Origin of the sequence: Marinobacter sp. LV10R510-11A, from assembly GCF_900215155.1 — a bacterium.
Taxonomy (GTDB): domain Bacteria; phylum Pseudomonadota; class Gammaproteobacteria; order Pseudomonadales; family Oleiphilaceae; genus Marinobacter.
This window is the reverse complement of the sequence record NZ_LT907980.1, coordinates 2,580,813-2,809,587: the sequence shown is the minus strand read 5'-3', so window position 1 is coordinate 2,809,587 and position 228,775 is coordinate 2,580,813. Positions and strand designations below refer to the sequence as shown.

At 54.2% G+C, this 228,775-nt stretch carries 221 protein-coding genes, 2 tRNA genes and 7 pseudogenes (2 of these 230 only partly in view); 119 read left to right on the top strand and 111 right to left on the bottom strand.

Annotated features, from left to right (window positions below; translation table 11 throughout):
* From paaE to paaG, 10 genes are all read right to left on the bottom strand, one after another.
* Nucleotides 1-83, bottom strand: partial view of a 1,2-phenylacetyl-CoA epoxidase subunit PaaE gene (gene paaE / locus CPH80_RS13475; RefSeq protein WP_096278546.1) — the start only. It extends 994 nt beyond the left edge of the window; the window shows 83 of its 1,077 coding nt (coding positions 1-83); it begins with the start codon at nt 81-83; the stop codon falls past the left edge of the window.
* Nucleotides 84-96: 13 nt separating this feature from the next.
* Entirely contained in the window at nt 97-654 is a 558-nt protein-coding gene (gene paaD, locus CPH80_RS13470; protein ID WP_096278544.1) for a 1,2-phenylacetyl-CoA epoxidase subunit PaaD, read from the bottom strand.
* 27 nt (nt 655-681) lie between these two features.
* A complete protein-coding gene (paaC, locus tag CPH80_RS13465) occupies nt 682-1,446 on the bottom strand; it encodes a 1,2-phenylacetyl-CoA epoxidase subunit PaaC (protein WP_096278542.1) in 765 nt (254 codons plus the stop codon).
* A 10-nt stretch (nt 1,447-1,456) separates the two neighbouring features.
* Entirely contained in the window at nt 1,457-1,738 is a 282-nt protein-coding gene (gene paaB, locus CPH80_RS13460; RefSeq protein ID WP_096278540.1) for a 1,2-phenylacetyl-CoA epoxidase subunit PaaB, read from the bottom strand.
* 15 nt (nt 1,739-1,753) lie between these two features.
* Nucleotides 1,754-2,743: a 1,2-phenylacetyl-CoA epoxidase subunit PaaA gene (paaA, locus tag CPH80_RS13455; RefSeq protein WP_096278538.1), complete on the bottom strand. Its 990-nt coding sequence runs from the start codon at nt 2,741-2,743 to the stop codon at nt 1,754-1,756.
* Nucleotides 2,744-2,885: 142 nt separating this feature from the next.
* Entirely contained in the window at nt 2,886-4,193 is a 1,308-nt protein-coding gene (gene paaK, locus CPH80_RS13450; RefSeq protein WP_096278536.1) for a phenylacetate--CoA ligase PaaK, read from the bottom strand.
* Between the two features lie 48 nt (nt 4,194-4,241).
* Nucleotides 4,242-5,492: a 3-oxoadipyl-CoA thiolase gene (gene pcaF / locus CPH80_RS13445; protein ID WP_096278534.1), complete on the bottom strand. Its 1,251-nt coding sequence runs from the start codon at nt 5,490-5,492 to the stop codon at nt 4,242-4,244.
* Entirely contained in the window at nt 5,489-5,947 is a 459-nt protein-coding gene (gene paaI / locus CPH80_RS13440) for a hydroxyphenylacetyl-CoA thioesterase PaaI (protein WP_096278532.1), read from the bottom strand. The genes pcaF and paaI overlap by 4 nt, the downstream gene beginning before the upstream one ends.
* Nucleotides 5,944-7,464: a 3-hydroxyacyl-CoA dehydrogenase PaaH gene (gene paaH / locus CPH80_RS13435; RefSeq protein WP_096278530.1), complete on the bottom strand. Its 1,521-nt coding sequence runs from the start codon at nt 7,462-7,464 to the stop codon at nt 5,944-5,946. Before paaH ends, paaI begins: the two co-directional genes overlap by 4 nt.
* 2 nt (nt 7,465-7,466) lie before the next feature.
* Complete coding sequence (gene paaG / locus CPH80_RS13430; RefSeq protein WP_096278528.1) at nt 7,467-8,258, bottom strand: 2-(1,2-epoxy-1,2-dihydrophenyl)acetyl-CoA isomerase PaaG; 792 nt, start codon at nt 8,256-8,258, stop codon at nt 7,467-7,469.
* 412 nt (nt 8,259-8,670) lie between these two features.
* On the opposite strand from paaG, the gene CPH80_RS13420 reads away from it, so the two are divergent.
* Nucleotides 8,671-9,261, top strand: coding sequence for a phenylacetic acid degradation protein PaaY (locus CPH80_RS13420; RefSeq protein ID WP_096278524.1), 591 nt, complete (start codon nt 8,671-8,673; stop codon nt 9,259-9,261).
* An 18-nt stretch (nt 9,262-9,279) separates the two neighbouring features.
* Nucleotides 9,280-9,516, top strand: coding sequence for a hypothetical protein (locus CPH80_RS13415; protein ID WP_096278522.1), 237 nt, complete (start codon nt 9,280-9,282; stop codon nt 9,514-9,516).
* 21 nt (nt 9,517-9,537) lie between these two features.
* On the opposite strand, the gene CPH80_RS22525 is transcribed toward CPH80_RS13415, so the two are convergent.
* The 3 genes from CPH80_RS22525 to CPH80_RS13405 are packed head-to-tail and all read right to left on the bottom strand — an operon-like array spanning nt 9,538 to nt 11,398.
* Entirely contained in the window at nt 9,538-9,945 is a 408-nt protein-coding gene (locus CPH80_RS22525; RefSeq protein ID WP_413772236.1) for a hypothetical protein, read from the bottom strand.
* A gap of 32 nt (nt 9,946-9,977) precedes the next feature.
* Complete coding sequence (locus tag CPH80_RS22520; RefSeq protein ID WP_227520156.1) at nt 9,978-10,343, bottom strand: hypothetical protein; 366 nt, start codon at nt 10,341-10,343, stop codon at nt 9,978-9,980.
* Nucleotides 10,340-11,398 (bottom strand): AraC family transcriptional regulator, encoded by a 1,059-nt coding sequence (locus CPH80_RS13405; RefSeq protein ID WP_096278520.1) that lies wholly within the window; start codon nt 11,396-11,398, stop codon nt 10,340-10,342. Before CPH80_RS13405 ends, CPH80_RS22520 begins: the two co-directional genes overlap by 4 nt.
* A 189-nt stretch (nt 11,399-11,587) precedes the next feature.
* On the opposite strand from CPH80_RS13405, the gene CPH80_RS13400 reads away from it, so the two are divergent.
* The 3 genes from CPH80_RS13400 to CPH80_RS13390 are packed head-to-tail and all read left to right on the top strand — an operon-like array spanning nt 11,588 to nt 14,649.
* Nucleotides 11,588-11,908 (top strand): 2Fe-2S iron-sulfur cluster-binding protein, encoded by a 321-nt coding sequence (locus CPH80_RS13400; RefSeq protein ID WP_096278518.1) that lies wholly within the window; start codon nt 11,588-11,590, stop codon nt 11,906-11,908.
* A gap of 52 nt (nt 11,909-11,960) precedes the next feature.
* Entirely contained in the window at nt 11,961-13,352 is a 1,392-nt protein-coding gene (locus CPH80_RS13395; protein WP_096278517.1) for a cytochrome P450, read from the top strand.
* Between the two features lie 4 nt (nt 13,353-13,356).
* Nucleotides 13,357-14,649: an NAD(P)/FAD-dependent oxidoreductase gene (locus CPH80_RS13390; RefSeq protein WP_096278515.1), complete on the top strand. Its 1,293-nt coding sequence runs from the start codon at nt 13,357-13,359 to the stop codon at nt 14,647-14,649.
* Nucleotides 14,650-14,664: 15 nt separating this feature from the next.
* Here the strand turns inward: CPH80_RS13390 and CPH80_RS13385 are convergent, their stop codons facing one another.
* From CPH80_RS13385 to CPH80_RS13365, 5 genes are all read right to left on the bottom strand, one after another.
* Nucleotides 14,665-16,254, bottom strand: a complete 1,590-nt coding sequence (locus tag CPH80_RS13385; RefSeq protein WP_096278513.1) for a class I adenylate-forming enzyme family protein — start codon at nt 16,252-16,254, stop codon at nt 14,665-14,667.
* 198 nt (nt 16,255-16,452) lie between these two features.
* Nucleotides 16,453-17,763, bottom strand: a complete 1,311-nt coding sequence (locus CPH80_RS13380) for a TRAP transporter large permease (protein WP_096278511.1) — start codon at nt 17,761-17,763, stop codon at nt 16,453-16,455.
* Entirely contained in the window at nt 17,760-18,305 is a 546-nt protein-coding gene (locus CPH80_RS13375; RefSeq protein WP_096278509.1) for a TRAP transporter small permease subunit, read from the bottom strand. The genes CPH80_RS13380 and CPH80_RS13375 overlap by 4 nt, the downstream gene beginning before the upstream one ends.
* Nucleotides 18,306-18,396: 91 nt before the next feature.
* Nucleotides 18,397-19,443, bottom strand: a complete 1,047-nt coding sequence (gene dctP, locus CPH80_RS13370) for a TRAP transporter substrate-binding protein DctP (protein WP_096278507.1) — start codon at nt 19,441-19,443, stop codon at nt 18,397-18,399.
* Between the two features lie 230 nt (nt 19,444-19,673).
* Nucleotides 19,674-20,816, bottom strand: a complete 1,143-nt coding sequence (locus CPH80_RS13365; protein ID WP_096278505.1) for a class I adenylate-forming enzyme family protein — start codon at nt 20,814-20,816, stop codon at nt 19,674-19,676.
* A 182-nt stretch (nt 20,817-20,998) separates the two neighbouring features.
* Between CPH80_RS13365 and CPH80_RS13360 the strand changes: the two genes are divergently transcribed.
* The 8 genes from CPH80_RS13360 to CPH80_RS13325 all read left to right on the top strand — a co-directional run bounded on the left by CPH80_RS13360 (nt 20,999) and on the right by CPH80_RS13325 (nt 28,367).
* A complete protein-coding gene (locus CPH80_RS13360) occupies nt 20,999-21,136 on the top strand; it encodes a hypothetical protein (RefSeq protein ID WP_227520155.1) in 138 nt (45 codons plus the stop codon).
* Entirely contained in the window at nt 21,136-21,606 is a 471-nt protein-coding gene (locus tag CPH80_RS13355) for a PaaI family thioesterase (protein ID WP_096278503.1), read from the top strand. Before CPH80_RS13360 ends, CPH80_RS13355 begins: the two co-directional genes overlap by 1 nt.
* A 75-nt stretch (nt 21,607-21,681) precedes the next feature.
* Nucleotides 21,682-22,884: an acyl-CoA dehydrogenase family protein gene (locus CPH80_RS13350; RefSeq protein ID WP_096278501.1), complete on the top strand. Its 1,203-nt coding sequence runs from the start codon at nt 21,682-21,684 to the stop codon at nt 22,882-22,884.
* A 69-nt stretch (nt 22,885-22,953) separates the two neighbouring features.
* Nucleotides 22,954-23,721: an SDR family NAD(P)-dependent oxidoreductase gene (locus CPH80_RS13345; RefSeq protein WP_096278499.1), complete on the top strand. Its 768-nt coding sequence runs from the start codon at nt 22,954-22,956 to the stop codon at nt 23,719-23,721.
* A gap of 172 nt (nt 23,722-23,893) precedes the next feature.
* Nucleotides 23,894-24,958 carry a phosphotransferase gene (locus CPH80_RS13340; RefSeq protein WP_096278498.1) on the top strand — a complete coding sequence of 355 codons (1,065 nt, stop codon included), beginning with the start codon at nt 23,894-23,896 and terminating at the stop codon, nt 24,956-24,958.
* Nucleotides 24,955-25,734 carry a 5'/3'-nucleotidase SurE gene (gene surE, locus CPH80_RS13335; RefSeq protein ID WP_096278496.1) on the top strand — a complete coding sequence of 260 codons (780 nt, stop codon included), beginning with the start codon at nt 24,955-24,957 and terminating at the stop codon, nt 25,732-25,734. The genes CPH80_RS13340 and surE overlap by 4 nt, the downstream gene beginning before the upstream one ends.
* 25 nt (nt 25,735-25,759) lie before the next feature.
* Entirely contained in the window at nt 25,760-27,439 is a 1,680-nt protein-coding gene (locus CPH80_RS13330; RefSeq protein ID WP_096278494.1) for a long-chain fatty acid--CoA ligase, read from the top strand.
* Nucleotides 27,432-28,367, top strand: a complete 936-nt coding sequence (locus CPH80_RS13325) for a ketopantoate reductase family protein (RefSeq protein WP_096278492.1) — start codon at nt 27,432-27,434, stop codon at nt 28,365-28,367. Before CPH80_RS13330 ends, CPH80_RS13325 begins: the two co-directional genes overlap by 8 nt.
* A gap of 159 nt (nt 28,368-28,526) precedes the next feature.
* On the opposite strand, the gene CPH80_RS13315 is transcribed toward CPH80_RS13325, so the two are convergent.
* Genes CPH80_RS13315 through CPH80_RS13300 form a run of 4 tightly spaced genes read right to left on the bottom strand, consistent with a single transcriptional unit; the run spans nt 28,527 to nt 32,863 of the window.
* A complete protein-coding gene (locus tag CPH80_RS13315; RefSeq protein ID WP_096278490.1) occupies nt 28,527-29,288 on the bottom strand; it encodes a class II aldolase/adducin family protein in 762 nt (253 codons plus the stop codon).
* A gap of 5 nt (nt 29,289-29,293) precedes the next feature.
* The gene (locus CPH80_RS13310) at nt 29,294-30,454 is read right to left on the bottom strand and encodes an acyl-CoA dehydrogenase family protein (protein ID WP_096278488.1); all 1,161 of its coding nucleotides are present in this window, start codon (nt 30,452-30,454) and stop codon (nt 29,294-29,296) included.
* Between the two features lie 10 nt (nt 30,455-30,464).
* Nucleotides 30,465-31,661, bottom strand: coding sequence for an acyl-CoA dehydrogenase family protein (locus tag CPH80_RS13305; RefSeq protein ID WP_096278486.1), 1,197 nt, complete (start codon nt 31,659-31,661; stop codon nt 30,465-30,467).
* Nucleotides 31,662-31,693: 32 nt separating this feature from the next.
* On the bottom strand, nt 31,694-32,863 hold the full coding sequence (locus tag CPH80_RS13300) for an acyl-CoA dehydrogenase (RefSeq protein ID WP_096278484.1): 1,170 nt from the start codon (nt 32,861-32,863) through the stop codon (nt 31,694-31,696).
* A 272-nt stretch (nt 32,864-33,135) separates the two neighbouring features.
* On the opposite strand from CPH80_RS13300, the gene CPH80_RS13295 reads away from it, so the two are divergent.
* The 11 genes and pseudogenes from CPH80_RS13295 to CPH80_RS13240 all read left to right on the top strand — a co-directional run bounded on the left by CPH80_RS13295 (nt 33,136) and on the right by CPH80_RS13240 (nt 47,307).
* Nucleotides 33,136-34,497 carry a hypothetical protein gene (locus CPH80_RS13295; protein ID WP_096278482.1) on the top strand — a complete coding sequence of 454 codons (1,362 nt, stop codon included), beginning with the start codon at nt 33,136-33,138 and terminating at the stop codon, nt 34,495-34,497.
* A 258-nt stretch (nt 34,498-34,755) separates the two neighbouring features.
* Nucleotides 34,756-35,583 carry an IclR family transcriptional regulator gene (locus CPH80_RS13290; RefSeq protein ID WP_096281616.1) on the top strand — a complete coding sequence of 276 codons (828 nt, stop codon included), beginning with the start codon at nt 34,756-34,758 and terminating at the stop codon, nt 35,581-35,583.
* Nucleotides 35,584-35,763: 180 nt separating this feature from the next.
* Nucleotides 35,764-37,857 (top strand): 3-hydroxyacyl-CoA dehydrogenase NAD-binding domain-containing protein, encoded by a 2,094-nt coding sequence (locus CPH80_RS13285; protein WP_096278480.1) that lies wholly within the window; start codon nt 35,764-35,766, stop codon nt 37,855-37,857.
* Nucleotides 37,858-37,939: 82 nt separating this feature from the next.
* Nucleotides 37,940-39,124: an acetyl-CoA C-acyltransferase gene (locus CPH80_RS13280; protein ID WP_096278478.1), complete on the top strand. Its 1,185-nt coding sequence runs from the start codon at nt 37,940-37,942 to the stop codon at nt 39,122-39,124.
* A gap of 45 nt (nt 39,125-39,169) precedes the next feature.
* Nucleotides 39,170-39,982 carry a zinc-binding dehydrogenase gene (locus CPH80_RS13275; RefSeq protein ID WP_096278476.1) on the top strand — a complete coding sequence of 271 codons (813 nt, stop codon included), beginning with the start codon at nt 39,170-39,172 and terminating at the stop codon, nt 39,980-39,982.
* 1 nt (nt 39,983) lies between these two features.
* Nucleotides 39,984-40,478: pseudogene (locus CPH80_RS13270) on the top strand (NAD(P)H-dependent flavin oxidoreductase); the annotation flags it as partial.
* 177 nt (nt 40,479-40,655) lie between these two features.
* Nucleotides 40,656-41,446 (top strand): annotated as a pseudogene (locus CPH80_RS22515) (IS3 family transposase); the annotation flags it as partial.
* Entirely contained in the window at nt 41,425-42,393 is a 969-nt protein-coding gene (locus tag CPH80_RS22970) for a helix-turn-helix domain-containing protein (RefSeq protein WP_264754787.1), read from the top strand. The pseudogene CPH80_RS22515 and the gene CPH80_RS22970, both read left to right, overlap by 22 nt.
* Before the next feature lie 290 nt (nt 42,394-42,683).
* The gene (locus CPH80_RS13250) at nt 42,684-44,048 is read left to right on the top strand and encodes a parallel beta-helix domain-containing protein (protein ID WP_096281612.1); all 1,365 of its coding nucleotides are present in this window, start codon (nt 42,684-42,686) and stop codon (nt 44,046-44,048) included.
* A gap of 66 nt (nt 44,049-44,114) precedes the next feature.
* Nucleotides 44,115-45,320 (top strand): SO2930 family diheme c-type cytochrome, encoded by a 1,206-nt coding sequence (locus tag CPH80_RS13245; RefSeq protein WP_096278470.1) that lies wholly within the window; start codon nt 44,115-44,117, stop codon nt 45,318-45,320.
* 361 nt (nt 45,321-45,681) lie between these two features.
* A complete protein-coding gene (locus CPH80_RS13240) occupies nt 45,682-47,307 on the top strand; it encodes a class I adenylate-forming enzyme family protein (protein WP_096278468.1) in 1,626 nt (541 codons plus the stop codon).
* Nucleotides 47,308-47,315: 8 nt separating this feature from the next.
* Here the strand turns inward: CPH80_RS13240 and CPH80_RS22505 are convergent, their stop codons facing one another.
* Complete coding sequence (locus CPH80_RS22505) at nt 47,316-48,488, bottom strand: fibronectin type III domain-containing protein (protein ID WP_227520154.1); 1,173 nt, start codon at nt 48,486-48,488, stop codon at nt 47,316-47,318.
* A gap of 161 nt (nt 48,489-48,649) precedes the next feature.
* On the opposite strand from CPH80_RS22505, the gene phnD reads away from it, so the two are divergent.
* The 9 genes from phnD (at nt 48,650) to CPH80_RS13190 (ending at nt 55,902) form a co-directional block, all read left to right on the top strand.
* Nucleotides 48,650-49,642, top strand: coding sequence for a phosphate/phosphite/phosphonate ABC transporter substrate-binding protein (gene phnD / locus CPH80_RS13230; RefSeq protein WP_096278466.1), 993 nt, complete (start codon nt 48,650-48,652; stop codon nt 49,640-49,642).
* A 53-nt stretch (nt 49,643-49,695) separates the two neighbouring features.
* A complete protein-coding gene (gene phnC, locus CPH80_RS13225) occupies nt 49,696-50,499 on the top strand; it encodes a phosphonate ABC transporter ATP-binding protein (protein WP_096278464.1) in 804 nt (267 codons plus the stop codon).
* Entirely contained in the window at nt 50,496-51,314 is an 819-nt protein-coding gene (gene phnE, locus CPH80_RS13220) for a phosphonate ABC transporter, permease protein PhnE (RefSeq protein ID WP_096278462.1), read from the top strand. The genes phnC and phnE (CPH80_RS13220) overlap by 4 nt, the downstream gene beginning before the upstream one ends.
* Nucleotides 51,308-52,117: a phosphonate ABC transporter, permease protein PhnE gene (gene phnE / locus CPH80_RS13215; RefSeq protein WP_096281608.1), complete on the top strand. Its 810-nt coding sequence runs from the start codon at nt 51,308-51,310 to the stop codon at nt 52,115-52,117. Before phnE (CPH80_RS13220) ends, phnE (CPH80_RS13215) begins: the two co-directional genes overlap by 7 nt.
* A gap of 78 nt (nt 52,118-52,195) precedes the next feature.
* Nucleotides 52,196-52,984 (top strand): HAD-IIB family hydrolase, encoded by a 789-nt coding sequence (locus tag CPH80_RS13210; RefSeq protein ID WP_096278460.1) that lies wholly within the window; start codon nt 52,196-52,198, stop codon nt 52,982-52,984.
* A 45-nt stretch (nt 52,985-53,029) separates the two neighbouring features.
* Entirely contained in the window at nt 53,030-53,857 is an 828-nt protein-coding gene (locus CPH80_RS13205) for a DeoR/GlpR family DNA-binding transcription regulator (RefSeq protein ID WP_227520153.1), read from the top strand.
* Nucleotides 53,858-53,928: 71 nt separating this feature from the next.
* Nucleotides 53,929-55,185 (top strand): glycerophosphodiester phosphodiesterase family protein, encoded by a 1,257-nt coding sequence (locus CPH80_RS13200; RefSeq protein WP_096278459.1) that lies wholly within the window; start codon nt 53,929-53,931, stop codon nt 55,183-55,185.
* 188 nt (nt 55,186-55,373) lie between these two features.
* The gene (locus tag CPH80_RS13195) at nt 55,374-55,622 is read left to right on the top strand and encodes a type II toxin-antitoxin system Phd/YefM family antitoxin (protein WP_053112999.1); all 249 of its coding nucleotides are present in this window, start codon (nt 55,374-55,376) and stop codon (nt 55,620-55,622) included.
* Nucleotides 55,612-55,902 carry a type II toxin-antitoxin system RelE family toxin gene (locus CPH80_RS13190; protein WP_096278457.1) on the top strand — a complete coding sequence of 97 codons (291 nt, stop codon included), beginning with the start codon at nt 55,612-55,614 and terminating at the stop codon, nt 55,900-55,902. The genes CPH80_RS13195 and CPH80_RS13190 overlap by 11 nt, the downstream gene beginning before the upstream one ends.
* A gap of 167 nt (nt 55,903-56,069) precedes the next feature.
* On the opposite strand, the gene CPH80_RS13185 is transcribed toward CPH80_RS13190, so the two are convergent.
* Nucleotides 56,070-58,259, bottom strand: a complete 2,190-nt coding sequence (locus CPH80_RS13185; RefSeq protein WP_096278455.1) for a TonB-dependent receptor family protein — start codon at nt 58,257-58,259, stop codon at nt 56,070-56,072.
* 172 nt (nt 58,260-58,431) lie between these two features.
* Nucleotides 58,432-58,548: pseudogene (locus tag CPH80_RS21670) on the bottom strand (transposase domain-containing protein); the annotation flags it as partial.
* 8 nt (nt 58,549-58,556) lie between these two features.
* On the opposite strand from CPH80_RS21670, the gene CPH80_RS21875 reads away from it, so the two are divergent.
* The 8 genes from CPH80_RS21875 to CPH80_RS13150 all read left to right on the top strand — a co-directional run bounded on the left by CPH80_RS21875 (nt 58,557) and on the right by CPH80_RS13150 (nt 65,152).
* The gene (locus CPH80_RS21875; protein WP_172898571.1) at nt 58,557-58,739 is read left to right on the top strand and encodes a hypothetical protein; all 183 of its coding nucleotides are present in this window, start codon (nt 58,557-58,559) and stop codon (nt 58,737-58,739) included.
* A gap of 257 nt (nt 58,740-58,996) precedes the next feature.
* Complete coding sequence (locus CPH80_RS23345; RefSeq protein WP_197703549.1) at nt 58,997-59,284, top strand: LysE family transporter; 288 nt, start codon at nt 58,997-58,999, stop codon at nt 59,282-59,284.
* 227 nt (nt 59,285-59,511) lie between these two features.
* Entirely contained in the window at nt 59,512-61,332 is a 1,821-nt protein-coding gene (locus CPH80_RS13175; RefSeq protein ID WP_157746897.1) for an AMP-dependent synthetase/ligase, read from the top strand.
* A 92-nt stretch (nt 61,333-61,424) separates the two neighbouring features.
* Entirely contained in the window at nt 61,425-61,988 is a 564-nt protein-coding gene (locus CPH80_RS13170) for a MaoC family dehydratase (RefSeq protein ID WP_096278452.1), read from the top strand.
* An 18-nt stretch (nt 61,989-62,006) separates the two neighbouring features.
* Complete coding sequence (locus CPH80_RS13165; protein WP_096278450.1) at nt 62,007-62,489, top strand: MaoC family dehydratase; 483 nt, start codon at nt 62,007-62,009, stop codon at nt 62,487-62,489.
* Nucleotides 62,490-62,587: 98 nt separating this feature from the next.
* The gene (locus CPH80_RS13160) at nt 62,588-63,241 is read left to right on the top strand and encodes a TetR/AcrR family transcriptional regulator (protein WP_096278448.1); all 654 of its coding nucleotides are present in this window, start codon (nt 62,588-62,590) and stop codon (nt 63,239-63,241) included.
* A 628-nt stretch (nt 63,242-63,869) separates the two neighbouring features.
* Nucleotides 63,870-64,268 carry a reverse transcriptase domain-containing protein gene (locus CPH80_RS22500; protein WP_264754786.1) on the top strand — a complete coding sequence of 133 codons (399 nt, stop codon included), beginning with the start codon at nt 63,870-63,872 and terminating at the stop codon, nt 64,266-64,268.
* 326 nt (nt 64,269-64,594) lie between these two features.
* Nucleotides 64,595-65,152: an IS30 family transposase gene (locus tag CPH80_RS13150; RefSeq protein ID WP_096278446.1), complete on the top strand. Its 558-nt coding sequence runs from the start codon at nt 64,595-64,597 to the stop codon at nt 65,150-65,152.
* A 60-nt stretch (nt 65,153-65,212) separates the two neighbouring features.
* On the opposite strand, the gene CPH80_RS22015 is transcribed toward CPH80_RS13150, so the two are convergent.
* From CPH80_RS22015 to CPH80_RS23340, 5 genes are all read right to left on the bottom strand, one after another.
* Nucleotides 65,213-65,521 carry a hypothetical protein gene (locus CPH80_RS22015; protein WP_197703548.1) on the bottom strand — a complete coding sequence of 103 codons (309 nt, stop codon included), beginning with the start codon at nt 65,519-65,521 and terminating at the stop codon, nt 65,213-65,215.
* A 240-nt stretch (nt 65,522-65,761) separates the two neighbouring features.
* A complete protein-coding gene (locus CPH80_RS22010) occupies nt 65,762-66,523 on the bottom strand; it encodes a hypothetical protein (protein ID WP_197703547.1) in 762 nt (253 codons plus the stop codon).
* Nucleotides 66,524-67,060: 537 nt separating this feature from the next.
* The gene (locus CPH80_RS13140) at nt 67,061-67,354 is read right to left on the bottom strand and encodes a helix-turn-helix domain-containing protein (RefSeq protein WP_096278444.1); all 294 of its coding nucleotides are present in this window, start codon (nt 67,352-67,354) and stop codon (nt 67,061-67,063) included.
* Nucleotides 67,347-68,732: a type II toxin-antitoxin system HipA family toxin gene (locus tag CPH80_RS13135; RefSeq protein WP_096278442.1), complete on the bottom strand. Its 1,386-nt coding sequence runs from the start codon at nt 68,730-68,732 to the stop codon at nt 67,347-67,349. Before CPH80_RS13135 ends, CPH80_RS13140 begins: the two co-directional genes overlap by 8 nt.
* 623 nt (nt 68,733-69,355) lie before the next feature.
* Nucleotides 69,356-69,820, bottom strand: coding sequence for a TOTE conflict system archaeo-eukaryotic primase domain-containing protein (locus tag CPH80_RS23340; RefSeq protein WP_413772235.1), 465 nt, complete (start codon nt 69,818-69,820; stop codon nt 69,356-69,358).
* On the opposite strand from CPH80_RS23340, the gene CPH80_RS13125 reads away from it, so the two are divergent.
* Entirely contained in the window at nt 69,807-70,001 is a 195-nt protein-coding gene (locus tag CPH80_RS13125; protein ID WP_227520150.1) for a DUF1524 domain-containing protein, read from the top strand. The genes CPH80_RS23340 and CPH80_RS13125 overlap by 14 nt on opposite strands.
* A gap of 208 nt (nt 70,002-70,209) precedes the next feature.
* On the opposite strand, the gene CPH80_RS23335 is transcribed toward CPH80_RS13125, so the two are convergent.
* The 4 genes from CPH80_RS23335 to CPH80_RS13105 form a co-directional block, all read right to left on the bottom strand.
* Entirely contained in the window at nt 70,210-70,356 is a 147-nt protein-coding gene (locus tag CPH80_RS23335) for a KTSC domain-containing protein (protein WP_096278440.1), read from the bottom strand.
* A gap of 279 nt (nt 70,357-70,635) precedes the next feature.
* A complete protein-coding gene (locus CPH80_RS13115; RefSeq protein WP_096278438.1) occupies nt 70,636-71,058 on the bottom strand; it encodes a type II toxin-antitoxin system VapC family toxin in 423 nt (140 codons plus the stop codon).
* Nucleotides 71,058-71,312, bottom strand: a complete 255-nt coding sequence (locus CPH80_RS13110; RefSeq protein ID WP_096278436.1) for a type II toxin-antitoxin system Phd/YefM family antitoxin — start codon at nt 71,310-71,312, stop codon at nt 71,058-71,060. Before CPH80_RS13110 ends, CPH80_RS13115 begins: the two co-directional genes overlap by 1 nt.
* A gap of 724 nt (nt 71,313-72,036) precedes the next feature.
* Entirely contained in the window at nt 72,037-73,173 is a 1,137-nt protein-coding gene (locus CPH80_RS13105) for a Fic family protein (RefSeq protein WP_096278434.1), read from the bottom strand.
* Nucleotides 73,174-73,802: 629 nt separating this feature from the next.
* On the opposite strand from CPH80_RS13105, the gene CPH80_RS13100 reads away from it, so the two are divergent.
* From CPH80_RS13100 to CPH80_RS13085, 5 genes are all read left to right on the top strand, one after another.
* The gene (locus CPH80_RS13100; protein WP_096278432.1) at nt 73,803-74,423 is read left to right on the top strand and encodes a DUF6088 family protein; all 621 of its coding nucleotides are present in this window, start codon (nt 73,803-73,805) and stop codon (nt 74,421-74,423) included.
* Nucleotides 74,424-74,657: 234 nt separating this feature from the next.
* Nucleotides 74,658-74,822, top strand: coding sequence for a hypothetical protein (locus tag CPH80_RS21665; protein WP_157746896.1), 165 nt, complete (start codon nt 74,658-74,660; stop codon nt 74,820-74,822).
* A gap of 73 nt (nt 74,823-74,895) precedes the next feature.
* Nucleotides 74,896-76,368 carry an ATP-binding protein gene (locus CPH80_RS13095; protein ID WP_096278430.1) on the top strand — a complete coding sequence of 491 codons (1,473 nt, stop codon included), beginning with the start codon at nt 74,896-74,898 and terminating at the stop codon, nt 76,366-76,368.
* A gap of 144 nt (nt 76,369-76,512) precedes the next feature.
* Nucleotides 76,513-76,662 carry a hypothetical protein gene (locus tag CPH80_RS13090; protein WP_180326111.1) on the top strand — a complete coding sequence of 50 codons (150 nt, stop codon included), beginning with the start codon at nt 76,513-76,515 and terminating at the stop codon, nt 76,660-76,662.
* A 34-nt stretch (nt 76,663-76,696) separates the two neighbouring features.
* Nucleotides 76,697-76,849 (top strand): hypothetical protein, encoded by a 153-nt coding sequence (locus tag CPH80_RS13085; RefSeq protein ID WP_180326110.1) that lies wholly within the window; start codon nt 76,697-76,699, stop codon nt 76,847-76,849.
* Between the two features lie 122 nt (nt 76,850-76,971).
* Here CPH80_RS13085 and CPH80_RS13080 read toward each other — a convergent pair.
* A tRNA-Arg gene (locus tag CPH80_RS13080) sits at nt 76,972-77,048 on the bottom strand.
* 99 nt (nt 77,049-77,147) lie between these two features.
* Nucleotides 77,148-77,687, bottom strand: a complete 540-nt coding sequence (locus CPH80_RS13075; protein WP_096278428.1) for a YaeQ family protein — start codon at nt 77,685-77,687, stop codon at nt 77,148-77,150.
* 75 nt (nt 77,688-77,762) lie between these two features.
* Between CPH80_RS13075 and CPH80_RS13070 the strand changes: the two genes are divergently transcribed.
* From CPH80_RS13070 to CPH80_RS13015, 13 genes are all read left to right on the top strand, one after another.
* The gene (locus CPH80_RS13070; protein ID WP_096278427.1) at nt 77,763-78,128 is read left to right on the top strand and encodes a CidA/LrgA family protein; all 366 of its coding nucleotides are present in this window, start codon (nt 77,763-77,765) and stop codon (nt 78,126-78,128) included.
* Nucleotides 78,121-78,843, top strand: coding sequence for an LrgB family protein (locus tag CPH80_RS13065; RefSeq protein WP_096278425.1), 723 nt, complete (start codon nt 78,121-78,123; stop codon nt 78,841-78,843). Before CPH80_RS13070 ends, CPH80_RS13065 begins: the two co-directional genes overlap by 8 nt.
* A gap of 180 nt (nt 78,844-79,023) precedes the next feature.
* Entirely contained in the window at nt 79,024-80,586 is a 1,563-nt protein-coding gene (locus tag CPH80_RS13060; RefSeq protein WP_096278423.1) for an ABC transporter substrate-binding protein, read from the top strand.
* A gap of 81 nt (nt 80,587-80,667) precedes the next feature.
* A complete protein-coding gene (locus CPH80_RS22490) occupies nt 80,668-80,835 on the top strand; it encodes a hypothetical protein (protein ID WP_227520149.1) in 168 nt (55 codons plus the stop codon).
* Nucleotides 80,832-81,716 (top strand): ABC transporter permease, encoded by an 885-nt coding sequence (locus CPH80_RS13055; RefSeq protein WP_227520148.1) that lies wholly within the window; start codon nt 80,832-80,834, stop codon nt 81,714-81,716. Before CPH80_RS22490 ends, CPH80_RS13055 begins: the two co-directional genes overlap by 4 nt.
* Nucleotides 81,713-82,645, top strand: coding sequence for an ABC transporter permease (locus tag CPH80_RS13050; protein ID WP_096278421.1), 933 nt, complete (start codon nt 81,713-81,715; stop codon nt 82,643-82,645). The genes CPH80_RS13055 and CPH80_RS13050 overlap by 4 nt, the downstream gene beginning before the upstream one ends.
* Nucleotides 82,646-82,651: 6 nt before the next feature.
* Nucleotides 82,652-83,662: an ABC transporter ATP-binding protein gene (locus CPH80_RS13045; protein WP_096278419.1), complete on the top strand. Its 1,011-nt coding sequence runs from the start codon at nt 82,652-82,654 to the stop codon at nt 83,660-83,662.
* On the top strand, nt 83,659-84,669 hold the full coding sequence (locus CPH80_RS13040) for an ABC transporter ATP-binding protein (RefSeq protein WP_096278417.1): 1,011 nt from the start codon (nt 83,659-83,661) through the stop codon (nt 84,667-84,669). The genes CPH80_RS13045 and CPH80_RS13040 overlap by 4 nt, the downstream gene beginning before the upstream one ends.
* Nucleotides 84,670-84,764: 95 nt before the next feature.
* Nucleotides 84,765-85,679, top strand: coding sequence for a LysR family transcriptional regulator (locus CPH80_RS13035; protein WP_096278415.1), 915 nt, complete (start codon nt 84,765-84,767; stop codon nt 85,677-85,679).
* Complete coding sequence (pepQ, locus tag CPH80_RS13030; protein WP_096278413.1) at nt 85,672-86,964, top strand: Xaa-Pro dipeptidase; 1,293 nt, start codon at nt 85,672-85,674, stop codon at nt 86,962-86,964. The genes CPH80_RS13035 and pepQ overlap by 8 nt, the downstream gene beginning before the upstream one ends.
* Before the next feature lie 98 nt (nt 86,965-87,062).
* Entirely contained in the window at nt 87,063-87,269 is a 207-nt protein-coding gene (locus CPH80_RS13025; protein ID WP_096278411.1) for a bacterioferritin-associated ferredoxin, read from the top strand.
* 161 nt (nt 87,270-87,430) lie between these two features.
* A complete protein-coding gene (bfr, locus tag CPH80_RS13020; RefSeq protein ID WP_096278409.1) occupies nt 87,431-87,904 on the top strand; it encodes a bacterioferritin in 474 nt (157 codons plus the stop codon).
* Between the two features lie 9 nt (nt 87,905-87,913).
* Entirely contained in the window at nt 87,914-89,266 is a 1,353-nt protein-coding gene (locus CPH80_RS13015) for a phosphomannomutase (protein WP_096278407.1), read from the top strand.
* A 137-nt stretch (nt 89,267-89,403) separates the two neighbouring features.
* Here the strand turns inward: CPH80_RS13015 and CPH80_RS13010 are convergent, their stop codons facing one another.
* Both CPH80_RS13010 and CPH80_RS13005 read right to left on the bottom strand, forming a co-directional pair.
* On the bottom strand, nt 89,404-90,486 hold the full coding sequence (locus CPH80_RS13010; protein WP_227520147.1) for a phospholipase A: 1,083 nt from the start codon (nt 90,484-90,486) through the stop codon (nt 89,404-89,406).
* A 13-nt stretch (nt 90,487-90,499) separates the two neighbouring features.
* On the bottom strand, nt 90,500-90,838 hold the full coding sequence (locus CPH80_RS13005; RefSeq protein ID WP_096278405.1) for a hypothetical protein: 339 nt from the start codon (nt 90,836-90,838) through the stop codon (nt 90,500-90,502).
* 198 nt (nt 90,839-91,036) lie between these two features.
* Between CPH80_RS13005 and CPH80_RS13000 the strand changes: the two genes are divergently transcribed.
* Nucleotides 91,037-91,450 carry a c-type cytochrome gene (locus tag CPH80_RS13000; RefSeq protein ID WP_096278403.1) on the top strand — a complete coding sequence of 138 codons (414 nt, stop codon included), beginning with the start codon at nt 91,037-91,039 and terminating at the stop codon, nt 91,448-91,450.
* A gap of 48 nt (nt 91,451-91,498) precedes the next feature.
* On the opposite strand, the gene rep is transcribed toward CPH80_RS13000, so the two are convergent.
* Nucleotides 91,499-93,517, bottom strand: a complete 2,019-nt coding sequence (gene rep, locus CPH80_RS12995) for a DNA helicase Rep (RefSeq protein ID WP_096278401.1) — start codon at nt 93,515-93,517, stop codon at nt 91,499-91,501.
* Between the two features lie 316 nt (nt 93,518-93,833).
* On the opposite strand from rep, the pseudogene CPH80_RS23180 reads away from it, so the two are divergent.
* The 4 genes and pseudogenes from CPH80_RS23180 to rmf form a co-directional block, all read left to right on the top strand.
* A pseudogene (locus CPH80_RS23180) lies at nt 93,834-94,187 on the top strand (EAL domain-containing protein); the annotation flags it as partial.
* 71 nt (nt 94,188-94,258) lie between these two features.
* Nucleotides 94,259-96,562, top strand: a complete 2,304-nt coding sequence (locus tag CPH80_RS12985; RefSeq protein ID WP_096278399.1) for a Tex family protein — start codon at nt 94,259-94,261, stop codon at nt 96,560-96,562.
* A 78-nt stretch (nt 96,563-96,640) separates the two neighbouring features.
* Nucleotides 96,641-98,194: a glutamate--cysteine ligase gene (gene gshA / locus CPH80_RS12980; RefSeq protein ID WP_096278397.1), complete on the top strand. Its 1,554-nt coding sequence runs from the start codon at nt 96,641-96,643 to the stop codon at nt 98,192-98,194.
* A 144-nt stretch (nt 98,195-98,338) separates the two neighbouring features.
* Nucleotides 98,339-98,566 (top strand): ribosome modulation factor, encoded by a 228-nt coding sequence (gene rmf, locus CPH80_RS12975; RefSeq protein WP_096278395.1) that lies wholly within the window; start codon nt 98,339-98,341, stop codon nt 98,564-98,566.
* Nucleotides 98,567-98,594: 28 nt separating this feature from the next.
* Here rmf and fliL read toward each other — a convergent pair whose 3' ends face one another.
* Nucleotides 98,595-99,038, bottom strand: a complete 444-nt coding sequence (gene fliL / locus CPH80_RS12970; protein ID WP_096281602.1) for a flagellar basal body-associated protein FliL — start codon at nt 99,036-99,038, stop codon at nt 98,595-98,597.
* A 114-nt stretch (nt 99,039-99,152) separates the two neighbouring features.
* Here fliL and CPH80_RS12965 point away from each other — a divergent pair, with 114 nt between their 5' ends.
* Together CPH80_RS12965 and rsd are read left to right on the top strand one after the other, a co-directional pair.
* Nucleotides 99,153-99,659: a disulfide bond formation protein B gene (locus CPH80_RS12965; protein ID WP_096278393.1), complete on the top strand. Its 507-nt coding sequence runs from the start codon at nt 99,153-99,155 to the stop codon at nt 99,657-99,659.
* A 102-nt stretch (nt 99,660-99,761) separates the two neighbouring features.
* Nucleotides 99,762-100,241 carry a sigma D regulator gene (gene rsd, locus CPH80_RS12960; protein WP_096278391.1) on the top strand — a complete coding sequence of 160 codons (480 nt, stop codon included), beginning with the start codon at nt 99,762-99,764 and terminating at the stop codon, nt 100,239-100,241.
* Nucleotides 100,242-100,349: 108 nt separating this feature from the next.
* Here the strand turns inward: rsd and CPH80_RS12955 are convergent, their stop codons facing one another.
* The 3 genes from CPH80_RS12955 to CPH80_RS12945 all read right to left on the bottom strand — a co-directional run bounded on the left by CPH80_RS12955 (nt 100,350) and on the right by CPH80_RS12945 (nt 102,125).
* Nucleotides 100,350-101,084, bottom strand: coding sequence for an FKBP-type peptidyl-prolyl cis-trans isomerase (locus CPH80_RS12955; protein ID WP_096278389.1), 735 nt, complete (start codon nt 101,082-101,084; stop codon nt 100,350-100,352).
* A 148-nt stretch (nt 101,085-101,232) separates the two neighbouring features.
* Entirely contained in the window at nt 101,233-101,616 is a 384-nt protein-coding gene (locus CPH80_RS12950) for a DUF4124 domain-containing protein (RefSeq protein WP_096278387.1), read from the bottom strand.
* The gene (locus tag CPH80_RS12945) at nt 101,613-102,125 is read right to left on the bottom strand and encodes a TIGR02444 family protein (RefSeq protein WP_157746895.1); all 513 of its coding nucleotides are present in this window, start codon (nt 102,123-102,125) and stop codon (nt 101,613-101,615) included. Before CPH80_RS12945 ends, CPH80_RS12950 begins: the two co-directional genes overlap by 4 nt.
* 91 nt (nt 102,126-102,216) lie before the next feature.
* Here CPH80_RS12945 and CPH80_RS12940 point away from each other — a divergent pair, with 91 nt between their 5' ends.
* Nucleotides 102,217-104,196, top strand: coding sequence for an ATP-binding cassette domain-containing protein (locus tag CPH80_RS12940; protein WP_172898604.1), 1,980 nt, complete (start codon nt 102,217-102,219; stop codon nt 104,194-104,196).
* 8 nt (nt 104,197-104,204) lie between these two features.
* On the opposite strand, the gene ppx is transcribed toward CPH80_RS12940, so the two are convergent.
* Nucleotides 104,205-105,731 (bottom strand): exopolyphosphatase, encoded by a 1,527-nt coding sequence (gene ppx, locus CPH80_RS12935; protein ID WP_096278381.1) that lies wholly within the window; start codon nt 105,729-105,731, stop codon nt 104,205-104,207.
* A 210-nt stretch (nt 105,732-105,941) separates the two neighbouring features.
* Between ppx and trxA the strand changes: the two genes are divergently transcribed.
* Together trxA and mobA are read left to right on the top strand one after the other, a co-directional pair.
* Complete coding sequence (trxA, locus tag CPH80_RS12930) at nt 105,942-106,268, top strand: thioredoxin TrxA (protein ID WP_096278379.1); 327 nt, start codon at nt 105,942-105,944, stop codon at nt 106,266-106,268.
* Nucleotides 106,269-106,370: 102 nt separating this feature from the next.
* Complete coding sequence (mobA, locus tag CPH80_RS12925) at nt 106,371-106,961, top strand: molybdenum cofactor guanylyltransferase MobA (RefSeq protein ID WP_096278377.1); 591 nt, start codon at nt 106,371-106,373, stop codon at nt 106,959-106,961.
* A 3-nt stretch (nt 106,962-106,964) separates the two neighbouring features.
* Here mobA and CPH80_RS12920 read toward each other — a convergent pair whose 3' ends face one another.
* Genes CPH80_RS12920 through moaB form a run of 4 tightly spaced genes read right to left on the bottom strand, consistent with a single transcriptional unit; the run spans nt 106,965 to nt 109,485 of the window.
* Complete coding sequence (locus CPH80_RS12920) at nt 106,965-107,414, bottom strand: molybdenum cofactor biosynthesis protein MoaE (RefSeq protein WP_096278375.1); 450 nt, start codon at nt 107,412-107,414, stop codon at nt 106,965-106,967.
* A 1-nt stretch (nt 107,415) separates the two neighbouring features.
* On the bottom strand, nt 107,416-107,676 hold the full coding sequence (moaD, locus tag CPH80_RS12915; RefSeq protein WP_096278373.1) for a molybdopterin converting factor subunit 1: 261 nt from the start codon (nt 107,674-107,676) through the stop codon (nt 107,416-107,418).
* 1 nt (nt 107,677) lies between these two features.
* The gene (gene glp, locus CPH80_RS12910) at nt 107,678-108,892 is read right to left on the bottom strand and encodes a gephyrin-like molybdotransferase Glp (protein ID WP_096278372.1); all 1,215 of its coding nucleotides are present in this window, start codon (nt 108,890-108,892) and stop codon (nt 107,678-107,680) included.
* 20 nt (nt 108,893-108,912) lie between these two features.
* Entirely contained in the window at nt 108,913-109,485 is a 573-nt protein-coding gene (gene moaB, locus CPH80_RS12905; protein WP_096278370.1) for a molybdenum cofactor biosynthesis protein B, read from the bottom strand.
* A 362-nt stretch (nt 109,486-109,847) separates the two neighbouring features.
* On the opposite strand from moaB, the gene rho reads away from it, so the two are divergent.
* The 3 genes from rho (at nt 109,848) to CPH80_RS12890 (ending at nt 113,752) form a co-directional block, all read left to right on the top strand.
* Nucleotides 109,848-111,110, top strand: coding sequence for a transcription termination factor Rho (gene rho, locus CPH80_RS12900; RefSeq protein ID WP_096278368.1), 1,263 nt, complete (start codon nt 109,848-109,850; stop codon nt 111,108-111,110).
* A 148-nt stretch (nt 111,111-111,258) separates the two neighbouring features.
* Entirely contained in the window at nt 111,259-112,746 is a 1,488-nt protein-coding gene (gene ubiD / locus CPH80_RS12895) for a 4-hydroxy-3-polyprenylbenzoate decarboxylase (RefSeq protein WP_096278366.1), read from the top strand.
* 1 nt (nt 112,747) lies between these two features.
* A complete protein-coding gene (locus tag CPH80_RS12890) occupies nt 112,748-113,752 on the top strand; it encodes a 2Fe-2S iron-sulfur cluster-binding protein (RefSeq protein ID WP_096278364.1) in 1,005 nt (334 codons plus the stop codon).
* 47 nt (nt 113,753-113,799) lie between these two features.
* Here the strand turns inward: CPH80_RS12890 and CPH80_RS12885 are convergent, their stop codons facing one another.
* The 6 genes from CPH80_RS12885 to CPH80_RS12860 all read right to left on the bottom strand — a co-directional run bounded on the left by CPH80_RS12885 (nt 113,800) and on the right by CPH80_RS12860 (nt 119,750).
* Nucleotides 113,800-115,041 (bottom strand): heme biosynthesis HemY N-terminal domain-containing protein, encoded by a 1,242-nt coding sequence (locus CPH80_RS12885; RefSeq protein ID WP_096278362.1) that lies wholly within the window; start codon nt 115,039-115,041, stop codon nt 113,800-113,802.
* Nucleotides 115,038-116,162 (bottom strand): uroporphyrinogen-III C-methyltransferase, encoded by a 1,125-nt coding sequence (locus CPH80_RS12880; protein WP_096278360.1) that lies wholly within the window; start codon nt 116,160-116,162, stop codon nt 115,038-115,040. Before CPH80_RS12880 ends, CPH80_RS12885 begins: the two co-directional genes overlap by 4 nt.
* Nucleotides 116,163-116,170: 8 nt before the next feature.
* Nucleotides 116,171-116,983, bottom strand: coding sequence for a uroporphyrinogen-III synthase (locus CPH80_RS12875; protein WP_096278358.1), 813 nt, complete (start codon nt 116,981-116,983; stop codon nt 116,171-116,173).
* On the bottom strand, nt 116,964-117,908 hold the full coding sequence (gene hemC, locus CPH80_RS12870) for a hydroxymethylbilane synthase (RefSeq protein WP_096278356.1): 945 nt from the start codon (nt 117,906-117,908) through the stop codon (nt 116,964-116,966). Before hemC ends, CPH80_RS12875 begins: the two co-directional genes overlap by 20 nt.
* Nucleotides 117,909-118,026: 118 nt before the next feature.
* Nucleotides 118,027-118,785: a LytR/AlgR family response regulator transcription factor gene (locus CPH80_RS12865; RefSeq protein ID WP_096278354.1), complete on the bottom strand. Its 759-nt coding sequence runs from the start codon at nt 118,783-118,785 to the stop codon at nt 118,027-118,029.
* Nucleotides 118,782-119,750, bottom strand: a complete 969-nt coding sequence (locus CPH80_RS12860; RefSeq protein WP_096278352.1) for a sensor histidine kinase — start codon at nt 119,748-119,750, stop codon at nt 118,782-118,784. Before CPH80_RS12860 ends, CPH80_RS12865 begins: the two co-directional genes overlap by 4 nt.
* A gap of 173 nt (nt 119,751-119,923) precedes the next feature.
* Here CPH80_RS12860 and argH point away from each other — a divergent pair, with 173 nt between their 5' ends.
* Nucleotides 119,924-121,333 carry an argininosuccinate lyase gene (gene argH, locus CPH80_RS12855; RefSeq protein ID WP_096278350.1) on the top strand — a complete coding sequence of 470 codons (1,410 nt, stop codon included), beginning with the start codon at nt 119,924-119,926 and terminating at the stop codon, nt 121,331-121,333.
* A 32-nt stretch (nt 121,334-121,365) separates the two neighbouring features.
* Here argH and CPH80_RS12850 read toward each other — a convergent pair whose 3' ends face one another.
* On the bottom strand, nt 121,366-123,831 hold the full coding sequence (locus CPH80_RS12850; RefSeq protein WP_096278349.1) for an EAL domain-containing protein: 2,466 nt from the start codon (nt 123,829-123,831) through the stop codon (nt 121,366-121,368).
* A 118-nt stretch (nt 123,832-123,949) separates the two neighbouring features.
* Here CPH80_RS12850 and CPH80_RS12845 point away from each other — a divergent pair, with 118 nt between their 5' ends.
* The 8 genes from CPH80_RS12845 to CPH80_RS12810 all read left to right on the top strand — a co-directional run bounded on the left by CPH80_RS12845 (nt 123,950) and on the right by CPH80_RS12810 (nt 135,329).
* On the top strand, nt 123,950-126,820 hold the full coding sequence (locus tag CPH80_RS12845; protein ID WP_096278347.1) for a class I adenylate cyclase: 2,871 nt from the start codon (nt 123,950-123,952) through the stop codon (nt 126,818-126,820).
* Between the two features lie 70 nt (nt 126,821-126,890).
* Nucleotides 126,891-127,070, top strand: coding sequence for an LPS translocon maturation chaperone LptM (lptM, locus tag CPH80_RS12840; RefSeq protein WP_101469555.1), 180 nt, complete (start codon nt 126,891-126,893; stop codon nt 127,068-127,070).
* Nucleotides 127,071-127,111: 41 nt separating this feature from the next.
* Nucleotides 127,112-128,362: a diaminopimelate decarboxylase gene (gene lysA, locus CPH80_RS12835; RefSeq protein WP_096278343.1), complete on the top strand. Its 1,251-nt coding sequence runs from the start codon at nt 127,112-127,114 to the stop codon at nt 128,360-128,362.
* A gap of 14 nt (nt 128,363-128,376) precedes the next feature.
* Complete coding sequence (gene dapF / locus CPH80_RS12830) at nt 128,377-129,294, top strand: diaminopimelate epimerase (RefSeq protein WP_096278341.1); 918 nt, start codon at nt 128,377-128,379, stop codon at nt 129,292-129,294.
* A gap of 16 nt (nt 129,295-129,310) precedes the next feature.
* Entirely contained in the window at nt 129,311-130,057 is a 747-nt protein-coding gene (locus tag CPH80_RS12825) for a DUF484 family protein (RefSeq protein ID WP_096278340.1), read from the top strand.
* Nucleotides 130,058-130,109: 52 nt separating this feature from the next.
* Nucleotides 130,110-131,033 carry a tyrosine recombinase XerC gene (xerC, locus tag CPH80_RS12820; RefSeq protein WP_172898602.1) on the top strand — a complete coding sequence of 308 codons (924 nt, stop codon included), beginning with the start codon at nt 130,110-130,112 and terminating at the stop codon, nt 131,031-131,033.
* Nucleotides 131,033-132,481 carry a GGDEF domain-containing protein gene (locus tag CPH80_RS12815; RefSeq protein WP_096278338.1) on the top strand — a complete coding sequence of 483 codons (1,449 nt, stop codon included), beginning with the start codon at nt 131,033-131,035 and terminating at the stop codon, nt 132,479-132,481. The genes xerC and CPH80_RS12815 overlap by 1 nt, the downstream gene beginning before the upstream one ends.
* Before the next feature lie 64 nt (nt 132,482-132,545).
* Nucleotides 132,546-135,329: an ATP-binding protein gene (locus tag CPH80_RS12810; protein WP_096278336.1), complete on the top strand. Its 2,784-nt coding sequence runs from the start codon at nt 132,546-132,548 to the stop codon at nt 135,327-135,329.
* 29 nt (nt 135,330-135,358) lie between these two features.
* Here the strand turns inward: CPH80_RS12810 and CPH80_RS12805 are convergent, their stop codons facing one another.
* A complete protein-coding gene (locus CPH80_RS12805; RefSeq protein WP_096278334.1) occupies nt 135,359-135,724 on the bottom strand; it encodes a hypothetical protein in 366 nt (121 codons plus the stop codon).
* A 227-nt stretch (nt 135,725-135,951) separates the two neighbouring features.
* On the opposite strand from CPH80_RS12805, the gene CPH80_RS12800 reads away from it, so the two are divergent.
* Nucleotides 135,952-136,545 carry a hypothetical protein gene (locus CPH80_RS12800; RefSeq protein ID WP_096278332.1) on the top strand — a complete coding sequence of 198 codons (594 nt, stop codon included), beginning with the start codon at nt 135,952-135,954 and terminating at the stop codon, nt 136,543-136,545.
* A 54-nt stretch (nt 136,546-136,599) separates the two neighbouring features.
* Here CPH80_RS12800 and CPH80_RS12795 read toward each other — a convergent pair whose 3' ends face one another.
* From CPH80_RS12795 to CPH80_RS12785, 3 genes are all read right to left on the bottom strand, one after another.
* On the bottom strand, nt 136,600-137,265 hold the full coding sequence (locus tag CPH80_RS12795) for a GntR family transcriptional regulator (protein ID WP_096278331.1): 666 nt from the start codon (nt 137,263-137,265) through the stop codon (nt 136,600-136,602).
* Between the two features lie 109 nt (nt 137,266-137,374).
* Nucleotides 137,375-138,805, bottom strand: coding sequence for a cardiolipin synthase (gene cls / locus CPH80_RS12790; RefSeq protein WP_096281599.1), 1,431 nt, complete (start codon nt 138,803-138,805; stop codon nt 137,375-137,377).
* On the bottom strand, nt 138,805-139,854 hold the full coding sequence (locus tag CPH80_RS12785) for an AraC family transcriptional regulator (protein WP_096278329.1): 1,050 nt from the start codon (nt 139,852-139,854) through the stop codon (nt 138,805-138,807). Before CPH80_RS12785 ends, cls begins: the two co-directional genes overlap by 1 nt.
* Nucleotides 139,855-140,265: 411 nt before the next feature.
* Between CPH80_RS12785 and CPH80_RS12780 the strand changes: the two genes are divergently transcribed.
* The 4 genes from CPH80_RS12780 to CPH80_RS12765 all read left to right on the top strand — a co-directional run bounded on the left by CPH80_RS12780 (nt 140,266) and on the right by CPH80_RS12765 (nt 143,746).
* Complete coding sequence (locus CPH80_RS12780; RefSeq protein ID WP_096278327.1) at nt 140,266-141,069, top strand: alpha/beta fold hydrolase; 804 nt, start codon at nt 140,266-140,268, stop codon at nt 141,067-141,069.
* A 33-nt stretch (nt 141,070-141,102) separates the two neighbouring features.
* Complete coding sequence (locus tag CPH80_RS12775; RefSeq protein ID WP_096278325.1) at nt 141,103-142,185, top strand: SMP-30/gluconolactonase/LRE family protein; 1,083 nt, start codon at nt 141,103-141,105, stop codon at nt 142,183-142,185.
* Nucleotides 142,185-142,649, top strand: a complete 465-nt coding sequence (locus CPH80_RS12770) for an acyl-CoA thioesterase (RefSeq protein ID WP_096278323.1) — start codon at nt 142,185-142,187, stop codon at nt 142,647-142,649. The genes CPH80_RS12775 and CPH80_RS12770 overlap by 1 nt, the downstream gene beginning before the upstream one ends.
* A 113-nt stretch (nt 142,650-142,762) precedes the next feature.
* Complete coding sequence (locus CPH80_RS12765) at nt 142,763-143,746, top strand: NADP-dependent oxidoreductase (RefSeq protein WP_096278321.1); 984 nt, start codon at nt 142,763-142,765, stop codon at nt 143,744-143,746.
* Nucleotides 143,747-143,750: 4 nt separating this feature from the next.
* On the opposite strand, the gene CPH80_RS12760 is transcribed toward CPH80_RS12765, so the two are convergent.
* The 3 genes from CPH80_RS12760 to CPH80_RS12750 form a co-directional block, all read right to left on the bottom strand.
* Nucleotides 143,751-145,637, bottom strand: coding sequence for a cation:proton antiporter (locus CPH80_RS12760; RefSeq protein ID WP_096278319.1), 1,887 nt, complete (start codon nt 145,635-145,637; stop codon nt 143,751-143,753).
* Nucleotides 145,638-145,658: 21 nt separating this feature from the next.
* Complete coding sequence (gene tcdA / locus CPH80_RS12755) at nt 145,659-146,450, bottom strand: tRNA cyclic N6-threonylcarbamoyladenosine(37) synthase TcdA (RefSeq protein ID WP_172898601.1); 792 nt, start codon at nt 146,448-146,450, stop codon at nt 145,659-145,661.
* Between the two features lie 150 nt (nt 146,451-146,600).
* Nucleotides 146,601-148,376, bottom strand: coding sequence for an acyl-CoA dehydrogenase C-terminal domain-containing protein (locus tag CPH80_RS12750; protein ID WP_096278318.1), 1,776 nt, complete (start codon nt 148,374-148,376; stop codon nt 146,601-146,603).
* Nucleotides 148,377-148,553: 177 nt separating this feature from the next.
* Here CPH80_RS12750 and CPH80_RS12745 point away from each other — a divergent pair, with 177 nt between their 5' ends.
* On the top strand, nt 148,554-149,297 hold the full coding sequence (locus CPH80_RS12745) for an SDR family NAD(P)-dependent oxidoreductase (protein WP_096278316.1): 744 nt from the start codon (nt 148,554-148,556) through the stop codon (nt 149,295-149,297).
* 26 nt (nt 149,298-149,323) lie between these two features.
* Here the strand turns inward: CPH80_RS12745 and CPH80_RS12740 are convergent, their stop codons facing one another.
* The 3 genes from CPH80_RS12740 to speA all read right to left on the bottom strand — a co-directional run bounded on the left by CPH80_RS12740 (nt 149,324) and on the right by speA (nt 152,641).
* Entirely contained in the window at nt 149,324-149,962 is a 639-nt protein-coding gene (locus CPH80_RS12740) for a ChrR family anti-sigma-E factor (RefSeq protein WP_096278314.1), read from the bottom strand.
* On the bottom strand, nt 149,959-150,558 hold the full coding sequence (locus CPH80_RS12735; protein ID WP_096278312.1) for a sigma-70 family RNA polymerase sigma factor: 600 nt from the start codon (nt 150,556-150,558) through the stop codon (nt 149,959-149,961). Before CPH80_RS12735 ends, CPH80_RS12740 begins: the two co-directional genes overlap by 4 nt.
* 172 nt (nt 150,559-150,730) lie before the next feature.
* Complete coding sequence (gene speA / locus CPH80_RS12730; protein ID WP_096278310.1) at nt 150,731-152,641, bottom strand: biosynthetic arginine decarboxylase; 1,911 nt, start codon at nt 152,639-152,641, stop codon at nt 150,731-150,733.
* Between the two features lie 142 nt (nt 152,642-152,783).
* On the opposite strand from speA, the gene speE reads away from it, so the two are divergent.
* Nucleotides 152,784-153,665, top strand: a complete 882-nt coding sequence (gene speE, locus CPH80_RS12725; RefSeq protein WP_096278308.1) for a polyamine aminopropyltransferase — start codon at nt 152,784-152,786, stop codon at nt 153,663-153,665.
* Nucleotides 153,666-153,789: 124 nt separating this feature from the next.
* The gene (locus CPH80_RS12720; RefSeq protein ID WP_096278307.1) at nt 153,790-154,203 is read left to right on the top strand and encodes a DUF6231 family protein; all 414 of its coding nucleotides are present in this window, start codon (nt 153,790-153,792) and stop codon (nt 154,201-154,203) included.
* Nucleotides 154,204-154,310: 107 nt separating this feature from the next.
* On the opposite strand, the gene CPH80_RS12715 is transcribed toward CPH80_RS12720, so the two are convergent.
* From CPH80_RS12715 to glnK, 6 genes are all read right to left on the bottom strand, one after another.
* Nucleotides 154,311-155,510 (bottom strand): WD40 repeat domain-containing protein, encoded by a 1,200-nt coding sequence (locus tag CPH80_RS12715; protein WP_096278305.1) that lies wholly within the window; start codon nt 155,508-155,510, stop codon nt 154,311-154,313.
* A 33-nt stretch (nt 155,511-155,543) separates the two neighbouring features.
* Nucleotides 155,544-156,728, bottom strand: coding sequence for a WD40 repeat domain-containing protein (locus tag CPH80_RS12710; protein ID WP_096278303.1), 1,185 nt, complete (start codon nt 156,726-156,728; stop codon nt 155,544-155,546).
* Nucleotides 156,715-158,631 carry an alpha/beta hydrolase gene (locus CPH80_RS12705; protein ID WP_096278301.1) on the bottom strand — a complete coding sequence of 639 codons (1,917 nt, stop codon included), beginning with the start codon at nt 158,629-158,631 and terminating at the stop codon, nt 156,715-156,717. Before CPH80_RS12705 ends, CPH80_RS12710 begins: the two co-directional genes overlap by 14 nt.
* Complete coding sequence (locus tag CPH80_RS12700; RefSeq protein ID WP_157746894.1) at nt 158,632-159,510, bottom strand: DUF4123 domain-containing protein; 879 nt, start codon at nt 159,508-159,510, stop codon at nt 158,632-158,634. It lies immediately after the preceding gene.
* A 185-nt stretch (nt 159,511-159,695) separates the two neighbouring features.
* Entirely contained in the window at nt 159,696-160,964 is a 1,269-nt protein-coding gene (locus CPH80_RS12695) for an ammonium transporter (RefSeq protein WP_096278297.1), read from the bottom strand.
* Between the two features lie 69 nt (nt 160,965-161,033).
* Nucleotides 161,034-161,372, bottom strand: a complete 339-nt coding sequence (gene glnK, locus CPH80_RS12690) for a P-II family nitrogen regulator (RefSeq protein ID WP_071264623.1) — start codon at nt 161,370-161,372, stop codon at nt 161,034-161,036.
* Between the two features lie 401 nt (nt 161,373-161,773).
* Here glnK and CPH80_RS12685 point away from each other — a divergent pair, with 401 nt between their 5' ends.
* The 3 genes from CPH80_RS12685 to trmB all read left to right on the top strand — a co-directional run bounded on the left by CPH80_RS12685 (nt 161,774) and on the right by trmB (nt 164,468).
* Nucleotides 161,774-162,028 (top strand): accessory factor UbiK family protein, encoded by a 255-nt coding sequence (locus tag CPH80_RS12685; RefSeq protein WP_096278295.1) that lies wholly within the window; start codon nt 161,774-161,776, stop codon nt 162,026-162,028.
* 89 nt (nt 162,029-162,117) lie between these two features.
* Nucleotides 162,118-163,644 (top strand): YifB family Mg chelatase-like AAA ATPase, encoded by a 1,527-nt coding sequence (locus CPH80_RS12680; protein WP_096278293.1) that lies wholly within the window; start codon nt 162,118-162,120, stop codon nt 163,642-163,644.
* 71 nt (nt 163,645-163,715) lie between these two features.
* Entirely contained in the window at nt 163,716-164,468 is a 753-nt protein-coding gene (trmB, locus tag CPH80_RS12675; protein ID WP_096278291.1) for a tRNA (guanosine(46)-N7)-methyltransferase TrmB, read from the top strand.
* Between the two features lie 35 nt (nt 164,469-164,503).
* Here the strand turns inward: trmB and CPH80_RS12670 are convergent, their stop codons facing one another.
* From CPH80_RS12670 to CPH80_RS12625, 10 genes are all read right to left on the bottom strand, one after another.
* A complete protein-coding gene (locus tag CPH80_RS12670; RefSeq protein ID WP_096278289.1) occupies nt 164,504-165,037 on the bottom strand; it encodes a hypothetical protein in 534 nt (177 codons plus the stop codon).
* Nucleotides 165,037-166,185, bottom strand: a complete 1,149-nt coding sequence (hemW, locus tag CPH80_RS12665) for a radical SAM family heme chaperone HemW (RefSeq protein ID WP_096278287.1) — start codon at nt 166,183-166,185, stop codon at nt 165,037-165,039. Before hemW ends, CPH80_RS12670 begins: the two co-directional genes overlap by 1 nt.
* A gap of 5 nt (nt 166,186-166,190) precedes the next feature.
* Nucleotides 166,191-166,790: an RdgB/HAM1 family non-canonical purine NTP pyrophosphatase gene (rdgB, locus tag CPH80_RS12660; RefSeq protein ID WP_096278285.1), complete on the bottom strand. Its 600-nt coding sequence runs from the start codon at nt 166,788-166,790 to the stop codon at nt 166,191-166,193.
* A gap of 7 nt (nt 166,791-166,797) precedes the next feature.
* The gene (locus tag CPH80_RS12655) at nt 166,798-167,253 is read right to left on the bottom strand and encodes a DUF4426 domain-containing protein (protein WP_096278283.1); all 456 of its coding nucleotides are present in this window, start codon (nt 167,251-167,253) and stop codon (nt 166,798-166,800) included.
* A complete protein-coding gene (metW, locus tag CPH80_RS12650; protein ID WP_096278281.1) occupies nt 167,246-167,857 on the bottom strand; it encodes a methionine biosynthesis protein MetW in 612 nt (203 codons plus the stop codon). Before metW ends, CPH80_RS12655 begins: the two co-directional genes overlap by 8 nt.
* On the bottom strand, nt 167,854-169,002 hold the full coding sequence (gene metX / locus CPH80_RS12645) for a homoserine O-succinyltransferase MetX (protein WP_096278278.1): 1,149 nt from the start codon (nt 169,000-169,002) through the stop codon (nt 167,854-167,856). The genes metW and metX overlap by 4 nt, the downstream gene beginning before the upstream one ends.
* A 135-nt stretch (nt 169,003-169,137) precedes the next feature.
* Nucleotides 169,138-171,102, bottom strand: a complete 1,965-nt coding sequence (locus CPH80_RS12640) for a dynamin family protein (RefSeq protein WP_096278276.1) — start codon at nt 171,100-171,102, stop codon at nt 169,138-169,140.
* A gap of 125 nt (nt 171,103-171,227) precedes the next feature.
* On the bottom strand, nt 171,228-171,812 hold the full coding sequence (locus tag CPH80_RS12635; RefSeq protein WP_096278274.1) for a YggT family protein: 585 nt from the start codon (nt 171,810-171,812) through the stop codon (nt 171,228-171,230).
* Nucleotides 171,813-171,842: 30 nt separating this feature from the next.
* The gene (gene proC, locus CPH80_RS12630) at nt 171,843-172,676 is read right to left on the bottom strand and encodes a pyrroline-5-carboxylate reductase (protein ID WP_096278272.1); all 834 of its coding nucleotides are present in this window, start codon (nt 172,674-172,676) and stop codon (nt 171,843-171,845) included.
* 61 nt (nt 172,677-172,737) lie between these two features.
* Nucleotides 172,738-173,442 carry a YggS family pyridoxal phosphate-dependent enzyme gene (locus CPH80_RS12625; protein ID WP_096278270.1) on the bottom strand — a complete coding sequence of 235 codons (705 nt, stop codon included), beginning with the start codon at nt 173,440-173,442 and terminating at the stop codon, nt 172,738-172,740.
* A 139-nt stretch (nt 173,443-173,581) separates the two neighbouring features.
* Here CPH80_RS12625 and CPH80_RS12620 point away from each other — a divergent pair, with 139 nt between their 5' ends.
* The 3 genes from CPH80_RS12620 (at nt 173,582) to CPH80_RS12610 (ending at nt 177,387) form a co-directional block, all read left to right on the top strand.
* Nucleotides 173,582-174,616 carry a type IV pilus twitching motility protein PilT gene (locus CPH80_RS12620; RefSeq protein ID WP_096278268.1) on the top strand — a complete coding sequence of 345 codons (1,035 nt, stop codon included), beginning with the start codon at nt 173,582-173,584 and terminating at the stop codon, nt 174,614-174,616.
* 48 nt (nt 174,617-174,664) lie between these two features.
* The gene (locus CPH80_RS12615) at nt 174,665-175,786 is read left to right on the top strand and encodes a PilT/PilU family type 4a pilus ATPase (protein ID WP_096278266.1); all 1,122 of its coding nucleotides are present in this window, start codon (nt 174,665-174,667) and stop codon (nt 175,784-175,786) included.
* A 122-nt stretch (nt 175,787-175,908) separates the two neighbouring features.
* On the top strand, nt 175,909-177,387 hold the full coding sequence (locus CPH80_RS12610; protein ID WP_096278264.1) for an OmpP1/FadL family transporter: 1,479 nt from the start codon (nt 175,909-175,911) through the stop codon (nt 177,385-177,387).
* Nucleotides 177,388-177,450: 63 nt separating this feature from the next.
* On the opposite strand, the gene polA is transcribed toward CPH80_RS12610, so the two are convergent.
* Nucleotides 177,451-180,195: a DNA polymerase I gene (polA, locus tag CPH80_RS12605; protein ID WP_096278262.1), complete on the bottom strand. Its 2,745-nt coding sequence runs from the start codon at nt 180,193-180,195 to the stop codon at nt 177,451-177,453.
* Between the two features lie 109 nt (nt 180,196-180,304).
* On the opposite strand from polA, the gene CPH80_RS12600 reads away from it, so the two are divergent.
* Complete coding sequence (locus CPH80_RS12600; RefSeq protein WP_096278261.1) at nt 180,305-180,643, top strand: DUF2782 domain-containing protein; 339 nt, start codon at nt 180,305-180,307, stop codon at nt 180,641-180,643.
* A gap of 9 nt (nt 180,644-180,652) precedes the next feature.
* Here the strand turns inward: CPH80_RS12600 and CPH80_RS12595 are convergent, their stop codons facing one another.
* Nucleotides 180,653-181,177: a fibronectin type III domain-containing protein gene (locus CPH80_RS12595; RefSeq protein WP_096278259.1), complete on the bottom strand. Its 525-nt coding sequence runs from the start codon at nt 181,175-181,177 to the stop codon at nt 180,653-180,655.
* A 341-nt stretch (nt 181,178-181,518) separates the two neighbouring features.
* On the opposite strand from CPH80_RS12595, the gene CPH80_RS12590 reads away from it, so the two are divergent.
* Complete coding sequence (locus CPH80_RS12590) at nt 181,519-181,938, top strand: hypothetical protein (RefSeq protein ID WP_096278257.1); 420 nt, start codon at nt 181,519-181,521, stop codon at nt 181,936-181,938.
* 126 nt (nt 181,939-182,064) lie between these two features.
* Here CPH80_RS12590 and CPH80_RS12585 read toward each other — a convergent pair whose 3' ends face one another.
* Both CPH80_RS12585 and pyrE read right to left on the bottom strand, forming a co-directional pair.
* Nucleotides 182,065-182,715, bottom strand: a complete 651-nt coding sequence (locus CPH80_RS12585) for a DUF4124 domain-containing protein (protein WP_096278255.1) — start codon at nt 182,713-182,715, stop codon at nt 182,065-182,067.
* 3 nt (nt 182,716-182,718) lie between these two features.
* Nucleotides 182,719-183,357 (bottom strand): orotate phosphoribosyltransferase, encoded by a 639-nt coding sequence (pyrE, locus tag CPH80_RS12580; RefSeq protein ID WP_096278253.1) that lies wholly within the window; start codon nt 183,355-183,357, stop codon nt 182,719-182,721.
* 81 nt (nt 183,358-183,438) lie between these two features.
* Here pyrE and CPH80_RS12575 point away from each other — a divergent pair, with 81 nt between their 5' ends.
* Nucleotides 183,439-184,245, top strand: coding sequence for an exodeoxyribonuclease III (locus CPH80_RS12575; protein WP_096278251.1), 807 nt, complete (start codon nt 183,439-183,441; stop codon nt 184,243-184,245).
* A gap of 46 nt (nt 184,246-184,291) precedes the next feature.
* On the opposite strand, the gene rph is transcribed toward CPH80_RS12575, so the two are convergent.
* Entirely contained in the window at nt 184,292-185,008 is a 717-nt protein-coding gene (gene rph, locus CPH80_RS12570; protein ID WP_096278249.1) for a ribonuclease PH, read from the bottom strand.
* Nucleotides 185,009-185,223: 215 nt separating this feature from the next.
* On the opposite strand from rph, the gene CPH80_RS12565 reads away from it, so the two are divergent.
* The gene (locus CPH80_RS12565) at nt 185,224-186,090 is read left to right on the top strand and encodes a YicC/YloC family endoribonuclease (RefSeq protein ID WP_096281595.1); all 867 of its coding nucleotides are present in this window, start codon (nt 185,224-185,226) and stop codon (nt 186,088-186,090) included.
* A gap of 247 nt (nt 186,091-186,337) precedes the next feature.
* On the opposite strand, the gene CPH80_RS12560 is transcribed toward CPH80_RS12565, so the two are convergent.
* Nucleotides 186,338-187,612 (bottom strand): MFS transporter, encoded by a 1,275-nt coding sequence (locus CPH80_RS12560; protein ID WP_096278248.1) that lies wholly within the window; start codon nt 187,610-187,612, stop codon nt 186,338-186,340.
* Nucleotides 187,613-187,933: 321 nt separating this feature from the next.
* On the opposite strand from CPH80_RS12560, the gene CPH80_RS22005 reads away from it, so the two are divergent.
* The 9 genes from CPH80_RS22005 to CPH80_RS12520 all read left to right on the top strand — a co-directional run bounded on the left by CPH80_RS22005 (nt 187,934) and on the right by CPH80_RS12520 (nt 196,615).
* Nucleotides 187,934-188,239 carry an EamA family transporter gene (locus CPH80_RS22005; protein WP_197703546.1) on the top strand — a complete coding sequence of 102 codons (306 nt, stop codon included), beginning with the start codon at nt 187,934-187,936 and terminating at the stop codon, nt 188,237-188,239.
* The gene (locus CPH80_RS12555) at nt 188,158-188,775 is read left to right on the top strand and encodes a DMT family transporter (RefSeq protein ID WP_197703545.1); all 618 of its coding nucleotides are present in this window, start codon (nt 188,158-188,160) and stop codon (nt 188,773-188,775) included. Before CPH80_RS22005 ends, CPH80_RS12555 begins: the two co-directional genes overlap by 82 nt.
* Nucleotides 188,776-189,140: 365 nt before the next feature.
* The gene (locus CPH80_RS12550; RefSeq protein WP_096278246.1) at nt 189,141-190,259 is read left to right on the top strand and encodes a hypothetical protein; all 1,119 of its coding nucleotides are present in this window, start codon (nt 189,141-189,143) and stop codon (nt 190,257-190,259) included.
* A gap of 2 nt (nt 190,260-190,261) precedes the next feature.
* A complete protein-coding gene (locus CPH80_RS12545) occupies nt 190,262-190,642 on the top strand; it encodes a hypothetical protein (RefSeq protein WP_096278244.1) in 381 nt (126 codons plus the stop codon).
* 308 nt (nt 190,643-190,950) lie between these two features.
* Nucleotides 190,951-191,838: a YqaJ viral recombinase family protein gene (locus tag CPH80_RS12540; protein ID WP_227520141.1), complete on the top strand. Its 888-nt coding sequence runs from the start codon at nt 190,951-190,953 to the stop codon at nt 191,836-191,838.
* Between the two features lie 62 nt (nt 191,839-191,900).
* Nucleotides 191,901-192,731, top strand: a complete 831-nt coding sequence (locus CPH80_RS12535; RefSeq protein WP_096278242.1) for a hydrolase or metal-binding protein — start codon at nt 191,901-191,903, stop codon at nt 192,729-192,731.
* A gap of 303 nt (nt 192,732-193,034) precedes the next feature.
* The gene (locus CPH80_RS12530; RefSeq protein WP_096278240.1) at nt 193,035-194,177 is read left to right on the top strand and encodes an ABC-three component system protein; all 1,143 of its coding nucleotides are present in this window, start codon (nt 193,035-193,037) and stop codon (nt 194,175-194,177) included.
* Nucleotides 194,178-194,660, top strand: coding sequence for a hypothetical protein (locus CPH80_RS12525; RefSeq protein WP_096278238.1), 483 nt, complete (start codon nt 194,178-194,180; stop codon nt 194,658-194,660). It abuts the gene before it with no gap.
* Nucleotides 194,657-196,615 (top strand): DUF3732 domain-containing protein, encoded by a 1,959-nt coding sequence (locus CPH80_RS12520; protein WP_096278236.1) that lies wholly within the window; start codon nt 194,657-194,659, stop codon nt 196,613-196,615. Before CPH80_RS12525 ends, CPH80_RS12520 begins: the two co-directional genes overlap by 4 nt.
* A gap of 132 nt (nt 196,616-196,747) precedes the next feature.
* Here the strand turns inward: CPH80_RS12520 and CPH80_RS12515 are convergent.
* The 3 genes from CPH80_RS12515 to CPH80_RS22960 all read right to left on the bottom strand — a co-directional run bounded on the left by CPH80_RS12515 (nt 196,748) and on the right by CPH80_RS22960 (nt 197,720).
* Nucleotides 196,748-196,828: transfer RNA gene (locus CPH80_RS12515), tRNA-Gly, on the bottom strand.
* A 258-nt stretch (nt 196,829-197,086) separates the two neighbouring features.
* Nucleotides 197,087-197,488 carry an ATP-binding protein gene (locus CPH80_RS22965; RefSeq protein ID WP_264754839.1) on the bottom strand — a complete coding sequence of 134 codons (402 nt, stop codon included), beginning with the start codon at nt 197,486-197,488 and terminating at the stop codon, nt 197,087-197,089.
* A gap of 19 nt (nt 197,489-197,507) precedes the next feature.
* A complete protein-coding gene (locus CPH80_RS22960) occupies nt 197,508-197,720 on the bottom strand; it encodes an ATP-binding protein (RefSeq protein ID WP_264754785.1) in 213 nt (70 codons plus the stop codon).
* Between the two features lie 247 nt (nt 197,721-197,967).
* On the opposite strand from CPH80_RS22960, the gene CPH80_RS22475 reads away from it, so the two are divergent.
* A complete protein-coding gene (locus tag CPH80_RS22475; RefSeq protein WP_227520140.1) occupies nt 197,968-198,207 on the top strand; it encodes a hypothetical protein in 240 nt (79 codons plus the stop codon).
* A 312-nt stretch (nt 198,208-198,519) separates the two neighbouring features.
* Nucleotides 198,520-200,019: an antiviral reverse transcriptase Drt5 gene (gene drt5 / locus CPH80_RS12500; RefSeq protein WP_096278234.1), complete on the top strand. Its 1,500-nt coding sequence runs from the start codon at nt 198,520-198,522 to the stop codon at nt 200,017-200,019.
* A gap of 59 nt (nt 200,020-200,078) precedes the next feature.
* On the opposite strand, the gene CPH80_RS12495 is transcribed toward drt5, so the two are convergent.
* Together CPH80_RS12495 and CPH80_RS12490 are read right to left on the bottom strand one after the other, a co-directional pair.
* Complete coding sequence (locus tag CPH80_RS12495) at nt 200,079-200,774, bottom strand: M48 family metallopeptidase (protein WP_197703544.1); 696 nt, start codon at nt 200,772-200,774, stop codon at nt 200,079-200,081.
* Nucleotides 200,774-204,106, bottom strand: a complete 3,333-nt coding sequence (locus CPH80_RS12490) for a type I restriction endonuclease subunit R (protein WP_096278231.1) — start codon at nt 204,104-204,106, stop codon at nt 200,774-200,776. Before CPH80_RS12490 ends, CPH80_RS12495 begins: the two co-directional genes overlap by 1 nt.
* A gap of 80 nt (nt 204,107-204,186) precedes the next feature.
* On the opposite strand from CPH80_RS12490, the gene CPH80_RS12485 reads away from it, so the two are divergent.
* Nucleotides 204,187-205,440 carry an ImmA/IrrE family metallo-endopeptidase gene (locus CPH80_RS12485; RefSeq protein WP_197703543.1) on the top strand — a complete coding sequence of 418 codons (1,254 nt, stop codon included), beginning with the start codon at nt 204,187-204,189 and terminating at the stop codon, nt 205,438-205,440.
* Here the strand turns inward: CPH80_RS12485 and CPH80_RS21870 are convergent.
* The 7 genes and pseudogenes from CPH80_RS21870 to CPH80_RS12450 all read right to left on the bottom strand — a co-directional run bounded on the left by CPH80_RS21870 (nt 205,433) and on the right by CPH80_RS12450 (nt 211,644).
* Nucleotides 205,433-205,615, bottom strand: a complete 183-nt coding sequence (locus CPH80_RS21870) for a hypothetical protein (RefSeq protein ID WP_172898600.1) — start codon at nt 205,613-205,615, stop codon at nt 205,433-205,435. The genes CPH80_RS12485 and CPH80_RS21870 overlap by 8 nt on opposite strands.
* Nucleotides 205,587-206,054, bottom strand: a complete 468-nt coding sequence (locus tag CPH80_RS12475; protein WP_096278227.1) for a macro domain-containing protein — start codon at nt 206,052-206,054, stop codon at nt 205,587-205,589. The genes CPH80_RS21870 and CPH80_RS12475 overlap by 29 nt, the downstream gene beginning before the upstream one ends.
* Nucleotides 206,055-206,304: 250 nt before the next feature.
* Nucleotides 206,305-207,588 carry a restriction endonuclease subunit S gene (locus CPH80_RS12470; RefSeq protein WP_096278225.1) on the bottom strand — a complete coding sequence of 428 codons (1,284 nt, stop codon included), beginning with the start codon at nt 207,586-207,588 and terminating at the stop codon, nt 206,305-206,307.
* The gene (locus CPH80_RS12465; RefSeq protein ID WP_096278224.1) at nt 207,581-209,986 is read right to left on the bottom strand and encodes a type I restriction-modification system subunit M; all 2,406 of its coding nucleotides are present in this window, start codon (nt 209,984-209,986) and stop codon (nt 207,581-207,583) included. The genes CPH80_RS12470 and CPH80_RS12465 overlap by 8 nt, the downstream gene beginning before the upstream one ends.
* A 100-nt stretch (nt 209,987-210,086) precedes the next feature.
* Nucleotides 210,087-210,452 (bottom strand): annotated as a pseudogene (locus tag CPH80_RS23175) (HipA domain-containing protein); the annotation flags it as partial.
* Between the two features lie 21 nt (nt 210,453-210,473).
* On the bottom strand, nt 210,474-210,767 hold the full coding sequence (locus CPH80_RS12455; RefSeq protein WP_096278222.1) for a helix-turn-helix domain-containing protein: 294 nt from the start codon (nt 210,765-210,767) through the stop codon (nt 210,474-210,476).
* A 46-nt stretch (nt 210,768-210,813) separates the two neighbouring features.
* Entirely contained in the window at nt 210,814-211,644 is an 831-nt protein-coding gene (locus tag CPH80_RS12450) for an RluA family pseudouridine synthase (protein ID WP_096278220.1), read from the bottom strand.
* 225 nt (nt 211,645-211,869) lie between these two features.
* On the opposite strand from CPH80_RS12450, the gene gmk reads away from it, so the two are divergent.
* The 4 genes from gmk to CPH80_RS12430 all read left to right on the top strand — a co-directional run bounded on the left by gmk (nt 211,870) and on the right by CPH80_RS12430 (nt 215,449).
* A complete protein-coding gene (gene gmk, locus CPH80_RS12445; protein WP_096278218.1) occupies nt 211,870-212,514 on the top strand; it encodes a guanylate kinase in 645 nt (214 codons plus the stop codon).
* 87 nt (nt 212,515-212,601) lie between these two features.
* Entirely contained in the window at nt 212,602-212,814 is a 213-nt protein-coding gene (gene rpoZ, locus CPH80_RS12440) for a DNA-directed RNA polymerase subunit omega (RefSeq protein ID WP_096278216.1), read from the top strand.
* A gap of 29 nt (nt 212,815-212,843) precedes the next feature.
* Entirely contained in the window at nt 212,844-214,982 is a 2,139-nt protein-coding gene (locus CPH80_RS12435; protein ID WP_096278214.1) for a RelA/SpoT family protein, read from the top strand.
* Between the two features lie 80 nt (nt 214,983-215,062).
* Nucleotides 215,063-215,449: a RidA family protein gene (locus tag CPH80_RS12430; RefSeq protein WP_096278212.1), complete on the top strand. Its 387-nt coding sequence runs from the start codon at nt 215,063-215,065 to the stop codon at nt 215,447-215,449.
* An 82-nt stretch (nt 215,450-215,531) separates the two neighbouring features.
* Here the strand turns inward: CPH80_RS12430 and CPH80_RS12425 are convergent, their stop codons facing one another.
* The gene (locus CPH80_RS12425; protein WP_096278210.1) at nt 215,532-216,398 is read right to left on the bottom strand and encodes an NAD-dependent epimerase/dehydratase family protein; all 867 of its coding nucleotides are present in this window, start codon (nt 216,396-216,398) and stop codon (nt 215,532-215,534) included.
* A 76-nt stretch (nt 216,399-216,474) separates the two neighbouring features.
* On the opposite strand from CPH80_RS12425, the gene CPH80_RS12420 reads away from it, so the two are divergent.
* Genes CPH80_RS12420 through CPH80_RS12410 form a run of 3 tightly spaced genes read left to right on the top strand, consistent with a single transcriptional unit; the run spans nt 216,475 to nt 220,941 of the window.
* Nucleotides 216,475-217,434, top strand: coding sequence for a hydrogen peroxide-inducible genes activator (locus CPH80_RS12420; RefSeq protein ID WP_096278208.1), 960 nt, complete (start codon nt 216,475-216,477; stop codon nt 217,432-217,434).
* A gap of 8 nt (nt 217,435-217,442) precedes the next feature.
* Nucleotides 217,443-219,518: an ATP-dependent DNA helicase RecG gene (gene recG / locus CPH80_RS12415; protein WP_096278206.1), complete on the top strand. Its 2,076-nt coding sequence runs from the start codon at nt 217,443-217,445 to the stop codon at nt 219,516-219,518.
* A 58-nt stretch (nt 219,519-219,576) separates the two neighbouring features.
* On the top strand, nt 219,577-220,941 hold the full coding sequence (locus CPH80_RS12410; RefSeq protein WP_096278204.1) for an aminoacyl-tRNA deacylase and HDOD domain-containing protein: 1,365 nt from the start codon (nt 219,577-219,579) through the stop codon (nt 220,939-220,941).
* Nucleotides 220,942-220,950: 9 nt separating this feature from the next.
* On the opposite strand, the gene CPH80_RS12405 is transcribed toward CPH80_RS12410, so the two are convergent.
* The 11 genes and pseudogenes from CPH80_RS12405 to CPH80_RS12360 all read right to left on the bottom strand — a co-directional run.
* Entirely contained in the window at nt 220,951-221,406 is a 456-nt protein-coding gene (locus CPH80_RS12405) for a DUF2489 domain-containing protein (RefSeq protein ID WP_096278202.1), read from the bottom strand.
* A gap of 132 nt (nt 221,407-221,538) precedes the next feature.
* Nucleotides 221,539-222,138, bottom strand: a complete 600-nt coding sequence (locus CPH80_RS12400) for a hypothetical protein (RefSeq protein WP_143752925.1) — start codon at nt 222,136-222,138, stop codon at nt 221,539-221,541.
* A gap of 118 nt (nt 222,139-222,256) precedes the next feature.
* Nucleotides 222,257-223,342, bottom strand: a complete 1,086-nt coding sequence (locus tag CPH80_RS12395) for an IS3 family transposase (protein WP_096278197.1) — start codon at nt 223,340-223,342, stop codon at nt 222,257-222,259.
* Nucleotides 223,339-223,746 carry a transposase gene (locus CPH80_RS12390; RefSeq protein ID WP_096278195.1) on the bottom strand — a complete coding sequence of 136 codons (408 nt, stop codon included), beginning with the start codon at nt 223,744-223,746 and terminating at the stop codon, nt 223,339-223,341. The genes CPH80_RS12395 and CPH80_RS12390 overlap by 4 nt, the downstream gene beginning before the upstream one ends.
* A gap of 41 nt (nt 223,747-223,787) precedes the next feature.
* Nucleotides 223,788-224,549, bottom strand: a complete 762-nt coding sequence (locus CPH80_RS22470) for an Ig-like domain-containing protein (protein WP_227520138.1) — start codon at nt 224,547-224,549, stop codon at nt 223,788-223,790.
* Nucleotides 224,550-224,559: 10 nt separating this feature from the next.
* The gene (locus tag CPH80_RS22465) at nt 224,560-225,954 is read right to left on the bottom strand and encodes an Ig-like domain-containing protein (protein WP_227520137.1); all 1,395 of its coding nucleotides are present in this window, start codon (nt 225,952-225,954) and stop codon (nt 224,560-224,562) included.
* 92 nt (nt 225,955-226,046) lie between these two features.
* Nucleotides 226,047-226,259: pseudogene (locus CPH80_RS12380) on the bottom strand (aromatic hydrocarbon degradation protein); the annotation flags it as partial.
* A gap of 38 nt (nt 226,260-226,297) precedes the next feature.
* Nucleotides 226,298-227,383 (bottom strand): IS3 family transposase, encoded by a 1,086-nt coding sequence (locus CPH80_RS12375; RefSeq protein ID WP_096278197.1) that lies wholly within the window; start codon nt 227,381-227,383, stop codon nt 226,298-226,300.
* Nucleotides 227,380-227,787, bottom strand: a complete 408-nt coding sequence (locus CPH80_RS12370) for a transposase (protein ID WP_096278195.1) — start codon at nt 227,785-227,787, stop codon at nt 227,380-227,382. The genes CPH80_RS12375 and CPH80_RS12370 overlap by 4 nt, the downstream gene beginning before the upstream one ends.
* A 79-nt stretch (nt 227,788-227,866) precedes the next feature.
* Nucleotides 227,867-228,733, bottom strand: a pseudogene (locus CPH80_RS12365) (outer membrane protein transport protein); the annotation flags it as partial.
* A gap of 4 nt (nt 228,734-228,737) precedes the next feature.
* Nucleotides 228,738-228,775: the 3' end of a hypothetical protein gene (locus CPH80_RS12360; protein WP_096278193.1), read on the bottom strand. Its footprint extends 277 nt past the window's final position; only the last 38 of its 315 coding nucleotides appear in the window; its start codon lies off the right edge, out of view; the stop codon is at nt 228,738-228,740.

The following is a 228,775-nucleotide window of genomic DNA, read 5'->3' as shown; positions in this document are numbered from 1 at the left end:
GCGGGCAGTTCAAAGTGCAGGGATACGGCGTTTCTTGTTTCTGGTCTGACCTCTTTGAGGGCCAGTGAGTAGAATTTATTCATGATCGTATCTGCTCTATATGCATTTGAAGTAGTCGAAGGGTTCAAGGCAGTCGAGGCAGCGGTAAAGCGCCTTGCAGGCAGTTGAGCCAAATTCGCTGATGCGCTCGGAGTGTTCGCTGCCACACAGCGGGCAGGCAATCACTTCATCGGCGCCCAGCAGGCTCATTTTGCTAGCACCGCCCTGGGGCGGCGCTATGCCAAATACCCGGAGTTTTTCCCGGCCTTCTTCGGTTATCCAGTCTGTGGTCCAGGCTGGTGTCAGCACGCGGTTGATTTGCGGATCGCGGATACCCGCTGCTCGCAGGGCTTCAATGATCAACTCTTCGATCAACTCGGTTGCGGGGCAGCCGGAGTAGGTGGGGGTCACATCCACGCTCAGGTGTTTGCCATCCCAGCTCAGGGTGCGCACGATACCGAGCTCCACGACGCTAATCGCGGGCACTTCCGGATCTTTGACGTCATCCAGCAGTACCCAGATTGCGTCTTCTGTCAGCAGTTCTGGGTGGGCATTAGCCGGTACCCGGTCGCTGGCAATCAGTATGTCTACCGACGATGGTTCACGTTCAATCACCGGAGCTTCTCCCGTTAGCAAATAGACTTACCAAGTGGTTGCATCTGGGTAGGCGCGCTGCAAAAACTGCATCTCGGCCAAAATGAATCCCAGGTGCTCGGTGTGCTCGCCGCGCTTTCCGCCCATATACATCCAGGCATCTTCGGCCCCGGTTGTCAGGGTGGCCTGTGCTGCGACTTCGCGCACCATGCCAAGCCAGTCCTGTTTCAGCTGTTCAGGATCGGGGCCGATACCGGCCTCAAACATGGCGTGGTCGGTGTCATCTGGCGTCACCAACTCACCGGTGAAGCGCCACAACAGATCAAAGGCATGTTGAATGCGACGGTGGCTTTCCTCGGTGCCATCGCCCATTCGCCGCACCCACTCCGAAGAGCGGCGTAGGTGGTATGTGGCTTCCTTCACGGCTTTGGCCGCAATGCCAGCAATACGCTCATCGCGGGCATTCACCAGACTCTTCATGGTGAAGTAATGCCATATATCAAAGAAAAACTGGCGCGCCATGGTGACGGCGTAATCTTCGTTCGGCTGCTCGACCATCAGCAGGTTGCGGTACTCGTGAGCATCGCGGCGGTAGCAGAGTTTGTCAGCGTCGCGGCCGTCGTCAATCAGTTCAGCTGCGTACTCGTACCAGTGTCGAGCCTGGCCCACCAGATCGAGTGCGACGTTGGTCAATGCCAGTTCTTCTTCCAGAGCCGGTGCTTTGCCGGTCAGCTCACAAAGACGCTGGCTCAGAATAATATCGGAATCCGCCAGGCGGAGCAGGTAGTCCTGCAATGCGTGTTGATTGCTCATGACAGGCTCCTCACATCTGGTTGACTTCGTCGGGCAGCTCATAAAACGAAGCGTGCCGGTAAATTTTATCGTCTGACGGATCAAACAAGACTTCCTTCTCATCCGATGCGGAGGCCGTAATCGCCTCAGAGGGAACAACCCAGAGGCTCACCCCTTCGCTACGACGGGTGTACAATTCGCGGGCGTTTTCCATGGCCATTTCATTGTCAGCTGCGTGCACACTGCCTACGTGTTTGTGGTTCAGGCCGTGCTTGCTGCGTACGAATACTTCGTAAAGGTGCCATTCAGACATACCAATTTCTCCTGTTTATGCGGCAGCGCGTTGTTTTTGTTTTTTGGCATAGGCAACGGCGGCTTCCCGTACCCAGGCACCTCCGTCAATTGCGTTGCGTCGGGTAGCGAGTCGCTCATGATTGCAGGGGCCATCGCCTTTGAGTACGTTGTAGAACTCTTTCCAGTTGATATCGCCGAAGTCGTAGTGACCCCGTTCTTCGTTCCACTTCAGATCCGGATCGGGCAGCGTGCAGCCGAGGAACTCGAGCTGTGGAATGGTCTGATCAATAAACATCTGACGCAGTTCGTCGTTACTCTTGCGCTTAATCTTCCAGACCATGGACTGCTGGGAGTTGGGCGAATCATCATCATGTGGCCCGAACATCATCAGCGCCGGCCACCACAGACGGTTAATGGCGTCTTGCACCATGTCCTTCTGCTCTTGCGTACCCTCGCGCATCATGTCGAGCAGAATCTGATAGCCCTGACGTTGGTGAAAACTTTCTTCCTTACAGATGCGCACCATGGCACGGGCATAAGGGCCATAGGACGTACGCTGCAATACCACCTGGGTCACGATGGCAGCGCCATCTACCAGCCAGCCAACCGCACCCATGTCGGCCCAGTTCAGGGTTGGGTAGTTGAAAATAGTTGAGTATTTGGCTTTACCGTCGTGCAGCTTCTGAACTTCCTCATCGCGGTCCGCGCCCAAGGTTTCCATAGCGCTGTAAAGGTAAAGGCCATGGCCCGCTTCGTCCTGAATCTTGGCCATCAGTTGCAGCTTGCGCTTGAGGGTAGGCGCGCGGGTAAGCCAGTTGCCTTCCGGCAGCATGCCGACAATTTCCGAATGGGCGTGCTGGGAGATCTGGCGGATCAACGTTTTGCGATAACCCTCAGGCATCCAGTTCTTGGCTTCAATTTTGGTTTCAGCGTCCACTTTTTCCTGGAAAGCTCGCTCTTCGGGAGACATTTCTTCTAGGGTTTTGAGGCCCTTCGTGCCGGTCTCGACCATCTGTGCGTACATAACTCTCTCTCCAAATCTTGCTTGTTTGGTCTGCTGACGTAGAGCAGCAGTGCCCGTGACGGATCACGAGCGATACCTTCATACTATATGATACTGAATAAATATCAAGGAATCGTATTCTGTATCATGTCTGGCTGTTGGTCTACTCTTTGCGACGATCAAATACCCGCTTGGCCTTGCCCTCAGAGCGGCTGAGGGTGCCAGCATCCTGCACCAGCACTGTGGTGCTGATGCCTATGTAGGATTTGATGTGGTGGCTCAATTCTTTAGCCGCGTGCTCCTTGGCATCTGCACCTTCGGCGCCTACTTTCAGCTCTACTCGTACATCCACGCAGTCCAGGTTGCCTTTCTTGTACACCTCAATTTCGTAATGAGGTGCCAGCGCACGGCACTTCAGCACTTGCTCTTCAATCTGGGTTGGGAATACGTTCACGCCACGGATAATCAGCATGTCGTCGCTGCGACCTGTGATTTTGTCGATGCGGCGCATAGGCCGTGCCGTGCCGGGTAGCAGGCGAGTGAGATCGCGTGTGCGGTAACGCAGAACCGGCATGGCTACTTTGGTAAGCGAGGTGAACACCAGTTCGCCGTATTCGCCGTCGGGCAGCACTTCACCGGTATCAGGATTGACAATTTCCGGATAGAAATGGTCTTCCCAGATGGTCGGGCCGTCTTTGGTTTCAAGACACTCCATACCAACGCCCGGCCCCATCACTTCAGACAGGCCGTAGATGTCTAGCGCCTGAATGCCGAGCCTGTCTTCCAGTTCTATGCGCATCTCGTTCGTCCAAGGCTCAGCACCGAAAATGCCCAGTCGCAATGGCAATTTTCTGGGGTCAACGCCCTGTCGATCCATTTCATCCGCGATGTTCAGCATGTAGGAAGGCGTGACCATGATGATGTCGGGCTCAAAGTCTTTGATCAGCTGAACCTGTTTCTCGGTTTGCCCGCCCGACATAGGAATGACCGTGCAGCCCAGACGCTCGGCGCCGTAGTGGGCACCGAGTCCGCCGGTGAACAGGCCGTAGCCGTATGCAATATGAATCTTGTCTCCGGCGCTGCCGCCACCGGCGCGGATGGAGCGGGCAACAATGTCGGCCCAGGTTTCAATGTCGCTCTGGGTGTAGCCCACGACGGTGGGTTTGCCGGTGGTGCCGCTTGAGGCGTGTACCCGGACGACTTTTTTCATGGGCACTGCGAACATGTTGAACGGGTAGTTCTCCCGAAGGTCGTCTTTTCCGGTGAAGGGAATCCTGTCGATATCTTCCAAGCTGTTGATGTCCATCGGCTTCAGGCCAATGGCGTCAAAAGCATTGCGGTAATGAGGCACGTTCGTATAGGCATGCCAAACGCTCCAACGCAGGCGTTGAAGCTGCTCGTGGCGCAATTCGTCCACGCTGGCAGTTTCCATCCGGTCCAACTTTCCAACTTTTTGCATGGGTAGATTCATGGTTTTTCCTGTGTTGTTCTTGTTGCCCTGGCTTGCTGCCGGGTCAGCTTAGTATTCAGCGCTGTCTACGCGCTCGATAATCAGCGCAATGCCCTGTCCTACACCGATGCACATGGTGCACAACGCATAGCGGGCGCGCTGGCCCTGCTGATGGCGGCGCTCCAGTTCGTTCAGCGCAGTGGTTACCAGGCGTGCACCGCTCATGCCCAGCGGGTGCCCGAGGGCAATAGCTCCGCCATTGGGGTTTACGTGTTCGGCATCATCCGGCAGGCCTAAATCACGCAGCACGGCTAGCGCCTGAGCAGCAAAAGCTTCGTTTAGCTCAATTACGTCCATGTCGGCCAATTCTAGGCCGGCGGTCTTCAGCACCTTGCGGGTGGCGGGCGCTGGGCCCATGCCCATAATGCGCGGCTCAACACCGACGGTGGCCATGGCAACCACTCGGGCGCGCGGCTTGAGGTTGTGCTGCTTCAGGGCATCGCCACTGGCCAGCAATAGGGCGCAGGCACCGTCGTTTACCCCGGAGGCGTTGCCCGCGGTGATGCTGCCGCCATCACGGAAGGGCGTTCCAAGGCTGGCGAGCTTTTCCAAGCTGGTTTCCCGGGGGTGTTCGTCGGTATCAACAATCAGTGGATCCTGCTTGCGACGGGGTACGCTCACTGGCACGATTTCGTTGTCAAAACGGCCCGCTTTCTGAGCGGCAGCGGTGCGTTGCTGGCTGCGCAGGGCGAAGGCGTCCTGGTCTTCCCGGGCGATACTGAAATCGGCGGCGACGTTCTCGGCGGTCTCTGGCATGGAATCAATGCCGTACTGCTTTTTCAGTAGCGGATTCACAAAGCGCCAGCCAATGGTGGTGTCGAACATGTCTGCTTTGCGGCTGAAAGCAGAATCCGCTTTGCCCATCACAAAAGGCGCGCGAGACATAGACTCCACGCCGCCAGCCAGCATTAGGCCGGCTTCGCCCGTGCGCAATGCACGGGCGGCGCTGCCAATGGCGTCCATACCGGAGCCACACAGGCGGTTGAGGGTGCATCCCGGCACATCAACCGGCAAACCAGCCAATAGCAGTGACATGCGGGCTACGTCGCGGTTGTCTTCACCAGCCTGGTTGGCGCACCCGTAAAGTACGTCGTCTATGGCCGCCCAATCCAAGTCGCTGTACCGGTCTTTCAGTGCTTTCATGGGAATAGCGCCCAGGTCGTCGGCGCGTACGGTTGCTAGAGCGCCGCCGTAGCGGCCAATGGGTGTGCGTACTGCGTCTACGATGTAGGCATCTTGCAAGCGTTTATCGTTACTCATTGATCGGTCTCCGACTGAATGACTTCGCCACGTACTTGGTAAGACTTGCCGCGAAATAGGGCTATCACATGGCCATTTTGATTGGTGAGGGTAATGTCGTACACACCGGTGCGGTTGCCGCGAGATTGCTCAACCGCGTTGGCGGTAAGCACATCGCCTTCACGGGCGCCGAACATGTACTCAATGGAACAGCCAGATGCGACGGTGGCCTTGTTGTAGCTATTGCAGGCAAAAGCAAACGCCGAGTCGGCCAGGGTAAACAGGTAACCGCCATGGCAGGAGCCGTGGCCCTGAATCATGGTACCGGTGACTGGCATGATGACCGTGGCTTTGCCTGGGGCTACGTGGGTAATCTTCATGCCGAGGTTACGGCTGGCTTGATCCCGCTCGTACATAGATTCGGCGCAGTCTTGCGCCAATTTTTGCGCATCGGGTGCGTGGTGCTCGTTGCTCATGAATAGAACCCCTTTTCGGCAAACCGGTTTTTCCGCAACAGCAGCGCCGGCCGGTAGCGGTCTTCGCCGTAACTCTGTTGGATGTGTGTCAGTACTGTGTGCAGCAGGCTGAACCCTAAGTTATCGCTCCAGCGCAGCGGGCCTTCCGGGTAGTTCAGGCCGGCTTTCATGGCTAGGTCGATATCACTGATAGACGCCACGCCGTACAAGGCGGCGTCGGCGGCTTCATTAGCCAAGGTGGCAACAGTGCGCATAACCACTAGGCCCGGTCGGTCGGCGATGTGGCTTACGGCAATGCCAGCTTTTTGCAGCAGAGCGCAGGCGTCGTTCACCGCCTGTGCGGGCGCTTGATCTGCCGCGGCAATAGCTAGGCGGCTGGCCTTGCTGTAATCAAACGCCAGGTCCAGCAAAATAAGGTTGTTGCAGGCTTCAGCCGCAGCACGCTCGGTAGCCATGCGGCCATCGGTGAGTGCCAGTACGGCATCGCCAAAGCACAGGCGGCCAGGGCCGTCGCGCTCGATGACGTTGAGGCCGCTTTCGCTCAGGCGAGTAACCAGTGCTGCCAGTGGGCCCGGGTTGCCTTCCACAATGAGAGCGTCTGCATCGCAGCTCGCGGCTTCGGCGGTTGCAGGCTCAGGTTTTTGCGCGCCTTCGGCGTAGCTATAAAAGCCCTGGCCACTCTTGCGGCCTAACCGGCCAGCATCCACCAGCTCTTTCTGAACCAGAGAAGGCAGAAAACGAGTGTCTTGGTAGTAGGAATTAAAAACTGAGGAGGTTACTGCGTAGTTCACGTCGTGGCCGATAAGATCAGTCAGCTCAAACGGCCCCATACGAAAGCTGCCTGCTTCGCGCAGGATGGCGTCGAGTGTTGCGCTGTCCGTTGCTTGTTCCTGCAGTAGGCGCAGGCTTTCGGCATAAAAAGGTCGTGCTACCCGGTTAACAATAAAACCAGGTGTAGACGTGGCAGTAACGGGCTTCTTTCCCCACTGAGCGGCAGTCGCGTAAACGCTTTGGGCAATCTCGTTGCTAGTGGCCAAACCTTTGATGACTTCTACCAGTGCCATGAGGGGCGCCGGGTTAAAAAAGTGCATGCCCACCAGGCGCTCGGGGTGCTTCATGTTTGCACCCAAGGCCGTTACAGATATGGACGAAGTATTGGTGGCCAGAATGGTTTTCTCTCCGCAAACGTCCTCAAGACCGGCCAGCAAGCTACGTTTGATATCGAGATCTTCAACGATGGCCTCGATCACCAGGCCAGCGCCTGCAAGCTCACTAAGTTCGTTAATCGGTTTGATACGGTCCAGAAGTGCGTCCAGCGTGGATTGCTCCATCTTTCCCTTATCAATCCGACGCTGCAGCTGTTTGGCGACGCTTTGACGGCCTGCCTCGGCGGCACCCTCGCGCTGATCGAGTAGGAATACTCGGTGGCCTGCTTGTGCAGCTACCTGCGCAATGCCGGAGCCCATGGCACCGGCGCCGATAACGGCAACGGGGGTGTCGGTGGCGAGTGGTTGCATGCTTATTTCCCCTTGAATTCGGGTGCGCGCTTTTCCATGAAGGCAGCCACGCCTTCACGGTAGTCGTCGGTGCGCCCCGCCAGTCGCTGCAGATCCCGTTCCATTAATGATTGTTCTTCAAAGCTGTTGTTGGCGCTGGCGTGAAGGGCACGCTTGATCATTGCTAGGCCTTTGGTGGGCTGGGTGGAGAAATGACGGGCCAGTTTCATGGCTTCATCCTGCAGGGCGTCGTCTTCTACGCACTGCCAAATCATGCCCCACTGTTCCGCCTTTTCAGCGCTCAGCTTGTCACCCAATAAGGCCAGGCCTTTTGCTCGAGCCATTCCTACTGCGCGCGGTAGGGTCCAAGTACCGCCCGAGTCGGGAATAAGGCCAATCTTGCAAAAGGCCTGAACAAAGTTAGCGGAGCGTGCTGCCAACGTGATGTCACAGGCCAGGGCAATGTTCGCGCCTGCGCCGGCGGCCACGCCATTTACCGCACAAATCACCGGCATGGGCAGATCTCGAATCGCCTGCAGCAGCGGGTTGTAGTAGGTTTCGATGGAGAAACCTAAATCCGGTGCCTCGGCGCCAGGCTTTACGCTCCGATCCGACAAATCCTGGCCGGCACAGAAACCGCGGCCATTACCAGTAAGCAGCATGACCCGCACAGTGTGATCGTTGCGGATGGTTTTTAGCGCAGCGCGCATCTCTTCATGCATTTCAACGTTAAAGCTGTTGAGGCTCTTTGGGCGATTCAGGGTGACTTTGGCAATGCCCTGATCGATATCGAGAAGCACACTCTGCTCAGTCATGGAAAAATCCTTGTGATAGCAATGGAACCCGGGCTTAGCACCCGGAAAACTCTGGCTTACGTTTGCTGCGGCATTTCGTTGTTTTAGTGGTTTGCCGGTAAGGCCTGATGGTTATCAAGGCGGCTTTCGCAGGGGGATGTTCCGCCCCACTGATTTCAGGAAAGAGTATAGGTTTGAATTGATACCGGTCAAGAATCAGAAGCCGGGTTTTTGTATCACGTTGCTGAGAGCCCAACGTGGATTCCTGTAGATTCATGATTTTTATAGTAATTTTATTTGTAAGCCTTTAGTCTTAAAAAAGATGAAAGACGCTCTGTTGGCTCTCATCACCTTGTGAGTTGTGTATTATCTGTTCCGATACAAGGAAGTGCCTTAAAGTACAAAAAAACAAACATGTTAAAAGGAGCATTTTATGCCCTGTTACCGGATTGATGGTGTGACTCCCGTGGTTCATCCTTCGGCATACATACACCCCACCGCCGTGCTTATTGGCGATGTACACGTGGGGCCGGATTGCTACGTTGGACCCTGTGCATCTCTACGCGGTGATTTTGGCCGTGTCGTGATGGAGCAGGGCGCAAACCTGCAAGACACCTGCGTGGTGCATGCGTTTCCTGGGCGCGATGCGATAATTCGTCGCAACGGCCACATAGGTCATGGCGCTGTATTGCACGGCTGTGTGATAGAAGAAGACGCCATGGTGGGGATGAATGCCGTCGTCATGGACGAAGCCGTTATAGCGACCAAATCCATCGTGGGTGCTGCAGCGTTCGTAAAAAGTGGCTTCACGTGTGAGCCAGCCTCTTTGATAGTGGGCTCGCCAGCCAAGGTGCTGCGCCAGCTGAGTGATAAAGAAGTCAGCTGGAAGCAGCGCGGCACCCAGGAGTACCAGACACTGACAAAACGGTGCTTGGAAAATATGAGGGAATGCTCGCCGTTAGAACAGGTGGATGTGGATAGGCCGACATTGCAAATTGGTGAGCATGGTTTGAAAGACCAGTAGCCCCCGAGCGGAACCGATATGAGCCCTGAAGAATGGAAAACCGTTTTGGACGTTATTCCGGATGTGCGTGATGGCCTGACGCGCACCGAGCGGCTTATTCTGTATCTGATACATGAAACCCAGAAAGAGAGGGGCGGGCGGAATGTCCCCACCGTCATGCTCTACGGCCGAGTACTTGAGTACGTGGATATGAGCGAGGCAGAGCTGCATGTTTATCTCGACCGATTGGGCGTTCGAGGTGATGGCACGCAATAGCTGTGGTGCTTGTGGCTCTACTTACTGATCCAGTACGTAGAGCTTGCGACCGGCTCCGAGCCCGGCAACTATAGCGCCAATGGCAATCACGCCAAGGAAAGCGCCGGCAATGTTCCAGCTGGCGAACTTCTCATGCAAAACACCGACAAATAGCGGCCCCAATGCCGCCATGGTATAGCCGACGCTTTGCGCCATGCCTGATAAGCGCGCGGCGGTTTCTGCATCCCGGGCTCTTACGGTAAGAAGCGTGAGCGCTATGCTGAATGAGCCACCTTGGCCTAGCCCCAATATAATCACCCACAGCCAGACTCCTTCTATAGGCGCGTAAATGCTGCCGCACAGGCCGGCGAGCGTTGCCACCATCACCAGCACCACCATAAATCGCTGATCGCGCATGTGGCTGGCTATCCAAGGAGCTGCAATAGCCATTGGCACCTGCGTAAGAATGGATACCGACAGGGCTAGCCCAGCGGTAACCGGATCAAGCCCCCGGCCACTGCAGTACCAAGGAATAGACCGCTGGCCCCAAAGTAGGGCCGTGCGATCAGTGCCACGCCTAAGATTATGAGTGCAACCAGCACCGCTCGCTCCATACCGAGTTTGCGTGCGGCACGTGGGGCAATCGGTGCTGCCAGGCCCAAAAGCAGCACGGGCAGTGTTGTGAGTACACCCTGGCCTATGGATGACAGCGCTAGGCTATCGCCGATGGTTTTCAGAATTGGCCCGACACTTGTCAATGCCGGGCGCAAGTTGAGGGCGACCAGCATCATGCCTACGAACATCAATATGGCATTTCGGGCTTGTTGCGGGCGGGTTTTACTGGTCATGTGTTTTTGAACCTTACCTGTTTTCGATACTGATCAGGCGTTAGCTGAAACCAGCGTTTGAATGCCCGTCGAAAATTAGAGCTGTCATGGTAGCTGAGGACGGCTGCAATCGCATCCACCGACATATTACTGGTGTGCAGATAACTGCTTGCCTGCTGCGACAGTATTTCGTCGCGGATACTGCGAAAATTGCGACCCTCCAGCCCCAGCCTTCGTGCCAGTGTGCGTTTGCTGATAAATAGCATGGCGGCTGCCTCTTCCTCGCTGAGCACACCTGGCGGGTGCGATAGCATCATTTTCTGCAGTCGATGCGTCCAGTTGTTGGTCTTGAGCGGTAACTTTTGCAGCATCGATTGGCATTGCCGTAACGCCAGTGAGTAGTTCTCGTGGTTTGCAGACGCATTGGGAATGTCGCACAGGTTGGCAGGCACTTTCAGTATCAACTGGGAGGAGGAGAACTCGATGTTCCCGGGCAGAAACTCAGCATAGCGCTGGCTATAATCAGGCTTCTCAAAGGAGAAGCAGATGCGAGCGCCCTCTACCGGTTGCCCGATAATGAACTCTGCGCACTGAAAAAGTATCGACGCATAGGCTTCCGATATAAAGCGATGCACATCCGCATTAAGCTCCACATCAAAATAACAATAACACTCCCAATACTCCTTGCTGCGCTTCAACTCCAGGTGGGAGAAGTCTGAACGCGTGGGAAGATACGTCTCGAATGCCCTCAGGGCGATCAGCAGGTTGGGGCTGCTGCTGGCCAAAAAGCCCATGGCACCGTGAGTAGTAGGCGTTAGGCATTGGCCAACTCTTAGCCCGAACATCTCGTCATCGGATAACCGCAAAGCATTTTGTAGAATCTGCATCTGCTGGCTGGATGTCAGCAGCGTGTCGTCCTGTATCAACTGATCGACTGAAACCCCTGTTTGCGCGAGTAAGGTTGGTAGCTCGCGAGCATGCAACCCCAGCACTCGAGCGATCAGGCGAGAATAGTTGGTGGGGATGCAGGCGGTATTGCCGCCAACCTTCGCTGCGGCCTGCTGCTCATCGCTCATCTGATTTTGCTCTCTCGCTGAATGTTTGCAAAAAACAGTGTCTTTAAATGACCCCGTACTGTCAAGAAATGACCTCCTTTTGCGGCGTGAGATTGCTTAACCTGATTTTACCAAACGAAAGGTATGCGCTTGGGCCAGGCGCCCGCCGTGTAGACAGCAAGCAGACTAACCAGTTTTGTGGAGCAAGTTATGGGCAGCATTACGTTCATCGAGCACGACGGCACACAGCACGCCGTTGACATTGAGGCGGGTAAATCCCTGATGCAGACCGCCATGGATAACGGCGTGCCGGGTATCGATGCAGATTGCGGCGGTGAAGCCGCCTGCGGTACCTGCCATGTGATTGTTGATGGTGGTTGGGTCAAAACCACCGGCAGTGCCAGCGATGAGGAATTACTAATGCTGGACTTAACGCCCGACCGTGCGGATACCTCCCGACTGGCCTGCCAGATTATTATCTCTGATGCGATGGACGGCCTGGTCGCGCACTTGCCTGAGTTTCAAATGTAGCCGGCTTTGACCAACCCCCCCTAAAAACAACATTCGCAAGGCTTGAAGCACTATGAGCATCTTCAATTTAGTGGCCGAGAAAGGCGCCGCAATCGTCCCAATGCCCCTGCAAATCAAGGCCGCCCACTTCATTTATAAAGCCAAGCTCAAGCTGGGTAAGTACACAGAGTTTCGGGAATTTATCGAAACGCCGATTCCCGATGTATCAACGCTGGCAATAGAAGATATTGATGTCAGCAACCCGTTTCTCTACAGACAGAATCGTTGGGAGTCGTACTTCAAACGCTTACGTGATGAGTGCCCTGTCCACTTTCAGAAGAACAGCTCGTTCGGCCCGTTTTGGTCTGTCACACGTTATGAGGACATCATGTTCGTGGATAAGCATTACGATCTGTTTTCGGCGGAGCCGTTTATCATAATTGGCACGGCACCTGACGAACTCGCTGTTGAGATGTTCATCGCGATGGATCCACCCAAGCACGATGTGCAGCGTCGAGCCGTTCAAGGTGTCGTAGCGCCGAAGAACCTGAAAGAAATGGAAGGGCTGATTCGTGAACGTACTCAGGATGTTCTGGATACACTCCCATTGGATAAGCCCTTCAACTGGGTGGACGACGTCTCCATAGAGCTAACCGCACGAATGCTGGCGACGTTGCTCGGCTTCCCCTATGAGGATCGCCGAAAACTCGTTTACTGGTCTGATCTGGCGGGTGGCGGAGCGGAGTCGACGGGTGGATCGAACGACACGGATGAGTTGTTCAGGGGCATGGTGGACATGTCCGGGTACTTCGCACGGCTTTGGCGTGATAAGGAAGCGAAAACTGCTGCTGGCGAAGACCTGGGTTTTGACTTGATCAGCATGCTTCAGAACAATGATGACACTAAGGATATGATCAAAAAACCGATGGAGTTTCTGGGCAATCTGGCACTATTGATTGTAGGTGGCAACGACACCACCCGTAACTCGATGTCTGGTGGTGTGCTGGCTCTCAACAGGTTCCCGGACGAGTTTACCAAACTCAAGAACGATCCAGGCCTGATTTCGAATATGGTGTCTGAAATTATTCGCTGGCAAACACCGCTGGCCTATATGCGCCGTGTTGCAAAACAAGATGTCGAGCTAAACGGCCAGATCATAAAGAAAGGCGACAAGGTCGTCATGTGGTACGCCTCTGGTAACCGCGACGAGCGTGCTATCGATCAGCCAGAACGGTTCATTATCGATCGCAAGGGCGCTCGCAATCACCTGTCCTTTGGGTTTGGAGTTCATCGTTGCATGGGCAACCGTTTGGCTGAGCTGCAGCTGCGCATTCTCTGGGAGGAGTTGCTGGCACGCTTTGACAAGATTGAAGTGATCGGTGAGCCAGAATATGTGCAATCCAACTTCGTGCGTGGCTATTCGAAAATGATGGTTCAGCTGACCGCGAAGCCCTCGGGAGCCTGAGCTCATGACCCAAACATGCATTGTTGTCGGCGCCAGCCATGCCGCCGCCCAGTTGGTCACCAGCCTTCGCCAGGAAGGCTGGGATGGTGAAATCCTGGTGATCAGTGATGAGCGCCATTTGCCGTATCACCGACCACCGCTTTCCAAGGCTTTTTTGTCTGGCGCGAGAACGGCGGAGAGCTTGGCCATTCGCCCGGCTGCCTTCTATGAAAAGCAAAATGTGCAGTTTCGACAAGGACGCGTTACCGCCATTAACCGAGACCAACAGACGCTGACGTTTGTTGAAGGTGCGGGTGAGAGAGGGAGTGAAGGAGAGAATGAAAAAGAGAGCAAAGTGCTGAGCTATGACAAGCTCGCGCTGTGCATCGGCGCTCGAGTTCGGAAGGTGGATTTGCCCGGTTGCGATCTGAGCGGAATACATTATCTACGAGATATGGCTGACGCTGAATCCATCAAGGCGAATATCACCGAAGGCCAGCATGCCGTCATCATCGGTGGTGGTTATGTGGGTCTGGAAACCGCAGCATTGCTCAGGCAACTGGGCATGCAGGTGACCGTGTTAGAGATGGGGCCGCGAATACTGGGGCGGGTAACCGCGCCGGAAGTGTCTGATTTCTACCATCGTGTGCACATGGAAAGTGGTGTTCGTATTCACACCGGTGTCTCTATTGGTGGGTTTTCCGGTAACGGCCAAGTGGGAAAAGTGGTTTGCACAGATGGCGCCGAGTTCCCCGCTGATTTGGTTGTTATTGGCGTGGGTGTGCTACCGAATACAGAGTTAGCCGAGATGGCTGGCCTTGCCGTGGAAAACGGTATTGTGGTGGATGAGTTCTGCCGTACCATCGACCCCAACATTGTGGCTGCGGGGGACTGCGCCAACCAGTTTAACAAACTGTACGCGTGTCGCGTGCGCCTGGAATCCGTGCCTAACGCCACTGAGCAGGCCAAGATTGCTGCTGCGTCTATCTGTGGGTGTAATAAAAGCTCTGCGAGCCTGCCTTGGTTCTGGTCAGATCAGTACGATTTGAAACTACAGATTGCTGGGTTGAGCCAAGGTTATGACCAAGTGATTGTTCGCGGAGATAGGCGCACAGGTCGAAGTTTTGCTGCCTTCTACTTGAAGGAAGGGCGGTTGATCGCTGCGGATTGTATAAACCGCCCCCAGGAGTTTGTGCTGAGCAAACGAATCATTGCGCAAAAACTGACCATTCAGCCAGAGCGGTTGGCGGATGATTCCGTGCCGGTAAAAGAATTGCTGATGGAGGATAGCCCGGCACTGGCCAGTGCCGGGCGTTGACCATAGGCTTAAGGCTTACTTGTCTGAGTAATGCCCTTCAAGATCTTTGCGAATCATGTGCTTCTGAATCTTGCCGGTGCCTGTGCGGGGAAAGGCTTCAACAATCATGATGGCCTTGGGTACTTTGAAGCCTGCAATGTTCTTCTTGCAGTAATCGATCAGCTCGCTCTCAGTGGCCGTTGCGTCTGGTAACAAGATGACGTTCGCAGTGATCGCTTCGCCCCAGCGGTCATGAGGCAAACCGACAACGGCCGCTTCTGAGACAGCAGGGTGGCCCATCAGGCAGCGCTCTACCTCAATAGACGCGACGTTCTCGCCACCGGATTTGATGACATCCTTCTTGCGGTCGGTGAACCAGATGGCGCCGTCTTCATCTATAGATGCAATATCACCACTGTGGAACCAGCCATATTTGAAGGCTTCGGTGGTTGCCTCCGGCAGATTGAAGTAACGGGTCATGGACTGTGGGCCACGATAAACAATCTCCCCAGACTGTCCTGGTGGCAGCAGGTTGCCTTCATCGTCCATGATCGCCACCCGGGTTAAAGGTGCTGCGGAGCCCCAGGAGCCGGCTTTGCTCCACTGGTGTTCCGGCCGAATCATGCAGGTCATCGGAGTGAATTCAGTCTGGCCGGAGCCGAGGACAACATCGGCGTTGGGGAGCAGTTCGTGAACTTTTTTGAGCACGGGCTCAGCCATGGGAGCCATGGCATAAAACGCCCGGCGCACCGATGAGAAATCCCGGCTACGGGCTTCTGGGTCTGCCAGAACCGCTTGGTACATCATGGGAAGGAACACGAACATGTACACACTGTGTTCTTCAATCAGGCGTGCACATTCTTTAGCATCGAACCCCTTGGTTAGAACCAGTTTTCCGCCCGTCATAATGGTGGGTATGGCTAGCGCGTTGATGGCTGTGCAATGGAACAGCGGCAGTGTGCACAGAATGCTCGCTTGTGGGGGCGTCTGATTGGCAATCGTGTTGCTCATAGCTGTCATGGTGACGGCCAAGTGGCTGGTGATAACACCCTTCGGGTTCGCCGTGGTTCCACTGGTGTAGAGCAGTTGCACAGGGTCCCGATCACCGGTCAATACTTCTACCGGATTGGTACTGCCACTTTGCACCAAACTCTCAAAAGTTTTCCAGGATTTACCGCCGCCTTCGGTGGTGGTGCTGCCAGTCCAATAAACGTGTTCAAGTGCCGGGAGGTGTGCAGGCAGGCCTTTGCCAGCTTCGGCCAGAGATTCTTCAACAATCAGTACACGGGCGCCGCAATCTTTCAGGCAATAGGCCATTTCATGGGGTTTTAAACCCAGGTTTACCGGAGCGCACACAAGGTTGGCCTTGGCGCAGGCCATATAGCTAATCATCAGTTCCAAACAATTGCGAGCCAGCAGACCCACCGTTTCGCCTGGCGTCAGGCCTAGAGCCCGCAGCGCGTTGGCTGCTTGGTTAGCCTGATCCTCAAAGGCGCGATACGTGATGGTGCGATCGCCGTCTACCATGGCAATGTTGTTCGGGAAAACATCGCTCGTGCGGGTCAGAATGTCGCCAACGGATACCCGATCAATCATGTTTAGAGACACTTCAGGGCTTGTGGGCATAGAAAAAACTCCGGCTTGTGGTACCTGTCGTGAGTCGAATTTAATGTATTTGTCGAATTGTAGCAAGCGCTTGCTCGGTTTAACGGCGGACAGAAAAATGGAACGTCTCGAAGTGTCGGGAGAATACAAGGAAGTAGGTAGCGGAACAGGCAGTGTGCTGTCGTCCTTGACGGCATAATCACAAGCAAATGCTGTGTTCTAGAAAAACACGCCAGGCAACCAAGTGGCGATTTTTGGAAAGACCATAATGATGCTAATGGCCAGTATCTCGATGATCACGAACGGGACTACGGAGGTGTAAATATCCTTCATCGTAATGCCTGGCGGGACCACACCTTTCAGATAGAACAGGTTAAATCCGAACGGCGGTGTCTTGTAGCCGATTTCCATGTTGATCACGAACAGGATGCCGAACCAGATCGGATCGAAACCAAGGGATTTTACGATCGGCATGAACACCGGCAGAGTGATCAGCATGATGCCAACCGGGTCGAGTACCATGGCCAGGAAGAATATGATCATCATCATTGCAATGATGATGCCCCAGGGGCCGCCGGGAATGTGCTGCATCATGCCTTCGATCAGTTCTTGAGCACCCATGCTTTGATATGCCGCGCTAAACGCGTGAGCGGCAAACAGGATCCACATGATCATGCCCGTGAGCTTGAAGGTACGGATAGCGGCTTCCTGCAGGATGCTCCACTTGAGCTGGCGATAGACGGCTGCCGAAATCAGCGAACCAAGAACACCCATGGCGGCGGCTTCCGTTGGCGTGGTAATGCCACCGATAATGGAGCCAAGCACCATGATCACAACGCCAATGGGCAGCAGCACGGCTCTTAATGCACGAAGCTTCTCAGGCCAAGTGCCACGTTCTTCGGGGGGCAGGGCCGGTGCCAGGTGCGGCTGAAGGGTAGAGCGCACGAGAATGTAAGTAACGGTCATTACCATCAGCAGAACGCCGGGCATGATGCCGGCAGCAAACATCTGGCCTACGGATACCCCGGTAATAAGCGCGTAGAGAATCATCAGAATGCTGGGCGGTATCAGAATGCCCCAGCCGCCACCTGTATTGATGACACCCAGCGCCATTTTGCGGTCATAGCCTCGCTCCAGCATGGAGGGCAGTGCGATGGTGCCCATGGCAACCACCGCTGCGCCACTGATGCCAACCATGGCAGCAAATACGGCGCAGATAACCAGGGTTCCTATAGCCAGGCCGCCGCGAAGACCGCCAAACCACAGGTGCATCATCCGATACAGGTCCTTCGCAACGCCGGTTCGCTCCAGCACCATGGCCATGAAAACAAACAGGGGAATCGCAACCAGGGTAAAGCTGCCCATGGTGCCCCAGATCTGCGAGGCCACCATATAGAAGGAATCGAATCCCCAAGTGAAATAGAGGAAGATGACTGAAACGCCACCGAGAACAAAAGCCAACGGTAAACCAAGTAATAGAAAGAACAGCAGTGAACCAAAAAACAGCACAGTCAGGATTTCAATACTCACGACTGGTCTCCTTCACAAACGCTCTGGTCCGGTCCGCAGCAATCCAGGTTGAACGCAATGGCAATGTCTTCCAGGAGCTTGGCCAACCCTTGCAGAACCAGTAGGCCTGTTCCAACGGGAATGGCGAGCTTGGCTGGCCAGATTGGCGGGTTCCAGGCTGAGTAAGAGGTTTCCCAGCTTGATATAGATTCGCTCGCCATATCAATGCCGAACCACAGCAGAGCAAGCGTAAAAGTGAAAAAGATCAGCGAGGTAAAGATGTCCATAAACGCCCGGTTGCGAGGCGATAGCTGCGAGTGCAGAAGGTCGACGTTGACATGGCCCCTGTGAGCCATGATGTAGCCTCCGGACATGACCGCATAAACGCCGAACAGCATCTGGGTAAGCTCGTTGGTCCAGACTGTGGGTGCGTTTAGCAGATAACGGAAACCCACCTCCAGCAACAGGAACGCGAACATGGCGAAAATGAGCAGGGCTGTCCAGCGTCCAACAAAGTCATTAAGACGGGTAACCCCTCTTATGAATGCGTTCAGCACACTCATGGCATTCTCCAGGAGGATGTTGGGTTTCTTCAGGGATAAAAAGGCCGGACGTCAAAGACTCCGGCCTGCATTACTTATTTAAACTTGCGGCTCAGAGGTAGCCGAGTTCGGCCAGATAGCCCTTCAGCATGTCCAATGCCTTCTTGGCGTTGTCGCTTCGCTTGCCTTCCTCGTCCCACATTGCCTGTGCGGCCTGTACCAGCTTGTCCTGAACCTCATCTGGCAGAACGTTCACCTGTACACCCTGTTCGGCGATGACCTTGGCCAAAGTTACGCGCTCCTTATAAAGGTATTCGTTCGTACGAACCCAGAACTGCTCATCGAGCGCATCCTTGACGATTTTCTGCATGTCTTCCGGCAACTTGTTCAGCGCCTTCATGCTGACAATGATGACGTCAGTGCCCGCGATGTTCAGGGCCGGTTGAACGTGGTATTTGGCCACTTCATACAGGGCCATGCTGGCGGCACCTTGAGCTGCACCCCAGTGGGCGCCGTCCACGATGCCAGAGTCCAGTGCCGAGTAAAGTTCGCTGCCCGGTATATAAGATGCTGCAGCACCCGCCTCGGTCAGGAATTTTTGCAGCACACCGGAGGAGCGAATCTTCAGGCTGGTGAAATCGTCCCAGTTATTGATAGGCTTTTTGATCACCATCTCAGTGGGATAAACCTTGTCGGTCGCCCAGTAAACGTCGTGCTCGGCCGCTTCGTCACGGAGCATTTGCTCAAAGCCCATGCCCTGATGGAAATATGCAGCCTCCCAGACGTTCCGGAACGCAAAGGGCAGGCCGGAGGCAATGCCGGCAAGGGAGACTTTGTCCTGGGCATAGGCTGGAGAGATTGTGCCCATTTCCAGAATGCCGCGGCTTACGGCATTGAAGGTTTCCTGGGCATTGAAGAGCGCGCCGGCCTCATAAAGCTTGAGCTTCAGACGCCCGTCGGTTCGCTCGTCCAGAACTCGCTGCAGCCGCACTAGGCTGTCAGTGTAGGAACTACTGGCGCCCGGCCAGTGCGATTGAACTTTCCATGTGAACGTCTCCTGGGCTGTTGCAGGTGCGGCAACCAGGGCGGCGGAAACCCCAAGAGTAAGGGCTGACGCGTAAACTGTGAGGGTTTTTCGTGCTTTGGCGAAGAGATTCATGACTGTGCCTCGTTCGTTGTTGTAATGGTACTTATTGTTGTTTCACTCTGCGGAACTGACGACTGCAGGGTGGATTTATGTTTTCTGAATCTATCACATGATCGGGCGTTTGCAATAGGACGTTTTATGGGTAGACCGTAGAATCTTCCTAAAAGGATAGTCTATTGATTGATACTCAGCAGCATCAAGGCGTGCTCCGGCTTGTTAAGCTGGCCCGACGCTGACCGGGTTTAACGCGAGATCTTTTGCCAGTAAGGTTCGCGCAACTCCCGCTTCAGAACTTTACCTATGGTGGAGCGGGGCAGTTCCTCCCTGAGCTCGATAGCGGAGATGCGCTGGCCTTTGCCCAGCTGTCCGTTAGTCCATTCGAGTATCGCAGGCCCGGAATCCTGGTGCCCGGGTTTGAGAACCACCAGGCCCAGAGGTGTTTCACCCCACTGTTTACTTGGAATGCCGATAACGGCTGCATCGTCCACCGCAGGGTGTGTCAGCAGCGCTTGCTCAAGATCGACAGCGTAGATATTAAATCCACCGGAAATAATCATGTCCTTGCGGCGATCGAGAATATAGATAAAACCGTCCTCGTCGATTTCGCCTTTCGGCAGTTCGCGGCCATCTTCGTCGATCACGCGCACTTCCGCGCCCTCCGTTGGTATGCCTACCGAGCTCCACTTGTCCGGGTGCGCGGCACAGTCGAGGCTGGTGGAAATGCCGCCCTCTGTGAGGCCGTAGACCTCCCGTATGTTGCCGGGCCAGCGTGCCATGGCATCGGCTATCACGTCGGGTCGCAGGGGTGCGCTGGTGCCGGAGCTGTAGATGATGTTAAAGGCGTCATCCAGCGATACGTCCGCCGGGCGGGCCTCAGCAGAGGCATCGCCAAGCCAATCTCTCAGCGCCTGGCCAATCCCTTCACTGTCGTTATCCAGGGCAACAATGCGGTCGTCCGATAGTTCCTGCAGCCCGGCCCGGAAGCGGTGAAGAAGATCCCGGTTTTTCTGCGACACAAACAGAAATTGTGCCGCGCAATCGGACAGCATCAGGCTCAGTGCTTCGGCACTGGTCATTTCTGAAAGCGGCACCATGCAGCCGCCGGCGGTAAGTACGCCAAGATACAGAGCGACATAATCAGCGCTGTTTTCCGACAGAGCTGCAACTGAATCACCGTGCTGCAGCCCAGCATCCCGCAGGCGGTTGGCGATCTGGTTAGTCTGATCCAGCAGGGCTCTCCAGCTCACCGTACCCTGTTCACTGATCAACGCCGGGTGGTCCGCGCGGGTGATCGCAAACCTCTTTATCCGGTGGCCAATGGCCTCCATGGGTTCGTTCGGAGTAATGGGTGCGTACACCGGCATTTCGCTCAGGTTATTTTTCATTTTTGTGCCTTATGCTGCTATGGTGTTTTGACTAGTGAAATCGACTTCCGATTATATTGACTCAAAAGTGGAAGGCATGACAAATTAATGCGAAAGCAAAACCGCCGGCGCAATAATAAAACCAGAGACACAGGGAGCAGCGGTATGGGGCGTTTTGAGAATCGGGCCTGGTTGAGACCGGCATGACACGAGCGGTGTTTGATTACGCACGCGCCCATGAAAAAGCGCACAAGCTGGGCGCTCGCTGTGAACTGCGCCGCTACGGCGACCCGGAAGAGATCGCAGCGGCCTCTCTGAATCTGCCAGGAATGAAAGTGTAATGAGTAAGCAAGAATTGCCTTGTGTTGATGGTACAGATGTCGATGGCACCTATGTAGAGGGTACAGAGCTGCCGGGCTTTCATAGCCTGCTCGGCTACCGCCAGGCCTCCTGGGAGGAAAACGAAGCGGTTATAGCGCTGGAGCTGCAGCCAAGACATCTGAACCTCGGTGGCGTCATTCACGGCGGCGTGCTTACGTCGCTGCTTGATATCGCTATGGCCCAGGCCGGCACACACTGCCCCTACCCGGGGCGGATGCGTAAAGCCATCACCCTGTCTTTGACCACGACGTTCACCGGCCAATGCTCCAGCGGCACCATTCGTGTGACCGGGCGCAAGCGGGCCGGTGGTACGCGGATTTTCAACAGCACCGGCGAAGTTCATGACGACAAAGGCAACCTGCTTGCCATCGCGGAAGGCACGTTCCGGATCCGGTCTGGCAGTGACAAGCCGGAAGGCGTCCCTATCTGATGTTCAGTTTATAAAATAAGAACCTGATCGGTTGCGAAGGCCGGTCACCGAATCAATATCAAAGAGGAAGCCGACATGTTCGAGTTGTCTGACAAAGCTAAAAAACTGCAGGCGCAGTTGAACGAGTTCATGGATGCGCACATTTATCCCAACGAGTCCACGCACCACGAACAGATTGAACAGGCAAAAAACCGCTGGGCACCGGTTCCGATCATCGAAGAACTAAAGGCGAAAGCGAAAGCCGAAGGCCTCTGGAACCTGTTCCTGCCAGAGAGCGATTTGGGAGCCGGCCTGACCAACTTTGAATACGCCCACCTTTGCGAAATCATGGGCCGTTCTGAAATGGCGCCGGAAGTGTTCAACTGCTCCGCACCGGATACCGGCAACATGGAAACCATCGCCCGGTACGGTAATGAAGAGCAGCAGGAGCAGTGGCTGAAGCCTTTGCTGGCAGGTGAAATTCGGTCCTGCTTCTCGATGACAGAGCCAGATGTAGCTTCCTCTGATGCCACCAACATTGCCTGCGAGATCCGTCGTGAGGGCGATGAGTATGTCATCAACGGCAAAAAATGGTGGTCCTCAGGTGCCATGACCACCATCTCCAAAATTGCCATCGTCATGGGCAAAACCGATCCCGCGGCGCCCAAGCACCAGCAGCAGTCCATGATTCTTGTACCTCTGGACGCCCCCGGCGTAAAACTGATTCGCTCGCTGACGGTGTTTGGATACGATCACGCACCCCACGGCCACGCCGAGATTCATTACGAAAATGTGCGGGTTCCTGTTAGCAACATTCTGCTTGGCGAGGGACGCGGTTTTGAAATCGCCCAAGGACGTCTCGGGCCAGGCCGCATTCACCACTGCATGCGCACCATTGGCGTTGCCGAACGAGCGCTGGAGTTGATGTGCAAGCGTGCCAACGAGCGCGAAGCGTTTGGCAAGCCGCTGTCCAGCTTTGACTCTATCCGCAAGGACATCGCCCGCAGCCGAATCGAGATCGAACAGGCGCGGCTGTTGACTCTGAAAGCGGCGCACATGATGGACACCGTGGGTAACAAGGTAGCCCGTCAGGAAATCGCCATGATCAAAGTGATTGCTCCGAGCATGGCTTTGAAGGTGCTCGACCGTGCCATTCAGGTGCACGGTGGGGCCGGCGTAAGCCAGGACACATTCCTTGCGTCAGCCTGGGCCAAGGTTCGGACCCTGCGATTGGCGGATGGCCCGGATGAGGTGCATCTGGATTCTGTTGCCAAGATTGAGATGCGTCAGTATCGCTAATCAGGGCCAGGCCCCGGGGTGGGAGCACTTCCCGCCCGAACCCCCATCTTTGAGCATGAGAACCGAATTATGAGCAATCCACTTTTTGATATGACTGGTAAGGTGGCCCTGATCACGGGGTCCACGAAAGGCATTGGCCTGTCGATTGCCGAAGAAATGGCCCGGTTGGGCGCAAAAGTCGTCATCTCCAGCCGCAAGGCCGACGCCTGCGAGCAGGTAGCGAACGAACTGAAAGCCCAGGGCTATGAGGCCATCGCCATACCCTGCCACGTCGGCAAAAAAGACGATCTTCAAAACCTGGTGAACAAAACCAACGAAGCCTGGGGCAGTATCGACGTGCTCGTATGCAACGCCGCCACCAACCCCGTCTATGGCCCAACCTCCGAAATGACCGACGAGGCCTGGGACAAGATCATGGACACCAACGTCAAAGGCACCTTCTGGCTAACCAACATGGTGCTGCCGCAGATGGCAGAAAAAGGCGAAGGCGCCGTTGTATTGCTCTCCAGCATCGCCGGAATCCGTGGTAACACCACCGTCGGCACCTACGGTGTATCCAAAGCAGCAGAAGCCGCGCTGGCGAGAAACCTGGCCGTGGAATGGGGCCCGAAAGGCATCCGCATCAACAGCATCGCCCCCGGCCTGATCAAAACCGACTTTGCCCGAACACTCTGGGAAGACCCAGTACGCGTGAAGCTCGCAGAAGACAAAACCCCACTAAGAAGAATCGGTGACCCCATAGACATAGCCGGCCTGGCCGTATTTTTATCAACCAAAGCCAGCGCCTACATAACCGGCCAAACCATAGTAGCCGACGGCGGCGAAACCATCTGTTGAGACAGGGCCTCGCGATTGGTGGTTAGGCCGGCGGGAGGAGTACCTTTCTTTCGGGAAAAAGAACTCGCTGCGCTCAGACACCTTTGTTCCCTGCAGAAAGGCACACCACCCACCGTCCGTTGACCTTTTGCGGGCTGCGGCACTTAAAGATTAAAGTAGGCTGAGACGATTCATGAGTATGAAGCCGGAATTAGTGGAAGTTCTGCCAGCACACAAATTCGACCAGTCAAGACTTATGGTTTGGCTGCAAAAGCAGTTGCCAGAGGTTGGTAACCACCTGCTAATCAAACAGTTCCAGGGTGGCCAGTCGAATCCCACATTCCTGCTGGAAACCGACCACGGCCGTTATGTTCTGCGGAAAAAACCCCCGGGTAAAACGCTGCCCTCTGCGCACATGGTGGAGAGGGAGTACACGGTGATGCGTGCATTGTCGGAGCACACCGACGTGCCAGTCCCTAACGTCCGGGTGCTTTGCGAGGACAGCGACATCATCGGTACACCGTTCTACGTGATGGACTATATGGAAGGCCGGATCGTCAGTCATTCAGCCCTGCGGGCGCTGGAGCGTCATGAACGACTGTCGGCCCATCATTCAGCCATCGATACCCTGGCTGCATTGCATTCGGTGGACGTGAACTCCGTCGGGCTGGGTGACTACGGACGGCCCGAAGGTTACGTGAAACGGCAGGTTTCGCGTTGGAGTAAACAGTATCTTGCAGCCAAAACCGAAGACATGCCTGCCATGGACAAGCTTATGGCATGGCTGCCCGAAAACCTGCCTTCGACCGATGAGTGTGCTATTGCCCACGGTGACTACCGCTTCGGCAACCTGATGCTGGCTCCGGACAAGCCCGAGGTGATCGCCATTCTGGATTGGGAGCTTTCTACGCTTGGGCACCCGCTGGCGGACCTGGCCTACTACTGCCTGCCTTATCATCTGCCCTCGGATATGCCGGGTATGCGCGGACTGCAGGGAGAAGACCTTGAAGCATTGGGCATCCCGGATGAGCAAGAAACCATTGCTCGTTACTGCGCCAAAACAGGCCGTGAAGGCATTACCGACTGGCACGTGTATCTCGCGTTTTCGCTTTTCCGTTTAGCCTCTATCGTCCAGGGTGTCTACAAGCGCGCGCTGGACGGCAATGCCGCTAACGCCAATGCTCTGGAAGTGGGTAAGCGCGCCAGCCTGCTGGCCGAAACCGGCTGGAAAATCGCCAGTGCAGGAGAACAGACATGACAGCACCCATTGTTCGGTGCATCCTCATCACCAACGACGACGGCATTAACGCCCCGGGACTGGCGCGGCTGGAAAAGATTGCCCGAAAGCTGGCGGAAGAAGTCTGGGTTGTTGCTCCGGAGCATGACCGCAGTGGAGCTGGCCAGAGCATTTCTATACACGACCCTCTGCGAGTATACGAAACCGGGGATAAGCGCTACGCGGTTTCCGGTACTCCGGCGGATTGTGTGCTCTATTCCCTTGCCCAGTGGTTTGGTGAAACGCCTCCGGATCTCGTGTTGTCTGGTGTCAATTGCGGTGCCAACATCAGTGACTCGGTGCAGTATTCGGGTACGGTTGGCGCGGTGCTCAGCGCTCATCATATGAATATCCCCGCCATTGCCCTGAGTCAGGCCTTTCTGTCCCGAGAGGGAATCGACTGGGCGCCCGTCGAGCATTTTGGCGAAGCGGTAATCCGGAAACTATGGCAGCCGGGCGAAACGCTGGCCTGGAACGTGAACTTTCCCGCCTGCGAGGCCCGAGATATCGTTTCTGCACGCTGGTGTAAACAGTCCAGCGGTTCCATCCAGCAAGCCCGGCTGCAGGCCGGCCAGGATTCGCGCAGCCTGCCTTATTGGTGGCTGGGGTTTGATCGCAGTTCCCGGCATATCGTAGCGGCGGATTCCGATGTGGCCGTGCTGAGAGACAGGGCGGTTGCCATTACACCCCTGCGACACGAAGGCCCCTTGCCCGGGGATACCAAAGAATTTGATCTGTCCGCGATGCTGGCAGACTGATTTACACCTGGAGAGAACAATAATTATGTTCACACGCCACTATGCGGTCTGGCCGAAAGAGTTGCCCAAGACCATGACTCTGCCGAAAACCAGTGTTTTTACCAATCTGGAAATATCGGCCCTGCGCTATCCCGACCACACGGCTATCATTTTCTATGATGCGTTCATCACATACCGTCAGCTGCTGGCGGAAGTGGAAGCTATGGCGGGTTACCTGCAGGCACAGGGTGTGAAAAAAGGTGATCGGGTGCTGCTGTATATGCAGAATTCGCCGCAGTACGTGATCTCCTACTACGCGATTCTGCGGGCAGATGCCTTGGTGATTCCGATAAACCCGATGAACCGGGCCGCAGAGCTGGAACATTATATTGCGGATACGCGCTCGGCCGTATGTCTGGCGGGTCAGGAGCTGGTTGAATACATTACGCCGCTGTTGGAAAAAACCGATCTGGAACAGATCGTGGTGGCTTCCTACAACACATACATCAAGCCTGATACCGACCTGGACCTGCCTGCGGAAGTAGCAAGCCCGGCCTGGTTGGGTGATGTTCCGGGCTTAGTGAGCTGGGAAAATGCCATGGCAGCGGGCCATAGCCCTCTGGAACATACCGCAGGCCCGGAAGACCTGGCAGTGATCCCGTATAGCTCGGGTACAACCGGTGCACCAAAAGGCTGCATGCACACTCATCGCTCGGTGATGGCGACGGCGGTACATCGTGTATTCTGGAATCTGAGCACGTCCGACAGCGTGCAGCTGGCCACGCTGCCATTTTTCCATGTAACCGGCATGACCGGTTCCATGAACGGGCCGATTTTCGCCGGTTCTACCTCGGTGATTATGACCCGCTGGGATCGCACTACCGCATCACGGCTCATTGAACGCTACAAGGTCACCGGCTGGACTAACATCGTCACCATGGCGGTGGACTTTCTTTCCAATCCGGATATCGGCAAATACGACCTCTCCAGCCTCAATATGATTGGTGGCGGAGGTGCCGCCATGCCTGGCGCCGTTGCGGAAAAGCTGAAAAGGCTGACGGGGCTCAACTACATTGAAGGCTATGGCCTGTCAGAAACCATGGCCGCAACCCACATCAACCCCAACGCGAAGCCCAAAGCCCAGTGTCTGGGTATCCCCGTGTTTGATGTGGACAGCCGGATTATTGATGTGGATACCTTGGAAGAGAAAGCGCCGGGTGAAACCGGTGAGATCGTTTCCTGTGGCCCGCAGGTGACCATCGGCTACTGGAATCGGCCGGCGGAAACCGAAGCGGCGTTCGTCGAAATTGACGGCAAGCCTTTTTTCCGCACCGGCGATCTCGCGTATTACGACGAAGAGGGTTACTTCTTCATGGTCGATCGCCTTAAGCGAATGATCAACGCATCCGGATTCAAAGTGTGGCCGTCGGAAGTTGAGGGCATGATGTACCGGCATCCTGCCATTCATGAGGTGTGTATTATCTCGGCCCCGGACCCCAAACGTGGGGAAACGGTGAAGGCCTGTATCGTGCTCACGCCCGAAGCGGAAGGCATTACCAGCGTTGAGGATATTACGGGTTGGTGCAAGCAACAGATGGCGGTCTATAAAGTGCCCACCATTGTTGAATTTGTGAGTGCCTTGCCAAAGTCCCCGACGGGCAAGCTGATGTGGCGAACGCTTCAAGAGGAAGAATGGAAAGGAAGAGAAGGGGCTGATCATGAATAATAAACCCAGTATTCTGATTGTGGGCGCCGGAGCTATTGGTAGCTTCTACGGTGCCATTCTGAAGAAAGCCGGTTGTTCCGTGAGCACCGTGTTGCGCTCAGGCTATAACGCGGTCAGAGCCCAGGGTATCCGCATCACAAGCCCCCTCGGAGACCTGTCCTACGAGCCGGATCATGTATACCGTGATGGTGACTTGCCGGAAGAAACGCCAGACTTTTTGATTCTGTGCGTGAAAGTTCTGCCAGGTGAGGATCGGGTTGCACTGGTTGCGCCCTGGATGGGCGAGAAGACCCGCCTGGTAATGATCGAAAACGGTCTGGATATCGAAAAAGAGCTGGCCGATGCGTATCCGGACAACACGCTTATAAGCTGCCTGGCCTTCATTGCCGCAAGCCGCACAGAGTCCGGTGTGGTTGAGCATAAAGCTTACGGCAAGTTAGTGATGGGGCGCTATCCTGAAGGCATTGATGAGAGCTGCCGGGTTTTGTCTCAACTGTTTATAGAGGGCGGCATTAAGATCGACCTGACTGAGCGCGTGGTGGGCGAGCGCTGGCGCAAGTGTCTCTGGAATACCCCATTCAACCCTTTGTCTGTTATTGCCAACGGTGCGGATACACGAACCATTCTGGATACTGCGGGTGGCGAAGAGCTGATCCGAGCCATGATGCGTGAGGTGATGGCAGTGGCTGCGGCAGAAGGCTATCCAATGGATGAGGCGTTGATCGATCAGAACATCGAGGGCACCCGCAAAATGCCTGCCTACCAAAACAGTATGGCGCTGGATTATCTGAACGACCGCCCGATTGAACGGGAAGCGGTGTTGGGTAATGTGGTGACCTTAGCCAAGCGCCGTGGCATCGCGGTACCTCACCTGAATACCGTGTTGGTTACTTTGAAGATGCGCGCAGCTCTGGAGGGGCGGGAATAGTATTTAGACAGTATTCAGGGCCCGCTTACCGGGCTCTGAACAAACCAGTCTTGCTCCGATCATATCCTGGGTGATGGTCAGCCAGGGGCTGTAGCAACACAGGCTCCCTTTATGGCTGGCCAGCTCATCGAGTTGTATTTCTATCACTCTGCACCTTTGTTATACCGCGTAACCGGGGTTTTTGCTGTCGAGCAGTCTTAGCAGTGCCGGCCAGGTGAGAGCCGCTGCGCTACCCAGGGATTGTGACTGTACTGCGGTCGTCCGGATGGCCTGCTCGGAGGGCATATACACCGGGCCGCAACTCTGCGCTTTAACCTGTATCTCGCAGGCTTTCATCAGGAAGTACAGGTAAGTAAAGGTTTCCGGTACGTCTTTACCGGCGGTCAGAACACCATGATTGCGCAGCATCATCATGGACTTATCTCCGAGATCGCGTATCAGGCGCTCTCGTTCATCCAGGTTCAGAGCCACACCTTCATAATCGTGGTAACTCAGGTGTGCCAGGCAAAGCATGGCCGTCTGGCTCAGCGGTAACAGGCCGTTTCTGTGGGCGGAAACCGCCACGCCGTCTGGCGCATGAAGATGCATAACAGCACCGGCATCGTCGCGCCCCATGTGTACGGCACTGTGAATGGTAAAGCCTGCTGGATTCACCCTCCCAAGGCCTGCGGATTCCACAACCTGTCCGTCCCTGTCCACCTTCACCAGAGAAGAGGCGGTAATCTCGTGGAACAGCAGGCCGTAGGGGTTGATCAGAAAATGGTGCTCGGGGCCGGGCACGCGCGCGGAAAGATGAGTGAAAACCAGATCATCCCACCCGAACAGCGCGACAAGACGATAGGCCGCAGCTAACTCGCTGCGAACCTTCCATTCTGCCTCTCTCAGGGCATTTCTTTCGTCACTTGAGGTGTCTGTTGTCATGTTATTCACCCTGCTTGTAAAAGAGACGCGTAGCGCTCCAGATGGAAATCGTCGTCACCCAGCTGGTGGTTGATCATGATCAAACGCTTGGCGTAGTGGGCAAAGTTGTATTCCCATGTCATGCCAATGCCACCGTGGGACTGTATACCTTGTTCTGAAATGAACTGCCCGCTGCGGCCGATAACGTTTTTAGCGGCAGACAGCACGCGACGGCGCTCATCGTTCTGCTCTTCATCTGCCACGCTGGCGGCCAGAATAGCCATGGAACGAGCCTGCTCCAGTTCAGACATCATGTCTACCATGCGGTGCTGCAGTACCTGGAACTTACCGATAGGTACGCCAAACTGCTTGCGCTGCTTGAGGTAGTCTAGGGTCAGCTCGTTGGCGACTTCCATAACACCCACAGCTTCTGCACACAGCGCCGCAATGGCACGCCCTGACTGATACTCAATCACCTCGGCGGCACCGCCTTCTTCTCCCAACAAGGCCTCGGCACTTACTTGAACGTTGTTCAGCGTAAGATCGCAGCCTTTGGAGCCGTCAATGGTCGGGTAAATCCGGCGCTCGATTCCACCGGTATCCGCTTTAATGGCAAACAGGCTGATGCCGCTGGCATCACGGGTTTCGCCGATATCTCCGATATCAGTACAGATGCGTGCGGATACCAGAATGACGTCCGCACAATGCCCGCCGACTACAACGGCTTTGCGGCCATTGAGCAGGTAGCCACCGTCTTTTTTCTCGGCGCGGGTTTCTACATCGTTCAGATTGTAGAAGCTCTGGGGCTCCTGAAGCGCAACTGCCGCTTGCAGTTCGCCGCTGGCAATGCCGCCCAACCAGGTTGCTTTCTGGCTGTCGTTGCCGGCCTGGCTGATAAGGCCACCACCAAAAATGACAGACTGCAGGTATGGCTCCAGACACAGACCACGGCCCAGTTCGGTCATAACCGACTGCACTTCTACACCGCCACCGCCGAAGCCGCCGAGCTCTTCTGAGAAGGGTACAGCCGTCAGCCCCAGTTCGCTGAGCTGCTTCCAGAAATCCACGCTGAAGCCGGCGTCGGTTTCGCTGAACGCCAAGCGCTTTTCAAAACTGTATTCACCACGCACCAGGCGGGCGACGGTGTCCTGCAGCATCTGCTGCTCTTCATTGAGTCGGAAATCCATGGTCGCCTCCTTAAAGCCCGAGAATCATTTTTGACACGATGTTTTTCTGGATCTCGTTAGATCCGCCGAAAATCGAGAGCTTGCGGTTGTTGAAGTATTGAGCGGACAGGGGTGCTGCGTTCTCGTCTGACAGGAACTCGCCTTCATACTCATAATCCAGTTCTTCTTCCACAAATGGAATGGCGTAGGGCCCAATGGCTCTGCGCGCCAGATCGTTAATAGCCTGGCGAATTTCTGTGCCTTTCACCTTCAGCATGGAGCTTTCCGCGCCGGGCATGCCGCCGCCCTCAACTGCGGCAATGATACGCAGGTTGCTGATGGTTGCTGCCATAAGATCAATCTCGACCTTGGCAATGCGCTGGCTGAACGTTGTATCTTCAATCAGCGGGCGACCATTCTTGATGCGACGGGAGGCAAGCTGCTTCAGGTGAGAAAGCGCGGCTTTGGACAAGCCGATACCGGCCAGGCCGGTGCGCTCATAAGTCAGCAGGAATTTAGCGTAAGTCCAGCCTTTGTCCTCTTCGCCTACCAGGTTCTCAACCGGAACCTTCACGTCTTGAAAGAAGACTTCGTTCACCTCGTGCTCACCATCAAGAGTGATGATCGGGCGCACGGAGATACCTGGCGTGTTCATGTCGATCAGCAGAAAGGAAATCCCTTCCTGTGCCTTCACCTCGGTGTTGGTTCGCACCAGGCAGAAAATCATGTTGGCGTACTGGCCGAGTGTGGTCCAGGCTTTCTGGCCATTCACAATGTAGTGGTCGCCCTGGCGCACAGCGCGGGTTTTCAACGATGCCAAATCGGATCCGGCGCCGGGCTCGGAATAGCCCTGACACCACCAGTCTTCACCGCTAAGGATGCGAGGCAGGTAGGTCTGCTTCTGCTCTTCGTTGCCGAACTTGATGATAACCGGCGCCACCATGTTCACGCCGAACGGGATAGAGCGGGGTACGCCATAATGGCAGGACTCTTCGTCCCAGATGTGCTTCTGAACCGGTGTCCACTTCACACCGCCATACTCTTCCGGCCAGTGCGTGGCGTACCAACCTTGCTTGCAGAGAATCTGCTGCCAGCGCTGGTGGTCTTCTTTGGACAAGTGGCGGAAACCCTTCACTTTGGCGGCAAGGTCTGCCGGCAGTTTCTCATCCAGAAACGCCCGCACTTCATTGCGGAAAGCGAGCTCCTCGGCGGTGTAGTTCATGTTCATTGAGTAGCCTCGTCGAGTTGGGCTTTTTGGTATCAGCTAAACGCTGCGATTCCGGTTTGGCCACGGCCGAGGATCAGGGCGTGGATATCGTGAGTACCCTCATAGGTATTGACCGCTTCCAGGTTCATGACGTGACGGATCACGTGGTATTCGTCGGAGATACCGTTACCGCCGTGCATATCGCGGGCAACCCGTGCGATGTCCAGAGCCTTGCCGCAGTTGTTGCGCTTGAGCAGAGAGATCGCATCCGGGGTGGCGTCACCGGAATCCATCATGCGGCCCAGCTGCAGAACGGCCTGCAGGCCCAGAGTAATTTCGGTCTGCATATCTACCAGCTTCTTCTGGATCAGCTGGTTTGCGGCCAAGGGCTTGCCGAACTGCTTGCGCTCAAGGGTGTAGCTGCGGGCTGCGTGCCAGCAAAATTCAGCGGCGCCCAGTGAGCCCCAGCTGATGCCAAAGCGGGCTTTGTTCAGGCAGCTGAAGGGGCCTTTCAAGCCCTCCACTTCCAGCTTGTTTTCTTCTGGTACAAAAACATCATCCATAAAGATGGAGCCAGTTTCTGACGCGCGAAGCGAGAACTTGCCAGGAATTTTCGGGGTTTCCAGGCCTTTGGCGCCTTCACGCTCGATGACAAACCCGCTTATCTTCCCATCCAGCTTCGCCCAGACCACACACACATCAGCGATAGGGGAATTGGTGATCCAGGTTTTGGATCCGCTCAACAGGTAGCCGCCGTCCACTTTTTTGGCGCGGGTTTCCATGCCTGCGGGATCGGAGCCGTGGTTAGGCTCGGTTAGGCCAAAACAGCCAACCAACTTGCCGGAGGCCAGCTGGGGCAGAATGCGCTTCTTCAGGGCTTCCTGGCCAAAGGCATGAATCGGGTGAATAACCAGTGACGATTGAACGCTCAACGCGGAGCGGTAGGCAGAATCAACGCGCTCTACCTCGCGGGCGATCAGTCCGTAACACACGTGACTGAGGCCCGGGCCGCCATATTCCTCCGGCAGGGTGGCGCCAAGCATGCCCAGGTCGCCCATCTCATTGAAGATGTTGCGATCGAACTTTTCATGGCGATTGGCCTCGATGATGCCCGGCATCAGGCGCTGGTCGCAGAAACTGCGAATGCTGTCCCGAACCTGGCGCTCGGTTTCATCCAGTTGTTTGTCAAACTGCAGCAGGTCATCCCAAGGTGCAGAAGCCATGTTGTTTCTCCTCAGTAAAATCAGTTGTTAACCCGTTCAATCAAAGCGGCAATGCCTCTTCCGTTCGGGTTCAGTCGAGAACCTGGGAAAGGGCGCCCGGGGTTAAAAGATTCCGGACTGCCATATCATTTATGTATGTCATTTGTGCTAGCATAGTTTCATTAAGCGAAACGGCGTTTTGTATTCGATAAGCAAAAGACTAATCCGGGTGTGTGTGAAATGCAAGCAGAGACCATCTCTGTCAGCGTGATCCTGACAAGGGCAGAGCAGGCATGAGTACTGCAGATCGCTGGCTTTTACCTTTTGCGGTTTTGATCGAGCTGATTGCTATAGGCTTTTCCAGCACTCAGCTCAGTGCGATCGCGGGCGTATTGTTTATTTTCTGTTTTCTGTGGGCGGGTAATCGCCTGCAGGCATACTCACGCATTCTCTTGCTGGTTTCTTTGGCAGTCACTGCGTGGTTTTCTGTTAACGGCCAACTGGGCATGGACCGGTTAATCAAAGCGTCTGCTGATGCGGCGTTTTACGCTGCATTTCTTGGCAGCTTGGGCATGATGCAGTGCCTGGTCAGACGCTTTGAAGTGCTGCGCCGGATTCACGATGTCTTGTTGGGTGGTCGCGCCGTCTGGTTGTATCCGAAATACGCTCTGGTTAGCTGTGGTATCGCCTCAGTGCTGAGTTTCGGCATGATGAACCTGCTGTGTGGCAGTCTTTCGGAAACCCTCCGGCAGCGTGGAATTACCGGCGAGTCCCGCCTGCAGTGGCTGCGCAGCGTTCTGATCAGTGCGCTGCGCGGTTTTGCTCTGGTTCCCCTGGTGGCGCCAACGAGTGTTGCCGTGGCCATACTGACCCGGGAGCTGCCTCAGTTAAGCTGGTTTATGCTTTTGCCCTACGGCCTTGCCGCGTCAGTGGTTCTGATTGCGGTTGGCTGGTTGCTGGAGCAGCGCCGTTTTAGGCAGGTCAGTAGTGAACGAGTGGCTCTGGAACAGTGGCCGCCGGGAACTTTGCGGCTGCTTGGGCTGGTCTTTATCGTATTTATCATGATGGCTGTTATCGTCGCTTTGACTGGTTTCAAAGTGTCAGTCGCCGCCATGATGACCGTGCCATCCGTTACTCTTCTATATATGGCATGGCAGGAAAGATCGCTTGGGGTTGTGCTCAAGGAGAGCGTGACTCAGGTTTCAGCCATGAATAATGAAATGGCGATTTTTGCTGCGTCGGCGATTCTGGGGGTGTCTATTTCCAGCGTGATTCCAGCCGATGCCCTGAGTGGTCTTGCAACCTCCGCTGGCGGAATGTGGGTGCTCGCTGTAGCCGGCATGCTGAGCCTACCGCTGCTATCAGCCATTGGGATTATCCCGATAACGGTGCTTAGCGTTCAGGCTGGCCTGCTACCGCAGCTCATTGCGGAAGGCATGGATCCGATTCTGATATCTGTAGCCTTGGTTATCGGCTTTTCTTTAGCGATGATGCTTTCACCCTTCGGGCCGTCTGTAATGCTGCTTTCCCGTTTTGGTCAGGTGCCGCGTTGGGTGGTGGCCTTCCGCTGGAATGGCGTGTTTGTCTTAATAGCAGTGCCACTGCTGCTGGCGCTTCTGGCTTTCGAGATCGTTGTTTTGCCAGCAATTCGGTAAGGGGCGCTTTCAGAGGCACTTTATTTTGTCTGGCAGAACGATATACCAATTATTATTCATCGCTGGCAGTTTTTCGGGCTACAGGGTGCAGCCTGAAAGGCTGATGTTTCATTTTGATGAGAGTTTTGACCGGAGTTTGTGGTACTTGCATTCATCAACGATTAAAATACTGCACTCTTTATATACACAGAATCTATATACACAGCATTTATAGCCCGGAACATGGAGGCAGGCGACGTTGTTGGAGGACGCCACATTATGTCTAAAGCAGAAACCACTTCACCGGAGCTGATGGCCGCTTCCAGTGACGGCGAACCGGTGAAGCCGGAGAAGGATAGGAAGTTCGTCGAGGCACTGTCCCGTGGTCTGGATGTGCTGCGTGCTTTCAGCCAGGGCTCGGTCATTCTTGGTAACCAGGATATTGCCCGGCTTACCGGCCTGCCCAAGCCAACTATATCCCGTATGACGTACACCCTGACCAAGTTGGGATATCTGAGCTACAACACCCAACTGGAAAAATATCAACTCAGCTCCGGTGTGTTGGCATTGGGTTATGCTTACGTGTCCAACTTGAAAGTCCGTCAGTTAGCTAAGCCTTACATGGATGAATTTGCGCGCCAGACCAATATGTCTGTGGGTTTGACCTGCCGTGACCGGCTTCACATGATCTATGTGGAAAACCGCCTGCCTCCGGAAGCTTCGTTGCTACGTATGGATATTGGTATCAAGCTGCCCATGGCGACCACGTCGGCAGGCCGAGCCTACTACTGTGCAGTTGCAGATAAAGGGCGAAAGGTGATTGAAGATGCGATGGAGGTAAAGTACGGCCCGGAATCCTGGCCCGAGAAAAAGGAAGGGCTGGATCGTGCAATGGAGGATTACAAGGAGTACGGCTTCTGCCTTTCAATCGGTGAGTGGGATCGCAATATCAACTCCGCCGGCGTGCCAGTTCATCTGCAGGACGGCACTATCATGACATTGACTTGTGCGGCACCGTCCTACCTGGTTTCGGCTGAAAAGCTTCGCGGCTCTATTGCCCACCAGCTGGCCATGCTGGCAAGTGACATTGAGACGCTGGGCGTTTGATCCCACTCTGATGCGAGAGCCAGCGGGCTCCCTGACTTTTGATGAAAACCGCAAGATTCGTTCTGCCGTTTTTTTGTGGCCGGTTTTAAATGGTGGTTGAAACCCGGAGAGAATTTCTATTAAATCGTATGTATGTTTCGCTTGTTAAAACTAAATTTCATATAGAGCGAGGGAGAGATTATGTCTGAGGTCGTAAATTACAATCGTGAAGGTAGCATTGGCGTGATTACCGTGAATTACCCGCCGGTCAATGCCCTCAGTCATGCGGTGCGTTCTGGCCTGGTTGCCGCGCTGGAGCAGGGGCAGAAGGATTCAGAAGCCAAGGTGCTTTTGTTGGTGTGTGAAGGCCGTACCTTTATTGCGGGTGCCGACATACGCGAGTTTGGCAAACCCATGCAGGAGCCGGGGCTGCCCGCGCTGGTTGAGCAATACGAAAACAGTGACAAACCTCTTATTGCAGCGATCCACGGCACAGCGCTGGGTGGCGGGCTGGAGACGGCTCTGGGTTGTCATTATCGGGTTGCACTAAGCAGTGCCAAAGTCGGCCTGCCGGAAGTAAAGCTTGGCCTGTTGCCGGGTGCCGGCGGCACTCAGCGTTTGCCTCGCCTGATCGGCGCGCAGAAGGCGCTGGAAATGATTACGTCTGGTGAGTTTGTGGGGGCTAAAGACGCTCTTGCACTGGGCATCGTGGATGTTGTTGACGACGGTAATGACGTGAAAGCCGCTGGCCTTGCCTTCGCACAGAAAATTGCCGATGAGGGCAAGCCGGTGCGTCGGGTTCGTGACCTGACGGACAAGCTTGCGGCCGACAAGAGCAGCGACGTATTTGATCAGTTCCGTGCCGTGCTGCAAAAGAAAGCCCGTGGTCAGTTCTCTCCGTTCAAGTGCGTAGATGCTGTTGAAGCGGCGGTTAACCTGCCGTTCGCTGAAGGCATGAAGCGCGAGCGTGAACTGTTTATGGAATGTATGGACTCGCCCCAGCGCGATGGTCTGATTCATTCGTTCTTTGCGGAGCGTGAAGTTTCCAAGGTTAAAGGGTTGTCGAAGGACACGCCGGTACGTGATGTGAACAGTATCGGTATCATTGGCGCCGGCACTATGGGCGGTGGTATCGCCATGAACTTTGCCAACGTGGGTATCCCCGTCACCATCGTGGAGATGAAGCAGGAAGCCCTGGACAAAGGGCTGGGCATTATTCGCAAGAACTATGAAAGTTCCGCGAAGAAGGGGCGTATTACCCAGCAGCAGGTGGAAGACCGAGTGGCGCTGATCACCGGCAGCCTGAACTATGACGATTTCAAAGACGTGGATCTGGTCATTGAGGCCGTGTTTGAAAACATGGCCGTTAAGAAAGAGATCTTTGCGAAGCTTGATGGCGTTTGTAAGCCCGGGGCCATTCTGGCGTCCAACACCTCTACCCTGGATATCGACGAAATTGCTTCTGCTACCAAGCGTCCTGAAGACGTTGTGGGTATGCACTTCTTTAGCCCTGCCAACGTCATGAGGCTGCTGGAGAACGTTCGCGGTAGCAAGACCTCTGATGAGGTGAAGGCGACTGTGATGGCTGTGGCCAAGAAAATCAAAAAGGTGGGTGTGCTGGTGGGAAACTGCCACGGCTTTGTGGGTAACCGTATGCTGCACAAGCGCGGTACCGAAGCCATGGCTCTGGTCAATGAAGGCGCCACGCCACAGCAGGTCGATAAGGTGCTTACGGATTTGGGTTATCCCATGGGGCAGTTTGCGATGTCGGATTTGGCAGGTATTGATGTGGGTTATCGCATCCGCGAAGAGCTTCGCAATGCTGGTGAGCAGGTAGCACCGAGCTGGATGGATAAGCTTGCGGAGCAGAATCGCTTTGGTCAGAAAACCATGGCGGGTGTCTACAAGTATGAGGAAGGCAGCCGCAAGCCTATTCCGGATCCTGAGGTGGAGCAGATTATTGAGGATTTCCGTAAGGACCAGGGCATCAGTTCGCGCGAGATTACGGATCAGGAGATTCTTGAACGCTGCATGTATGTGATGGTGAATGAGGGGGCCAAGATTCTGGAGGAGGGCATTGCTGATCGGCCTCTGGATATCGATGTGGTCTGGATTTATGGCTATGGCTTCCCGGCTTATCGTGGTGGTCCGATGTTCTGGGCTGATGAGATCGGTCTGGATTCGATTTTGTCTGCGGTGGAGAAGTACCACGGTGATGTGGGTGGTGAGCAGTGGAAGCCTGCTCCGCTGTTGAAGCAACTGGTTGCTGATGGGAAGAAATTCGGCGACTTGTAAGACCGACTTGAGCGCCGGGTTTGTATCTTTGCCATTTACCTTTGATGGGTAAGCACTCCATCTTTATTTCGAGGAATTTTTTATGTCAGACGCAGTTATAGTTTCTACGGCTCGCACCGGTCTTGGGAAGTCTTACCGGGGCGCTTTGAATGACACGCACAGTGTGGATCTTGCGGGGCATGTGATTAAACATGCGGTCGCTCGTGCGGGTATTGATCCCGCTATTGTTGAGGATGTGATTCTCGGCGCAAGCTTTCAAGAAGGCGCTCAGGGCAGGAACATGGCTCGTTTAGCCGCTATTCGTGGCGGCTTGCCGGTAACGACGGCCGGGATGTCTATCAACCGTTTTTGCAGTTCCGGTCTGCAGGCTATCGCTATTGCATCGCAGCGTGTGGTTTCTGAAAGAGTACCGGCGATGGTGGCTGGTGGCGTTGAGTCTATTTCTTTGGTGCAGAACGATAAGTTCAACAGTTTTCACGCGACGAATGATTGGCTTATGAAGAATAAGCCTGAGCTTTACATGTCGATGATTGAAACGGCAGATATCGTCGCCCAGCGCTATAACGTGAGCCGTGAGTCCCAGGATGAGTACGCGCTCATTTCTCAGCAGCGCACCGCCGCCGCGCAGGAGGCGGGTAAGTTTGACGATGAAATTGTGCCTTTCGACGCCACTATGCTGGTGAAGGATAAGGAGACCGGCGACGTCAGCCAGAAAGACGTCACGCTCACCCGCGATGAGTGCAATCGCCCGAACACGACGCTGGAAGGTCTTCAGAGTTTGAATGCGGTGCGCGGAGAGGGCAATTTTGTCACAGCGGGTAATGCCAGTCAGTTGTCTGACGGTGCGTCGGTTTGCACGGTGATGAACAGCACTTATGCCGAGAAAAATAACATTGAGCCCATGGGTATTTTCCGTGGTTTTGCGGTGGCAGGGTGTGAGCCGGATGAGATGGGTATTGGCCCGGTGTTTGCCATTCCGCGCTTGCTGGAGCGCAACGGCTTGACCATGGATGACATCGATCTATGGGAGTTGAACGAAGCCTTTGCGTCTCAGGTGGTTTACTGCCGTGATCGTCTTGGCATTCCGATGGAAAAGCTGAACGTTAACGGTGGCTCTATTTCGATCGGCCATCCTTACGGTGTTACCGGGTCTCGTCTTGCCGGACATGCCTTGATTGAAGGCAAGCGCCGTGGTGCTAAATACGTTGTGGTTACCATGTGTATTGGTGGCGGTCAGGGGGCTGCCGGTCTATTTGAAGTGGTTTGAGTATAACCGTCGCATTCGTCAAAAGATCGAAAGGGAGCGCCAAAAATGGATAGAAAAGCCAAAGCCGTGGTCTGCCGTGAATGGGGTCAGCCTGTTCAGGTAGAAACGATCACCGTTGAAGGCCCCAAGCGCGGTGAAATTACCCTCAAAGTTGCCGCCTGCGGTGTGATGGCGGAATACGCCACCATGCACGTGGATAACTGCGTAAAAATCGACAAATCCGTGCCCATGCAGAATGCCGCCCTTGTTGGCTGTGCGGTGATGACCGGCGTTGGCGCCGTCTTCAACACCGCACAACTGGAGCCGGGCTCACGTGCGGCTGTCTTCGGGATTGGTGGGGTTGGCCTCAATGCCATTCAGGGTTGTGCCATGGCCGGTGCGGAGATGATCGTTGCCGTAGACAGCAATGCTAAGAAGTTGGAGATGGCAAAAGAGTTTGGCGCTACCCATACGATAAACATCAACGATGTAGAAGATGCTGCCAAAGCGGTTAAAAAACTGACCGGCGGCGTGGATTATGCCTTTGAATGCGTAGGCGCCGGCGCCGTAGTGGAGCAGGCTTATAAAAGCCTCGGTCGCGGTGGCACCGCCGTAGTAGTAGGCGTAGCCGACCCGAAAGACAAAACCTCGATAACCACGCTGACTCTGCCGGCAGACGAACGCACCCTCAAGGGAAGCTGGCTGGGATCAGCCCGCCCGCAATATGATTTCCCTCGTATTATCGGGCTATACAAAGCCGGCAAGATGAAGCTGGATGAGCTGGTTACGCGCACCTATCCCATTGAAGAAGCCGCTCAAGCCTTTGACGATATGGTGGCCGGCAAGAACGCCCGCGGCGTGATTGTGATGGAGCCCTGATATGAAAACCAGAATCACCGATATGCTTGGCATCCGCCACCCGATCATACAAGGGGGTATGCATCATGTCGGCTATGCCGAGCTGGCGTCAGCTGTCTCTAATGCCGGTGGCTTGGGCATCATAACAGGGCTAACCCAGCCCACGCCTGAAGATCTCGCGCGTGAAATTGCCCGGTGCCACGAAATGACCGACAAGCCTTTTGGCGTGAACCTTACTTTCCTGCCGTCGTTTAATGCGCCCCCTTATCCGGAGTATATCGACGCGATTATTGAAGGTGGTGTAAAGGCGGTTGAAACGGCGGGGCGTAGCCCGGACAAGTATATGCCTCAGCTCAAGGCTGCCGGCATCAAAGTGATTCACAAGTGCACCTCCGTGCGCCACGCGCTGAAAGCGGAAAAGATTGGCTGTGATGCCGTCAGTGTTGATGGCTTCGAGTGCGGTGGCCACCCTGGTGAAGACGACATACCAAACTTTATTTTGCTACCCCGACCTGCGACGAGCTGATTCAGCGCATCATGGCAGATGCCGAGTCTATTGTCCGTCAGCGCCTGACCAACTTTTTGGCCGCCTGACGCCTCAATACCGTTTGAAATGAGGGGGCTGGCTTTGAAGTGGTTGAATGGATGTGACCAGCCCAGTTAAGGAATAATACCCTGAACCTGGAGAACCTACATGATCACAAGAAAACTGTACTCAAAGGAATTTAAGCTGGACGCCATCAGCCTTGTGCTGGAGCAGGGGTATTCAAGAGCCCACGCGGCGCGCAGTCTGGAAATCAATCCAAACATGCTGGGGCGTTGGATCAAAGAGCATGAATCGGTCGATGGGCAGGCTTTCAGAGGGAACGGCAAACTGACCGCTGAACAGTTGGAAATTCGCCAGTTGCGAGAAGAAAATCGCCGCCTGAAAATGGAGAAAGACATCTTAAAAAAAGCGACGGTCTTCTTTGCCAAGGAAACGCATTAAAGTACGCGTTCATCACCCGGCATAAGAAGACCTGGCCAGTCGACGTGATGAGTCGGCTCTTGGGTGTCAGTCGCAATGCCTATTATCAGTACTGCCAGCGTCAACGCGAACGGCTGCCGGATGCGGAGCGCGAGGCGATGATTGAGGCTGTGAAGGAGGTCGCTCAAAGTAGCGACAAGACCTATGGATCCAGGCGGATGAAGCACGCCCTGAACGCTCTGGGCTATCCGGTAGGTCGGCGAAAGGCGCGGTCTCTAATGCGCGAGGCCGGCGTTAAAGCCCGGTACCGGAAAAAGTTTAAGGTAACCACAGACAGCGATCATAAACAGCCGGTGTTCGACAACGTACTGGCACGAGACTTTACCGCCGCTGAGCCTGATCAGGCGTACGTCGGTGACATCACTTACATCTGGACCCGGGAGGGCTGGCTGTATCTGGCGGTGTTCATCGATTTGTTCAGTCGACGGATAGTAGGTTGGAGCATGGGATCCCGTCTGATTGGCGCTGGGTAACCTCTGATGTTCAGACAGCCATGCCTGCGCTGTTCTGGGTGTTGTGTCAGCTCGTGTTTGCAGCAAGGCCGCGGTTGATCAGCGTTTGGGGCGCCATGGCTCTGTACAGCTTTGCGGTTCCCGCATTCTCTCGCCCCTTTATAGAGACCGGACGTTGGCCGGAGTGGGGTGTTTTTTTCGGATGGAAGTTGGGGCAGTGGTTTGAGTATGTGGTTGTGCTGCATGGTGTTATTTACGTGGTTCGCCATTGGCGCAATGATCTGGTTGAAGCCCGCCGAAAGGCCCGGTTGGTGCTACTTCTAGTTCTGGGTAGTGCTGTGGGTGTAGCAACGATCAGCCTGAATTTTGGCATTTACCACGAAGTTATCCGGGGCATAATTGTCAGCCTGGCTGCTTTGGCAATACTGTTCTGTATTATTTCCTCGCGCGAAGGTTTGTTGGATCTCGCACCAGGGGGGGAACCACTTGGAGAAATGCAGCGACCAGAACAGGAAATGCCGATTCCGGATGAATCACCACGCCTGATTGACAGTGACGATGCGGCCAAACTGACTGAGGTGATGGCCGGCGGATTCTACAAGAATGAAAAGCTGACCCTCAAGCGACTTGCAACCGCGGTTGGTATTCCTGAATACAGAGTTCGCCGTTTGATTAACCAAAAACTCGGTTATCGTAATTTCAACGACTACATCAATCACCTTCGAATTGCAGAGGCGTCAAATCGCCTGGTTAATACGCCAGACGAGCCCATTCTGAATATTTCACTGGATGTGGGGTATCGCACCCTGAGCTCGTTCAATCGTGCCTTCCGGGATATTATGAGCACTACGCCTACCGCCTATCGGCAGGCCAGAAGTACTGAAGCCGGTGTGCAAACATTCAAATTGCAGAATTTAGGTGACGCTCTCTCGGTGTCGAAACAGCTTCCGTAATTTATTGTTTACTAAGGTTGTTTTAAGAACTGCACAGGCGTTGATGGCTTCTGCACGGCGGTTGTGCTGGCGTGATAGTCATGCCTCCTCCTATTGTTGACCTGCCTCGCCCAAGGGGGCGGGGACTATAACAACAATGGAGAATCCTCAAATGTTTGCAGGCCATGGCACTCTCATAAAGCCCGCCTTCGCCGGGCTAGTACTGACCGTATCGCTTGTCGGGTGTGGGGGGCTCAAAATCCGACAACGCAGATGCCAACCCCGGGCCAACCTTTCCGGCATCAGCCATCATGCTGCCCGCAGACAACCTGACCCAAGCAGCCAAAGAGGCGTTTATTACGGCTGAGACCGGCGACGTCATCGTATTTCCGGAAGGCACGTTCGAGATTGCGGATACCCTTACCTTTGATGGCAGCATTGCTGGAACATCGGTAAACAACATCACTATCCTTGGGTATGGCAAAGACCGCACCATTCTTGATTTCAGCAACTCCAACGGCGGTGACGGGATCTTTGTCCAGAACGCAAAAGATATCGAAATCCGGGATCTGGGCGTGTATGAGGCTGCAAATAACGCCATAAAACTGGTCAACACAGATGGCATCATTCTCGATTCGGTTGCCACGGTATGGGAGGGGGATCTAGACCAAGGCAATGGAGCTTATGGCCTGTATCCCGTTCAAAGTAAGAACATTCTAATTCAAAATTCTTATGTCCGTGGTTCGGCCGATGCCGGCATTTACGTTGGGCAGGCAGAGAACATAGTCGTGCGCCGCAACATTGCGGTGGAAAACGTCGCAGGTATCGAAATTGAAAACTCAGTAAACGCCGACGTATACGATAACGAGGCCAAAGAAAACACAGGCGGAATTTTAGTGTTTGACTTGCCCATAGGCCAGACCTACTACGGTTCGAACGTGCGGGTATTCAACAATACGGTTGAAAACAACAATACGGATAACTTTGCCAATGCCAGCGATTTTGCTGCCGGCGTACACGTTGTCCCTCCCGGAACCGGGGTAATCCTGCTTGCAGCATCCGATGTGGAAGTCTACAACAACACCATTTCTGGGCATGACACTTTGTCTGTTGCTATTACCAGTTACCTGTTGGCTGAAGAAACGCTGTTAACGCCAGATGGTTTTGCTGAATTCGGCCCCGTTGTCGACGATGGCTGGAAGCCTGTGCCGCGAAATGTCAGCGTACATGACAACACCATCAGCAATTCCGGTGGTAATCCGCGAGGACAACTGATCGAGGATATTATTGCTGGCTACACAGCTATGCACAGTGCAATGCCGGCGATTCTCTACGACGGTGTCGGTGAATTGGTTGCGAATGCTGGCGGTGCAGCTGCCGCCATTGTCGGTTCTCCATTTGCTGCGGGGGATTACATTTGTGCGGCGTCCAACGGAGATGTCAGCGTGGGCCAGGTATTCGGTACCGACCCGACTGATCCTGGTAATTTTGATATGACCCAGGCGCCACCTGCCCCAACGCCAACCTTGAACTACGAAGCCACTCAAACCGCGCTACTTGCCTGTAGCAGCACACCCGCCCGTCTTGCGGCATCCAAGGCAACCATTAACGGTAAATCCTATGGTTGTGCCAGTGATGAAACCGGTGATCCAAGCGCAGCTTCCTGCGCTCTGTAACACCGCCATCCTGTAATCAACAGCCTGCCCCGGATAACAGTGGGGCGGGCCCTTGGAGTACCTTCCATGACGCTAAAAAAACTGACAACAAGCGCTTTACTCTTTGGTAGTTTGCTGGTGCTTACGGCGTGCGGCGGCAGTGATGACGCCGACGATTCCGCGGGAGCTCCGCCACCAGCTGAACCAACAATTTGTGAGAACACAGAAGGCGCTATTAATACCTTGGCGCTGGCCACCGAGAACTGCCAGTCTCTGGCGAGTTACCGTTTGTTCAGCGATCCTACTGATCCCACGGCCAACCCAAACGGCACAGCTGTCGGCTACGACTTGACTACGCCACTATTTAGCGACTACACCAGTAAGTATCGATTCGTGTTTGTGCCAGAGGGTATGCAAGCTCAATATGATCCAGATGAAAGTTTCGAGTTTCCGGTAGGAACGGTCATTACGAAAACGTTCGCATTGCCCGCCGACACAGCGTTTCGTGGCATTGAAAATGAAACCAAAATAGAAACCCGTCTGCTGATTCGCAGAGAAAGCAGCTGGGCGGCATTGCCCTATGTATGGAATGCCGAGGGTACAAAGGCAACCCTCGCGATAGCAGGTGAGATCAGCGACCGGTCGCTGATCCATAACGGTAACGAGAAAGACTTCAAGTACCACGTGCCAGACATGAATCAGTGCAAGCAATGTCACCAGTTCAAAAGTGATTCCACCAGTTCTGTTAGCAAGTTTGTGCCCATCGGCCCGAAAGCACGTCACCTGAATGGTGATTATGATTATGGTGCGGACGGTATTCGGAACCAACTGCTCTACTGGCAAGAAGCCGGCATACTCGCGGGCCTGCCTGCAGACATGAACCAAGTGGATCGCATGGCTGTATATCAAGATGGCGATGAGGCAGGCCTTGACTCAAAATCACCGGAAGAGCTTCAAGCGCTGGCCAAGGGGTATCTGGATATTAACTGTGCGCACTGTCACCGGCCCGAGGGTGGCGGCAGCAATACCGGGTTGAACTTAGAATACTGGAGAGATTTTCCGACCAACAGATTTGCCCACGGTGTCTGCAAAAAGCCGGTGGCATACGGTGGAGGCACGCTCAGTTTCGATATTGTTCCGGGCGATGCTGAGAACTCGATTTTGCACTTCCGGATGAACTCAACAACAGCGGGTGACCGTATGCCAGAGCTTGCCCGCTCGCTGGTTCATACTGAAGGTGTTGCGTTGATAGCTGCGTGGATTGATGGCCTTACGGGTAGCTGTGTACCCTGATTATAGACTTTCCGTTCCAAGTCGCGGCCCGTTAATCGGGTCGCGGCGACCCTCCTGCATTTAAAATGCTATACAACTGCTAAACCGCTTCGGTTTCGATGGCAGTGTCGGTCACTTGCCCGAACTCCTTTCGGTCTATTTTTGCCGCCTAGACTTCCTTTCTCAGCACTCAAGTTTTTCAGTTAGCCCGGCGAGCGCTTCGCGTCAAGGCAGGTATTAATTTTATTAGGATGGAATTGCCAAGACTTTAGCGTTTTTTTGTCATTGCTGTCTTTTCTTAGAAAGCGTGTAATGAGTGCAATTTATTGTTGATCGGAAAATATTTTTTAGGGCGTCTAGCGAATACTAAAGGGAATGTTCAATGATTTTGCATAGTGAAAAACTAATAAAAAAATACACTGATAGCGGCTTTTGGGATCAGTCCACAATCATGGATCTCTTTGTTGCTAACTGCGAAGCACATCCCGAGAGGGAGGCAATTATAGACCCTCCTAACCGCCCAGACCTTGTTGGAACCCCGGCGTGCCGGCTAACGTGGGGTGAGACTAAAGCGGCTGTTGATGCGGTTGCCAGTGGTCTAGCAAGCATGGGTTTCGGAAAAGACGATGTGCTGGTTGCCCAGCTCCCGAATACTTGGGAGCTGGCTGTTTTGTATTTGGCCACGTGCAAGGCAGGAGGCGTTCTCTCCGCGCTGCCTGTGCAATGGCGCAGAAAAGATCTGGGCCATGTTAAAGAGCTTACAAAATCCCGATTTTACGTTTCAGCTGGAAGCTTCCATGGCTTCGACTTCCGCGAGATGGCCCAGGGCTTAGGTTTCGAGCATTGTATGGATCTGCCAGAGCTGACAGATATGGCTAGATCTACCTCAGTTAACGAGGTAGACGTAGAGATTTCGGGGAATGATATTTTCACGCTGTGCTGGACTTCGGGCACTGAGTCGGAACCTAAGGGATGCCCGCTTAGCCATAACAACTGGAAGTTTTTGATTGATCAGGCGTTTAGTCGAAAGTCATCAGGGTTAATGGATGGGGATCGAGTGCTGTGTGTGGCGCCTCTGGTTAATATGACAGCTGTTGGCGTAAGCCTTATTCCATGGCTTAAATGCGGTGGTGCGTTTGTTCTTCATCATCCGATTGATATGAAAGTGCTTATTCAGCAGCTTATTACTGAAGATATAAATTTCACTCTGCTGGTCCCAGCTATGTTGAATATGCTGCTGAAGCTGCCTAACGTCGATGATATGGATCTCTCCAATATCCGCACAATCGCCACGGGTTCAGCGCCTCCTTCTGCTTGGTCTATTAGTGAATTTAAACGCCGTTGGAATATCGAGGTCATTAATATCTGGGGGCAGAACGAAGGTACAGCCATTGTTGCCGGTGCTTTAGATGTCCCAGACGTAGATAAAATGGTTGATCATTTCCCCTGGTGGGGGAAAGGCGATATCAAGTGGCCAAGCGGTGCCCATGGTGTTGATATAAAAATCTTGAACGGGAGCGATGAAGAGGTCTCAGAGCCAGGCCAAGTGGGTGAACTCTGTTACCGCAGCCCGAGTGTTTTCCCAGGCTATTTTGGGCGGCCCGATATTACTGAGAGATCTTTCACTGCGGATGGCTATTTTAGAACCGGCGATCTCTTCATTGTAAGAGATGACAGCCACATTGGGTTCTATGATCGAAAGAAAGACATGGTTATCCGTGGAGGTTTCAACATCTCCAGCGCCGAGGTTGAAAACGCCGTGCTTGGATTCCCTGGCGTGAAGGAAGTTGCGGTGGTGCCGGTGCCTGATGAAGTGATGGGCGAAAAAGTCTGCATATGCGTTGTCCCCTTAGACCCGAATGACCCTCCAACCCTGGAAGAGATAAACCAGTTCCTGAAAGAGGATGGGATGAGCACGTATAAGCTTCCGGAGAAGATGAAACTGGTGGATGCTATCCCCAGAAATCCAGTGGGTAAAATTCTTAAACGTGAGCTTCGGGACGTCTGATCCTCGGTCTACCTGGTGATGGTCTTGATTGCAGATACTGACCAAGCACTCTCAAGGCCGTTGGTATCTATGGTTTTTATGGCGAAGTACCAGGTGCCCTCTCCAAGCCCTGCGATTTCGTATTCCATTAATTGACCATCTTCCACAATCGCTTCATGGGATCTTGCTTCAATGTTTTGCTCGGTACCGTAGCGAACGGTGTACTTGTCAATCTCACCCATCTCTAGCTTCTCACCGTTTACGCGGGTAGAAGGTGCAGTCCAGCTCATTTTGGCGGTGCCCGAAACTGGCTCTGGCTCTGGCTCAGGTGCAGTGGTATGTCCCGTGGAGATCAGAGTTTCTTCAAGGGCTGTAACCGCATCGGCCAGAGTCCCATCTTTAATGTCCGAACCTTCTAAAAATGCCTGTAAATGTTCAGCCTGTAGCAACCCTGCCAGCGTCAACAACTCAACGCTCAGGTCTAGGTTGTGCCCGCCGCTCAGCGGTAAAACTCCATTCTTATCAGAAACCGCACGGGCGGTTTCAAGCACATCACCCAGTGTGTCCCAGCGCTGGCCGTCTACCAGGCTCAGAAAGGCGATATTTAAAAATGCGGTCTTCAGATCCGAAGCTTGAGCACCGCTCAAGTCGGGCGCCGCGAGATCTATAGGCCTTTTGGATAGCGCCCCAGCGTCCAGCCCAAAGCGCCCTTCCTGTATTGCGAGTAGCTCCACGAACCGGGAAAGGCCACCATCTGGGGATTTGAGGAATTTTTCAAATGCCAAGGTTACCAGTGGTGTTAAAACGACGGCCCGGTTTTGGTCTGAAGGGTCCACAAGCGATTTCAATACCAGGTTATTACCCGGCCAAAACCATTCCCCAAAGCCAACACTGGGCCCCGACGGAGTTTTGCATTCAGGCTGAGCATCACAGCGGATGAGCGTTTGGGTATCTGATCGCAGAACCACTTTCAGCGCCTGAGCCGAATAGTTTTCAGGCACTGAGATGCGGAAGCCACCATTTTGGTTGGTTCTAACGGTTTCACCTATCTGTTCCCAGCCGCGATCCATGGCTCCAGGCTCGTGATACCAAATAGATATCAGCCCATCGTCAATGGTGCCTTTGACCGCATAGCCTTCCACCCAAAGTTTTTGCTCAGGAGTTTCGTCCGAGGGAGAGCCGCTGTCGGGCGTGTTTGTCAATCTACAGAGATTTGTGACCTTGCCTCGTGAAGGTTTACTGCTACTATCAATGTTCAATTGAACATCTAACAACAACAACCTAGCGAAACGGGTCCTCTCAGGATGTTCAATTCAAAGCATGGAGTTCTCATGCACGGACCGTTTCCAGATGGAGCATCGCAATGAACCTACGCAAAAAGTTATTTCCCAGCATTTTGCCATCGGCAACCTTAATGGCCTCAGCGTTATTGTTCGGTTTCAGTGGCCAAGCATTGGCCGACTGTGAACGAGGCTCGCTTGACGCCATGTACTGCGACGCAAACGGCGACATGGTCGCTGACTTGCCCACGGATGAATCACAATGGACCAACCCCGATACGTTGATTTTTGCGTACACGCCGGTTGAAGACCCCGCCATTTATTCAGATATCTGGCAGCCCTTCATTGATCACTTGTCTGAGGTCACCGGTAAAGAGGTTCGTTTCTTCGCCGTACAATCCAACTCTGCGCAAGTGGAAGCCATGCGCAGTGGGCGTTTGCATATTGCCGGCTTCTCCACCGGCCCAACGCCTTTCGCGGTCAATCTCGCCGGTGCGGTTCCCTTTGCGCTGATGGGTTCAGACACGGGTCGGTTTGGTTATACATTGCAGGTTTATACCCACAGCGATTCGGATATTTATGAAATAACGGATCTGAAGGGCAAGCGTGTCGCGCACACGTCACCAACGTCCAACTCGGGTAACCAGGCACCCAGAGCGCTGTTTCCGGAAATGGGAATCGTGCCGGGAGAAGACTATGAAATTTCCTTCTCCGGTAGCCATGATCAGTCCATGCTCGGTGTGGTCGCTCGCGACTACGATGCCGCTCCAGTCGCGTCAGAAGTGGTAGAGCGTATGGCCGCTCGTGGGCTGTACGACACAGATGACGTGCGGCTGGTCTGGGAATCGGATCGTTTCCCGACTACGTCTTACAACTATGCGCACAACCTGCATCCTGACCTGGTCGAGAAAGTCCGCGAGGCTTTTTACACCTTTAAATTTGCTGGCACCGAGTTGGGCGAAGAGTTTGAAGGCGTCGAAACGTTTGTCCCAATCAATTACAAAGACAACTGGAAGGTCATTCGCGCCATTCAGGCGTCCAATGGTGTTCAGTACACCCCCGACAATTTTCAATAAGAAAACAGAGAGCCTCTGACGACCCGTCGGAGGCTCTACCGGGAGTAAATTGTATGTTAGAAATTACCAGCCTCGTAAAGCGATACGGCAATAACGACCCTGTGCTCGAAGACCTTAATCTCACTGTCGATGGCAGCAGTGTTGTTGCCATTGTCGGCGCATCAGGTGCTGGGAAAAGTACGCTGTTGCGCTGCATCAACCGGCTGGTTGAGCCGACCTCGGGTTCGATCAAGTTGAACGGCCAGGAACTGATCAATCTTCGCGGCAGCGCATTGCGCCACTCTCGCCGACGCATAGGTATGATTTTTCAGGGCTTTAACCTGATTGATCGTTTGACTGTTATGGAAAATGTCCTTTCCGGGCGCTTGGGTTATGTGTCGTTATTCCAAGCATTGACTCGCCGCTTTCCGCAGACTGACATCGACCGTGCCTTTCATCTGATGGAGCGTGTGGGTATTGCGCACTACGCCGATAAACGGGCCGACCAGCTATCTGGTGGCGAGCGGCAGCGGGTTGCGGTTGTGCGGGCACTGATGCAAGAGCCGCAAATTTTGCTGGCTGATGAACCAACGGCTTCGTTGGACCCGAAAACCTCTCAGCAGATCATGAGCCTGTTACAAAGCCTCGCGAGCGAAATGTCGCTGCCGGTGTTGATCAATATTCACAACGTAACGCAGGCGCGGATGTATACCGATCGCATTGTCGGCATGCGTCATGGACAAATGATTTTTGACGGTGCGCCCAAAGATTTCAATCAGGATGCTCTGGATGCCGTATACGGCGGTATCGAATCGCCGGAAGAAGATGGCGGTGAGCCAGGAAAACAGGCATCCCAGGTTCAGGAGGCTTCGGCATGACAGGTGTCAGAACCGCAGCCGACGTTAAGTCAGGCAGGGTCTGGAAAAAGCCCCCCTTCATTGCCAATCCTTGGGTTCGCTATGGCTTGATCGCAATAGCCCTTACGTATCTGTATTGGGCATTCTCAACCTTGCCTTTCGATTGGCAGCGGGTTTACGAGGGGTTGCCGCGTGCCGCCAAAATTTTCGGTGGCGCCTTTCCTCCAAGTTTTGAGCGTGGAAGTCTGTTATGGACAGGGTTCAAGGAAAGTTTCCAGATTGCCTTTCTGGCGACCCTGATGGGTGTTGGTCTGTCGCTGCCCATCGCGGTGATGGCCGCCAAAAATGTGGCACCCTTGCCTGTTTATCTGTTGGGACGAACCATCATTATTATATCCCGCAGTTTTCACCCCGTTATCGTGGCCATCCTCTTTGTCGCAGCCGTCGGGTTTGGCCCGCTGGCGGGCATTCTAACTCTGACCCTGTATTCCATCGGTTTTGTTGCCAAGTTGTTGGCTGAGGAAATCGAAGAGATCGACTGGGGGCAGGTCGAAGCCATGCGATCGGCAGGAGCCGGCTACTTCAAAGTGCTGATCTACGGAGTTTTCCCGCAGATCATGCCACGCCAAATAGGGCTATCTATGTACCAGCTAGACAGCAACCTGCGCGCTTCCGCGGTGGTCGGTATTGTAGGGGCAGGTGGTATCGGCGGCACGCTGATGAACGCATTTGGGCGTTACGATTACGATTTCGCATTTGCCATTTTGCTGATGATTATTGGCATCATTTTGATCAGTGAAGGCTTCAGCGGATGGGTGAGGAAAAAAGTATGGTAGATCACGCTGAAAAACTGGCAGATCGCGTCTGGTCACGCTACGACCGCAAAGAGCAGTTGATTCGCTACGGGATCTATTTTGTGACCCTGGTGGCGGTTATCTGGGCGGTGAAAGACATAGACATTTTCTGGCCTTGGGTGTGGGACGCACCCAATCAGATTCAAAGCCTGGGTTCACGCATGTGGCCACCGGAGTTCAGCGCGTGGAATGCGATTTTCAATGCCATGTTGGAGACCGTCCATATCGCCACGCTGTCCACCATGCTCACGATATTCATCGCCTTACCGGTTTCCTACATTGCGGCGCAGAACACCACGCCAAACAAGGCAACGTTATGGCTTGGTCGGTTTATCCTGGTCTCCAGCCGTTCGGTGAATACCATCATCTGGGCGCTGCTGTTCGTGGCTATTTTTGGTCCGGGTGTGCTGGCCGGTATTCTGGCGGTGATGTTCCGATCCATTGGGTTCATTGGCAAGCTGATGGGTGAGGCTATTGAAGAAATCGATCGCAACCCGGTAGAAGCCATGCAGGCAACGGGCGCCAGTAAGATGAAGGTTGTGCTTTACGCGATTGTACCCCAGGTAATGCCGGCATTTTTTGCCATCATTATTTTGCGCTGGGATATCAATATCCGTGAATCCACCGTCTTGGGCCTGGTGGGCGCTGGCGGTATCGGGGTGTTGCTGCAGGGGTCAATCGACCTATTTGCCTGGCAAACCGTCGCGACAATCCTGTTAGCCATCATCGTTCTGGTCATTCTGGGCGAAGCGGTTACCAGTGTTTTGCGCAAAAAAGTCATTTGACGCTTGGCGATTTGCCGCCCGAATTCTTGGGCGGCATCTATACCTGCTATACCTGCCGTGAATTGGAATACAGACGACATGTTGAATAATTTCGAGTTTGGTGGCGCGGACATTCTGTTCACCGATGTGGACGATACGCTGACCACGGGCGGGCAGCTGCTGCCAGAGACCTATCTCGCGATTTGTCGCTTGGCGGCCGCGGGCATCAAAGTGATTCCGGTAACCGGAGGCTGCGCCGGCTGGTGTGACCAGATCATTCGAACCTGGCCGGTAACAGCGGTGATTGGTGAAGGCGGCGCTTTTTACGCAGAACGCACAGCCCCCATGACCGTTCGTTGGCACTACTGGGATAATGAAACGACCCATCGTGAAGACCAGGCTCGCATATTGGCGGCTGTTGCTGCACTGAAACTAGACTTCGCACCCAAGCTGGCCAGCGACCAGGCCTTTCGCTATGTGGATGTGGCGGTGGATTATAACCAGCAAGAGTCTTTAAGTCCGCAACAGGTGGCCAAGATTCACGACACTCTTAAAGCGCAAGGATTCAATGTTCGGGAAAGCTCGATTCATATCAACATCTGGCTGGGGGACTTCGATAAATCCACCATGGCAATGCGGGTAGGCCGTGATTTACTAGGCCTGGATCCGCAGGCATTGCAACAGCGCTCTGTGTTTATTGGCGATGCGCCCAATGACGAGTGTATGTTTCGCAACTTCCCGCTGAGTATCGGTGTGGCGAATATTCGTAAGCATCTGCCGGTGATGACCGATCGGCCGGCGGCTATTGCCAGCCAGTATTCAGGGTTGGGTTTTGCTGAAATGGCAGAGGCTTGGCTGTTACAGCGCGCAAAGTTGAGCTCGAGCTAGGCCTATACCCGCTGCGTATAGCAACAACATGGGGTAACTGACAGTGTGCTTAAACTGATGGACGCCACGGATCGGCAGCGAAGTATTATAGAGTGGGTGCATGAGCAAAAGCATGTCGAAGTTGAAGACATTGCGAGGCGCTTTGGCGTCACTACTCAGACCATTCGTCGCGACATCAATAAGCTTTGTGAGCAGGGTTTGTTGCGCCGTCGATACGGTGGCGTGAGCTTACCGACCAGCGCTGCTGTGCATCCTGTTGACGACGACAACCAGGTGCGCAACTTGTGGGCCAAACAGCAGATCGCTAAGCGCATTGCAGCTGGCATTCCGGAAGGGGCCACCGTCAGTCTTGGGGTGGGCTCTACCATTACACTGGTGGCGCAAGCGCTGATTCATCACAAGTCACTTCAGATTTTAACCAATAATTTCAATGTGGCGTCAGCGCTTTCAGGAAACTCCAACATCGAAGTCATCGTGTCTGGTGGACAATACCGGCATAACGACCATGATGTAGTGGGGCCAGAGGTCACCAATTTCTTTAATTCTTTCGTCACCGACTTCGGCGTCATCAGTACCGGCAGCATGGATCTGCAGCACGGCTTGATGGATCATGAAATTCGCGAGGCGGAAGTCAGCCGAGCGATCATTTGTAACACTCGGGCCCGCATACTGGCGGCTGATCGAAGCAAGTGGGACCGGAACTCACACTGCAAAGTAGCTTCGTTCAAGTATGTTGATCGTTTCTACACGGACGTGATGCCCAATCAGCAACGGGTAGGCCTACCGGGCTCGGTAGAAATTATCGAATGTGACGAATACACATTGGATCGCACCCGTCTTATTAACGCCCGCACCAGTACCGTGCGGGATTAATTGACCACTACACTGCCACCGACTAATGTCAGGTCGGGAGCTACCAAACCAACAAACAGAAGGAACCTGTCATGAAACGCTCATTGATCCTGCCTCTGCTCATCGGTTCTCTTGCTATGTTATCCGGCTGCAACGACAGCGATGACAAAGCCAGTGCGCCCGAAGCGACACCTACCGGAAACGACCAATCGTTAGTTCAGCTTGGCCCCAGGCCTTATTTTTTGGTCAATGATATGGATGACGGCGAACTGAAAAATACGCTACAGGCTTGTGAGTCAAAGCCCCTGGCTCGGACGGATTTCTCCATCGCCCACCGAGGCGCGCCGTTGCAATTTCCTGAACATACCCGCGAATCCTATGTGGCCGCTGCCAGAATGGGGGCCGGAATCATCGAGTGTGACGTCGCCTTCACCAAAGACCGTGAATTGGTCTGTCGCCACGCCCAGAATGATCTGCATACCACCACTAACATCGTGGCAGTGCCGGAGTTGAACGCCAAATGCACTACGCCCTTTGAGCCCGCCAGTTCGGACGGCGCCACACCGGCCAAGGCCGAATGCCGCACCAGTGACATTACGCTGGCTGAGTTCAAGTCGCTTAGGGGGAAAATGGATGCCTCTAATCCGGATGCCACCACACCCGAGGCGTATCTTGGCGGCACCGCCGATTGGCGTACGGAGCTGTATGCCACCGAAGGCACGCTGCTGAGTCATCGCGAAAGTATCGAGTTGCTCAAGGAGCTGGGCGTCAAGTTCACCCCGGAACTGAAAACACCGGTGGTAGATATGCCTTTTGAAGGAGACTACACACAACAGGATTACGCCCGGCAGATGATCAGTGAATACGCTGAAGCCGGAGTAAACCCTGAGAATGTATGGCCACAGTCGTTCCTGCTGGATGACGTCATTTTCTGGGTTAATCAGATGCCTGAATTTGGCAACCAGGCCGTATTTCTGGATGAAAAAGCGAACGACCCGGACAACGTATCTATGGCGTACATGGAAGGGCTCGCCCAGCAAGGGGTTCCCATTTTGGCGCCAGCGATTTGGAAAATGCTGACCCTGGACGGCAATCAGAAGATCGTACCGTCTGAGTACGCGATCAATGCCAAGGCTGCAGGCCTTGACCTGATTGGCTGGTCATTGGAGCGTAGCGGGCCGCTCAATACCGGCGGTGGCTGGTATTATCAAAGCATCAACGATGTCATTAACAATGATGGCGACATGTTCACAGTAATTGACGTGCTGGCTCAGGAAGTGGGTGTGATCGGGATTTTCTCAGACTGGCCTGCGACCACAACCTACTACGCCAACTGCATGGGGATTTAGGCGGTTTATTCAGCCGGTCTCGGGCGTCCGGGATTATTTCGAACCTTTCGGCCGGGAACCCCGGTCGGAAGATAATAAAGGTGGTAACCGAGCGACTGTTTTATGGGATCTGTTAAAAGGTCTTTTCCTTGCATATGAGCCCGCTCACCCTCAAAATGTGACCTATTAACAGGTCTTGGGGAAGAGTTATGACTAATCAAATTTATTCTGAAGTAACCGCGAGCATTTCAGAGCTCAAAAAGAATCCGATGGCGGCCGTGGATTCAGGAGAGGGGTTCCCGATCGTCGTTCTGAACCGGAACAAACCGGCATTCTACTGCGTTCCGGCTGAAATCTACGAAGCCATGCTTGACCGACTTGACGACCAAGAGATGGTAGCAATTGTGAAAGAGAGACTTGTAGAGCCAAGTATTCGAGTCGATCTCAATGAGCTTTAAGTATTCGCTTGCGTTCAAACCATCAGCTCTGAAGGAATGGAAGAAGCTTGCCCCGGCAATTCGGGATCAGTTTAAGAAAAAGCTTACGAGGCGCCTTGATGAACCTCACGTTCCAGGTGACGCCCTGTCGGGGCTGCAAGGTTGCTACAAAATCAAATTAAAGAGTGTTGGATATCGCTTGGTTTACCAGGTTGAGGACGGAGAGGTTTTAGTGACTGTTGTGGCCGTAGGGCGCCGGGAACGCGGTGATGTATACAGCAAGGCGAAAGGTCGAACTTGAATTTGGGTAACTTTCCTTAGGCGCGACGTCATCACTATATTTTGTTGCAACACAGGGACCTCATCCTACTCGATATGCGCCCGGCACGGGCACATAAAAAGACCCGGTCACGAACCGGGCCGAACGAGCATTGAATTATCTCATCGAAGGCTAGGATTCCCCCCTTGTCAGAAATCGACGCTGATACCCACATAGGCCGTGCGAGGCAGGTTAGGTCTGGCGCCATGGGGGCTGCGGGAAACGATTTCCTGGTCATCGAGGACGTTATCGACCTTGGCATAGACCCGGGTGGATGGGTTCAGGGCGTAGCTGCTGGAGAGGTCCACCACGGTGTAGTCGTCGGTTTTACGGAAGGTGTTATCAGTGCCTGAGCGGTCACAGCTGTTGTCGATGCAGGTTTCGTCAACATACGAGATATTGACGTAGGCATCCCAGAGGTTGCCATCGCGCAGGCCTGCACGCACAGATACGACATTTTCGGGCAAGTCTGCCAGGTTGTCGCCCTTGCGCACGCTACCATCGTCGCTGTCTTTGGTGACTTCGGCGTTGGTGTAGGTCCAGGTGGCCTGCACCGGCGCAGCCAGACCGTTGGCTAGCGTGAACTCAGAGGCGGCCAGCAACTCGAGGCCCTGAATCTTCGATTCTCCTTCACTGACTGTCCCGGAATCAATGATCTGATTGCCGATGCTGCAGGGATTGGCGATGGAGCAGTTTCTCACGGTATTTTCATAATCGCTGTAGAACACGATGGCTTCGGCACGCAAGCCACCATCGTTATATCGTGCGCCAGCCTCGAAGTTGGTGCTCAACTCCGGCTCCACGTTAGTGCCGCCGGAGCCGGCGGGCGCCATGCCGCGGTGCACGCCACCGATCAGGGTAACCGTCGGGCTCAGGCGGTAGGTTGCGCCAAGGCCGGGTAGCACCTCGCTGGTGTCGTTGCTGGCAGTTTCGGTTTCACTGGCCGACGTGCGCTCCGAGGTGCTCCAGCGGGTCTGCGAGGTTTCAATATCTTCATAGCGCAGCAGGGCAGTTACGGTCAGGTCGGGGTTAATGGCGATCCGGTCCGCGAAGAACAGGTTAAGGGCCTCGGCCTCGTCGATGCGGTTATCACCGCCGGTGGGTGCGATCTGTTCAACAAATTCGAAGGCCGGGCGGCCATTGTTAATGACCTGTTCATAGCGGTCCTTGGGCTGGAAGCGATCGGCTTCGTCCTCGTGCACACGGGCGCCAACGGTAAAGTCGTGGCGCATACCCGCCAGTGTGAGGCCATAGTCGGCTTTCACTTCGATACCCTGGGACAGGTATTCCCGTGCGCCGTTGGTCAGCGTGAATGGGCCAACGGGCTCGGTACCCTGAAGCTGGCTGTAGGCCGTCTGGTCGCCATTGTTGGCGGCTTTAATCAGGTTGTTGAAGTTACCTTTGTACCAGTTGCGCTTGAACTCGTTGCGGTAGAGCGTGGTGGTCAGTGACAGGTCTTCAGTCAGTTCCACCAGATGCCTGGCGGAGTAGCCCTTGTGGCGGTTGTCCATGTTGTCGAGCTGGGACAGGAAGTAACGCTTGTTCGGGTCACGCCTGAAGTCGTCGTCGGTTAGTCCAAGGTAGGTTTCGTTGCTCAGTTCCTCACTGTACTGGACCTTCAGATCGAGCTGGTGATAAACGTCAGCGGAGGCGTCGGAATTAAAGCGCGCCTTGGCAACGTAGTCCTGCTTTTCGAAACCGGTATCACGGCTTGATTGTTGCAGTTCCTTGAAGCCGTTTGTTTCGTCCTGGAAGGTTTCGATCACGAATCCGGCGTTGTCGGTGCTGTTGCCGTACCAGCTGTGAATGCGTTTGCCTGCATTTTCCGAGATTTCGGTCGTTACATGACCAGCTTCCGATGAGGGAATTGGAGTTGAACGCAGGTTAATGGCTCCACCCACCGTATAGGGGCCGTAACGCAGCAGGTCTGGCCCTTTCAGAACCTCGATTCCGTTCATTCTGCCGAACGTTGGTGAGTAGTAGGCCGCTGGCGCCGAATAGGGTGCCGGAGCGATCATCACGTTATCTTCCATCAGTGTGATCTTGGAAGAGCGGCCGGAGCCTGAGCCACGAATGCCGATGTTCGGGCGCAGGCCGTAGCCATCCTCTTCCTTCAGGTAAACCCCTGGCACCTCTCGCACGGCTTTGTGAATGTCCGTGTACTTCATGGTTTCCAAGTCTTCGCTGGTAACCACATGGGCGGAACCGGGCAGGGCGGATGCGGATGCTTCATCGCCGATGATGACCAGTTCGTTGAGGCTATGCTCCTGGGCCATGGTCGGCACAGAGGCGGAAATGACCGCCAGTGCCAAAAGGTTTCGGGAAAAAGGCGTAGACATGTTGCTCTCCTGTTACAACGGGTTAAAATCAGGAGGGCAACTATACAAATGATAATCATTAACAACAAGAAAAAATTCTCATCTTCTGGTTTTTAGCGTACATCCAATCTCTTGCGGTGTGTTTAACGGAGCTGGAACGCGACCGGCAATTGGAAGCGGAAGGCCTCGCTGGTCATGTCATCCGGTACTGGCGGAAACGGCTTAGCACATCCTTCAGGTAGGCATACCGATCACGCCCGTTCAGCTTCGCTGACTTGATCAGAGTCATCACCGCATCCGCGCGTCGGCCATCGCTCGATGTTCGCAAATTTGTCACTCAAAGAACAAAACGATTTGTGGATGTTCTGGATGGAAAACGCCTTAACCTTCTACGACAATCGGGATTCTGAAAAAATCATCATGGTGACCCACAATGCCTTTGATCTTGCCTGCCTAGCTCGAACCCGCAATCCTGATTGCATGCATGTCGCCGACAAATAGGATTTCCAGATGTGTTGGACGCACCAAATTGATGTTTTGGTTGGAACGAGATCGAGACATGCGGTGCTCCTATTATCAACGACGTCAATGTCCAAAAGGTGTAGTGAAAGTTAGGAAAGTATAGCTCAAACCTTGGAAGGAGAAATAAAAAACAAATAAAAACAATCGGTTATAGCATAAGCCAATATGATCTATCTTCTTGTATCAGTTGGCCATTGGACTGAAGGCCCCTTTTTGCTGCGAGAATTTGTGGATAGATGGCTAAAGCGAAGAACGGCCTGCTCAGACCTACACTTACCCACGGGGCACTCCATGGGAGTCGAAAGACCTTATTCACGATATGGGGTGGGGCGGTAAGTTTTATCGTCGCTATTGCGCTCTGCATGTTTGGAATTGGAGCGCTAATAAAGTCTTCTTTAATTTGGCTTTCGATCCTTAAGTGGGTCGGTGGTTTTTACCTCGTCTGGCTTGGGATTCAAGTGTGGCGCTCCCCCCCCCCGATTACGACCACAGTCGACGCTGAGGTTAAAGCCGTCAACAGCTGATGGCTCTTGCGTCAAGGTATGATGGCATCATTAACAAACCCAAAAGGTCTTTTGTTTTTCAGCATTACCTCTTTAGATAACTTTAATCGCGAAACTCCTGCCGTTGCGCAGGCGAATGGTCGAACGAGGTTTCATCTTCTTGGTGATCATCCTTGACACTCATTCGTGCTCAACATATTCTCCGTTTGGAGAATAAAAAATAAAGAGCAGGAGCACCTATGCACAGAGTGGATATCGACAGCAAGCCGGTAGCGAACCGGAGTTTTTTGGACGAGTTGTCCGATTTCGTTCTTCGCGCTCCGAACAGCATTTTTCTTCGGTGCAGCGATAGCGCGATGAGCTGGACCAGGCAGGATTTTGTGACCCTCGCGGGCAAGCTTGCGGCGCAACTTAACGCTTTTGGCGTACAGCGTGGGGATGCGATTGGTCTATTGCTAGGCAATGTTCGGGAATATTATCTGGCCGATGCTGCCACCCTGTTTGTTGGTGGTGTGCCAGTCTCTCTGTACCCAACTTCCTCTGCGGAACAATTGGCATACATGCTCGATGATGCGGGTGTCAGCCTATTGTTTACCGAGTCGAGTCATTTACCCAGCTTGGTCGAGCAGTCAGAGCGATTCGCGGGTCTCAAGCTTATTGTGACTGTTGATGGTCCGCCATCTGGCCAACAAGATAGTTACCCATGGCCGGTTTACAATCTCGATGCGCTACTGCAACAGGTGCATAACGAACTGAAGCTAGCCGACGCTGCGGCTGCTGCCCATCCTGAAGAACTTTTGACTCTGGTCTATACATCTGGCACCACCGGCGCCCCCAAAGGTGTCCGACTTACTCATGCCAACCTGCTCAGTGCGGCCCGCAATATGGGCACGTTAATGCAGATGGTCGAGGGGGGCCGGATCATCTCCTGGTTACCCCACGCCCATGTCGCCGGGCGTAACGGTCAATATTATTGCCCGGTCATTTTCGGTTTAGAGGTGACACTTTGCCCTGATCCCAAGCTGCTACCGCAATATCTGAAGACCGTGCGGCCTACCTGGTTTTTCGCCGTACCTCGTGTGTGGGAAAAGCTTAAGGCTGGAATCGAAGCAGAATTTGAAAAGCTTCCACGCTCCGTTCAAGCTGATATTCAGACTGCGATGGCGACTAATCTCTTACTTTGTAACAGTCCCGACGCCACAGACGATTTGTCCGCTGAAGCGCAGGCACATTTGCTGCAGGTGGAAACGACTTTATTCGCCCCCCTGCGTGCAAAAATTGGGTTGGATCAAGCGAAAGCACTGAACACCGGCACCGCGCCTACCCCTGTACACGTTTTGGAATTTTTCGCAGGTCTCGGATTGCCCGTGGGCGATATCTTTGGAGCGACCGAAACCTGCGCCTGCGGGACCATTGGCTGCCCTGGTAGCTTTCGATTGGGCAGCGCGGGAAAAGTGGTGCCAGGCATGGAAATAAAGATTGCCGAAGATGGTGAAATTTTGCTGCGCGGTCGACCGGTCATGCGGGGTTACCACAAACAGCCAGAGAAGACTGCAGAAGTTCTAACAGACGACGGTTGGTACAAAACTGGCGACGTCGGTCGTCTGGATGAGGATGATTTTCTCTGGGTTACCGATCGCAAGAAAGAGCTGATCATTAGCTCGAGCGGCAAGAATATGTCGCCGGCGAACATAGAAGCCATGCTCAAGTCTGGACATCCGCTGATAGGTCAAGCCTGCGTGGTTGGTGACCGGCGACCTTTCAATGTCGCGTTGCTGATGCTCGATCCCGACTATGCCGCAGCCTGGGCAGGCCTTCGTGGGATCGTTGTACCCATGGAAGAACTTGCTCAGCACCCGGAAGTTCAAGCCGCTGTCGCCGAAGGCATCGCAATCGGCAATTCCCGGCTATCGAGAGTCGAGCAGATCAAGAGGTACACGATATTGAACGTGGAGTGGCATCCAGGCGGCGATGAGTTGACGTCCACGATGAAGCTCAAACGCAAAGCAATCGAACACAAATACAGCGCCCAAATTCAGCACTTGTACGGGATTGAACAGACATTCTGAAAAATTACCCAGCCTTCTCTTGCTGGAAAGTCGGCACAAGAGGGCGCCTAAAACGCTCCATTTGGAGAACTTGAAGCACAGGAGTTTTAAACATGAGCAAGAACACCGAAGTATTCGAACATCTTGTTGAAACGGAGAGACAGCGCGGCTTTACCCGTGATTTCCTTGCAACATGGGAGGACTGCGAATTTTGGGATACGGTCGAAGTCGGTCAAATGAAACGCAATGCGAGAACCTTTATCGTCGAGGAAGAAGACGTCGTCGCCTATAACAGAGCGCTCGGCGAGACTCACCCGCTCTTCGTCGATCCCGATTATGCCCGCGCTCATGCTCCTCACGGAACGGTTATCGTGCATCCGGTATTCATAACCACCATTGCGTTCTGGTTCGCGCAACCGGACTCGTCAGGCTCTTGGATCCGAACTCCCGGCGCGCGCAACCCATTTCAGCACATCGAGTTCTTTGACAAGCTTAATGTGGGTGACCGATTAACCCAGATGCAGGAAACAAGTGACCGCTACTGGCGCCGTGATAAGGCCTACATCACCACGCATTCAGTGTTGACCGACCAGAATGGGCGCAAGAAAGTCGAGTTCTGGGGCACGCTCATCCTGCCGCCCACCGCCGACGACGTTCGTCGTTTTGCCACAGCTTGATTACAGAGGAGACTGATCATGAATACAGTACAACAAGTTGAAACCAAAGCTGTCCCATATCTCGACGACCTCAAGGCCGGCGATGTACTGGAGCCGCTCGTTTACGAGATCACTCAAGATTTGATTCACCGTTACGGCCTCGCGAGTCTCGACCTTAATCCAGTGCATATGAATCCGGACTGGTGTGAGCGCGCCCAAGTATTTGGCACCCCTAAGACGGTTCAGCATGGCATGATGAGCATGTCATTCATGGCTTCTGTGGTGTTGAGGTCATTCGGGCCATTGGCTGACATCATCACGGTGGACAGCAAATTCACCAAGCCGGGACCTGTCGGTAATATCATTACCTGTAAGGGTAAGGTGCGCGATATCCATGTTCTGAACAACGGCAACGACTTTGCGATCATCAATATTGAGGCGACCGATCAGGATGGGGACATAGTAGGTATAAGCGAAGTACATGTGCGCCTTCCAAGGCTCCCAGGCGCTGGCGCAGTCTGATCTATTGCACGGCTAGCCAGTCGGCACCCCGCTCATAGCAGGTGCCGACGTTTACACCACTTATGTTAAAGTCGGCCTTCAGACTACAGTAGCGATTTATGACCGACACTTCCGCACGCAAAAACACGCATAACTTATCTCGAACCGCAACTCGAGCGCCAGCCAATCTGACTCAGCGTGGCACAGAGCGGCGTAGTGCCCTGCTTTCCGCAACGCTGCAGATTATCGTGCGTGATGGCCCGGGCGCTGTAACGTTTCGTACGGTGGTAGCAGAGGCCAACGCAAGTCATGGTTCGGTAACCTATTATTTTGGTACACGTGAAGAGCTTATCAAGGAAGCGATGGTACTGGTCGCCAATCGCAACATAGAAGTACTGTCGACTGTTTTGAGTGATTTCGAGACCATGCAGACCAATCCGGAGGCCTTGGCGACGGTGATCGCACGCCATTCTAATCAGCAAATGATTGAAGACCGCAGCATGGGGATCACAATCATCGAACTGCACTTGGCTGCAGCCCGATCGCCCGAACTTCGGCCTATTCTGCGTGAGTGGGGACGAGCTTACACCCGGATCATTCGCAAGGTTTTGACCAACCTCGGCTCTGACGATCCAGACGAGGATGCAGCACTAATGATCAATACCATCAGCGGACACGTTGTTAGCCAGCTAGCATTGCAGCGCAAAGATTTCGAAGTGTCGATTCTCCGTCCCGCACTAGTTCGACTGCTTGCAGTGATTGCCTCTAAATAACGAAGCTGTGGTTCGTTGCACCGCTTGTATCAATGGATCAAGCGCTATACCAAGCCAACGTATCAACTGTCGCATGATGGCCGAAAGCCAACGGTTGCTGTCTCTACTAAACCCGGGGCGATTCAATACACCGACGCTTAACACCAGTAGTCACAATCGATATTTTGAAGCTGAAAGACATCACACGATACTGCCCATCATCGCTAGTGATGAACGCTTAGAACGCCGAGCTAAATCGGCAGAGTGTCAGGATGAAAGTCCCTACGAGGTAAGGCTGGCGGGCCACCTCGTCCCCGAGTCATGCGCGACTGTCCGCAAGGGGCGCCGTGAAGTGTTGACAGGGGTGTCTGCAGGCGAAGTATCGAACGGCGAAATCATTAGTTGGAGAGGCAGATGCTGTTAAGCGAAGCAAAATGCAACAGGGCCAGTACCGTCAAGCCGCAAGGTATGGGCCACTCTCCCGCAGTCGCAGACCTTCAGCATGCAGATAAGCACTCTGTACGGAACTCGGGAGATCCCGGACATACCTCCACACTCAGCCTGTGGCGGCCGTATGGTGAAGGTCAATACGAACCGGCCAAGTTAATTGTCGCGCTATAGCAGCCTGCGGCCACTGAGCCTTCTGTGCATGGAAGATAAGTTGGTCCAGCAGGCAACCGTTGCGCTTATGCAGCACATTTACGAGGAAGATTTCCTTGACTTCTCCTACGGGTTTAGGCCGGGCAGGGGGCAGCACGATGCGCTGGATGCGCTCTACGTGGGGATCACGAGACGAAAAGTGAACTGGGTGCTGGATCTGGATATCCGGAAGTTCTTCGACCGGGTCGAACATGATTGGCTGATCACGTTTATCCAGCACCGGATCAAGGACAAGCGTCTGATTCGCCTACTGACACAATGGATGAAGGTAGGCCATTACGACGAGGACGGCAGGCACGTGCGCTCAGCTCGCGGAGTGTCTCAGGGCGCAGTGATTTCGCCGTTGCTGGCAAACATCTGTGAGCCGCACGCGACGAACGCTGCATAGCGTAAAGGACTGGTTATACCGAAACAGGCATCGGCCGGTTGGCGAGCAGAAACGCTGGCTGGCTGCAGTGATGCGGGGTCACCTGAACTACTTTGCCGTTCCAGGCAACGTCATCAGGGTGAGCCGCTTTCACACGGAACTTGGAAAGCTCTGGATGAAGGCGTTACGCCGCCGCCAGCGCTACCGTCTCCTGTGGGCGCGCTTCGGTCAGTTCTTGCGAGACGCGCTGCCACAACCCAGAGTTGTGCATCCTTGGCCAAACAAACGATTTGACGGTATACACTCAAGATAGGAGCCGTATGCGTTAGTAGCGCACGTACGGATCTGTGCAGGGGGTGCCGGGTGACCGGCATTCCTACTGCGACCGTCCCAAAGCCGTTGACGAACGGCTGCATATAGGCCATTGGGAGGGCGATACGATCCTTCATGGACATAAAAATTCTGGCGCAGTCACCTTGGTTGAAAGGCGCACGGGCTATCTTCTTGCAGACTGTGTACCGAAGCTTAAAGCCGGCTTAGTCATAGATGTCATCATCCGTGAATTAAGGCCTATCAGAGGCGCGGTACAGACGCTGACTTTGGACAACGGTTCTGAGTTTGCAGACCATCAGACGTTCAGCAACACGCTGTCGCTGACCTCGGATTTCTGTGACCCTTACCGGTCCAGCCAGCGGGGCTCCAACGAGAATACAAACGGCCTATTGAGGCAGTACTTCCCAAAAGGAACCGACTTCGCCAGGGTGTCCAGAAAGGCAATCAGGCAAGCCGTGAACAGACTGAATAACCGGCCAAGAAAGCGGTTGGGCTATCGCACACCGGCAGAGGTTTTCTGGGGCGAATACTCAGGAGCTTTAAATACGAGCGGTGCTGCACTTATTACTTGAATCCAAGAAAAAAGGGGGGATTACCGCCCGGCAGGCCACCCTTTTTTATTGCAGATTTGATTACTGCGCGAGACAAGCGCTCATGTGTTGATCCCGTGCTGGATCAGAAAATGTACAACCATAGCTTTCCTGCGAAACTATGCTCGCATCCAGAACGTTATCACCGATCGGTTTTATACCTGCGTTGACCCAGCCCACCAGGTCGCTAAACGCTGAAGACTGTTCTTCGACGGTGAAATCGCAGTGACCCGGTGCACGAATGGCTCTTTGTACAAGAAGGTTGTCGCTACCATTGGCAATCGCACGCCGGCGATAGATATGTTCATGGACGAACGGCACGTATAAGTCGCCCAAACCATGCAGTGTCATCACCGGAACCGAGAACTGTCCATTTACCTCCGGAATATAACGTAGGCCGTTTGCTCGCGGCGCGTTGGCAGCCGGGTCTGGCTCAACTCTCAGGATGGTGTTGTTAAAGGTGTTCTCTTCTGTAGATCGGAGCGGGTCATTGTCCAGTTGGTAAAAGGTGTTGAGATTGCGGACGATTCCCTCGAGTTCAATGCCGGCCGCTGTTGGAACACCCTGTGCGGTAAATGATGGGTTCGTCGATCAGAGAATACTGTCAATTTCCGACTGGTCAAAGTCCGCCGGGTAGGTGTTTGGGCCAAGTCCTGCAACATGCTGTGCCGCAAAGGTGACATCAAGCAAATAGTCGAACTCGTGTGTGCCGGCGACGACACCACACATAGGCATTGATGCATCATAGAAAACTTTGTTTCTGGCAGAAGATAAGGTTTCTTGTTCTACCGCAGCAGCCGCAACGTGCCCCCCCATTGAGACGCCTATGATGTAGGTTTTATGGGGTGCTACGAGTTGTCGACCGTTAGCTTCTGCGATGTCCGTAAATTTCAGTGCCAGGTCGTTGGTGTCTTCAACGCCGGCCTCAACGTCATAATAGTTTTTACTGTAACTGGAGGCGGCCCAGGCGAAATTATTATCGATAAGCCACTCGCGTAAGGCTGGTGCATCTACCGAGAGTTTATCGCCGGTTCCCTTGTAGCCATGGGCATACATTACGAGAGCACCATTCCAGTTTTCCGGAACCTCAACTAGGTAACCCGCACCGTTATCCATAACTCCGGACCAGATGTCTGTTGCGGTGTTTGCAATGGGGGACAGAGATAGGCTTGCAGGGTTAATAGCGTATGTGCGGGAGTCCTGCAGGCGAGCGGAGTCTTCGGTGTCAGTTGCAGGCGCTGTTTCGTTGTCACTTCCGCAGCCGAACAGTGTAAGCCCTGATGCGAGCACAAGGGTTTGATACAGGCGTTTCTTAAGTGGCATTACATACATACCTTTGGTTGTGACCGTCATTTCTCGGTCTTTTGATTTTTGTAGTTATTTATTTGGCTAAGCAGAATCACATACTGCTGGGCAAATATAGTTATGCACGGATCTCGAAATTCGTCAAGAAATCGCATTTTTAAATTTAGCATTCCAAAAAATTAGTTTTTCTTGAAAAAAATATCAAATAACCTAAGTAGATTGGAGGTCAGTTTCGCCTAGCAAAACATAGATTCAACACTATCAATTGTCTCGTCCGCTGTCCGGAAGGCAGTTGGGCACAGTATTTCCCCTGTTCCCTGCGGGCAGTATGCGTTTGTTTGGTTGTAACGAGTTTGGAAACCGGACGAGCTGATCAATCCTCCAATTCAGTGATGGCAACGTCACGAGCTCTTTAACAATTCCATGATCTCCAGGGCACCCCCGAATACACCTACGCCTACGACAATCTGGACCGGTAAACCGGCCTGATTTAGCGCGAAAACCGGGATAGATTTATTTTTTCTTTGAGCCCAGAATACGAGCCGAGGAAAAGAAGCTGAGGCTCTGGCATGGTTTCAGTGCGGTTTATGCGTTTTTCGAAATGATCATCCCCATGGTCAGGTGCATGCCGAACTTCCGGAGAATTTTATTAATCGTTTTGACGGTCGCGGATTCAGGATCACGTTCGATTGCTGAAATCGTGGTCGCCGAGAAACCGACAATCTTGCCAAACCGCTTTTGGCTCAGCCCGGTAAATTGCAGGCGTAGTTGCCGGATTGCCTCACCCAAGTGAATTTTAGAGTCGTTGAGCTCTGATAAAATCCGCCGTCGAACCTGGATTCGCTCTTCGCCAGTAATGGGCTTTTTCAGTTTAGGCATGGATAACCACCGTGTTGTCCTTCATTAATCCTACCCGCTGAAAGCGCTCCAGTTGCTTCAGAACCAGTTCAGGCTCGTGCATCCGCATCGCTTTATGGTTTACCACCTCGTCCGGCGCCCCGAAATCTTTCAGGCCCTTTGCCATGCCAGTCAGCTTTAGAAGCTCTTCGACCATAAGCGCCGCTGCCCGTCGATTGTCGACCGCCAGCTCTTCCAGGATGGCTGCGTAATCCGGGTTGCGCTTTTCGTTCAGTAGACGGTTAGGCCACCAGGTCGACATTGCGATTGCTTCGGGGTCCAGCACCATTGGAGCTACGTCATAAGCCGGTGCAAGCTCGATATCGCGGTCACGCTTAATCAGCGATGTGTTGCGCCCGTGGTTGTCGCGATTGCCCGTTGCCGTATTCAAGATATCCCGTACCAGGTAGTCCGCCAACAAGGCGTCCTGTTCGTCGGGTTTTGTTACGCACTCCCGGAGCTTGTGAATCACGTTGACGTGCTCCAGTCGAGCGCCATCGCCCAGAATTCCCATCATGGAATAGACAGATTCCATTCCATGACGCAAAACTCCATCCGGCCTCACCTCCCGGTCGAACCGCGGTAGCCAAAGCGCAAAATGGCCATCGATCGTGTCTATAAACGCGCCCGGGGTGGAGTTATATCTCCGTGCTTCAAGGAACTGGTAGATTGCTGCCTCACCTTCAAGCACCCGGATATCATCAGAAGATTTCTTGCCACGAGGGAATTTAACCAGCCAATGTCGGGCAACATCTTCATCTGGAATGGTTCCCTCAAGGGCGTATTGGCCCTCGTGGGTTTCAACCAGCAGGAGTTTGGGTGCATCGCCGCCAGCGCCTGAGGCACCGCCGATCGCCAACCGGAAACTGTGCGCGTACTGAATGAGGTTGTCGGCACGAGTGCAAACGTCTGCGCGATCAAAAAGCAGAACCTCTGATTCAGCGACCTGAGCTTCGAAAAGCTCAGTAGCCTCCTTGATACGCAAGTTACCAATCGGGCCAACACAACCTTCAGATAACAGCTGCGTATCGATTGTGTGTTCCGGGTCGCGAGCGTAACCCAGAGTTTTGACCCAGTGCCGGCGGCCGGCGCCTTGCGGAATAATATCCCGGAGCACTGGAGCAATCTCACCGTCAGTGTAATCACCACCGAAAATACAAGGCAATTTCACACTGATCGCCGTCCTATCAATCAGATCCTCTTTTTCAAAATCACCGGCCCGGTCGAGGGCATTAACCACATATTCTGTGTCGTAAGAGAACGTCGGGTTACCTAGCAGTCCTTGGCCGGGGTCACGGAAAGTCACAATACCGGTATCATGCCACTGGTTATCCCAGTGAATCTGCAGCGTGAGATTCATAGTGAGCACCTTAAGTTGCAATTATACTTGCAATATTATTCGGTAAATCGGGGAAACCTGCAAGTATAGTTGCAAGATGCTTGAATTCGTGATCATGGCGAAAGCAGGACTCGAACCTGCGACCCCTGCCTTCGGAGAGCGCCGCTACAGTGCGGTGAATAGGAGGGCTTAATCGACCAAGATTTGGAATGTCAAATACGTAATCCAATAACGCATAATATAAAAACGCCGATATATCAATATTTTGACCGATTAAAGCCGATTTTGGGCACAAGGCTGATAGGAATTAAGTGTCCGGAAACCGGACAATGGCAGCGGTCTGTTCGTCTTAAAAAGTATCCGATAGTTAACGATAGCGTCGGCTCATCTGAGTTCTTGGCCGGTGTTTTGATGTTAGTGGCTTGCTCTGTGTACGACAAACCGCCCGGTGGGGCCATGTTTGATAATATATGGATGCGTAGAATCGCCGAGGGAATAAGTTGAGCTTGCATAATCAGGACGTCATCAATAAACTGAGTCGTAACATACCCGCTATGCCTATGTCTGCCTCGGCAGTCACGCACAAATCGAGCGGGTTTTTTTATGCCTGGAGGAAACAGGCATGACGCAGTTCAGCAAGCCCGCTATAGATGTCTCGCAACAGATTCATCTGCTGAAAAGAAGATCCATAGATGGGCGCCAGCACCGGATTGAGATACCTCAATGAGATAAGGCATACCTTCACCACGACAGGCTTGGGCCAGCGCACGACCGTCTGCTCTCCAGTCGTCCTTATCAAAATCCACCGCCAGGAGGTAACAGGAGCTGTCCGGTAGCAAAGGGTATAGCCCAGCGACATGCTTGCCAGACAAGTGGTCGTACACCGCATTGAAATCCAGAGGCTTGAATTTTCTGTGTGGACATTCTCCGCACTTGATCCTGGGTTTCTGACAAATACCGGGGGCCCACTCGTTCTCGCAGGCGACGGCATAGCCGGAACGGCCGCTGGCACCCTGCCAGCGAATCGCATATATATCCTGTCTGCCGTGAAAGAGCTTCCTGAACAGTTCGAGTTTTTGATCAGAAGTTAAACGATTGGGAGCATCCAAGTTTTGGGAACGAGGTGCAAATGAATGGTCGCGTGAGAAACGTGAAGAATTCGCCAACGATCTCAGAAATCTTTGGCCTGTTGAGGCCTCTCTGAATCGGAGTAAGGGGGCAAAGGACCCGATGAATGGCTCCCGCCAAACGGCCAGTGCGGCTACGTTGCTCGCTTTTTCCGGATCGTGAAGCAATATCACCTGGAACCGAAAGATAACGAAACAGAATGGATTCGAGCCTTCCTGGTTAGGTGCCAAAGTTGAGCCCCTGCTACACGCACCTGTCAACCTTCTCCGGTTTCAGGCTAAGCCACCCCGCATGAGAAGTCTGCGGGAATCCAAATATCATCATTAAACATAGAACGAATGCCCGCCCAGTGGGTGGGCATTTGCCTCTCCTATTCAAGCTTTTCATAGGAGAAGTCGTTCCTGATATTGGCGTTAAAGTAAGTGCCCTGTGAGCTGGCACCCGCAAGATCGTCAAAGATGGGACTATAGACATTGAAATACCGGTAGATTCCTCCGCTGTCGAACTCAGCGTCCAATACGCACGCATGGCACTCTGTTACCCGGCGGACTGAGGTGTCAGTCTAATTCTGGTTGCTCGACATTCATCTGAATCCAGTCGCGGAAATTTGCGTCTTTAAAATCATAAGAACCGTGGGACAGCAATGACAGGTAATGTCCACGCAACCGGTTAACCGAGTTTTGAATCGTGTGGGTTTGTACCTGCGGTGAATCGATGCCTAGATGGCGAGCTACAGTTACCGAGGATGAGTTAGCGTAGGTCACAGGGTGCAAGGTGCTTTCATGTTATATGTCTATCACTTAGCATCCCACGGGTTGATGATCGTTACGCCTGATAACTGGAAATCAGCCACGTTTCGCGTTACCAGGGTCATGCCGTGAACAAGTGCGGTTGCTGCAATCAGGCTATCCATTGCTGGGCGTGGGTCGGGTACATGGAGCACCGCACAACGCTGCGCAACGGCTGTATCAACTGGCAGGATACGTCCAGCAAAGGCTGGCAAAACATGGCTCTCTAACCAAGACCGGAAAACAGCGCCTTGTGGTGGGTCACGCCGCTCGACCAACAACACGCCCATCTCTAGTTCCTGAACAGTGATGGCTGACAAGTAAAGATCTACGACATCCACACTATCAGCCCACTGCACCACATTGTTATCGGCTCGGCCAAGGCGGATTTTTCTCAGTTCAGAAACCACGTTGGTATCAAGAAGAAACATCAGGAAAAGTCCGCAGGCCGTGCAAGATCATGTGAGCGCGGAATCTCGAAATCAACATCAGCAATGCCTGGCATTGCCAGCAAATCGGCAATCTTCTTGTGACCACCTGTAATACTCTGATAAAGCTCGATGCTCATGAGAACGTGCGCTGGACGGCCCCGGTCAGTGATGAACACCGGCCCATTGTTTGCGGCTCGCTTTGCCTCGCTCGCACCTTGATTGAACTCGCGGCTTGATACAGTGGTGATGGTCATGGGTGCACCTCTAAAACGTGAATTATGTAGGCATGTTACTACACGTCAAAAAAAGGAGCAAAGATTTCCGAGAAACGGATTACATAAGGGATCAGGATGCGCGAAGCAGGTTGGTACCAAGTCGGACGGCATCCATCATCAATATGTCGGCCGCACGTGTGGAACCGCTTTGTAGCGATCCAATTTTCAAGACATGTGTGTGATGCGGTCGAGCACGAACTTCGGCGGCAATATCCCGACTAAAATCGATAAGACGTGTAAGCCCCGATATTTGTAAGCGCTCCACCAACCCCATCTTAACCGCTTGACCAGAATTCAGAGTTTTGGTCTTGGGTGCTGACTCGTGCGTAACCTATGGTCATAAAAGGTGTCTTTACTGTTCATAGATTTTTTACGTGGTTGTTGGACGTTAAACAATGGGAAAAGCGGTATTTTTGAGGGTATGAGCTGAGTATATGGTTATGTTGAATTAACAATAATAGGCTGATAGCCCATTGTTTCTCTGCTGATCTGTCATTTATTCAAGGTGTCGGAGGTTAGCTCTCGATGGATGAGATTCTTCGGTGGTCTGGATGGTGTTTACAGTGGAGTCTGGTCTCAAGTTCCGAGCGAATCATGACCCGACCTCCCCAGCCGGTCATGCCTGTAATCCACGATTCGCAGCATCACGCAGGTAACCTTGGAACGGGCGCATCAAGTGCTTACAAGGAGCCTGTTGGCATGGTTATGCTCGGAAAAGATTCAAATAATCGCTGAAGGTGAACAAACGATTGCGGTGTTGCCCAGTGATCTCCACTAGCACCCCGAAAGAGACCAGATCGGTAATTAATGCTGAGGCCGTGTTGGTTGATGCACCAAGCGTATCCGTTGCCCACTTTACGTCGATCACCGGTTGTGCATAGAGGTGACGCATCAGTTTGTGGGCATTGTCTTGACGGCGCTTACTGAAACGCGGCAATACGTCTCTTTCAATACGTTGTCTCAAATCAATGATGGCACGAAAAACCGATGCTGAGGCACGTGCGGTTTCCACTACGCCAAACAGGAAGAAAATCAGCCACTCGCGCAAGTGATTGCCTTGGCGAACGGCCATCAAGTGGTCCACATACGCTGTTTTGTTACGCTCAAAATAGTCTGAAAGGTATAACGCTGGCTTGTGCAGCAGTCCTTCGGACGCAAGATAAAGTGAAATCATCAGACGTCCAAGGCGGCCGTTGCCATCCAGGAACGGATGAATAGTCTCGAACTGGTAATGGGCAATGGCGATGCGGACTAGTGGATGGACGAAAAATTGCTCAGCATGAAGAAATTTTTCCAGATCACCCATCAACTCGGGTACATGCTCGTGGTGTGGTGGAACAAAGACCGCGTGCTTCAGGCTGACGCCGATCCAGTTCTGGCTGCTGCGAAATTCACCCGGTTGCTTATGTTCACCGCGAACGCCTTGCAACAGCTTGGCATGGGTTTGCCGCAGCAGGCGCGTTGATAACGGCAGCGTATCCAGAGAATCGATGGCAAAGTTGATCGCGTTTATGTAGTTTTGCACCTCAGACCAATCGTCTTTCTCTTCTGGCTTCAGGTCGTCGACGCCTTTGAAGATATCCTCAATATTGGTCTGTGTGCCCTCTATACGGCTGGACTGAGAAGCCTCTTTTGCAACGTACATACGAATGAAAAAATCGATGTCAGGGATCAATTGAGCGAAGGCGTTCAGTTCACCCATGGCGCGATCCGCACGCCCGAGTAAATCCATTAGTTCAGGATCAGCGATGATCCACTCATGGCAGATAGGCTCGGGCAGGAAGGCTTTGTACTCATAGCGCTGTTCGAAGCTGCCAGCTTTATAATCTGTAAGATTCATATGTCAGAAACGCCCTTATTTACGATATAAGAAAAACTCTATGTCAGTTTGCAGCATAGGTATAGTTTTATGTCAAAATATCATGAATTTCTGATATAGAGCTGCGTTTATGTCAGATGCGATCCTGCATTACTGAATGGTCTCGATACGACGTTAGCTAATCACTATTTTCCTACTCAAAGACTTCTTCCAAAATTCCGTTTTTCTTGAGCTGCGGGCTAGTTATCTGGCAGTCCGCGAAGGACGTAAAAATGACTGAAAACACTGTATCGGTGCCATTGGTTGTGTCTCTTAATCTGACAGTGTTGCCGGTTGTCTGACTAAATAGTACAAGTCTGGATGAGATGACTACTATTGACCTGAAAACCGTTCAGTCAGAGGGGAGCAGGTCACAGGTAGTAAAGCGTGCCAAGAACAACCCCTTCAATGCCGAGTCGGCAGCTTCGGAAAAAGTAAGGCCGCTGTTCTGATTTGCTTAATCCCCAGTCCAGTAGCCGAAGCAGAGCTGGTTAATAAATCATCGAGTGGGCTTTGTCAACCACCTGCAAGTTCCTGATAGAGGTTGATCGCACCTTGAAAAATGTCAGAAATAGTGATAGTTTTTCTGACATTAGTTGGAGGCACGTGCTATGTCCGTTAAAGAGTCTGTTCAACAGCAGATTGAAAAAGTTCCATTAGGTGAACCCTTTACCAACAGCCGTTTCCTGCGGTTGGGGTCGCGTGCTGCTGTCGATAAAACACTGTCCAGGCTCGTAGAAGAGGGTGCTATTCAGCGGATTGCACGTGGCGTTTTCGTCAGACCCAAGCAAAGTCGGTTTGTCGGCAATGTCATGCCGGATGTTTCTCGCGTGGTCGCGGTGATTGCGAAAGACCATGGTGAAACCATCCAGGTGCATGGTGCTGAAGCGGCTCGTCGTTTTAAACTCAGTACCCAAATGCCAACGACACCGGTTTACTATACGAGTGGGCCTACCCGTGAGATTCGTATCGGAAACCTCAAGGTGAAGCTCGTGCACACCAGCAGTGGAAGGAAGCTTCAGCATGCAGGCGAGAAGCCTGGTCTGGCACTCTCTGCGCTTTGGTATCTGGGGGAAAACAACATCAATACCGAAGTGATGCGGCGCATTGAAGAAGGCCTGAGTGCGGAAGAGTTCGAAACACTTCGATCCTCAAGAATGCCGGCCTGGATGAGTGAGGCGTTCAGGCAATACGAGGCAGGGCGCGCCCATGGCCGACCAACACACCGTTGAATAGGTGGTGCCACCGCTAAAGCGGCCGTTCAGGGCCGCGAGTTGGTGCGCCATGCTGATTGTGCGTTTGCTTGATGGGAGCGGTGTGAGCCGAGAGGGTCACGCACCTTTCTGCGAGAGGCTGAGGGTGAAACTCCCTTGGTCTACTCACCTTAGCTACTGCCCTTCAGCAGTGCGTGGTCAACATTGGTACCTGTACCTGATCATGAACATTTACAGCCGTAAGATCGTGGCATGGATCATGAGCGATTAGCGCACCGGACGCTGGTTTATGAAAGAGCAAAGCGCCAGAATCCTCGGCGCTGGTCTGGCAACATCCGGAACTGGGAAGTCACCGGATCAGTATTGCTCAATCCTGGCAAACTGCAAGAAATTGAGCACAATAAACTAGCTGCTTAAACGCAGTCATTTGGACAACTGGGTTGAAAACCGCCGAAATGGCCAAGCCAAGTATACAGGAGGTGCCAGCACTATGACCGTGGACCGCAATCTGGCGTACCTGCAGTCACTACTGAAAGAACTATGCTCACTGCCTCAGGAAACCGAGTGGGTGGAGTTCAAACAAGATAACGACGATGCACCGATGATCGGCGAGTACATCTCTGCGCTGGCCAATTCCGCAGCTTTGCTGGGCAAGCAATACGGTTATGTCGTTTGGGGTGTGGAAAACGATACCCACACGGTTAAGGGTACATGCTTCAAGCCTTCAGCGGCTCGCCATAAGCAACAGGAATTGGAAAGCTGGCTGTTACAGAAAACCGTACCGAAGATCCATTTCCGCTTTTTCGAGTTTGCCGCCGCCGCCAATGAGCAGCCGGTGGTGATTCTGGAAATCCAAGCTGCGGCGCATACACCAGTGCAGTTCGATGGTATCGAGTTTATTCGGGTGGGCTCCTACAAGAAAAAGCTGCGGGAGTTCCCAGAGAAAGAGCGGGAACTTTGGCGGGTGTTTGACCGAGTGCCGTTCGAGCAGCAGTTTGCAGCTCAGAATCTTGACGCGGGCGAGGTGTTAAAACTATTGGATTATCCCGCCTATTTTGACCTGACCGACCAACCTTTGCCCGAAGGACGTGAGGCCATCTTGGCAGCCCTTACTGCAGACCAGATGATTGAGCGAAATGACAGCGGTCATTGGAGCGTCACTAACTTGGGCGCAATCCTTTTTGCAAAGCGCCTGCAGGATTTTCAGGCTCTGGGGCGCAAGGCTGTACGGTTGATTCAGTACAGGGGTAATAACAAGCTTGAGACCATTCGGGAAATTACGGGTAACAAGGGTTACGCCGTGGGTTTTGAGGGGTTAATTGACTACCTCAAAACCCTTTTGCCGTCCAATGAAGAGATTGGCAAGGCCTTTCGGGAAGAGGTGCCTATGTATCCTGAACTGGCTTTGCGAGAATTGGTGGCCAATGCTGTTATTCATCAGGATTTCAATCTGAGCGGCACAGGCCCGATGATAGAGCTTTTTGGTAATCGGCTGGAGATAACCAATCCCGGCGTTCCCTTGGTTGATACGCAGCGCTTTCTTGATAGCCCTCCACGCAGTCGAAATGAAGCACTTGCGTCGTTTATGCGCCGTATTGGCGTATGTGAAGAACGGGGCAGTGGAATTGATAAGGTGATTGCCCAGGTTGAGCTCTATCAGTTACCCGCCCCGATTTTCGAGCAAACACAAGAGCACACACGGGTAGTGCTGTTCTCTCATCGAGATTACAAGGATATGGAGCCGGAGGATCGCGTTCGGGCTTGTTACCAGCACTGCTGTTTGAAGTACGTTAACCGAGAGCCTATGAACAATACATCTCTGCGTGAGCGGCTGCGCATCGATGAGGCGAACAGTGCCATGGCCAGCCGGATACTCAAACAGACTATAAAGGCCGGATTGATTCGGTTGTATGACCCGAACTCGAACAGGAAGGCATATCGGTACGTGCCATTTTGGGCGTAAGCCATTTCTCATTTGATGGTCATTTGACTGGGTAAGAGTTTTTAAAACGAGGTCTTGGGTTAAATCTTTTTAAATCAGTCAGTTGCCTCTTGCGCTTCATTTGACTGGTGGCCGGTTAGCCAATTGATTAGTAAGAATGAGTCCATGGCCAGCCAAACCAACGAACAGGCACTGGAAGCGAGCATCGAGAAGTTCCTTACCGGCTGGGACAAGCGAACGACTTCAATGCGCGCTATGCGGTTGATACCCGCTTCTTATGGCAGTTTCTGGAAACCATGCAGACTGAAGAAGTAGCTCCGCGGACTATGACGCTTGTCTGGCTGGCCGATTGAAGCTGTTGCCAGAGACAGACAGCTTGAAAGGTCTGCGAGGAGACTATGAGGAAATGGTGGGTGCGGGCATGATGTATTCAACGCTCCCGAGTTTTGATGAGATTATCGAATCGATTCAGAACCGCGAAAGCAGTATCAATGATTGGTGACGAGCTTCGCATTAGCGCGCTCAAAGATAATGCAGTTTAAAGGTCTTGGGCACATCACGGGCACCGTTTGGGCACAGCCAATAAAAAAGGCCCTACGCTTTCACGTAAGGCCTTTTAGAATATGGTGCGCCCAGCAGGATTCGAACCTGCGACCCCTGCCTTCGGAGGGCAGTACTCTATCCAGCTGAGCTATGGGCGCATTCGAGATCAACGGCTATGCATCAATTTCGAGTGCGCAATCTTACGTGCGCGAGCGTACGCTGTCCAGCCCCGGCTCGTTGGTGGGGCTTGCCTGTCGTTAGGGGAAAAGGTGCGTGGGCGTTATGCTCACCAGTGCACCTTCATTGCTGAAGGATACCTCGCCATCCTGGATGGTTATCTGGTAGTTCATGTTGCGTTCTACCAGGCCAGCGAGTGCCTCCGTGGATTCAGTGGGCAGTTCAATAATTGTGAGGTTGCGGAAGCGGCTCAGCTTGTTTTTGTGCTTCTCCAGCCATATAGGCACGGCGCGAGCACCGTAAGCGTATAGGATAACTTGGCGTGCGCGGTTGCAGGCTTTGCGTAGGCGGCTTTCGTCGGGCAGGCCCAGTTCAATCCATTGTTCAATCTCGCCACTCAGGCTTTTTTGCCAGAGCTCCGGCTCGTCGTCTTTGCTCAGGCCTTTGGTGAATTCGAGTCCCTCACAGGCGTTCAGTGCATAGGCCAGCAGGCGAATCATCATGCGCTCGTCATTTTCTGACGGGTGCTGGGCTATTGTGAGCTGATGATCCGCATAATAGTGCCTGTCCATGTCGGCAATATTGAGCGTGGCTTTATAAATCGTTGCTTTGAGCGCCATGGCTGTCCTGCATTGGTATCAATATGTTGATTTGCGTTAGTGTAATGCAATTCATTGGGTGATGAGCAAAACGACATGTCGATGTTGCGCGGTTTTTTGATACTGGTTTTGTTTTTCCTTTTTGGTGAGGCGTTGCGGTCGGTGTTTTTGATACCGGTCAGCGGCGGTGTGCTGGGTATGATTTTGATGACCTTTACGTTGATGCTGCGGGGCAGTGTGAGCGATGAATTGGCGTCGGCCAGCCAAGCGCTGATTTCGGTGCTGGTGTTATTGATCATGCCAGGCGTCGTGGGGGTGTTTTTTATGGCCTCACAATTCTCTGGTCAATGGCTGGCCGTGTCGGCGGCATTGTTGTTGGGCACCTTTTTGAGTGTTCTGACCACCGTGTTACTCATGAAAAGCATGGTTCGCCTGTCTGCGCGGGAACGTGCTAATGACTGAGCTTGCCGAGCGTTTCCTCTCTCTTCCCGAGGTCCTGTCTGCCAGCCCGATGCTTGCAATTGGCCTTACGTTGAGCGCCTTTTTTGCCGGTAGCTGGCTGTTTGCACGCATTGGCCGACCTTTATGGATGCCACCTGTGGTGCTATCCGCCGTAATGTTGGCAGCGGCGATTGCCATTCTATCGATCGACTATGTTAGCTATCAGAAGGGCGCGCTCTGGATAACTGTATTGCTTGGGCCCGCAACGGTGGCGCTCGGCATTCCGCTGTATCAGCAGATTCATCATATACGCGCTATGTGGCTTCCGATTGTTGTCACACTGCCGTTGGCCGCCACATTGGCGGCGGTTTATGCGGTGGTGATTGCGTGGGCAATGGGTGCGACGCCAGAGGTGCTTGCGTCGCTGGCGCCTAAGTCTGTGACTGCTCCAATTGCTATTGGTGTCACGAAACAGCTAGGCGGGTCGGTGCCCCTGTTGATGGGTGCTCTACTGATAACCGGCGTGGTTGCGACTCTGTTTGTGGACTTGCTGGCGAAATGGGCCTCGGTTAAGGACGAGCGTATTCTCGGTTTTGCTCTTGGTCTTAATGGCCACGCTATCGGAACGGCCAGAGCGTTTGAGATTAGTCATACTGCAGGTGCTTTCGCATCGTTGGGGATGGGGCTAACTGGCGTGTTTACCGCACTTATATTACCTCTGGTTTTCCGACTTTAATGGCTGGCGGCAGCTTCCTGCAAAAGCCGTTATTCAGTTCACGAATAGCCGCAAGTTGTAATTTCGATTGCTGTAAGTAGTTTCCGGGACTAGGTTCTACTGTAGACGACTGGGGCGCATGAGCCTCGGTGTGCCATAAAAAATGCCGTAAAACTCCCTAAAACAACAACGGAAAACGCAATGAAAAAACTACTTGCAGCTATAGTCGGGTCCGTGGCGCTAGCCGCGGCTCCTATGGCTCTGTCTGCCGAGGCGACGAAAGAACTTAAGATGGCGTACGACGCCGATCCGGTTACCCTCGACATTCATGAACAGCTTTCCGGTGGCACTCTGCAGTTGTCACACATGTCTTTTGATCCGCTGGTGCGTTGGACAAAAGATCTTGGTTTTGAGGCTCGCCTGGCAGAAAGTTGGGAGCGTGTTGATGACAAAACCATGCGTTTCAAACTCCGTGAAGGGGTGAAGTTCCATTCCGGCAACGAGCTCACGACTAAAGATGTGAAATTCACTTACGACCGCCTGAAAGAAAGCCAAGACTTCAAGGCCATATTCAAGCCGTTCAGTGGCATTAATGTCATTGATGATTACACCTTTGAACTGGTGACCAGCGAGCCATTCCCGCTGCTGCTTAATACTGCGACCTACATTTTCCCGCTCGACAGCGAGTTTTATTCTGGCGAGACCGAAGATGGCAAGAAGAAAGACGCCATTTCGAAGCATGGCAGCTCGTTTGCTTCTGGCAACCTGTCCGGCACTGGCCCCTACATGGTCACGTCACGCCAGCAGGGCGTGCGAATGGAGTTTGAACGCTTTGCGGATTACTGGGATGAAGACTCCCCGGGTAACGTAAAGAAAATCGTGCTGACCCCTATCAAAGAAAACAACACCCGCGTGTCTGCGTTGCTGTCCGGCGGCGTGGACTTTATCGCGCCGGTGCCGCCTACGGATCTTGAGCGCATCAAACGCGACGAAAACACGGATCTGGTCACCATGAGTGGCACCCGTATTATTCTGTTTCACCTGAATCAGGAGCGAGTCGAGGCCTTCAAAAATCCAAAAGTACGCCAGGCCGTAGCCTATGCTATCAATCAGGAAGGCATTGCCGCCAAGATCATGAAAGGCTTCGCCACGCCCGCATCCCAGTTGTCACCGGCTGGCTATCAGGGCCACAACGAATCCCTGAAATTGCGTTATGACGTGAAAAAAGCTCAACAACTGATGAAAGAAGCCGGTTACGAGGATGGTTTTACCGTCACCATGATGGCGCCGAACAACCGCTACGTGAACGATGACAAAATTGCTCAGGCTGCGGCTGCGATGCTGGCCCGCATCAACATAAAAGTGGATCTCAAAACCCTTCCAAAAGCCCAGTATTGGCCCGAGTTTGATAACCGTTCGGGAGATATAATGCTGATTGGTTGGCATGCAGACACCGAGGATTCCGCCAACTTTTATGAGTTTCTAACCTTCTGCACCGAAGCGGGCAGTGGCGCTGGCCAGTACAACGCCGGCAACTACTGCAACCCGGAAATCGATGCGCTGGTTGAGAAAGCCAACGTTGAAACCGATGTGGAAAAGCGCACCGCCATGCTGCAGGAAGTGGAGCAGCGTCTGTACGACGACGCCGCTTTCGTTCCATTGCATTGGCAGGATCTGGCTTGGGCAAGCAAGAAGAACGTGAAGATTGAACCGATTCTGAACGTGATGAACTTCCCCTTCATGGGCGACCTAGTCGTAGAGTAAGAGGAGCATGCCCCCTCTCTCCAAACCTCTCTCCCGCAAGGGGAGAGAGGCTTTAAAATACTCATTAGCGGTAAATCCTTCATGTTAGCGTTTTTGGTTCAACGGATATCCCAGGCAGTGCTGGTTATGTTCGTGATCAGTGTGATCGCGTTTGCCATTCAGGACGGTCTGGGAGATCCACTTCAGCAAATGGTGGGTATGTCTGTCTCGCTGGAGGCCGGGAAGCCCTGCGCGATGAGCTGGGGTTGAATGATTCCGTGGTTGTTCAATATTTTCGCTTTGCCGGCAATGCGGTTCAGGGCGATCTGGGCACCTCCTATTTTTACGGCAAGCCTACCCTTGAGGTGATTTCTGAGCACCTGCCGGCGACTCTGGAGCTGGTGATCGGGTCCAGCCTAATTATCATGCTGTTGTCGGTGCCCATTGGTGTCTATGCGGCGATTCGGCCACAGGCGTTGATGGCCAAGCTTTTTATGGGCGTGAGTACCGTCGGCATATCCATCCCGGTATTTCTTACGGCCATTGTTCTTATCCAGATATATTCCATAGGCGTGACGGTTGCGTGGTTTCCCGTGGATACCGGTTGGGGGCAATGGCTAAACGGCGCTCTAAGCACCGAAGGAGGCCTGCCGTCCTATGGCCGCGGCGATGAATTAACCCATCTTTTCGGCACTTGGGATTCCGGCTTTTTCTCGAAGAACGGTCTGTTGCACCTGGTGCTGCCCTGTGTATCGCTGGCGTCCATCATGCTGCCGCTGTTCATCCGCTTGATTCGTGCGGAGATGATGGAAGTGCTGCAAAGCGACTACATTCGCTACGCCCGGGCCAAGGGCCTGAGCGCGGTGCGGATTAACTTTCTTCATGCCCTTAAGAACACCATGCTGCCGGTTATCACCGTAGGCGGCGTGCAGATTGGCGTAATGGTGGCCTATACGATTCTTACGGAAACCGTGTTCCAGTGGCCGGGCGTTGGGCTGATGTTTCTGGAAGCCATTACCCGCAGTGATATTCCTCTGATTGTCGCCTATCTGATGGTGGTGGGTCTGATTTTTGTGATTACCAACACGCTGGTGGATCTGGTTTACGGGCTGGTGAACCCCACGGTTAAACTGACAGGTAAGAAAGCATGACAACAGCGACTCTTTCACGCTGGGATCGCTTTCGCGACTCCTTTCTTTGGTACAGCTTCAAGCGCGACAAGGTGGCTATTGTCAGCTTTCTCGTGCTGCTTCTGATGGTGCTGGCAGCCATTTTTGCGCCTTTGCTAGCCCCAACGGACCCATACGATCTGGCGCTAATCAACATCATGAACTCGGAAATGCCGCCGCTGGGCATGGAGGGCGCAGACCCAGCGTTCCCTCTGGGTACAGATTCCCAAGGCCGGGATATGCTCTCCACCATTCTTTATGGTACCCGGGTGTCTCTGCTGATCGGCTTTGGCGCCGTGGTACTGCAGGCTACACTTGGTATTGTGTTAGGGCTGTTGGCGGGCTATTTGGGTGGTCGGGTAGATTCCCTCTTGATGCGTATTGCCGATGTTCAGCTTTCGTTCTCCACCCTGATGGTCGCCATCATTGTAGGCGCGGTATTCAAGGCCAGTTTCGGCAACCTGATGTTTGGTGAGATCGCCATTTACATGCTGATTTTTATCATAGGTATCGCCGAATGGCCGCAAATCGCCCGCACAGTGCGCGCGTCTGTGCTGGCGGAGAAAAAGAAAGAGTACGTTGATGCGGCCAAGGTGATGGGCTTTCGTACCAACCGCATCATGTTCCGCCATATTCTACCCAACACGCTATCTCCGATTTTTGTTATAGCCACCGTCCAGATCGCCAACGCGATTATTTCCGAAGCGGCTCTGTCGTTCCTCGGGCTTGGTATGCCGGAAACCCAACCTTCTCTGGGCTCGCTGATCAAATCCGGCTTTGACTACATCCAGAGCGGCTCTTGGTGGATTACCCTGCTTCCCGGCCTGGTGCTGGTCGTGCTCGTGCTGGTCATCAACCTATTGGGTGACTGGCTGCGAGATGTCATGAACCCACGGCTGTACAAGGGCTAAAAAACCATGAAAAGCGACACACCACTGCTGGAAGTAAAAGATCTGGATGTTCGCTTTGCCGTGCGCGGCGGCGATCTTACAGCCCTGCGCGGTATCAGCTTCAGCCTCGATAAAGGCGAGCGGTTAGGCTTGGTGGGGGAGTCCGGTGCCGGTAAATCCGTAGCGGCCTTCTCGATTCTCAACCTAATTGCCAACCCGGGTTATATCGCCGGGGGGCAGGTTCTGTTCGAAGGCCGGAACTTGGCTGCCATGGGTGAGCGAGAGCTGCGCAAGATTCGCGGTAACCGCATTGCCATGATATTTCAGGATCCGATGATGACGCTTAACCCGGTGCTGAAGATTGGCACCCAGATGGTTGAGGCCCTTAAGGCGCATCGCCGGATCAGCACGAAAGCGGCAAAGGATATCGCGCTGAGCAAGCTGCGCAAGGTGCAGATTCCCTCGCCGGAAAAACGGCTTGATCAGTATCCCCACGAGTTGTCAGGCGGCATGCGACAGCGGGTGATTATTGCCATTGCCCTGTTGCTGGACCCGGAAATTATTGTTGCCGATGAGCCCACCACGGCGCTGGATGTCACCATACAGGCCGAAATCATGGCGTTGCTACTGGATTTGTGTGAGCAGGAAAACGTCGCGCTGATGCTGATCACCCACGACTTGGGTGTTGTCTCCCAGGTAACTCAGCGCATGCTGGTAATGTATTCCGGCCGCATTATCGAGCAGGGGTCAACGCGGGAGATCATCAACGATGCCCAGCACCCGTATACCCAGGGATTGATCAATGCATTGCCGCAGATGGGCGAGCCTGGTGCGCGGCTGTTCCAGATTCCTGGCTCCATGCCGTCCTTGAATAATGTACCTACAGGTTGCCCGTTCCACCCGCGCTGTGATTTCGCCACCGATCAGTGCCGGCAATCTATGCCTGAGTATGTGCGCTCCGGCAATGTGGATGTGGCGTGCTATGAAGTCAGCAACCTGATTGAGCAGGAGAAACGCATGCAGGAGGCCGGATCATGACCTCCCCTTTGGTAGAAATTCGCGGGCTGGAAAAACGGTTTGATCTATCTGGCAGCCTGCTGGAGCAGATCACTTTCAAGGGCGGTCGGTTTCAGCGCAGGCAGGAGGCGGTTCATGCCATCAACGGTGTTGATCTGCAGGTGCATAGAGGCGAGGCACTGTGTGTGGTGGGCGAATCTGGCTGCGGCAAGTCTACGATTGCGCGCACAATTATGGGTTTGTTGTCCCCCAGCGCAGGGGAGGTGCACTACGGCGGTCAGCGTATCGATAATCTTAAAGGTCGGGATGTGCTGCCGTATCGACGTAAAATGCAGATGATCTTCCAGAACCCCTACGCTTCTCTGAATCCGCGTATGACGATTCAGCAGACCTTGGAAGAACCGATTCATTTTCACCGCCCAGACTTGGCCCGCAGCGAAGTGCGGGGCAAGGTTCAGGAGGTTATGGCGTCCGTGGGCATAGATCCGGACTGGGGCAGCCGGTTTGGCCACGAATTCTCCGGCGGCCAGCGCCAGCGCATTGCGATTGCGCGTGCCCTGGCGGTAGACCCTGAGTTCATCGTGGCGGACGAACCCATCTCGGCGCTGGACGTATCCATTCAGGCCCAAGTACTGAACCTGCTGATGGAGGCCCAAGAAACCCGTAACCTGACGTACCTGTTCATCACCCATGATCTTGCGGTGGTAGAGCACTTCGGCACCCGGGTGGCGGTGATGTATCTCGGGCGAGTGTGTGAGCTGGCGGATACCAAAACACTGTTTGCCGAGCCACGGCATCCTTACACCCAGGCGTTGCTCTCGGCGATCCCCAAGCTGGAAGACGACAGGCCCAACTTTATTCGGCTGCAGGGAGAGGTACCAACGCCGGTTAATCTGCCATCCGGGTGCGTATTCCATGGCCGCTGTCCTTATGCCAATGAGCGCTGTCGTCAGGAAATACCCCTGCTGATCACCACGGATGGTGGTGCGCAGGTTGCCTGCCATGCGGTGGAAGAGGGGCGGTTGTAAGAGGATAGCGGCTATAGGCTATGATGCGGGCGTGAATAGTCTGGAAATAGCCGTCACTCTTTAACTGTACTCTTTATTAATTGGCTGGGGAGCCCATGGAAATACGCTGGTTGGAAGACTTCATGGCGCTGGCTCGCACGCGCCATTTTTCCCGTGCGGCCGAACTTCAGCATGTAAGCCAGCCCACATTCAGCCGTCGCATCAAGCTGCTTGAAGAAGCCATGGGCGCCACTCTGATTAACCGCCAGACGCTGCCGCTGTCGCTGACACCTGCCGGGGAACGGTTTTTTGAACTGTGCCAGCGGGTGACCCGAGACGTTCGGGACGTGCGGGGCCAGATTGCCGATATGGAAGCGGAAGTATCGTCGCGTATTAGCGTGGGGTCTACCCAAGGGCTGTTTTCCCACTTTTATCAGGGCTGGGCCACGGAAGTGGGCGTTGCAGACCGACTACAGCTTAACCTTAAGGCGACAAGCTGGGTGGGGGAGCAGTTTTTGGATGCCCTGGACGGCGGCGAATGCGATCTAGTGTTGTGCTACTGGCATCAGGATTTACCCTGGGGTGACCGGCTGGGCCGGGGCGAGTACGAATCCATCACGCTTGCCCGCGAGTGGCTGGTGCCAGTGAGTGTGGCGACAGATAGCGGCGAACCTCGGTTTTCTCTGCCGGGAACGGCAGGCCAAACGGTGCCGCTGATTGCCTATCACTCACGGGGATTTTTGCAGTCTGCTATTGAAGCGCATCTGGCGCGCAGCAAAGAGTCCGTAAAACTCTTGCCACTGAACGAGAACACCCAATCGGCAAGCATCAAGGCGCTGGTGAAACAGGGCTTTGGCATGGGATGGCTCCCCAGCCGGATGACGGAAAAAAGCGAGCATTTTGGCAGCCTAACGCGGGCCGGCGACGAGCGCTGGGATGTACCGCTGGAAATCCGCCTAATCCGCCTGCGTGAAGCACGCTCAGACGACCTTTCAACTCTCTGGAAAACACTGGAAAACCAATATGCCTGACACCGACCTGTTGTCTCTTCAAATTGATCACGTGGGTATTCTTCAGGGCCGCTATGAGAAGGTTCTGAAAGACCACAGTTATGACGGCTTGCTTATCAGTTCCGGCGCGGCGCCCATGCGTTACGGTGATGATCAGTCTTGGCACTTTCAGGGCTATGGCCCGTTCCTGCATTGGACGGGGCTGGCCGGTTTTGAGCACGCATGGCTGCTGATCCGGCCAGGCCAAAAACCATTGCTTTCACTGTATCAGCCGGTTGATTTTTGGCACGCGAGTCTTGAGCTGGCTCAGGAGCCGTGGCTGGCGGAATTCGAGATTCGTTTTAGCAAGAGCCGCTCGGCGCCCGACCTGGGCGATGTGAGCCAGTTAGCTGCTATTGGTGATCCGTCGCTATTGGCCGAGGTGCCTGGTGAGAACAACCCAGGTGCGTTATGCGGTGCGCTCGATGAAACGCGTGTGCATAAAACCGCCTACGAAATAGCCTGCTTGGCGCACGCTAACCAGCTGGCAATAGCAGGCCATCAAGCGGCCCGCGATGCGTTCCTGGCCGGTGCCAGTGAGTTTGAAATCAACCTGGCGTATCAGCGCGCAACGCAGCAGCGTGAGGCCGACGCGCCCTATCACAGCATTATTGGGGTAAACGACCACGCCGGCACACTGCATTACCAGTACTACGACACCGCAGCCCCCACCAAGCCGCGCAGCTTACTGATCGATGCCGGGGTGCGTTATCGGGGTTACTGCTCGGACATTACCCGCACCACCGCTGGTGTTGGGGAAGGGCGCTTTGGCGCATTGGTGCAAGGGCTTGAACAACTGCAGTTCCGACTCTGCAAGATGGTGGCTCCGGGCGTTGATTACGTGGACATCCACCGCAAAACGCACCTAGGTATTGCTGCTCTGCTAAGCGCTGCTGGCTTGGTTAGCGACCTGAGCGATGAGGAAATGGTATCTGAAGGCGTTACCCGTGCCTTCTTCCCTCATGGCATTGGGCATTTCCTTGGGGTTCAGGTACACGATGTTGCCGGCAAGCCGGTAAAGCCTCCTGCCGACGCCCCCTTTCTTCGCCTAATGCGAACGCTAGAGCCTGGCATGGTGGTTACCATCGAGCCTGGGTTGTATTTCATTCCCTCCTTGTTGGAACCGCTTCTGTCTGGCCCGCTTGGGCGCCACATTAATCGCCCGTTGATTGACGAGTTGCGCGGGTGTGGCGGGATACGAATAGAAGATAATGTAGTGGTTACGGACTCGGGTTGCAGAAACCTGACCCGGGAAGCAGAGGTCTGAAACGATCCGTTGCACAAAATTAATACAATGGGCTTGCAATTCTTGATGCTAATGACAATAATTATCATTACATTTATAGTCGTTGGTGAGATTGCATTATGTACGTATGTCTTTGCCACGGAGTCACAGACCGGGACATTCGTGAAGCCGCAGAAAACGGTGTTTCCTCCATGCGCCAGCTCGGTAAAGAGTTGGGCGTAGGCACCCAGTGTGGGCGTTGTGCCTGCACGGCGCGTGATATTCTGCGCGAAAGCCGCTCGCCGGATTACATGGCCCTTGCGAACCTGCTTGCAAGCCCCGCCTGACGCCTTCTGGGCTTTATTTCCTTTCCGCAATTTTGTAATGCGCCCTAACGCGCTATCCTTGTCGGGTGACGAGAGAGAGTTTATTGAACCCGAACCAGCCGGCCGGAATACCTTTCGTTAAAGAAGGTTGAATGAGTCGGCTGAGATTAAGGAGTGCTGCAATGAAAGGCGATAAGAAAGTCATCCAGTTTCTGAATAAAGTCCTTGCCAACGAACTGACGGCTATTAACCAGTATTTCTTGCATTCGCGCATGTACAAAGATTGGGGCATCACCAAGCTTGCGGCTAAAGAATACGAAGAATCCATCGATGAAATGAAACACGCTGATCAACTGATCGAGCGCATCCTGTTTCTGGAAGGCCTGCCCAACCTGCAAGATCTGAACAAGCTGATGATCGGCGAGAACGTTGAAGAAATGATTGCGTGCGATCTTAAAATCGAACACATCGCGCATGTGGATCTGAAAGAAGCGGTTATATATTGCGAGTCTGTTCAAGACTTCACCAGCCGCGAGCTGTTCCGTAGCATCCTGGACAGCGAAGAAGAGCACATTGACTGGTTGGAAACCCAGCTGGAAATGATCAATCAAATGGGCATTCAAAACTATATTCAACTGCAATCAGCTGCGGAGTAAATACCGACAATGGATCTGTCCTGCTTTAAAGCCTACGACCTGCGCGGCAGTGTGCCGGAACAGCTGAATCCAGCTCTGGCCGAGCGCATCGGGCGTGCCTATGTGGAAATTACAGGCGCTAAAAAAGTCATTGTCGGCTACGACATCCGCCTTTCAAGCCCTGAAATCACCGAAGCTTTAAGCTCCGGCCTTATGGCAGCGGGTGCCGACGTGTTCGATATAGGCTTGTGCGGCACAGAATATGTGTACTTTGCCACCAGCCATTATGGAATGGACGGTGGCATCATGGTCACCGCTAGCCACAACCCAAAAAACCATAACGGCATGAAAATGGTCGGGCCAGAATCCCGCCCGATCAGCTCCGACAATGGCCTGAACGATATTCGCGACCGGGTGCGTGAGCCTTTTGCCGATGCCCCGGTACAGGGCAAATATGAAACACTGGAAGTCACCAGCGCTTATATAGACCACTTGTTGGGATACATCGACGCGGCTGCCCTGAGCCCCATGAAGATTGTCGTCAACGCCGGCAACGGCGGCGCTGGTTTGGTGATCGACGAACTCGAAAAGCACCTGCCTTTCGAATTCATCAAAGTGCACCATCAGCCCGACGGCAACTTTCCCAACGGTGTGCCTAATCCCATTATCGAGGAAAATCGCGCGGCTACAGCGGATGCGGTAATTAAGCATGGCGCCGCGATGGGTATTGCGTGGGATGGCGATTTCGACCGCTGCTTCTTTTTTGATGAAAACGGCCGTTTTATTGAAGGCTATTACATTGTCGGCCTGCTGGCTGACCAGTTCCTGCGCAAAACCGGCCCCGGCAAAGTCATCCACGACCCCAGGTTGATCTGGAACACCTTGGATTTGGTAGAAGCTGCCGGCGGCGAAGCCATCGAAAGCAAAACCGGTCACGCCTTCATTAAACAGCGCATGCGTGACGAAGACGCCGTATACGGCGGGGAAATGAGCGCTCACCACTACTTCCGGGACTTCGCCTATTGCGATAGCGGCATGATCCCCTGGTTGTTGATCGCAGAACGCCTGTGCCAATCCGGCAAGCCGTTCTCATCCCTCATCGACGCCCGCATCGAAGCCTACCCGGCCAGCGGCGAAATCAACCGCACCATCGCTAACCCGCCCAAGGTTATCGCGGCCATCGAAGAAAAATACGGTGCCGACGCAAAGAGCCTCAGCTACGTAGACGGCCTCAGTGTGGAGTTCGACAACTGGCGCTTCAACCTTCGCATGTCCAACACAGAACCCGTCGTTCGCCTGAACGTGGAATCCCGTGGTGACATACCTTTGATGAAAGAGAAAACAGAAGAGTTGCTTGCAGAAATGGAGCGTTTGAATAGGTAACAGCTATTGATGGGGCCGGGGTGCTGGTGAAGTGTTCGGAAACTGTGCGAAGCCATGGATGGCGTAGCCAAGCGTACAGGGACGTATTCACAGCGTGTTTCCGAACACTTCACCGGCACCTTGGCTTTGCACCAAACTTAAAGCCAGTCGTTCAGCATAATTCCAAGCCCAAACCGCTCAGTTCGTCGATTGTAATCGATCAGGCTCTCCCCATACCCATTGTAATACTGGAAGAACCCCTTGACCGTATCCCCTAGCGGAAAGCTGTAACCAAACTCCACCGAGGTATGATTGTCCGAGCGCAGATTGTTTTGCAGCTTCAGTGAAAGCGTCCGGTCCTCGGAAAGCTTGTAAACGAAGTTGTAATCGGCATGTCCCAGATAACGCTCAATGTCCGCATTATCATCTTTACTGCTCTCCGGAATCCGGTACCACGGCTGCACAACGAACAGCCAGCGCCCGTAGGTAAAGCCGGCACCCGCCATAATTCGATTCCAGCTACGTGAACGCGGTTCCGACTGACCGTTGGATTGATGGTTAATACCAACCGTTACACCACTCAGTGTTACTGCACCGAGGTTCCAGTTCGTCTGGTGGCGCAGGAAAATCTCGGGCTCGTAGTTGGTTTCCCGGAAAGGCGCGGAATCATCCTGGTTATAAACCTGCCAGAACGAACGCTGGGTATAACCGAACCATAACGTTGTGCGATCATCCAGCCAGCCGGTCAGTAGCGGAACCTTAAAACTGATTTGGTATTTGGCCTCCTCGTTCTCAAGCTCGTAATCGTAACTGGTGGCGCCCAGTCTCGGATTGGACGGAGTCGTATTCGTATCGACCATCCAAGTGATTGGCATGATGTAAGTGGGCTTATAGCTTATGAAACTGCCCGAAAACGAAAATAACGCTTTCTCGGCGCTAACGTATTGATCCACCATGTTCGTCATCACGTCACTGTCCGGATCATCCTTGCTGGAGCCCTCAGCCGCCTGCTCTGCCTCCTCCACGTCCTTCTCGCTCGCCTGATCTCGAGCCTTCTGGGGATTGTTGAAAGAATCGTAGCAGGCCAGGCGCTGCACACCTTCGCGAATCAGGGCGCAGTCGTCAGGGGACGCAATCTGACGGGCGCCTGCCGATGTAGTGTCCTGTGCAACCGACAGCGCCGGCCACAGCAATATAACCATGGCGGCCTTTGAAACCCATGCGTTAGAGCGTTTGTGCATACTGCGGATCTCTCTATGCTGCATTGAGGCTGAGCCATGTGCTGGCGATGCCGTATATCCAGACACCAATCAAGGTGATGGCCAGTAATATAAAAACAACTTTATGACGAAGCTGATTGGCGGCACTGGCCGCTACAACCCAGCGTAGGTACATAAGACCAATGAAACTGATGAAAACACCAAGGCTGGCGACTGCGGGTATCAGCAGCCAAGCGGGGTTGATACTATGATCCGGCTCCGCTTGGCTTGAAAACCAGCCCATGGAGGCCAAAAGCACTGCCAGCGCACTGAATTCGACAATCAAAAGTGTTTTGCGGAGCGGGTGCGGGGAGGGTTTCTCCGGGTTGTTCATGAATCGGTTCCTGGAAGTTCTGGGTAAGCTGCCACATGGTAACCGGATGGCTGAAAAGAGTCTCCACGCTTACGAAATGGCAATCAAATTGGTGGAAATCAATTTATGATTTTGCTAATCGGTTTTGTTGCCGGAGTTCAGTCGCTATAATGCGGCAACCAAAGATTATAACGCTTAAATGCGAGGTGCATTGTGAAGATGAAGAGAGTCCTGGCTGTCGTGTTGCTCGGTTTTGGCATTACTGCCGGTGCCGTTATGGCAAATGTTGATGATGAAATTCGTGCGCGTATTCAGCCGGTGGGTGAAGTATGCCTGCAGGGTGAAGAGTGTGGTGAGGCTGCTGCTGTTTCAGAAACAGCCAGCTCTGGCCCGCGCTCTGGCGCTGATGTGTACGACGCCGTGTGTATGGCTTGCCATACCACAGGCGCGGCTGGTGCACCGGTAATCGGTGATGCTGCTGCCTGGGCACCTCGCGTTGACCAAGGCATGGAGACTCTGATCAGTCACGCCATCAATGGCTACAACGCTATGCCTGCGAAAGGTGGCTGCGCAAGCTGCCCGGATGAAGAGATCGAAGCGGCAGTGGAGCATATCTTGGCTGAGAGCAAGTAACCTGCCGCTCTTCCCGACAAAAACCCCGCATTCGCGGGGTTTTTGCGTTTAAAGCCCTAGATCACCAAGCAGAGCACTTAGTGTGGCCTTGCCCTTTTTCTGATTGGCCTCAATGTCAAGATTTCCCGTGCCCTCCCAACGTATGTCGTCTTCTGGAAGCTCATCCAAGAACCGACTGGGAATAGTTTCAATTTTTTCCCCGTACTGCCGGCGCTGGGCGGCGTAGGTCAGGGTTAGGGTTTCTTTGGCGCGGGTGATTCCCACATACATCAGGCGGCGTTCTTCCTCAATGTTGCCTTCTTCAATACTGGAACGGTGCGGCAGGATTTCCTCCTCCAGCCCAAGAATGAACACATGCGGGAATTCCAACCCCTTGGAGGCGTGTAGTGTTAGCAGCTGTACCTTGTCGCTGTCGTCGTCGTCTTCCCGTTGCTCCATCATGTCGCGCAGTATCAGCTTGGTGATGGCGTCTTCGATGCCCAGCTCATCCGCAGTGCCTTTACCGTCTTCCAACATTCGCTGGATCGAATCCACCAGAAACCAGATGTTTTGCATGCGCCGCTCAGCCTGCTTTGGCGTGCCGGAATGCTGGTGCAGCCACTCTTCGTACTCAATGTCGGTGAACAGCTGTTTAATAACCGGCACAGGGTCCTCGCCATGTAGGCGCTCGCAGGTGGCATCTACCCAATGGGCAAAGCGCCTTAGCCGATCTAGGCCTTTCTCGGTAACGTGGGTTTCCGCACCCATATCACCCAGTGATTTAAACAAGCTGACGTTGCGCGCGCGGGCGTAATGGCTGAGTTGTTCAAGGGTGCGCGGGCCGATTTCGCGCCGTGGAACATTCACCACCCGTAAAAAGGCCGCGTTGTCATCCGGGTTAATCAGCAGGCGCAGATAGGACATGGCGTCCTTGATCTCGTTTTTTGAGAAAAACGACTTGCCACCGGAGATGTGATACGGAATCTGGTACGCCTGCAGCTTCATCTCCAGCAGGCGGGCCTGATGGTTACCCCGGTAAAGCACGGCAAGATCTCGGAACGCCAGCCCCTGCTTCAGCTTCTGATCAAGAATCTCCGTGGCCACCCTCTCGGTTTCCGCGTCTTCGTTGCGGCAGCGGACAATGCGGATCTCGTCGCCCGTGGTGCGATCACTCCACAAGGCTTTTTCGAACACGTGGGGGTTGTTTGCAATAACCGTGTTGGCGCTGCGCAGAATGCGTGACGTGGAGCGGTAGTTCTGCTCCAGCTTCACGATTTTAAGGCTCGGAAAGTCTTCTTTTAGCTGCACCAGGTTTTCTGGCCGCGCGCCCCGCCAAGCATATATCGACTGGTCGTCGTCGCCCACTACCGTGAAGGCAGCGCGCTCGGCGACCAGCATTCTTACCAGCTCGTACTGGCACAGGTTGGTATCCTGATACTCATCCACCAGCATGTAGCGGATTTTTTTCCGCCACTTTGTAAGCACCTCGGGGTTGCTGCGGAACAATTGCACCGGAAGCAAAATCAGATCGTCAAAATCCACCGCGTTGTAGGCCTTCAGGTACTCGCTATAAAGCTTGTAGATGATGGCAATACGTTGCTCACGTTCATCTGCGGCTTTGCTGTATGCTTCGGCGGGCCCGCGCATGGAATTCTTCCACGACGAGACGGTCATCTGTACATCGTTGAGTTCATCGCCGGCGTCGGCGCTGGCCTCCCGAAGCATCAGATCCCGTAACAGGGCTTTGGCATCTTCCGCGTCAAAAATAGAGAAGCCTGGGTGATAACCTAGGTAGGTGTGTTCCTCCCGGATTATGTTCAGCCCAAGGTTGTGGAAGGTAGAAACAATTAGCCCCCGGGTCAGCTTGCGATCCACAATTTTTTTCACCCGCTCTTTCATCTCGCGAGCAGCCTTGTTGGTAAACGTAACGGCCGCAATGTGCCGTCCCGGAATACCAACCTGCTCAATGAGATAGGCTATTTTTCGGGTAATTACGCTGGTCTTACCACTGCCGGCACCCGCGAGCACCAGTAGCGGGCCATCGGTGTAGCGGACTGCTTCATTTTGTCGCGGGTTGAGTTTGGTCACAAATACACTGCCAGAATGGATTGAGGCGGGAGTTTTCCGGTAAGACACCAGTCTACACCAGCCTGACTTTGTGTACCTTGCCGATCTATCAGCTATCCTTTTAACAGAACAGATTTGTTGCTCACGCACCCATGGATTTTGTTCAATGACCTTGCCACTGGAAACTGTCGGACACGACCAGCTTCGCCTTCTGGTTCTGACGCCGGATTACACTGATTTTCTCTGGCTCAACGCACTGTTGGCGCACGACCCGGAAACCCGCCCAGATTCAACTTGGTGCCCGGACCTGGTGGATTGTGACGATCTTATCCGCAACGCTTTTCGACAGTTCCACGACCGCAAGATGACGGAAACCATATTCCGCATTATCTTCAACGCCAATGTCGACACCAGTTTGCTGGAACTAGAGCTTACCGAAAGCGCCATGATGCACGATCCCGAATACGCAAAGCGTTGCCTGCGGGAGCTGAGCCAGCTGGGCATTAGCTTTGCGCTTGACGATTAGATCAGTGTAGTGGCGGAAGGTGTCGAGACCGAAAGCCAGCTGGATTTTCTGCGACAGCAGCACTGTGATGAAATCCAAGGCTACTATTACGCCCGCCCCATGCCCTGGGTCGACCTTGTGCAGTTCTTGAATAAGCGAGGCCAGTCCGCTTGCCTGAAACTGTAAGCCGCTGTACCTTTGCTGCTTTATCAGACACGCATCAGACACGCATCAGACACGCATCAGACAGAGGTTGCATGAACAGTATCTCCAGGCGCATCGCCGACGAACTTGGTGTACGAGAGCAGCAGGTTAATGCCACCGTCGCCCTGCTGGACGAAGGTTCCACCGTTCCGTTTATTGCCCGCTACCGTAAAGAGGTTACCGGCTCTCTGGACGACATACAGCTGCGTGCGCTAGAAGAGCGGCTGCGTTACCTCAGGGAACTGGAAGACCGTCGTGGCACTATCCTCAAAGGCATCGCGGAGCAGGGCAAACTGAGCGACGAATTGCGCGCCAGCATTCAGGATGCGGATACCAAGAATCGTCTAGAAGATCTGTACCTCCCCTACAAGCCCAAACGTCGCACTAAGGCCCAGATTGCCCGGGAAGCGGGCCTCGAACCTCTGGCGGATGCGCTGTATGGCGACCCGGCTTTGGAGCCGGAAACCACGGCTGAAGGTTATATCAACGCGGAATCCGGTGTTGCCGATACCAAAGCTGCCCTTGACGGCGCCCGATATATTTTGATGGAGCGCTTTGCTGAAGATGCGGAGCTGCTGGGTGAGCTGCGAGATTTCATCTGGCAACAGGGGCAATTAAAGGTCGCAGTGATTGAAGGTAAGGAAAACGAAGGCGCCAAGTTCCGGGACTACTTCGATCATGTAGAGCCCCTGAAAAAGGTACCTTCCCATCGCGCTCTGGCCATTCTGCGTGGGCGCAATGAAGGCATTCTCTCTTACACGTTGGTGGTGGGTGATGTAGACGGCGATAAGCGCCAACCGCATCCTGCCGAGCAGCGTATTGCCGCCCGCTGGCGCATTCGCGATAATGCTCGCGCTGCGGACAAATGGTTGTCAGAGGTGGTGCGCTGGACTTGGCGAGTAAAGCTGTCTACGCAGATCGAGACAGATCTTATGGCTCAGGTACGTGAAGCTGCGGAAACCGAAGCTATCAACGTATTTGCTGCCAATCTGAAAGACCTGTTGTTACTGGCGCCTGCCGGGCCCCGCGCGACTCTAGGGCTGGACCCTGGCCTGCGCACGGGTGTAAAGGTGGCGATTATTGATGACACCGGCCAGGTTGCTGGACATGGCACTATTTTCCCCCATGCACCTCAGAAACAATGGGATCGTTCGATTGAACAGCTTGCGGTTTGGTGCCGGGAATATCATATTGAGTTGGTTGCGATCGGCAACGGCACAGCCTCTCGCGAGACAGAAAAACTGGTAGGGGAGCTCAGCAAACGTTATCCGGAGTTGAAGCTGGCACGCATTATTGTGAGCGAGTCTGGTGCTTCAATTTACTCAGCCTCGGAGTTTGCCTCCAAAGAGTTGCCCGATCTGGATGTAACCATTCGCGGCGCGGTATCCATTGCCCGCCGGTTGCAGGATCCCCTAGCTGAGCTGGTGAAGCTTGAGCCAAAATCCATTGGCGTTGGCCAGTATCAACACGACGTGTCCCAGGTTCAGCTCTCTCGCAGCCTGGATGCCGTTGTTGAAGACTGTGTTAACGGTGTTGGCGTAGATCTGAACACCGCCTCAGCGCCCCTGTTATCAAGGGTGTCCGGCCTGAACCAGACCATCGCCCAAAACATCATTGAGTACCGCAACCAGAACGGCATGTTCCAAAGCCGCAAGCAGCTGTTAAAAGTTGCTCGCCTGGGTGCTCGAACGTTTGAACAGGCGGCCGGCTTCCTGCGCATCGCTAGCGCAGAGAGCCCACTGGATCGGTCATCGGTACACCCCGAGGCTTACGGTATTGTTGAGGCCATCGCTGCAAAGAGCAGCCGCAAAGTGGAAGGCATTGTCGGCGATGCCGCGTTTTTACGTGGTCTGAATCCACAGGATTACGTAACAGATAAGTTCGGTGTGCCCACTATCAAAGATATTCTCTCCGAGCTCGAGAAGCCCGGCCGGGATCCGCGCCCGGAGTTCCGCTTCGCGAGCTTTGAGGAAGGCGTAGAAACCCTCGGCGATCTCGAACCCGGCATGGTGCTGGAAGGCTCTGTTACCAACGTAACCAATTTTGGTGCGTTTGTGGACATCGGCGTTCACCAGGACGGGCTGGTGCATATCTCTGCGCTGTCTCATACCTTCATTAAGGATCCTCGCGAAGTGGTCAAGGCCGGGGATATCGTGAAGGTAAAGGTGATGGAAGTGGACATCCCTCGTAAACGGATTGCGTTGACTATGCGTATGGATGACCAGCCGGGTGAAAAAGCGGCTGCAAAACCCTCAAGAAAACCCGCGCCTCGGAGTCAGAACAAAGATTCAGGACAGGGTGTGATGCCAGGGGCGTTGGCTCAGGCGCTTGCGTCAGCCCGTAAAGATAAGCGTTAAGCGGTTTCAACTATTTACACTATTTCCATCAGCCGGCATCCGCCCACAAGGCACAGCCGGCTGCAGCAGGAGTCAATCATGGCCGAATCCCGCCATTCTATTTTCCGACAGTTCGCTGCTAGCGACTGGAACGGATTTCTGAAAGGGGTAGAGAAAGAAGGTTTGCGCGTTGACCGCAACGGGTTCATTGCACAGACGCCACACCCTGAGGCGCTGGGTGCTGCGCTCACGCATCCGTCGATCACAACGGATTACTCTGAGTCCCTGCTGGAGTTGATTACGCCGGTGTGCAGCAGCACGTCGGAGGTGCTGGAGTCCTTGCGCAACACGCACCGCTTCGTGCAGCAGAACCTGGGTGATGAGGTCTTTTGGCCGGCCAGTATGCCCTGTGAACTTAATGGCGACGCCAGCATTCCCATTGCTGAGTATGGCTCGTCTAATACCGGTCGATTAAAGCACGTGTATCGACAGGGCCTTGCAGTGCGGTACGGACGCATGATGCAAAGCATTGCCGGTACTCACTATAATCTCTCGTTGCCCGACAGCTTCATGGAAAAATGGCAGCGAGTGCTCGGCGACCAGCAAAGCATGAAGGATTTTAAATCCGATCAGTACTTCTGGTTGATCAGAAATTTCCGGCGCAGAAGCTGGTTGCTGATGCTTTTGTTTGGCGCTTCCCCGGCTCTGGATGCCAGTTTTGTAGACGGCGTACGTCACGATCTTGGCCATTTTGATGATCGCAGTTGGTTTGGCAAGCACGCCACCTCGTTGCGCATGGGCGACCTTGGCTATCATAACAATGCGCAGTCTTCCCTGAACATTTGCTTTAATAAGCTCAGCACTTACACCCAGGCTCTGGATAGAGCCATTCACACCAATTGGCCAGCCTATGAAGCTTTGGGTACCCAGCGTGATGGCAAGTTTATTCAGATCAATACCAGCGTGCTGCAAATTGAGAACGAGTACTACAGCGCGGTGCGCCCTAAGCGTACGGCTCGAAGTGGTGAGAAGCCGATTCAGGCACTTGAGTCCCGCGGAGTAGAATATATTGAGGTGCGCTGCCTAGATCTGGATCCGTTCTCGCCGGTAGGCGTCAACGAGGCCCAGGTCGACTTCCTTGACCTATTCCTGCTTGATTGCCTGTTGTCAGAGTCGCCGTGGGTTGATGATGCCGAATGCAAAATGCTGGACGACAATTTTAAGGACGTGGTCGCCAAAGGCCGCAATCGCGAACTCACCCTGTGTCGATCCGGTGAGCGTACGGCTATAGGTGAGGCGGCTACCGCATTGCTGGATCGCCTTGAGCCGCTGGCAGACGTGCTGGACGGCTGGAATGGTGGTGAGGTTTATCGCAAGGCGCTGTCAGCCCAGCGAGGCGTTTTATCTGGCGATAGCCAAGTGCCTTCAGCGCGGGTTATCGATGCCATGCACGCTTCCGGACTAGGGCATCGTGACTGGGGTATGGAGATGGCCGCTAAGCACCAGAATACACTCCGCAAGGAAGGCCTGGAGGCTAGTGTACAGGCTGCATTCAAGGCTGCGAGCAAGGATTCGCTGGCAGAGCAGAAGCGGATGGAGGCCTCGGATACCTTGGCGTTCAGTGATTTTCTTGAGCAGTACCTGCGTTCCTGAGGGCGTGCAGATACTGGCTTTGGCTCGCGCTATCACGGATAGGTCGCATCACTGGCGGGCCTGCTTCACAGAAGCCGAACAAAAATTTGTCACTTTCTGACGCTGATGCTAACTTCAAAGGCATCAGTCAAAGGGAGAAGCGGCATGGCAAGGGATATAAAACTCGGCTGGGATGTTGAGGCACTGAACAAGGCCTATCGTCAGGGTTATATGGCTGCTTCCATGGGTATAGATAAAACCCGTTGCCCTTATCGTGGTGAAGTCGTTATAGCGGCCTGGGAGGCCGGCTGGGCTGATGCAGGTGAGGTTATCCGGGAAGAGAGTGCCATGAAGGGTGCTATGGATAATGATCTGTTTTCCCGAATCGCCTGAAGCCCTTTACTCCTGCACTATTCTTTTACTATTTCTGTACGACGAATTCCGTAAACAGCACACTGGTAATGGCCTCGCCGGTTTGCTGCTCTTCCAGCACGCCGTTTATTCTTAATTTCGCTTCTTCGCGCAGTGCCTGCTGACCGTCCATTGTGGTCAGTTTGTCGGTATCCGTTTGCTCGCCAAATAGCATGACAAGTTCGTGCCGTAACCTCGGCATGTGAGCTTCCACCGCCGGGCGTGTGGTTTGCTGCGAAGCCCTTAGGCTGACGGCTGCTTTCAGGTAAGTCAGCTTACCGCCGGGGCTACCAACGTGGGTTACGAACGAGGGTTCCATGGCAATATAATCTGTGATTCCAGGCTCCTCCGAGAGTTCCTCTGCCGCGTTGGCGGATTCTTCTGCCCAAGCCGTAGGGAGCACTGAAAACAGCAGGAAGAGACTAAATAAAAAGAATTTTGGCTGAGGTGTCATAAGCTTGCAGTTAGCCATGGTTTAGGGTTTAGTGACAAAATCAGCAGCGTTTCCGCCGGATAAACCGAGAATAGCAGGCCCGGCAGCGCATTTGTGGAAAACTGAGGAAACTTTGTGAAAGCACGAGCAATCTTTGCCTGTATTTTTGTAGTCTGCGCCGGGTTGTTGGGTGTGGCATTTTACATGGAACACGTGATGGGGCTAGAACCCTGCCCCTTGTGCTGGCTTCAGCGCTTCGGCTTTATGGGAGTGGGGCTGGTAAGCCTTGTGGCCGCTTTGCATGGGCCTAAGCAGCTTGGCGTACGTATATACGGATTGCTGCTAGTGGCAACGGCCGGTGCCGGGCTGGGTACGGCGGGGCGGCAGTTGTGGCTGCAGAATTTACCGGCGGACCAGGTGCCCGCGTGCGGCCCTTCGGTGGAATATATGCTCGACGTTTTGCCTTTGTCTGAGGTGCTAACTACGGCGCTTAGAGGCACAGGAGACTGCGCCGCAGTGGTCTGGCGTTTCCTTGGATTGAGCATTCCAGGCTGGACCGCTGTGGTTTTTACCTTGCTGGTGCTTACGGGCCTCATCATGCTTTTTCACCGAGGCAAAGCAAAACGCTCGATCGCTGGCTGAAACGGTTGCGGCTGGCCGCTGGCATGGGGTAACTTGATCCGAACTTAACACGTATCAGCATCACGGCTAAATGGCCGGATTATTAAGCGGAGAACAGGCGTCATGTTGGAAAATTGCCGAAACGCAAGGGAGCGCTGGGGTGGTGTCAGCGAACTCATTGATCGCTGGCTCAGGGGGCGTCAGGAGCTTCTGGTTCATTACTGCGATTTATCCGGAGAAAATGACTTCTCCCAAACAGAAGCCCTGAAGCAAAAGTTCATACGCTTTTGTGAAGTGCTGGTGGATTACGTGTCTACCGGGCATTTTGAAATCTATGAGCAATTGGTCAGAGAGGCCCGGGAGTTCAACGACGGCGGGCTGGAATTGGCAGCCAAGGTTTACCCGCGCATTGAGAAAACCACAGAAGAGGCTCTCAACTTCAACGATCAATTGAACGACAGGGCGCTTTCTGAGCCGGATGTGAAAGCGCTATTTGAGGAGCTTTCCCATCTCGGGGAAAGTCTAGAAAGTCGCTTCGAGATGGAGGATTTTCTGATTGAGCATCTCCACAACGTGCATGGGGATAAGGTGGCCCCGGCCTGATCTTCATTAAAGTCGGGGCAGCGGGTACAAAAAAGCCTCAGCAGCGGTAACGCTGGCTGAGGCTTTTTTATGACTTCAGGCAGGCTGAAGTGGCTGACATAGCCGGAATTACTCGGTATCAGTGTCCTCTTCGTTTTCGCCTGGATTGATGGCCAGTAGCTCTACATCAAAAACCAACGTCTCATTGGGGCCGATGGAGCGGTTTCCGCCTGGGCCATAACCCAGATCTGACGGAATGTATAGCTTGTAGCGGGCACCTTCATTCATCAGCTGTAGGCCTTCAGTCCAGCCTGGAATAACTTGGTTTAGGCCGAAGGATACCGGCTCGCCACGCTCGCGGGAACTGTCAAAAACCTCACCGGAAAGCAGTTCGCCGGTGTAGTGAACCTGCACGGTATCGGTTGAGCTCGGCTGTTCACCCTCGCCTTCTTCCAATACTTCGTACTGAAGACCGGATTCAGTGGTTTCAACGCCGTCGCGTTCTGCGTTCTCTGCCAGGAAGGCTTTTCCAGCTTCCACGTTCTTCTGGGCCAGTTCTTCTACCTCTTTGCCTTGCTCTTCCTGCAGCGACTGCTGGTATGCCATAAGAGCCTGCTGGATTTCCTCGCGATTCATACGCTTGGTTTCATCATCGCCTGCGTGGCCATGCTGAATACCTTGAAGAAATTGATCCATCTGCAGGTTCGGCAAGTCGTTATTCATCCGCTCACCCAGTACCAGGCCCATGCCATAGCTGACCTTCTGGTCGGTGGAATCCAGTTTCGGATCTGCAGGGGTCTCTGATGAGGTTGAGCAACCGGCAACCATGCTAGTCATCGCCAGTGCAAGCAGCGTTTTTTTCATTACGTCATCCTTTTGGGTCAGTAAAGAGTGGGTAATAACCCACAAATGGTGTTTATCAGAGGGGAAAAGGTAACGGGTTCGGGGCACAGATTCCACTGAACATCTGTTAAGGCGCTACAAATTTCACGTTTTAGTCCTAAACCTGCCGTCAGCTGCCATTACTTCCGGCGCTTGGCCCAAGGTTGAAGGGCGCGCTGTAGGGTGATTGCCAGTCGGGTTCAGAGGCGCCCGCTCTAGCGGGCGATTGGCTGTTATCCGTTCTTTCAATGGCCAGGGTGTTCCATTGGTCCTGATCAGGTGGCTGGTCGGCGTAATGCCAGTTGCCATCAGTATCCTGCCATTTGAAAACGATATCTGGGCCTTCCGTTGGAATCGGAGAGGGGACCAGCCCCTCAAAGGCCGGTATTTCGGGTTGAGCTTCTTCGGCAACTTGCTCAGAGACCTGCTCAGGATCGTTCAGGCCGAAAAACATAAGCAGTAACAGAAAGCCGAGGGCTGGAAATGAGAGCCGGACGAGCCATTTGATCATCATGGCTGTGTGTATCCCTGTTGAAGGGTGATTAGAAGGTCGCCCAGTGTGCTGAGAAACTGCCTGGTGTCCACGGTGGTGCCAGATGCCGGTGCTGCAGCAGTGAGATTGATTCGGATCAGCTTTTCACGTTCATCCATGGTGCTCTGCTCCGAGTTGGGTGCTGTTAAACTGCGCCAGGCCAAAGCCAGTTCAATGCGCTCTGCTTCTAGCTCAAGGTTGGCTAGGTTTGTGCGCAGAGCATTATATGAGGCCTGCGCTCTTGGCACCGACGTGCGAATGGCACGCAAGCTGCCGGTTACACGATCTCGCCACTCTGTTACGGTGGCGTCTTCGATTCCGGTGTATGTCCTGCCGTTCAGTGCGAGCCATCCTGCGCATAAAATTCGTGTTACGCTCCAGCCTTCATTTTGAAGGGCTAGGCAAGCCTTCTGCGCCGGCAAATGCTGCCAGAATGTCAGTGCAAAATGCCAAAGCGGATTGTCCGGTTCCAGATTTTCCGGCAACTCCATAAATTTTAACCATAAATCTGGACTGGTTTCCGAGTTGAGCGACATGAGCGCTGAACCGTCCCTGACAATTTTACGTTGATTATATGACAACATGTTAACGATAACAGATCTCAGTTTACAACGGGGAGGCGTCTGGTTGCTAGATTCCGTCTCTCTGACGGTTCAACCAGGGCAGCGTGTAGCGATAGTAGGCGCTAATGGCGCCGGTAAAACCAGCCTCTTTCAGCTGCTGTTGGGCCAGTTGACGCCGGAGCAGGGTAGTGTGTCGCTTCCCGGCGGCTGCCGCATAGCTCAAATGGCTCAGGAAGTTGCGGCGACGGACCGCAGTGCCAGAGATTTCGTTCTCGATGGCGATCTTGACTTGCGCCGGCTTGAGCGGGAACTGGAGCAGGCCGAAGCCCGGGGTGATGATAACGCCGCTGCGCACATCCACGGCGAGCTGGATCTGCATGAAGCTTGGTCTGCTGCCCGGCGCGCTGAGTCACTGTTGCGTGGGCTGGGGTTTCAAAATGGAGATGCTGACCGGCCTGTATCGGCATTTTCAGGCGGTTGGCGTATCCGGTTGAACCTTGCGCAAGCGTTGATGCGGCCTTCCGATCTATTGTTGCTAGACGAACCAACCAACCACCTGGATCTTGACGCCTGCCTGTGGCTGGAGAACTGGTTGCGCCGTTACGACGGTACTCTGTTGTTTATTTCCCACGACCGGGATTTTATGGATCGGGTGGCCACCCACGTGGTGCATTTCGATCACCGCAAACTGGAATTGTACACAGGCAACTATTCTGCGTTTGAGGATCAGCGTAGTGAGCGGCTCGCACAACAGCAGGCGGGCTTCGAGCGTCAACAGGCGAGAATCGCCGAGATCCAGCGCTTTATTGATCGTTTCAAAGCGCAAGCCACCAAGGCTCGCCAAGCACAAAGCCGGGTGAAATCCCTAGAGCGAATGGAAAAGATCGCGCCCGCCCACATAGACTCACCGTTCAGTTTCGAATTCCCGGTTGCAGAAAAAGTGTCTAGCCCGCTGCTGTCTATTCACCACGGCCGAGCAGGACACGGCGAAACCGTCATTCTCGACGGCATTAACCTCAGCCTTTTGCCCGGCAGTCGTATTGGTCTGTTGGGACCAAACGGTGCGGGTAAGTCCACCTTGATGGATGCACTATTGGGGCAGGGCGAGCAAGGTGCCGCAAGCACACTGATCTCTGGTGAGCGAACGTGTGGCGAAAATCTGGCGATCGGCTATTTTGCTCAGCATCAGTTGGAATCTCTGGATCTTGATGCAAGCCCTTTTCTGCACCTGCAACGGCTATCGCCAAGAGCTTCGGAACAGCGCGTTCGGAATTTTCTGGGTGGCTTTGATTTTCATGGTGATCAGGCATTAAGCCCCATTCGCACCTTCTCCGGTGGTGAAAAAGCCCGTGTTGCGCTGGCGGTGATTGCTTGGCAGAAACCCAACTTACTTCTGTTGGATGAGCCTACTAACCACCTTGATCTGGAAATGCGCCAGGCTCTAACCATGGCGCTGCAGAACTTTGAAGGCGCCATCGTGGTGGTGTCCCACGACAGGCATCTTTTGCGCAACACTGTGGACGAATTCTGGCTGGTTAATGATGGCCGTGTTGCCGAATACGATGGAGATCTTGAAGACTATGAGCGCTGGCTGGCGGATCGTCGTAAGGACGACACCGAGGCGCCAAAGCGGCAGTCGGCTGGCACTGCGAATGCCGATGGCGGCGCTGGGGAACCGGAATCAGAGGCCGGAGTTGGCGAAAGCGCGGAAGATCGAAAAGTACGCAAGCGGGCGGAGGCAGCACTCAGGCAAAAACTGAGCCCTTACCGAAAGCAGCAGGCGACATTGGAAAAGAAAATGGAATCCCTGCATAACGTCTTGAGCAATCTTGAAGCGCAGCTTGCCGATCCAGCTTTGTATAATGATGCGTCAAAAAACCAGCTGAAAGAGCTGATGGGAAAGCAGGCAGAGGCTAAGGCACAGCTTGAGAACACCGAATCGGAGTGGCTTGATGTCAGCGAAACAGTAGAGACGATGGAAGAAGAGCTAGAGGGCTAGCCAGCCCATCAGCCGCCGGCGAGCTCAAGCACAAAGTTCTGCTTTGCTAGGTACTCCTGCTCGTTCTTCAGATCTGCAAATGTCAGCGGACGCTCATCGAACCAACCTTCCGGAAAGGTCAATAAAAGGCCGTTGTCTCGCGGCTCCAGCGTGAAGGCCGGTGGTGGTTCCAAGTTACGAGAATGCTGAATCAGCACGGCAAGGCGCACCAGAATACAAAGATGCCGCAAGCGGCTCAGATCACTTGGGTAGGCTCCCTCAAAAATGGACGTGGAAAATTTCCGACGATGGCCTCGCACCAGAATGGCCAGCTCACGCTGAGCCTGCTGTGTGAAGCCTGCCATGTCGGAATAGCGGAGCAGGTAAGCGCCGTGTTTGTGGTACTGACTGTGGGATATGGCAAGGCCAATCTCGTGCAGTTGGCAGGCCCAGCGCAGCACTTCTTCATCGGCAACGGTATCCAACTCCCAGGCGGCGGCAATTTGCTCCCACGCGGCAACCGCTGTTGCTTCCACGGCGGCTCCGTGGCGCTGCTCTACGTGATACCTCTCCAGCAGAGCCGAAATACTGCGCTCACGTACATCCTCATGCTGAATCCGGCCGGCAATGCCATACAGTAAGCCTTCCCTGAGGGCGCCGTCGGTAAAGGTCATTTCTTGAATGTTTAGAGACTGAAAAGCCCCCATAAGGATAGCGAAACCCGCCGGAAAAATATTCTGACGATCTGGGCGCAATCCTAGTTCGCCCAGCTTCTCCACGCTGCCCATATCCACTAGCCGCCGGCGCAATTCGTCCATGGCACTCCAAGTGATGGTGCCATCGGTAATTTTCAGGGTTGCCAGCACATTGCTGATGGCTTTAATTGAGCCAGACGCGCCCACTGCACTCTGCCAGCCCACAGAGCGAAAACGTCTGCGAATACTCAACAGCTCCTGCTCGGCATGCATAATGGCATTATCCATCTGCTTGCGGGTCATCTTGCCATCGGCAAAATACCGGTTCCGGAAAGACACGCACCCCATGTGCAAGCTTTCCAACTCCTGAGGCTCAAACCGCTCACCGATAATCAGTTCCGTGCTGCCGCCGCCTATATCGATCACCAAGCGCCGCCCAGCATCATCAGACAGCGTGTGCGACACGCCCAGATAGATCAGTCGGGCTTCTTCTATACCCGCAATGATTTCAACCGGATAACCCAGAACTTCCTCGGCGCGAGCTATGAATTGGCCGGCATTGCGCGCCATTCGAAGTGCATTGGTGCCCACTATCTGAACACCTTCCGGCGGCGTGCCGTTGAGACGCTGGGCAAACCGGCGCAAGCAGGCCAGGCCGCGCTCTTGGGCTTCCTCGGTCAGGTAGTTCTCCGAATCCAGACCGTCGCCGAGTTGTACCTTCTCGCCCATTTTCTCCATGGTGCGGATCTCGCCGTGCACGAGCCGCGCCGCAACCATGTGGAAACTGTTTGAGCCCATATCAATAGCTGCCAGCATATCCGGTGGAGGGGCAGCATTTTCGGCGGAAGAGGTGGCCGTCACAATGGTCAGAATCCTATGGTATGAACGTGCGCGTACTATAAGCGAAAATCTAAGCATCTGTCAGCAAGTGCCCGGGTTTCGCCACAGCTCAAAGCCGGTCGAATTGACTGGAGTCAGAAGATTCCGGATTCAAGCTGGTGGATCTACTGCTTCACATACCCGGGATCAATCGCGTAAAGTGGTAATCAAAGCACTAATCAGGAAAATGAAATGAGCGGAAATATCGTAAATGTAACGGATGCATCCTTCGAGCAGGACGTACTTCAATCTGACGTGCCCGTACTGGTAGATTACTGGGCAGAGTGGTGTGGCCCCTGCAAAATGATTGCCCCCGTACTCGAAGAAATTGCCGACGAATACAATGGCAAACTGAAAGTTTGCAAACTCAACATCGACGAAAACGAGCAGACACCGCCCAAGTTCAATATCCGCGGTATCCCGACCTTGATGCTGTTCAAAAACGGCAACGTCGACGCGACCAAAGTGGGCGCACTGTCCAAATCCCAGCTCGCAGCATTCCTGGATAGCAATCTCTGATTGCATCCTGATTGCCTAAAAACCGCCCTTGAGTCATGCTCTTGGGCGGTTTTTTATTATCAGGCATCAAGAAAACACCAGACGCTGGCCACGAGACCTGCCATGAACGAAACGCCCCCCAAGCAAGTCTGCAGCCTATTACTGGCCGGCGGCGCCGGAACCCGCATGAATGGCCAAGACAAAGGCCTAATGTACTGGCGCGAACGCCCAATGGCCCACTGGGTAGCCGAAGCCCTGAATGCCGTCACCACTGCGCTACTAATCAGCGCTAACCGCTCCTTGGAAGAATATCGACTGCTAGGCCAGGTGCTGGAAGACTCCAATGATTTCACAAGCCAAGGCCCTCTGGCCGGCATGCTGGCCGGCCTAATCGAAGCAAAAAAACGCGGTTTTGACGCCGTGCTGGTGTGCCCTTGCGATACCCCCGGCATACAGCCGGAAGTATTCCAGCGACTACTCACCGCCTGGCGTGAACAACCCGATCTGCCCGTTATCGCTCAGTGCGACGGCAGATCTCATCCTTTACACGGCGTGTACCCGGTCTCGCTTGCCGGCCTTTTGGAGGCCCAGTTACGGGATGACAACCGCAGAGTAATGGTGTTCGCAGAAACCGCCGGGGCAAAAATACTGGATTGCCCAGATGCCGCGGAAGCGTTCAAAAACAGAAATCGACCAGAAGACCTGATGAGTTAGACGTTACTCGTCCCAAGCCTCACCACGGGCAACATCAGAAGCCTTCTGCGCCACCCAATGCTCCCCGTTATCAGAAAGCTCCTTCTTCCAAAACGGCGCAGACGCCTTCAAAGCGTCCATAATGAACTCGCAAGCCGCAAACGCGTCGCCCCGGTGGCCACTGCAAACGCCCACAAACACAATCTGCTCCTGCAGCAACAGCCTGCCAACCCGATGAATCACCCGCGCCTTACGTACATCCCAGCGCCGCGAAGCTTCCTCAATAAGCCCCGCAATCACCTGCTCCGTCATCCCCGGATAATGCTCCAGAAACAACCCAGACACGCCTTGGGTATCGCCGCTGTCCCGCACCAGGCCCGTAAACGTAGCAATTGCACCTGTGCCCGCACCGCTGTCCCGCAGGGCTGTATATTCAGCGCCCGCATCAAAATCTTCAGTTTGAATACTAATCATCTTAACCCCCGGTTACCGGCGGGAAAAAAGCCACTTCATCCCCGGCTTTAACAGACGCCCCAGGTTTTGCCATGGCCTGATTAATCGAAATCATCACCGGTTGGCTGCCCTGCAGTTGCGCCCATGGGCCACCGCGGCATGCGAGAGCGGCAAGCAGATCGCCGGCCGTCTGATCTTTATCTACCGGCAGCGTGAGTTGCTCTGTGTCCAGCTCCTCCCGGAGGCGGGCAAAAAAACGGACGGTCACGGTTTGGTCAGTCATATCAGCTCAATAACTCAGTAAATGGGTAATAGGTCAGCAGGCTGCCCTCTGCAACCATGGCGTGCTCCGGCACGACCGCCAGGCCGCCGGCCCAGCAGGCAGAGCTCAGCACACCAGAGCTCTGGTTCGGATAAGCGCTAACCTGAGTCTCGCCATTAAAAGATTTGGTGCGCGCGCGGATAAATTCCCTGCGCACCGAAGGCGAGGTAACGTTAAATGCAGCGGGCACCTGCTGGCCCACAGGGTGAATCTGCAGGCGGCCCTGGCAGGTGCGAATGTAAGGCATGCCCACGATCAGAAAAGTGACCAGCACCGCAGCCGGATTGCCAGGCAAGCCCAGTACCGGCGTGCCCTTGATCGATCCGAACGCCAACGGCTTACCGGGTTTGATTGCCATGCGCCAAAGCGACAGCTCGCCGGATTCTTCCAGCACCGCCCGCACATGGTCTTCCTCACCCACGGAAACGCCGCCGCTGGTGATAATTAAATCCGCCTGTGCTGCGGCACGCTCGAGGGTTTCCCGGGTAATCGACCGGGTGTCGCGCAAGGTTTCACACAGCACCACGTCACAGCCAGCCTCTGCCAACAGGCCGAGCAGAGTAAAACGGTTGGTGTTGTAAATTTGGCCTGGCTTCAGGGGTGTTCCTGGGTCTACCAACTCGTCGCCGGTCGACAGAATCGCAACCCGAAGCTTTTTTATGACTGTAACGTTCGCCACGCCCATAGACGCCAGAAGGCCCATCTCTTGAGACCGGATTTTCGTACCTTTTTCCAATGCCAGGCTGCCCTCAGCAAGGTCCTGACCGCGCCGGCGAATATTCTGGTCGGCTTTCACCTCGGCGTTAATCAGGATGCCGTTATCCGTAACATCAACTCGCTCCTGCATGATCACCGTGTCGGCGCCAGCAGGAACCTCAGAGCCGGTGAAAATGCGAGCGGCGGTACCGGGCTTTAGGGGGCTTGGGGCCGAACCAGCCGGGATGCGGTCAGAGACAATCAGCGGCCGACCCGGCGCGTAATCCTCTGCGCGCAGAGCGTAGCCATCTACCGCACTGTTATCCGCTGGCGGAACATCCGCCGGAACCTGATAATCCTGTGCCAGTACCCGGCCAAGGCATTCAGTGAGTGGCAAAAGCAGCGTGTTCGTTATCACCGGCGCTTTGCTTAGCAGGTGGGCAATGGCGTCTTCTACTGGCGTCAGATTGGCAGCCATGATGTGTGTCTCCGTATTCTGAATTAGCGAGCGGCGTGTGACCCTATCACCTGCTGAAGGCGCTCAACCGCGCGTGCCGGCTTGCGGCCAACAAGCGCTGAGAAGTTGCAGGGGCCGTGGCGGCTGTCGAGCTGTGTATTCAGAATGCCATTCCAACCGGTTCGACATGCACCGGTGGAGCCAGGCAGGCAAAAAATCGCCGTATGATTGGCAAGACCGCCAAAGGCTCTGGACTGAATTGTGGAGGTACCGATTTCTGACGCTGAGATGCGCCGAAACTCTTCGCCAAAGCCTTCAATGGTCTTGTCTAGCAAAGGCCAAACGGCCTCTGGCGTGCTATCACGCTCGTGAAAGCCGGTGCCGCCGGTGATGATCACCACATGAACATCCGGCTCCGCAATCCACGAAGACATAGCCGCGCGCACTAGGTACACATCGTCTGGCAGGATGCGTCGAGAAATCAGCTGATGCCCAGCTTCTATTACGCTGTCCTCAAGAAACTGACCGGAGGAATCTTCCTCTGGCCCACGGCTATCGGAGATCGTTAAAATCGCGATGTTGAGAGGTCTAAGTTCAGCGGTGCGTTCACTACTCATGGAAATAGGCTCCGAAAATCACGTTAAAGTATGCCTGCCAGTATCCCCATGAGCCGCCAAAAATGGAAGGGAGTAACCCATCAGGGGGAGGCCTCTAGCCCTGTGAGACGACCATTTGGTCGCAACATTGATGTTAATTTGGCTTATACACTTGACATTGGCCAGCAAGGTAGCAGATTATCAGTCCTGCCCTACGAACGGTTGTTCCCACTCTGCTGACTTCAGTTTTTATTCCGGATATCATCCGCACCGGTTGCTTCATCGGCCAGCATCTGTTTTGACAACGATTTTAAGAATATGTTCAGAGGCACCCCCGTTATCCCAATATCCGTTTACTTCCATTCCTGACAATCTAATAACTTATGAATCTTACCGAACTTAAGCAGAATTCCATGCCCGAATTGCTCGAAATCGCGCAAGAAATGGGCCTCGATAACCTAGCGCGCTCTCGCAAACAGGATGTCATTTTTACCATCCTGAAAAAGCATGCGAAAAGCGGCGAAGACATTCATAGCGATGGCGTACTGGAGATTCTACAGGATGGCTTCGGCTTCCTCCGCTCTGCCGACGCCTCCTACTTGGCGGGGCCAGACGATATTTATGTCTCTCCCAGCCAGATCCGTCGCTTCAACCTGCGTACCGGCGATACCGTTGCGGGCAAAATTCGCCCGCCTAAAGACGGTGAGCGTTACTTTGCCCTGTTGAAAGTTAACGAGATTAACTTTGATAAGCCGGACAACGCCCGCAACAAGATCCTGTTTGAAAACCTGACACCGCTGTTTCCCGATGAGCGTATGCAGCTGGAAACCGGTAACGGAAGCACCGAGGATCTTTCATCCCGGGTGTTGGATCTGGTGGCCCCGATCGGTAAAGGCCAGCGTGGTCTGATTGTATCGCCACCCAAGGCCGGTAAAACCATACTGATGCAGAGCATTGCCCAGTCCATCGCTCGCAATCATCCGGAATGCCACATCATGGTGCTGTTGATTGATGAGCGGCCGGAGGAAGTGACTGAAATGCAGCGCACGGTGCGCGGCGAAGTGATTGCTTCAACTTTTGATGAGCCGCCTGCACGTCACGTTCAAGTAGCGGAAATGGTTATCGAAAAAGCCAAGCGCTTGGTTGAACACAAAAAAGACGTGGTTATCCTGCTGGATTCCATCACCCGGCTGGCTCGTGCCTATAACACAGTGATTCCTTCCTCTGGCAAGGTGTTGACCGGTGGCGTCGACGCCCACGCTCTGGAAAAGCCCAAGCGTTTCTTCGGTGCAGCCCGTAATGTAGAAGAGGGTGGCAGCCTGACGATCGTTGCGACGGCTCTGGTGAACACGGGTTCCAAAATGGACGAAGTGATCTACGAGGAGTTCAAGGGCACGGGTAACATGGAGATTCACCTGGATCGGAAGATCGCAGAGAAGCGCATCTACCCGGCCATCAATATCCGCAGCTCCGGCACCCGCCGTGAAGACTTGCTGATGAATGAAGCCGACATCCAAAAGGTTTGGATACTGCGCAAGCTGCTGCACTCCATGGACGACGATTCCGCCGCCATTGAGTTCTTGCTGGACAAGCTTAAAGACACTAAGACCAACGACGAATTTTTCCAGGCAATGAAGCGTCGTTAAGACGGGTGTATTAGCGCCCTTTGCCTTCGAGGGCTGACATTACCGGGGAAGCCTTCCCCGGTAATGTCGATCACATCCTGTTCTGGCGTTCAGTCAGAACCAATCTCTCTGAACCCACGTATATCGCCGGGACTAACCGGAGCCTAAGATGAAATACAACGACCTGCGGGATTTCATCGACCAGTTGGAGAAACTGGGCGAGCTGAAGCGTATCTCCGTTGAAGTAGACACTCATCTGGAAATGACCGAAATTTGCGACCGCACGCTGCGGGCAGGTGGGCCTGCGTTGTTGTTCGAAAACCCCAAAGGCTACGACATGCCGGTGCTCGCCAACCTCTTTGGTACAACCAAAAGAGTGGCCTTGGGCATGGGGCAGGAGAATGTGACCGCGCTTCGGGAAGTCGGCAAACTGCTGGCCTATCTTAAAGAACCGGATCCCCCGAAAGGCTTCAAAGACGCTATCGAAAAACTGCCGCTGCTCCGGCAAGTCATGCGCATGAGCCCAAAAGTGCTCCGATCTGCTCCCTGCCAAGAAGTGGTCATCGAAAAAGATAAGGTCGACCTTTATCAAATTCCTGTACAGCACTGCTGGCCCGGCGATGCAGGGCCGCTGGTTACCTGGCCGCTGGTGATTACCCGTGGCCCCCACAAAGAACGGCAAAACCTTGGTATTTATCGGCAGCAGGTGATTGGTCGTAACCGCTTGATTATGCGCTGGCTAAGTCACCGGGGCGGGGCGTTGGATTTTCAGGAGTTTCAGAAAGAGAATCCTGGTAAACCTTACCCGGTAGCGGTTGCCCTGGGTGCAGATCCGGCCACCATTCTGGGTGCTGTGACGCCGGTGCCCGATTCGCTGTCCGAGTACGCATTTGCAGGCTTGCTCCGAGGCAGTCGTACCGAGCTGGTGCAGGCTGGCCTCAGTGATCTGCAGGTGCCTGCCAGCGCTGAGATTGTACTGGAAGGCTTTATCTACCCAGACGATCACGCGCCCGAGGGCCCGTTTGGAGATCACACCGGTTACTACAACGAAGTGGGCGAGTTCCCGGTGTTCACCGTTGAGCGGATTACTCACCGCAAAAATCCGATTTATCACAGCACCTATACTGGCCGCCCGCCCGATGAGCCAGCTATTCTGGGTGTGGCACTGAACGAAGTGTTCATTCCCATATTGCAGAAGCAATTCCCCGAAATTGTAGATTTTTACTTACCGCCGGAAGGCTGCTCTTACCGCCTTGCAGTGGTGACCATGAAGAAGCAGTACCCAGGCCATGCCAAGCGGGTGATGATGGGTGTATGGTCGTTTTTACGGCAGTTTATGTACACCAAGTTCGTGATTGTGACCGATGACGATGTGGATGCCCGTAATTGGGAAGATGTGATCTGGGCCATTACCACCCGGATGGATCCTGCGCGCGACACTGTTCTGATAGAAAACACGCCTATTGATTATCTGGACTTTGCCTCGCCTGTGTCGGGCCTGGGCTCTAAAATGGGAATGGACGCCACCAATAAATGGCCGGGCGAAACAAACCGAGAGTGGGGCGAGCCCATTGCCATGACCGATGCGGTAAAACAGCGGGTAGACGAGCTCTGGGATAGCCTGGGGATTGAAAATCCGCCTGCCCGCCCCGATTAATATGAACATTAAGGCGTGGCACATAGATCTTGAGCCATCCGGGGTTCGTTTCGCAGCAGTCGCCGACAGTAATTTGCTGAGCGCTGCTGCCAGCGCAGGTGTTGCCGTTCCGTTCGCTTGCAAAAACGGCGTATGCGAACTCTGCGAGGCGCGGCTGCTTAGCGGCTCAGCTCTAAATACCCGAAACCAACAGACGATTCCGATTGGCGCGCGGCTGATGATGTGCAGAACCATCGCGCTCGACCATCTTGAACTGGAGATTAGCGCCGTTATGGCAGCAGGAAAGAACCAGCCCCGAAAGTTTCAGGCAAACGTCGTGGATGTGCGCTCTATGAACCACGATGTGTATCGGGTTGAGCTTCAGTTGCCGCGGCGGCGGGAGCTGTCTTTTCATGCGGGCCAATATTTATCGGTCAACTTGCCAGATGCCGAACCCTGTTATTTTTCCATTGCCAGCAGCCCGGCAGAGCCACACATTGAACTGCATGTTCAGGCTTCTCCCGAGTGGGTGTCAGCGCAAAAGGTCATAGATGCGCTGACCTCCGGTGAGACAGTCAGTCTCGAAATGCCCCACGGAAAAGCGTGTCTTGCCTCCACTCCCGAGAAGCCGTTGTTGCTGGTTGCAGCAGGTACCGGCTTCGCGCCGATGAAAAGCTTGGTGGATTATTTACGCAGTACATCCTTTGCTCAGCCAGTGAAGTTGTTCTGGGGCGTGCGCCGCCATGAAGACATGTACTTGAGATCCATGGCTCGCCAGTGGGAGCAAGACTGGTCAGGGTTCACATTTCAGCCGGTGGTCGGCGATGATGAGGATAGCGACTGGGGCGGGCATCACGATCAACTGGTGCGCGCTGTGCTGGCATCTGGCATGGACTGGAATAACGTAGAAGTGCACGCCAGCGGCTCACCGGCGATGGTCTACGCATTGATGGACGCCTTGGTGGAAGCCGGGCTGCCGCCTGAGAGTTTTTTGTCCGATGTGTTGGAGTATGCACCCCGGAACTAAGACAACAAAGGTGTCAGAGCGCCCGTTCTGACTCCTTTGTTGTTCTGTCAGGCTTTTGGCATGGGCAGTTCTGGCAGCCCATTATCTTTTGCCAGCCCCTTCATCATAAGCTTGATGCTCACTTCTTCGTCGCCCATGTGAGCGGTCAAGCGGCTCAGCTCTGACAGAGCCTCCCGGCTACGGCGTAACTTCAAGCTGGTCTCGAAATATTCCCGGGCCTTGCCCCACAATTCATTGCGTAGGCTCAGCCGACCAAGTGCCAGTAGCAATTCCGCATTGTTAGGTCGGTCTTTTAACCACTGTTCGGCGGTAAGCAGCTGCTCGTCTGGTTTGCGGCCTTCTATCCGGCCATATACATTGACCAGATCATCGCTCCAGTGATTGTGCAGAACCTTGCGCAGCAGGGTTTCGGTCTGGACTTCGTCCCCAAGATCTGCCAGCAACCGCGCATAATTCCCGATGGTTTTCTCGTCTTTGCGCAGAAACCCCGGGAGCTCATCCCAAAGGCGAGTGAGTGGTTCCAAAGACGTGTTCGGGTTCTCCTTTTGCTGGCGCCTGCAGTCTTCAGCGGCCCGCTCCAAAAGGTTATGCCATACCTGCCGCTCAAGCTCTCCCAACTCTGATTCTGGCAGCACATTGCGCTTGCGCAGCTCCGGCAGCAACTTCGACAGCTCGCGCCAGTCTTCAAGACGAAGGTAAGTGTTTTTGAGTAGCTTGAGCACAAAGGGGTGGTGCGGAGACTGCTTGCGCAAACGCACCAGAGTGGCGAGGGCTTGTTCCAAGCGGTTGCCCGCAAGCTGAAGCTGGGCCTGGGTAATGCCTACAGCCATATCGGACCCTGGTGTGCTTTCAAACGCCTTCCTTAGCAACTCATCCTCAGCTTCGTGATCACCGCACTCGAAGGCTGCCTGGGCTGCCGCCAGATAGTTGATAAGTGGCGTGTCTGCGTGACTTGCGGCCGAGGTAAGCATCTTGTGGGCCCTTGGCCAGTTGCCTTCTGCCAGCGCCAGCAGGCCTTGAGTGGTGCGACGTCGTGCCCGACGTTCTTTGCTTCTGGACACCCAGCCGGCTATCAGCCCGCTGCCGTGCCGCATGCGGCGGAACAGGTTGATGGTTAAAACAATCAACGCGACAACCGCTATCAGCAGGGCAAGGCCAACCCAGAAATTGGTCTCAAGCAGGTAGTTGCCCAGGCTGATGCGAATGTAACCCAGGTCGTATTGCAGCCCCAGAGAAAGCCCGGTGCCGATTAACAGGGCAAACAGAACGATCAGAAGCAGGCGAATCATGAATCATCGCCTCCGTTGGCTTCTGTGTTTTCGTCACTCTTGGCACCCTTGTCTTTGCTGAGGCGGCCAGCAAGCCGCTGTTTGAGTAGATCCAGTGATTTACTAATGTCTGGCAGGTCTGGGGCGACGTTGTTTGTGGTTAGCTCATCCAGGGTGTTCGACAGTGCGCTTACCCGTGGATTGCTGCTGTCGTACCAGTCCGCAACGGCCGCCTGGGCTTTGGCAAGAGCGCGCTCATATACAGGCTGATTACCTCTGAGCACGGCCATTTCGGTTTCTTCTAGCATCAGTTGCAGGTTCAGTCGTGCGTAGGCGCTCTGGTCTGGCGACAACAGCGGCTTTACCGATTCGTCCAAACGGCGAACCACAACAACCTGCATCAGAGTGGATTTAAACGTTTGCCAAGCTTTGGCCAGCATGCTTGGCTCGCCGCCGGCGGGTGGGGCATCGTCTGATTGCGAATCGCCCACAAATCCGGGTGCCTGCTTGCTGATGAGCGCTTGGTCGGTGAGCTGGTGAACGCTATCGATGGCGGCCTCGAGGGTGAGATAAAGGCCGGTTCTGTCGACGCTGGCAATGCCTTTAAGCGCCAGGACTTCCCGGGCCAGCTGCTGCCGTACGGGGTAAACGCCGATGTCATCAGACTCTGTGAGTACTTCGTCTGCAGCTTCAAGGGCAGACAAGGCGCCGCCAATGTCTTTCTCGATCAACAACCGCTGGTTGGCAATGCGCAGCAAATACTCTGCCTCGGCCAATAACCAGTCGGTGCGGGTACGGTTTCCGGCTTCTAGCAGTTCGCGGGCGTTGTGATCTATCTGCCGCTGTTGGGTGGCAATTAGCTCCCGCTGGGAGGTGAGTTTTTCTTCTAGGGATTGTAAGCGCTGACCTTGCTGGTTGCCTCGGTCGCCGTACAGATTCTCAAGCTGAACGGTGTCTTGCTGTAGGCTTTTTAGTGTCTGCAAGCTGGCCTGCTGGCCGTTCCATTGCTGCAAGTTCCAAAGGGCCAATACGGCAACACAGATCAGGGCAATAATAGAGATAACCCACACTGGCCAGACTATCTGGCGGGCGGGTTGTTGTTTCTCGATCAAGGCAGGTAATTGTTTTGTTGTTTCAGTCACGGGCGTCCTTACTTGGCTGTTCCGGAGCCACCGTTACGGCCCGCCAGTTGTTCTGCGACGGCGGCCACGATGTCGTTATCGGCAAGGCTTCCTGGTACAAACGGAGCATTGAATCCCGCCGTGCGAGCCTGATCGGCGATACGCCGGGCGGGTACAATGATAGGTCTATCGTATAGATTATGGCTGCAATTCGCACATAGTGCGATGAGATTGTTTAGGGTTTCTCCAGAGAGCGCGATAATGGCCTCCGGCGCAAACTGATCTAGGGCCCTATTGATCTGTGCGGGTGTGTAATCCGGGCAGAATCTCCGGTACAGCGGCATCATGGTGACTCGCCCGCCGCGGGCTTCCAAGGTTTTCCGGGTTAGCTCGCGGCCCGCCTCTCCCCGGGCAACCAGTACCCGTTCCCCGTTCAGGTGCGCCAAAGAGGGCAGTTTCAGTAGCGCTTCACTGGTCCAGCCTTCGTCGGGTTTGCGCGGGCTTAGCCCGTATTCGGCCAGTGCTTTGGCTGTGCCAGCGCCCACGCCGTACCATTTCAGGCCAGCGGGAAGTTGGGGCCACCAAGTGTCCAGCTCTTCCAGCAAAAGGCGCGCAGCATAGGGGCTAACGGCTATAACGTGGGAAAATTCATCGAGGCTAAGGATGGTGGTGCGACGTTCTGGGGTCTCTGGTAGTGGCTCTCGATCAACCAGCGGAAACACAAACGTCTCGGCGCCAGCAGACTGAAACTGCCGGGCTAACCGAGACGCCTCTGGTTCCGGCCGGCAAATCAGAACACGCCGGCCGGCCAGATTAGGTAGATCAAACTGGGGTGTGGCCATAAATTTCAGCCAGAATTTTGTCGGCGCCCATTGTTAGAAGTTTTTCTGCCAGTTCGCGGCCCAAGCGTTCACCTTCCGCTCTAGGCGCCCGGCCTTCAACGCGAAGGATTTGTGTGCCATCAACCGCGCCTACCAGTGCGCGCAACCACACAGTCGTATCGTTGTCTTCGAGCAGGGCATAGGCGGCAATAGGCACCTGGCAGCCACCTTCAAGACGGCGGTTGAGCGCTCGCTCGGCTTTCACTCGGTCGGACGTGTCGTGGTGGTTCAGTGGCTCCAGCATGGCACGCAGTTCGTCGTCATCGAGCCGGCATTCTATGCCCAGCGCGCCCTGGCCAACAGCGGGCAAGGAGACGGTGTCTGGTATGGAGTAACGAATTCGATCGTGGAAGCCTAGGCGCTTGAGGCCGGAGCTGGCCAGCACAATGGCGTCGTAATTACTGGCATCGAGTTTTGCCAGGCGGGTGTTCACGTTGCCCCGCAGAACCCGGATCTCCAGATCTGGCCGGTAGGCCCGAAGCTGAGACTCTCTGCGCAGGCTAGCAGTGCCGACCACAGAACCATGTGGGAGGGCATCTACGTTATCGAAGTGGTTACTCACGAAGGCATCTGCGGGGTCTTCTCGCTCACAGATAGCAACCAGCCCAAGGCCTTCGGGAAAAGCCATGGGCACATCTTTCATGGAGTGCACCGCCAGATCTGCCCGGCCATCAATCATGGCTTCTTCCAGCTCTTTTACAAACAGGCCCTTACCGCCGATTTTTGCCAGTGGAACATCGAGGATTTTGTCCCCCTGGGTTTTAATCTTGACCAGCTCTACAACCACGTTGTCGTGGAGCCGTTCCAGTTCAGCCTTAATGAATTCCGCCTGCCATAACGCCAAGGCGCTGCTGCGGGTTGCGACACGAAGAGTTCGTTTAGACATGTTGCTCACTGTCGGTTCTGAAAATGTTTGCCAAGGGTACCCTGTGGCGCCGTAAAAGTCCCGTGGGTGGCCGCTTTACACCGCCCGCTATAGCACGGGTTGTTGCGGTTAGTTGCGCTTAGCCAGATTGCCGCCCCTGCAGCCATTGGCGCACGTTGGTGGTGTGACGACGGCTTACTTGGAGCTCCCCTAGATCATCCCTGAGCAGTACCAGGTTGTGGCCATCTGGCGTGCGTTTCAAAGCCTGAATAAAGCGCACGCCTACCAACGTGTTGCGGTGAATTCGGAGCAATTGATGCGGGTAGGCATTTTCCAGTTCTTTCAATGTGTAGTCAGAAACTGCTTCACCACGGGAATGGTGAATGGTCACGTATTTCTGATCCGCCTGACAATAGCGGATCTCGGCTATATCTATTAGCTCGGTGCCCCGGTGGGTGCGAACCGCGAGTTGCTCACCCTCCGCGGTCTCTTGGCCAGTGTTGCTGCCGGAAAGCGCTCGTAACTGAACACGGTTAACCCGCCCCGCACGGGTCAGTGCCTCTGCCAGCGCATCTTTGCGCACGGGCTTGAGCAGGTAGGCTGCGGCCTGAACATCGAAAGCTTGTATCGCGTAGTTGTCGTAGGCGGTGCAGAAAATAATAGCTGGCGGATTGCTGAGCAGACTCAGGCGCGCGGCTGCCCCCATGCCATCAAGGCCGGGCATGCGTATGTCCAGCAGCAGAATATCTGGCTGCAACTCGGCAACCCGAGCGAGCGTCGCGTCGCCATCACCGGCTTCGCCGCATACCTGGTAATCCGGTAGGCTTTCGACCAGCCGTCGAAGGCGTTGCCGAGCCAGAGGCTCATCGTCGGCTATCAGAATCTTCTGTTTTGTCATGAGTACTGTGTGGTTTTTGGTAGCCTTAAGGTCACGGTGTACACGTCTCCCTGATGGCTGTGTTTCAGCACCGCAGCCTCTGCGAACAGTGCCTGCAACCGTGCTTGTATATTACTCAAAGCCATGCGGTTGCCGCTGTGCTGGCTGCCGTTGCTTTGCGGTTTGGGGTTTTGTACCAGCAGATACACAAAGTTGCCGCGAGCTTCCGCTTCTATACGCACGGTACCACCCTCTGGGCGAGGCTGTATGCCGTGATAAACCGCGTTTTCTACCAGCGGCTGCAGGGTTAGCGGCGGTATGGCTTGGCGCTCCAGCCCTTCGGCGATGCGCCATTCCAGTTTCAAGCGAGGGCCTAGTCGCAGGGCTTCAATAGCGAGATAGCGCTGGCATAAGTCCAGCTCTTTAGCCAATGGGATAAGCTGGTCACCCGTACGCAGGCTGGCGCGAAACAGCTCGGAAAGATCCAGAACCGCTTCTTCGGCCTGCTCTGGGTCAGACGCAATAAGGCTGGCGATGGTGTTCATGCTGTTAAACAGGAAGTGTGGCTGTATGCGTGCTTGCAACGCTGCTAGGTGCGCCTGCATTTCTGCTTCCCGCTGCTGCTGCCATTGGTGTTGCAGATAAAAATAGCGCAGCACCATCAGCACAATTAGCAGTGCTAGCAGTAGCTTTTTGGCAATAGCTTGCCAGTCGATTATGCCCGGTTGTGGGTGCAAAACACTGTCGGCGAACAGGCTGAAGGCGAGTACATCGAGTAGTACGATGGCTGCAATGGCAAGGGTGGCTCGGGTTACAGACATTCTGGCCAACCGGTACCGCAGCAGGCAAATCAGCGCGGCGCTGGTGAGGGTCGTCCATTGCACAAACAGCGATAAGAGCGCGAAATAATTCCAGTCAATCCAGCCGTTGCTGGCCTGAACTATGGCCAGCACAAGCACCAGGAGTTCGCTGGTGACCAGTAACATGAATACAGACCGTACTCGGCAAAGATCTGGTACGAAAAAACCCTGTATCACGGCGACCTTGTCCCCAGCTAGGGGAGTCTCTTTTCTACGGGTCAGAATGCTATACTCCCGCCATATTCAATGTACTCAGTTCCCGCCAGATAATGCCGGGCTGCCAGCAGGAAAGATAGACCATGACGGATCAGAAAAAACCTGACCAGGCCACAACCTCCGAAAAACCCTGGGGCGGACGCTTTAGTGAACCCACCGACGCATTCGTGGAGCGCTTCACCGCATCCGTAGGGTTTGATCAGCGCCTGTATCATCACGATATCATCGGCTCCATCGCTCACGCGACTATGCTCGCCGAAGTTGACGTGCTAACCGTGGAAGAACGCGACAGCATTATTGATGGCCTGAACGGGGTTAAGGAAGACATTGAGGCGGGGCGCTTTGAGTGGTCTGTGAGCCTTGAAGACGTACACATGAACATAGAAGCCCAGTTGACCAAGCGCATTGGCATCACTGGCAAGAAACTGCACACCGGCCGCAGCCGTAACGATCAGGTGGCTACGGATATTCGCCTTTATTTGCGCGACGAAATTGATGTAATTGCCGCGGAGCTTCGACGCCTACAAACCGGCCTGCTGGATCTGGCCGAACGCGAAGCCGATACCATCATGCCTGGTTTTACCCACCTTCAAACGGCACAGCCAGTCACGTTTGGGCACCACATTCTGGCTTGGTATGAAATGCTAGTGCGTGATGGCGAGCGCCTGCAGGACTGCCGCAAGCGCGTGAACATTATGCCTCTAGGTGCTGCGGCCCTGGCCGGCACCACTTACCCGATCGATAGAGCCATGACTGCACGGCTGTTAGGCTTTGACCGGCCCTCAGAAAACTCTCTGGACTCCGTCAGCGACCGGGACTTTGCCATTGAGTTCTGCAGCTTCGCTGCGCTATTGATGACACACATGTCCCGCTTCAGTGAAGAGCTGGTTCTGTGGACTTCCGCGCAGTTTGATTTTATTGATCTGCCGGATCGTTTCTGCACCGGCTCGTCAATCATGCCCCAGAAAAAGAACCCAGATGTGCCTGAGCTTGTTCGTGGCAAAACTGGCCGGGTTACGGGCCACCTGATGTGCTTGCTTACGCTGATGAAAAGCCAGCCTCTGGCCTACAACAAGGACAATCAGGAAGACAAAGAGCCTTTGTTCGATACCGTGGACACCATCAAAGGTTGCTTGAAAGCTTATGCCGACATGATTCCGGCTATTCGTGCGAAGGCAGATAATATGCGCGTAGCGGCTAAGCGCGGATTCTCCACCGCAACGGACTTGGCGGATTATCTGGTTAAGAAAGGCATGCCGTTCCGGGACGCCCACGAAGTTGTAGGCAAAGCGGTGGCTTTTGGTGTCGCTGAAGAGCGGGACCTTTCTGATATGACTCTGGAAGAGTTGGCCCGCTTCTCCGACACCATTGGTGAGGATGTGTTTGATGTGCTAACGCTGGAAGGCTCGGTTCAGGCCCGTGACCACCTTGGTGGCACAGCGCCTGCGCAGGTACGGGCAGCAGTGGCTCGTGCGCGCAAGCTGCTAGGTTAATACCCTTTACGCTTTGCCCTTGAGCAAGGGGCTTAACCGCCGATGCGCCCGGTGGAGAGGTCTACGGCCACCGGCGTGAGTTCTGCTAAGGGTTTGGGCGGGCCTAATCTGAACCCCTGGCCGAAGTGAATGCCTAGGGTTCTGACCTTTCTGAGAATGTCGTCGTTCTCGATAAAGGTTGCGACCGTTATCTTCCCCGATTCCTGTGCAATCCTGTGCAGGGCTTCCACCATAATCTGCTGAACCGGATCGTCTCCCAGCCTTAGCATCAGGCTACGGTCCAGTTTGATAACGTCCACCGGTAGTTTCGCCGCAAGGCTGTAGCTTTCCACGGAAGCGCCAGCGCCATCCAGTGCGACACGACAGCCAATCCGGTGCAGGGCATCACACAGCACGGCAACTTCATCTGGGTACTGGGTTGCGTGGGCTTCGCGGACTTCAAGACAGAAGCATTCTGCGGGATAGTTTGAAACCCTGATCACAGACTCCATGAAATCCGCAAAGGTATCGTCCAGCACGCTAGCCAAAGACAGGTTAAAACCGCAGTATTTCAGTCTCGGCTCCAGCAGCCGATGGTCGGCCAGCCAGGTCAGCGTTTGCAGTATCACCTGCCGGTCCAGCCGTTTGGCCAGATCAAATCGCTCCGCTACTGGGAGAAACTGATCCGGCTGCAGCCACGCCTCATGTTCGCCGCTTCCAGGAATTCGCGAGAAAATTTCTATATGGTCGCCCCAGGTGACACTGGCGACGGGCTTGAGCGATTGGAACTCAAGTATCAGCGCTTGCTGATCCAGTGCTTTTCGGATCTGGTCGACGTATTCATTGCTGCTGTCATCTGCTTTGGGGCGAGAAGCATGGGCGGTATGAACCCGGTTGCGCCCGGATGTTTTTGCATCGTGGCAAAGATCTGCAGCCTGGCCCAGCAGTTGCTCGGGATCCGTAGGCGTGTTTTTACCCATAATCAGCAAACCACCACTGGCGGTGGTTTGCAGTTGATGTCCCTGCCACTCAAAAACAAAGTTGCGGATGAGGCTTAGAATGTCTTCTGCGAGCTTACGGGCCGCAGATTCGGTGCAGTTTTCAATGAGCAGGGCGAAGGTGTCGCCAGAAAGTCGCGATACCGTATCTTGTGGCCTGTTACGAACGTCGAGGCTGCTGGCCAACTCTCTGAGATACCGATCACACGCACCGTTACCGGCAGTGCTGTTGAAGTGCCCGAATGCATCTAGGTTCAGATATAGAAGGCTGCTTTCGGCTGACTCCCCGTTTTTTTGCTCCATGCTGCGCTGAAGGCGAGCAGTGAACTCCCTTCGGTTGGTTAGCCCGGTTATCGGGTCGTGCCGGTATCGGTATTCGCTGTCACCTGTGTTGCTGGCGCGGTTGCTGATATCACTGGCCACAACGACCGCGCCCGTGGTTTCGCTCTTGCTGTCAGTTTGGCCATCATTCTGGCTGTCAGTCAGGCGCTGATAATGGAACTCATACACGGGCCACTCACCGCTTTGCTGGGTGATGGGCATGTCCACAACAAAGCTGTCTTGCTCGAAGGCGCGTCGCCAGAGTTGTTCAGCCAGGTGTCGCTCGTTCGGGTATTTTTCCAGCAACTGGCTCAGGTTGTCACCGGTCTGAGGCGTTACGCCGAAGATGCTGGCGAACAACCTGGCATAGGGCGCGTTGAAATGCAGCAGGTTCAAATTTTTGTCCACGGCAGCTATCAGCCCTGGGCTTGCTGCCGTGGTTGCGCTCAGAATTTTTTCAGCCCTTGTGCGAGCTTGGTCGCGTTGCATTTCGCCGGTGCGGTCAACCAAGGTGCCGCCAAGCTTGCGCACTCTGCCGCCCGCTTTAAGGGCACGACCATTCAAGGTAACGCGAATCTTTTTCTGCTGCGCCGTCAGTAGATTTAGCTCAATCGTGAAAGGTGCGCCAGTATGCGCACACCTGCGGAACAGCGCCCGGATGCGACCCTGGCCGCTTTGGCAGTAGAACAGTGCCTGCTCGGGCGTAATATCTGTGCCCGGCTTTAGCTCAAGCACTCGATATAGCCCCTCGGTCCAGGTAATTTGGTTGCTGGTGATATCCAGCTCCCATATCCCGAAGCTTGCAGCGCTTTCTGCGCAGCGCTGCAAGCGTGGATCTATGGCGGAGTTTTCCTGCTGAGTGATTCGGGCGCTGGCGGCTTCGTCTGAATCGCGCATACTGACACGCAGTGAAAGGCTTGCTGTGTAAAAAAAACCTTCTTTATGGCGGAGGGTGACCAGCACATTTTGGCCACTCTCGATACGGTGTCGGTGTACTGGCGCGAAAGGGTCGTCCTCTGTTGATGCCAGAACCCGGTGTACCATGACGCCTTCCAACTCGCTGGCATCGTATCCGAGTACGGCTTCGGCATTGTTGTCGGCGAACAGCACCTTGCCTTCGTCGTCAATACGCAACAGGGTCTGGCGACCGGTGCCGGCGGGTGCATCGGCACGATAACGCTGTATGACAAACTCTTTCACTGGGCAGGACCTCGGGTTTTCTGAAGCGCATTCCGCTTTTATTTTTTTGACGGTTTTGCCACGATGAGCTCATCATACTGATAATTAAACCGGAAAGAACCTCTCCCCCGGAGCTGCCTTGACCGCTCACGCCCCACCGATTGCCCTGGATTTTGAAGAGGGCATTGATCGCAAAACCCTGCGCCGTCTGCGGGACAGGTTTCTCATGGTTAATCACCAGCGCTGGGAGAGGGCGCACTCGTCGCTCACCTATCGGCAGCAAGCAGTGTTGGACGTTCTGCCTCTGGTGTTTCACACCAACCACCCGGCTCTGGCCGGCTATCTGGATACCGATTGCCCTTATGGCCTGAGGCACTATCAACCGGGTTCCGCAACCATAAGTGCCGCACGGCGCCTGGCGCGAACCTTTAGTATGCGGGACGAGGGCAAGCGCCGAGCCGATCTGGAAGCGCTGTTTTTAATGGGCAGCCCCGGCACATTGGGCGATTCCGTAGCCAGTGATCTGGATGTTTGGCTGTGCCATCGGGACGATCTTCAAGAGCCGGGCATTCTGCGCCTCGAGCGCAAGGCAGAGAAGCTGACGGAGTGGGCGTCTTCTTTTGGCATTGAACTGCACGTGTTTGTATTCGCCGCGGCCGACTGGCGGAATGGGCGACCACGCGCAGAGGTGAGCGGCGAAAACTGCGGCAGCGCCCAGCACTATCTGCTTCTGGATGAGTTTTATCGCACCGGAATTCATCTGGGTGGATGCTATCCAATTTGGTGGCTCATCCCTTCGGAGCAGGAAGATCGTTATCAGGAATGTGTAAACAGGTTAGCGGACTACCGCTTTATTCGTGGCGACGAGTACATAGACTTCGGCGCGGTACCGGCGATACCAGCCAGTGAATTTCTCGGTGCGGGTGTTTGGCAGCTCTATAAGGGTATTGATGCGCCCTGGAAGTCGATTCTGAAGCTTTTGCTTATCGAATGTTACGCCCAGACGCCGGAGCAGCCGGTGTTGTCACGGGTGTTCAAGCGCGCGGTATTCAGCGGCATCATTGATGTGGATGTTCTGGACCCGTATGTAATGCTGTACCAGCGTTTGGAACAGTGGCTGACAGAGGCTGGCGCCGAAGGGCGGCTAGATCTGGTGCGTCGCAGCTTGTATATCAAGACGGGGCTGCCGCTCACTCGCACCGGGGCGTCGGGGGAGCACAGTGCAGAGCCCTGGAGAGCCAAGCTGCTCAGAAGCCTTGTGGCGGGCTGGGGCTGGCAGCACAAGCACATTGAAGCCCTAGACAACCGCCAGCGCTGGCGCGCAGAAGAAGTGTCTTCCCTGCGACGCGTGGTGGTGTCGGAGCTGACGCACAGTTATAGACTACTCTCGAAAATGGCTCGGGATCACGGCGAGCAGTCAGCCATCAACGCGAACGATATTAACCTGCTCGGCCGCAAACTCTACGCAGCCTTTCAGCGCAAGGCGGGTAAGATTGAGCAGATTAATCCGGGGTTGGTGCCGTCGCTGGCAGAGGAAAACCTAGCCTTTCATCACCAATCAGAACAAGGTGGGGCCGGAACCAGCTGGCTATTGTACCGGGATTTGGAAGGCCCATCAGATGCCGCTTGGCAGCCGGTTATTCGGCGCTCTGGAAACCTCGCGGAATTGGTTGTTTGGTGCTATTGCAACGGTTTGCTAACCCGCTCCACTCGTCTTAATGTCCGCTCTGGGCAGGGTATTGCCTCCATCAGTGAATTGCGGGAAATGCTGGATGCGCTTGCGGGGTTTGTGCGGTTTCCTGTGGCACCGGCAGAGCGAGAAGCACTTGCCCGTGCGGTTCGTCCCCTGCGCAACCTTATACTGATCAATGTGGGGGTGGACCCGCAGTCTCATCTTACCGAGCGCGGGCTGCACAAGCTTAGCGCCCGACATGATTCTCTGGGCTTCAGCGGTGGGCGTGAGAATCTGGTTGTGACCATTGACCAGATCACCCTGAACAGTTGGCACGAGGTCAGTCTTCAACACTACGCATCGGGAGACACGTTGATCCAGTGCCTAAAGAATGTGCTCGCCTCGGTTGCACTCGACCCCCGCGTTATTCCCGATATTGAGGTGCACAGCCACAACCGAGGGCACGGAGGGGCTATCGCTCGGCGAGTGCGGGAACTGTTTGCGGATGTGTTGCGCCAGTTTTTTGCCGGTGGCGCCGGCCCACACTCCCTGCGTTACGTTATCGAAATGGATCGTCGGTATTTTCTGCTGGAATTCAGTGGTACCAAACCCGGCTTCATTGCCCTGGAAAGCCGGGCCGCGCTAATGGAATGCCTGGCCCAACCCCGCGACGCTTATCTGCCAATCGTTTTCGATCGCTACGCATTGTTGGACGACCGGGCTGTGCGTGCGGCGTGTCAGGCCAGCGAACCGAACAGTGTTCAGGTGTTTTATCGGGTTCGCGGCGAGCGCGCGCAGATATGGGTGATTGATGAGCGCGGTTCGCTGCTCGAATGGAGCCAGCCGGTCACCAGCCGCCGTTACCTGCTGACACCTCTGCGGCGCTTTCTTGAAAATTTAGTAGAGCGGCGCACCCTGCGCTACAGCGAGGTGCCAGTGGCCCTGGCCGGTGTGCGGTGTTACGAAATGGTTGCGAGTAACGGGCTCTGGCGCCCGGAGTATCGGCCACAAACGGATACCGGAGCCACTTTGCCAGGGCTTGAGGTGCAAGCCGTGGGCATTCAAGAAGGTGATAGCCGGGTTCGCTTTGATCTTTATTGTGGTGAGCGAGAGTTTACCGTTCTGCAATACGGCGACCAGCTCATTTCGGCTGTTGCTCACTACATCCACTCACTGCGCCAGAGCGGTGATCGCTACCCGGTTTACCTTACGGATGTGCACCTGCCCCACGATTTGGATCCACGGGTGTATCAGCAGGATATACAAACCAGCCAGTATCTCTATTACCGCGCCTTTTTGGAGGATGCCCTGAACCGTGAACTGGAGGCGTTTCGATAGCCAGCCGGCCTCGCCGTGCGGGTCGCGGGTCAGGTATACTTTGGCCATTATGAACTCAGGGGTGGCAAGTATGCGCGCGTGGACACTGCCAGTTGTGATTCTGGTTATGGCGGCTGCACTTGGCGGCTGCGGCCAAAAGGGGGCGTTATACCGGGATAACCCGGAAGCATCATCCGAGCCTGCCGGGCAAGCAACCGCCGCCGGGACACAAAATGAGCGTCCAGATGACCGTAATTCAAGCGCTGAATAGTCCTGCTTATACCAGGCACCGCTAAACAAATCAGGAACCAAATGGATCATTTCAATTACCGTAACGGCGAGCTATACGCCGAAGATGTGCCTGTCTCTTCCATTGCCGAACGCTTTGGTACGCCAGCTTACGTATATTCCCGAGCGACTCTGGAGCGCCATTACAGGGCCTTTGATGATGCCCTGAAAGAGCGCCCGCACCTTGTGTGCTACGCCGTCAAAGCCAACAGCAATCTGGCGGTTCTGAACGTGTTGGCGCGCTTGGGTGCCGGTTTCGACATTGTCTCCGCCGGGGAGCTAGAGCGTGTTCTTCGTGCCGGTGGCGACGCAAGCAAGGTGGTGTTTTCCGGTGTAGGTAAACAGGAATGGGAGATGCGCCGGGCTCTGGAGGCAGGCGTTCGTTGCTTCAACGTGGAATCTGACGCCGAGTTAGACCGGCTTAACGCGGTGGCTGGTGAACTGGGAGTCATTGCTCCCGTCTCTTTGCGTGTGAACCCCGATGTTGATGCCGGAACCCACCCTTATATTTCTACTGGCTTGAAAGAGAACAAGTTCGGAATTGATATAACTGAGGCACTGGCTGTTTACGCCCGGGCTGCAACACTGCCGAACCTGAATATCAAAGGTGTGGATTGCCACATTGGTTCGCAGCTTACATCGATTTCTCCGTTCTTGGATGCGCTGGATCGCGTACTGGAACTGATCGACGCTCTGGCCGATAACGGCATTCACATCCGGCACCTGGATATGGGTGGTGGTTTGGGGGTGACCTACGATGATGAACAGCCGCCTCAGCCCTCCGAATACGTCAGGGCTCTGGATGAGCGTATTGGCGACCGTAAGCTGGAGTTGATTCTCGAGCCGGGCCGCTCCATTGCGGCTAACGCCGGCATACTGATTACCCAGGTCGAGCTTCTGAAATGCACCGAGCATCGTAACTTCGCAATCATCGATGCTGCCATGAACGATTTGATTCGCCCGGCGCTGTACAGTGCCTGGCAGGCCATCATTCCCGTTCAACCCCACCAGGATGCCGAAGAGAAAATCTGGGATTTGGTTGGCCCGGTCTGTGAAACCGGAGATTTTCTCGGCAAAGACCGGCCACTCCAACTCAAGACAGGAGATCTCTTGGCAGTGCGCTCTGCAGGGGCCTATGGCTTCGTGATGAGCTCCAACTACAACTCCCGTAATCGCCCGCCGGAGCTTATGGTTGACGGTGAAGACGTACACGTTGTTCGTCGTCGCGAGACGATCGAGGATCAGCTCGCGCCAGAAAACTGCCTGCCGGAATGAATGATGGACAGGAGATGAGCCAGCCGCGGCGTAATCAGGGGCCTCTGCTCCGTTTCAGTAAAATGCATGGGCTGGGCAACGATTTTATGGTGGTTGATGCCATCAGTCAGCCATTGTGGCTACGCCCCGAAATGATTCGGGAGCTGGCGGATCGTAATGTGGGTATTGGCTTTGACCAATTGTTAGTCGTGGAGCCTCCGGGGCAGCCCGATGTGGATTTCCGTTATCGGATATTCAATGCCGACGGTTCTGAAGTTGAACAGTGTGGCAATGGCGCCCGGTGTTTCGCAAAGTTCGTCCGCGATCAGCGCCTCACCAATAAAAAAGTCATACGCGTTCAAACCGCCGGTGGAGTGATTGAGTTACGGGTGGTCAAAGACGGCATAGTGATGGTCAATATGGGAGTGCCAGAGCTGAATCCATCGGCCATTCCCTTTGCTGCAGAACATCGCAAAAATACGTACATGGTGGAGGCGGGAGCGGAAACAGTTGAGCTCAGCGCGGTTTCCATAGGCAACCCTCACGCCGTTATTATGGTTGAAGATGTGGACGCGGCGCCGGTCGCAGAGCTTGGGCCGCGCCTGGAAAGTCATCCGCGATTTCCATCTCGGGCTAACATCGGCTTTCTGCAAATAATTAGCCGGAGCCATGTACGCTTGAGGGTGTACGAGCGCGGCTCGGGCGAAACCCTTGCCTGTGGCAGCGGTGCGTGCGCGGCGGTAGTCGCCGGGCGCCTTCGCGGACTTCTCGATAACCGCGTGGACGTGGACTTGCGAGGGGGCCGGTTGGTCATTGAATGGCAGGGTGAAGGGTCGCCTGTTATGATGGAGGGGCCTGCTACAAACGTATTTGAAGGGCAGTTGAGATTGCCTGGTGACTCAAGTGGTAGCCGGCGCCGAAAGCCTAGCCGCCCACATAAACAACGGATCTGACAGTCAGGAGAGCACGATGACAGACCAAACGGCCCACCAGAAGGCCGGTGAGCTCACCCGGGAAGAGGTGGCTGAGTACCTGAAGAACAACCCTGACTTTTTCGTCGATCAGGATGAGCTTCTGCGCAGCCTGACGTTGCCCCATGACAGTGGTCGGGCTATTTCTCTGGTTGAACGCCAAGTACACCTGTTTCGCGAACAAAGGGACACGCTACGCCACGAATTGGTGGAGCTGGTGTCCATCGCCCGCCACAACGATCGCCTGTTTGAAAAGAGCAAGCGCCTGCTAATGCAGGTAATTGAAGCCCGCAATCTCATTGATATGGCATCCGCCATTGATGACAGCATTCGTGGCGACTTTGGGCTTGATGCCGCATCGGTGATCCTGTTTACCGATGCAGACGTTGCTAGCAGCTGTCAGGGCGCGTTGCATGTGGTGAGCCCAGCAGAGGCCCATAAGCGACTCGGTAATCTTTTGGAAGGCAGCAAAGCAGTCTGCGGTCAGTTCCGCGATAGCGAGCGAGAGTTCCTGTTCCCAGATCGGGATGTGCCCATTGCGTCGGTCGCTCTGGTGCCTTTGCGCCACGATGAACTGGTCGGCGTTTTGGCGATTGGCAGTTGCCAGCCTGGCTACTTTGATCAGAGCATGGGGTCGCTGTTTCTCAGTTATATCAGCGACACACTCAGCAGGCTTCTGCCGCCAATGGTTAGGCGCCACACCTCGGCCGTTCCGGTAGCCGATCTTGCGACTGAGTCCCGCTAGAGTGATCGCTGCGCCCGCGCAGGCTCAGATACCTGATGAGCTGAGCGGGCACATGACAGACTTCATCCAACACCTGGCATCCGAAAAACGCCATTCGCCCCGAACCTGCGACAGTTACCAGCGCGACCTTCAACGGCTTGCGGCTTGGCTTGTGGAGCAGAACCACACCCAGTGGCGGGCGGTTGGCGGCTATGATCTGCGTCGCTACGTTGCAAACCTTAGTCGCCAAGGCTTAAGCGGTCGCAGCATAGCTCGACATCTGTCGGCCATCAGGCGCTTTTATCAGTATTTGTTACGGGAACGGCTGGCCACTGACAACCCGGCACTGGACATCCGGCCCCCGAAGAGCAGTCGGCGCCTGCCCGGCGTGGCCGATGTGGATCAGCTCAATTATCTTCTCGATGCCACCCCAGATGATCCGCTAGAAGTGCGCGATAGGTGTATGTTTGAATTAATGTACTCGTCCGGCTTGCGCCTGGCGGAACTGGCCAGCCTGGATCTCAATGCTGTTGACCGCAAATCGGGCGAGGCCCGGGTAGCTGGCAAAGGCGACAAAACACGCATACTCCCTGTCGGTCGGAAAGCGCTAGAAGCCATAGCTCAGTGGTTGCCTATTCGAGCAGAATTGGCGCCGCAGACCGAAACCGCCTTGTTTGTAAGCCGCCGGGGTGACCGTCTCAGTCACCGTAGCATCCAAGCTCGCCTTAGCCGTTGGGGTGTTGTCAAAGGGGCTGACCAGAAGCTTCACCCACACATGTTGCGGCATTCGTTTGCCAGCCATATGCTCGAGTCCAGCGGCGATTTGCGGGCGGTTCAGGAATTGTTAGGCCATGCGGACATAGCCACCACACAGGTCTATACTCACCTTGATTTTCAGCATTTGGCCCGGGTTTACGACCAGAGCCATCCGAGGGCACGCCGACGTAGCCCGCGAGACAACGGCGATCAGAATTCCGGACAGAAGGGGAGCGAGTGATGTCATCGGATCAAACCTGGAAAAACAAGTACTTCCAGGAGCTTGAGACTGCAGAGCAGCGGGAAGAACAGTGGAAGGCCGAGCGCAATACGCTGGAGCGCATGCTTGTGCGCACCAGCCTCGCCTCCGAAGGCCAGACACCAAAGCTGGACAGCCTGCTTGAGCGTGTTCGATCCGATTTGCGCAAGAAAAAGGTGGATGTGAAAAGCTGGCGAGAGCTGCAAGAGCAGATCGACCGCCAAGTCGCCATTCTGGACGACATGCCCGCCCCTAAACATGAAAGCCAGCCTGAACCTTCTATGAACATCGCACCTGAGCCAAAGTCTGTGATTGAGGCGGCGGATGACAGTGATGTGGCAGACGACGGGGATTTTGAAGGCCTCCATAGCCAGCGACTCCGGATCGCCAGGCGTGTCGGACACCTCTTGGGCCAGTTGCTCAGCCAGGTTTCTCTGGAAGTAGACGCCGAAAAACGAGCGAGAAGCCTGCAGACGGCCCTCCTCGCTAGTGATAATTGGGATGAGTTGCGAGACGGGCTGAACCAAGTGGCCGATCTCATTGTTGCCGCCGTAACCCGCGGCCAGAGGGAGTTTGAAGCCTTTCTCAAACGCCTTGATGAACGCCTTGAGGTTCTGCAAGAGCATTTTTCAGTGCAATCATCGGCACAGACGGGCCGACAGGCCGCAGCAGAAACCCTGGACCGTAACATCCGCGAAGAGATTGAACAGGTTGGCCGACACATTGAAGCCAGTGACGATACCCATGGGCTGAAGCAGTCAGTCAGTAGCCACCTTGAATCCATTGGTCAGGCGGTTGGCCATTTTCGGGTTGAAGAAACGGAGCGGGAGAAATTGCTTTCCGAGCAGCTGAACGCCATGCAGGAAAAAGTCGCGGTTATGGAGGCGCACTCGGAACAAATGCAGGGACAGGTTCGCAAGGAGCGTGAACGAGCCATGACCGACCTGCTGACGCAGCTACCCAATCGTGAAGCTTGGCAGGAACGCCTATCTTTTGAGTTCAACCGCTGGAAGCGATATCAGTACCCACTGGCCGTTGGCGTTCTGGACATCGATCTTTTTAAACGTGTAAACGATTCCTATGGGCACAAGGCCGGTGACCGGGTGCTTCAGCTTGTAGCGAAGGAGGTTATGGATCGGCTGCGCAACACGGACTTTGTCGCCCGTTTTGGCGGTGAGGAATTTGTGCTGTTGTTTCCGGAAACCCTAGCCGCAGATGCTCAAATCGTGATGGATAAGCTTCGGTCACACATCAGTGCCTTGCCGTTTCATTTCGGGGGCGAGCCTGTAACGATTACCTTCTCTGCTGGCCTTGCTGCCTTCGCCCCTGGGGATACCGAAGAATCGGTCTTTGAGCGGGCAGATCGTGCGCTTTACGTTGCCAAAGATGCGGGCCGTAATTGCGTCAAAGTCAGTCAGCCAATCGGCTAGTACAGAACCTGTCTATTTGCAGGTATTGTATCCAGAAATGCAGCGCAACCCCTGAGGCTATCCCGTGAAGGCCATCCTTCTGTTTCTATCATACTGGCTGTTGCTGGCTATTCAATCCCCAGCACAGGCAGATCCCCCCCAGGCGTCACCAGCACCGGTGCTGGGTAGCAAGGATTTGCAATGGGTCAGTGAGCAGGAAGTGCTCAGGATTGGCTTACGCGCAGACCAGATACCGCTGGTGTTTGATACCGGGAACGGAAATCTGGCCGGAACCTACATCGACTACCTTGCCCGGCTTTCTGACAAGCTTGGCCTCCTGATTGAGCCTGTTGTCATCAGCTCAGGAATCAATGCTGGCCCGGTGCCAGACCAGCCTGCAACCGATGCGTTCCTTACCACCAGGGTGCCAGGTACTCCAGCGCCTGAAGGCAAGCGTTATACCGGTCCGTTAATGACACTTACCTATGGCTTGTTTATCAGCGCGGGCGATTCCACAATCCGTTCACTGGCGGATCTGGAAAGTGGCCGCATAGCGGTTGTGGAAGGTGACCCTAACCAGTACACCATGCTTGATTCTGTTGAGAGCTTTACACCGGTGCCGGTTCAGAGCTTGGGGGAAGCTGTCAGCCATGTATTGTCCGGCCAAGCCGATGCCTTTCTGGGCCCGGTGCCGGTCGTCTCAGACTACCTTCAGTCAGCCATGATTAACGGTATTGGTTTGTCGGTGCTGTTGGATCAAAAATCAGTGGATGTGGTATTTCAGGTGGATGAGGGCAACGAGCCCCTGCTTCGGGTTCTTGACCAAACCGTAGGCGCGATCAGTCACAACGAACACCGGGTTATCCGGCAATCATGGCTGGAGGTGGACCTCTCGGCGTTGGAGCAAAACGGTGTAGAGCTGGCCGCATCCGATGTTGACTGGCTTGAACGTCATCCTGCCCTCAAGGTTGCCTATCGCTCTGACTGGCCGCCGTTTGAATATGAACAAGACGGTCGACCCACCGGCCTCGTACCTGATCTTGTTGCGCGCCTGGAAAACCAACTGGGTGCGCGGTTTGAAAACAAGATTCTGGAAAACCGTGTAGTTGCAGAGCAAGCACTTGTTTCCGGTGAGGTGGATATTTTGCCCGGTTTGTCGCGCACACCTCGAACCGAGGAGTCATTCCTGTTCACCCGGGCCTATGTGAACGTGCCGATTGCACTGGCTATCCGGGATGATGGACGTTTTATCGGCGATTTACGGGAGCTGCGCAGTGAGCGAGTGGGGGTGGTCAACCGCCACGCGGCGCATGACTATCTGCTTATAAACCACCCGAACTTGGATCTTTACCCGCTGGCAACGGTAGAAGATGGCCTGCTAGCCCTCTCCAATGGCGATCTCGATGTGATGGTGACCCACATTCCGGCGGTCAGCTATACGGTTGCCAGGCTAGGCCTTTCTAACCTGCGAATTACCAGTATCACGCCCTATCAGTACGATCTCCGGCTCGCGGTTCGCAAAGACAGCCCGGAGCTTCACCGAATACTCAATAAGGCGCTTGGCAGTCTCAAACCTGCCGATACCGAGGCCATATACAACCGGTGGATTCATCTCGATATTGAGCAAGAAGCCGATTACACCGTGGTGCGGCGGGTTGTTTTGATCGCCGTTGTGGTCGTGCTTATCTTCTTATACTGGAACCGAAAGCTTTCCCGTGAGGTGGACGAGCGTATCCGCTCTGAAAATGCCCTGCGCCGAAGTGAGGATGAGCTACGCGCTGCCAAACTGGAAGCGGAGCGGCTGGCTCGGGAGGCGGAGGCGGCCAGTCGAACCAAGAGTGAGTTTCTGGCGAATATGTCCCATGAGATCCGAACGCCCATGAACGCCGTGATCGGTTACAGCGATCTCTTGGGCAACAGCGTTACCGACCCCCAGCAACGCAACTATTTGGATGCCATCCGGGCAGGCAGCCGCAGCTTGCTGATGCTGATCAACGATATTCTGGATCTCTCGCGCATTGAAGCGGGGAAAATGCGGCTGGATTATTCGCCGGTATCCGTACGCAGGCTTCTCGATGATGTTCGTCACATATTTGATCTGCGGGCACGGGAGCAGGGCATCACACTAGAAGTGAGCGTTGGTTCAGATATGCCGGTGGCCATGATGTTGGACGAAACCCGTTTTCGCCAAGTGCTGTTCAATCTTGTAGGTAACGCCATCAAGTTCACCCATGAAGGCGGAGTTGCGGTACGGGCCACCGTTCGGCCGGTTCAGAATAAAACCGAAGTAACTCCGGAACACCAGAGCTACCGGCTCACGGTTGAGGTAAAGGATTCAGGTATCGGAATCCCCTCTGATCAGCGTGACCGTATTTTTGATGCGTTCGAGCAACAGGAGGGGCAGAACACCCGCCGTTACGGGGGTACAGGCCTTGGGCTTGCTATCAGTCGCAAACTGGCGCGAATGATGGGTGGTGAGTTGAAGATGGAAAGTGAGCCAGGGCGTGGGTCTGTTTTTACTCTCACGCTGCCTAACGTTGTGGTAACCGGCGAACAGGCTGAGGACGAAGGCGAGACCAAGGAATCCGAACGGCTACTGGCACAAACGCTGAGTATTCAGGAGCGAGGCTGGCTGCGAGAACAGCTGACGGCAGATTTTGGTGACGAATGGGAGGCCGTGCGAGAAAGCGGTGACCCGGAAGAAATGCGAGAGTTTGCCCACCGTGTGTTGGAATGGGGGCAGCGTTATCGCTCCCGATCGGTGACTCGCTACGGTGAGAAACTGATGGCCGACGTAGAAGCATTCAATCTGGATGCAGTTAACAGTGCACTTGAAGCATTTCCGAAATTGCTGGGGCGAGCGGAGTAAACCGGCTTACCGCTTGGTATAGGGCGGAACTACAGGCAATCGAACTGGGAGCGGCGATCAAAAGCCACTGAGACCATGTCGTAGCCAGAATCAGACAGGCTGCGAACCAGTTCCCGGTCTTTTAGCAGCGCCATGCAGACTTTGTGAACGCTGGTTTGGAGCTGCTCCGATGCCTGCTGATTGGCGGCAAGGCGGAAATCTACGATCAGGTACTTGCGCTCAAGGGCCGAGGCAGTGGGAATGTCTTCGCGTTCAATGCTTTCATAGCCGATGTAAGTTGCGTGATCTTGGGCGAACACCTGACTCATTACGATGTCCAGATTCTCCGCCTGGATGGCTGGCGCGGAGCATAGCGCTACCATGGCTGCAGCACGGGTTAGATTCTGGATGTTCATGGTGTGGGCTTCCCTGAAGGACATTCTGGACTGAGTGTAACAGAGTGTAAGGATTCGTTAAGATCGATTATTGCAAAGACTGTCGTCTATTGCGCGGAGTCTAGCTAACTTTTTTCAATTGTTTGCAGTTTGCACAAATTAGCAGCAGCGCGTGGAGCGCTTAGGGCTCCCCTAGCGATGCTCTATCTACTATCATGAAACGATAATCGATAGCAGGAGAGAGACCCATGTTTCAGCTTGTATTCAAGGGTGAGTGTGCACCCGGCACTGATGTGGCGACAGCGCGGGACAATGCCCGCGTGCTGTTCAAAGCCAGCGTTGAGCAAGTAGATCGCATGTTCAGCGGTGGCTCGGTGGTGATCCGGAACAAGCTGGGTGAAGAGCAGGCCGAAAAGTACCGCGCGGTGCTAAACAAGCACGGCATGGTGGCCTATGTTCAGCCCATGCCGGGTAGCCAGTCCCAAGCAAAACCAGCACCCGTTGCTCCGCCGGCTAGCACGACACCTGAGCCGGCGCCTGCTTCCGCGCCGGCCAGCCCACGGCCCCGCGTTGGCGCTCTGAATGTTGAGCCAGGTGATCGTTTGCACGTAGCAGGCGACAAGGTAGACGACATTCTCGCAGGGTCAACGCTTGGGCTGGATCCCGTGGGTGTCACGTTGGTTGAGTCAGGGGAGGTAGAGCCGCCCATGTTCCAGCATCTTGATGACTGGACACTGGCACCGGCCGGCACTGATATCGGCGTAGAGCGGGATTTACCACCGCCGATGGTGCCGGACGTGTCGCATCTTTCTTTGGCGGATGACGAATCAAACAACCCGTGAGTGCAGATAACAACCAAGACAACTGGGTCGCATATTTGAATATTGGCTTTTTGTTCACACAGCTGTTTTATTAGCTTCACATACTTGCTGACACTGCTGGATGGCATAACGGTGGAGAAGGGAAACCAGCCTGTTTTCATCCCTGTCCCGGATGGCACTGATGGATTCCCGCATGTGTGCCAAGTTGTCTTCTAATACACGTTTACCACCGCGCTTGAAGGCAACGAACGCGCAGCGCCTTGCGGAGGGCCATAGGTCATCGATTGCTGCGAGAATAAAGTAATTTTCGGCGTAGGCCAGAGAAGCCTTGGTGTATTCAATGCCCAGATCGAGAAACGCCATCAGATCGTTTTTGTTGAAGTGATCTTCCATCTGCTGATTCAGCTGTTCCATCCGCTCCAGATCCTCAGGCAGCCATTGTCGGGCAAGCTTTTTGCCTGTGTGGGTTAGGTAGAGCTCCAGTGTTTCGTAAAGACTGCGCACAAAATAATCGTCTAGTTCTGTGACAAACGCGCCTTTGCGGGGCACGTTTTTCACCAAATGGCGCTTTTCGAGGAGCAAAAGACCTTCCCGGATGGAGCCGTGGCTGACTTCCAGTTTTTTCGCCATGGCCGCTTCGTAAATACGTTCGCCGGAATCAAGCTGGCCGAACACAATCAGGTTTTCGATATGGCGGGCGACCTGCTCGGTCAGTGTTACTTTGGGTTTGAAGGCCTTCATGGATGATGTTCGCTGGGCTTGGTTGGCTGAATGAGGGGTGGATAGTCGCACACTCCCCTGTTTCGGTGCCAGCGCCCACGGCCTAACTCATGCCTTAGTTCATTCGTAACTACAGCAGCGGAGCCAACAAGCGAACCGCGCGGCAGGTCAGCCGGAACAAAATGGAGCGGCCCTCGTAGTCCTGTTCGGTCATCTTGCGACAATGGGAAAGGTCTTCTGTGAGCATGGCATCCACTTTGGATATAAAGGATTCAGATGTGATGATGGCAATAATTTCAAAGTTAAGGCGCATGGATCGGTTATCCAGGTTAGCGGTACCTACGGCGGCATAATGATCGTCTACCAGAACAACCTTCTGATGCATAAAGCCGGGTTGGTAGCGGTAAATCCCAATGCCTGCGTGGCTGGCCTGAACCAGATAGGAATATGCGGCTAAGCGGACAAGCTGGCTGTCTGACTTTTCCGGGATAATGATTCGTACATCCACCCCACGCAGGGCGGCGAGCTGTAATGCGTTCACCACCTGGAAATCCGGAACAAAATACGGCGAGGCAATCCAGATGCGGGATTGGGCGTTGTTTATGCAGCTAAGAAAGAACAGCGCGCAGGTTTCCCAGGTGTCTGCCGGGCCGGTAGGAAGCACCAGTACCTGCTCATCGCCAGGTATATTGTCCTGGGGCGCCCAGTCCAACTCGGGGAACTCATTGCTGGCCCAATTCCAGTCTTCCAGCCACGCAAGCTGAAGCCCGGTCACGGCGGGCCCTTCGATTCGGCAGTGAGTATCGCGCCAGGGTTCCTGATCTATCACCGACCCAAGATATTCATCACCCAGGTTGATGCCTCCCACAAAGCCTATCTTGCCGTCACAGACCAGTAATTTCCGGTGGTTGCGGAAATTTATCTGGAACCGCCGGCGTCGGATATTGCCATCACCAAAAGAGGCAACCCGAGCTCCCGCCTTTAAGAGCTCTTTCAGATAGGCGCGGGGCAGCCCGACACTGCCGATTTCATCGTACAGGAACCATACCTGCACGCCTTCTGCGAGTTTGCGCTCAAGAATGGTTTTAATGCGCTGGCCAATTTTGTCTGAGCGCACAATGTAGAACTCAAGAAGAATATAAGAGGTTGCGTTCTCCATGGCTCTGATCAGCGCCTCAAACGTCGCTTCGCCATCTTGTAGCAAAGTGCACCGGTTGCCCTCGGTAAAGGGTTGCCGACCGAGCCTGCAAAGCACCTGAAGCTGTTTATCAAGATGCTGTTGTTCGGGTGTGGAGAGCGAGGTTGTTTGCTGCTCAAAGCGATTAAGTAGGTCGGTTAGGGATTGATCCCCCATGCGCCGAGCCTTTACGTAACCACCGAAGCGGGAGCGCCCCAATACAAGGAATAGCGGCACAGCGACGTAGGGCAAGGCCAGCAGACTGATAATCCAGGCAATGGCGCCCTGAGTGGTGCGGTAGGTGAGCAGAATGCGATAAATACAGGCAACAGAGCCTAAGTAGAACAGGCCAAGAACGATTGCCAATAATGAGGTGTCAGGCATCATTCATGGGTGTCCTGAGTAAGGTGTGATGCGCGGTATTGAGCCGGCGCCATGCCAGTCCAGCGTTTGAAAGCCCGGCTGAACGCGCTGAGTTCCGAAAAACCCAGAAGAAAAGCGATCTCCCCCAGCGCGTAATGATCGGAAGCGACGTAGCGCTGGGCTTTGTCCTTGCGCACTTGCTCCACAAGTTCATGAAAGCCTAGTCCTTCTTTTTTAAGCCTCCGATAGAGCGTTTGGCGACTCATGTGGCATTGCCGGGCCAAAGTATCTGCGTCAATTTTTTCGGTAGACATCTGGCGCGATATCAACCGGTGGATTTTTCGGCCAAATGAGCGCCGGGTTTGCAGCCGCGTTAGCAATCTGTTGACCTGCCGCAACACGGCAGAATACACATAGGGGTTGCGGTGGGGAATCGGATGGCTAAGGTGGCGACTGTTGAATGCCAGCCGTGTTGCTATCGCCCCAAAGGTTACCGGCCCTCCTAGCAAATTTTCATATTTGTCGGCGTAATCCGGGCACGGGTGGGCAATCTCCGCCCATTCTGCCTGTATTCCGGGAGAAATAAAGTGCCGGGTCCGGCAGAGCGCAGCCGCTAAAGTGCGGTCCATATCTTGGCGGCAGTAATGCTTAGGTGAATCCGCCTGCCAGGTCAGAACTGCCTGCTCGCCAACCTGCTCGAAACTCAGATTTACCGATTCGTTGATCAACCTGTGCAAGCGCACGTACTGGGTTACCGCTTCGCCTAAAGTGTCGCAATTAAAGAATACGTGCCCCACCAGCCCCATGCGCTCCGGGTCGATAACCTGGCCTGCGTGCAGTCCGACAGCCGGGTCCCCAGTGACGTGTTCGGCGTGATCCCACAGCTTGTAGTGTGCTTGGGCAGGTACGCGCCTGTCAGGATCCTCAAGTGCCGACATATTCAAGCCGATAAGCTGCTCAACCCGCCGGCTATCCAGCACACCTTGGCGTTTCAGGTAGTGAACCAGTGCCAGCGTGCTGGATGCAGCAACGGAGGGCGTTGTTGTGGTGTCCGTAGGCGCAGGAGTCACATTAGCCGGCTCATTAACGAGTTGTCATGGATGCTGATACAAAATGTCAAGCGAGTGGGACAGTCTGTCAACGGGTTTTATCTTCTACAACGATATCATCTAACGAACATGTTGAAGTAATGGAAGGTTTATCAGGAGGTGTTTATGACGAATGATATTTTTGTGCCCCATACCGAGCTTGAGCGCCAAAACGTAGCCGCACTGGCGGAATACCTGCGCGGTATTTATTACTGCTGAGAGTGCTACTGCTGAGTGCACAGCAACGAAGCTTATGACCTTCAAACCGGGCCCTGCCCGGTTTTTTTTGCTGCAAAAATCGTTCATCTCTGTTTCTCCCCCTTGCTCACCTGACTGGCAATGTTAATGTATTGGCATCTAAACATTGTGATTCCTAACGGAGACAGTCTGCCCATGAGCGCTACACTGAACCACAGAATTACCGGAGAAGGCGCCCCTTTGATTTTGCTACACGGCGTTTTTGGGGCGTTGGAAAATCTGGGGGCTATCGCTCGGCAGTTCCAAAGAGAATTGCAGGTTCACGGCCTGGACCTGCGCAATCACGGTAGCTCATTCCATGCAGACGCCATGGACTACCCATCTATGGCGGGGGATGTGCTTGCGTACATGGATGAACAGGGCCTTGATAAGGCCAGCCTGCTGGGGCATTCAATGGGTGGCAAGGTTGCTATGCAGGTTGCGTTGCAAGCGCCGGAGCGGGTTGAGAAGTTAATTGTTGCCGATATTGCGCCGGTCTCTTACAAGCCTGGGCACGACGCTATTCTAGAGGGCATGAAGCAGGTTGATCTTACTTGTGTACGTTCCCGCCGAGATGCCGACAAGCAGTTGGCAGAGTTTGTTGAGGTACCTGGTGTTCGGCAGTTTTTGCTGATGAATCTTGAGCGCATTCCACAAGAAGAACAGACTAAGGGTAGCCCTGTGTACCGGTGGCGACTGAACCTTGAGGCCATCGATGCCTGTTACGACAACTTAGCGGCTGCACCCGAAGCAGGTACGCCGTACATGGGCCCAGTGTTGTTTTTGAAGGGCGCAGATTCCGCCTACATTCAGGAAAAACACCGCGAAGAAATCAACCGGCTGTTTCCCGCGGCTCAGGTACAGGTTATTGAAGGCACGGGGCACTGGTTACATACTGAGAAAACAGACACCTTTGTAGCGCTGAGCCAGCAGTTTCTGAATGGCCAGGATGGCGACTGAAGCTTTAAAGCAATAAACAGGCAGGTTGATTGTATGAAGTGGTTTATAGCGGGGTTACTGGTCCTGTTTATTTTACTGGGCGGCTTTTTGCTGGTGCCGTCTCCTATCGATGCCAAAGCATGGCAGCCGCCAGCTCCGGAAACCCTGATTGGCTTGCTGGCCCCGAATGAACACCTGCGCCAAGCGGAATTGCTGGCAAAGGGGCAGGTCTATGGCCCCGAAGACACGACGGTTAACTCTGAAGGTGTGGTGTTTGCGGGAACCCAAGACGGATATATCGTGCGTGTGTTTCCGGATGGCCGGGTTGAAAACTGGCTGTCCACCGGGGGGCGACCGCTAGGCATGGTTTTTGATCAGGAAGGGAACCTGATTGTCGCCGATGCATGGAAAGGCCTGCTCTCTATCACGCCGGATGGCGATATTACCGTGCTTGCCAGTGGGGCAGAAGGAACCCCGTTTCGGTTTACCGACGACGTTGATATTGCTGCCGATGGCCGGATTTATTTCACCGACGCCAGCTCCCGTTTTTATCAACCGGATTACCAGCTTGATCTGCTTGAGATGAGGCCCCACGGTCGGTTTTTACGTTACTCCCCGAAAACGGGGGAGACCGAGGTTTTGCTTGGCGACATGCACTTTGCCAACGGCGTTGCGGTGGCGCCAGACGGCGATTTTGTGCTGATTAACGAAACCTGGAAATACCGCATCATGCGCTATTGGGTAAGGGGTGCGAAAGCCGGCCAAGCGGAGGTTTTTGCGGATAACCTGCCTGGGTTTCCGGACAATATTGCAGTGGATGAAAAAGGCCGGTTCTGGGTGGCTTTCCCTACGCTTCGCAATGCCAAGATTGATAAAATACACCCAAACCCCTGGCTTAAAGAACTGGTGGCCAAGCTACCAAAAAGCTTGCAGCCAGCGCCTCAAGAATACGGCCTGGTGGTGGCGTTTGATTCTGACGGCGAGGTGATCACCAGCCTTCACGACACCCAGGGCACCCACCTGCAGGAAATCACGTCGGTTAATCCCCACGGTGGATACCTGTATTTTGGTTCACTTCACAACGACCGCATAGGGCGAATGCCGCTGCAAGCTATTCCGGGCCTTGGAGAGCAGTAATGACAGAGCAGAAGCCAATACAATGGGATCTTCCCGATCCGTTCACCCTTGAGATTCTAGTTGTTAAAGGCGATACAGATGAGCTTGGGCATGCCAACAATGTGGTCTATGTACGTTGGCTGGAGGACATCAGCTGGGCGCATGTTGATGCTCTAGGCATGAATTGGGCGCTGCATGAGGCCACGGGCAAAGCCATGGCGATTACCCGCACCGAAATCGACTATTTGGCGTCTGCCAATCCCGGTGACCGGCTGGTGATGGGAACCTGGCTTACGGATTTTGATGGCCGCTTCCGTGCTGCACGGCAGTTTCAGTTGGTGCGTCTGGGGGATGGCAAAACGTTGGTGCGAGCTGTGTCGACCCACGCGTGTGTTGATCTGAAAACCCAACGCCCCTCACGCGCACCGAAAGAGTTTGCTGATATCTTGAAAGCGGCCACGGTTGCCGGAGGAAAAGGCTTGTAGCTCGGCTGAGTCACTATTTTTGCCAACTTCTGTTAATCTGAACGAAGAGCAGAACACCCCGTCACTGCCAATCACTGTTTAATCACAATCAGCGCCCCTTCTCGGAGATACCCATGGACACAGCCATTGATCAGCCTTCTGAGTCTTCCATGAAAAAAGTGGTTTACCAACAGTTTGGTGAGCGTGACGTTCTGCAGGTTATAAGCTCCGATGTGCCTTCGCCGCAAGACGGACAGGTGCTGATTCGCGTTCACGGCGCAGGGCTTAACCCCATCGACTGGAAAACCCGCAAAGGGTTTGGGTTTGTGGCGCAGCAGATAGAAAGCTCGCTACCTTGGACTCCAGGCTACGACGTGGCCGGAGAAGTGGTTGCCATCGGGGGGGGAGTAACCACCCTGGCACCTGGGGATCGGGTTATGGGGCTGGTTGGCTTTCCGTTGAACGGGGGAAGTTACTCTGAGTATGCTTTGGCGACCGCAGACGAGTTGACCGTTGTACCGGAGGAGCTTGATCTGGTAACTGCAGGGGCGCTGCCTCTTGCTGCGCTTACAGCCTGGCAAGCGTTGTTCGAAGTCGCCGAGCTTGAGCCTGGCCAGAAGATTCTTGTGCACGCAGGTGCTGGCGGTGTAGGGCACCTTGCCGTGCAGTTTGCGCTCGCGCGGGGCGCCCATGTTGTTGCAACGGCTTCAGCAGGTAACCGGGATTTTCTTTCGGAGCTTGGCGTGCATGAAGTGATTGATTACCACACCACAGATTTCGCCGATGAGTGCTATGGGCTGGATGTTGTGCTGGATCTGGTTGGTGGCGACACAGGCAAGCGATCCGTGCGCACCCTGGGTGAGAAAGGCATCCTCGTTACCATACCCACCGTTACGGCGGATGAGGTTGTAAGTGCTGCAGAAGCACTAGGGTTAAAGGCGCACGGCATGACGGTACGCCCGGATGTGTTCCACCTTGATGAAATCGCCGAGCTAATTGAAGGCGGCGAGGTGAAGGTTCATATCGAGAAAACCTTCACGCTCGATGAGGTGATACAGGCTCACGAGCTTCTTGAAGGCGGGCATGTGCGTGGAAAGCTTGTTTTGGACTGCCGTTAAGGTTTCAGTTTTCAGGCATTGAGCCTTCTGCCGAAGGCTCTTCCTCCCGCACGGATGGCTCTGATTCGGTACCGTTTTCCCTACCCCTTTTTTCTTTGTAGTTCTGGGGTGGCACTAGGCTGATTAATATCCAGTCGTCATCCGGCTTCAGGTCGTCCATGCTGCGCACGGGTTTGATGCGGCTCTTGCTGTCGAATACAAACAGCACCAGGGCTTGGCCTTGGTATTTTTCCAGAAAATCGTTGTACTCAAACTCTTCGCTAAGCTCAGTGGTTTTTATTGAGTAACCTTGGCTGGCCAAGCTGGCAAGTTTTGCATAGCTTACGCCGTCGAACAGGCCGCGAGTCATCTGGATCTTTTCAGCCGTTTGGTATCTGGCCTTCTGATCCTGATCGCCCTCCGCAAGGCTGAATACCTTGGTATCGCCGAACCAGTCCAGAAAGTGGTAGGTCGCCAGCGAGTTCATGTGTTTGTAAGGGGAAATCACCAGCAGATTGCCTATTCCGGTGAGATCGAGATGGCTTGAGGCATGCTCGGAAATCGGGTTGCCAAAGTACACCTTCAAGTTATCCATCCGCGCCTGGCGAACGTTCTCCCAGTTGGTGTCCGCTAGGGCTACCGGAACCTCATGCTTCTTGAGAGCCAGCCCGATCATGCGGGCGACCGGGTTGGCACCGAAAATCAAGAAGCCATACTCTGCTGGCTCGGTGACTTTCAGCAATCGGGCGATAGGTCGCGCGGTCAAGCTTTGCAGGGTAACGGTAGCAATAATGAGTACAAACACCATGGGCACAAGGGCTGCTGCGCTTTCGTAGCCTAGTTTCTGGAGCTGGAACGCGAACAGGGCAGAAACCGCTGCAGCCACAATGCCCCTTGGGGCAATCCAGCTGAGAAACAGTTTTTCGCGCCAGTTCAGGTCAGTGCCGATTGCTGACAAAAACACGCTGAGCGGTCGAGCGACCAGCATCAATAGCGCGAGAACCACGGCGAGCCCCCATCCCAGGTCCGCGATCGCGGCGAACTCCACCCGAGCAGCCAGAATAATAAACAGTGCCGATATCAGTAGAACACTCAGGGACTCCTTGAATTCAAGAATGCTGTCTACGGAGACCTGCTTCATGTTGGCCATCCAGATGCCCATAACCGTTACTGTGAGCAGGCCGGATTCGTGGGCCATCTCGTTGGAGAGCGCATAAACACCCAGCATGAAAGTGAGCGTGGCGGCGTTGTGCAGATATTGCGGCATAAGGTGTTTGCGCAGCACCAAGCCATTCAGATAGCCGGCCAGGGCGCCGGTGACAAATCCAATTAGCAGCGTTTTGCCAAAAATATACAGAGAGTGACCGAACACGTTGCCTTGGCCCCAGGAAACAATGCCTTCGAATACAAGAACGGCCAGCAGGGCGCCCATTGGGTCAATAATGATGCCTTCCCAGCGCAGAACATTAGCCAGCTTGGCGCTTGGGCGTACCGAGCGTAGTAGGGGCGCGATAACGGTTGGGCCGGTGACAATGGAGATGGCGCCGAAGAGCAGGGCGACAGCCCAGGATATATCCAGAACCCAACGCGCGGCCAGGGTACCGATAATGCCGGTAACGATGGAACCAACGAGTATGAGGTTACGAGTCATCTTGCTGTGCCCACGAATTTCATCGAAGCGCAGGGTCAGGCTGCCCTCAAACAGAATGATGGCAACAGCTAGGGAGACCAGCGGAAACAGCAGATCGCCGAATACCTCATCCGGATTGAGGTAGCCCAGTACCGGGCCCACAAGTATCCCGCCGGCGAGCAAAAAAAGAATAGCGGGCACGCGCACACGCCAAGCGAGCCACTGAAAAGACAATGAAAGGACGCCAATGCTGGCAAGAATCAAGACTGTGCTGGCTGGCATAACGGTCTGGGATCCGTGTAGTTATTGGTTGGTGCGTCGTGCAATACGATTCAGCAGCCGGGAGGCTGCGAACAAGCCAAAGCTGGCGGTAACCGGGCAGGCAGCGCCAAAGCCAGTGGCGCAGTCAAGCCGTGAGGGGCCGGCATTTGTAGGCTTTTGCAGGCAAACTTCGCCATCCTCAGCAGGGTACGTGAGCTGCTCAGTTGAGTATACGGCCTCAATGCCGAAGCGTCGCTTGGGATTGCGGGAGAAACCGTACTCCCTGCGCAGAAGGTTGCGAACCTTAGCCAATAGAGGGTCTTGGGTGGTTTTGCTGAGATCCGCTACCAGAATTTTGGTGGGATCTGTCTGGCCACCCGCACCGCCGGCGCAGATGATCGGAAGTTTTGCGCGCTGGCAATGGGCAATCAGTGCCGCCTTCGGCTTTACACTGTCGATGGCATCGACCACACCCGTCATCTCGGGTGTAATCAGCTCCGTAAGATTTTTCAGTGTAAGAAAGCCGAAATGAATTCGAATATCTGCATAGGGGTTAATGGCTTTCAGTCGCTCGGCCATGGCATCGGTTTTGGTGCGGCCGTATTGCCCGTCCAAAGCATGAAGCTGGCGGTTGGTGTTGGACACGCAAATATCATCCATATCGATCAGGGTGATGGTGCCAATACCGCTGCGGGCGAGAGCCTCAGCGGCCCATGAGCCAACTCCGCCTAAGCCAATAACGGCAATGTGGGCATCACGAAACGCGTGCAGGGCTCGGCGCCCGTATAGCCGTTCAATGCCGCCAAAGCGGAAAGCGTAATCGTCGGCGTTCATGGGGTCTCCGTTCAGATCCGGGTACAAGCCGGAGACTATCAATGGGTGCATCAAAGGGCGCAATTGTACCCCAGTGTCGGAGCAGACAGAAAATACCTGTAAAAAAAGCCACGCAGTGCGTGGCTTAATTCAGAACACTAGACTGGCGACTTAGGCCGCCCAGTGATCGTCTCCCATATCCATCAGGCTGTCTTTTCCGCTCTCAATGTCGCTCAACAGCCAGTGAATTTCCGGCAGTAGCTTTTCAAAGTAGAAGCGGGCAGACACCAACTTGCCTTCCAGCAATGGCGTGTTGCCTTCGCCAGCTGCAATTTGCTGATTCGCGACGTTAGCCATGCGCGACCACATGTAGCCGATAACCGTTAAAGCCATCAGACGCAGGTAAGGCGTGGCCGCAGCACCGGCTTGTTCCGGATCTTTCGGAGCATTGGTTGCCAGCCACAGGGTGGCCTTTTCCAGAGCGCCCATGGCGCCTTTCAGTTCATCGCGATGAGGTGCCTCCGGGTTGTCCTTCAGGTAGCTCGAGAACACGCCAAACAGAGTGCGTACAAGCTGCCCGCCTTTCAGGCTCAGTTTACGGCCCACGAGATCCATCGCCTGTATGCCGTTCGTGCCTTCATAAATGCGCGCAATGCGGCCGTCGCGAACCAGTTGCTCCAGCGGCCAGTCGGTGGTGAAGCCAGAGCCGCCAAGCACTTGCAGGCCGGCGTTCGCATTGTTGGAACCCTCGTCGGTCAGGAAGGATTTAACCACTGGAGTCAGCAGTTGCACCAGATCGTAGGCCGACTCCCGTGCAGATTCATCCGGATGGGCAACCGAGAGATCAAGCTGGTGGCCGGCAAACAGCGCCATGGCACGCATGCCTTCGTTCAGAACCTTCTGGCGCATCAGCATGCGGCGCACATCAGGGTGCACGATAATAGGGTCGGCCGGGCCGTCTGGGTTCTTGGCGCCGCTCAGGGAGCGACTCTGCAAACGCTCGCGGGCAAACCCTAGGCTTTCCTGGTAAGCCATCTCAGCAAGCCCAAGCCCCTGCATGCCAACCATAAGGCGGGCTTCGTTCATCATGGTGAACATGGAGCGCATGCCATCGTTGGGCTCACCCACAAGCCAGCCCTGGGCGCCCTCAAAGTTCATCACGCAGGTTGCGGAGCCTTTGATGCCCATTTTGTGCTCCAATCCTCCGCAGAACGCCGGGTTGCGCTCGCCGGACTCGGGCAGAAACTTGGGAACAATGAACAGGGAAATGCCTTTTGTGGTATCGGGAGCACCGGGCAGCTTTGCCAGCACCAAGTGCACAATATTGTCAGTGAGGTCGTGCTCACCGCCGGTAATCCAAATTTTGGTGCCTTCAATGGCATAGCTGCCATCGGAATTGGGCGTGGCGCGGGTGCGAATCAGGCCCAAATCAGTACCACACTGAGGTTCAGTGAGGCACATGGTGCCAGTCCACTCGCCGGAGACTAGCTTTTCCAGATAGGTCTGCTTTAGCTCATCGGAGCCGTGGGCGTGCAGTGCGCTGATGGCGCCGTGGGTCAGCCCCGGGTACATGCCCAGAGATAAGTTAGTAGAGCAAACCATTTCATCGACGACAAACTTCAGAGTATGGGGCAAGCCTTGTCCGCCAAATTCCAGGGGCGCGTCCAGTGAGGTCCAGCCACCTGCTACAAACTTTTTGTAGGCCTCTTTGAACCCTGTTGGTGTTTTCACATCGTGGGTTTCGGGGTCGTAGTGACAGCCTTCGCGGTCACCCGCTTGATTAGTGGGCTGAATAACCTCCGCTGCCAGTTTGCCGGCTTCATCAATAACGGCGGTAATCAGATCTGGTGTGGCATCGGCGTATTTTTCCAGCTCATGAAGCCGGTCGACACCCAGTACATCAAATAATAGAAAGCGAAGATCGTTTGCTGGAGCCTGATATTGCATGAGCACTCTCCTTAATAGGGCTGGCCTTAATAGGGTTGGCGTTAATGGGGGGGGGTGGCTTTCTTAGAGCCATTCAGTACCAATTCATACGGCTGTTTCAATTCTGTGGTTCACACGTTTATGCGGTCTGCTGCGCAAGTTATTCGTATATGGTTGAGAACCAGATGGAGGGATAGCATGAAGCACATTCTTTTAGCCGGCGTATCCGGTGCGATTGGCGGTGCGCTGGCGCAAGCGCTGTTGGCGCGTGACGAAGAATCCATAGTGGTGGGCCTGTGCCGAGATGCAGCAAAGGTGCCGGAGCCACTGCGCAGCCACAGCCGGCTGACGTTGCTGGCCTGGGATGCGGAGGATGATCAGTCGCCGAAAACGGTTGCCCGGGCTCTGGAAAAAACAATACCTGCTTCCAAGGGTATCGATACGTTCATATACGCCGCCGGTTTGCTGCACGACGGCCCTATGTTTCCCGAAAAACGCCTGGAAGAACTGGAAGCGAAGAACATGGCTAGGGCGTTTGCGGTGAATGCGACGGGTTTCCCCTTGCTGGTTCAGGCGCTTCTGCCGTGGTTTCGGCATCGCGATTTAAAGCGAGTTGTCGCCATTTCAGCGAAAGTGGGCTCAATCGAGGATAACCGGCTGGGAGGCTGGTATGCGTATCGAAGCTCGAAAGCCGCTCTGAACATGCTGATACGGACGCTTTCAGTGGAATTACCCCGCCGCTGCAAACCCATTGCCTGTGTGTCGCTGCACCCAGGTACCACCGACTCGGCCCTGAGTGATCCGTTCAGTCAGTCTTTGGCGCAGCTTCAGGTACATAGCCCGGCCGAAACCGCCGAGAACCTGATGTCAGTGATAGAGGGGCTAAGCGCGGAGGATAACGGCCGCTTTCTGAGCTGGGATGGCTCAGCGCTTCCTTGGTAGAAAGCGGCCGCTGGAATACAAAAACATCAGCGAATAAACGGGTTCAGCATTCGGGTGAAGGTTCCGGTCAACTTGATTGGGGCGCTCAGTACAGAAAGCGTAATACAGTCTTCACACCCAACGGCTACCGGTTTGTGCTCATCTTGGTCGGTGAGAACAACAAAGTCCCACTGATTGAATACGCCTTTCTGGTCCGCAAACGCGCCCTGCAGTACAATAGTGGTCTCACTACCACGATGGGTATGAACCGGCGCTTTACCGCCTGCGGCCAGCTTCTGTAGAACAACCTGCTCCTGCTGGCCAGGAAACTTCTCAGTAATGTCCAGCATGCTGACATCGCCCAGCTGACGTTTCCACGGCAGATTGTTGATGTCGTCGCCAAGCAGTTTCTGAAGAACGCTGATTCTGGGTGCAGCTTTTGCCGTGCGTTGGGGTTCCGGTGATCTGTCTATTTTTGCCAGAATGCGGTCAAACATAGACTCGGAAACGCTCACCTCCGGCTGCTGCTCCATCATCACAGCGCCAAGGCTGTCGAACGTGTCTGCTCGGTAGCGACAATCGGAGCACTTGTCGAGGTGGAGCCGTATGCAAAGGGCGTGCGGCTCGCTCACGTTGCCTGCGCTATATTCCATTAAGCTCAGGCTATCGGGATGATGCCGTGTCATACGTTTTGATCCTGCAAAAATACTCTCAACTTGTTCAGCGCGAGGCGCACCCTGCTTTTTACCGTACCAAGAGGAATGCCCAGTTCGTCCGCCACCATTTGGTGAGACTTATGCTCCATATATACCTTGGCTATCACAGTAATCTGGTCTTCTGGCAAAAGGCTTAGAGACTCTCTTACGCGCCGCTCGGACATCAGACGGTGCAATGAGGTTACCGGTTGGTTCTCATCCTCACCCGGGATTTGCCATAGATCTTCAGTGTCCACGTGCACTTCTACGTTGGTACGGCGCATTTTGCGCAACATATCTATGCGCTGGTTACGGGCGATGGTGAAAATCCACGTCGAAGCTGCGGCTTTCTGCCAGTCGTAAAGGCAGGCTCGCCTCCAAATGGAGATAAAAACTTCCTGCACCAGATCTTCTGCGTGGCTGGCCATGCCATTTGCCATCGCGTAGTACTTGAGCTTCGGGGCAAAATGCTCAAATAACGCATGATACGCTTGGCGATCCTGGTTTTTCCCCACTTTCACCAACAGCTGGCTCCAAGGATCCTTTCGGCCCTCGGCACGTGCTGGTTTCGTATCCAGTGTGGTCACCGGACGCTCCTCGACAGTCGCATGATTTAAGTTCGTTCTTCTAATCATTCTATGCACTCGTCCCGGATTTGTCATTTCGAGTATTTACGTGCCTGTTCTATGAGCAGATCAGCTTGGGCTAAAGTAATTTAGTAAACGGACATTCCTTCGCATCCAAATGCCCCGAGAGCCCCTAGTCTTCCAGATAGGTGTAACCTTCAAGCCCGGCGGTCAGCTCTTCCAGCAAAGTAGCCTGAACATCCTCAGACAAACCGCTTGCGGCAAACTTTCTTTGATAGGCCCTCAGCAGAGCGTTGGGCTCAAAGTTCACATAGCGGAGCACGTTGGCAACTGTGTCGCCCGTGATAGGGGTGTTTGTGTCGAAACCACCGGAGCTGTTCAGGCGTACATCCACCGAGTGAGTATCGCCAAACAGATTGTGCATATCCCCCAGGATTTCCTGATACGCGCCGGTCATGAAAAAACCCATCAACAAGGGTTCGCCGGGCTTGTCCTCAGGCAAGGGCAGGGTGGTTTCTATGCCCTGGCCATCCACGTAACGGTCTATGCGGCCGTCGGAATCGCAGGTAATATCTTGAATCACCGCGCGTCGGGTGAGCGGGCGATTTAGACCGTTCACCGGCATGACCGGGAATATTTGATCAATACCCCATACATCAGGCAAAGACTGAAACAGCGAGAAATTAACGAACAGTTTCGCGGCCAGTTTTTCGTTCAGCTCGTCAATGATTTCACGGTGGGCTCGGCTGTTCTTGTCCAATTGGCCCTGCAGCAGCCGGCAGCAGCGGATATAGAGTATTTCGGAATCTGCGCGCTCCTGCAGAGAGAGCGTGCCTTGGGCAAACTGACCGTGCACATCCGCCATGGCGTGCAGCACATCGTGGTAGATTTCGACCTGCGAGCGCGGGGACTCTGGGTTTTCCAAGCTCTTTAGATCGCGCCAAAGATCCTGCAGTGGTGCCGGTGCATCCGGCTCCGGCTGCTTGGAGGGCCGGTTTTCCGGCTCTTCATGATCAATCACGTTGGTAACCAGCACCGAGTGGTGTGCGGTTAGCGCCCGGCCGGACTCGCTGATCAATTCCGGGTGAGGAAGGCCGTGGCGGTCACATTCTGCTTGCAGCACATGCACCACGTTATAGGCATATTCGTACATGCTGTAATTCATCGAGCAGGCGCTGCGTGAACGAGTGCCTTCGTAATCAACCCCCAGGCCACCGCCGATATCCACGGTATTCACCGGGGCGCCCATCTGCCTGAGCTCGCTGTAAAAGCGCGCGCACTCCCGCAGGCCCGTCTGGATATCACGAATGTTGGCAATCTGGGAGCCCAAGTGAAAGTGCAAAAGCTGGAGGGTGTCCAGAGCGTCGGCCTTGCGCAGTGTATTCACTACATCCAGAACCTGGCTGGCGGATAACCCAAACTTGGATTTCTCTCCGCCGGTATTCTGCCAGTTACCCTTGCCGATCGTAGCCAGGCGAACACGCACGCCAATAAGCGGCGACACCTCAAGCTTTTTGGCTTCCTCTAGAATCAGTGGCAGTTCTGACTGCTTCTCCACCACAATAAATACCCGGTGGCCCAGCTTCTGGCCGATCAGTGCTAGGCGGATGTACTCGCGGTCTTTATAGCCGTTGCACACGATGACTGAACCAGGCTGTCGTGCTAGTGCAAGCACTGCCATCAGTTCCGGCTTACTGCCTGCCTCCAAGCCGATTTGCCCGTTGCTGGCAGCAGGCTCTGCGGCGATCAGCTCTTCAACCACTCGGCGCTGCTGATTTACCTTGATAGGATAAACAGCGGTGTACTGCCCTTTATAGCTATGCTCTGTGGCGACTTTGTTGAACGCGCCGCACAGCTGATTCACCCGATCGTGCAGAATGTCGGTAAAGCGGATAAGCACGGGCAGCTGGAGCCCAGATTTCACCAACGAACGAGTGAGCTCAGGCAGGTTGATCTCCGCCTCGCTGTTACCTCGGTTTGGCCGGATAACAGCCTCACCCTCTGGATTAACGCCTATATAGCCATCGCTCCATTGGGCAATGTTATAAACCTTATGAGCCGGGGAGGCGCTGGTATTGCTCATGGCTGCTATCCTTTTGGGAAAACCGGGGCCGGTCAGGCTGGCCGAATGGCGGGTATTGTAAGGTTTAGTCTTTGCACCTGAAAGTACCGCGCCCCTACAATACGCGTTTTGGCCACGCCTACAGGTTCCTCAGGAGAGCATCATGACAATGCAGAGCAACGACTGGTTTACCGAAGTATTCCAGGATCAGGGAACCGCATTCTCCCTGCAGGTGAAGAAGAAGCTGCACGAAGAGCAGACCCCGTTTCAGAAACTGGAAATATATGAAACCGAAACCTTCGGCAACTTGATGGTGCTGGATGGCTGCGTAATGCTGACCACCCGCGACAACTTTCTCTACCACGAGATGATGACTCACCCAGCTATCTTTACCCACAAAAAGCCGAAGAAGGTGGTGATTGTAGGTGGTGGTGATTGCGGCACCCTGAAGGAAGTGCTCAAACACCCCGACGTGGAAGAAGCCTGGCAGGTTGAAATCGACGAGCGAGTTACTCGCATGTCAGAGGAATACTTTCCTGAATTGTGCGAGTCCAATGAGGACCCTCGGGCCAATTTCTTCTTTGGCGACGGCGTACAGTGGATGCGCGAAGTTGATCCCGGCAGCATCGACGTTCTCATTATCGACAGCACCGACCCGGTTGGCCCTGCAGAAGGCCTGTTTGCCTTGGATTTTTTCCGCGATGCCATGCTCGCGTTGGGTGACGGGGGTATTATCGTTCAGCAGAGTGAGTCGCCGCTGCTGCACACCGAAACCATCATAAAAGACATTCATAGCGACATGCGCAAAGCTGGCTTCGACCACGTGCGAACCCTGCCTTTCCCACAGCCTGTGTATCCCACCGGCTGGTGGAGTTGCACCATGGCCAGTAAAGACAACCCGGTGAAGTATTTCCGCGAGGACGACGCAAACAACCGCCCGTTCGTAACCCGCTACTACAACTCCGGCATTCACCACGGCGCCCTTGCCATGCCCCAGTTTATGATTGATGCGCTGGAAGACGAAGTGTACCCGCAGGAGGGTTAACTTCGGAATACCATCGCTTCAAAGTACATAGGTCAATGAAATGGTCGAGCAAAATGAACCCCGCCTGACGCCTCAGCAGGCGCTTGCGCAAACTCTGGACGACTGTTAGCCCACCACACTGCTGGTGTGCGGCACGCTGCCGGTTCGTCTGGGCCGGGCCTGGCACGAACAGCATCCGGACAGGCACTACACCGAACTGCTGTTGTCAGCGCCCAACAACGGTCTGCCGCCGGCGGATACCCACGATCTGGCACTGATTGAGGGCGCTCTGGAACAGTTGAGCCATGAAGAAGGCACTCTGATGCTCGGCCAGTTACGCAACTTTGGCACGCATCGGATAGCCGTGATTATGACCAACGAGTCGGGCTGGCAACTGGGTGACTTTCTCGGCCTGGGTTTCCAGCGTCAGGCGTACCTGCAAGGGATTCCAGCGCGCACGCTCTATACCTACAATATCGATAGTTACAACCGGCGACGGGACTGGAATAACCCCCAATACTGGGCTAACCCAGAAATGTGGGACAAGGAACGCTGGTAAACGTTAGGCAGATACGACGCCGGTCTCGTTAATCCAGTCTGGCGTGCAGCCCACGGCTGCAAATTTCGATCATGAATCTCAGGATGCAACCGGGTTAATTTAAGAACCTACTTCACCACCCAGATCCGCTCCAACGTCAGCTCGTCTGGGTCGAACTGATACACGCTGATACCACCGGCAGACTGGTGCCCCATCGCCAGAATGCCCGATTCGGGTGAGGTGGCGATGGCGGTGTTGCGGTCGTATTGACTGCCGTAGGTGACCAGTTTGGGCGATTCGCCAAGATCAAAATACTTCACGGGCCAGGGACAGCCGGTTTTGAATAGGGCGGCGAAATGGCTGTTGTTGCCGAAGCGGAGGTAGTATTCGCTGTTGTGGATGAAGGCTATGGCGATGGTGAAGTTATTGAGGCCGCCGGGGGCGTCAATGAGTTCACTGTCATCCCAGTTTCGGGAGTCGCCCGCTTCAAAAGGCGAATCGTCAAGGTAAATGCCGCCGTAGTATGACGCTTGCCGGTGTCGGGTTTTCGGCTGGTTCGTGTTCCAGAACAATCCGATTCCAGCCTCATCTGCACTGACTACCCATTGTCCGTCTGGGCTGATCGTCGCGTGGGTTTTGGAGGAGTTGCCGTCAAACTTGGCAACAGGTCTCAAGGATTCGTAACTCCAAAGGACTACGCCGGAAAAGTTGGATGAAAAGCGGAGATCATCGGTCGGACGAACCGTGGGAGTGTTATCGCTTATTGGGCGTCTATCAACGACATCATAGCCTTTGCCCGCTGTTATATAAAATTCGTTGTTCGAAAGGCCAAGGTTCAGAAGCTTGCCACTCCCCATAAGGCTCGGGCTATCACTGTCTCGAAGAATTGGTTTTAGTGAATCACCATAGCCGTGAAACAAGTTCCAAGTTTCATTGGCAGAGAAATAGTGATTCAAACTGGCATCTACTGCATGGCCGTAGGTCGCAAAATTCTGGAATTGCTTCAGCACTTTTCCATCGGTGGTTTGGATAGTCACGGTGTTGTTAAGATTTTGCCAGAGGACTGCATATTGGCCTGGTACGAAATAAGCGCTGTAAATATTTGCGTCGTCGGACAGCGCTTTGTAGCGTCCTTCTTCGATATCCCAAAGCACTAGATGGTTACTGCGATGGGAGCTAATAATGTATCGCCCGTCATCAGAGACGCCAAGTGACATGATCGGGCCATAGGTGACGCCAAAGAGCCCGGTTACTCTGGCGACTAAAAATGCGACAAGAACAACAAGTAAGGGCAGGGCCCAGCGGTAGTTTGATCTGAATACGCTCAATCCTGTTTTTCCTTAAGTTTGTTCCGTCTCATTTTATTCCACCACCCAAACCCGCTCCAACGTTAGCTTGTCTGAATCAAACTGATACACGCTGATACCGCCGGTAGATTGATGCCCCATCGCCAGAATGCCCGCTTCCGGTGAAGTAGCGATGGCGGTGTTACGGGAGTACTGACTGGCGTAGGTGACCAGTTTTGGTGACTCGCCAAGATCAAAATATTTCACGGGCCAGGGACTGCCGGTTTTGAACAGGGCGGCGAAATGGCTGTTGTTGCCGAAGCGGAGGTAGTATTCGCTGTTGTGGATGAAGGCTATGGCGATGGTGAAGTCATGCACGCCGCGCGGAGCTTCGATAAGCCCACTCTTATCAAAATAGTCGGAATCTGGAAGGTCGTCAGGAAGGCCATCAATATACAGCCCTGAACTGTAACGTGCGGCTCGCATTCGGCGTTCAGGATTGGATGTACGCCAGGTAATACTATTGCCTGCTTCATCTCCGCTGACCACCCACTGCCCATCCGGGCTGATGGTAGCGTGGGTTTTGGAGGAGTTTCCGCGGAGTTTTGCGACAGGCTGCTTTGTCACGGCGCTCCAAAGTGTGACGCCCCCATATTTTGAGAACCGTTGACCGCTATTAAGTGGTGAGTGGTCTGCGATTTCTGAGCGATCATTATCGACCCCGGCTGTTACAAAGAAGGTGTTGTTTCGGTCTATAGCGAGGTTGAATAGCTTACCAGATCCTAAAAAGCTCGGGCTGATGCCATCACTAAGGACAGTACGTTTCGTGTCCCCATAGCCAGAAAACACATTCCAATGTTCATCAGCAGACAGGTAAGTCTCAAGATCGCCACTGATAACGTGGCCGTAAGTTGGGAAATGCTGGAATTGTTTCAGCACCTCTCCGTCAATCGTTTGTGCAGTAACGGTATTGTCTGTGTCCTGCCACAAAAAAGCGTTTTGACCCGGCACAAAATAGGCGCTGTAAAGGTTGGCTTCACGGGACAGCGTATCCCACTGTTTTTCTTGCCGGTCCCAGAGAATGAGATTGTTGTCTCTGTGGGCACTGACGATATAGCGGCCAGATTCCGATACACCCATGGACATAACCGGTCCAGCCCATACTCCCAAGAGGTTGAAGTTCAGCAGGATGCTAATAAGCACAAAGGCACCAAGCACTGCGCCGATCCAGCGCACTTTATTAGCGTTAATAACGGCCAAAACCAACTCCTTCGTCTGATATACGACGTATAATTTCTGCTCTATAAGAGCGATCGAATACTTCCTCGCTTGGAATTCTCATCCCGGAGTGGCTAAAAAGCCATTCTGATTGATCAACAGGAAAAAACTTCCCATCAGTCAGTGATCGATCGATAAATTCATCGAGTTCTGTCGCATGTTCGCCAGCCACCTCATCAAACCCCACATACCCCAACGCAGGCCGTGGCTGTTGCTCCGGTACCCAGTCATTCACCGCAAGCTTTTTCAAACGCAGAACGTAATCCTTGGCCACTTGGGGGCTAACGCTGGCCCGGTGGTTTAGTGGTGCCATCAGAATATAATCAGGCGGTCGTTCGCCGTTGCGCAGGCAATCTATGCAGGGCTGCCACAAGGCGCTCGCTTCAGCAAAGATGTCTTTTTCTAGCCTCACCCAGTTTTCTTTGACGGTTTGTTTGAGTGCTTCGGGTACATACAAAGAGCGCTTGGAATAGTCTAACGTCCACGTCAGTGGCAAGTAGTCTTTGTAGAGTGTTTCGATGGCCGGCCCGAAGCCGTTATCCAGAAAACTTGGGAAGATCCACCATTTCTTGTCGTAAGCTCCCCGTAATTTACCAAGTATGTCGTCCATGGGGTCGTCGGCGGTTGCGAGATCCCATGCTTTGGATGCTATCCGAATATGGGGTGGTATGGCGTATCGCCACCAAGCATTATCTTCACTGTTATTCGACCCAAGAATCCCGTCACCACGGGAATGCAGCACCACGATTTTGCGGGCTGCGCTGTGGGCTGAAGGAAACACACCCAGCCCCAAAGGGTGTACATCTCGGCTGCTGTCGTTGGTAAGTGCGTTATCGGCAACGGCGGGTTGCCAGAGAAATAGATGATCGACCAGGTTGCTCTTCCCGATAGTGCCCAAAATATTCAGGGCGGTGAGCGCAACGCGGGCACCGAGAGAGTGAGAGATCAGGTTGATGGCGATGCCTGCACCTGCCAGTTGCAGTAATAGCGGAGCCAGCCGCCGCCCTGTTGTCATGGCATTTAGCTCCGCCTGCATGAAGTCGGTGGAGCCTGTGTTGCCGGGCCAGGAAATGTTGATGATGCGGCTGTAAGGCATCCAGTCCTGGCCATCGAAACCCGCTGCACGGTTCAGCTGGTATTCCATATGAATCGCCCAGTTGTGGGCGCCTGTGCCATTCAATTGATCTTCTTTCGGTGGGGCGGCGCTGGTGTCCGACAGGGCTTCGGCATCCTGCCATGTTGTGGCTTTATTTGGGTGCCAGGCGTTGGTGGGCGTTGGTCCATGGCCACCATATCTTTTTTGGCTATCTTTGCGGTTCAGGAATCGCCCCCATTCGCCCTGGGGTACGTTGTAGCCATGTATGTAGATGAGCGCGTTATTTCCGTTTGCCCGGAAGTAATCCAGCTGCTCGTCCGTCAGCAAGTCTTCAGATGCGGGCGCTGCTTCGCGCAGGTTAATCATCACCGGTGGTGGCAGGTGTATGGCCCTTGCTTCGCGCTCGCCTTGGATGACGGTTAGCTCCACCCCTTTGCTAAGGGTCTGGCCGGGGGTGAAGCGGAGCTGTTCACTCACGGTGTCGAACCCGATCAAATGCTCTCCCTCCGGCTCTTCAGGCCAGTACCATTGGGCGTTGCCTGTCACGAGCTTGGTGAAGCGGGCTTCTGCATTGTCTGGCGTATGTTCTGTGCCATCCTGCAGTTCGGCGGTTACGACCTTACCGCTCTCATCCTTGATTTTGCCAGCATTGATAAAAGCCCTCGGTCGCCTGAGGTTGTCGGAGCGACGCAACAGCACGTTTGCGGTTTCGTGCTTGCAAACGGGCGCGCCGTGGGCCCCGAGAGGCGCTGTGCTGGGTAAGAAGGGCAGATTGCTAGTGGGTGTCATTCAGGTTCCATCCTGTGAATGCGATAGTGTTGCAAGCGCTTTCAGTGTGTCGGACCAGTAGGCTCCTTGCCTTGTTTTGCGTATGGTCGCGAGCTCATCATCGCTCAATACTCTGGTAAAACCCCGGGTTATCAATAACCCGGCTCCTTCTACCAAGCCTTGCTCATTGGGTGCGCCGAGTGTTTCCAGTTGTTGGAACCAGTAGGAGACAGTTTGGGCCTCTAATCCATTTTCCTCTCCATTGCCCTCGGCCAAGGCCTTTGCCAACAAATGTCGGCGATGAGCTTCTACGCAGGAGAGGTTCTCCTGAGTCAACTCAAGAGGCTGGGGAGGCTGCTTTTTTAACTCATCTTGAAGCGCCGAGGGTTGCTCCTTTGTCAGCGCCCAGTTCGCGCCCGCATAGCAACCATGAATTGCCGTTAACGGGCCGAGAATTCGCAAGCGCTGGTGGGGTGATAGCGATGCGCCAAGGCTGCCGAGTGTTGCTGAGTCTGCGTAGCGAAAGAGGCTGTCACCATTGGGGGTGCGTACGGTGTTCAGGCTTACAAAATGCTCACGTATTTCTTCCAGCGTCAATGCTTGGCCGTGCAGTGCCAGCGCCTTGCCTTCGGTCATCCACCTATGGAGCCATTCTTCACTCTGGGCCTTAGTGGGCTGAATGATCAGTGGGCCGTCAAAGGCTTGTTCTCGGTATTCCGAATAAATATACGGCAAGTCGTAAATGGGTACTGGGTCGTGCTCAAACAACAGGCGCAACACCTCAGGATGTTTTGCCTGATCAACCAAATACCCGCAGGCGTCTTCGCTTGATGGGTCTGCGTGCTGGTAAAACGACGTGGTTGTGTGAGCCTTCTGGCTTAGGGCTGTGGAGTCCGTCATGGCTGCCTTCATCTATCCTTAGATGACCGGAAAATGCAGAGTGATAGTAGCGGAACCCGGAAACACTGTCACCTGCCGGACTTCTCAGAACCAGCGTTTAGACCTGTGAGATTTAAAAAAGAAGGGGTGCCCGCTCAGGCACCCCTTCCCGATTCCTTTTCTAGCATGCTACTTTTTACAGCATGCTACTTGCCGGTCACAAACTCCGGATAGGCTTCCATGCCGCATTCGGACAAGTCGACGCCGTCGTATTCATCCTCTTCGCTAACTCGTATACCCATTACCGCCTTGATGATGCCCCAGACCAGCAGGCTTGCGAGGAACACCCAGCCGAAGATGGTTGCAGCGCCAATCAACTGGCCGCTGAAGGTAGCGCCACCATTAGTGATAGGCACCAACATCAGCCCGAGAAAACCACACACCCCGTGGGCTGAAATGGCGCCCACCGGGTCATCGATGCGCAGTTTGTCCAGAAAGATGATACTGAATACTACGGCTACACCGCCTAGGCCACCCCAGAGGGTTGAGACCAACGCGCTGGGTGTAGAGGGCTCGGCGGTGATAACCACAAGGCCTGCAATGGCGCCGTTGAGGAGCATGGTCAGATCGGCTTTGCCAAACAGCAGTCTGCCGGTTATCAGCGCTGCGATAGCGCCGCCAGCGGCAGCTGCGTTGGTGTTGAGAAACACCATGGCAACCGAGTTGGCGCTGGCGATATCGCCCAGCTTCAGAACCGAGCCACCGTTAAAGCCGAACCATCCCATCCACAGGATAAAGGTACCCAGCGCAGCCAGAGGCAGGTTGGCACCGGGGATGGCGCGGATTTCGCCGTTGGGGCCGTACTTGCCTTTCCGGGCTCCAAGTAACAGCACCCCGGCAAGCGCAGCGGCCGCACCGGCCATGTGAACAATGCCGGAACCGGCAAAGTCGCTGAAGCCAAGATCGCCCAGGTTATACAGACCGAAGACGTCGTTGCCGCCCCACGTCCAGGAGCCTTCCATCGGGTAGATGACGCCGGTCATGGCAACCGCAAAGACAAGGAATGACCAGAGCTTCATGCGCTCAGCCACAGCGCCGGATACGATCGACATGGCGGTGGCTACGAACACCACCTGGAAAAAGAAATCCGCTGCGCTGGAGTATATCGCTCCGCCTTCGAAGCCATCCTCCCGGGCGGCAAATTCCCCTAATACTGTTGCGGCATCCGTTTGCTCGATGCCGTTCAGTAACAGGGTGCCGTCATACATGATGGCGTAGCCACACACGAGGTACATGATGCAGGCAACGGCATAGAGCGCGACGTTTTTAGTGAGAATTTCCGTAGTGTTTTTGGCCCGTACCAGCCCGGACTCGAGCATGGCAAAGCCCGCGGCCATCCACATTACTAATGCACCGCACACCAGAAAATAAAAGGCATCTATTGCGTACTGCAGGTGAAAAACATTGCTTTCCATGAGAGGCCCTCCGCACGAGGCACTTCAGATTGATTTTTTTGCGTTAGCTGCTAATTGATCAGAGCAGGATCAGACGGCTTCTTCGCCGGTTTCGCCTGTCCGGATCCGGATTGCCTGTTGCAGTTCGGTCACGAAAATCTTGCCGTCACCGATCTTGCCGGTATTGGCAGCCTTGGTGATGGACTCGATAACTTGATCCAGCAGGTTATCGCCAATGGCGACTTCCACTTTTACTTTGGGCAGAAAATCCACCACATATTCCGCGCCACGATAGAGTTCTGTGTGGCCTTTTTGCCGACCGAAGCCTTTGACCTCAGTGACGGTTACGCCTTGTACGCCAATCTCGGATAGTGCCTCACGGACATCATCCAGCTTGAAAGGCTTAATGATCGCTGTCACAAGTTTCATTGCTTTCTCCTTGGTAAAACCGTCCCAACAGTGAGAGCCCATCGGCCAGTTGTTGAGCTGGGGGTGCTGCCGCTTCGCACGTCAATTGTGCGGATTGCGTACGAGAGCTTTAGCACCGGGTGTGCCAACGCAAAAAAATATAACCAAATCATAATCTTGAGCAGTTCTGGTGACGGTTGACAAAAATCTGAGTGCCAGTTTATGCACCAGAATTGTGCGCTCTACCAACCCCTGAGCCAGAACAGAGCAGGCTAGGGGGTGGCCAGAGCCACTAAGTGCTCACCACGCACAGTATGGCAGGGCTGGCGGTGTGATACACTCTTGCAAACCGGCAACGGCTCTTTCCACGGCACTAGTCTTTTGGCCGAAACCGGACATTATTTGAATCAGTGAGGTGATGTGTGAAAGGTCCACAGGATATTTTCGCCCAGTTGCAGGGGCAGTTCGGCCAGTTTGTCCCAGATATGGCGCGCGCTGCGCGTGAAGATTTTGAAACCCAAGCCCGGGCGACGGTTATGTCGGTTCTATCGCGCTTGGAGTTGGTTACCCGCGAAGAGTTTGATGCCCAGCAGGCGGTACTTATGAAAACCCGCGAAAAGGTAGAGGCTCTGGAAAAAAAGGTTGCTGAGATGGAGCTTTCCCCGAAAGCACAGTAAACCTGAACAATTCCCGGCAGGACGCCGGGTTTCGGTGGGCCGATGTGCTTTGGCCACATACTGATATTCAGAAACCATGGAAGGTTGTTATGCTTGCCATTGTCCATTCCCGCGCCAGTATTGGCGTTTCTGCACCTGAGGTCACGGTTGAGGTGCACCTTTCAGGCGGTCTTCCCGCGCTTACTATTGTCGGCTTGCCTGAAACCGGCGTGCGTGAAAGTCGTGAGCGTGTAAGAAGCGCACTTTTGAATTCTGGCTTTGAATTCCCCGCCCGTCGAATAACGATCAACCTCGCTCCTGCAGACCTGCCTAAGGAAGGCGGACGCTTTGATTTGCCGATTGCCCTAGGCATTCTTGCCGCTTCCGGACAAATTCCGGCAGAAAGCCTGTCCACCTGTGAATTCCTCGGAGAACTCTCGCTCGATGGTGCGCTTCGTCCATTGAAGGGCGTGCTGCCCGCTGTGCTGGCTGCGCGTAAAGAAGGTCGGAGCTTGCTGATACCTAATGCCAATGCCGAAGAAGCCGCCCTTGCAAGCCAGCATGACGTGCTAGCGGCGGGCCACATACTGGCCGTTTGTGAACATCTCTGTGGCCGGGCGCGCCTGGTTCCTGTGCCCCGATCTATGCCGGAATTCGTAGCTGTCGATGGCATGCCAGATCTTGCAGATGTTCGTGGCCAAAGCGTTCCGCGAAGGGCGCTGGAGGTAGCTGCGGCTGGCGCCCACAACCTGCTGTTTTTTGGTCCTCCTGGAACAGGAAAAAGCATGTTGGCCAGCCGACTGCCTGGTATTCTGCCGAATCTGAGCGATGAGCACGCCATGGAAGTAGCCAGTGTGCATTCTGTTGCCGGGCACTCGGTAAGAGTGGGCGGTTGGCGCCAGCCTCCGTTCAGGTCCCCCCACCACACCGCTTCTGCCGTGGCGCTGGTGGGCGGTGGCAGTAGCCCACGGCCTGGGGAAATTTCCCTGGCGCACCGTGGGGTGCTCTTTTTGGATGAGCTGCCGGAATTTGAGCGCCGTGTTCTGGAGGTGCTTCGTGAACCCATGGAAACCGGGGAGATTTCGATCAGTAGGGCGGCGCGTCAGGTGACTTTTCCGGCTCGCTTTCAGGTCATTGGCGCCATGAATCCCTGCCCATGTGGCTACAGTGGGCATCCGACCATTGAATGTCAGTGCACGCCGCAACAGATAATGCGTTACCGTTCGAAAATTTCAGGCCCGTTATTGGATAGATTTGATTTGCATGTAGAAGTGCCCGTTCAGGGTGGTGATGTACTAATGCAGTCTGGCGGTGATGGTGAAGCCAGCGCGGTGGTGCGCACGCGAGTGGCGCACGCTAGAGAGCGCCAGGCCCGGCGCGGGTGCGTTAATGCCATCTTGTCTGGGCGTGAGTTGCAGGAAGCCTGCAGCCTTGACCGCTCTGGGGAAAAGCTGCTCACGGGCGCGATGGAGAAGCTGGGGCTCTCGGCACGCGCACTGCACCGTATACTGCGTGTTGCACGTACGCTGGCGGATCTTGAAGAGTGTGATGCGGTTGCGCAGCCGCATCTGATAGAAGCGTTGGGGTACCGCCAGTTTGATCGCCAGACCGGTAAGAGCTCTGTGGTATCCGCCTGATTGTTCCTACTCTGTTAAACTGTGTACAAATTCCCTTAATCAGACCCGCAGCCCGCGGTTAAGGATTGCAGATGACTGACCAGAAAGAGCCGCATGATCTTAGTGGTGAGAACACACTGAAACAGCAGGCCGGCGATTCACCCATTACTACCCGCCGAGGTATTCGCAGTTTTGTATTGCGCCAGGGCCGGATGACAGAAGGCCAGAAAAAGGCTTACGAGCGCAGCTGGCCGAAGTTCGGCCTAAGCCGTGAAAACGGCATGATCGACCCGCGCCAGATTTTTGGCCGGGATGCCATGCTCAACCTTGAAATCGGTTTCGGTATGGGGGGATCTCTGGCGGACATGGCTGAAGCTGCCCCAGAGCAGGATTTTATTGGCGTGGAAGTTCACCTGCCTGGGGTAGGCGCGTTGCTCAAGGAAATTGAGGATCGCGGGCTGGAGAATGTCCGTGTTTACAACATAGATGCCAACGATGTGATTGATCTGTGCCTGCCGGATGCCGGCTTGGATCAGGTTATGGTGTTCTTCCCAGACCCTTGGCACAAAAAGAAGCATCATAAGCGCCGGCTGGTGCAGCCGGAATTTGTCCAGCGTATCCGCCACAAGCTGAGAGTGGGCGGCATATTGCACTTGGCGACAGATTGGGAAAACTACGCTGAATATATGATGGAGGTGATGGGCGAGTCTGAAGGGTTTGCGAATACCCAGGAGCAAGGCGAATACTCACCTCGCCCCGACTATCGCCCGGTTACCAAATTTGAGAAGCGTGGTGAGAACCTTGGCCACGGCGTGTGGGACTTGCTGTTCCACCGGACTAATTAAATTTTGGGCTGACGCTCTTTAGCGTACTGAAGCTATTATCCTGGTGCCAATGGATGGCGCCGGGCCGCTCGGATGATAACCAGCCCTGCGATGCCAATTGTCAGAGCCGTAAACTTCGTCAGCGCACTGATGGCGGCGGCAATACTGATGGCATCGGTGGGTGTCTCTAGGTTGTTCAGCAGTAACACGTTCTCTGCTATATCGGCCAAGCCGGCGACTATAAACAGTGTGCGAATCCAGCGCGCGGTTGTGCGCTCGCGAATGCCAGGCCTGTCCAGAGTGCAGCGTCGGGTTAGCAGTATGAGCGTAATGCAGTAAATTGGGATAAACAGGAAATCCACCCACAGGGATATTTTTGCCCATTGCAGGCCGTCCTCGCCCCAGCTTTGTACGATAGCCAGCGCTTGTTCGGCGCTTCCCGCCAATTGATAGCTCACAATCCCCTGATGTGCAGATCCCGTTTTCAGGGGCTGATTGATCAACACCAAGGCTGCTAGCAAAAGCACGGTTGCTATCAGGCAAGCTTTTAAGCTTTTAGGTAAAGCCGGTCGTCCTTTATCCGTGCTCATTACAGAAAACGCTCCAAAAGACTGTTCAGATACCTTTGCCCCAAGCTTGTCGCCTGAAGCCGGTCACTAACCAATAATTTATCTTCACGCAGCTTCTGGAGTTGTACCCCAACGGCGGTCAGGGGTAAACCCGTGCGTTCGCAAAAGAGACTTTCATCCACGCCTTCGCGAAGACGCAGAGCGTTCATCAGAAACTCCAGAGGGAGTTCCCCCACTTCAATGTGTTCGCTTCCTGCCGTTCGGCTACCAATCCGGTTCAAGTAGGCGTCTGGTTGCCGTGTTTTCCAGTAACGCCTGATCGTGCCGTCTGGGAAGCTGATTTTGCCGTGGCCACCGGCACCCAGAGCCAGATAATCCCCAAACGTCCAATAATTCAGGTTGTGCCGTGAGGCTTTGCCTTCCTGGCTCCAAGCCGACACCTCGTAGTCATTAAAGCCTTGCTGGTGCAGATACTCCCCGCCGCGTTGAGCTATCTCCCAGAGAAGGTCGTCGTCTGGCAAATCCGGTGGCCGGCTGTAGAACTCAGTATTGGGCTCCAATGTCAGCTGGTACCAAGAAAGGTGCGGCGGTTCATGGCTCATAGCAGATTTGAGATCTTCAAGAGCCTCACTTGGAGTTTGGCCGGGTAGGCCATGCATCAAATCCAGATTGAAGTTATCGAAGCCGGCTTTTTTTGCGGTCTCAATGGCCCTGTGCGCTGCGGTGTCGTCGTGAATGCGGCCGAGGGCTTTTAGGTGAGCCGGATTGAAGCTCTGCACGCCAATAGACAAGCGATTAATGCCGGCTTCACGGAAGGCTTCAAAACGACCTTCTTCCAGAGTGCCCGGGTTGGCTTCCAGGGTGATTTCTGCATCGGCGGCGAACGTCAGGCGTTCTCTTAGCCCTTTGAAAAGCTTCTGGTAAAAACCACCACTCATCAACGACGGCGTTCCGCCGCCGATAAACACGGTTTCGACCGTGCGGCCTGATGCCAATGCAAGATCCTGATCCATGTCTTCAAGCAGGGCATTCAAATAGGCAGCTTCGGGAAGATCGCCCTGAAGAGCATGGGAGTTAAAATCACAGTAGGGGCATTTGCGCACGCACCAAGGCACATGAATATACAGGCTAAGGGGTGGGGTGACCGGCTCTGAGGTGAGTGTGGTCACGGGGCTCAGGTCTCCGCCCTGAATTGTTCCATCAGCAATACCAAGGCTCTGCCTCGGTGGCTTATGCGGTTTTTCTCGTCTCGGGTCAGTTCTGAAGCGCTGCAGTTCTTTTCAGAGCAAAGAAAGACCGGATCATAGCCAAACCCGCCATCGCCCTGGGGTGCCCTAAGGATCGAGCCAGGCCAAAGGCCGTGGCAAATGATGGGTGTCGGGTCGTCGGCGTGGCGCAGGTACACGAGTACACAATGGAACTGTGCGCCCCGCTGGCCGTCGGGCACATCGGCCATGGCTTGCAGAAGCGCATTCAGATTATCGAGATCAGAAGCTCCAACCCCCGCGTAACGTGCCGAGCGAACACCCGGAGCGCCGTTCAGCGCGTCTACGGCTAGGCCACTGTCGTCAGCCAGCGCGGGTAAGCCAGTTTCCCGAGCCGCATGGCGCGCTTTCAGGATGGCATTCTCTACAAAGGTAACCGCTGGCTCTTCAGCTTCGCCGACGCCCAGCTCGCCTTGGGGCACTGGAATTAGGTTCAGTGGCGCAAGGAGCTGGGTAAATTCGCTGATTTTGCCTTTGTTGTTACTGGCAATAACAAGTTGCTCAGACATAGCTCGCTCAGTCGTTGAAAAGAGTATGGGCGAATCGCACCTGCAGATCCTTGCCATGCCCAACAGGGCGGGCGGTAATATTGAACGTCATCAGCTCGGCGGATGCGTACTGATATTGCGCAATAAAGTAGACAGAATCGCCCTCTTGTATTCTGCGGAATGCCAGAAACTTCACCTGCTGAATGTCGTTTGAAACCTTGCCTTCTACCTGGCCTGTAACTGGCTGAAGAATGCCGCTTTCATTCTTTTGCATGATGGAAATGTTGACTATGCCAATGCCCTTGCTGCGCTGCAGGTTGTTGGTCTTTGCTGTCTCGGCAGTCAGGAAGGTGCTGGGCAAAACGCTCCAGTGCACCTGGTAGTCTCCGAAGCCCTCGGAGCCGGCATGGGCCGGAAGGCTAAGCAGCGTGGCGAACAAGGCAGCTGCTGCCATGGTAATAATGCTGTGCAGAGCTTTATTCATTATTGCTGTTCTCCCGGGTAATGCGGTATATGGCAATCTCTCCCAACAGGTTGGGCCACCAGCGTGCCAGCCAACTGTTCTGATGCTGGCCGTCCACCACGCGTCTGCTTTTAATGCGAATGCCTTTTTGACGGCACAAGGCCTCAAAATCCTTGAAGGTGCAAAGCCGTATGTTCGGCGTATTGTACCATTTGTACGGCAGGGCTTCGGATTCGGGCATGCGACCACTAAGAGCCAGCCCCCAGCGCAGGCGCCAGTGGGCAAAGTTCGGGAAGGTGACTATGCCTTCACCGCCAAGGCGCAGCATTTCATCCAGCACCTTGTCCGGCCGGCGTACGGCCTGCAGCGCCTGTGTCATCAGCACAATATCAAAGCTGTTGTCGTCAAAATTTTCCAAACCCTGGGTATCCAGGTTTTGCTCAATCACCGACACACCACGATTCATGCAGGTGGTTATGTGGTCTGGGTTAATCTCTAAACCAAATCCGCTGGCATTGCGCTCCTTCTGCAGAAAGTTGAGCAGGGTGCCGTCGCCGCAACCAAGATCCAGCACGTGATGGCCGGGCTTTACCCATTGCTGAATAATTTCCAGATCCGCTCTCATGCGCCCACCTCCCTGGCAACGCGATCCATGTATGCAGTGAAAACGGCGGTGTATCGGGGGGTTGGAATCAGAAACGCATCGTGACCCCAGGGTGCATCGATCTCTGCGTAGCAAACCTTCCGGCGGGCTGCGATCATCGCGTTCACCATTTCTTCAGAGCGGGCCGGCGCAAAGCGCCAATCGGTGCTGAACGACAGCACCAGAAACTCACACCTCGCTTTGGCGAGCGCCTTCGATAGGTCGCCGTCATATTCAAAAGCCGGGTCAAAGTAGTCTAGCGCTTTGGTCATCAGTAAGTAGGTATTCGCGTCAAAAACTTCCGAGAAACGCTCACCTTGATATCGAAGGTAGCTTTCCACCTGAAACTCAGCACCGTAGCCAAACTTGTAGGCCTGATCTCTCAGCTCACGGCCAAACTTCTCGCCCATGGAAGCATCTGAGAGATAAGTGATGTGGCCGACCATTCTGGCCAGCATTAGGCCGCGACGGGGCAGGGTGTCGAAATCGTAGTACCGGCCGTCATGGAACTCCCGGTCGGAGGTGATCGCCTGCCGTGCTACCTCATTAAATGCGATGTTCTGGGCAGTCAGGCGGGGGCTAGAGGCAACGGCCACAGAGTGTTTCAAACGGTCTGGATAATCCAGGCTCCATTGCAGGGCCTGCATGCCGCCGAGAGAGCCGCCTACGACAGCCGCCCAGCACTCGATACCCAAGCGATCCGCCAGCAATGCTTGGCTTTGTACCCAATCACTCACCGTGATAACCGGAAAGTCCGGGCCATAAGGCTTGCCAGTAGCCGGGTTGCTTGAGTTGGGGCCGGTGCTGCCGTGACAGCCACCTAGGTTGTTAAGGCTGACCACAAAAAAGCGATGGGTATCCACAGGCTTGCCAGGCCCAATGCAAGTGTCCCACCAACCAGGCTTGCGGTCTTCCATCGAGTGGTAGCCGGCGGCATGATGATCGCCGCTTAGGGCGTGGCATATAAGCACGGCGTTGCTGCGATCAGCGTTAAGTTCGCCATAGGTTTCCACCACCAGATCATAGCGTTCCAGTGCGTGGCCGCACGCCAGCTCAATAGGCGTTTCAAAATGGTACGTCTGCGGGGTCACTACCCCGACAGAATCCACAGGCAGGGAATCGGGCATCGGTGCGACAGGTTCCTGGTTCGGTCCGTTAGTAACTGCTTTGCTGGATAGGACAAAAACCTACACCAGCACAGCAGTTTAAAGGTGGGCCGTCATGGCTGCAACCGACAGGCTGTGTAGTGGCCAGGCGGGAAGCTAGATCGCGCCAGAGATATTGACCACTTTTTGTTGGATCATGGTAGGGGCGGGCTTGCGGATTTGCCGCTGCATGGTATCTGCAAGCTCCAGTTGTCGGCGCAAGTCGCTGATGCTATTGCCTAAGCGTTCGCGCTCAGAGCGGCTGTCGCGATCGCTTCTCACCATATCCCGAAGGCGACGTATCTGGTGTTCCAGAAGCTGTTTTTGCTCCAAGGAGTACTGCATGATTGGCAGCAATGCCTCTGAGGGCCAGCGCTCCACATCCTTGCGCACGCGGCTGTGCAGGGTTCTGGCTTCACCCACCATTACATTAGAAAAACGCTGTACCAAAACAGACTGTTCAGTTAGCAGGTTTTTAGGGCTTGCGCGGAAGCGGCGTGCTTTTTTGCGCAGTTCCCTCACCGCAATAACATGTCGGCCGGCACGCAGCGGAATGGGTTCCAGATGCCGGGCGCGGGTGTCATCGTTATAGCGACGATAAATAGCGCCCACCATTTTCTCCGCAAGGCGGCCCTCGCTGAGCAGGTTGTTGAGATCGCTTTCGAGAAACTCAAAAAACTGATCCATAGAGCTGTTCATGCCCACCGTGGTCCAGCTTTTCGACATACTTTTTCGGATTTTATCGGCATGGGCCTCAAAGCGATCCTCATCTACTAGCTTTTTCAGCATCTCACCCTGAGAGCCCATAAGCCTGCGGCTTGAGCGCAGTGTGATCAGCTTTTTGTAGTAAAAGTCGTAGTCTTTCTGGGCGCGCTCAGCCAGCCGACTCAGGGCTGCTTTGTCCATGGTGACGCCAGAACAAGCCTGAAATTCCTCTTCGAGGGAGCCGAGGCGGGTCTGCATAGCCGCTTGGCTGTTCTGCAGCATGCCCAGCAGGTCGTTGATTAAGCTCTGGGTAATCAGCTGTTCCTTGTGCATCAGAATGCGCTGAATAATCAACTGTTCCAGATTGCCGATGTTGGAACGGGCGAACAGATCTTTGTCCTTCCGCACTCTTGCAACCAGCCCCTGTTTGGCGGAAAGCGGAATGATATCTTGTTGGCGGATGCCCAGGTGGTCAGCTGTATAGCTGCGTACCCGTTCAATAGTTTCGTGAGTGTGTTTCTCGCCCTGAAGGTCATCCCACAGCACGTCAATCTTGTTCAGCACTGCAAACCGCCCAGCGCGGTGGTCAGCATGCTCGGTATCAATGTGCTCTTTCCAGATGGTCATGTCGCTGGCGGTGACGCCAGTGTCTGCACTTAGGACAAAGATAACGGCATGGGCTCGTGGCAGCATGCTGATAGTAAGTTCAGGCTCGGAGCCGAGAGCGTTCAGCCCTGGTGTGTCGAGAATGCGCAGGCCACGCTCGAACAACGGGTGGCGAATACTGATCTGGGCATTGCGCCAGGCTGGAACCAGAACATTGCCCGGGTTGTTGCGGTCATTCTCAATCATGTCTTCATCGAAGCCGAGCGCTCGTGCTTGCTTGGCGGAAACACTTTTTACCCGGGCAACTTCTCCCAGAATCTCGCGCATGACTTCGGGGTCGCGCTCATCCAGGCCGTGCTTTACCCAGCGTTCTGGCTGTTTGCGTAGTTGCTGCAATGACAGGTCACCGGTACGGGTCTCGATGGGGAGTAAAAGCAGGTAGTTTTCGTTGGCGCTGCGGTCAAAGAACAGCTCGGTCGGGCACATGGTTGTGCGCCCGGCCTGAGAGGGCAGCATGCGTTGACCAAAATCTGAGAAGAACAGAGCGTTTATCAGCTCCGTTTTGCCACGGGAATACTCGCCAACAAACGCGATCGTGAGCTCGTCTTCAATAAGAAGCTCAAGGCCATGACGAATCCGGGTGCTGATGTCGTCAGAGAACAGGTTGTTGTCCTGAAGCCATAACCGGTAGCGGCCGATCTGGCGGATCAGCTCTTTTTTCCAGTTGTGGTAGGCCTCTACCTGCTGGGTCAGATTTCCCTGAAGACTCATCGAACTTTCCTTCTACACGACTTCCAGCATTCCCCAAGCAGATTTGCTGGGATCCGCGTGACGGACGAATGGACAGATTAATTACGGTTAATACTAACCTGTTCCCATAGGACTTGCGAAGTGGTTTACATCCCTAGCCCAATAGAGCCGAGGCCAGCTGCCACTTTCATGTGCTCAATAACAACAGAAAGAACGTTTAAGATAATGAAAACGATAATCGGTGACAGATCCAGCCCGCCCATGGAAGGCATCATGTTACGCACCGGGCGCATGACCGGTTCCGTAATTTGCGCCACAAGCTGAATGGCAGGATGGCTGCTACCCGGTGCAATCCAGCTGACAACCACTACCGCGATAACCGACCAGAAGTAGATCTTGACGATCAGATCCAACACGTTCAAAACAGCCCAAACTAGCAGTGTGAGCGGGTTGAACGACGGGATGCCACCGTTAAGGGCAACAAGAATCAAAAAGAAGGTGATGGCCTGAATGATAACGGCGAGAACCAGAGCTGCGCCATCAATCCCGCCCCAGCCCGGAATAACGCGGCGCAAGGGCCTAATCAAAGGGTTGGTGGCCTTTACTGCAAATTGCGAAATCGGGTTATAGAAATCTGCCCGAGCCAGTTGCAGCAAAAAGCGCAGCAGTATAATTGTCATGTAAAAAGTGGACGCGATCAGCAGGATCGTAATCAGAATGTCTGCCAGCATGTAGCCGTTTCTCCGTTGTCAGTGACTGTTTTACTCTTTGCCTGCCAGTTCTTTGGCCATTTCTTCTGAGCGTTTGTAAGCAGCGTTATACGCTTTTTTCACCAAGTCGCGCATGCCGCCTTCTTCGAAGGTATGAATAGCCTGCTCGGTCACACCACCTGGGGACATCACATTTTTCTTCAGCCGGGCCGGGTCGTGTTCGCTTTTGGCCGCCATTTCGGCTGCGCCCGCCATGGTTTGAATGGCAAGCTGTCGGGCGGTCTCTGGGTTTACACCGGCTTCGATGGCCGCTGCCTCAAGAGACTCTAACATCAGGAAAAAATAAGCCGGGCCGCTGCCGGAAAGCGCCGTTACGCCATGAAGCAGAGCCTCATCTTCAACCCACACCGCGATGCCTATGCCTTCAAAAACCGATTGCACCATCTGTTTCTGGGCACTGGTGACACCTTCGCTGGCAAAAAGCCCAGCCGCACCTTTGCCGACCAGTGAGGGTGTATTTGGCATTACCCGAACAATTGGCAGGCCGCCTCCAAGCCATTCATCCAGTGTAACTGCGCTAAGTCCCGCTGCGATAGATACCATTAACGGGCGGGTATTCTGGGCGATTGGGGCTATGTCGCGACACACATCCGCCATTGCTTGGGGTTTTACCGCGAGCACAACCATATCGGCCTGCTGTGCGCAGTAACGGTTATCCGTTGTTACGCTGATCCCAAAGCGTTTGCGAATGGATTGCAGGTGGTCGTCGTTCGGGGCGCTGGCCCAGATGCTGCTTGCTTTGAAACCGCTATCCAGCATGCCGCCAATAATGGCGCTGGCCATGTTGCCGGCACCGATAAACGAAATGGTTGGTGATTTGCTCAAGGTTTTCTCCAACGGTTATACGGTTAGACATCAGGCTCGATAATAGCAGGAACTGGCCAGTTCAGCTCTTCGGCTGTCGATTGCCAAACACAGCCGTTCCGATACGAACCCAAGTGGCGCCTTCCGCAATGGCCATTTCAAGATCGCCGGACATGCCCATAGATAAGGTGTCCAGTGGCCCGGCTTGCGGGTACTCCTGTTTCAGTTCATTTAGAGTGTTGGCGAGCTTGCGAAAGCTTGCCCGTAATTCAGATTCTGCCTGTTCCGGGTCGGGGATTGCCATAAGCCCCCTAAGCGAAAGCCCTGGCAGCTGGCTTATCTCTGAAACCAAGCCCGGCAGTTCTTCTGGCTGGCACCCGGATTTGCTCGCTTCGTTATTAATATTAACCTGAAGGCAAATATTCAAGGGTGGCAAGCCGGGCTCTCGCTGTTCGCTTAGCCGGCGGGCAACTTTTAAGCGATCCACGCTGTGCACCCAGGAAAAAGCCGAGGCGATTTGCCGGGTTTTATTGGATTGTATTGGGCCAATAAAATGCCAGTCGATATCGGCTAGGTCGCTAAGCTCGAACATCTTGTCGAGGGCTTCCTGAAGGTAGTTTTCGCCAAATGCCCGTTGGCCGGCAGCCACGGCTTCTCGCAGCTCCTCTGAAGAGCGTGTTTTGCTGACCGCTAACAGGCTCACGGAGCCGGGCTCACGACCCGCCTGCAATGTTGCTTTTTGTATGAGTCGGGTTACGCTCCCGAGGTTGTCTGCTATGCTGCTCATAATATGAAATAGTCGCGTTTGGTCTGCTGGTTCTATCAAGATACGTTACTCGCAGGTCACTGAAATTCCAAGTGATCATGGCAGTGTTCTGCCAGACAGACGCAACCTAGATAAAAGAAAAAGCCTTCCGAGGACGTCTATGGATATTACTGAACTGCTTGCCTTCTCGGCGAAACAGGGTGCGTCTGACTTGCACCTTTCCGCCGGCCTGCCCCCGATGATCCGTGTTGATGGCGATGTTCGCCGCATCAACCTTCCGCCCATGGAGCACAAAGAAGTTCACGGGCTGATCTACGACATCATGAACGACAAGCAGCGCAAGGACTACGAGGAATTTCTAGAAACCGACTTTTCCTTTGAAGTACCCGGTGTCGCCCGCTTCCGTGTTAACGCGTTTAATCAGAACCGAGGGGCAGGTGCCGTTTTCCGTACCATCCCCTCGAAAGTACTGACCATGGACGACCTTGGCATGGGCCAAGTGTTCAAGGATGTATCCTCGGTTCCCCGTGGGCTGGTATTGGTAACCGGGCCGACCGGCTCGGGTAAGTCTACTACGCTTGCGGCGATGGTTGATTACATCAATGACACCCGCTATGAACACGTACTTACTATTGAAGACCCGATCGAGTTTGTGCACGACTCCAAGAAGTGTCTGATCAACCAGCGGGAAGTGCACCGGGACACTCTAGGTTTTAACGAAGCCCTACGCTCTGCGCTGCGGGAAGACCCCGACATTATACTGGTAGGTGAGCTACGAGATTTGGAAACCATCCGCTTGGCGCTTACCGCGGCAGAAACAGGCCACTTGGTTTTCGGCACCCTGCACACCACCTCGGCCGCGAAAACCATCGACCGGGTTGTAGACGTGTTCCCAGCGCAAGAAAAATCTATGGTGCGCTCCATGCTTTCTGAGTCGCTGCAGGCGGTTGTTTCGCAAACGCTGATGAAGAAAATGGGCGGCGGCCGGATAGCGGCTCATGAAATCATGATTGGTACTGCGGCAATCCGTAACCTGATTCGCGAAGACAAAATTGCCCAAATGTACTCATCGATTCAAACCGGCGCTTCGTTGGGCATGCAAACGCTGGATCAGTGCCTTGAGCGCTTATTGCAGAAGGGTCTGATTTCTAGAGAAGCAGCGCGAATTAAGGCGAAAATGCCTGATAATTTCTGACCACCAGCTTTTATCGGGTGGTTTTTTAAAAGAGCATAGGTAATCAAAATGGAATTCGAAAAACTGCTTCGTCTGATGGTAGAAAAAGGAGGCTCAGACCTCTTTATTACGGCCGGCGTTCCGCCCAGCATGAAATTGAACGGTAAAGTACTGCCGGTCACCAAAAATGCGTTAACGCCGGAACAGACGAGGGAGTTTGTGTATGGCTCGATGAACGACAAACAGAAAGCCGAGTTTGATGAAACCCATGAGTGCAACTTTGCCATCAGCGCACGGGGCATTGGTCGCTTTCGGGTGAGTGCGTTCTTCCAGCGCAACCTGTGTGGCATGGTATTGCGACGGATTGAAGTGAAGATTCCGCAGATTGATGATCTGGCACTGCCGGAAATCGTTAAAGAATTGGCCATGACCAAGCGTGGTTTGATCATGTTTGTTGGGGCTACCGGTACTGGTAAGTCAACGTCGCTGGCTGCGATGATTGGACACCGTAATCGCAACAGCCGTGGGCATATTATTTCTATTGAAGATCCCATTGAGTTCATACATCAGCACCAGGGCTGCATTGTGACGCAACGGGAAGTGGGAATTGATACGTCGAGCTTTGAGGTGGCGCTGAAAAACACGCTGCGCCAAGCGCCTGACGTTATTCTTATCGGTGAGGTGCGTACCCGCCAAACCATGGAGTATTCGGTTCAATTCGCCGAGACAGGCCACCTTTGTCTTGCAACACTGCACGCCAACAACGCCAACCAGGCACTCGATCGAATCATCCAGTTTTTCCCGCCGGAACAGCATAACCAAATCTGGATGGACTTGTCCCTTAACCTAAGAGCCATCGTGGCCCAGCAACTGATCCCGACACCGGACGGTAAAGGCCGCAAGGCTGTTATTGAGGTTTTGATCAACACGCCACTGGTGGCAGATTTGATTCGCAAGGGTGATGTGCACAAGCTTAAGGAACTGATGGCAAGGTCCAACGAATCCGGTATGCGGACGTTCGACCAGGCTCTGTATCAACTTTATGCCGAAGGCTCTATTACCTACGAAGATGCGCTGGCCCACGCCGACTCGGCTAACGACCTACGCCTTATGATAAAACTGGGTACGGATGCCCAAGGGGCAGATCAGTTGTCGTCCTCTGTAGACAAGCTAACCATTCAAGATAACTAACGACGCGGGCATAGACTAAAGCTGTAAAAGGTTAGGGTTTCAAATCAGTAGTTTTAGCATTTGAGGCCATTAGCCACTGATGCGTATACTCCGCCACAAACTACAAAGGAGATTCCGCTGTTATGAGACCCTCACTGCTTACCCGTGCTGTTCGCCTCGCCACGCTGGCCGCAGTCGCTGCCCCAGCCAGCGTTTTTGCTGGTGGCTTTTCCCTGAACGAACAAAGCGCTAGTGCCATGGGCGTTGCTAACGCTGGCGCTGCTGCTAACCCTGAAAACGCGACGACCGTGCTGTTTAACCCTGCGGGAATGAGCCAGCTCAAAGGTACCAATATTTCTTTTGGTGCTGCGGTTCTGGATATTGATGCTGAGGCTAAGAGCGCCAGTGCCTCGAATACATTGGGCGACACCGTAGACGGAAGAACCGGTGGTGATATCGCCGACCCGGCAGTTTTGCCAAACTTTTATCTGACCCATCAGGTTAATGATTCAATTCATGTGGGCTTCGGCATTCATGCGCCTTATGGCCTGGCAGCTGATTATGATAATAACTTTGCGGGGCGTTACTTCGCGGACAAAACCGAGCTGAGTGTGATCTCGTTTTCGCCAGCGATCTCTGTGAATAACGGGCAAGGTTTGTCTATGGGTGTGGGCATCAATGTAATGTATGCAGAGGGCAAGCTAACCAAGTTCCAAGATTATTCTGGTATCTACGGCAGATGGCAGCAAGCATACGGCAAAATAGCTGCCGGGCTTCCTACGGGGACTACGCCTTCAGATCTCGGGCTTACCGCCCCTTCAGATTTTGAACAAGGTTATGCTGATATTGAAGGCGACGATATCGCCGTTAATTTTCGCGTAGGCTTCCTGTATGAACTATCGGATCGAACCCAGTTTGGTTTGACTGCTCAGACAGGCACCGAGTTTGAGCTGAAAGGTGACGCTGAGATCTCTGGTTTGCCACAGACGACCGAGGTTGACTTGGGTGCCCTTGGTGTTCAGGCACTACCAACAGGTGCTCAAGGTGCAGCAAGCGAGGCCGTTCGTGTACCTCTAGCGATCCCGGAAAGTATAACCGTCGGTGCGCGCCACCAATTAACGGATACAGTAACTTTGCTGGCGGGTGCAACATATTCCAAGTGGAGCCGCTTTGAAGAGCTAGATATCGTTAGCCGAGAAGGTGGGACGGGCCCCGTTTCCAGTGTGACTGGAAATGAGGTCATTACTCATATCACGGAAAAGTGGAAGAACACCTGGCAGCTTAATGTTGGGTCCATTTGGCAGGTAACCCCAGAGTGGGCGCTGAAGGCAGGCTATGCTTGGGATGAGTCTCCAGTTGATAACTACCTAACCGCTCGTATCCCATCGAGTGATCGGCACTGGTTGACGTTAGGCGGGCAATGGAAGAGTGCAAGCCAAGGGTGGACTGTTGATGCAGCCGTGGGTACCTTGCTGTTTACTGATGATCCGAAGGTGAATGAATTCTCCTATCAGCATGATGCACCAACACAGAAAGACCCTTCTGCGGGTGCGTCCAACTATAAAGGCGAGTACGAACTCAGCGCCTGGAGTGCCTCCATCCAAGTCAGCAAAGCCTTCTAAACAAAGCTTTAGCTAGCTAGCATTAAAAACGCCCGGTTGAGCTCACTCACCGGGCGTTTTTATTTAGTGAGCCTGATCCCAATTATCACCCAAGCCAGCTTCCACAAGCAGTGGCACCGCCAACGTCACTGCGCCAGACATACGCTGTATCAGCCCTTCGCGAATCTCGTCTACGGCATCTTCCTTCACTTCAAGAATCAATTCGTCGTGCACTTGCATGGTCATGCGGGCAGTATCCGGGTGCTCCGCAAGTAGCCAGCTTTCCACATCAATCATTGCCAGCTTGATGATATCTGCGGCTGTGCCTTGCATAGGCGCGTTGATCGCTGTGCGCTCGGCGGCCTGCTGCAGCTGTTTGTTGCGTGCGTTGATTTCGGGCAGATATAGCCGCCGACCGAACAGGGTTTCAACAAAACCGTCGTCATGGGCCTGTTTTCGGATGTTGTCCATATATTGCAAAACACCCGGATAACGCTCGAAATAGAGGTCGATGTATTGCTGCGCAACCTTGCGGCCCACATCTAGCTGGCGGGCCAGTCCGAACGCAGACATGCCGTAAATTAGGCCGAAGTTGATGGCTTTGGCGCTGCGGCGTTGGTCACTACTTACTTCATCGAGAGTCACGCCAAAGACTTCAGCGGCTGTCGCTTTGTGAATGTCCTCTCCGTTCGCAAAAGCTGTCAACAGGCCTTTGTCGCCAGACAAGTGCGCCATAATCCGCAATTCAATCTGCGAGTAGTCCGCCGCCAGCAGCTTATAGCCCTTCTCGGCAATAAACGCCTGGCGAATGCGCCGGCCCTGCTCGGTACGGATAGGTATGTTCTGCAGGTTGGGCTCAGAGGACGACAGTCGCCCGGTGGCCGTTACCGCCTGATGATAAGAGGTGTGCACGCGCCCTGTGCGGTGGTGAATCAGTTCCGGCAGCGTGTCTGTGTAGGTGGACTTGAGCTTGCTCAGGCTACGGTGTTCCAAAATCAGCCTGGGCAATTCGTGCTCGTGGGCCAGCTCCTGCAGTACGGGCTCTGCTGTAGATGGAGCGCCCTTTGGAGTCTTCTTAATCACCGGAAGGCCCATCTTCTCGTAGAAAATGGCCTGTAATTGCTTGGGTGAAGCTAAGTTGAAGTTCTCGCCAGCCACTTCGTGGGCGTCTTTTTCCAGCTCGGCCATCCGCTCGGCCAATTCTTGGCTGTGCTGGCGCAGGGTACTGGCGTTGATCAGCGTGCCGCGCTGCTCCATGCGAGACAGTACCGGAATTAGAGGCAGGTCTATATCCTCATAAACCGACTGCAGCTTGCCGACCTTAGCCAGTTGCGGGCGTATGGCCTGGTGTAGGCGCAAGGTTATGTCAGCATCCTCTGCGGCATAGGGGCCCGCCTGTTCAAGATCCAGCTGGTTAAACGTAAGCTGTTTTGCGCCTTTGCCGGCAATGGATTCAAAGGTGATGGTTTCTTCGCCCAGATAAGTCCGCGCCAGGCTGTCCATGTTATGGCGGGACGATACCGAGTTCAGTACGTAAGACTCCACCATGGTGTCTTCGGCGATGCCGTTCAGGCAGATGCCGTGGTTGGCCAACACGTTCTTGTCGTACTTAAGGTTCTGGCCGACCTTCTTTTGTTTCGGGTCTTCCAGTAGAGGTTTTAGCTGGGCCAGCACTTGTTCGCGATCGAGCTGTTCTGGCGCGCCCATGTAGTCGTGGCCGAAGGGCACGTAAGCCGCTTCGCCCGGCTCAATGGCAAAAGACACGCCCACCACCTCGGCGTTCATGTAGCGCAGGCTTGTGGTCTCTGTATCGAAGGCAAATAGCTCGGATTTTTTAAGCCTTGCTACCCATTCATCGAGCTCTTCTTGGTCGGTGATCACGCTGTAGCGCTTTTCTACCGGAGCGGGTGCTCTATTGCTGTCGTCTTCCGCGACATGGTTCTCGCTCACGCTGGGCACATTCGATGCCTTGGTTTCTAGTTCAGCCGTCCAGCCTCGTAGCTCGTGCTCCCGGAACAGTTCCAGTAGCTCCGCATCGTTCTGCTCTCGCTCCTGCAGATCTTCCAGGCAGAACGCCAGTTCCACATCCATTTTGATGGTGGCCAGCTCTCGGCTCAGGGGTAGGATATCAACTGCTTCGCGCAGGTATTCGCCAATCTTGCCTTTGATCTCGCCTGCATGTTCAAGCAGGTTGTCGATGTTGTCATAGGTTTGCAGCCACTTTACCGCCGTTTTCGGGCCGCATTTGTTCACGCCCGGAATGTTATCTACTTTGTCGCCCACCAGCGCCAGGTAATCAATGATCTGCTCAGGGGTTACGCCGAACTTCTCTTTCACCCCTTCCCGATCCATCGGAGTGTTTGTCATGGTGTTGATCAGGGTTACGTGCTCGCTGACCAGCTGGGCCATGTCCTTGTCGCCGGTTGAGACCACCACATCAATACCTTTGTGGGTAGCTTCGTTGGCCAGAGTGCCAATCACATCGTCTGCTTCCACGCCGCTCACGATCAACAGGGGCAGCCCCATAGCCTTTACCATCTGATGAATGGGCTCAATCTGCACGGCGAGGTCGTCCGGCATGGGCGGGCGGTTGGCCTTATACTCTTCATACAGATCGTGGCGGAAGGTTTTGCCCTTGGCGTCGAACACCACAACCACCTTTGAGCCCGGGTAATCCTGATCCAGGCGGCGAATCATCGCGATGACGCCCTTGATGGCACCGGTGGGTTGGTTCTTACTGGTGATTAGTGGCGGAAGTGCATGATATGCACGAAATAAATAGGACGAACCGTCCACAAGCACCACAGGTGGGGTCTTTTGTTCAGTCATGTCAAAGCGGATCCGGATTCTGATTGAAGCGTGGGTTGGCTTGTGCAACTCTGTATTTAATTTGATGGACAACTGTACTTAATTTGATGAACAAAAGGGTATCACGAAAATGAAACGAATCGCCTGTTCCGCATTTCTGCTCGTATGGGGCCTGGGGTCTGCGCTGGCGCAGGAAAGTGGTGCGCTGGATGAAACCGTTGTAGAAACGCCCAAAGAGCCAGTAGTGATCTCGGATTACCAGTCATCCAGCGATGGCCCGCAGATTGTTATTCGCCCTGGTGACGATGAGGTGTTCTACGAGTACCGTGTGAACGGACAACTGATAGAGATAAAGGTGGTGCCGGAAGTTGGCGGTGAGTATTACCTAGTGCCCGCAGACGGCGGTGGCTGGGTTCGGGAAGCGGATTCTGGCGTGTTGGTTCCAAGCTGGATACTGTTTCGCTGGTAAGCAGTTTGCTCAGATCAGATCAACCAGAACGGGCGCCGAGCGCCTGCTTTCCAGCCCCTCTGCATCAACCGTTGTAATCGCAAATTCGTAAGCGCCTGGCGGCAAGTCGGTAAGTGGCTGGCTTGTGCGGTCTGGGCTGTCCACAGGAATTACATTGAAGCTATTCTCATGCCGTAAGCGGTAGTAAATTCGGAACCCTGCAATGTTCCCCGCCTTCAGCGCGGAGCCATCTTCCCGTGTTTGTGGCGCGCTCCAGCTCAGTGCTTTGGGGGGCTTTGGCTTTGGTTCTGCTACAGAGTTCTTGGCAGGCGTTTTTTTCTGCCCAAGTGTTTCGAGTAATCCACCTGTCGCTGTGTCGAACCGGTTGTTTGCCAGCTCCGACGCCCGGAAAATCGTTGAGTGATTGGCTCTGTCATCTTCTTGGCAACCGGCTAGCAGCATCAGTGTCGACATAAAAACAATAAATGGCAGGCAAGCAAACAGCGTAAATCCGCTCCGTTGGGAGAAGAATTGATAAGGCGTGGTTTTCTTCATAACAATCTCTGTGGAACTCTCGCGTTAGGGCTGGTGTTGTACAGCCTCTTTTTTTAACTGCGTTTGTAGAGCCCGAATAAAACGGGGGAGGCGGGCTACCGAAACAGCGAGCATTATGCGTATCGAGGGGCGCATGACAAGGAACTGATCCGTAAAATAACGTATACGTCTCAAGATCAAAGCTTCTGTTTTTAGTATGAACATTCTAATTTTTAACCGTAACCTTGGTCATAGAATCAAACAAAGGCACTCACCTTCGCACTGATCACGCGGTCTAGAGCAAGATCAGACGCAGTAAGGGGAGTGTCTGAACTAGCTTCAATAAACTAAGGAGAAGTGACATGGGTAAACTTAAAACTTATCAGGAACAGCTTCAGGAAATCGTAGACAAAGGCATCAATGCAGCTGAAGAGCAGCAGAAGAAGCTTGCATCTAAGCCGTTCGAGTACGCAGAAAAGCTGGAAACTGGCGCGCGTGAATACAGCGTTGAAAGCCTGCGCAATCGTTACAACGGTTACAGCGACGGTCTTTTTGGCCAGCTGCGCAACCTGAACAGCCGTTTTGGTAACTTTGCAGCTGATCTCGTAGCAAAGCTCGAGAAAGAAGCAGTCGAAGGCGCAGACACAGTTTCTGAAGCAGCAGACGACGTGTCTGAAGCCGCTCAGGACGCTAATAAGTCTGTAGAAGCCAAGAAGCCAGCTGCTCGCAAGACAACTGCGAAGAAAAAGACTGCTGAGAAGAACGCAACTGCTTCAGCCTGATTGTGAGGTAAGCGGTTATGTCGGTACGTAGTTTTTACCGATAAACAAAAAGGGCGCCGGCTCAAGCTATGGCGCCCTTTTTGCGTTTGGCCGATGGCCATTTGCGGTTGGTGCCCTGAGTGCAGGTTAATCGGTGGTGTCGGTTGCTTCCAACGATAGAGTGCGCGTCTCGCCAGTGACTTTTTCAAGGCGCTTTATGTCCTTCTCAAAAGCCTGCTTGAGGGAGTTTATTTCCTGAGCTTGCCCGGAAATTTCCCGCTCGATATCACGGATTTGGGATTCAAGACGGTAGATTTTTTCGAGGGTTGCGTCCGGTATTTTCTGGCCGTTACGCTCCATATCTGCAGCGCGGCTTTGTTCACTGTCCAGTTGGCTCGAGATAACGGAAATATTGCCTCGTTTGAGCTGAATCAGCCCCTGCAATTCACCCAGTTTGCGGTGCATGGCTTTGATTGCTTGATCGGGATGGCTGAAGCGCTTTAGAAGTCGAGCGTCTTTCTCGCGTTGAAGTGTGAGCTCTTTTTGACGCTGCTTTTCTGCTTCGCGAGCGACAATCTCTGCCTCTGTTGGCGCCGGGGGGATGGTTTCCATTACCCGCCCGTTTGAATTGAGGATGTCGTAGCCGCGTTTAGTGGCTTGTTGGGGAATGGTGTTGCTGATTACAAGCTGGCCTTCTTCGTCCGAGTAGCGGTACATGCTAGATTCTGCCAGGGCTGTCATACCCATGGGCAGCAAGAGAGCCGCAGTGGCTGAAAATACGGTCAGGCGCTTGTGCATCAGTCAGACTCCGTAGCGTTCCCGGTAGCTGGCTACCTTCGTGGCGTGGCCAGAAAACTCCGGGTTGGTCTTAAGATAGTCCAAAACTTGTTCCAGGCGGATGATACTGACCACCGGAATGCCAAATTCGCTCTCCACTTCTTGTATCGCGGAGAGTTGGCCGTTGCCGCGCTCCTGCCTGTCCAAGGCGATTAGCACGCCAGCGGGTTTTGCCCCTGCTGCACGGATAAGACTGATGGATTCGCGTATGGCTGTGCCAGCAGTAATAACATCATCAACGATGAGTACGTTACCCTGCAACTGGGCACCGACAATATTACCGCCCTCGCCGTGATCTTTCTTTTCTTTGCGGTTAAAAGCAAACGGTTTACTTTTGCCCTCTTGGGCCAAGGCCATGGCAGTAACTGTTGCCAACGGGATGCCCTTATAGGCAGGCCCGAATATGATGTCATAATCAAGCCCACTGCGGTCGATGGCTGCGGCGTAGGCCTTACTGAGCTGTAGTAGGTCGTCCCCGGTGTTAAACAGCCCAGCGTTAAAAAAGTAGGGGCTGGTCCGACCGGACTTGAGTGTGAAATCGCCAAAGCGAAGTACGTTGCGGCGGATGGCGAATTCAATAAAATGTTGCTGATAGTCGTGCATGGTAAGGCTTCTGGCGGGTGTGGATCTTTTAATGACGCGTAAAAACGGTATCATACACACAAACCGAATCAGGGAACACGTATGCGGGTAGTATCAATCAGCGTCAATGGTCTTGCCCAGGCTGTTGAAAAAGGTTTCTTCGACTGGCTGGCCGAGCAGGATGCAGATGTTGTTTGTGTTCAAGATCACCGTATGCGCGCCTATGAGATTGAAGACAAAAATCTCATTCCTGAGGGCTATGAAGCGTATTTCATAGATGGCGAAAACAATGAGGATGGTGGCGTGGGCATTTACACGCGGCATTTTCCCAAGGCCATCATGTACGGTTTCGCTAACGAGCAGGCAGATCGCGAAGGGCGCTTTATTCAGGCAGATTTCGATAAGGTGTCTGTGGCTTGTGTGCTGGCTCCCTGCGCGCTGGGTCGTGAGGAAGAGTTGATCAGTGAAGATGACCTGACGGTACTCGACCATAAAGATGACTTTTTGGATGCGTTCGGTTTGCACATGCAAAAAACGCTGCGCAAGCGGCGGCAGTTTATTTTTGGTGCGAACCTGCAGACGGCACACCATGTTACGGATGCCAGCCCCCTGTACCATAAATTGGATTATTCGGGGTTTTTGCCCCATGAGCGTGCTTGGCTCGACCGGTTTTTTGATGAGATGGGTTGCGTGGATGCGTTCCGTGATATCAATAAGCAGGGTAATCAGTTTACCTGGTGGCCGGAGCAGACTGAGGGTTCGCGGAAGAATGCGGGCATTCGGGTGGATTACCAGCTAATGACGCCGGGCATTCGCAAGACCATTCAGGATGGCTGGATTGACAGCACGACCCGGTTTTCGGATCACGCTCCGGTGATTATGGATTACGATATAGAAATCGGTTTCTAAATATCTGGGGGAGCGTCTGTTCGATGACGTTTCCCCAGACTTGTGACTAGCCTTCCAGCGCTTCTTTCTGCAGTAAGAATAGCTTTTCAATGCCTTGCTTGGCCAGTTTCAGCATGCTGTCGAGCTCTTCCTGAACAAACGGCGCACCTTCCGCAGTACCCTGAATTTCGATGAAACCACCTTGGTCGGTCATGATCACGTTCATATCGGTTTCGGCTTCGGAATCTTCCGGATAATCCAGATCAACCACGGGCGTTCCTTTGTAAACACCCACGGACACGGCTGCGATCATTTGCTTCAGTGGTGACTTCTTGATGCGCTTTTCCGCAACCAGGTAGTTGAGGGCATCTACCAGTGCTACGCAGCCGCCGGTGATGGCAGCGGTGCGGGTGCCGCCGTCGGCTTGGATGACGTCGCAGTCGATGGTGATGGTGTGCTCACCCAGAGCTTCCATGTCGACGGCTGAGCGCAGGGAACGGCCGATCAGGCGTTGGATTTCCACGGTGCGACCGCCTTGTTTGCCACGGGCTGCTTCGCGGCCCATGCGGCTGCCGGTTGAGCGGGGCAGCATGCCGTATTCGGCGGTAATCCAACCTTTGCCTTGGCCGCGCAGGAACGGCGGCACTTTGTTTTCTACGGAAGCCGTGCAGATCACTTTGGTGTTGCCGAATTCAACCAGCACGGAGCCTTCAGCGTGGCAGGTGTAGTTCCGGGTAAGGCGAATTTCTCTGGGCTGTTCGGGCGTTCTGCCGCTTGGACGCATAATAATTCCTGGTTTTTTAGGTTGGTGTCCGGATAGTTTGCCCCGGACGGATTGGAGTTGGAAAGCCGCGAAGTGTAACACGTCGGGCACGGGTACCGGGGTGCTCGTCCCGGTGCCTTTAATGCCTGCAGTGGCGTTCGCCGCAGGTGATCACAGCCTGTTAGACTCAAGCTCTACAAACAATGATTGCGACCACTAACAAAGCCGGAGCCGAGATGATTAAAAGCATGACTGCATTTGCCCGGAAGGATATTCAGGATAGCCAGGGAACGCTGACGTGTGAGATTCGTACCGTCAATCACCGCTATCTAGAGCCGTCTTTCCGGCTGCCAGAGGCCCTGCGCGAGCTTGAGAATCCATTCCGGGAAGAGCTGCGAAAGCAGCTTAATCGGGGCAAGGTGGATGTGTCGATTCGCTTGCAGTCTACCGAGGCGGGTGTTCCAAAATTTGAGGTTAATGAGGATATAGCGCAGGCGGTCAACCAGGCTGCAAACCACGTTAATCGTATGCTGGATAATCCAGCGCACATTAATGCTCTGGAAATTCTGCGCTGGCCCGGGGTGCTGTCCGTTCCGGAGCAAGACTTTAGCTCAGTTAAAGAATCTGCCATGAAGCTGTTCGCGCAAACGGTTGAAGAGCTTGCAGTTGTGCGAGAGCGGGAAGGCGAGCGCTTGCGCCCGCTGTTTGAGGATCGGCTGACGCAAATGAATACGTTGATCGCGACAGTTCGCAATGGCATGCCCGGGCTGCTCAAGGCCCAGGAGGAGCACCTGCGCGAGCGTTTCCAGAAGGCCAGAATAGAGCTGGACCCTGAACGTATTACTCAGGAAATGGTCATGCTGGCGCAAAAAAGCGATGTGGCAGAAGAGCTGGATCGGCTGGATGCTCACATTAGTGAGGTTACCGACACTCTCAAGCGCGATGAAGCCATTGGCCGCCGGCTGGATTTCCTGATGCAGGAGCTGAACCGGGAGGCCAACACCCTAAGTAGCAAAAGCATCGATGCCGGTGTAACCCGGACCGCTGTGGATTTGAAGGTGCTGATCGAGCAGGTGCGGGAGCAGGTGCAGAACATTGAGTGATGTCTACCGAGACCCATAAAAATCTATAAATATCTGTCTCGATAATTCACCGGTTCCGCTATTAGGCAATTGAAGAAGGATTCACCAAACGAATTTGTCGGCGAGGATCCGTCTAACTTCAAACTATGGGTCTACAGTATGGTGAAAAATTAGAGTGTTCATGCTAGAGCAAAAAAATCAGAAAAGCAAAAAGCTTTATAATCCTGGGGACTGAAAATCGGGACAGATTTATTTAAGCAGAGATCGGCTACGGGTTTTCAGTCTCATCCGCGACAGGTGCCAGTGGCTCTCCATCTTCGTCCAGGAGCTGGTAATTGTACGCCGCCTGAAGACCAGTTTGGTCTTCAATCTGCTCCTCCTCGGGCTCATCGTCAATGTAGCGCGGGTACAGTGGCGACAACATTGCTACCAGGATGCCGATCGCGGAGAAGGTAGCAAACGCATTGGCGTATCCGAATTCACTCACCAGCATGCCGACAACGGGCGAGCCGGTTGCCTGCCCGAGCGAGACAGCCATGAACGGCAGTACCGGCCCCATCGACATTCGGCCCGGTAACAGGCGGATGCCGGTCATCAGATAGAGCCCCGTCAGGCTCATATAGGCCAGACCGAAAACCAGCGCAGAGAATGCCGCGAGCACCAGCTGATCAGGGCTGGCAGCAAGCAGTGTCAAGCTCGCGGATAACATCACCAGCATCAGTGAATGTGTGATGGGTGGGTTGTTGCGATCGGCCAGGTCGGCCACCACGGCACCTCCGATGCCGGCAATGCCAACCGCAAGCCACAGCCACCCGGTTGCAGAGGGCGGTAGGCCGCCGAGGGTGACCATTAAATCGGGTGCGAAGATCCAGTACGCAGAGGAAACGAAGCCCATTACGAATGCAAACAGCGAAAGCCTGAACAGACGCCACCACTGCAGGGCGCTGATTGGAGTTGTCGACGCAGCGTTCGCGGGAATGACCCGAGACACGGAAGGGATAAAGTACCACGCAGCAACGACCCCAATCCCCGCCAGGATGGCAAAGGACAGGTACGCGGAGCGCCAAGCGCCAGACAGGAAAAGAACCACCGGTACGGCAACGGCCACGCCAATGCTGGTGCCCGCATTCATGACCGAACTGACACGGCCGTGCACCGAGCGGCTCACCATCGCCTGCATGGCAGCCGTGAGTGCCGGCATCATAAGCCCCGTGCAGATACCGCACGCGAACACGCCCACGCCGAGCGACAGAGCACCAGACGCCTGGCTGATCAACGCCAGACCGACGACGCCGAAACCACCCGACAGGGCGGCCGTGTTGCGGGCACCGAGACGATCGGCAGAGAGCGGTGCCACTAACGTCGCCAGAATGAAACTAATAAGCGGCAGCGCGCCGATGATACCGATTACGTCTGGCGTAAGACCCAGCTCGGCCCGGATAGGGGGTACAAATAGACCAAAAGCAAAGCGCGCGAGCCCGTAGCTGATCGCGATCAGTGCAGCACCAAAGAGCGCAAACCCTGTATTCGAGAGAGACTTCATGCCGCCTCCGCCAGTCAGGAATTGAGGATTCGAGGAAACAGGAGCGCGGAAACCGGGTCAGATTTATAGGCGCAACGTGAGATTTAGTTGTACCAGAGATGGTGTTTAAAAATAAACCTGCACCGGTTTTTCTGACAAATAACGCCCCGACGCAGATTCGGGCATTTCGTGAATAAGGTCATGCTTTTCCAAGGACATGCAGGTAATCATCTATGATGAATGTGGATGTCATTGGTTCATTCTGAACATTCAGACTACTCAGCTTTCGACGTTCGTCAATGACCTGCACTGCTTTGCAGCCAAATCAACGGGGAGGCTCCGATGAAAACTTGGGTATTGCTGGTTCTGATCACCATGTCGGAGGCGACCATTGGTGTTTTCGTCAAGCTGACGGACGGCTGGATACCGGTTCAGACACTGACATTTTACGCCTTTCTCTTTGCAACGGCATTGCTGATGCTGGTCATGCCGTGGGCCAACAAACAGCCTCTTAAACTGCCCCGTGGCAACTGGAAAGACACCTTTCTTATCGGAGCACTGATTGCGTGCCAGAGTGGCTTTTTCTGGGCGAGAAAGCGAAAAAAAGCTATATCCTCATTTTCGCGATCGCGCTGGCTGGCATTGTGATTGCCAAACCGCTGCAGGACGGCTACATGCTCGGTAACATGGTGGCGCTGGGCGTGGGTGCGATCTATGCGGCCATGATCACCTATATGCGCCATGAGGGAAAAACCGAAACCGGCAACGATATTGCCTGGTCTCTGCTGTTTGCGGCGTTGATCATGTCACCCTCGGTGTTCGTCGTGGGCCCCGGGGATATCACCGGCATGATTCGCTATGAGAGTCTCGGGATGTCCTTGCCTGTTATGCTCTGGGCTGCGGGGCTGGGCCTGATATCCATGGGGTTCGCCTATTTCGGTATCTCGATCGTGCTCAAGTCCATTAACGCCAACGTTTATTCGCTGATTGATATTATCGTTTCGCCCGCAGTCGCTACGATGTGGGGCTTTTTGATCTTCAACGAAGTGCCGGCACTCAGCATGTTGTACGGTGGCGCCATGTTGCTCGGCGCCGGTGCCTGGCTGACCCGGGACATGTCCCAGCTCGGCCCGGATAGGGGGGTACAAAAAGACCAAAGGCGAAGCGCGCGAGCCCGTAGCTGATGACGATCAGTGCAGCACTAAAGAGCGCAAACCCTGTATTCAAGAGAGACTTCATGCAGCCTCCGCCAGGCAGAAAAAGCCCCGACTAGCGGGGCTTTAAAGTTCTTTGAGTTCCGGTGTAATCCCGGTGCCTCAGAAGTTGGTGGGACGGCGTCCATAAAACCGGGGTATTTTTTGCGTTGGATGCTAATCCTACCAACCAGATTTTCTACCATATTGGATTTAAAAGACTGTTGGTCGGTCCAAGTACAGGAAAAACCAGCCCGAATGCACTATGGTCGAGGTCAGCCTATGATGATTTCTGGTCAGCAAGCAAGAGAATCATCTGTTAGATAACTTCAGTGCATGAAGGAGCATTGCTCAACATGGAGCGAATACCTTTTCTCAAACCAAGGATGGCAGGCAGTCGCTTTGACGATCATGCGATTCCTCTTGATATGCTCAAGGAGTTCGCCGTATTGGAGGAAATGATTGTCGAGGTGGCCAAGTGGCACTATCTTAACGATCACCCGAAACGCTCACCGAGAGGATTTACAAAAGGTATTTCCGTCAAGCTAATTGCTGTTGACGAAGGCAGCGCTATGCCAGATATGTCGCTATTCGTCGATCAGCGTCAATTAATAGCCCCAGCAAATCAGACTTATTTTGAGCGTGCCCGAGACAGTATCGTCGACGCCATAGAGGCGGCGGGGCAAAACGCTGAAATTAGAAACCATCTTCCAGAATCTCTGCTAGGTTACTTCGATAAGCTTGGAAGAGGTTTGCGTCAGGATGAATTTATTGATTTCGCTCCAGAGGCAGTTGGACGAAGTGCGAGGTTGAATCAGGCCACGCGAAGAACATTGAGGTTGGCTTCAACGCAGCTGCAGGAGCTGACCGAGGAGGTTAGTCTCAGGGGGGTGATTCCTGAAGCTGATCAGGCCAAGCTTACCTTTGAAATCGAGACTATTGGCGGACAGAGAGTTTCAGGGCCCATCCCAGTGCAGCACTTCGAGATAATTGTTAAAGCTTTCAACGGGTATCGAAATGGGCTTCAAGTAAGCATTCAAGGAATTGGCCTCTATAATCGAAACGGCCAGTTGAAGAGCATGGAAGAAGTTAAGCACGTCACGTTGCTAGACGAACGTGATGTGGGCGCCCGAATCGATGAACTGCGTTTGCTCAAGAATGGCTGGCTGGATGGCAAATTAGGCAAAGCTCTTGATTCTGACCAATTGAACTGGCTAGACGGCCGCCTAGATTCATATTTGAATGACCCGCTCCCCTCTCCCTATTTATATCCGACCGATGAAGGTGGTGTGCAGCTAGAGTGGAGTATCTGTGGTCATGAAATAACTCTGGATATTGATCTGGCTACTAAGTCAGGCCACCTTAATGCCCTGCATATGCTCACTGAACAGGAAACTGAATTACAAGTGAACCTCTCAGAAGATGATGGCTGGGAAAGAGTTACCGGCCTGCTTGAAGAATTTAACGGAGAGTAATCGTGAAGGAAGACACACCGCTGCTGAGACAAGTCCACCCAAGCTTTATCCAGAATGGCAGAGTTTCCTCTCAGGTTTTTAGGCCTACTCCCAAGGACGATAAAAAGCTGTCCGTGTACGACGGCCATGCTATCGCAGCCTCAGATGCATATGAACATTACACCACGTCGTTAAAACAATCATCAGTCGGAGTGATGGCGGTGACTTGTCAGGAGTGTAAGGAGCTAGAGCTTGAAACCAAGGATGATCCCTTAGAAAATTTCCCGGAACATGCGGTTATAGACTTCAGTCCCTATGGCACAAATTCAACTGAAAAAAAGGCTAAAATCTTGAGAAGTAGGGCAGGGAAGCGCGATTGGCTCTTTAGCAATACTGGAACCTGATTCAACGAGATTTCAAACCTATATCACCTCTGTGAACCAAGGCACTGACCGTGCCTTCCCTCCATTCACAGAGGTCACTTTAATGTCTGAACAATGTCCCAATTGCCTGTCGATTCGGATCGGCAAAAACAACTACGGTAAGAAAGCCGCTGGCGTCATCGGGTGGACTCTGCTTGGTTTGGAACCGGCGCTGCCGTCAAGAACCGGGCCCTCGAACAGGCCATGTCTCTTGTGGTTTAACACCCCTTACTAAACACCAAAACGTCATAAAGCCCCGCTTGAGCCTACTGCTCTTGCGGGGCTTTTTTATGTCTGGAGGAAACATCATGGGCATGAACCCTTATCAATCCCAGCCTGAGCTGTGGATGGTCAAAACCGGACGGGATGCGAGCTTACCAAAGCCGGATTCAGACGACCCCAGTTCTCCGGTGTATTGGGGCCATGTTCTGGAGCCCATCGTGGCTGAGCAATACAGCCAGCAGACAGGCAGAAAGGTACGCCGAGTGAATGCGGTACTGCAGCACTCTGACCCGGATAAGCACTGGATGTTGGCGAACCTTGATTACGCCGTAGCAGGCGATGAAGAAGTGCAGATCCTGGAGTGCAAAACCGCCGGGGAGTTTGGTTCACGCCTTTGGAAAGAGGGTGTGCCGGACTACATCCAGTGCCAGGTACAGCATCAGTTGGCAGTAACTGGCAAGCAGGCTGCTGATGTTTGCGTTCTGTTGTGTGGCCAGCAGTTGAAAATCTACCGGATTGAGCGGAATGAAGAGCTCATCGACGCACTGATTGTGCTTGAGCGCCAGTTCTGGGATTTCGTTGAAACGGATACACCGCCTCCTACAGACGGAACCGATTCTGCAGACCGTGCGCTGCGCCATCTGTACCCGGTAGATCAAGGGGAAACCCTGGACTTCAGCCAGAGCAAGGAGTTGTCCGACGCGTTCGATGAGCTTCTGGCGATCCGATCTGAAATGGAAACCCTGAAGTCCACCGAGTCGCATTTGAAGCAGCGCATCCAAAGCCAAATGGGTGAAGCCTCAAAAGCCACCTTCCCAAGCGGGAGCGTCAGCTGGAAACGAAGCAAGGATTCCGTAGGGCTGAATTCCAAGAAACTGCTTCAGGACCAGCCAGGGCTTCTGGATCAATACCCGCTCACCAAGTCGGGAAGCCGACGATTTCTCATTCAAGCATAAACACCCCTTGGCCAGGCGGGTATGACAAGTGCCCCCGTGGCCCTTTTTCCAGGAGAGTTATCATGATTAAAGGTTTAGCCATTACGCCCCCGGTGTTGGGGCGCATCAGCATTGGTCGGGTCGTTGAAAAGAACGGCTGGCTGTTGCACCCACTCGATGAAGAGCTACGAAAGAATGCTCCAAACGGCAAGCTGCGAACCATTCCGGTACGCATGCTCTTCAACGAAGCGGATCTCAACCTGCGGGCTGAGTACACCATGTTCGATCGAAAAAGCGGCCGACCTATGTGTGTAGGCAACGGCGACACATGTAAGCGCCGCACGCAGTCAGGAGTACAGTCTTTGCCTTGCCCCTCACCAAGCTTGTGCGAGTTTGGCAAAGGCGGGTTATGCAAGCCCTATGGCCGTCTGAATGTGAAGGTCGGCGATGATGATGACTTGGGTACGTTCATCTTCCGCACGACTGGCTATAACAGCATACGGACACTGGCAGCCAGGCTGAGCTACTACCAGGCAGTCTCTGGTGGCCTACTGGCCTATATGCCGTTAGAACTGAAGTTGCGAGGAAAAAGCACGACGCAAAGCCGCCGCACGCCGATCTACTACGTGGATTTGGGGATCAAGGAAGGGGTGCCACTGCAGGAAGCGGTGGCTGAGGCACAGGAAAAAGCCAGGCAGATGAAAGAGGAGGGCGTTGACCAGGCTGCGCTCGATCTAACCGCTGCAAAGGGATTTGGGAATGCACTGTTTGAGTATGATGAGGATGAGGTGAGCCAGGTGGTTGAAGAGTTTTATCCACCTACCATAGATACGGACGAGGGGCCGGTGGATAATTCCTCTGTTGTGTCAAAGCTGAGGAAAGACGTCGATGCTACAAGATCGGTTTCTGGCTAGATTCAGAGGAGTGGCCGCGTTCGGCCACTCCTCTTTACCCGAGGTGTGCAATTTTTCTTTTTTGGGGGGGTGTTAATCATTGGCAATGCATCGTATTACGCATGGTCCAACTGGGAGGAGATTCTCAAATGGCTGTATGGCAGGGAGTTATGGCGTAGTCTAAGCTATTGATTAACTTAGTTGATGACATGCATGTGTATTTGTGCCGGTTTAAACGGCGCTGTTTGCAGGGCAACGGAACTTACTATCACTTGTATTCATGCTGTCGAAAAGGTCTCTGATCAAACAATACTAGGAGCGGCTATGACGACGACAAGCGCAGGTGGCCAGATGGCAGGCTATCTGTGGCAGGCTGCAGAAGCGTGCCGGCGAGCCTTGACTGCTCCACATGACGCGGTCGTCAAAATCGAAATTGACGATGACTTGTCCGTTGCGACCATGGAAGGCGTTATTCTGTCGTGCGAGCAGTTAAAGCATAGTGAATATAATCAAGCCATTAGCGAAAATAGTCCGGTTTGGTGGCAAGCCATAGACGCCTGGATTCGGGGGCCTGCTCCAAAGAAGTCTAGATTGAGGTTGGTAACTACAAGCAAGCTGCAGCCAAATTCCCTTTTGGCTTCATGCTATCAACCAACTGGGCTGGCTCCATGGAAGTCCTTGCTCGACGAGATGAATGAGCGAGCTGCCGAAGCGTCCAATAAGCAGCTTGCCAAGAAAGGCGTGTATGACCGCTGGACGAACCTCAAGCACGCTCAACGCGAATTGCTCACTCGAATTGAGATTGCTAGCGCGCAAAGTCGATTATTAGCCACGAATGACCAACTCGAGGAAACTCTGATGGATCGCGGCGTCTCTCCAGTAATAGTATCGCAGGTTCGTGAATCCTTGGTTGGGGCCTTTATGGCTCGTCTAACGAAATCATTAGACTCTGGTGGCTTCGAAGTGACCGTTAAGCATATGAATGCGGACTTCCTTGAGGCCCATGCTCGTCACGTGGAACTAGGCAAATACGAATTCCCAGATCTGGATTACACAGATGATGAAATCCACGCCCTTCAGGCAGAACACCACCAACACCTCATTCCACAGCTCGTTGCTATCAAGCGAGACCAGCCCAGCACAATTGCCCGTGCACTGGGCAACTGGTTCCATGCTCGTGCCCGGCGCCAAAAATTTATGGATGGTGCGCCTCATGAAATCCAAGATCTTAGAAAACATGATAAGGACTTGGAGCATTACTGCCAGACATTACATGAGGAGCACCTGCCGGTTAACGATGCTGAACATGCCCGAGAAGTTGGTCGGGGCGTCCATTCAAGCTGCATGAAACATCAATCGAAGCTGGGGCGTACTGACCCTCCACTTCAATTCACGCAAGGAAGCTATCACGAGATGAGCAACGCGTTACGATTGAAATGGAATCCGTCATACGGCGAGGAGGAATAGGTGCAGCAATTCCTGGACACAGAAATTCATCAAGAGCCTATGGCTGCAGCAGTGATTCTGTTCTGGCTTGCGGAAAGTCATGCCAAAGCACGAGATCTCCACGAGGGGATTTTTATTCCTTGGGCGATGCTCGGAATTGGGTTAGTCGCAACGGAAACGACTCTAGAATCTTTGCCACAAAAGAAACAAACGCTTGCGGGCTGGCTCAGAAGCGAAGGGGCGCGAAGCTGGCGTGGATATTCGAAGCAGACCATCGTCGCCTGGAAAGACACGTTTTGGACTGCCCTTGCACATGGCGAAGCAGCCGGAATCCTAGCCATACGAGATGGCCGGCTCGTTGCGAAGGGAGAAGTTAATTCTGCTAAATCCCATAGTCGCTCTCATTTTGTTCGCCGCGTGGCCCGTGCCGTTGGTGGAACCCTCGGAGGTGAGCAGGATGATGTGCGTGTTGCCAGTGCTTTAGGGTTGGAGTTTTTAGTATGACTTGGAGAATCAAGAGCCTCGTTCTTTACCAACGAGGGGGAGCGGATCGCCGAAAACTAAGTTTTAATCTCCACGGGGTAAATGTCATTACGGGTAACAGCCAAACCGGCAAGTCGGCGGTCTTGGATATTCTGAACTACATCCTGATGAGTAAGTCATGTCCCATTCCGAAGGGAATCATTCGTCAAGCTGTTTCACACGTCGGGGGGCATCTCGTTGGGCCGGATGGCGAGCTCTTGATTATTCGGCCGCTACCAGCCCCCGGTGCCAAGGTATCCACACAAGGTTGGTACCAACTGGGAAAGGATCTTGTGTTCCCTAATGAGCTTCCGGAGATGATATCCAATCGAGCCCAAATACGTGACATTCTCTCCTCCTTCACTGGAATTGCGGGAGCAGCTGTCCTCTCAAATTCTAGAGAGCCCTGGGAAGAGGTTTTGGCAGAGGCGAATATTCGGCACGCTGCTCCACTTATCTTCCAACCCCAAGACGTTATCGCCAACCGCCATGTGAGTGTTCCTGGCTTGGATAGAGATGAGCACCGACGGCACATGCTGGATGCACTGCCATTCCTGCTTGGTATCGAAGATGCCGAGATTCTTGAGGCGCGAGTGCATCTGCGTAAGTTGAAGTCCAATTTGGCAGCGCTCAGAATGAAACGCAAGGAACGGGGGAGACTGAGAGCCAACACTTTTGCTCGCGGCCATAAATTGTGGCTTGAAACTCAGGGCATTGGCTTGCTAGGTGGAGAGAGCCCCCAGTCGGTTCCAGAGCTATTGGGAATATTGCGAGATGTGCAGGTCGATGAAAATAAGCGGTTTGACGTGGCGACCGCAATTCCGAACATCCGCCAATTGGAGGCAAATGAACTGCAGTCTCGGAACGCAGTCCAAGAGGCCCGAAAACACGTTCGGAGTCTTCGTGATTTCGAGCGTAATGCCGGAGTTCATCAAGATGTGATTTCTCGACAGCTCAATAAGCTATCTATATCTGAGCTTCTCCCGACCCAGACAAACAAGGGGGGCTGTCCGATCTGCGAGTCTGAGGCATTTCACCCAGAGCGACAGCGCGATCAACTGATGAAAACTCTTTCGTCTTTGACGGGAATCCGTGCGGTTCCGCTCCGAGTGGACGCAAAAGCCCGAAAAGCTCGGGTGCGACTGGAAGAAGAACTTGTACCCCTTGAGGAGCAACACGAGGCCGCTCGGAGCAGGCTTCGTGAGGCGATAACAACTATCTCGAAAAACGCGGAGTACTTCACTGCAGACCGGGAAATTGATCGTCTGCTGGGCCGAATATCGGAGTACATTCGGACAGTGGATATTGGTGAAATGGATGATGATGAGGAAAACCTTGCCTCGCTGGAAGATGAAATTAATGTGCTGGAAAGAAAAATCAACTCCATCGCCATGCGTCGCAAGAAGACCCAGGAATCTATTAATAGGACGATGACTGGGCTCGCTCGGTGGATGGAAGTCGAATTCAAGAAAGGCAACGCCTCTATCTCGGTGGAGGACCTTTCCATAAAGGTCCAGATTGATCCAGACAGCGATGAAATGACAAGTTTGGCCGAGATCGGTAGTGGGGCCAACTGGGTCTGTTACCACTTGGCGGGGATTCTCGCTATTCACGATCACTTGTCGCGCAACGCATGCCCGGTACCCCGAACTTTACTGATTGACCAGCCGAGTCAAGCTTGGTTTCCAGAGGAGTTGCGCACTACTAATCGGGAGGGTGAGCTGGTGCCAGAGGATGAGGAAGACACGAATCGCGTTCGCGATATTTACCGCCTCTTAGATGAAATGACCACTAAAGAAGGTTTTTCCCAGATCATCGTGATGGATCATGCTAAGTTTGGCGACGATTGGTTTGAAAAGATGGTTCGCTACGAATGGCGTCATGGACAGAAACTGGTGCCGGAGCATTGGATTTCTGAGCCCGCAAAGACTCCCTAAATTACACTTCTTGCGATTTGAGCGTTCACAAGATGAGTGACTACTGCTTTTGAGCGGTATTGTGAAGGGTAAAAAATAAAGTTGAAATATATGTGAATATCGCCTGGTAAATAACCTTAACGGCAAAGCTATTTACCAGGCGGGATTCGAACCCGCATGCCTGAAGGCGGCGACTTGGCAAGTCGCTGTGTCTACCAATTCCACCACTGGCCGATAACCACGGGGTGAACCCGCGATCGAGGGCTTAGAGTATCGATGGAGTCATTGCTCGTCAATGACCATGCTATTACCTTGGTCCATGATGGCCGCCTGGGGTTGGAGTAGCTTACTCAGTGCTAAGATGCCTGGCGAGCACGATCCTGCATCACAGGCAAGTTCGAGAAATTTGAATCTATGGGAGACTCCTGGGTGAGTTGCATATTCCGGTGATTCCGATCACCTGTTCAACCTAACGCGCCGATGGTCATCCTATCACTCGGCGTGATCGGATTGCCCCATTTTACTCATGGCTTTTCTCATGGACTCTCCTTTCAGATTCAGCTTGTGACTGTTGTGCAGAAGGCGGTCGAGAATGGCGTCCGCCAGGGTCGCATCGCCGATGGCTTTGTGCCATTGACCGACCGGCAGTTGGCTGGTGATCAAGGTGGAGCGCAAGCCATGGTGGTCTTCCATGATTTCCAGTAAAGCGTTGCGCTGACTCAAGGTCATTTTCTCCAGCCCCCAGTCGTCCAGCACCAGTAAATCCGTCTTGGCCAACTGCTGAGTCAGTTTGGCGAAGCGCCCATCGCCATCAGCAATGCTGAGCGATTCCAGCAGTCGAGAGGTCCGGAGGTAGCGCACGGATAAGCTTTGCCGGCAGGCCTGATTCGCCAGGGCACATCCCAGATAAGTCTTACCACACCGAGTCGGTGGGGCCGGTGATGAGGACGTTGTGGTGCTGGTGGATCCAGCGACTGCTTAGCAGGTCTGCGAATTGACTTCGATGCAGGCCGCGGGGGTGCTGGTAATCGATCTCTTCGGGATGGGCCTGTAGTTTCAGGCGGGCGGCCTTGAGCAGACGGGTCACCTTGTTATTGTTTCGGTGCGTGGTTTCCCGGTCGACCATCAGGGTAAGCCAAATTAGTCCTGCTGTGTCTACCGTACAGGCAGTCCTTGTAGCTACCGAACATTCGTGTCGCACCACAGGTTAGTGTCCGGATGTCGTTGAACCACTTCAGGCAGTTTCTGGTGGTCTGTTGGCGTATATGCCGTTGGAGTTGAAGCTACGAGGTAAAAGCACGATACAGAGCCTTCGGACGCAGATCTACTATGTGAATCTGGTAATCAAGGAAGGATTGTCTCTGCGGAAAGCGGTGGCTGAGGCACAGGAAAAAGCCAGGCAGATGAAAGAGGAGGGCGTTGATCAGGCTGCGCTGGATGAAGCTGCGGTCAAGGGATTTGGGGATGCGCTGTTTGAGTATGATGAGGATGAAATGACGCAGGTGATTGAGGAATTTTATCCTGCTGCGGCAGATGAAGGTCTGCCGGGGAGTTTTTCAGTCGTGTCGAAATTCCGAGAGAACCTTGATTCCGTTCGGTCAGTTCCTCGGTAAGGGTTGAACGAGTGGCTGTTTCCCCAGTCACTCGTATCTTGTTAAAGCAGCACTCATTTTTTGGGGTGCGGCGCTATCCTAGGAATAGGGCGATGTATATTTTATTTGTCGTTAAGTTTAAGAGGGGGCTAATCTTGACGCCAAGCGATCACTTGGTCAGGAGCCGTGAAGTGGTTTAAGCTGCTGATTAGTTAGAACGAGCTGCGTGTGCGTACTGGTTATTTGTGAGGTTATCCAGAAGGAACGTTTCCGCAATATCTCTGAGTGCGTTTGCATAGTTAGGCTTCACCAAGAGCTACCAGGACGTTATCCATGCCAGGCACAGCAGACTTCATCAAGGCCGACTTCTCCGGTACTCTCTTCCCGATGAAGACCAACCTGATCGTTCTCGAGCATTACGAGCAGGAGTTGGCAGAATACATCTCTACCCGGGTCCTGTCAGAAGATCATCCGGCAGACAACTTCTTGCCTCAGCAGAGGGTGCACGCGACTAAGCCTCGTGGGCACCTCCGTCGCACGGTCAAGCTTGATCCTGTTGCTGAGTTCTTCCTCTACGACGTTGTTTACAGGAACAGGACGATCTTTCGTCCTCAGGCTAGTCCGCAGCGACTGAGTTTTGGGTATCGGTTCAAAGATGGCAACCACGTATCAGTTCACGCTGCTTACATGGAGTACACCGCAAGCCTTGTCGAACAGGCGGCCAATTACAAACATCGTCTGCAGTTTGATATAGCATCGTATTTCAACACCCTATACCACCACGACATTGCGCACTGGTTCGCAGCCAGCAATGGAGTGACTGAAGCAGACGCTGGATCTGTTGGCAGGTTCTTCCGAGAGATCAATGCTGGCCGGAGTGTAGACTTCTTGCCCCATGGCATTTATCCAGCAAAAATGATTGGCAACGAGTTTCTTAAGCTTATCGATCTGTCTGGCATCTTGAAGTCTTCTGTGATTTCAAGATTCATGGATGACTTCAACCTTTTTGACAATGACCCGTCGGTACTTAGCCAAGACTTCTTCCGCATCCAACAATTACTTGGCCAGTTTGGCTTAAATGTGAACCCCAGCAAGACCCATTTTGACAAGAGTGTAGACAACGTCGAAGAAACGCTCTCTAAACTTCACGAGTCGCTGATTGAAATCGTTGACGGCGTTGAAGTAGTTGAGGGGGCCTCTGGGTTCGACACTGTGGACGTTGAAAAGGAAGTCGTGTCTGGCCTCACGTCACAACAAGTCACCTCGCTACTTGCCCTTCTACGAGATGATTCGCTTGAGGAAGCTGACGCAGATCTCATTCTGGGATTCTTGCGGTCACATAGTGACGACATCCTTGAACATCTTCCTGTCCTACTTCGACGTTTTCCCAATCTCATCAAGCACCTGTACGCACTCTGCGCTACAGTCACCGATAAGGTCGCCCTCTCCGCCATCATACTGGAACATCTCAAGAGTGAATCCTACTTCGTCGAGTACCAGCTGTTCTGGATTGCCTGCCTTGTAGAGGATCATCTGCTGGGTGCAGGTTGCTACGGGGAGGTTCTCGTAAAGCTTTACGAACTATCTCAAGACTTTCGTATTGCGCGAGCTAAGGTTCTTGAGATTCCGGAGCAAGGTTTCGGCCTGAAAGAACTACGAAGTGAGTACCTGAAGACTGGACAGTCAGATTGGCTCTCTTGGGCCTCGGCGGCGGGAACGCGCACACTTAAACAGGCAGAACGTAATTACGCACTCGACTACTTTTCTAAGGGCTCGCCCATAAATTTCATCGTTGCCGAAAGCGTCAAGCGGGTGGAGCAAAGAGACGCCTAACTGTGAGTTCACTGCCGACGCCTGAGGTGGGGCCTGTCAGCTGTTAGTCGGAGCAATGCTTAATCAACCCCCTCCACCTCAATCCCATTTTTGGCCAACCAATCCTTCCTCCGCTCATAATCCGGCATAACCCGTTCAACCCGCTTCCAAAACTGATTTGTGTGATGTGGCTCGTGCAAATGGGTAAGCTCATGCACCACCACATACTCCACGATCTCTCGCGGCAACAGGATCGTCTTCCAGTTGAAGTAAAGGCGGTTGCCCTTGCCACAAGATCCCCAACGATAGCCCAGGTCCTGAATTTTGACGCCAGCAGGCTCAACGTCCATTCGAGCAGCCAGTGCCTGGACTTTCTCGTTCAGGTATATCTGTGCCTTGGTGCTGTACCAGTGAATGAAGTGGAATCTTGCCTTGGGCTGCAGGTCTTTTCGCAGGCAGAATCGGCCAGCTATCAGTTTGAGAGGCGTTTTTTGATCGTCGACCAGCTTCAGCCGGTAGCTCCGGCCCAGGTACAGAAATCCCTCACCATTCACGTACTCTTTGCGAGGCTGTGGTTTTAGAAGCTGGGCTTTCTCGGCCAGCTTCTGGTAGATCCAGAATTTTTTTTCCCGAACGAAGTCTTTGAGTAGCGTTTCGTCGGTATTTCTGGGGGCAGCCAGTACGAGCTCGCCTTCGCGGTCCACAATGATCTCCAAAGTTTTTCGCCGGGCACTGTGGCGTACCTCAAAGGTCAGGTCATCCACCTGCAATTCCATCAGGCGCTCACCAGCTTGCTGTGATTCGCCCGTGCAAGGTCCAGTAGTTTGTCCAACAGGCTGTCCAGTTTGTTAACCGGGAGCAGATCCAGTTCGAAAAGTTCTTCGAATAGCCGGCCTCTCAGGCGTTCCTGGTCTGGTAGGTGGGAGGGTTTCCAGAAGTCCGGAATACGCAGTTCTTCAGTGATGATCTGGACCGCTGAGACTGTCGCTTGCTCCAGGTTTTCCTGCTCCCCCAAATCAGGCGTGGCTGAATCGCCCAGTTTGGTCTCCGTCATTAAACGCAGAAACGCTAGATAATGGGGTGAAAGGCCTGTGGGTGTTTCGTCATCCGCTGCTTCGTCGTCCTGTAGTTTTCTAATCAAGCCGGAGAGGGCGTCCACCTGCTCCTCCCAGAGCCCGTCCATCTGCTCCAGAATTTCCTTCAGGCGCTCGCTGAGTTTGGTATATTTCACCGGATCTTCATCCAGGTGTTTACGCACATGAGAGCGAACCGCATGCTCCATTTCTGATGCCTTAGCCCGATCGCTTACCTGCCGGTTTATGTGCTGGTCAAAGTGGGTGTCCGTCAACTGCACTGGGGGAATCTTGGGATTGATGCCCAGTGAGATCATGTAGTCATCGATCAGCTTGCGGACTTTGTTGCCAACGTCTTTGCCTAACTCCGGGCTGTCCTTGTAACGGTTCCGCGCCAGGGCATGAATGTAGGCCAGTTGTTTGGCGTCGTTCACGAATTCCAGTGCTTCAGGGCGGGGCAGGACGTCATCCAGCGTCCGGCTGAATTCCTTCAGCTTCACGATGAACTCGGCTCGTAGTCGCTCGTCCCCTAACGCGGTTACGGCTTCTTCAACATCAGCGAGGCTGTCGACGCCCTGCTTCCTTAGCACATCGACAACCCGAAGGTGACGATCCCGTAGCAATGGGATTTCATCTTTCAGGCTCTGGAGCGCTCCTTCAATATCTTCGTCACTATATGCCGCCAATGCTTCTTTCAGATGGTTTGCAACGCCATAGTAGTCCACCACGATACCGCAGCGTTTCCCGAAGCCTGTGCGGTTTACCCGGGCAACAGCTTGCAGCAGTTCGGCCTCTCGAATCGGGCGATCCAGATACATGACGCCCGCGATGGGCGCGTCGAAACCGGTCAGCAGCATGGACTTTACAATCAGGAAACTGAGCGGGTCGGACTTCTCCGGGTCTTTGTGAAACAGCGGTTTCTTGAATCGTTTGATGTTCTGCTCAATCTCCGCCCGATCACTCCACTGGGCCCAGCCGCTGTCATCGTTGTTGCTGCTGCTGAACACCACGGCAAACTCAAGCTGCTGCAGACATTCACGATATTGCCAAGCCTTAATGGCTGCCTTGATTCTCGGGGGCCGGGTAATCAGCTCGGTTTCACCGATGTTTTTGTCTTCAGAAGGTAACGCCATGGCCTCTTCGAGAAGTTTCGACTTGGCCTGTTTGAGCGCTTCCAGGTAGCGGATGGCTGCCCGGCGGCTGTAGGCAACCAGTTGAGCTTTGAAGCCATTGGGGAGGATGTTGGTGACGTAGTGACGCAGGATGTCAGCCGCCTTTTCTTCAATCAGCCGAGGCGCCTCAAAAATCTGGCCCTTGGTGGCGTATTTTTTCTTGATCAGCTCCAGTTCTTCCTTGGTGCGTTCTTTGAACAGGTCTTCAAACAGATCATCAAGGTTGGCACCTTCCTTGACTGCGCCTTCTGCCGTTCTGCCTTCGTAAAGAATCGGTACCGTGGCACCATCGTTTTCCGCTTCCTTGATGGTGTAGCGGTCGATGTATTCGCCGAAGATTTCGCTGGTCTGCTTTTTCTTACCCATGATGATGGGCGTGCCTGTGAAGCCAATTCGCGCAGCGTTGGGCACGGCCTGTAAAAGGTTGGCGTGCAGGTCACCGGCTTGTGTCCGGTGAGCCTCGTCGATCATCACCAGGATATCCGGGCTTTCATTTAGCAATCTCAGGGGGCGTGAGGGGATAGGATTCCTGGGTTCGTCGTCAGGCTCCTCTGCCGCATCGCGACGATTGAGCTCCAGCCCGCGTTCCTTCTTTGGAGGAGGGTAGGCTGAAGATGCACTCTCGTGTTCGCGGTATTTCTGGATTGTCCCGAAAATAAGCCCTGGCCCGGGCTGACCCAGTAACAATTTCAGTTTGCCGGTGTTGCTGGCGATCTTGACGGTTTCCCCGGTCAGCGTCGCTGTGTCCGACAACTGATCCTGCAAGTCCTTCCGATCAGTTATCACGACGACTTTGAAACGGCGCAGTTCAGGATCGGTTCTGAGTTTGAGAACCAGAAATACCATCGTCAGGCTTTTACCGCTGCCCTGGGTATGCCAGATAATCCCGCCCCGCCGGTCGTGCTCACCATCTTCAGACCGGGTTTTACCGGTTTTTAAGCGCTGAACGGCCCGTTTGACGGCCCGATACTGCTGATACCGGCACACCAGTTTGATGGTTTGCCCGCCCATGGTCATGAACAACGTAAAGTGACGGATGATATCCAGCAGGTTGGCGGGAGGCAGCATTCCCGCAATCAGTTTTTGCTGTGAGGAGAGCGAGGCAACGCCCAGTGATTCGGCAACGTCCTCTTCGGAGCGTGGCGTCACGGTCTTCCAGTTCAGGTAATGGCTGAACCCGGCGCCAATGGTTCCAACCCGGGCATCATCAAAATTGGAAGCCACCATAAACTGGTTGGTGAAGAACAGGGCGGGGGCGCCTTCGTGTTCTTCTACCTCAAGATCCTGATGACGCTGATCGTAATAGCGGCGTAGCTGATCCACCGCCTCCGGAATGCCCTCGGGAACAGTTCGGTTTTTGCACTCGATGACCACCAGGGGAATGCCATTCACAAACAGGACCAGATCCGGAATGACGTGACCCTTCCAGCCATCATGCCCTGGCGGGCATTTGACCTTGAACTGATTCACCACGGTAAAGGTGTTGTTCTTAGGGTTAGCCCAATCAACAAAGTGGACGGTTTGCCCTCGACCACCATCCCAGTCTGGCAGGCCCTCCACCGTAATGCCGCCGTGGAGTAGTTCGGTTGCCAGTTGGTTGGCTTCCATTACTTTGTTGGCGGGAAGGCGGGTAATCGCGGATACGGCCTGATCGAGACGTCTTTCATCGAGCCAGAGCTTGCCGTTACGGCTGTTGATGGTCAGCAGCCGCTCACGCAGCAGTGGCTCCATGATGACCTGGGCGAAGGTTTCGCGGTATGTGACCGACGGGGATTCCACGGAACCTTCGATGTAACCCCAGCCCTCGTGCTCCAGTTGCTGAATAAAGGGGAGCTCAACTTCGGTAAATTCGGGGCCAGGCATTACTACTCCTGCGTGTCAGTCCATTAACTTGATGTTATTTCGGTCATTGTAGGGCAGTTTGGCTAAAGTCGCATTTTTCTATGTCGATCCACTACTTGGCCAAGTGTTTGCTGTGGCCCGTTTATCGGAAGTCGTCACTGATAACTTACAAATCTCCTGCTATCATTCGCGCTATGGACAAAATCAAGGGTATCAACCCGTCTCGAATTTTTTGGTGTTGTAATGATCTGGGCGTTTCTGTTGAGGAACTGGCCCACGAGACCGATATTGCCCTCGCTACCCTCGAAAAGGCATTGGAGGGGAAAGAAGCCCTGTCCGTCAAACAGTTACAGAAACTGGCCTCCTACTTTAATCGGGGGCTGCTGTTCTTCCTGGAAGACGGCCCCGTAAGTGAGGGGCAAGTTCATTCCGTGCAGTTCCGGACACTGAACAATCAAAAGCCACAACTGAGCCCGCGTTTCCGGGCCTTGGTTGAGCGAACAGAACGCCAGCGTTTGACGTACTTGAGTCTCCGGGAGGAGTTGGGAGAGCCGGTTGATCCGGCTTGGTACCCGGAAGAAATTGCGGGGAATGCTCCGCGACCAGAGCGCGCAGCGCAGTTGGCTCGCGCTTGGCTTGGGCTTCAGCCTGGACAGAGTTTTGCTGAAATGCGGACGGCTGTAGAAGCCAAAAACATTCTGGTATTTCTGAGCAACGGATATGCCGGCAAGTGGCAGATCCCCAAAGAAAGTCCCATCCGGGGCTTTTCTCTGTATTTCGACAGTTTCCCGGTTATTTTTATAAAAAAGCAGCTTTCCGAGGGAGCACAAGCGTTCACCATGATGCATGAGCTGGGGCACCTCCTGCTCCACCGCGAGAGTTTTGTCGACGACGAAGACGATTTTTATAGCAATAGTTCCAATGAAGTGGCGGCTAATCGGTTTGCTGGGAATCTGCTTGTGCCGGATAAGTTCCTCGAAGTACTAGACCTCCAGCGGTTTCCTGCGGATGACGTAACAGCGTATGACCTGTTCCTTGAAGACTATTCCCGTCGCTGGAGTGTCAGCCCAGAAGTCATTCTGCGGAGGATGACTGATTCCGGGCTCCTTTCTCAGGAAGACTACCAAGCCTACCGTAAATGGAAACAATCGTTGCCCGTGCCTGAGCGTAAGGGAAGTGGCGGCGCTCGCTATCGTTTCAAGGAGCCGGTTAGGGTCTTTGGCAAAAGCTATGTCGGTACGGTGTTGGACGCTTTGCATGAACAGCGCATCACTTTAGCCAGGGCCAGTTCCTATCTGGATAATTTAAAAATAGCAGACCTGCGGCAGCTGGAAGACACGCATGCCTCTATTTGATGCGTCGTCGATTATTCTCGCCAAGTACAAAATTCCAGCGGTCTGCGAGCTGCAGGATGTAGGGGTAACTTGTATTAAGTTCCTGCAGCTTATTCGCACCAGCGGTGCCGTTTTCAAGAGCTAGTGCAGTCGCCTGCGGTAGAGGATCAAGCCTGCCAACGCTGCAACGGCTCATAGATCAGTATCCGGGTGCTAGCGAGGTCAGCAAGCGTACCTTCAATTCGCGGTTTGACCAGTTGCCAGTCCAGACCACCAAGACCGCACCCAAGTGGCGGTATGGCAACGGATAGGATCTGGTTCTCGGTCAGAATTTTTTTGAGATCTGCCAGCCCCTGATCTATCCATTCCAGCTTCGATGGAGCACGCCAATGTTGCTTGGTTGGAAAGTTGATGATCCAGCGCGGACCGAGCAATGCTTGTTGCTCGGTTATAAACATCTTTCCGGTCTCTACCTGGCCGGACTGGCAGGCCTGGGCATAGGCTTGGAAATTTTCCGGAAACGTTTTTTTGAATGCCAGGGCAAGCCCTTTGCCCATGACTCCCTGAGTATTAACCGTATTCACCAGGGCTTCTGCGTCCGCTTCCAGTAGATTCCCTCGACAATACTCAATCATGAGTTGCGCCTCAAATCAGATGCCTCTTACCCATCAGCCGGTTTTGATCCACGGATTTTTTAGCCGATTCCTCCAGCCAATCGTCTTTCTGCCGGGCCTCTTGGAAAGGGCCGGTCGATACTGACCAGCTGGCTTTTCACATGTTCATGACTCTAGGCTCTGTCGCGCTGAAAATCCGGCAGCTGTATCTTGCCGTTGTTGATGTCCTTGAGAAGCTCGGGGAGCGAGCGTTTGGTGCTGTCGAAGGTAGTCATACTGCATCCTTGAGTAGGGTGGTGACGCGGACGTGGCCGGTGAGGAGGTCGTCCATCAGCCCTATTTTCTGAGCTTGAAGTTTAGCCAACATTGCCTTTTCATTGACAAGTCTTCCAAGCAAAGAGGAAATCTTCGATCTGATTTCATTTTGCTCCGTGAGCGGGATCACTGGCAAAACCACACTTTGAACTATGCGTTTATTAATGACAGGCATAGTGCCGCCACCAGCGAGCGCTGTGAGCTTACGAGTGAACAAAACAGAGGTGAGAACATGGCTTAGAAACTCAGAGTTGCAGATGTTCTGATTCGGCCGAAGTCTCATCAGGCGTGGATTTATGATGCCTTGTTCATGACTCTCAGGAATTATCAGAACCTTACCTACGGTTCCCACAAGGCTTATCAGAATGTCTCGGGGTTGGACTGAGAAGTCTATAAGTTCCGAGTATTTATTGCGATCGATGTAGTAGTTGCCAAATGTAGGATCTGCCCGGATGACCTGTTCCTGGCCATAAATTTTGTATCCGCTGCTTCGATACATGTTTTTTGTGATGCTTGAACCAAATGGCCCGGGCTTAATTCCGCCATTTTGTAGTAAATAGTCGGAGATTGTGCCTTTATGCCATTCTTTGGGAACCAACCCCAAAGCCGACTCCTTATAAAGCTCTGGCGCCTGTTCCGGCGTGGGGCGGAGCTGGCCGTTCTGGTCGATGCCTCGGGTGAGAAGATCGTGAAGCAAGCCGTCCTTGATTTTTTCCAGCTTGACGATCATGGCCTCGGTTTTCTGGATTTGGGTGTCCAGGGTGTCGAGGATCTGGGCGATTTTAGTCTGTTCATGCTGGGGGGCGATGGGTGTTTGGATGCCAAGTAGGTCAGAGATTCGAATGCCTTTAACTGTCGACCCTACAGACACGCTTTCAGCATGGAATTTAAGACTGTCCAGCAACCTTAAAAGGTACCGTGGACTCACGTTGGCCTTGGGGAACAATGCCTTCACATCCTGATTGATCGTCACATCGCTGTTACTAATCGCACATCGACCAACGGCCATTCTTGTACAGATGAGAGGTGTTCCTGCCGGGATCAAATTGGTAGAGCTTGCTGCCAGGCCTTGCTGGGTAATTGACTCCTCAGTTGAGTTAAGAATCAACTGATTATCTGCAAAGTCTTTAACAGATGCCCAGGGAATTGGCCCGTTCCAGAATCGGGGATTGTGCCGCTCTGGGGTGCCACCGCCCTGCTGTCGCTCTACGAGTGATTCCAGTGAGCGTTTTTCAAACATACCCGAGCCCAGTCAGAAACCCCTTCAGTTCGGCTGCAGCTGCAGCCCTCTCTATCTCAATATCTGCCAGAGTCACCCAATATTTATCCCACCAGGTCTCAAACGCAGCAATCACTTCCTGCTGCTGTTTCCGAATGTATGTGTCCAGTATCCCCAGTATGTCGTTATGCAGAATCGTCAGCATCAGTTCTTTGGCTCCGGCTTCGTCCAGTGCATCCACCGCTTCGTTCAGGTGCGCTTCAAAGCTCGCCTGTTTGGCTTTCAGGGTCTTGGCGGCTTTGGTGCGGTCAGCCTTCCAGCCTTTGATATCCGCATCAGTTGGGGCTTCTTCATCCGGTTCGGCATCGTCTTCTTCATCCGGCTGGGCGGTGGCGGCTTTGATGCGGGCATCCAGCTCGGTCTTATGGGCCTGCAGGTCTTCCAGTTCGGCCACGTAATCCGCCAACAGGAAGGTCACCAGTTTGTGGTCCAGCGGGTTGGTTTTGTTCTGGTCGTCTTCCAGCAGGGTGATGATGCTGATGCGCCAGGCATCCACCACACCCAGCACGCCACGGGCCTGCAGGGTGCGGAATTCGTTCTTGTTCTGGTCCCAGAAGCCGGCGATGATGCCGCGCACGGCAAACCTGTCCAGCATGCCGATGGGGTCGAGGGCGTGGGTGAAAGTGCCAATCAGTTCATCTCGCAGGGTGCTCAGTTGCTGGCCATTGCCGGAGAGTTGGGCAATGTGCGTACCCCGTTGCTGCCACCAAGTTTCGAAAGTGTCTTTGAGCCGGGCCTCTTTGTGCTGGACGCCGGCATTCTGTTCGATGGCTGGTTTCAGGGTGACTTTGTCGGTGAGGTCTTCTCGAAACTCCACATAAGCTTCTTCGCCCTCTTTTGGAGCGAGAAGATCCATGGGCTCCAGGCCCAGGGCATCAAACAGAGGTTGTTTGGTTTGAACCTCTTTCAGAGGAATGCCGCCCACCAGATGCGCCCGCACATCCTGGGGTTCCGGCGGCGGGGCGTTGTCCGCATAGCGGCGGATGTTCAGGTTGTAGTCGTTCTCCCGCAATTCCTCCAGGCTGACAATCCGCGAAAAGCTGTCGGCTTCGGCAAAGGCTTCGTAGGTGCTGACGATCTTTTCAATGTGTTCCGGCAGCAAGTGGTTCTGGGCGCGGCCTTCGTAGTATTCACGGTCGGCATTGATGAACAGTACCTTGCCTTTGCGTTCGGGCGCCTTGGCACCCTTGTTGCGCAGTACCAGAATGCAGGCGGGGATGCCGGTGCCGTAGAATAGGCTGGACGCCAGGCCGATCACAGCCTCCACCAGATCGTTCTCCAGCAGGCCGGCACGGATGCGTTTTTCATCACCACCCCGGAACAGCACCCCGTGGGGCATGACGGTGGCCAGCATGCCGTCGGATTTCAGGCTGGCGACCATGTGTTGCAGGAACATCAGGTCGGCTTTTTTGGCGCCTTCTGGTACCTGGCCGTACTGGAACCGTTCGGGAAACTGGTTGCTGGGCGTAAAACCGATGGAGAAGGGTGGGTTGGTGAGGATGCGGTCAAAGCGCATCAGCTCACCGCCTTCCACATGCTGGGGGTCGGTCAGGGTGTCTTCATTACGCAGATCGGCGCTGGTGATGCCATGCAGGAGCATGTTCATCTTGGCAATGGCCCAGACGGAGCCCGAGGCTTCTTGCCCGAACAGTGACAGGTGTTTCGGGTCGCCGCCCTGTTCCTCCAGGTATTCCTTGGACAGGATCAGCATACCGCCCGAACCACAGCAGGGGTCGTAGACGCTCTGGCCTTCTTGAGGGTTCGCCAGGCGCACCATCATTCGGACCACGGAACGCGGCGTGTAGAACTCGCCGCCTTTCTTGCCGGCAGAATCTGCAAATTCACCGATCAGGTACTCGTAGGCTGCACCCAGCAAATCCGGGAACTCGAAATCTTCGTTGCGCAGACGGTATTGGCTGAAGTGGACGATCAGATCCCGCAGCTTCCTGTCTGGCAGGGTGGTAGAGCCTACCTTACGGGTGAAGTCGATATGCTCCAGCACGCCCGCCAGGCTAACGTTGTGCTCCTCTAGCCCCGCCAATGCCTTGTTCAGGTAGTTACCGACGCCGTGATGGGCGTCGTTCATCAGGAAATCCCAGCGGGACTGTTTGGGCACGTAGAAGGTCGACTTGTACCAGTTCTCCATGTCCGCAATGGCTTCCGCTTCAAACTGGCCCTTGCCTTTGGCCAGCTGGTTTGCAACCACCTCCTGATAGCGTTGCTCGAAGACGTCGGAGCAGCGCTTGAGAAACAGCATGCCGAAAATGTATTCCTTGAATTCCGAGGCGTCCATCTTGCCCCGTAGAATGTCGGCGGCTTTGAACAAGTGCCGTTCGAGTTGTTGGAGCGTTAATGCCATGGGTGCTTCCGTTTGGTCTTGCTGGATGCTGATGAGGTTCATCCCACCAGGGAAATGCGACTGTCAGAATTGAGCAGCTGATATTGCCCCCTAGCCACAAGATGATCAACCGGTTGCAGTGCGTGAGTTCAATCTGACCGGTATTTGCCAGTTTCTGGATCGCTTTAAGTGGGGGCTGCTTGCCGTAACCCAAAAATGCGGTGGCATGCTCGTTAAATGGGTGCGGGCTGTATGTGGCATCGTAAAACGGAGCGGGTTGCCACTGGCCATTATCGGATTGTAAAAAGGCCCAGTTTTTACTGTGATCGTCCTGGTTGCAGGCAAATAAATTAAACATCGCACGGCGAAACTGCAGTTGCCCAACCGCAGGTGATTTACACAACTGGCGGCTGGCTTTTATTAAGTCTTCGTAGTCCAAGCTTGGTGTACGAAAGTCTGCGTCGAGCAAGCCACAGGCGCTGTGCAGTCGATCTTATGGGTTAACATTCTAAAACTCATCTTTTAACACCTCCTCGATTGAGGTTGGCAGGCGAGCGCTCCGCTTGGGTTGCTGGGTTAGCTCATGCAGGCGTTTGAGGTCGTCTAGGCTTTGCCAGAGTAGCAGCAATTGCCGGAATGAGATTTGCCCGGTTAGTTCAAACTTTTTGATCGTTGAGGAGGGCACACTGCTGCGTTCGGCAAGCGCTTTGCGAGAGAGCTTTGCCTGTTCGCGCAATTGGCGCAGGTGCGCAGCAAAAGCTTGCTGCACATCGTTATCGTCAAGCAGTAAAAAATGAGCCATGAACTTAACCGGTTAGACACACTGGTGTCCATCATAGCCTGTATAACTAGTTTTTGGATACGTGGGTGTCCAAGTTGTTCAGCGGCTCTGGCAGCTCCAGCTTCACCCGTTGTCGGCTGAAAGGGCTGTCAAACTCTAGGCTGACAGCCAACAGTTGTAAGGGTACTCGCGCCGGCTCTCCATAGAGTCGGTCACCGACAATGGGATGCCCTATGCTTTCCAAGTGCTTACGGATCTGGTGTTTGCGGCCTGTTTCGATGGCGACCTGCAGAAGGCTGGTGTCATCCGTTTCATTGGTAGTTAGTGTGGAAGCGCGGCTGATGGCGTCTTTGCCGTCAATCGGTGTATCGATCAGTTGATCCTGAGTATGAATAAGGCCAGTCACCCGAGCCAGATAATGCTTGGTCATAGTGCGCCCTGCAAAGCACTGAGAGAGAGCGCCTGCGGCTTTCGAGTCGTGGGCGATGAGCATAAGCCCAGCGGCGTCGGCATCCAGCCGGTGGATTAGGTAGCAAGGGCGTTTTAGCTCAAGCTCCACGCAGCGCAACAGGCTGCAGTGATCTCCCCACTGTGAACCTTGTGCCAGTAATCCGTGGGGCTTGAACCAGACGCTATAGCGAGTGTTGTCTGCTACTAGGGTTGCCGTTTCAGGCTTTCGGGCCAGTACGGTCTCATCGTAGTAAAGCTGCAGCCGGGTGCCGGGTTTGAGCTCCTTGGTCGCTCGCCGAAGCCGTACTTGCTTGCCTTTAAGCATCCACCAGCACGCGCCTTTGTTCATGGCGTCTTTGATACGCTGGCGCGAAAGCCCTGATGCTTGGCTCAGGGCTTCACTCGCGGTTTCGGGCTGGGCGGTCGTAATGTCGAATTTTTTGCGCATTATTGGCGGGCATCCGCGGGTTTGATGGCAATCAGAAGTGTATCCATGCTGCCGTTCCGTCGTTTTGCTGTGCTTGAGTTTGATGCTGCGGTATTTCTGCTGCGATCCTTATGTTACCAGTTGTCGAGGTATCCGGGATGCGGTGTTTGGTCAAAGGCCGTATAATTGGCGGTTTTCCGGGCCTTCCGCAATGGCGGCCAGATCCAGTTCAGGAGTTGTCGAGTCATGAGCCACGCCGGTGAAACGGGTACTCTGTTTGTTATTTCTGCTCCATCGGGCGCTGGCAAAACCAGTCTTGTAGCAGAAATGTTGCATGCAGATCAAAAGCTGGGAGTGTCTGTGTCCCATACCACTCGCCCCATGCGAGAAGGCGAGAAAGATGGCATCAACTACCATTTTGTCAGCCGTGATGAGTTTGAGGCGATGATTGGCCGTGGGGACTTCCTGGAACATGCCGATGTTTTCGGTAACTATTACGGTACGTCTCAGGTGTGGGTTCGGGAGATGCTGGCCCGTGGGCGAGATGTCATCCTCGAAATTGATTGGCAGGGTGCGGAGCAGGTGCGTCGTCTTGTTCCTGAGTGCGTAAGTGTGTTCATTGTGCCTCCTTCGTCTGAAATTCTGCGGGATCGCCTTGTGGGTAGAGGCACAGATGCGCCGGAAGTCGTGGAGCGTCGATTGTCTGAAGCCAGAGAAGAGTGTCGACACGTTGGAGAGTTTGATTACTTGATCGTGAATGACGACTTCCAAGAAGCTCTGGCCGATCTGCTGGCGATTGCGCGTAGCCAGCGACTACGAATGCTTACCCAGCAGGCTAAGCACACGCGGCTGCTTTGCGGGCTGTCAGATCCAACGGATAGCTCGGCCTGATACGGGCTTTTGCTGTATACAAATTGTGCCGCTGGCGGTAAACTACGCGGTCTGCTAAATCAGTCATTTTAATTTGTCGGGGAAATCATGGCACGAGTTACCGTTGAAGATTGTCTGGAACACGTAGATAACCGTTTCCAGCTGGTTATGCTAGCTACTAAACGCTCTCGCCAGATTGCTACCAAAGGTGCCGAGCCGATGGTCCCAGAAGAAAACGACAAGCCTACGGTTATCGCCCTGCGCGAAATTGCCGCCGGCTTGGTTTCCCGCGACTTGCTTAATGAGATCGAAGAAGAGTAAAGCGACTGCGGACATATGATGGAGGCGCGGTGTCGCTTGAGGCTACGGTAGAGGGGCTGGCAGTTGAGCTCAGCACCTATTTAGATACCAATCGCATCAATCAGGTGCGAAGGGCCTACTATTACGCTGAACAGGCCCATGAAGGTCAGATGCGTAAGAGCGGCGACCGTTATATTACCCACCCTCTCGCGGTCGCCCACATTCTTGCCGGCCTCAAGCTCGATCACCAGAGCCTGATGGCAGCCATGCTTCACGACGTAATCGAAGACACCGGCATTCCCAAAGATGCGCTTTCCGAACAGTTCGGCGAGGATGTAGCGGAGCTGGTCGATGGCGTAAGCAAGCTTACCCAAATAGAGTTCCGCACCCGCGCCGAAGCCCAAGCGGAAAACTTCCAGAAAATGACCTTGGCCATGGCCAGGGATATCCGGGTTATCCTGGTGAAGCTGGCGGATCGCCTGCACAACATGCGCACCCTTGGGCCCATGCCCTACGAAAAACGCCAGCGCATTGCCACAGAAACCCTCGATATATACGCCCCTATTGCCAATCGCCTTGGTATGCATGCCATCTCCACCGAGTTAGAAGACCTGGGTTTTGCATCCCTGCATCCGATGCGCTCCCGTTACATCTCCAAGGCCGTGGATAAACTGCGCGGCGGTCACCGTGAGATAATCGAAGATATCCGAGGCTGCCTGCAGGAAAAACTGGAAGAGCGCGGCCTGCCAGGCCGCATACTTGGGCGCGAGAAGCACCTGAATAGCATCTATAACAAGATGAAGTTCAAACAGAAATCGTTTTACGAAATCATGGACGTATACGCCTTCCGCATCATTTCCGATACCGAAGACGACTGCTACCGGATTTTGGGGGCGGTTCACAGCCTTTATAAGCCAATGCCGGGCAGGTTCAAAGATTATATCGCCATGCCCAAGGCCAACGGTTACCAGTCGCTGCACACCACCTTGTTTGGCATGCATGTAAACATCGAAATCCAGATCCGCACTGAGGAAATGGAGCACATTGCCAACGATGGTATTGCGGCGCACTGGATGTACAAGAACGAGCCTAGCAGTGTTACCAGCGTGAACCAGACACGGGTGGATCGCTGGGTTAAAGGCTTGATGGAGATGCGTGAACGCGCAGACGACTCCCTCGAGTTTATCGAGCACGTAAAGGTGGACCTTTTCCCCGACGAAATCTATGTGTTTACCCCAAGGGGCAAAATCATGGAGTTGCCCAGAGGCGCAACCCCGATAGATTTCGCATATGCAATTCACACGGATATCGGCAATGCCACCGTAGCCTGCCGTATCAACCGTAACCTGGGATCTCTGAGCAGGCCTCTGCAAAGTGGCCAGACGGTAGAGGTCATTACGGCACCCGGCGCCCGGCCTAACCCGGCCTGGCTCAGTTTCGTGGTCACTGGCAAGGCGCGCAGCAGCATTCGCCATACCCTTAAGAGCCAAAAATTAGCGGAGTCGTTAGAACTGGGGCGCACTCTGCTGAAAAAGTCCCTCAATGGGTTTGGCACTCGCTTGTCGGATATTGCTGAGGCCCAGAAACAAGCCGTTGTTAATCACAATCAGGTAAACAGCTTTGAGGATCTGGTCAGTGATATTGGCCTGGGCAATCGAATGGCTTATCTGGTTGCGCGTCAACTTGTGAGTGGAGCTGAAAGCGTAGGCCCCAACCAGTCAGTCAAGGGTATTGAGGGTGGTGATGTCTCGGTAACCATAAAGGGAACCGAAGGCATGCTGGTTCACTTTGCCGCCTGCTGCAAACCGATCCCTGGGGATCCGGTTGTTGGGGTGATGGATTCCGGCAGTGGCATGGTCATCCATTCCGACACCTGCTCCCGCTTGCCAGAAGACAATGAGGGCCGGTCCCGCCTAACCCATCTCACTTGGGCCAAGGATATCACCGATGAGTTCTCCGTAGAGTTGCGCGTTGAGTTGGAGCGACAGCGCGGTGTGATTGCCGAAGTTGCCAATGCGGTGGCGATGGCGGATGGCAATATCGAACGCATCAACGTGGACGAGCAGGATGCCCGTTTCGGCGTGGTCAGCGTTGTGGTTAAGGTGCATGGCCGCAAACACTTGGCTCGCGTAATGCGTCGGGTTCGTAACATCAAAGCCGTTACCTCTATCAATCGTGTGAAATACTGAGCCCTGCCAAGGCTGCGTGGTTGACAGCTCCCGTGTGGAAGGGGGAGGATTACGTTTTGGACGAGAGGAAATTACACGGTATGGCCAACAAATCCGTAATCCAGACTGAACACGCACCTCAGGCAATTGGTCCCTACTCCCAGGCCGTAAAGGCAGGTGACACGGTCTATATTTCTGGTCAGATTCCGCTGGTTCCCGAAACCATGGAAGTGGTCGCCGGCGATTTTTCAGCCAAAACCCGCCAAGTGTTCGATAACCTCAAAGCTGTATGCGAGGCCGCAGGCGGTGAGCTGAAGGATATTGTTAAAGTAAACATCTCCGTGACCGATCTGGCGAACTTTGCCACGGTTAACGAAATCATGGTGACGTATTTCCCAGAGCCATACCCGGCTAGAGCCGCTGTGGAAGTTTCAGCTTTGCCCAAAGGTGTACCGGTAGAGGTGGAAGCTGTGATGGTGCTGAGCTGAGTTAGCACCAGCCGATAAGATAAGATTTGCAGAACGATTTATAGAACAAAGGCGGCCTTGGCCGCCCTTGTTCGTTCTGAACCTAACCTTTTTCGATCATCTCACGGTACCCAGCTCGGAAATCAGGATAGCGAAAAGTAAATCCGGTTTTTAGCAGCCGCTGATTATTGCAGCGCTTACTGCCAGCCCGGCCGCCTTTTCTGGCGTCTGCCACAGGCTCAGCGCAGGGAACCTGCTGGCGCACCCAATCAACCACCTCATCAAGACGAACCGGCTCGCAGTCGCTTGCCACATAACAGGTATCCAGCGGCTTTCCTGAAAGCGCCAGCCCGTTGAGATAGGCAACGGCCGCTGCTGCGTCCTCCTCATGAATGCGGTTGCTGAACGGCGCCGGCCTTTCGGGGTTCATGCGGCCCTCAACAACCTCTTCCAGAAAACGCCTCCTTGAAGGCCCGTAAATTCCGCTGAAGCGCACAATGGTGGCAGGGTGGCCGCTATCCAATGCGGTTTGTTCACCGGCAAGTATCTGCTGGCCCGTAACCCGGGAGGGCGCGGCCGGGCTGGTTTCATCTACCAGGCTGTCGTCATTCTGGGCATAAACGCTGGTGCTGCTGATAAAAAAGAGCCGCTTGAGTTGCTGAGTGCCTAGTGCCTCAAGCAGGTTGGCAAGGCCATTAACGTAAGCATCGCGATACCCCTGTTCGTCATAACTGGAAGGGGTCAGGCAGTAGATCACCGTATCTAGATTATCCGGCAGCGTGCCGGCCAAGGTTTCCGGGCGAGTCAGGTCTGCACCTATGCCCTCTACGCCTTCAGGTACTTTGTCGGGATTACGACGTAATCCGTAAACCTGTGCAGACTCTTTCAGCATGCTGGCGATGGCGCCACCAAGGTTGCCGCAACCGGCGATGAGAATTCCCGGCATACTATTGCGTTCAGCGATTGCCATAGACAATTTCAATCCTTATCCTCTAACCCATAAATCAGTGAAACTTTGACCCGTATCCTTTTGACCGGAGATCACCATGACTCTTACCGAGTTACGATACGTCGTTACGCTTGCCCGCGAAAGGCATTTTGGCCGGGCGGCAGAGCGCTGTCATGTCAGCCAGCCGACGCTCAGCGTTGCGGTCAAAAAACTGGAAGATGAGTTGGGTGTTCCCCTGTTTGAGCGCAGCAAAAGCAGCATTCGCGTTACGGAAACCGGCCAGCGCATTGTTGAGCAGGCCCAGCGTGTTCTGGACCAGGTGGGTGTGATCCGTGATATGGCCCAGGATGGCAAAAGCCAGCTTAATTCGCCACTCAAGGTCGGTGCCATTTACACCATTGGGCCCTACCTGTTCCCGCATTTGTTACCTGAGCTGCGCCGTGCAGCACCGGACATGCCGCTCTACATCGAAGAAAATTACACCGCCAATCTGCGACAGAAGCTGCGCCAGTCTGAACTGGACGCCATTATCATTGCGCTGCCGTTCGAAGAAGCGGAAGTGCTAACGTTGCCGTTATACGACGAGCCCTTTGTGGTGCTTTTGCCGGCGGATCATCCATTGGCCAAAAAAGAACAGATCACTGGCGACGAGCTCTCTCGCGAGCAATTGCTCCTGCTTGGGCCCGGGCACTGCTTTCGGGATCAAATACTTGAATCCTGCCCGCCTCTGGTGGATGCGGTTACTCGTCGTGCCGATGTCGGCTCGCCCTCGCTGGTAACTGAAGGCAGTTCCCTGGAAACCATTCGTCACATGGTGGCCTCTGGCTTGGGGATTACCGTGCTCCCGCTCTCCGCAGCCACCGTTATGCATTATCACAAAGATGTACTTGTAACCCGGCCTTTTGCGCCGCCAGTGCCTTCGCGCACCGTCGCTCTCGCCTGGCGGGTAACTTTCCCAAGGCCTAAGGCCATTGATGTGCTCTCTCTTGCAGCCAACCAGTGCCGGGTGATTGAGAAAGCGAAAGTGGACATCCCGGTTGTTACTGGAACGGACTGAACTTAGCCATGGCGTCACTGGATGATATCCCGGTTACTGAGCTTAAGGGCGTAGGGAACGCCTTGGCGGAGAAGCTTGCGCGGCTGGGCATCGCCTCGCTGCAGGACTTGCTGTTTCATCTGCCTCATCGCTACGAAGACCGCACTCGCATTATACCCATGGGTAGCTTGAGAGTAGGCGATGTCGCCGTTGTGGAAGGGGAGGTGATGAAGGCGGATCTGATGATGGGGCGCCGCCGCAGCCTGCAGGTTACCCTGAAAGACAACAGCGGGTTTCTGGTGATGCGGTTCTTTCACTTCAACGCTGCCCAGAAAAACCAGCTGGCGGAAGGCACCCGGGTTCGTTGTTTCGGCGAAGTGCGCCCGGGCCGTGCTGGATATGAGTTTTACCACCCGGAATACCAGATAAACCCGCCGCCCATGCCTGCAGGCGACCAGGCAACCCTTACGCCGGTCTACCCGCTGACCGAAGGCGTACAGCAGCCCCGTGTAAGAGGGTTGTGCCAGCAGGCGCTGGAGTATCTTCAGCGCCATCCTATACGTGATTGGTTGCCAGCCGAGCTGCTGGCAGGCTACCAGTTGCCGGGCATTACCGAAGCCGTCCAGTTGGTGCATTCTCCCCCAGCCAATGCGCCGGTTCATCTGCTGATGGAAGGGCTCCACCCAGCGCAGCAGCGGCTGGTGATGGAAGAGCTGCTCGCCCATCAGTTGAGCATGCTGCAGGTTCGTGAGCAGATTCAGGCGCGCCAAGCATTGCCTTTGCTACCAACGGGCGACCTCTCTGAACGTTTTTTGGAGGAATTGCCGTTTGCGCTTACGGGTGCCCAGCGCCAAGTTGCGAGTGAAATTCGACAGGATCTCAGCCAGCCGTTGCCTATGCTGCGATTGGTGCAGGGTGATGTGGGCTCCGGTAAAACTGTGGTGGCCGCCCTCGCTGCGCTTCAGGCTATAGGCGCGGGGGCCCAGGTAGCGCTTATGGCACCGACAGAAATACTGGCTGAGCAGCACTACCAGAACTTCTGTGGCTGGCTTGAACCCTTAGGTGTTCAGGTGGCCTGGCTGTCTGGCAAGGTAAAAGGAAAAGCCCGGAAAGAGACATTGGAAGCCGTGCACACGGGTGCAGCCGGCGTGGTGATAGGGACTCATGCGCTGTTTCAAGATGATGTGCTGTTTCATCGCTTGGCGCTGGTTATTGTGGATGAGCAGCACCGGTTTGGCGTGCACCAACGCTTGGCCTTGCGAGAGAAAGGTGCAGGCGGAACCTTGGCACCACACCAGCTCATCATGACCGCCACCCCCATCCCGCGCACGCTCGCCATGAGCGCCTACGCAGATCTTGATACCTCAGTGATTGACGAGCTACCGCCGGGCCGCAAGCCTGTTGAAACCATCGTAATCCCCGACAGCCGCCGCGAAGATGTAATTGAACGCGTGCGCAGTGCCTGCACCGACGGTCGCCAGGCATACTGGGTGTGCACCCTGATTGAAGAATCCGAAGCCTTGCAATGCCAAGCGGCACAGGTCTCAGAGAAAGAGCTGACAGAGCGGTTGCCAAACCTGAAGGTCGGGCTGGTTCACGGGCGGCTCAAGTCGGCCGAAAAAATGGCCGTGATGAATCAGTTCAAACAAGGTGAACTGGACTTGCTGGTTGCCACCACGGTGATTGAGGTGGGCGTGGATGTTCCTAATGCTTCGCTGATCATTATTGAAAACCCCGAACGGCTGGGCCTAGCCCAGCTTCACCAGCTCCGGGGCAGGGTGGGCCGGGGCGAGCAGGCCAGCTTCTGCGTGCTTATGTACCACCCACCCCTGTCGGCCAACGGCAAGGCAAGGTTACAGGCCCTGCGTGACAGCCAAGATGGCTTTGTGATCGCCGAGAAAGACCTGGAAATACGCGGGCCAGGAGAAGTGCTTGGCACCCGCCAAACTGGCATGATGCAGTTTCGGCTGGCAGACTTTGAGCGCGACAAAGGCTGGATTGAACCAATACGTGAGATGGCCCCTGGCCTGATGAAACATCCGCGGTTGGTGCAGGCACTGATCCGGCGTTGGCTTGGAGAAAAAATACGTTACGGAGATGTCTAAATTGCCATAGTGCTTACTATAGGCGACAACCGCATCCAGCAATACTTGGGAGAAGATGATGGAATTACCTGTCACAGTTCAGCAGGCTTTGGGCGATGCCGCCAAGGGCGTTTCGCTTAGAGACGTGCGCCAAGCGAGCAGACAGGAAATGCTGCGGATGGTGTTGCTAAACGATGGGCAAGACAACCTTCAAGTTGTGTGTCGCAAGGACGATCTGATCGACCTAGAACAGCTGAACAAGCAACTGAAGCGTGATTTTCATCTTATGAAGCCCCGGGAGCAGATTCGCGTGAAAGAGCGCGCTGGGCTGCGGGAACTCCCAGCGCTGCCCTCGCTTACAGGCTGGCCCACTGTAGTGGATCGTCGGGTAGATGATTTGCCCTTCGTAGCGTTGGAGCTGGGCGAGCAAAATCTGGCCATGGTGATGCCTGCCGAGGATTTCCGAGCGCTGACAGAAAAAGCAGATCGTCTGTCATTTACAGTGGCCTCAGAAGCTATCGTGGTAAACCTGAACGACCCAGCCAGCGACCGCAACCAGCTGAAATCCGCTATCAAAAGGTTCACCAGCCTGCGTATTCAACAGCGCCTGGAAGACACGCTGGAACTTCCGCCATTACCAGAAACGGCCCAACGCACTATTCACCTGCGCGTGAATCCGAACGCCGTTATGGGGGATCTGGTCGACATTATTGAGAGTGACCCCAGCCTGGCAGCCCAAATTGTCAGTTGGGCATCTTCATCCTTTTACGCAGCCGCAGGCCAAGTGCGCTCTGTGCACGATGCCGTATCGAGAGTACTCGGGTTTGATATGGTGATGAACCTCGCCATGGGCCTATCCTTGGGGCGCGCTCTTAAACCGCCCCAAGACCACCCAGATGGTTATGTAGACTATTGGCAGCAGGCCATTTGGCAGGCCCAATCGGCGGGTATTCTGGCGAGCATGATGCCCCGGGGTGAGCGCCCCATGTTCGGCTTGGCTTACCTTGCAGGTCTTTTGCATAATTTTGGTCACCTTCTGCTGGCCCAGGTTTTCCCTCCCCATTTCAAGCTGGTATGCCGCTCGCTGGAGGTGAATGCCGTTATCGATTCTTCGGTAACAGAGCATTATCTTTTGGGAATAACTCGTGAACAGATCGCAGCCCAGCTTATGGAAAACTGGGGGATGCCAGATGAGGTCACGCTGGCTATACGGTATCAGAAGAATCGCGACTACCAAGGCGCACACAGCGTTTACGCAAGGCTTCTTTGGCTGGGCCGTCAACTGCTAACTGCAAGAGGGGTGGCAATGGGTGCCAGTGAGCCCGTTGGGCAGGAGGTCTATGACGAGCTGGGCCTGAACCGCGAGCTGGTAGAAGAGCAGTTCGATGAACTGGTGGCCAGAAAAGACAACGTGATGGCCATGGCAGGCATGATGAACCAGTAAAAAAACCGGTTAAAACCCGTGATTTCGGATAGCCGTTGCGGCACGGCGAATTTCCTCCGCATGGTGCTTTTCCACCGCCAACCGCTCCTTGTCCATTTTCGCAACAAAACGCGCTTCCGTATCCTGACGGGCCTGGTGAGTGGGCATATGGCGAAGCTGCTCATATACCTCCATGAACACCTGAAAGGGCGGCTTTTCCATCAGCTCCGGCGCAACATGGTCAAGCAGACCCTTGATGCGCAGACAACCCTCCGAGTATTCGACCTGTTCTTCCTCGATGGCCATCGCGATAATGCGGATGCTGTCGATCATATCTTTACGCCGCTTTGCCTGAAAGGCTTCCGCCTTTTGCCGGCGCTTGCGGCCCTCAGATAACATGACCATTTTCCGCCGGATAAAGCCCAGCAGCGCAATGATGGCGATAGCGCCGACAATAATAAGGCTCCACTGTAGCCATTGGGGCATGCTGTTCTTCCTATTTTGAAGCGAGGTTTGATGGTGAGCGCAGATTATCAGGAAAGCGGTAGCGGGGGAAACTGGGTGTGGTTTGGGGGATAAAAAAGGCCAGCCCGGAGGCTGGCTTTGCAGAACAAATATTTAGTTGAAGTGTGCGGGCAGGTCTTTGACCGGATCCGTCACGAAGTTGAGGTGAACGCCTCTGGGTGGAATTTTGAGTGGTAAGCGAACTGCTTTGGACTCGCCATTGACCCAATCTTCACATGCTCCTATGCCGCCGCCAGTGAAAATACCACCCAAGCAACCGATAAAGCCAAGTCCAGCGTTAACCACACCGCCAGAGCCTGCGACATCTACAGTAATTTTGGGCGTATTCTTAGTCCATTGTTGGATCTGCATCCTACCGTCATCGAAGAACGTGACTGGGCCATCTAGCTCCAGCTCAAATGGATAGCTGTACAGATTGTGCGCAAGAAGGCCCTCAATCGGTAGGTGCAAGTTTGGAGCATCTAGAAGCAGTTTAGCGGTCACTTGGAATTTTGGCTCCCCATTCTCACCGGTGATAATGCGTCCTTCTGGTAACTTTGGAGGCGTTACATTGTGTTCGAACTCGACCAGATTTCCATCTTCGTCTCTGCCCGTAGCCTTTTCAAAGTCAAAAGTTTCAAACTCGTCGATGTAGTAGTTTGAGTTTGTGTCACGAATGGGTAGATTGCGGAGTGCGGTAAATACCGACGACACACTTTCTTCGCCTCTGAAGTAAATTGTTAGAGACTCACCACCATTTTCTTCCGGACTAACTAGCAAGCTGGTCTGGAATCGGAACGTGTCAACCTCATATGGACAGATCATTAAAAAGTTAATGTCTATTTGCCCGCTTCAATGCGTCACGTGCGGCGGGCAGTGTCGGAAAGTTTACAGCGGTGCTGTCCTCACCGTCTGATTCTTCCGACGTGATCGGGTTGATGTAGGTCGCCTCAGGCGGCAGTGTCGATTCCGGCTTGCCGCGTACAAAGCGTTCTGGGTGTTCGTGGTGATACCGGATCAGAGCAGCCTGCCGTGTCTTCGCGACGGTCCTGTACTCGCCGGTACAAACTTGGGCCGGAGTAAAACCATTCAATCCGCTGTGATGGTGCTCGTGGTTGTACCAGGCGAAATAGTCCGAAGCCCAGTGCCGGGAACGTTCCAGGCTTTCAAAACGTCCCGGGAAATCGGGCTGGGTTTTGAGCGTCTTGAACTGGCTTTCGCTGTACGGGTTATCGTTACTAACCCTGGGGCGGCTGTGACTGCAGACCACGCCGAAATCGGCCATCAGGTCAAGAAAGCTCTTGGCGATCATGGGTGACCCACGATCCTGATGCAGGGTCACCTTCTGGTCCTCCAGCCCATAGCGCGTCAGCGCCTCCTCAATGAGTTGTTGGGCCAGTTGGCTGTTCTCCTTACGAGAGACCATCCAGGCGACCACGTAGCGACTGAACAAGTCCATGACCACATACAGGTTGAGGTAACCGCCTCGGCGGGTTGTCGCCAATTTCGTAATGTCCCACGTCCAAACTTCGTTTGGCCGCGTGGCAGTGAGCCGCGGTATGGCATGCGACTGGGGCGCACGCTGGTTGCGTCGCTCGCCGGTCTGGTTGGCTTCTCTGAGCACCCGGTACAACGTGCTGAGCGATGCCAGGCACTCACCGCGCTCAAGCAGCGTGTGATACACCTGATACGGCGTCTGGTCCCAGAACTCGGGCTGGTTCATCCGCTCCAGTATGCGCTGGCGTTCGAGCGCCGAGAGCGCTCGAGGTTGCGGCGCCTCTTTGCGGGAGCGCCTGGCCGGATCCGCCGCCGTATTCTGATGCCGCCGCCAGGCATACACCGTGCTGCGGTTCAGGCCCAGCACGTCACAGGCAGTGCTCAGCGGAACATGATCCGGGCGTTCTTCAAGCACGATCATGACGGATCGTTCCCATTGTTCGACAGATCGAGCATCGACAAGGCTTTTTTTTGGAGCCCGACACAGTCCTCAGTTAGCCTCAGTTTTCGCTGCGTTCGGGCCAGCTCTTTCTCCAATTGTTCGATGCGCCTCTGCTCCGGTGTCTTTGAGGCTTTCGGACCCGGTGATGACTTGGACAGCGCATCCTCACCGCCGTGCTGCAGCTGCTTTCGCCAGTCGCGAAGCTGGTTACTGTAGAGGTTCTCGCGGCGCAGTAGCTGACCCAGTTCACCGTAGGCGCACTGATTGGCTGCGGCCAATATCTTCAGCTTGTACTTCGTGGAGAAATGACGGCGCGTACGCTTCTCCAGCTGAGCATCGGGCCTGACCTGATTCTCGGGCATCTGTGACTCGGGTTTTGGCATAACGTTGGCTCCTCAATTTGCGCCCTGAAATCTATGCTAACTCATAGAGCAAGTGTATGGATTGAGGTTGACACACAGGGGAATGCTCGGCCGTTTTCACCGCAAATAACATCGTTGCAATCACCGTCGACTGCAGAAACCATTTTGTAGCGATACAGCTGGCTTGGTTCCCAGGGCTCATTGGGGAAGAAACGAATGCGCTGATTGTTTTTCTCAAGACGCCCTTCAACTGGGTTACCTTCAGCTAACGGATTTCCGCTGCCGTCTACACGCTCAACAATAAAGGTTTCACCGTTAATTGACTCTAACTTCATAGACTGAGAAAAAACCACCGTAATTGGACGATCTTTGGGTAAGGTTGTCACAGGCAAAATGTCGCGGGTTTGAGAGTTCCCGTTATTGTCGTCAGGGAGTTCATCACCTGCACCATCTTTACAGTGACCGTGATTGTCGGGCAAATTTCGCCCTTCGGTTACGCATGGATATCCGGGGTATGTTGTCAAAGCAAACGGAGACTGCTGAGTTACGGGCTTACTAGCATCATCAGCTTGAGCAAGGCTAAAGTCTCGCTGCAAAACGTCGACAAGTTTGCCGTTGATACCCTTGAGGCTGGGGGTAAGTACTTTGTAAGCTGCACCTTGTATAAGGCCACCTTCGGGGTTCAATATCAGGGCTGTTCCGTCAACTTCAGCGTTTAGTCCGTTACCGACCTCTATTGTACCGAGACCGCCCTCTTGAATAGGGCCGAAAAGCGAAACACCTTCAGCTACTGAATCTGGATCCAATGGCTTATCAAAGAACAAAATTATCGGGTCACCAGGGCGCTGCATCGAGAACAGAATCTATATCAGTATCCGCCTCCAAATGAAACGCGATGGTAGAGTCGGCGTGCTCTTGGCCCAGAAGGTTGGGTTCAACCATGCCAATGGCGTCGATGGTTAGTACGCCGTCACGCACCAGTGCAATGCCACGCAACTCTACGCCTAGCAGATCTTGAGAGAGAGAGGCGTTCGGCTGAGCGTTCTCCGCGTTCATGGATACATCCATAAACAGCGTGATCTGGCGGGGGGCGTTAATGTCATCGGTGTATGGGTTCGGGCTCATGTAACCAGATGCGTCTGACAGCATGGTTACTTTTATATTGCCCGTGGTTTGCGGTTGCCCTGTCGCTGCGTCTATCACGTTTACTATGCCGCCAACCTTCACATCTAGGCTGGTGCTGTTGAGTACGCTGCCTTTGGCTATTCTCAGGGGAAGGGCTTCGTTTGCTTCGAACCCCGGCGCATAGGCGAGTTCGGCAAACAAGTTACCGGTTTGCTGTGAGGCAGCGGTTGTGCCAAGCAGTACCGAGTTTAGCTTGACTCCATTAATGGCCTGCCCATTTAGGATTGATGTAGTGGCAGCGCCTTCAGACATGCCATTACCAATGCCGGAGTCTATCGCTGTTTGCTGCAATACTACGGTGGGCCCGGTATCGCGCGGAGTGAAGTCATAGGACTCCGAGAAGAGTGTGCCCTTCACGGTCAGGCTTGGTAAATCGGTGATCGCCAATCTGTAGGCCTCACCAGCGTTCAGCACGTCCTGCTTACTTCCGCACAGCATTTTATCATCTGTTACGCAGGGGTCTAGTGTGATGCGGTTGCCTTTAACCAGAACGGTTGCAGGCACGGCATTATTGTCCTTATCGACGAGCTCAATCCTACCGCCCATTGCCTGCCACCTTGGGTGGATAGGGTGGGACATGGTCAAGCGGAATGTCGAAAAGTTCATCGGCTCAAATTCGCTGCCAACTTCCGGCACCATGTTGGTAACTTCAAAGCTCTCTTTGAAGTTTGCGAGCCCTTTGCTTCCAGAAAATGAGCTTCTGGTGTCAAATTGAATGCCCGGTACACTGTCGTGTTTGGAGTTAGGGTTCTCCATAACACGGCCACCTTCAGCGAGCAGCCCTTCCTTAAATTCAACGCTGTAGCTGCTATTGACTGCAAAAGGCGCGTTGGGCGTCAGTTTGAGGCTCCGACCGCCATCAATGAGCTCTGGCGAGTAACCAACCGGCCCTTGGCTATTTGTTACGCTGATTTTGACGGCAATGTCGTCATCAGTTATGGGGTCAGAAAATTTCAGCACTATGTCTGCTTTCGGGCTGACTCCTTGTTGCCCGTCCGCCGGGTACGAATAAATCACTGAACCAGGTGAGGTTTTCGGATTCATCGTCTGTTCATCCCCGCCGCAGGCTGCAAGCTGCAAGCAGCAGAGCGGGAATCAGTGCCAGGGTCTTGTTGTACTTCATGGCAAACTTCTCCTCAGAACTTCAGGGTAACTGAGCCGCTGATAACATGGACGTCGCCGTCGGCTGTAACGGCGGTCTCGTTGCCGTCAAAATCCACCAGGGTAAAGTCGCGCTCTTGCAACTGCTGGTACTGGTAGCCCAGGTCTAAACGGACTGGAAAGGCCAGTAAACGAGTGCGGTCGTAGGTGGCGCTAATACCCAGGCCAACTACAATCTTGTCGGTATCGGAACGTGTCAACCTCATATGGACAGATCATTAAAAAGTTAATGTCTATTTGCCCGCTTCAATGCGTCACGTGCGGCGGGCAGTGTCGGAAAGTTTACAGCGGTGCTGTCCTCACCGTCTGATTCTTCCGACGTGATCGGGTTGATGTAGGTCGCCTCAGGCGGCAGTGTCGATTCCGGCTTGCCGCGTACAAAGCGTTCTGGGTGTTCGTGGTGATACCGGATCAGAGCAGCCTGCCGTGTCTTCGCGACGGTCCTGTACTCGCCGGTACAAACTTGGGCCGGAGTAAAACCATTCAATCCGCTGTGATGGTGCTCGTGGTTGTACCAGGCGAAATAGTCCGAAGCCCAGTGCCGGGAACGTTCCAGGCTTTCAAAACGTCCCGGGAAATCGGGCTGGGTTTTGAGCGTCTTGAACTGGCTTTCGCTGTACGGGTTATCGTTACTAACCCTGGGGCGGCTGTGACTGCAGACCACGCCGAAATCGGCCATCAGGTCAAGAAAGCTCTTGGCGATCATGGGTGACCCACGATCCTGATGCAGGGTCACCTTCTGGTCCTCCAGCCCATAGCGCGTCAGCGCCTCCTCAATGAGTTGTTGGGCCAGTTGGCTGTTCTCCTTACGAGAGACCATCCAGGCGACCACGTAGCGACTGAACAAGTCCATGACCACATACAGGTTGAGGTAACCGCCTCGGCGGGTTGTCGCCAATTTCGTAATGTCCCACGTCCAAACTTCGTTTGGCCGCGTGGCAGTGAGCCGCGGTATGGCATGCGACTGGGGCGCACGCTGGTTGCGTCGCTCGCCGGTCTGGTTGGCTTCTCTGAGCACCCGGTACAACGTGCTGAGCGATGCCAGGCACTCACCGCGCTCAAGCAGCGTGTGATACACCTGATACGGCGTCTGGTCCCAGAACTCGGGCTGGTTCATCCGCTCCAGTATGCGCTGGCGTTCGAGCGCCGAGAGCGCTCGAGGTTGCGGCGCCTCTTTGCGGGAGCGCCTGGCCGGATCCGCCGCCGTATTCTGATGCCGCCGCCAGGCATACACCGTGCTGCGGTTCAGGCCCAGCACGTCACAGGCAGTGCTCAGCGGAACATGATCCGGGCGTTCTTCAAGCACGATCATGACGGATCGTTCCCATTGTTCGACAGATCGAGCATCGACAAGGCTTTTTTTTGGAGCCCGACACAGTCCTCAGTTAGCCTCAGTTTTCGCTGCGTTCGGGCCAGCTCTTTCTCCAATTGTTCGATGCGCCTCTGCTCCGGTGTCTTTGAGGCTTTCGGACCCGGTGATGACTTGGACAGCGCATCCTCACCGCCGTGCTGCAGCTGCTTTCGCCAGTCGCGAAGCTGGTTACTGTAGAGGTTCTCGCGGCGCAGTAGCTGACCCAGTTCACCGTAGGCGCACTGATTGGCTGCGGCCAATATCTTCAGCTTGTACTTCGTGGAGAAATGACGGCGCGTACGCTTCTCCAGCTGAGCATCGGGCCTGACCTGATTCTCGGGCATCTGTGACTCGGGTTTTGGCATAACGTTGGCTCCTCAATTTGCGCCCTGAAATCTATGCTAACTCATAGAGCAAGTGTATGGATTGAGGTTGACACACAGGGGTATCCAGGTAGTTAACTTCTGGATTTCGGGTGGTTTTCAGAGGTGACTCTTCATAAGCCACACCGCCTCGAATGGAAAAGTTTTTGTTGAGATCGTACTCAGCACCGAGGCGCGGAATAATCGTGTCGTTAAACTGTATGCGGTCGGCGGCGGGAATTGTTGATTGGTTCTTGATTGTATCGCCTTCGAACTCTTTCGACAGTTCGGACCAGTTCTGCTGTTCGATGCTGCCGCCGATGCGCCAGTTATCGCCTTTGTACTGAGTACCGAACCCAAAGGTTTCTGGCTGGAAAGAATCGATGGTGGATACGACAAGGCTAAGGCCTGGGTCGGGGATGGTTTGTGTAACAAGGATGTTTGAGTCAACGGCTGTTGAAGCTGATGATTTGGTGCGATAGGTGAAAGCGGTTTCCCAGCCCTGCAGGAAGCAATTACTTTCGGGGCAGAAAGTGCTACCGAGATCAACCGTAGTGCCAAAAATGGTTTTGACTTGTGGTTCAGCATTTACGGCCAAACGCTCGCGGCTGGTTTCTCCGCCAAGTGTGGAAACTGCGGTGAGATTGGCGGTTGCATCCAACGTTATGCGTGCAGATACGCCCACGGAAATACCCCGCCAAATTGGAGTAGCGCCGCCGATGTTCAGGAACAGAGGTTCTTTGCCATATTGCAGGAATTGGCCGTTGGAGGAGGTCTGCGAATCGAAGGCCAGCATTTCCTTACCGTGCTTTTCAACGCCGGCAATGAAGCCCAGATAAATAGGGTGGCCAAAGCGAGTAAGGGAGCCTAGGTTGGTTTTCATGCCGACCAATACGTGTTGGCTGGGGGAGCTGGAAACCACATCGCCATGGGCATTCGGGTTACGGAGCTGTTTATTGCTGAGTAAAGGGGAAGATGTAGTTGAGATGTA

Bases quoted from the DNA above. Each gene is read 5' to 3' on its own strand.
- paaC (WP_096278542.1), bottom strand. From the start codon at position 1,446: ATGAGCAATCAACACGCATTGCAGGACTACCTGCTCCGCCTGGCGGAT.
- paaB (WP_096278540.1), bottom strand. From the start codon at position 1,738: ATGTCTGAATGGCACCTTTACGAAGTATTCGTACGCAGCAAGCACGGC.
- paaA (WP_096278538.1), bottom strand. From the start codon at position 2,743: ATGTACGCACAGATGGTCGAGACCGGCACGAAGGGCCTCAAAACCCTA.
- paaK (WP_096278536.1), bottom strand. From the start codon at position 4,193: ATGAATCTACCCATGCAAAAAGTTGGAAAGTTGGACCGGATGGAAACT.
- pcaF (WP_096278534.1), bottom strand. From the start codon at position 5,492: ATGAGTAACGATAAACGCTTGCAAGATGCCTACATCGTAGACGCAGTA.
- paaI (WP_096278532.1), bottom strand. From the start codon at position 5,947: ATGAGCAACGAGCACCACGCACCCGATGCGCAAAAATTGGCGCAAGAC.
- paaH (WP_096278530.1), bottom strand. From the start codon at position 7,464: ATGCAACCACTCGCCACCGACACCCCCGTTGCCGTTATCGGCGCCGGT.
- paaG (WP_096278528.1), bottom strand. From the start codon at position 8,258: ATGACTGAGCAGAGTGTGCTTCTCGATATCGATCAGGGCATTGCCAAA.
- CPH80_RS13420 (WP_096278524.1), top strand. From the start codon at position 8,671: ATGCCCTGTTACCGGATTGATGGTGTGACTCCCGTGGTTCATCCTTCG.
- CPH80_RS13415 (WP_096278522.1), top strand. From the start codon at position 9,280: ATGAGCCCTGAAGAATGGAAAACCGTTTTGGACGTTATTCCGGATGTG.
- CPH80_RS22525 (WP_413772236.1), bottom strand. From the start codon at position 9,945: ATGGCTATTGCAGCTCCTTGGATAGCCAGCCACATGCGCGATCAGCGA.
- CPH80_RS22520 (WP_227520156.1), bottom strand. From the start codon at position 10,343: ATGACCAGTAAAACCCGCCCGCAACAAGCCCGAAATGCCATATTGATG.
- CPH80_RS13405 (WP_096278520.1), bottom strand. From the start codon at position 11,398: ATGAGCGATGAGCAGCAGGCCGCAGCGAAGGTTGGCGGCAATACCGCC.
- CPH80_RS13400 (WP_096278518.1), top strand. From the start codon at position 11,588: ATGGGCAGCATTACGTTCATCGAGCACGACGGCACACAGCACGCCGTT.
- CPH80_RS13395 (WP_096278517.1), top strand. From the start codon at position 11,961: ATGAGCATCTTCAATTTAGTGGCCGAGAAAGGCGCCGCAATCGTCCCA.
- CPH80_RS13390 (WP_096278515.1), top strand. From the start codon at position 13,357: ATGACCCAAACATGCATTGTTGTCGGCGCCAGCCATGCCGCCGCCCAG.
- CPH80_RS13385 (WP_096278513.1), bottom strand. From the start codon at position 16,254: ATGCCCACAAGCCCTGAAGTGTCTCTAAACATGATTGATCGGGTATCC.
- CPH80_RS13375 (WP_096278509.1), bottom strand. From the start codon at position 18,305: ATGAGTGTGCTGAACGCATTCATAAGAGGGGTTACCCGTCTTAATGAC.
- dctP (WP_096278507.1), bottom strand. From the start codon at position 19,443: ATGAATCTCTTCGCCAAAGCACGAAAAACCCTCACAGTTTACGCGTCA.
- CPH80_RS13365 (WP_096278505.1), bottom strand. From the start codon at position 20,816: ATGAAAAATAACCTGAGCGAAATGCCGGTGTACGCACCCATTACTCCG.
- CPH80_RS13360 (WP_227520155.1), top strand. From the start codon at position 20,999: ATGACACGAGCGGTGTTTGATTACGCACGCGCCCATGAAAAAGCGCAC.
- CPH80_RS13355 (WP_096278503.1), top strand. From the start codon at position 21,136: ATGAGTAAGCAAGAATTGCCTTGTGTTGATGGTACAGATGTCGATGGC.
- CPH80_RS13350 (WP_096278501.1), top strand. From the start codon at position 21,682: ATGTTCGAGTTGTCTGACAAAGCTAAAAAACTGCAGGCGCAGTTGAAC.
- CPH80_RS13345 (WP_096278499.1), top strand. From the start codon at position 22,954: ATGAGCAATCCACTTTTTGATATGACTGGTAAGGTGGCCCTGATCACG.
- CPH80_RS13340 (WP_096278498.1), top strand. From the start codon at position 23,894: ATGAGTATGAAGCCGGAATTAGTGGAAGTTCTGCCAGCACACAAATTC.
- surE (WP_096278496.1), top strand. From the start codon at position 24,955: ATGACAGCACCCATTGTTCGGTGCATCCTCATCACCAACGACGACGGC.
- CPH80_RS13330 (WP_096278494.1), top strand. From the start codon at position 25,760: ATGTTCACACGCCACTATGCGGTCTGGCCGAAAGAGTTGCCCAAGACC.
- CPH80_RS13325 (WP_096278492.1), top strand. From the start codon at position 27,432: ATGAATAATAAACCCAGTATTCTGATTGTGGGCGCCGGAGCTATTGGT.
- CPH80_RS13315 (WP_096278490.1), bottom strand. From the start codon at position 29,288: ATGACAACAGACACCTCAAGTGACGAAAGAAATGCCCTGAGAGAGGCA.
- CPH80_RS13310 (WP_096278488.1), bottom strand. From the start codon at position 30,454: ATGGATTTCCGACTCAATGAAGAGCAGCAGATGCTGCAGGACACCGTC.
- CPH80_RS13305 (WP_096278486.1), bottom strand. From the start codon at position 31,661: ATGAACATGAACTACACCGCCGAGGAGCTCGCTTTCCGCAATGAAGTG.
- CPH80_RS13300 (WP_096278484.1), bottom strand. From the start codon at position 32,863: ATGGCTTCTGCACCTTGGGATGACCTGCTGCAGTTTGACAAACAACTG.
- CPH80_RS13295 (WP_096278482.1), top strand. From the start codon at position 33,136: ATGAGTACTGCAGATCGCTGGCTTTTACCTTTTGCGGTTTTGATCGAG.
- CPH80_RS13290 (WP_096281616.1), top strand. From the start codon at position 34,756: ATGTCTAAAGCAGAAACCACTTCACCGGAGCTGATGGCCGCTTCCAGT.
- CPH80_RS13285 (WP_096278480.1), top strand. From the start codon at position 35,764: ATGTCTGAGGTCGTAAATTACAATCGTGAAGGTAGCATTGGCGTGATT.
- CPH80_RS13280 (WP_096278478.1), top strand. From the start codon at position 37,940: ATGTCAGACGCAGTTATAGTTTCTACGGCTCGCACCGGTCTTGGGAAG.
- CPH80_RS13275 (WP_096278476.1), top strand. From the start codon at position 39,170: ATGGATAGAAAAGCCAAAGCCGTGGTCTGCCGTGAATGGGGTCAGCCT.
- CPH80_RS13250 (WP_096281612.1), top strand. From the start codon at position 42,684: ATGCTGCCCGCAGACAACCTGACCCAAGCAGCCAAAGAGGCGTTTATT.
- CPH80_RS13245 (WP_096278470.1), top strand. From the start codon at position 44,115: ATGACGCTAAAAAAACTGACAACAAGCGCTTTACTCTTTGGTAGTTTG.
- CPH80_RS13240 (WP_096278468.1), top strand. From the start codon at position 45,682: ATGATTTTGCATAGTGAAAAACTAATAAAAAAATACACTGATAGCGGC.
- phnD (WP_096278466.1), top strand. From the start codon at position 48,650: ATGAACCTACGCAAAAAGTTATTTCCCAGCATTTTGCCATCGGCAACC.
- phnC (WP_096278464.1), top strand. From the start codon at position 49,696: ATGTTAGAAATTACCAGCCTCGTAAAGCGATACGGCAATAACGACCCT.
- phnE (WP_096278462.1), top strand. From the start codon at position 50,496: ATGACAGGTGTCAGAACCGCAGCCGACGTTAAGTCAGGCAGGGTCTGG.
- phnE (WP_096281608.1), top strand. From the start codon at position 51,308: ATGGTAGATCACGCTGAAAAACTGGCAGATCGCGTCTGGTCACGCTAC.
- CPH80_RS13210 (WP_096278460.1), top strand. From the start codon at position 52,196: ATGTTGAATAATTTCGAGTTTGGTGGCGCGGACATTCTGTTCACCGAT.
- CPH80_RS13200 (WP_096278459.1), top strand. From the start codon at position 53,929: ATGAAACGCTCATTGATCCTGCCTCTGCTCATCGGTTCTCTTGCTATG.
- CPH80_RS13195 (WP_053112999.1), top strand. From the start codon at position 55,374: ATGACTAATCAAATTTATTCTGAAGTAACCGCGAGCATTTCAGAGCTC.
- CPH80_RS13190 (WP_096278457.1), top strand. From the start codon at position 55,612: ATGAGCTTTAAGTATTCGCTTGCGTTCAAACCATCAGCTCTGAAGGAA.
- CPH80_RS13185 (WP_096278455.1), bottom strand. From the start codon at position 58,259: ATGTCTACGCCTTTTTCCCGAAACCTTTTGGCACTGGCGGTCATTTCC.
- CPH80_RS21875 (WP_172898571.1), top strand. From the start codon at position 58,557: ATGTTCGCAAATTTGTCACTCAAAGAACAAAACGATTTGTGGATGTTC.
- CPH80_RS23345 (WP_197703549.1), top strand. From the start codon at position 58,997: ATGGCTAAAGCGAAGAACGGCCTGCTCAGACCTACACTTACCCACGGG.
- CPH80_RS13170 (WP_096278452.1), top strand. From the start codon at position 61,425: ATGAGCAAGAACACCGAAGTATTCGAACATCTTGTTGAAACGGAGAGA.
- CPH80_RS13165 (WP_096278450.1), top strand. From the start codon at position 62,007: ATGAATACAGTACAACAAGTTGAAACCAAAGCTGTCCCATATCTCGAC.
- CPH80_RS13160 (WP_096278448.1), top strand. From the start codon at position 62,588: ATGACCGACACTTCCGCACGCAAAAACACGCATAACTTATCTCGAACC.
- CPH80_RS22500 (WP_264754786.1), top strand. From the start codon at position 63,870: ATGGAAGATAAGTTGGTCCAGCAGGCAACCGTTGCGCTTATGCAGCAC.
- CPH80_RS22015 (WP_197703548.1), bottom strand. From the start codon at position 65,521: ATGACACTGCATGGTTTGGGCGACTTATACGTGCCGTTCGTCCATGAA.
- CPH80_RS22010 (WP_197703547.1), bottom strand. From the start codon at position 66,523: ATGACGGTCACAACCAAAGGTATGTATGTAATGCCACTTAAGAAACGC.
- CPH80_RS13140 (WP_096278444.1), bottom strand. From the start codon at position 67,354: ATGCCTAAACTGAAAAAGCCCATTACTGGCGAAGAGCGAATCCAGGTT.
- CPH80_RS13135 (WP_096278442.1), bottom strand. From the start codon at position 68,732: ATGAATCTCACGCTGCAGATTCACTGGGATAACCAGTGGCATGATACC.
- CPH80_RS13115 (WP_096278438.1), bottom strand. From the start codon at position 71,058: ATGTTTCTTCTTGATACCAACGTGGTTTCTGAACTGAGAAAAATCCGC.
- CPH80_RS13110 (WP_096278436.1), bottom strand. From the start codon at position 71,312: ATGACCATCACCACTGTATCAAGCCGCGAGTTCAATCAAGGTGCGAGC.
- CPH80_RS13105 (WP_096278434.1), bottom strand. From the start codon at position 73,173: ATGAATCTTACAGATTATAAAGCTGGCAGCTTCGAACAGCGCTATGAG.
- CPH80_RS13100 (WP_096278432.1), top strand. From the start codon at position 73,803: ATGTCCGTTAAAGAGTCTGTTCAACAGCAGATTGAAAAAGTTCCATTA.
- CPH80_RS21665 (WP_157746896.1), top strand. From the start codon at position 74,658: ATGGATCATGAGCGATTAGCGCACCGGACGCTGGTTTATGAAAGAGCA.
- CPH80_RS13095 (WP_096278430.1), top strand. From the start codon at position 74,896: ATGACCGTGGACCGCAATCTGGCGTACCTGCAGTCACTACTGAAAGAA.
- CPH80_RS13090 (WP_180326111.1), top strand. From the start codon at position 76,513: ATGGCCAGCCAAACCAACGAACAGGCACTGGAAGCGAGCATCGAGAAG.
- CPH80_RS13075 (WP_096278428.1), bottom strand. From the start codon at position 77,687: ATGGCGCTCAAAGCAACGATTTATAAAGCCACGCTCAATATTGCCGAC.
- CPH80_RS13070 (WP_096278427.1), top strand. From the start codon at position 77,763: ATGTCGATGTTGCGCGGTTTTTTGATACTGGTTTTGTTTTTCCTTTTT.
- CPH80_RS13065 (WP_096278425.1), top strand. From the start codon at position 78,121: ATGACTGAGCTTGCCGAGCGTTTCCTCTCTCTTCCCGAGGTCCTGTCT.
- CPH80_RS13060 (WP_096278423.1), top strand. From the start codon at position 79,024: ATGAAAAAACTACTTGCAGCTATAGTCGGGTCCGTGGCGCTAGCCGCG.
- CPH80_RS22490 (WP_227520149.1), top strand. From the start codon at position 80,668: ATGTTAGCGTTTTTGGTTCAACGGATATCCCAGGCAGTGCTGGTTATG.
- CPH80_RS13050 (WP_096278421.1), top strand. From the start codon at position 81,713: ATGACAACAGCGACTCTTTCACGCTGGGATCGCTTTCGCGACTCCTTT.
- CPH80_RS13045 (WP_096278419.1), top strand. From the start codon at position 82,652: ATGAAAAGCGACACACCACTGCTGGAAGTAAAAGATCTGGATGTTCGC.
- CPH80_RS13040 (WP_096278417.1), top strand. From the start codon at position 83,659: ATGACCTCCCCTTTGGTAGAAATTCGCGGGCTGGAAAAACGGTTTGAT.
- CPH80_RS13035 (WP_096278415.1), top strand. From the start codon at position 84,765: ATGGAAATACGCTGGTTGGAAGACTTCATGGCGCTGGCTCGCACGCGC.
- pepQ (WP_096278413.1), top strand. From the start codon at position 85,672: ATGCCTGACACCGACCTGTTGTCTCTTCAAATTGATCACGTGGGTATT.
- CPH80_RS13025 (WP_096278411.1), top strand. From the start codon at position 87,063: ATGTACGTATGTCTTTGCCACGGAGTCACAGACCGGGACATTCGTGAA.
- bfr (WP_096278409.1), top strand. From the start codon at position 87,431: ATGAAAGGCGATAAGAAAGTCATCCAGTTTCTGAATAAAGTCCTTGCC.
- CPH80_RS13015 (WP_096278407.1), top strand. From the start codon at position 87,914: ATGGATCTGTCCTGCTTTAAAGCCTACGACCTGCGCGGCAGTGTGCCG.
- CPH80_RS13010 (WP_227520147.1), bottom strand. From the start codon at position 90,486: ATGCACAAACGCTCTAACGCATGGGTTTCAAAGGCCGCCATGGTTATA.
- CPH80_RS13005 (WP_096278405.1), bottom strand. From the start codon at position 90,838: ATGAACAACCCGGAGAAACCCTCCCCGCACCCGCTCCGCAAAACACTT.
- CPH80_RS13000 (WP_096278403.1), top strand. From the start codon at position 91,037: ATGAAGAGAGTCCTGGCTGTCGTGTTGCTCGGTTTTGGCATTACTGCC.
- CPH80_RS12985 (WP_096278399.1), top strand. From the start codon at position 94,259: ATGAACAGTATCTCCAGGCGCATCGCCGACGAACTTGGTGTACGAGAG.
- gshA (WP_096278397.1), top strand. From the start codon at position 96,641: ATGGCCGAATCCCGCCATTCTATTTTCCGACAGTTCGCTGCTAGCGAC.
- rmf (WP_096278395.1), top strand. From the start codon at position 98,339: ATGGCAAGGGATATAAAACTCGGCTGGGATGTTGAGGCACTGAACAAG.
- fliL (WP_096281602.1), bottom strand. From the start codon at position 99,038: ATGACACCTCAGCCAAAATTCTTTTTATTTAGTCTCTTCCTGCTGTTT.
- rsd (WP_096278391.1), top strand. From the start codon at position 99,762: ATGTTGGAAAATTGCCGAAACGCAAGGGAGCGCTGGGGTGGTGTCAGC.
- CPH80_RS12955 (WP_096278389.1), bottom strand. From the start codon at position 101,084: ATGAAAAAAACGCTGCTTGCACTGGCGATGACTAGCATGGTTGCCGGT.
- CPH80_RS12950 (WP_096278387.1), bottom strand. From the start codon at position 101,616: ATGATGATCAAATGGCTCGTCCGGCTCTCATTTCCAGCCCTCGGCTTT.
- CPH80_RS12945 (WP_157746895.1), bottom strand. From the start codon at position 102,125: ATGGAGTTGCCGGAAAATCTGGAACCGGACAATCCGCTTTGGCATTTT.
- CPH80_RS12940 (WP_172898604.1), top strand. From the start codon at position 102,217: ATGTTAACGATAACAGATCTCAGTTTACAACGGGGAGGCGTCTGGTTG.
- trxA (WP_096278379.1), top strand. From the start codon at position 105,942: ATGAGCGGAAATATCGTAAATGTAACGGATGCATCCTTCGAGCAGGAC.
- mobA (WP_096278377.1), top strand. From the start codon at position 106,371: ATGAACGAAACGCCCCCCAAGCAAGTCTGCAGCCTATTACTGGCCGGC.
- CPH80_RS12920 (WP_096278375.1), bottom strand. From the start codon at position 107,414: ATGATTAGTATTCAAACTGAAGATTTTGATGCGGGCGCTGAATATACA.
- moaD (WP_096278373.1), bottom strand. From the start codon at position 107,676: ATGACTGACCAAACCGTGACCGTCCGTTTTTTTGCCCGCCTCCGGGAG.
- moaB (WP_096278370.1), bottom strand. From the start codon at position 109,485: ATGAGTAGTGAACGCACCGCTGAACTTAGACCTCTCAACATCGCGATT.
- rho (WP_096278368.1), top strand. From the start codon at position 109,848: ATGAATCTTACCGAACTTAAGCAGAATTCCATGCCCGAATTGCTCGAA.
- ubiD (WP_096278366.1), top strand. From the start codon at position 111,259: ATGAAATACAACGACCTGCGGGATTTCATCGACCAGTTGGAGAAACTG.
- CPH80_RS12890 (WP_096278364.1), top strand. From the start codon at position 112,748: ATGAACATTAAGGCGTGGCACATAGATCTTGAGCCATCCGGGGTTCGT.
- CPH80_RS12885 (WP_096278362.1), bottom strand. From the start codon at position 115,041: ATGATTCGCCTGCTTCTGATCGTTCTGTTTGCCCTGTTAATCGGCACC.
- CPH80_RS12875 (WP_096278358.1), bottom strand. From the start codon at position 116,983: ATGGCCACACCCCAGTTTGATCTACCTAATCTGGCCGGCCGGCGTGTT.
- hemC (WP_096278356.1), bottom strand. From the start codon at position 117,908: ATGTCTAAACGAACTCTTCGTGTCGCAACCCGCAGCAGCGCCTTGGCG.
- CPH80_RS12865 (WP_096278354.1), bottom strand. From the start codon at position 118,785: ATGACAAAACAGAAGATTCTGATAGCCGACGATGAGCCTCTGGCTCGG.
- CPH80_RS12860 (WP_096278352.1), bottom strand. From the start codon at position 119,750: ATGTTACTGGTCACCAGCGAACTCCTGGTGCTTGTGCTGGCCATAGTT.
- argH (WP_096278350.1), top strand. From the start codon at position 119,924: ATGACGGATCAGAAAAAACCTGACCAGGCCACAACCTCCGAAAAACCC.
- lptM (WP_101469555.1), top strand. From the start codon at position 126,891: ATGCGCGCGTGGACACTGCCAGTTGTGATTCTGGTTATGGCGGCTGCA.
- lysA (WP_096278343.1), top strand. From the start codon at position 127,112: ATGGATCATTTCAATTACCGTAACGGCGAGCTATACGCCGAAGATGTG.
- dapF (WP_096278341.1), top strand. From the start codon at position 128,377: ATGAGCCAGCCGCGGCGTAATCAGGGGCCTCTGCTCCGTTTCAGTAAA.
- CPH80_RS12825 (WP_096278340.1), top strand. From the start codon at position 129,311: ATGACAGACCAAACGGCCCACCAGAAGGCCGGTGAGCTCACCCGGGAA.
- xerC (WP_172898602.1), top strand. From the start codon at position 130,110: ATGACAGACTTCATCCAACACCTGGCATCCGAAAAACGCCATTCGCCC.
- CPH80_RS12815 (WP_096278338.1), top strand. From the start codon at position 131,033: ATGTCATCGGATCAAACCTGGAAAAACAAGTACTTCCAGGAGCTTGAG.
- CPH80_RS12805 (WP_096278334.1), bottom strand. From the start codon at position 135,724: ATGAACATCCAGAATCTAACCCGTGCTGCAGCCATGGTAGCGCTATGC.
- CPH80_RS12800 (WP_096278332.1), top strand. From the start codon at position 135,952: ATGTTTCAGCTTGTATTCAAGGGTGAGTGTGCACCCGGCACTGATGTG.
- CPH80_RS12795 (WP_096278331.1), bottom strand. From the start codon at position 137,265: ATGAAGGCCTTCAAACCCAAAGTAACACTGACCGAGCAGGTCGCCCGC.
- cls (WP_096281599.1), bottom strand. From the start codon at position 138,805: ATGCCTGACACCTCATTATTGGCAATCGTTCTTGGCCTGTTCTACTTA.
- CPH80_RS12780 (WP_096278327.1), top strand. From the start codon at position 140,266: ATGAGCGCTACACTGAACCACAGAATTACCGGAGAAGGCGCCCCTTTG.
- CPH80_RS12775 (WP_096278325.1), top strand. From the start codon at position 141,103: ATGAAGTGGTTTATAGCGGGGTTACTGGTCCTGTTTATTTTACTGGGC.
- CPH80_RS12770 (WP_096278323.1), top strand. From the start codon at position 142,185: ATGACAGAGCAGAAGCCAATACAATGGGATCTTCCCGATCCGTTCACC.
- CPH80_RS12765 (WP_096278321.1), top strand. From the start codon at position 142,763: ATGGACACAGCCATTGATCAGCCTTCTGAGTCTTCCATGAAAAAAGTG.
- CPH80_RS12760 (WP_096278319.1), bottom strand. From the start codon at position 145,637: ATGCCAGCCAGCACAGTCTTGATTCTTGCCAGCATTGGCGTCCTTTCA.
- tcdA (WP_172898601.1), bottom strand. From the start codon at position 146,450: ATGAACGCCGACGATTACGCTTTCCGCTTTGGCGGCATTGAACGGCTA.
- CPH80_RS12750 (WP_096278318.1), bottom strand. From the start codon at position 148,376: ATGCAATATCAGGCTCCAGCAAACGATCTTCGCTTTCTATTATTTGAT.
- CPH80_RS12745 (WP_096278316.1), top strand. From the start codon at position 148,554: ATGAAGCACATTCTTTTAGCCGGCGTATCCGGTGCGATTGGCGGTGCG.
- CPH80_RS12740 (WP_096278314.1), bottom strand. From the start codon at position 149,962: ATGACACGGCATCATCCCGATAGCCTGAGCTTAATGGAATATAGCGCA.
- speA (WP_096278310.1), bottom strand. From the start codon at position 152,641: ATGAGCAATACCAGCGCCTCCCCGGCTCATAAGGTTTATAACATTGCC.
- speE (WP_096278308.1), top strand. From the start codon at position 152,784: ATGACAATGCAGAGCAACGACTGGTTTACCGAAGTATTCCAGGATCAG.
- CPH80_RS12705 (WP_096278301.1), bottom strand. From the start codon at position 158,631: ATGACACCCACTAGCAATCTGCCCTTCTTACCCAGCACAGCGCCTCTC.
- CPH80_RS12700 (WP_157746894.1), bottom strand. From the start codon at position 159,510: ATGACGGACTCCACAGCCCTAAGCCAGAAGGCTCACACAACCACGTCG.
- CPH80_RS12695 (WP_096278297.1), bottom strand. From the start codon at position 160,964: ATGGAAAGCAATGTTTTTCACCTGCAGTACGCAATAGATGCCTTTTAT.
- glnK (WP_071264623.1), bottom strand. From the start codon at position 161,372: ATGAAACTTGTGACAGCGATCATTAAGCCTTTCAAGCTGGATGATGTC.
- CPH80_RS12680 (WP_096278293.1), top strand. From the start codon at position 162,118: ATGCTTGCCATTGTCCATTCCCGCGCCAGTATTGGCGTTTCTGCACCT.
- trmB (WP_096278291.1), top strand. From the start codon at position 163,716: ATGACTGACCAGAAAGAGCCGCATGATCTTAGTGGTGAGAACACACTG.
- CPH80_RS12670 (WP_096278289.1), bottom strand. From the start codon at position 165,037: ATGAGCACGGATAAAGGACGACCGGCTTTACCTAAAAGCTTAAAAGCT.
- rdgB (WP_096278285.1), bottom strand. From the start codon at position 166,790: ATGTCTGAGCAACTTGTTATTGCCAGTAACAACAAAGGCAAAATCAGC.
- CPH80_RS12655 (WP_096278283.1), bottom strand. From the start codon at position 167,253: ATGAATAAAGCTCTGCACAGCATTATTACCATGGCAGCAGCTGCCTTG.
- metW (WP_096278281.1), bottom strand. From the start codon at position 167,857: ATGAGAGCGGATCTGGAAATTATTCAGCAATGGGTAAAGCCCGGCCAT.
- metX (WP_096278278.1), bottom strand. From the start codon at position 169,002: ATGCCCGATTCCCTGCCTGTGGATTCTGTCGGGGTAGTGACCCCGCAG.
- CPH80_RS12640 (WP_096278276.1), bottom strand. From the start codon at position 171,102: ATGAGTCTTCAGGGAAATCTGACCCAGCAGGTAGAGGCCTACCACAAC.
- CPH80_RS12635 (WP_096278274.1), bottom strand. From the start codon at position 171,812: ATGCTGGCAGACATTCTGATTACGATCCTGCTGATCGCGTCCACTTTT.
- CPH80_RS12625 (WP_096278270.1), bottom strand. From the start codon at position 173,442: ATGAGCAGCATAGCAGACAACCTCGGGAGCGTAACCCGACTCATACAA.
- CPH80_RS12620 (WP_096278268.1), top strand. From the start codon at position 173,582: ATGGATATTACTGAACTGCTTGCCTTCTCGGCGAAACAGGGTGCGTCT.
- CPH80_RS12615 (WP_096278266.1), top strand. From the start codon at position 174,665: ATGGAATTCGAAAAACTGCTTCGTCTGATGGTAGAAAAAGGAGGCTCA.
- CPH80_RS12610 (WP_096278264.1), top strand. From the start codon at position 175,909: ATGAGACCCTCACTGCTTACCCGTGCTGTTCGCCTCGCCACGCTGGCC.
- polA (WP_096278262.1), bottom strand. From the start codon at position 180,195: ATGACTGAACAAAAGACCCCACCTGTGGTGCTTGTGGACGGTTCGTCC.
- CPH80_RS12600 (WP_096278261.1), top strand. From the start codon at position 180,305: ATGAAACGAATCGCCTGTTCCGCATTTCTGCTCGTATGGGGCCTGGGG.
- CPH80_RS12595 (WP_096278259.1), bottom strand. From the start codon at position 181,177: ATGAAGAAAACCACGCCTTATCAATTCTTCTCCCAACGGAGCGGATTT.
- CPH80_RS12590 (WP_096278257.1), top strand. From the start codon at position 181,519: ATGGGTAAACTTAAAACTTATCAGGAACAGCTTCAGGAAATCGTAGAC.
- CPH80_RS12585 (WP_096278255.1), bottom strand. From the start codon at position 182,715: ATGCACAAGCGCCTGACCGTATTTTCAGCCACTGCGGCTCTCTTGCTG.
- pyrE (WP_096278253.1), bottom strand. From the start codon at position 183,357: ATGCACGACTATCAGCAACATTTTATTGAATTCGCCATCCGCCGCAAC.
- CPH80_RS12575 (WP_096278251.1), top strand. From the start codon at position 183,439: ATGCGGGTAGTATCAATCAGCGTCAATGGTCTTGCCCAGGCTGTTGAA.
- rph (WP_096278249.1), bottom strand. From the start codon at position 185,008: ATGCGTCCAAGCGGCAGAACGCCCGAACAGCCCAGAGAAATTCGCCTT.
- CPH80_RS12565 (WP_096281595.1), top strand. From the start codon at position 185,224: ATGATTAAAAGCATGACTGCATTTGCCCGGAAGGATATTCAGGATAGC.
- CPH80_RS12560 (WP_096278248.1), bottom strand. From the start codon at position 187,612: ATGAAGTCTCTCTCGAATACAGGGTTTGCGCTCTTTGGTGCTGCACTG.
- CPH80_RS22005 (WP_197703546.1), top strand. From the start codon at position 187,934: ATGAAAACTTGGGTATTGCTGGTTCTGATCACCATGTCGGAGGCGACC.
- CPH80_RS12550 (WP_096278246.1), top strand. From the start codon at position 189,141: ATGGAGCGAATACCTTTTCTCAAACCAAGGATGGCAGGCAGTCGCTTT.
- CPH80_RS12540 (WP_227520141.1), top strand. From the start codon at position 190,951: ATGTCTGGAGGAAACATCATGGGCATGAACCCTTATCAATCCCAGCCT.
- CPH80_RS12535 (WP_096278242.1), top strand. From the start codon at position 191,901: ATGATTAAAGGTTTAGCCATTACGCCCCCGGTGTTGGGGCGCATCAGC.
- CPH80_RS12530 (WP_096278240.1), top strand. From the start codon at position 193,035: ATGACGACGACAAGCGCAGGTGGCCAGATGGCAGGCTATCTGTGGCAG.
- CPH80_RS12520 (WP_096278236.1), top strand. From the start codon at position 194,657: ATGACTTGGAGAATCAAGAGCCTCGTTCTTTACCAACGAGGGGGAGCG.
- CPH80_RS22960 (WP_264754785.1), bottom strand. From the start codon at position 197,720: ATGGTCGACCGGGAAACCACGCACCGAAACAATAACAAGGTGACCCGT.
- drt5 (WP_096278234.1), top strand. From the start codon at position 198,520: ATGCCAGGCACAGCAGACTTCATCAAGGCCGACTTCTCCGGTACTCTC.
- CPH80_RS12495 (WP_197703544.1), bottom strand. From the start codon at position 200,774: ATGGAATTGCAGGTGGATGACCTGACCTTTGAGGTACGCCACAGTGCC.
- CPH80_RS12490 (WP_096278231.1), bottom strand. From the start codon at position 204,106: ATGCCTGGCCCCGAATTTACCGAAGTTGAGCTCCCCTTTATTCAGCAA.
- CPH80_RS12485 (WP_197703543.1), top strand. From the start codon at position 204,187: ATGTCGATCCACTACTTGGCCAAGTGTTTGCTGTGGCCCGTTTATCGG.
- CPH80_RS21870 (WP_172898600.1), bottom strand. From the start codon at position 205,615: ATGAGCCGTTGCAGCGTTGGCAGGCTTGATCCTCTACCGCAGGCGACT.
- CPH80_RS12475 (WP_096278227.1), bottom strand. From the start codon at position 206,054: ATGATTGAGTATTGTCGAGGGAATCTACTGGAAGCGGACGCAGAAGCC.
- CPH80_RS12470 (WP_096278225.1), bottom strand. From the start codon at position 207,588: ATGTTTGAAAAACGCTCACTGGAATCACTCGTAGAGCGACAGCAGGGC.
- CPH80_RS12465 (WP_096278224.1), bottom strand. From the start codon at position 209,986: ATGGCATTAACGCTCCAACAACTCGAACGGCACTTGTTCAAAGCCGCC.
- CPH80_RS12455 (WP_096278222.1), bottom strand. From the start codon at position 210,767: ATGGCTCATTTTTTACTGCTTGACGATAACGATGTGCAGCAAGCTTTT.
- CPH80_RS12450 (WP_096278220.1), bottom strand. From the start codon at position 211,644: ATGCGCAAAAAATTCGACATTACGACCGCCCAGCCCGAAACCGCGAGT.
- gmk (WP_096278218.1), top strand. From the start codon at position 211,870: ATGAGCCACGCCGGTGAAACGGGTACTCTGTTTGTTATTTCTGCTCCA.
- rpoZ (WP_096278216.1), top strand. From the start codon at position 212,602: ATGGCACGAGTTACCGTTGAAGATTGTCTGGAACACGTAGATAACCGT.
- CPH80_RS12430 (WP_096278212.1), top strand. From the start codon at position 215,063: ATGGCCAACAAATCCGTAATCCAGACTGAACACGCACCTCAGGCAATT.
- CPH80_RS12425 (WP_096278210.1), bottom strand. From the start codon at position 216,398: ATGGCAATCGCTGAACGCAATAGTATGCCGGGAATTCTCATCGCCGGT.
- CPH80_RS12420 (WP_096278208.1), top strand. From the start codon at position 216,475: ATGACTCTTACCGAGTTACGATACGTCGTTACGCTTGCCCGCGAAAGG.
- recG (WP_096278206.1), top strand. From the start codon at position 217,443: ATGGCGTCACTGGATGATATCCCGGTTACTGAGCTTAAGGGCGTAGGG.
- CPH80_RS12410 (WP_096278204.1), top strand. From the start codon at position 219,577: ATGGAATTACCTGTCACAGTTCAGCAGGCTTTGGGCGATGCCGCCAAG.
- CPH80_RS12405 (WP_096278202.1), bottom strand. From the start codon at position 221,406: ATGCCCCAATGGCTACAGTGGAGCCTTATTATTGTCGGCGCTATCGCC.
- CPH80_RS12395 (WP_096278197.1), bottom strand. From the start codon at position 223,342: ATGATCGTGCTTGAAGAACGCCCGGATCATGTTCCGCTGAGCACTGCC.
- CPH80_RS12390 (WP_096278195.1), bottom strand. From the start codon at position 223,746: ATGCCAAAACCCGAGTCACAGATGCCCGAGAATCAGGTCAGGCCCGAT.
- CPH80_RS22465 (WP_227520137.1), bottom strand. From the start codon at position 225,954: ATGAATCCGAAAACCTCACCTGGTTCAGTGATTTATTCGTACCCGGCG.
- CPH80_RS12375 (WP_096278197.1), bottom strand. From the start codon at position 227,383: ATGATCGTGCTTGAAGAACGCCCGGATCATGTTCCGCTGAGCACTGCC.
- CPH80_RS12370 (WP_096278195.1), bottom strand. From the start codon at position 227,787: ATGCCAAAACCCGAGTCACAGATGCCCGAGAATCAGGTCAGGCCCGAT.